The organism is Streptomyces longhuiensis (assembly GCF_020616555.1).
Classification (GTDB): Bacteria; Actinomycetota; Actinomycetes; order Streptomycetales; family Streptomycetaceae; genus Streptomyces; species Streptomyces longhuiensis.
In genome coordinates this window covers 8,341,995-8,572,680 of record NZ_CP085173.1, presented here as the reverse complement: position 1 = coordinate 8,572,680, position 230,686 = coordinate 8,341,995, and the positions used below count along the sequence as shown (strand labels likewise).

Genomic DNA, 230,686 nt, shown 5'->3' with positions numbered 1-230,686 from the left:
CCGCAGATCGGCGAGCGCGGTCTCGGCCTCGGCGACCTGGCGGCTGATGGCGTCCGCGTACCGCGTGAGCAGCCGCCCCGCCTCCGTGGCCTGCACTCCTCTGCCGACGCGTTCCAGCAGCGCCGTGCCTGCCTGCTTCTCCAGGGCGGCGACCTGCTGACTGATGGCGGACGGCGTGTAGCCGAGGTTCGCCGCCGCGGCGGTGACCGAGCCGCTGGTGACCACGGCGCGCAGGACCTGCATACGTCGCACATCGAGCATGTAGGAGAGGTTAACAGTGGGTCCAGGACTTTTCACTTGTCCTGTTGAGTTGGGTGAGGGAGCGTACGAAGCCAGAACGACGAGCGGGAGGTGCGGGGTGTTCACTGGACGCGGCGCGGCGGTGCGGATGGGGGTGCTTGCGCTCCTGTGGGGCTCCGGCTTCCTCTGGATCAAGTTGGCGCTCCAGCACGGGTTTTCGCCGGTGCACATCGTCGTGGTGCGGTGCGCGCTCGGAGCTGGCGTCCTGTTCGCGCTGAGCCGGGCGACCGGGCAGCGGCTGCCCCGCGACCGCCGCACGTGGGGGCACCTCGTGGTCGCCGCGTTCTTCTGCAACGCGGTCCCGTTCGCCCTCTTCGGCTTCGGCGAGCGGAGCGTCGACTCGGGCGTCGCCGGCGTACTCAACGCCACAACTCCCTTGTGGTCACTGCTGATCGGTGTCGCCCTCGGCTCGGAGCGCGGCCTGCGACCGCTGCGGCTGACGGGCCTGCTGCTCGGCTTCGCCGGGACGCTGCTGATCTTCGCGCCGTGGCAGCGCACGGGCCTCGCCGACTGGGGCGCGCTCGCCCTGCTCGCGGCCGCGGCGAGCTACGCGGTGGCGTTCGCGTACATGGGGCGCAAACTCACCGGGCCCGGTGTCCAGCCGATCGCCCTGTCCTCCGCGCAGTTGACGACCGCGACGGCACTCAGCGTGCTGGCGCTGCCCTTCGGCGACTCGTCCTCCTCCGAGGTCGACCTGACGGGCGTCGTCGCTGTGGTGATCCTCGGGATCTTCGGCACGGGCGTGACGTTCTACCTCAACTACCGTCTGATCGCGGACGAGGGCCCGACGAGTGCGGCGACGGTGGGCTATCTCCTGCCGGTCGTCTCGGTTGCGCTGGGCGCCGTCGTGCTCGGCGAGGACCTGTCGGCGCGGGTCGTGGCGGGGATGGCGGTCGTGCTGGCCGGCGTGGGGATGACGCGAAAGGCCTCCGCCTCAAAGGGAACGTGTGAGGCCTCCGGCACGGCGACCGTTCCTGTTCCCGCCGCCGCACCCCAGCCATACTGCCGACCATGACTTCTGCTGCCACCACCCTTCGCGTCGGGCTCGTCGGCACCGGCACCTGGGCCTCGAAGACGCATGCCGCCGCTCTGCGCGCCCACCCGGGGACGGATCTCGTGGGCGTCTGGGGGCGCAGGCCCGAGGCCGCGGCCGAGGTCGCCGCCGCCCATGGGACGCGGGTCTTCGAGGACGTCGACGCGCTGTTCGCGGCCTGTGACGCGGTGGCGTTCGCGGTGCCGCCGGACGTGCAGGCACCGCTCGCGACGCGGGCCGCCGCCGCGGGCTGCCATCTCCTCCTCGACAAGCCGCTGGCCACGTCGGTGCCCGCGGCCAGGGGGGTCGTGGACGCCGTACGGGCCGCGGGCGTCGCGTCCGTCGTGTTCTTCACCCTGCGCTTCGCCACCGTCACCTCGGACTGGCTGGCCCAACAGGCCGCCGAGGGAGGCTGGTTCACGGGCCGGGCCGACTGGTACGGGTCCCTGTACACCCCCGGCGACACGTCGGAGCTGACCGTGTCCCCGTGGCGGGTCGGGCGCGGCGCCCTGTGGGACGTCGGCCCGCACGCCCTGTCCGTACTGCTCCCGGTGCTCGGGGACGTCACGTCCGTGACGGCCGCGCGGGGCCCGGCCGACACCGTGCATCTGGTCCTCGCGCATGCGTCGGGCGCCTCCGCCACGGCCGCGTTGAGTCTGACCACTCCGGCGAAGGCGGCGGGCGTCGACGTGGAGCTGCGGGGGGAGTCCGGCATCATGTCGATGCCGACGGGCGGTGCCTCGGTCGACGCGTTCGGCGTGGCGGTCGACGCGCTCCTGGAGTCCGTGCGCACGGGCCGGCCGCACGCCTGCGACGCCGCCTTCGCGTTGCGCGTCACGGAGATCCTCGCGGCGGCGGAGGCCCGCCTCGCGTCATCCGGCGGCGAACCAGGCCCCGGCGAGTGAGTCGAACGTCGCCTCCGGCGGCGCGGGCAGTTCCCGCAGGTACCAGGGCAGATGGCTGTACACGTGCAGGAGGGCGTACGCCATCACGGTGCGGGGCGCGAACGCGCGACCGTATGCCTGGGTGAAGCGGGTCATCAGGCGCGGGTCGGCCCGGGTGACGAACAGGCCGACGGCCACGAAGTCGTAGGCCGGGTCTCCGATCATGGCGGGCTCGAAGTCGAGGAGTCCGGTCAGGGTGCGTTCCCGGGGGTCTACGACGAGGTGCTGGCGCATGAACTCCGTGTGCAGCAGGGCGTGTTCGGGCCCGGTCGGCAGCGTGACGGAGTCGAGAAACGCGGGGATCTGCTCCAACCAGCCCTCCGCGAGGCCGTGTTCACGCTGCTGCTGCACGGCGCCCGCGCGCTGCTCGCCCACGAACGTGTCCCAGTCCCCCGGGCCCACCGCTCCGGCGAGGGGCGTGGGGTCGAGGGCGTGCAGCGCGGCGAGGCACGCTCCGGCCTCGGTGACGAGGCGATCCTGGTCGGCGCGCGGGATGCCGGGCCAGGCCACGGCCAGGTCCTCGCCGGGCAGCCGGGACATGAGGATGTAGCGCCACCCGTTCTCGTATGCGCCCGCGGAGCGGACCTCGGGGGTGGGCACGGGGAGCCGGCCCTCGAGGTGGGCGAGGACCCGGGCCTCGGTGACGCCGTCCTCCGCCCAGGCCGCCGGGAACAGCTTCAGGACGTGCTCGTCACCGACGGCGTAGACGGGCTGCGAGCCCGCTTCGTAGCGCGTGAGCGGGAGGCCGGTGAGGCCGAGCCGGGCACAGAGGTCGTCCACTCCCCGCCGCATGACCGCTTCGTCGGGGAGCACGGCGCCCCCTTGCTCGTCGGATTCCACGAGGGGCAGCATGGTCCGCACCCTAGGGCGCGCGCCGAAGGGCCTCAACGGGATTTCGGCGCCCGCCGACTGGTCGCCCCGCGTCGGCGGCGGCAGGGCGGACGGTGCCTGTCCCCGGCCAGGGCCTGCCGCCCTTGAGCAACGCATCGGGGGCCGGCGCGCCCCCGGTCTTGACCCGCGCCGCCCCTTCGGGGTCCGATCACCCAGGACCCGCCGCGCGACCCAGGACTGTGACCGCATGACTCTGCAGATCAGCGCCACCAACCCCGAACACCCTGCCCTCCTCCTCGAACTCCCCTGGCACGTCCCCCTGGAGGAGTGGCCGGACAAGTACCTGGTGCCGCTCCCCCGTGGCATCTCGCGCCACGTCGTCCGCTATGCCCGTGCGGGCAGCGAGGTCGTGGCCGTGAAGGAACTCGCCGAGCGGCCCGCGCTGCGCGAGTACGAACTCCTGCGCACCCTCGACCGTCTCGCGATTCCCGCGGTCGACCCCCTCGCCGTGGTCACCGGCCGCACGGACGCCGACGGTGCGCCTCTCGAACCCGTCCTCATCACCCGCCACTTGGGCGGCTCGCTCCCCTACCGCTCCATGTTCGAGACGACGATGCGCCCCGGCACCGTGCACCGCCTCATGGACGCCCTCGCCGTCCTCCTCGTGCGGCTGCATCTGGCGGGGTTCGCGTGGGGCGACTGCTCGCTGTCCAACACCCTGTTCCGGCGGGACGCGGGCGCGTACGCCGCCTACCTCGTGGACGCCGAGACCGGGGAGCTGCACCCAAGGCTCAGCGACGGGCAGCGCGCGTACGACATCGAGCTCGCGAGGGTCAACATCAGCGGCGAGATGCTCGACCTGGAGGCGTCCGGCGCGCTGCATCCGTCCATCGACCCGATCGCGTTCGGCACGGAGATCGGGGAGCGCTACGAAGCGCTCTGGACGGAGCTGACGCGTACCTCCGTCTACCCGGCGGGCAAGCACCACTACATGGAGCGCCGCATCCGCCGCCTCAACGATCTGGGCTTCGACGTCGCGGAGATGCAGATCTCGCACGCGGACCAGGGGGACACCGTCACGTTCGTGCCGAAGGTCGTGGACGCGGGCCACCACCAGCGCCAACTCCTGCGCCTCACCGGCATGGACGCCGAGGAGAACCAGGCACGACGGCTCCTGAACGACCTGGAGAGCTGGATGGCCACGCAGGACGACTACGCGCCGGGCGATCCCCTGGGGGCACGCGCCGAGGTCCTCGCCCACCGCTGGGTGCGCGACGTGTTCCGGCCGACCGTGCGCGCGGTGCGCGACCACGTGCCGGAGCGGACGGACGCGGCCGAGCTCTACCACGAACTGCTCGAACACCGCTGGTACCTGTCCGAGCGGGCGCAGCACGACATCGGGCTCGACGCGGCGGTCGAGGACTACGTCAAGAACATCGCCGGCCGGCCGCGGTCCTGACCCTGCCCGCCACGAAGATCGCCAGGGACGGAACCGGTGGCGCGGACCCGTCGTGGTAGCACCGAGGAAGACGCGCGACGAGGGGAGACGATCATGACCGGGAGTGTGCGGGTCGACGGGAACAGCCTGGTGCTGCCGGGCGGTGCGCGGGTGCGGTTCGTGCGCACGTTGCGCCTGCCGGAGACCGGAACGCATCCGCTGCCACCGGGGCTCGGGGAGTTCCCGGTGCGCCGGGTCGAGGACTACGCGGACTCGGTGCCGCCGGACTGGCGGGCGCGCGGCGGCGTGATGCTGCCGATGTACCTGCGCGAGGCGATGTGGCTGAGCTTCGCGGGGACGGCCGAACCGGCCGCGCTCCAGGTGGGCGTGGGCAAGGTGTGCGCCATCTCGGGGCTGCCGTGGAGCAGCCGGCTGTCCCGGGATCCGCAGAACTACGTGGTGCTGCCGCGGCAGCCGTGGCTCGACGGCATCAAGTCCGGGAAGGGCACGGTACGTCAGTTCGTGGCGCTGCCCCTGGGGCTCGGCGCCACGGTCGAGGGACAGGTCACCGGCGAGGAGACCTGGGGCGGGATCCAGCTCCAGGCCTTCACGCTGAGCGAGCCGGCGCTGGGGGCCTGGCGCGCGGAGGAGGCCCGCAAGCGGGAGGCCGCCGCTCGGGCGGTGCCGCCTGCTCCCGGCGGTATGCAGTGGATGGGAGGACCGTCCGGCGGATACGGGGGCGCGCCCATGCCGGCCGCGCCCGGTGCGGCTCCGCAGGCTCAGGCGGCGCGTTCGATGGGGATCGGCGCGGGCGGCACGATGCGCCAGCAGGTGTTCCAGGACGACCGGCCCGGGTCCGACTGGGCCGAAACGGCCGCGGGCCGCGTGTTCGTGCACCTGGTGACGCCGCCGGACTGGCGCCGCATCACGGGCGAGGAGCCGCCGCCGTCGCCGGTGGACCGGGCCGCGTACACGCGGGCGGGGCTGCCCTGGTTCGACTACTACGACGAGAGCGCCGAGGATCTCGCGCCGACGGACACGCTCGGGGCGGTGAAGCCGGCGGGTGACTGGCTCGGCGACGACCACGAGCCGTGGCAGGCGCCCGGCGCGCACCAGGTCAAGCCGCTCGGGGACGCGGGCAAGCCCGTGGCGGACGGCGATTGGTGAACGCGCGGTGCGGCGGGGTCGGTTCGCCGGCCCCGCCCTGCCGCCCGTGTGTGCGGCGGCGCATGCGCGGGCGGCCGGTACCGTGGCCGCTACGTAATGGCGAGTGACGGCACCGGCCGCAGCCAGTGAGCCCTTGATCTGCCCGGGAGAAGTGTCCGAACTGGGCCAAGCGATGCACTTTCCGGTCACATGGATCGGAATATGACAACTGGCCTTGCACTGTTCCCGAAACGGATCCGAGGGTTCGACGAGTACCCAACACCGGGAAATTCAGCCATTTTCGAGCGTCCCGGTCCAGGTGTCCCATCGGCGTGGCCGCGCGGCCCCTGGCGTTCAAACCAGCAGGTCGCCGACCCCACGGGCTCCATCATGACGCACCGGCTGATCGTTTTCTTCGGGCAATGTTTATTACCAAAGGCGATGGGAGTAATTAGACTGCACTCGCTCAACTCGGCGTGGACCTCAAGGGATTACCCACCATGAACAAGACGGCGCTCCGCGCCCTGCTCCGTGAACGGCGCGCCCTGATAGCCCCCGAATCCCACGGCTTCATCCGCCCGACAGGCCAGGGCCGGCGCGCCCCCGGCCTCTCCCAGCACCAGGTGGACCAACTGCTCCACCGGACCCTGGGGACGTACCACCGGCTGGAGTCGGGCAACTACCCGAACCCACCGACGGTCCTGCTGCGGGACGTCGCCCTGCTGTTCGACCTCGACGAACAGGAGTGGGTGTCGCTGTGCCGCTACGCTCTGCTCCAGGACCCGCCCGGACCACTGCACCAGTCGTCGGGGAAGGAGATCCCGGGCTTCTGGCAGGACGCCGTCGACGGCATCGGGCACATGGCGTACGTCACGGACGCCTCCTGGGACATGATCGCCCACAACACAGCGTTCGCCTCCCTCTTCCCGGATGAGCAGGTCCCGACGAACACGATGCGCTGGATGCTTCTCGAACCCCAGGGCCGCCGGATCCTGACGGACTGGGAGAACGCCTGGGCGCCCTGGGTACTCCCGCAGTTGCGCGCGGCGCTGGTCGCGCGGCCGGAGGACGAGACGCTGCGGCAGATCGAGAAGGAGGTCATGGAAGATCCCGACACGTCGGACATCTACGAGACCGGGGCTTCGCTCATCCACGCCGATGGCCACGAACGTCCCATACTCCACAGCAGGAAGGGCCAGGGCTGGCTGTCGATCTGCGCCGCACAGCCCATGACCGCGCCCGGCTCGCGGCTGTTCATCCTCGTCTTCCGCCGTGGCACCGAACGCCCCCGCCCACGGCCGCCGATGCTCAGGGCCCACTGAGCGGATAGTCGGAGTCGACGGGCGTCAAGTACGTTGTGCGGCACCCCCCACGCCCGACTCAGCACTGTGGGAGACACCCCATGCCCGCCTTCGTCTCGCCCCCTAGGACCGTCCTCGGCGCTCACAAGGTCACCACCGACGAGATAGCCGACGACATACGCACGAACCATCCCGACCACCCGCGCCTGGGCGCCTTCCTGCGCGTCGTCAACAACTGTGGTGTGCGCACCCGTTACTTCACCAGGCCGCTGAACTCCCCCACAGTCGGCGGCACGGCGGACGTACACGCGCGAACCCAGGCCGCCTTCGACGACGCCGTGGACATGTCCGAGCGCGCCGCCACTGCCGCGCTCGACGCGGCGGGGATCGACGCGGGTGCCATCGACGCCATCGTGACGACGCATGCCACCGGCTACGCGGTCCCCAACCTGGACGTCCATCTGATCGGCCGCCTCGGCCTGCGCCCCACCACGCGCCGAGTCGCCCTCACGACAGTGGCGTGCGCCGGAGGGGTCCACTCCCTCATCAGGGCAGCGGACCTGGTCGCCGTGCGTCCGGCGGCGAAGGTGCTCGTCGTGGCCGCGGAGGTGCTCTCCACCTCCTACAACCACTCCGCTTCCACTATTGAGGCGATGATCTACAAGGCCCTGTTCGCGGACGCGGCCGGCGCCACCGTCGTGACCAGTGAGCCACTGACCACCGGGCTGGCGATAGAGGACACGTTCGAGTACACGCTTCCGGACACCTTCGACCGCTACCGCGGTCGTCTGGACGCCCACGGCATGCACTTCGACTCCACCAAGAAGGCGCCGCGCGCCGCGACGGAGACGCACCCCGCTCTCATCGACTGGCTCGGCGGACGGGAAGTCGGGTTCACCGCCATCCATCCCGGCAGCCCGAGCATGATCGCCGACACGGCCACCACCCTCGGCCTCACCCCCGAGGCCGCCCGGCACTCCACCGACACCCTCTCCGAAGAGGGCAACCTCGGTGGCGTCAGCGTTCTCCGGGTCCTGGAGCGCACCCACGCCGCGCCCCCCGCCGCCGGAACCAAAGGCGTCGCCGTCGCCTACGGGCCGGGCTTCACCACCGCCGCCCTTCACGGCCACTGGCACGCCTGACACACCGCTCCCCTCGTGTCCCATCGAGACATGTGTCCCATTGGGACATCATGGGTGTACGCTCGCAGACATGAAGGCGAAGGACCCCGCTCCCCTCACAGAACCCGTCGAGGACCGTCGGCAGCGCAAGGCCCGGCAGACCCGGGAAGCGCTCGCCGCCGCGGCCGTCGGGCTCGTGCTGGAGCGGGGTCTGGGCGCCGTCACCGTGGAGGCCATCGCCGACCACGCCGACGTCACGCGCCGCACCTTCAGCCGCCACTTCGGCGGCAAGGAGGACGCCGCCCTCGACTTCACCCGCAGCGACGCCGACCGGATCAACGCGGCCCTGCGCGCCCGCCCCGCGAGCGAGCCCCCGATGCTCGCCTACCGCAGGGCCGTCGAGCAGTGGCTGGGGGAGCCGGCCGCCCCGCACCGCAGGCCGCACATGCGCGCCCTGCTCGCGGCTCTCGACACGGAACCGGCGCTCTTCGCCGCGTACGAACGCCTCCGGGTGGACGCCCAGGACGAGTCCGTGCGCATCATCGCCGACCGGCTCGGCACCGACCGTGACCGGGATCTGCGCCCGGCCGTCGTCGTCGGCGCCGCGGCCGGCGTGCTCACCGCCGCCCTGCGCCAGTGGGCCCGCGGCGGCGGGCACGACACAGATCTCGCAGACCTGGTGGGGCAGGCCTACGACGCCCTGACCGGGGAGGCCGTCCTCGCGTCGGCCCCCCACATCGCAACCAGAGAGTGAACAGCACCATGAGCAACACGAACACCCCGGCACCCGTCGACGACTACGCGACCGAGTTCGCCGGCAGGACCGTCCTCGTCACCGGCTCCGCCTCCGGCATCGGCCTCGCCACCGCACGCCGCCTGGGCCGTGGCGGCGCGAACGTCGTGATCGCCGACTACAACGCCGACGGCGCCGAGAAGGCCGCCGCCGCGCTGAAGGCCGAGGGCATCACCGCCGCGGCCGTCGCCGTGGACGTCACGAAGCCGGAGTCGGTCGAGGCCGCGGTGAAGTTCTCCGTCGACACCTTCGGCGGCCTCGAACTGGCCGTCAACAACGCCGGCATCGGCGGCGAGAGCGCCCCCACCGGCGCGTACGACATCGATGTCTGGAACCGCGTCGTCCGCACGAACCTCGACGGCGTCTTCTACTCGATGCGCCACGAGCTGCCCGCCATCGAGGCGTCCGGCAGGGGCGGCGCCATCGTGAACGTCGCGTCGATCCTCGGCTCGGTCGGCTTCGCCGGCTCTCCCGCCTACGTCGCCGCCAAGCACGGCGTCGTCGGCCTGACGAAGACCGCGGCCACCGAGTACGCGGCGAAGGGCATCCGCGTGAACGCGGTCGGCCCCGGCTTCATCGACACCCCGCTGCTGCGACAGATGGACCAGGACGCGTACGACGCGCTGACGGCGCTGCACCCGGCCGGCCGCCTCGGTCACGCCGAGGAGGTCGCCGAACTGATCGCGTTCCTGCTCTCCGACCGCGCCTCCTTCGTGCACGGCAGCTACCACCTCGTGGACGGCGCCTACACCGCGCGCTGAGGCGGGATCAACTCTCCCCTGCTCATGACGAACCGCAGGTCCGTGAGCGCCTCGAGGCCGGTGCTCGGGTCACCGGACACGGCGATCAGGTCGGCCTGGCGCCCCGGGGCGAGGAGTCCCGCGCGGCCGCCGACGCCCAGCGCGTCGGCGGCCTCCGTGGTGGCGAGGTCGAGGACGCGCGACGCCGGTATGCCGATGTGCTCGAAGAAGGTCAGGCTCTGGCGCAGGCCGTCGAACCCGGCGCGCTGAACTCCCGCGTCCGTACCGGCGATGAGCCGCACACCGCGTTCGGCCATCGTGCGCACCTGACCGAACAGCCTCGCGGCGCGCTCGGCCCCGAAGACCGTGGGCAGCATCCGCCAGTGCGGACTGACGGTCGGGCACACGCGGATCCCGCGCTCCACGATGGCGTCGAGCACGTCGTCCCGCAGGTCGTTGCCGTCCTCGGTCATCCAGGTGCAGTGTTCGAGCGTGTCGACGCCCGCCGTCACCGCTGCCTCGATCCCGGCCGTGCCGTGCGCGTGCGCGGCGACCGGCAGCCCGGCCCCGCGCGCCTCCTCGACGACGACGGCCAGCTCACCGGCGCCGAACTGGGCCTGCCAGGTGGCCGGCCCGCCGCGCGTCAGGGCGCCGCCGGTCGCCATGACCTTGATCACGTCGGCGCCCAGTTCAGCGTTGCGCCGTACGAGGTCGCGCAGTTCCCGCTCGCTGCCGACCTCTCCGCCCAGGAACCAGCAGTGACCGCCCTTGGGGGTGACGGGGGTCGTCGCGGCGACGATCCTGGGTCCCGGCACCGCGCCCGACTCGATCTCCTCGCGCAACCGCAGGGTGAGCCGTCCGCGGTCCCCCAGGTCGCGCACCGTGGTCACGCCGCTCGCCACGAGCCGCGCCGCTCGGTCCCTCATGACGGCGAGCAGCGCCTCGTCGTCCTGCCCTTCGAGCGTCCCGACCGGGTCCGTTCCCGCGTCGAAGACGAGGTGGACGTGCGCGTCGACGAGGCCCGGCAGCACGGTGGCGCCCGGCAGTTCGACGCGCTCGTCCCGCTCGTCCGCCACGGCCTCGACCTCGCCGCGTCTCCCCACCGCCACTACGGTGTCCCCCTCCGTGAGGACGGCACCGTCCTCGACGCAGCGGCCGCCGGGACCGGTCACCACACGCGCCGCCGTGATCAGCTTCCTGCTGCTCATCCTGACCTTCCGAAGCGTCGGAAAAAGGGCACCCGGGAGTGTGTCATGAAACGGGCCCTATCGGGCAGGGCACCAAGGGTCATGCACCGCGAGGGGCTCGAGGGGAACGATGGACAGGCGGCACGGACCGGACACCAAGGGAGCACGTGACCCGTACTTCGACAACGCGAAATACCTGACGATCGCGCTCGTGGCCTGCGGGCACGCGTGGGAGCCGCTGACGTACGGGAGCCGCACGGTGACGGCCCTGTATCTCGGTGTGTACGCCTTCCACATGCCGGCGTTCGCCCTCATCTCCGGCTATTTCTCGCGGAGTTTCGACATGGCGCCGGGCCGGCTGCGCCGTCTCGTCGGCGGGGTCGTGGTGCCGTACGTGCTGTTCGAGATCGCGTACACGCTGTTCTACCGGTGGGCGCAGGACGATCCGGGGTATCCGATCAGCCTGCTCGACCCCTGGTATCTGATGTGGTTCCTGGTCGCGTTGTTCATCTGGCGGCTCACCACTCCGCTCTGGCTGCAACTGCGACACCCGGTGCCCGTCGCCCTGACCGTGGCCGCGCTCGTGTCGATGACGCCGGACGCGGGTGGTGACCTGGCACTCCAACGGGTGGTGGGTTTCCTGCCGTTCTTCGTCCTCGGGCTGACGCTGCGGCCCGAGCACTTCGCGCGGCTGCGCACGCGGCGGGCCCGGCTGTGGGCGCTGCCCGTGGCGGCCGGGGCGCTCGTCGCCGCGTACGCGGTGGCTCCCTGGTTCGACGCGGGCTGGTTCTACCACCGGGGCAGCGTCACCGGACTCGGCGCCCCCGCCTGGGCGGGACTGCTCACGACTCCGGCCCTGTTCGTCCTCGCCGTCGTGCTCAGCGCCTGCTTCCTGGCCTGGGTGCCGGGGAGGACGACGCTGTTCACGACGCTGGGCACGGGGACGCTGTACGCGTACCTGCTGCACGGCTTCCTCATCAAGTCGTCGCGCTTCTGGGGCTGGTACGACCACCCGTGGCTGCACACCCCGGCGGGTGAACTGACGGTGACGGCCGCGGCGGTCGGCGTCATCACCCTTCTGTGTACGTCTCCTGTGCGGCGGGTCTTCCGGTTCGCCGTGGAGCCGCGCGTGCCGTGGGCGTTCCGGCGCGCGGAACCGGGTCGGGAGGCCGAACCGCCGGTGTCCGGCGTCCCCGGTGAGCGGGTCCTGCGCCCCTAGCCTGTGCCCGTCCGTCGGCCCCGAAGCCGGACCCGTCCCGGGCCTTGCCCGGACCTTTCAGAAGGGCACCTCAGTGATCCGCACCCGCCTGCTCCGCTCCCGGCTCCTGCTGCCTGCCGCGCTGCTCCTCGCCTCCGTGGCCGCGCTCGGCGGGACGGCGCACGCGGGCGGCACGTGTTTCGCCACGCACGCGGACGCCCCGATCTACGCGGGCAACAACCCCTGGACGGACATCGTCGGCCATCTGGACCCGGGCGTCCCGGTCGGCGGCACGCGGCAGGGTGCGGACGAGTTGTGGCGGGTCTCGCGTCCGGACAACGGCGCGCCGCTCGGTTTCATGCGCGCCGCGGACCTCACCTGCGACGGCGGCTGATCGCCTGCGCCGAGGAAAGCAGGGCGTGCATGCGCTCGTTGAGCTGTCCCAGGTCATCGGCGGGCGCGTGGAACGGGAGGCGTACGTCGGCCTGGCCGCGGACGCGTTCGAGCCGGAGGGTGAGCCCGTGCCGGTCGACGGCCAGGGGCTGGACGCGCACGACGCCGTGGAGGCTGTCCACGTCGACGAGCCGGGTGAGCTGTTCGACGGCTTCGGGGTGGCAGTCGGCGAGATGGGTGAGCAGGCGGGGTTCGGCCGCTGTGAGGGGATCGGGCGCGGTCTCGGCGAGTTCGTCGAGTTCGATGCCGATGCGGCCGGCACGCGTCTGGAGTACGGCGCGGGTCGGCCTCAGCACGAACTGTTCGCCGTCGGGTTCGAGTGACCCGGACAGCCACAGGCGCGCCCTGATCCGGTCCCTGACGGGCACCGGCGCGGCGTCCGCGAACTCGATGAGCGCGGTCGGTTCGCCGCGGGGCGCGCAGAGCACGGCGGCGGACAGCAGACTGTCGGCCGGGGGCTGGATCCGCACCTCGCCGTCGTCGGTGACGCGATGGGATCCGACGAGGTCCTCCCGCCCGATGTCCGTCGTCACTTCGCACGACCAGGCGGTGGTCAGAATTGATCGCGCGCGTGCCGCCGCGGTGGGAGCGGCGGTACTGATCTGTCGGACACCCATCCGAACCTCCTTAGGTAAGCCTTGCCTAACTTATAGGAGATTCGCGGAGGGGGCCAGTACGCGTGAGGGCGGCGAACGCCACGCGATCGGGCGGTGAATATGCCGTACGCCCGCGCGCATCGGCCGGGAACGGCATCATGCCGCCATGGACGGTACTGCCCTTCTGCGTGACCTCTTCACGCCGGACGAGTACGACGCGGTCCGCTCGCACGCGGACCACCTGGGCGTGACGGTGGTCGAATACGTACGTCAGACAGCCGCCGAACGCGCCCTGGAACGACTGCACTTGGCGCAGGCCCTGGAGGTGCAGGACCTGCGCCTGGGGAAGCTGTCGATACCGCAGGTCGAGCGCGGCCGCTGCGGCGAAGGACCTCCCGCGCTGCAACGGTTCCTCGACTCCCTGACGCATCCGCCGGAGACGAAGACCTGACGCGAAGAAGCCCGAGCCGGAATGGCCGGGGCGCGCCGGGGCAACCGGCCCTCATGACCCCACAGACTGCGACAGGTCGGCGAAAGGGCCAGGAACGTAAGGGCCAGAAGCGTAAGGGCGAGACAGAGAAGCGGGTGACAGGGAAGCCCGCGCCGCGGAAGCCCACGTCACGCAAGCCCTCGTCACGCAAGCCCTCGTCACGTAAGCCCACGTCACGTAAGCCGCTGCCGTGGGGGCGGATCGCCGCCCGGGCGCTCATCGCCGGCTTCGCGTTCGTGGCCCTCGTGGCGTTCTCCGCGGTCCTCGCCCGGCTGACCCTGACGCCGTCCCCGGCGTCGGCGGACCTCGCAGGGTCCAACATGCGGCCGGGACACTCCCTGCGTCAGTACGCCGAGTCGTACACCTTCCTCGGCGCGTGCAAGCAGATCGGCGGGAATCTGCTGCTCGGCGCGCCGTTCGGGCTGCTGCTGCCGGTGCTTGTGGCGCGCAAGAACCGCATGATGCGGGTGCTCGCGGTGACGGTCCTCGTGATGGCGCTCGTGGAACTGGCGCAGGGCGCGATCGTCGAGGGGCGTGCCTTCGACGTGGACGACGTGATCCTGAACACGACGGGCGCCCTGATCGCCTACTTCCTGCTCGGGCGTCGCATCGGCCACGGCTATCACGCCCTCGCACGGCCGTCGGGCCGGAACCGCTTGGCGATCAGGCTGCCGGGGAATGGGGCTCGTGACCGGGGAACCCCCCGGGCCACAGGCGACGGAAGGAAGTGATCGTCATGCGTGCGCTCAAGCGCGCCGTACGGCGGCCCGCACGCGTGGAGTACCTCTTGCCGCAGGGCTCGGGCTCCGCCCGCTGGGCCCGGCGTCTCACCCATGACTTTCTCGCGGGACGGAGCGCGGACGGCGCGCACGACGCGGTGCTCGTCGTGTCGGAGCTGGTCGCCAACGCCGCCCGGATCGAGGACAGTCACTGCCGTATGAGTCTGTGCCTGGACGCGGACGAGCTGACCGTCTCGGTCCACGACGACAGCCCGCACCACCCGCGCCTCAAGCCGACTTCGATGTCCGCCGAGTCGGGCCGCGGCATCTCCCTCGTCGACGCGCTGTCGCGCCGTATGAGTGTGGTGAGCGACCCCTACGGCGGAAAGACGGTACGCGCGGTGCTGGCCCACCCCTGACGGCCCGGCAGTTCCGGGCGGCAGCACGTCCGTCTGCCGCCCGGCCCGATCGTCCGGCTCAGTGCCCCCTGGCGATCCACTCCTCCAGGTGAGGTGCCTCGGCCCCGATGGTGGTGCTGTCGCCGTGTCCGGTCCGTACTTCGGTCTCCGGCGGCAGCGTGAGGAGCCGCTCCCTGATCGACTCGACGATGGTCGGGAAGTCGCTGAACGACCGGCCCGTCGCTCCGGGGCCGCCCGCGAACAGGGTGTCGCCGGTGAAGACGGCCCCGAGGTCCGGCGCGTACAGGCTGACCGCGCCGTGGCAGTGCCCCGGCGTGTGCAGCACCGTCAACTCCACGCCTGCCACGGTCAGTTGCTGCCCGTCGGTGAGATCTCCGTCGGGCGTGCGGTCCGGGTGCTTCTGCTTCCACAGCTCCGTGTCCGCGGGGTGCAGGAGGATCGGCGCGCCGGTGCGCGCGGCGAGCGCGGGCGCCGCATCGATGTGGTCGTCGTGGGCGTGGGTGCACACGATGGCGACGAGCCGCCGGTCTCCCACGGCCTCGGCGATCGCGTCGGCGTCGTGCGCCGCGTCGATCACGACGACCTCGCTGTCGTCGCCGACGATCCACACGTTGTTGTCGACGTCCCAGGTGCCCCCGTCGAGGGAGAACGTTCCGGATGTGACGAGGTGTTCGATGCGCGCGCCGGCCATCAGAAGATCACCACCGAGCGCAGCACGTCGCCGTGGTGCATCCGCTCGAACGCCTTCTCCACGTCTTCCAGGGCGATCGTCTCGGTCACGAACGTGTCGAGGTCGAGCCGTCCCTGTCGGTAGAGGTCGATCAGCATCGGGAAGTCGCGCGCGGGCAGACAGTCGCCGTACCAGGACGACTTGAGCGCGCCGCCGCGCCCGAACACGTCCAGCAGGGGCAGTTCGAGCTGCATCTCGGGCGTGGGGACGCCGACGAGGACGACGGTCCCGGCGAGGTCGCGGGCGTAGAAGGCCTGCTTGTAGGTCTCCGGGCGGCCGACCGCCTCGATGACCACGTCGGCGCCGAAGCCACCGGTCAGCTCGCGCACGGCCTCGACCGGGTCGGTGGAGCGGGAGTTGACGGTGTGCGTGGCGCCGAGCTTCTTCGCCGTCGCCAGCTTCTTGTCGTCGATGTCGATGGCGATGATCTTCCCGGCGCCGGCCAGGTGGGCGCCGGTCACGGCCGCCGCGCCGACACCTCCGCAGCCGATGACGGCGACGGAGTCACCACGGCCCACGTTGCCGGTGTTGATGGCGGCGCCGAGGCCGGCCATGACACCGCAGCCGAGCAGACCCGCGGCGGCGGGCGACGCCTCCGGGTCGACCTTGGTGCACTGGCCGGCGGCGACGAGCGTCTTCTCGGCGAACGCGCCGATACCGAGCGCGGGCGAGAGCTCCGTGCCGTCGAGGAGGGTCATCTTCTGCTTCGCGTTGTGCGTGTCGAAGCAGTACTGGGGGCGTCCGCGCAGGCAGGCGCGGCACTGGCCGCACACGGCACGCCAGTTGAGGATCACGAAGTCGCCCGGCGCGACCTCGGTGACACCGTCGCCGACCGCCTCGACGACACCGGCCGCCTCATGACCGAGCAGGAACGGGAACTCGTCGTTGATGCCGCCCTCCCGGTAGTGCAGGTCGGTATGACAGACCCCGCACGCCTGGACCTTGACCACGGCCTCACCGGGCCCGGGGTCCGGCACGACGATCGTCTCGATCCGCACCGGCTCCCCCTTGGCCCGCGCGATCACGCCTCGCACCTGCTGCGCCATGACGATCAGCCCTCCACTCGCTCGTCGCATCGTTCTTCGCCATCTTCACAGATGGGGACCCGGTTCCGGGCCGGGGTGGCGAGGAGCGCGGCCTCACGGGTCGCTAGCATCCGAAGTATGTCTGTCTACGAGAACGTCGAGATCGCCGCCCTCCAGGGTGGCCCCGCCGACCTCCCCCAGTACGAGGGCAAGGCCGTCCTCATCGTCAACGTGGCCTCGAAGTGCGGCCTCACTCCGCAGTACGCGGCCCTGGAGCAGCTCCACGCCGAGTACGCGAGCCGTGGCTTCAGCGTGCTCGGGGTCCCCTGCAACCAGTTCATGGGCCAGGAGCCCGGCAGCGCCGAGGAGATCGCCGAGTTCTGCTCGGCGACGTACGGCGTGACGTTCCCGATGACCGAGAAGGTCGAGGTGAACGGGGAAGGACGCCACCCGCTGTACGAGCGTCTGGTCACCACCGCCGACGCGGAGGGCCACGACGGGGACATCCGCTGGAACTTCGAGAAGTTCGTGCTCTCCCCCAAGGGTGAGGTCGTCGCCCGCTTCTCGCCGCAGGTGGTGCCGGACGCCCCCGAGGTGGTCGCCGCGATCGAGGCCAACCTCCCGAAGTAGGTATCCGGCCCCGGGGCCGCGGGGCCCCCCGCCTCGTGTGAGCCCCGCTCCGAGGAGTCGGCGCGGGGCATGTCGCGGGCGCCGTGACCGAGCAGGTCGGGCCCGATGGCGCCCGCGGAAACCCCTGTGCCGCGCGGCGGTCTCGCAACGCTCCCCCCGCGTCCCCGACAATGGCTGCGATGACGACCGAACCCGTCGAGTCAGCTCCCGAAATCCGGCTCTCCTCCGCCAGGGGCCGCTGGATCCTCGCCTGTGTCGTCCTGGCTTCCGGCATGGCGATGCTCGACGGCACGGTGGTGAACGTCGCCCTGCCGACGATCGGGCGAGATCTCGACGCCTCCCTGTCGAGCCTCCAATGGGTCGTGAACGCGTACATGCTGACGCTGTCCGCCCTGCTGTTGTGGGGCGGCGCGCTCGGCGACCGGATCGGGCGGCGGCGCGCACTCGTGCTCGGCGTGGCCTGGTTCGCGGTCGCGTCGGCGCTGTGCGGGCTCGCCCCCGACCAAGGGGTCCTCATCGCGGCCCGCGCGCTGCAGGGTGTCGGCGGTGCGCTCCTGACACCGGGGTCGCTGGCCCTCGTACGGTCTTCGTTCTGCCCCGAGGACCAGTCGCGGGCCGTGGGCGCCTGGTCGGGGCTCACGGGTGTGGCGGGTGCGCTCGGACCGTTCCTCGGCGGGTATCTGATCGACGGCCCCGGATGGCGGTGGATCTTCCTGATCAATGTGCCGCTGGCCGTGGTCGTGCTGCTGATCGCGGTGCGGCACGTGCCGGAGAGCCGTGAGGCCGGGGTCGCCGGGACCCGCTTCGACATGGCGGGGGCCACGCTCGCCGCCCTGTGCCTGGTGGGCATCAGTTACGCGCTCATCGGGTCGTCCGGCGGCGCGTCAGCAGTGTCGACGGCGCTGCCCGCCGTGCTCGGTGTCGCCGCCGGCGTCGCGTTCGTCGCCGTGGAGCACCGGCGCGCGAACCCGATGCTGCCGCCCTCGCTGTTCCGCTCCCGGCTGTTCAGCGCGGCCAACGCGATGACGCTGTGCCTGTACGCGGCGATCGGCGGCATCCTGTTCCTGCTGCCCGTACAGCTCCAGATCGCGCTCGGCTACAGCGCGCTGGAGGCGGGTGTGGCGACACTCCCGATCACCGTCCTGATGCTGCTCCTCTCCCCCCGTGCGGGCGATCTCGCGCGCCGTGTGGGGCCGACGCCGCCCCTGGTCGCCGGGCCGCTGATCGCGGCGGTGGGCCTGCTCCTGATGCTGCGGATCGAGCCCGGCTCGTCGTACGTGGCCGATGTGCTGCCCGCGGTGGCGGTCCTCGGCCTGGGCATGAGCGTGTTCGTCGCTCCCCTGACGGCCACGGTCCTGGCGTCGGTCGAGCCGGGCCGCGCCGGGCTCGCCAGCGGCGTCAACAACACGGCGGCCCGTATCGCGCAGCTCCTCGTGGTGGCGGGGCTGCCGCTGGTGGTCGGGCTGTCCGGGGACGCGTACACGCAGCCGGATTCCGTGAACACGTCGTTCCACCGGGCCGCCCTGGGCTGCGCCCTGCTGTTCGCCCTGGGTTCGGCGACGGCCCTCGTGTTCATCCGTCCGGCGGCGGTCCGCCCGCGGCTGGAGGAGGCGCCGAAGCCACAGTGCCGCGCACATCTCGGCGTGGCGGCACCGGCGTTGGAGCCGGGGACCCACGAGCGGGGCCGGCGGAAGGGGATGTAGCGGCGGGGCGTGCGGCCCGGCTCAGCTCCCGAACGGGACCTGGGGCGCCGTCAGCGCTGCCGCATCCCGGTGCGGGTGTGCCCACAGCCCGCGCGCGTGCAGCCGCGGCAGGACGCCCTCCCCGAACCAGTACGCCTCCTCCAGATGTGGATATCCGGAGAGCACGAACTCGTCGATGCCGATGCGGTGGTACTCCTCGACGCGGTCGGCGACCTCGTCGTGGCTGCCGACGAGCGCGGTGCCCGCTCCGCCGCGTACGAGGCCGATGCCGGCCCACAGGTTGGGGTGGATCTCCAGGCTGCCGGAGCTTCCGCCGTGCAGGGCGAGCATGCGCTGCTGGCCCTCGGACTCGCTGCGCGCCAGCCCCTCCTGGACGGACCTGACGGTGGCCGGGTCGAAGCCCTGAAGGAGCCGGTCGGCCTCCGCCCAGGCCTGCTCCGAGGTGTCGCGTGTGATGACGTGCAGCCGGATCCCGAACCGGACGGTGCGGCCCTCCTTGTCGGCGAGGTCGCGGATCCGGGCGATCTTCTCGGCGACCTGGGCGGGCGGCTCGCCCCAAGTGAGGTAGACGTCGCTGTGCCGCGCGGCGATCTCGCCCGCGACGGGCGAGGAGCCGCCGAAGTAGACCTCGGGGACCGGATCGGGCAGCCGGGCGAGCCGGGCGTCCTGCACCTGGAGGTGTTCGCCCGCCAGGTCGACGGTGTCGCCCGCCCACAACCCCCGGACGGTCTCCAGGAATTCACCGGTGCGCGCGTACCGGGCGTCCTTGTCGAGGAAGTCGCCGTAGGCGCGCTGCTCACGGCTCTCGCCGCCCGTCACGACGTTCAGGAGGAGCCTGCCGCCGGTCTGGCGCTGGTACGTGGACGCCATCTGCGCGGCGAGCGTGGGCGAGACGAAGCCGGGCCGGAACGCGACGAGGAACTTCAGGCGCTCGGTCTGCTGGCTGAGCATGGCGGTGGTCAGCCACGCGTCCTCGCACCAGGCGCCGGTGGGGGTCAGCGCGCCGACGAAGCCGAGGTCCTCGGCGGCACGGGCGATCTGCGTGAGATAGCCGATGGACGGGGGCCGGTCACCGCCCGCCGCGGTCACGGGTGTGCCGTGGCCGCCGCCGACGACGTGGCGGCTGTCGCCGTTGGTCGGCAGGAACCAGTGGAAGGTGAGGGACACGGGCGGACTCCGATCGCGGGGGTTGGTGGTGCCGACAGGTGCTGACGGGGCGGGTGTCGGCCGCTCAGCTCGCCGCGGCGAGGAGCGGCCGCGCGGTGCGTGTGAGTGCTCCCGAGAACTGGTCGACGACGCGGCCGAGCGCCTCGGCGGACCCCGGCGCGACACTGACCGTGCCGTCCGGTGCGACGGTGATGTCCTTGTCGAGGGTGAACCACCCCTGGACGATGTGGTCGGCGCCCATCGAGTTGAGGACGGGCCGCAGCGCGTAGTCGAGGGCCAGGACATGGGCGGTGGTGCCGCCGGTGGCGAGCGGCAGCACGGTCTTGCCGTCGAGTCCGTACTGCGGCAGCAGGTCGAGGAGCGCCTTGAGGAGACCCGAGTACGCGGCCTTGTAGACGGGAGTCGCGACGACGACGCCGTCGGCGCGGGCGAGGAGTTCGGTCGCCTCGACGATGGCCGGGTGGGCGAAGTCCGCCCCGAGGAGCGCCTCGGCGGGCAGGGTGCGGACGTCGAGGGCTATGACGTCGTGGCCCTGTGCTTCGAGCCGCGCGTCGAGATGGCGCAGGAGCCGCGCCGTGCGGGAGGTGGCGGAGGGACTTCCGGAAATGGAGAGGACAGTGGCCATGACGGGACCCTTCGGGCTGGAATTCGGCACGCGGAATGCGGAAACCGTGAAAGGCGGGAACGCGGGAAACGCAGGGGTACGGAAATCAGGAATTCACGCATGCCGAAGGCGTACCGAATACACGGTGCGGTTCAGTGCGGTGGGGAGCCGTGCGGAGATCGATCGGCACGGCGGAGGTGCGACGGCGCCGGTCGCCGGAGAGGCGGCCTGGTGGCCGGGGCGCTGGAGACCCGTCAGTGGGCGCGACAACAGAAGGAGCTGGAAACGCGCGCGAGATCGACATGGCGTCGCCGCGTGAGGTCCAGTCTCGTGTTCATGCCACCGATCCAACCAGGGGCGAGTCGGGCCAGTCAAGAAATCTCCGCGCCGGTCTCGCATCGCGGAACAGCCTTCCCCATGGGCCGGGATAAACCTCGAAGGGCGAGTTCCCTTCGAGAATCCCATGGGAAGTGCGGTTTATCGGCGGGTGCCCGCACCCTCGTGCGCCGCGCCGCGGCCCGGTGCACGATGGCTGCATGCTGTTCTCCCGGCTCGCACAGGTGTCCCAGGAGGTCGCGGCCACCAGGGCGCGGTCGCGGAAGATCGCGCTGCTCGCCGAGCTCTTCCGGGCGGCGGAACCCGACGACGTACCGATCGTGATCCCCTACCTGGCGGGACGCCTCCCGCAGGGGCGTCTCGGCGTCGGGTGGCGGGTGCTGCGCGATCCGGTGGAGCCCGCCACGCAGCCCCGGCTGACGGTCCAGGACGTCGACGCCGCGCTGACCGCGCTCGGCGATGTCGCCGGCGCGGGGTCGCAGGCCGAACGGAGTCGTCTCGTCGGGGAGTTGATGGGCGCCGCGACCGAGGACGAGCAGCGGTTCCTGTTCGGTCTGCTCACCGGTGAGCTGCGGCAGGGCGCGCTCGACGCGGTGGCCCTGGAGGGGCTGGCGCAGGCGACCGGCGCGCCGCCGGAGGAGGTGCGGCGCGCGGTGATGCTGACCGGGTCGCTCCAGGTGGTGGCGCAGTCCGTGCTGGCCGAGGGCCCGGACGCGCTGAGCCGATTCCGACTGACCGTCGGGCGACCGGTGTTCCCCATGCTGGCGCACAGCGCGTCCTCGGTCGGGGAGGCCGTCGACAAGCTCGGGGCATGCGCGGTGGAGGAGAAGCTCGACGGCATCCGCGTGCAGGTGCACCGCGACGGCGACGTCGTACGTGTCTACACGCGCACGCTCGACGACATCACCGACCGGCTGCCCGAGGTCACCGCCGCGGCGGCCGGGCTCGACGGGGACCGCTTCATCCTCGACGGGGAGGTCATCGCGCTGGACGGGGACAGGCGGCCGCGCCCCTTCCAGGAGATCGCGGGCCGCGTGGGTTCACGAGTGGACGTGGCGACGGCCGCGGGGTCCGTTCCCGTGGTGCCGGTGTTCTTCGACGCCTTGTCCGCGGGCGGGGACGAGCTGCTCGATCTGCCGTTCGCCGAGCGCCACGCACGCCTCGCCCGGCTGGTGCCGGAGGCGATGCGGGTGCGCCACGCCGTCGTACCGGACGGAGAGGACGCGGCGGCCCGCGCGGCCGCCGACGCGTTCTTCGCCGACACCCTGCGGCGCGGCCATGAAGGCGTCGTCGTGAAGGCGCTCGACGCCCCGTACAGCGCGGGGCGGCGCGGCGCGTCCTGGCTGAAGGTGAAGCCCGTGCACACGCTGGACCTGGTGGTGCTCGCGGCGGAGTGGGGCCACGGCCGGCGCACGGGCAGGCTGTCGAACCTGCACCTCGGCGCCCGCAGGCCGGACGGCTCCTTCGCCATGCTGGGCAAGACGTTCAAGGGGCTCACGGACGCGCTGCTCGCCTGGCAGACCGAACGGCTGCGGGAGCTGGCCCTGAGCGACGACGGCCACGTCGTCACGGTGCGGCCCGAGCTGGTCGTGGAGATCGCCTACGACGGTCTGCAGAAGTCCACCCGCTACCTGGCAGGCGTCACGCTCCGCTTCGCGCGCGTCGTGCGCTACCGCGAGGACAAGGCGGCCGAGGACGCGGACACCGTCGAGACGGTGCTCGCCGCGCACGCGACCTCGTAACAAGACCGTTTCTTTGCCAAATATTGGGGCCGATAGGGTGACACAGGCACCCTGTACTTGCAGGCGCCATGCATCATCCAGGACAAGCACGGACAAGGGGAGAGCTGTGCCCGCTTCACGTCTGAGCCGCACGCCACTGCCGGGGATCGGCTTCCGGTACGACCTGACCACCCGCGACCGACGCCAGGTGTCGGTGGTCGCGCACCGGGACGGCGGGCGCACCCTGAGCGCCTACCGGACCGACGACCCGGACGCCTGCGACCTGTCGCTGAAGCTGACGTCCGGTGAGGCGGCCGCGCTGATCGACGCGCTGATGCCGTCCCACCACAGTCCGAACCTGCTGCACACCACCGATCTGGGCCTGGTCGCCGAGCGCATCGAGATCGGCGCGACCTCGCACTGGAACGGGCGCGTGCTCGGCGAGACGCAGCTGCGGACCGAGACCGGCGCCTCGATCGTGGCCGTGCTGCGGCGCGCCGAGGCGATCCCGTCACCCACCCCGGACTTCCGGCTCGCCGGCGGGGACACCGTGATCGTCATCGGCACCCGCGAGGGCGTGGAAGCGGCGGCGACGATACTGGGAAGGGAGTGATCGGATGCACTCCGCGGTGTTCCTCATCGAGTTCGGGGCGATCATCCTCGCGCTCGGCCTGCTGGGCAGATTCGCCGGGCGGTTCCGGTTCTCACCCATCCCCCTCTATCTGCTTGCGGGGCTCGCGTTCGGCGAGGGCGGGCTGCTGCCGCTCGGGGCGAGCGAGGAGTTCGTGGCCATCGGCGCCGAGATCGGCGTCATCCTGCTGCTGCTGATGCTGGGCCTGGAGTACACGGCCAGCGATCTCGTCAGCAACCTCAAGACGCAGTACCCGGCGGGCCTCGTCGACTGCGCGTTCAACGCGCTGCCCGGCGCCGTGGCAGCGCTGCTCATGGGCTGGGGCCCGGTGGCCGCCGTCGTCCTCGCCGGTGTCACCTGGATCTCGTCGTCGGGTGTGATCGCCAAGGTGCTCGGCGACCTCGGCCGGGTCGGCAACCGGGAGACCCCGGTGATCCTCAGCATCCTCGTCCTCGAAGACCTGGCGATGGCCGTCTATCTGCCGATCATCACGGCTCTGCTCGCCGGGGTCGGCTGGGCGGCGGGCGGTGTCACGCTGGCCATCGCGCTCGGAGCGGCGGGCCTCGTCCTGTTCCTCGCCGTGCGCTACGGGCGGCTCATCTCCCGGTTCGTCTCCAGCGACGACCCGGAGAAGCTGCTCCTGGTGGTGCTCGGTCTGACGATCCTGGTCGCCGGGATCGCGCAGCAGCTCCAGGTGTCGGCTGCCGTCGGCGCGTTCCTCGTCGGCATCGCCCTGTCCGGTGAGGTCGCCGAGGGCGCCCACTCGCTGCTGCTGCCGCTGCGCGACCTGTTCGCCGCCGTGTTCTTCGTCTTCTTCGGGCTGCACACCGACCCGGCGAGCATTCCGCCGGTCCTGCTTCCGGCGCTCGCTCTCGCGGTCGTCACGGCCTGCACGAAGATCGCGACGGGCTACTGGGCGGCGCGGCGGGCGAAGATCTCCGTCAAGGGCCGCTGGCGCGCGGGCGGCGCCCTCGTGGCGCGCGGCGAGTTCTCCATCGTCATCGCGGGCCTCGCGGTCACGGCCGGCATCGAGCCCAGGCTCGGCCCACTGGCGACCGCGTACGTCCTGATCCTCGTCATCGTCGGACCGCTGACGGCGCGCTTCACCGAGCCCGTCGCGATGCGCGTCTCGCGGTGGCGGCACCGCGGCGACGCACCGGCCGTGGCGGTCACCGCCGGTACGGGGATCGTGCCCGCGCCGCGGGACGCGCAGGAGCCGGTCGGCCCCGAGGCGGAGGCGCAGGGCACGTCCGGGCGGGCCTCGAACTCCTCGTCCTGATCCGGTCACCCACCCGGGCGTCGACCATCCAGGTCGCCGCCCGGTACGGGTGCCATCGGCGTGGGGCGGGGCGTCAGAGACCTGGGGGTCTTCTGGAGGCACCATGGATCGCCCGCCCCGTTCCACCACCTGCGTCCACCACCGCTTCCGCGCCACCCATGGTCAACACCAGCCGGCAGGTGGGCGGTCCGATCGGGACGGCCCTGCTCAACACGCCGGCCACGAGCGCGGCGGCGAGCTCTCTGGTCGGCCGGCAGCCCGGTCCGCAGGCCCAGGCACAGGCGGCCACGGAGAGCTACTCGATCGCGTACTGGTGGCCGGCACTGTTCTTCGAGGTCGGCCTCGTCGTGACGTTCGCGCTCTACCGGCGCGGCGTCCCCTCGCAGCACTCGGAGGGCCGCGCGGAGGGCGCCGTTCACATGTGGCGCGCGGACACTGGTCCCATGGCGTACAAGAAGCAGAGCGCGGGCCTGCTCCTGTTCCGGCGCACGGCCGCCGGTACCGAGGTGCTGCTCGGACACATGGGCGGCCCGTTCTGGGAACGGCGCGACGCCGGGGCGTGGACCGTGCCGAAGGGCGAGTACGGGGACGACGAGGAGCCGTGGGCGGCGGCGCGCAGGGAGTTCCAGGAGGAGCTGGGTCTTGCCCCGCCGGACGGCACGCCGGTGCCGCTCGGCGACACCGTGCAGTCCGGCGGCAAGCACGTCACCGTGTGGGCCGTGGAGGGTGACCTCGACCTGGACGGCTTCGTGCCCGGCACGTTCACGATGGAGTGGCCGAAGGGCTCGGGGCGCATGGCCGATTTCCCCGAGCTGGACCGCGCGGCCTGGCTCGGGCTCGACGCGGGGCGGTCCCTCGTCGTGCAGGCGCAGGCCGTCTTCCTCGACCGGCTGGCCGAGCACGTCTGACGCCCGCGCCACCGGGTACACGGCCCGTCCGCGTTGCGCGGCGCGACGTGACGCGGGAAGGTCGAAGCACCGCGCAGAGGAGGTCACCCCCATGCCCATCGCGACGGTCAATCCCGCGAACGGCGAAACGCTCAAGACGTACGACGCCCTGACCGACGAGGAGATCGAGCACCGGCTCCTCCTCGCCGCCGGCACGTTCCGCACGTACCGCACCACCACGTTCTTCGAACGGGCCCGGCTGCTCCAGACCGCCGCCGACCTGCTCGACGCGGACCGTGACGACATCGCGCGCGTCATGACCACCGAGATGGGCAAGCCCGTCGTGGCGGCCCGCGCGGAGGCCGCGAAGTGCGCGAAGGCGATGCGCTGGTACGCGGAGCACGCCCAGGAGCTCCTCGCCGACGAGCACCCCTCGGCCCGGGACGTGGAGGATTCCGGCGCGGTCAGCGCCCATGTGCGCTACCGGCCGCTGGGCATCGTCCTCGCCGTGATGCCGTGGAACTTCCCGCTGTGGCAGGTCGTACGGTTCGCCGCGCCGGCCCTGATGGCAGGCAACGTAGGACTGCTCAAGCACGCGTCGAACGTGCCGCAGACCGCGCTGTACCTCCAGGACCTGTTTCGCAGGGCCGGGTTCCCGGACGGGTGCTTCCAGACGCTGCTCATCGGTTCCCGCGCGGTCGAGGGGGTGCTGCGGGACGAGCGGGTCGTGGCGGCGACGCTGACCGGTAGCGAGCCGGCGGGGCGTTCCGTCGCCTCGATCGCGGGCGACGAGGTCAAGAAGACGGTCCTGGAGCTGGGCGGCAGCGACCCGTTCGTCGTGATGCCGTCGGCCGACGTGGCGAAGGCGGCGAAGGTCGCGGTGACGGCCCGGGCGCAGAACAACGGGCAGTCCTGCATCGCGGCGAAGCGGTTCATCGTGCACACGGACGTCTACGACGAGTTCGCCGAGCTGTTCGTCTCCGGGATGCGGGCCCTGCGGGTCGGCGACCCGATGGACGAGAACACGGACGTCGGGCCGCTCGCCAGCGAGCAGGGCCGCGCCGACCTCGAGGAACTCGTGGACGACGCCGTGGAGTGCGGCGCGACGGTGCTGTGCGGCGGGCAGCGTCCGGAGGCGTACGCCAAGAGCGGCTGGTACTACGAGCCGACGGTCATCGCCGACATCACGCAGGACATGCGCATCCACCGCGAGGAGACCTTCGGCCCGGTCGCCACGCTGTACCGCGTCGGTGACCTGGACGAGGCCGTGACCCTCGCCAACGACTCACCGTTCGGGCTGAGTTCCAACGTCTGGACACACGACGCGGCGGAGATCGACCGCTTCGCCCGCGACATCGAGGCGGGCGGCGTCTACGTGAACGGAATGACCGCCTCCCACCCGGCCTTCCCCTTCGGCGGCATCAAGCGCTCCGGCTACGGCCGAGAACTCTCCGCCCACGGAATCCGCGAGTTCTGCAACATGACCACGGTGTGGGTGGGGGCGTAGCGGCCGACGCCGAGCTGATGGCGCCGAACTTCGGGCGCCCGGGACGAGCAGCTCCCTTGCGCCGCTTGCCGGATCAGCACGCGGATCCGGCCGGGATGCGCTGAACCGGTGGCTGGGTAGACCGCCCGCTAAGGTACGGGCGTTCGGAGGCCGTCGGTACGCGGTATCGGCACAGGGGGCATCGGGCCATGGGCAAGAGACCGAGTCTGTTCGAGGAGTTCTGCACCCAGGCAGCGCAGGCCTTCTCGTTCCTGGTCGAGAACGCCGGGTTCACGGGGCCCGAGGCGACGGACAACGGGCTGCGCTTCCGGAGGCCCGGACTCGTGGTCGACTCCTGGTTCCTCAACGGCCACGAACCCGGAGTGGTGACAGGTGTGAGCGCCCTTGGACCGGACGGCGCGGAGGGCCGGACGGCCTGGCTGGACGATTTGTACGTCGCTGCAGGCTGCGGGCCGGCCCAGGACGTACCCGGGCAGGCCCCCAATCGCCGGTCGACCCTGAAGCGGGTAGGCCGGCACACGGGGGCTCTGCAGCGTCTCTTGCCGTACCTTCTCGGTCCCGGGAGTGACGACTTGATCGCCCGGTCCTGTTGACCCGCGCCTACGGCCGGGCCGTGCCGTCTCCGTTTCCGTCGCGCGGCGTGCGCACCATGAACACGTCGATCGGGTCCTCCGATTCGACGGTGAACCCGTGACGCTCGTAGAGGCGGCGGGCCGCGCTGCCCTGGATGACGTCCAGGCGTACGGTCTCACCCGCTGCGTCGGCGCGGTCGAGCAGTGCGCGCAGGACGGCCGTGCCGAGGCCTCGGCCCTGGTGTTCCGGGGCGAGGTAGAAGTGCTCGATCCACTGGCCCCCGGACGGCGCCGGGCGCATCGTGACGCTGCCGGCGAACGCACCTTCGGCCAGGACGACGGAGGTGTGCAGCTCGGAGAAGGTGTCGCGCAACCGCTGGCGGACTCGGTGCTCGTCGTAGCGGCCGAGGCGCACGAGGTCCGGTCGCATGACCACGGCGCGCAGCTCGGCGATCGGCTCCACGTCGGCGGGCCCGGCAGCCCTCAGCTCCCACCGGAGACGGGGCGGCCGGAATCCCACGAGACCCTCCTGACCAGGCCGTTCCGCGTACTCCGTCGTGCACATGTCCATCGCCGAAGTATCACAGAGGCCACGCGCGGCCCGGTGCGCCGTCCGGGCGTCAGCGGCTGAGGCCCGTTCTGGCACGGTTCGGCCCCCGCGCGGGAGCGGGCGGGGGCCGAACCGGGCGCTACGCGCGCGTGACGGTCAGCCGCGGGCCGCCAGCAGGTGGTCCATCGCCAGCTGGTCGAGGCGCTCGAAGGCCATGCCGCGGGCGGCGGCCGCCTCCACGTCGAAGCCCTCGAAGGCGGACTCGTCGGCGAGCAGCCCCGACAGGCCGTCGGCGGCGGTGGGCTGCACCAGCTCGTCGAGCCGCGAGGCGCGCAGCGCCTCCTGGACCTCCGGGTCGGCGCGGAACGCGGCCGCACGCTCGCGCAGGATCAGGTAGTTGCGCATGCAGCCCTCGGCCGACGCCCACACTCCGTCGTAGTCCTCCGTGCGCGGCGGCTTGAAGTCGAAGTGCCGCGGCCCCTCGTACCCGGCGCTCTCCAGCAGGTCGACCAGCCAGAACGCCGAGCGCAGGTCGCCCGCGCCGAAGCGGAGGTCCTGGTCGTACTTGATGCCCGTCTGGCCGTTGAGGTCGATGTGGAAGAGCTTGCCCGCCCACAGGGCCTGGGCGATGCCGTGCGGGAAGTTGAGCCCGGCCATCTGCTCGTGGCCCACCTCAGGGTTCACGCCGTACATCTCGGGCCGCTCCAGGCGCTCGATGAACGCGAGGGCATGGCCGACGGTGGGCAGGAGGATGTCGCCGCGCGGCTCGTTCGGCTTCGGCTCGATCGCGAACTTCAGGTCGTAGCCCTGCTGAACGACGTACTCGCCGAGCAGGTCGAAGGCCTCCTTCATCCGGTCGAGGGCGGCCCGTACGTCCTTGGCCGCGCCCGACTCGGCGCCCTCGCGGCCGCCCCAGGCGACATACGTCTTCGCGCCGAGCTCGACGGCGAGATCGATGTTGCGGATGGTCTTGCGCAGGGCGTACCGGCGCACGTCACGGTCGTTCGCGGTGAACGCGCCGTCCTTGAAGACGGGGTGCGTGAAGAGGTTCGTGGTGGCCATCGGGACGATCAGTCCGGTGGCGTCGAGGGCCTGGCGGAAGCGCTTGACGTGTGACTCGCGCTCGGTGTCCGAGGCCCCGAAGGGGATCAGGTCGTCGTCGTGGAACGTCACCCCGTACGCGCCGAGGTCGGCCAGGCGCCGCACGGACTCGGCCGGGTCGAGCGCGGCACGGGTCGCGTCACCGAACGGGTCGCGTCCCTGCCAGCCGACCGTCCACAGGCCGAAGCTGAACTTGTCGTCGGGGGTGGGTCGGTACGTCATGTCGCGGCTCCTCGCCAGTCACGCCTATTTCGTCATGGCACTTTACAAATTAGTATGCGGACACGTCGCTGGGAAGAGGCATCTCGGGAGAGCATGGGGTGAACGCTCTGTCGCACAGGTACCTCGGACAGCCACGGAATCGTCTTGTCGGGAACGGGAGAGCCGGATGTCATCAGCCGATGGACCACTCGTCGTCGGGGTGGACAGCTCCACGCAGTCCACGAAGGCCTTGGTCGTCGACGCCGCCACGGGCGCGGTCGTGGCGAGCGGCCAGGCACCGCACACGGTGAGCGCGGGGCAGGGCCGCGAGAGCGACCCCGAGCAGTGGTGGGCCGCCCTGTGCAAGGCGCTGCGCCAGTGCGGTGAGGCGGCGCACCGGGCCTCCGCGGTGTCGGTCGGCGGTCAGCAGCACGGCCTGGTCACCCTGGACGCCGCGGGACGGCCCGTGCGGCCCGCGCTGCTCTGGAACGACGTGCGCTCGGCGCCCCAGGCGCGCCGCCTCATCGACGAGATGGGCGGCCCCAAGGCGTGGGCCGAGCGGGTGGGCAGCGTGCCGGGGGCCTCCTTCACCGTCACGAAGTGGGCGTGGCTGGCCGAGCACGAGCCGGACGCGGTACGCGCCACGGCCGCGGTACGGCTGCCGCACGACTACCTGACGCAGCGCCTGACCGGCGACGGCACGACGGACCGGGGCGACGCCTCGGGCACGGGCTGGTGGGCATCGGCCACGGAGTCGTACGACGACGACATCCTCGCGCGCGTGGGCCTCGATCCGGCGCTGCTCCCCCGGGTCGTACGCCCCGGAGAGGTTGCCGGTACGGTCCACGGCTCGGGTGAACTGCCCTTCTCCAAGGGAACGCTGGTGGCCGCAGGCACGGGCGACAACGCGGCGGCCGCTCTCGGCCTCGGCCTCCGGCCCGGCACTCCCGTCCTCAGCCTCGGCACGTCCGGCACGGTGTACGCGGTGTCACGGCATCGTCCCGCGGACCCGACCGGCACCGTCGCCGGCTTCGCCGACGCGCGCGGCGACTGGCTGCCGCTCGCGTGCACCCTGAACTGCACCCTGGCCGTCGACCGGGTCGCCGCGCTGCTCGGCCTGGACCGCGAGGCCGTGGAACCCGGCGGCGACATCACGCTGCTGCCCTACCTGGACGGCGAGCGCACCCCCGATCTGCCGCACGCCTCAGGGCTGTTGCACGGACTGCGGCACGACACCACGGGAGGGCAGCTTCTGCAGGCCGCCTACGACGGCGCCGTCCACGCACTTCTGGGCGCCCTCGACCTCGTCCTGGACGCGGACGCCGACCTGTCGGTGCCGCTGCTGCTCATCGGGGGCGGCGCCCGGGGAACGGCCTGGCAGCAGACCGTACGACGGCTCTCGGGCCGTGCCGTGCAGGTGCCCGAGGCCCGTGAGCTGGTCGCGCTCGGCGCCGCGGCACAGGCCGCCGGGCTGCTGACCGGGGAGGATCCGGCGGCGGTGGCGCGGCGCTGGGGCACGGCGCAGGGGCCCGTTCTCGACCCCGTGGAGCAGGACGCGGCGGCGCTGGCGCGGATCTCCGGGGTACTCTCCGACGCGGCCCCGCTCCTGGACAGGGGCCCGCGCTGACCACCCGGCCGGCCGAGGATCCAGGAAGGCCGACGGCCCCGTACGCCGGCCCGACCCCATGGGAGCGTCCGGAGGCATGACCGCACCACTGCACGAGCCCCGGCCCGGCACACCCGACACCCAGCAGGGCATGCGGCGGCGCAACCTCTCGCGGGTCATGCACGCCGTCGCCGCCGACGGCCCGCTGTCACGGGCCACGGTCGCCCAGCGCATCGGGCTGACCAGGGCCGCGGTCTCGACTCTCGTCGACGAACTGATCCGGTCGGGTCTGATCGAGGAGCTCGGCCCGCAGCGGCCAGGCCGGGTCGGGCGTCCCGGCTCGGCACTCGCGGTCAGCCGCCGCGGCCCCGCCGGGATCGGGGCCGAGGTGGGCGTCGACCATCTCGCGGCGTGCGCGGTCGATCTGAGCGGCGAGGTACGCGCGCGTGCCGTGCGCCGCGTCGCCAACCGCGGGCGCGCGCCCGGGCCCGTCCTGAAGGAACTGTCCGTGCTGGTCCGGGAGGTGACGGCCCGTGCCGAACGGGAGGGGCTACGCCCGGCGGGCCTCGCGGTCGCGGTGCCGGGCCTGGTCGCGCGCGGCACCCGCACAGTGGTCCGGGCGCCCAACCTGGACTGGCACGACACGGACGTCTCCGCGCTGCTGCCGGCGCCGGCCGAGGCACGGTCCGTGCTGCCGCTGAGCGTCGACAACGAGGCGAATTTCGGAGCCCTCGCCGAGCTCTGGCTCGGCGAGGACACCCCCGCCGACTTCCTGCACGTCTCGGCCGAGATCGGCATCGGCGCCGCGCTCGTCGTCGACGGCAAGCTGCTGCGCGGAACCCGTGGATTCGCCGGCGAGTTGGGGCACGTTCCGGTTCGCCCGGAGGGCCCGGCATGCCCCTGCGGAGGGCGCGGCTGTCTGGAGCAGTACGCGGGTGAGGAGGCCGTGCTGCGAGCGGCCGGCCTGGGGCCCGGCGAGGACCGGGTGGGCCTGCTCGCCGAGCGCGCCGCGGCAGGGGACACGGATGCGCGGCGGGCGCTGCGCGGGGCCGGGACCGCCCTGGGTATCGCGCTGACCGGGGCGGTGAACCTCCTCGATCCGCGGGCGGTCGTGCTCGGCGGGGCACTCTCGCGGCTCGCGCCGTGGCTGCTGCCGTCGCTGGAGCGGGAGTTGACGCGCCGGACGGCGACGCCGGCCGCCGGGGTGGCGGTGTCGCGCCTGGGGTCCGACGGCCCTCTGCTGGGGGCGGCGCACTCGGTGGTGCGGGCGGTGCTCGACGATCCGGTGGCGGTGGCCGCGTAGGACACCGGTGGTGGGTGGCGAACCCCTGCCGTGGCGTGGGAAGCGCCAGAGGTTCGGACCTCTGACGTGCGGTTGTTCACAACCGGCGAGTTATCCACAGGCGCGCCGCGCCCTCTTCCGCCCCAACCGCCAAGGCCCTTAACGTAATTCACGCGGGACGCCACCGCCTCGGCGCGGTGGCGCGTCCACGTGGATCGGGGGATTCAGTGTCGGGGGCAAGCGTTCAGAGCGGAACGGAGCTGCGGCGCGGGGCGATCGGGCTGCGCGAGGTCCTGTTCCAGAGCATTACGGCGATGGCGCCGGCTGCCGCGGTCGCCGCGTCGATCCCGGCGGGTACGGCGTTCGCGGGCGGCAGTCTGCCGCTGTCCGTGCTGATCGCGCTGGTGGCCTGCCTGTTCACGGCGTCGTGCGTGGCGGAGCTGGCCCGCGAACTGCCCGCGGCCGGATCCGTGTCGACGTACGCGGCGCGCGGCCTCCATCCGAGCGTGGGGTTCCTCGTCGGCTGGGGCTATGTGTTCGTGGAGGCCCTCGTGCCGCCACTGCTTCTGCTCCAACTGGGCTTCACCACGGCCGGGACGCTGCACAACGAGTGGTCGTCGTACCCCGCGGATCTGTGGTGGCCGTGGTCGCTCGCCGGAGCGGTGATCATCGCCGTGGCGGGTTACTTCGGGGTGCGGGCGTCGGCCCGCTTCGGGACGGTGCTCGGCGCCTTCGAGGTGATCGTCTTCCTGGCGTTCGCGATCCTGCTGATCTCGAAGGCCGGCAGCGACAACACCCTTTCGGTGTTCGGCACTTCGCACACGGCACCGGGGTACGAGGGCCTGAGCGGCGTCTTCGCCGGTTCGGTGTACACGGTGCTGGCGTTCGCCGGGTTCGAGGCGGCGGCGCCCCTCGCCGAGGAGACCCGCGACCCACGGCGCACCATGCACCGGGCGGTCCTCGGGGCAGCTCTGGCGATCGGGCTCTTCTACGTACTGACGACGTACGCGATGTCGGTGTACTTCGGGCCCGGCAAGTTCGCGACGTTCGGCGCGGAGGGCGCCGCGTCGTGGGAGGGCGTGGCCCGCGCGTCGTTCGGCCTCTTCTGGGTCCTGGTGTTCCTCGCCGTGGTGAACTCGACGATCGCGAACGCCAACGCGTGCGCCAACGTCTCGACGCGCACGGCGTTCGCTCTCGGCCGCATCGGCGTCTTCCCGCGCGGCTTCGCGCGCCTGCACCCGCAGCGCCGCTCCCCCGTCACCGGTGTCGCCGTCCAGTTCGTCGTCGCGGTCGCGGCCATGCTGGGGCTCGGTTTCGCCTACGACCCGGTGACCGCGTTCCTGCTCCTGGCGACGGTGATCGTCACGGTCATCATCGGCGTTTACATCGTGGCGAACCTCTCCTGTGCCGGGTACTTCCTGCGCCGCGGTCGCTCCGCGCTGCGCCCGGTGCGCCATCTCGTCTTCCCGCTCCTCGGCATCGTCGCCTTCGTACCCGCGCTGCTGACGGCCGCGGGCCTGCCGGTCTTCGACTTCGTGTCGGAGCTGACGGCGCCGGTGTCCTACGCGGGCCCGGTCGTCGCCGTGTGGATGCTCGCGGGGATCGTGGTGCTCGCCGTGCTCCTGCGACGCCGTCCGGAACGTATCGCGGAGACCGGACGTGTCCATCTCGACGACGACGCATCCGACGGAGAACCGGACCGGGGCGCGGACCCTGACGCGCCCACCTCACAGAGCGGAGCAGTACAGCGATGAGCGACCCCCGGATCCTGACCGTGCGGCCCGAACCGGGCGAGTTCGCCTACACGTTCGGCGGGGCGCCACCCGTCGCCAGGATCGCACCGGGCACGATCCTGGACCTGTACACGGAGGACTGTTTCGGCGGGCGGGTGCGGTCCGAGAAGGACCTGGTGTCGCAGGTGTGCGAGTTCCCGTACCTCAATCCGCAGACGGGCCCGTTCCACATCGAGGGTGCCGAACCCGGTGACACGGTCGCGGTGCACTTCGTGTCCGTCGAACCGGCCCGCGACTGGGCGGCGTCCACGACGGTCCCGCTCTTCGGCGCGCTCACGTCCACGCACACCACGGCCACACTCCAGCCGCCGCTGCCCGAAGTCGTATGGATGTGGCACCTCGACCGGGAGCGCCGCACCGCCCGGTTCACCGCGCACGACAGCGACCTCCAGGTCGAGCTGCCGATGGATCCGATGCACGGAACGGTCGGCGTGGCACCCGCGAACCTCGAGGTCCGCTCAGCCCTCGTCCCGGACGCGCACGGCGGCAACATGGACTCGCCGGAGATGCGCGCGGGCGTCACCTGCTATCTCGGGGTGAATGTCGAGGGTGCGCTGCTCAGCCTCGGCGACGGGCACGCGCGGCAGGGCGAGGGTGAGACGTGCGGCGTCGCCGTCGAGTGCGCCATGCGGACCGTCGTGATCGTCGAGCTTCTCAAGGGCGTCGCCACACCGTGGCCGCGCATCGAGTCCGACACGCACATCATCTCGACGGGGTCGGCGCGGCCCCTGGAGGACGCGTTCCGGATATCCCAACTCGACCTGGTGCGCTGGCTGGAGCGCGACTACGGCTTCAGTGAGCTCGACGCGTACCAGTTCGCCTCGCAGACAGTCGAGTCTCCGCTCGCCAACGTATGCGACACGAACTACACGTGCGTGGCGAAGCTCCGCAAGGAGTGGCTGCCGGCACGGGACACCCACCGTGGGCTGCACGCACACCTGAGGGGCGTCGCCGCGACGCTCCCCCGCCCGGACCACCGCACCTTCTGACGACCCACCACTCGCCGACGAAGCCCTGCCCCACCGCCCCCACCAGAGAGGCAGACCAGTCATGGACAGAAAGCCACTTCCGAGCCGGCGCCGGTTACTCCAGGCCGGCGCCCTCGCCGCCGTACCCGCAGCCCTGCTCCCCGCCGCCCGCGCCTCCGCCCGAGCGCAGGCCGTCGACTATCCGGGCGCCGAGTCCGTCCCGGCCAGCACTTCCAACTACACGGCGTCCAGCCGCCCCACCAGCTATCCCCTGAACTACGTGATCATCCATGTCACCCAGGAGACGTACGCCGACGCCCTGGCCATCTTCCAGAACCCGGCCAAGAAGGTCTCCGCCCACTACGTGGTCCGCTCGGCCGACGGCCACATCGCCCAGTGCGTCCGCGAGCGCAACATCGCATGGCACGCGGGGAACTGGGACTACAACACCCGCAGCATCGGCATCGAGCACGAGGGTTGGGTCGACCAGCCGGAGTACTTCACCGACGCCCTCTACCAGTCGTCCGCCAACCTCACGGCCGCGATCTGCGCCAGGTACGGGATTCCGATGGACCGCGAGCACATCCTCGGGCACGCCGAGGTCCCCGGCACGGACCACACCGACCCGGGCCCGTACTGGGACTGGTCCCGCTACATCCGCATGGTCAACTTCGCCTGAGGAGCGGGCAGGACCGCGGCGGGGTCGGCCTGCCCGGCGCGCACGCACTGTGACGCATCCGTGCGGATCAGTGTCGGGACGCTTGTCCGTATGCGTCCCCGGCGCGACGATGTCCCCACAGCGATGCACCGCCGCATCGCCCGCCGGGGAGGCCGACTTGACCGATCCATGGGTGGCCCTGGAGCCGGGCACCGATCCGTCCGAGCGGGTACGGGTCCTGCGCCGCGCGCACGAGACGTTCACCGCCGCGGGGACCGTGTCCCGGCCGGTGCGCTCCGTGGTGGCCGATTCCTGGCGGCGCTCCGCCGGGGCGCACGTCAGCCCGGACGCGTCCGCGTCGGTGGAGCTGAGCGACGGCGACCTCGGGGCGTATCGCGCCGAGCATCCGCTGGCCCGGGTCATGCCGCTGTTCCGTGAACTGATGGGGACGTTCGCCCGGGACGGCGAGCATCTGCTCGCCGTGTGCGACGCGCACGGCAGGCTGCTGTGGGTCGAGGGCGACCGGACGACCCGGCAGCGGGCGGGGACGATGAACTTCGTGCCTGGCGCGCGCTGGTCGGAGACGGCGATGGGGACGAACGCGCCGGGTACGGCCGTGGCGGTCGACCGGCCCGTCCAGGTGTTCGCCGCCGAGCACTTCATCCGGCGCGTCCAGCCGTGGACCTGCGCGGCGGCCCCCGTGCACGATCCGCGTTCGGGGCGGCTGCTCGGTGCCGTCGACATCACGGGCGGGGACGGGCTGGCCCATCCGCACAGCCTGGCGTTCGTGCAGGCGGTGGCCCGTGCGGCGGAGTCCCAGCTCGCGCTGCTCGCACCGCCGCCCTCGGACGCGGACAGCCTCCGGCTCACCGCGCTCGGCCGGGACGAGGCCCTGATCGTCACCAGCGCCGGACGCAAGATCCGGCTCAGCCGCCGGCACAGCGAGATCCTCGTCCTGCTGGCCCGCCACCCGGAGGGCCTGACCGGCGACGAGCTGCTGTGCGCGCTGTACGAGGACGAGTCGGTGACGCCCGTGACGCTGCGGGCCGAACTGGCGCGCCTGCGCCGGGTTCTCGGCCCCGACATCCTCGGCTCGCGCCCCTACCGCCTGGCGGCACCGGTCGAGTCCGACTTCGGGACGGTCGAGCGGCGCCTGGGGACGGGCGCGGTGACGGCCGCCGCCGCCGCGTTCGGCGGACCGCTGCTGCCCGGCTCGCAGGCCCCGGCCGTCGTTCGAGTACGGCGCAGGCTCACCGACGAGATGCGGGCCGCGCTCATCGCGCGGGGCGACCCCGACCTGCTGGCGGACTGGGCGCACGCGCCGTGGGGTGAGGAGGACCTCGACGTGTGGCGGGCGCTGGCCTCGGTGCGTCCCGCGCCGCCCGTGCTGGCCCGTCTCAGGGAGCTCGACGCGGAGCAGGCCGCGCCCGGCTCCCCGACGTCGCACGCAACGTATCTGCAACGTCCGCGCGCCTAGCCTCCCGTGCGAAAGCTGCCCAACGGCGGGCGGCTCGCACGGGAGGCCAGCCAAGATGACCCTTTACGCAGCGCCCGGTACCAACGGCTCAGTCGTCTCCTACCAGTCCCGCTACGACCACTTCATCGGCGGCGAGTACGTGCCGCCGGCCCTCGGCCAGTACTTCGAGAACCCGAGCCCGGTCAACGGGAAGCCGTTCACGGAGATCGCCCGGGGCACCGAGGCGGACGTCGAGCGCGCCCTCGACGCGGCGCACGCCGCCGCCCCCGCCTGGGGCCGTACGTCGCCCACCGCGCGCGCCGACATCCTCCTCAAGATCGCCGACCGGATGGAGGCGAATCTGGAGAAGCTGGCGGTCGCCGAGACCTGGGAGAACGGCAAGCCGGTCCGTGAGACGCTCGCCGCCGACATCCCGCTCGCCATCGACCACTTCCGCTACTTCGCGGGCGCCCTGCGCGCCCAGGAGGGCTCGCTCAGCGAGATCGACGACGACACGATCGCGTACCACTTCCACGAGCCGCTCGGTGTCGTGGCGCAGATCATTCCGTGGAACTTCCCGATCCTGATGGCCACTTGGAAGCTGGCGCCGGCGCTCGCCGCGGGCAACGCGGTCGTCCTCAAGCCCGCCGAGCAGACCCCCGCGTCCATCCACTACTGGCTGAGCCTGGTCGCCGACCTGCTGCCGCCGGGTGTCGTGAACGTCGTCAACGGCTTCGGAGTGGAGGCGGGCAAGCCGCTCGCGTCCAGCGCGCGCGTGGCGAAGGTCGCGTTCACCGGCGAGACGACGACGGGCCGGCTGATCATGCAGTACGCGTCCGAGAACATCAAGCCCGTCACCCTCGAACTCGGCGGCAAGTCGCCGAACATCTTCTTCGACGACGTGTGGGCGAAGGACGACGACTTCCGTGACAAGGCTCTCGAGGGCTTCACGATGTTCGCCCTCAACCAGGGCGAGGTCTGCACGTGCCCCTCGCGTGCGCTGATCCAGCAGGGCCACTACAACGAGTTCCTCGACGCGGCGGTCGCGCGCACGGAGGCCATCAAGCCGGGCAACCCGCTCGACACCGACACGATGATCGGCGCCCAGGCGTCCAACGACCAGCTCCAGAAGATCCTCTCCTACCTGGACATCGGCCAGCAGGAGGGCGCGAAGGTCCTGACGGGTGGTCAGCGCATCGAGTACGACGGCGAGCTGGCGGGCGGGTACTACGTCCAGCCCACGATCTTCGAGGGCAACAACCGCATGCGGATCTTCCAGGAGGAGATCTTCGGCCCGGTCGTCTCGGTCGCCTCGTTCGCCGACTACGACGACGCCATCAAGATCGCCAACGACACGCTGTACGGCCTCGGCGCGGGCGTGTGGACCCGGGACATCAACACTGCCTACCGGGCGGGCCGTTCGATCCAGGCGGGTCGTGTCTGGACGAACTGCTACCACGCGTACCCGGCCCACGCCGCCTTCGGCGGCTACAAGCAGTCGGGCATCGGCCGCGAGAACCACAAGATGATGCTGGAGCACTACCAGCAGACGAAGAACCTTCTGGTGTCGTACTCGGCGCAGAAGCTCGGCTTCTTCTAGAAGCAGACGGGATGGCGCCCGACCTGGCCCTTTGGCCGTCGGGCGCCATCCGCTACGGCACGGCTCGGCACCTGAGCGAAGCACCACGCCGGCGAACGCCTCCGCGCCGGTGACTGAGCCGCCGACTGCCCGCCGGGCGCTGTCGCTCTGGCGGTCCTGATGAGGCCACGGCCGGTCCGGGAGCTCCGACCTGGTACGTCCCGCTCGGGTCGCGAGCCGTGACCGGTCTGCCGTCTGCCGGACCGTCGGAACGTCGCGCAGGCGTATGCGGGCGGCGCTGTTACGGTCGGTCGGTCCTCTCTCTTTCGGTCCTGCCCGAGTCCGCATGCTTCTGCGTCCGGCGGCGCGGCAGACCCCGCGGCGGTTTCAGGAGGCGGCGTATGCGGGTGGGACTGCATGCTCTGGGTATTGCGAGCGGTGCTCGCCCGGAGATCATCCGGGCGGTGGCGCAGGCCGCCGAGGCCCAGGGGTTCAGCAGGTTGTGGGCGGGCGAGCACGTCGTGCTGGTCGATGCCCCGATCTCGCAGTACCCGTACTCCGATGACGGCCGGATCGCCGTACCGGCTGATGCCGACTGGCTCGACCCGCTGCTCGCCCTGAGTTTCGCAGCGGGCGTGACGAATGAGATCGGGCTCGCCACGGGAGTACTGCTGCTACCTGAGCACAATCCCGTGGTGACGGCCAAACAGGTGGCGACCCTGGACGTCCTTTCGGCGGGGCGGCTCACCCTCGGGGTCGGGATCGGCTGGTCCGCCGACGAGTTCGACGCGCTCGGTGTTCCGTTCGCGCGACGTGGCAGCCGGACCGAGGAGTACCTTGCCGCGATGCGGACGTTGTGGCGGGAGGACGTGGCCACGTTCGAGGGGGAATTCACACGCTTCCGGGACGTACGCGTCAACCCGAAGCCTGTGCGCGACCGCTGGATCCCCGTCGTGATGGGCGGCAACAGTGACAGGGCGCTGCTTCGGGCGGCAACGATCGCGGACGGCTGGTACGGCTTCAATCTCTCGACCGCAAAGGCTCTGGAGTGTGTCTCCGTGCTGGCCGGGCACTGTGCGGAGCACAACCGCCCGATGGAGGAACTCACCGTGGCGGTCGCGCTGACCGACGCGTCCCCGGAGCTGCTGCCCGAGCTGGCCGATGCGGGAGTGAGCGAACTGGTCGTCGTCGATGCACCGCCTGCGACGCCGGAGCAGGCCGGTGACTGGGTCGCCACCCTCGCCGGTCAATGGCTGGCGTCCACTGGTTCCTGAGCGGCAGGCCTGGGCACGTGCCCGTCGGCAGCCTCTCGTCGTGGAATCCGCTCAGCCCTTCTTCACGGCGTGCAGCAACGTGGTGCCGAGCCACGGGCCGCCGTACCAGTAGCCGGGACCGAGTCCGCGCAGTGTGCCCTGCCCGATGTGCGCCGCGTACTTGCCGGCCATGGGCCAGAAGTCGGCGATGAGCAACTGCCCACCGGGGCGCAGCACCCGCATGGCCTCGTCCACCGCGCGGTATCGGTCTTCGGGCGACGGGATGTTGTGGATCGCCATCGCGCTCGTCACGACGTCGAACGAGCCGTCCGCGAACGGCAACGCGGTCATGTCGACCGTATGTACGTCCACCCGGTCGGCGACCCCGGCCGCAGCGGCGTTGGCCAGCGTGACCTCGGGGCGATTCCCGCTCTGGTCCTTTCCGGACCACAGGTCCACGCCCACCGCGTGTCCCGTCGGCAGCCGCCTGGCCGCCTCGATCAGCACCGCGCCGCGGCCGCAGCCCAGGTCAAGGAGCTGCTCGTCACCCTTCAAGCCGGCCCGGTCCAGCTCCCGCCTCCAGATGCGCAGCTTGCCGTGCAGCGTGGTGTGCATGTAGATACCGGTCTGGGCGATCAGCACCGTCCCCGCGGCCGCCATCGCGTTCCGTCGCGGCCGCCACCGGACGGCGGCCAGGCAGCAGGCCACGCCCGCGGCGCCGAGTGTCGCCGGGAACGCCGGAGCGTCAACGCCGTACCTCGGCCCCTGAAGGCGCGGCAGTGGGGAGTCATTACGGTGCTTGGTCATGCTCGCAGTGTCACCAGCTCGGCGGCCGGGCGTCTTGTAGAAATGTTCCGCCGTGACCCGCGTGATCCGCGCGGGTCACGGCGGGTCACGCGGGGCACACGACCGACCTCGTGTCTGCCGGTGGCTTCGCTCCTGCCGGGCGGTCTCGCTTCTGCCGAGTGGTCTCGCTTCTGCCAGGTGCAGATCGTGCGTCAAGTCCTGGCCAGGTAGGGGGTCCTGGCCAGGTATGCGGGGGCGGCCCACGCGACGTCGTCGACCGCGAGCCAGGGCGCCATCGCAACGGCCGTGGGCGTCACACCGGCGAAGGCCACGACGTCACGATGAAGGTGGGACTGGTCGACGTAGCCGATCTCCGCCGCCACCCGCGCGGCACTGTGGCCCGCGGCCAGGCGGTGGGCCGCGTGGTCGAAACGGACGAGCTGAGCGGCGCGCTTGGGGTTGAGACCGATCTGGGCCCGGAACCGGGACCACAGACGTTTACGGCTCCAGCCGACCTCGGCTGCCAGCCGCTCGACCCGAACCCCTCCCAGATGCGTCACCATCTGCCCCCACACGAAGGCGACCTCGGGATCCACCGCTCGGCCTGCCTCGTGTCGTCGGACGAGCGCGGCCTCGGCCATCGCGAACCGGTCGGCCCATGTCCCGGCAGCTCGCAGTTGCTCCTGGGTGCGCGCGGCGTCGCGGCCCCAGAGGTCGTCGAGGGAGAGCACCGTGGCGCCCGACTCCGCACAGGCGCCCAGCACCGCCTGCGCGACCGGTGGCGACAGCCGCATCTGCAGGCACTCGATGTCCCGGCCGCGCCCTCGAACGCCGCCGGACGCGAGCCCCACGACGACGCTGCCGCTCTCCTGCCGGCCGCTGTGGTCGTCGACGACGAGCGGCTCGTCGCCGAGGTCGACGGCCACCGTGACAGCGGGGTACGGGACCAGGCCCAGGTCGACGAAGTCGCTTGTACGGGCCCGGAATCCGGCCATGCTGACTCCCGGCAGCCTTCCGCGTCCCGACGGTGTGGCGATGTCCCACACCGACGCGGCGTCATGGGCCGGCTCGCCGGATCGCATGGCGCCAAAACTACGGGACATTCGTCCAAGACGCGACGTCCGGTGCGTGACGACACTGACGGCTCCCGCACGCCCCGTACCGGAAAGGTCCACCCGTGACGCACTCGCCGATCGACCCGTTCACACCCGCCGTCGAACTCGCCGCGGCAATCCGCCGGAAGGAGGTGAGCCCGGTCGAGTTGGCCGACTGCTTTCTCGAGCGGATGGACCGGCTCGACCCCCGGCTGAACGCCTTCTGCCACCGGGCGGACGACGACGTCCGCAAAGCCGCGTCCACGGCTGCCGACGCGGTGGCGCGGGCCGCGTCCGTCGACGACCTCCCGCCGTTCCACGGCGTCCCACTGCCCGTCAAGGACCTTGCCGACGTTGCCGGATGGCCCACCACCCATGGCTCCGCCGGCTCCGGGCAGACGCCGGCGGAGGCATCGGACCCGGTCGTGCGACGGTTCGTGGACGCGGGCTTCGTCCTGCTGGGCAAGACCACCACCTCCGAGTTCGGCAGCCTGCCCTTCACCGAGAGCGACGCCCTCGGTATCTCGCGCAACCCGTGGGACCCGGACCGCACGCCCGGCGGCTCGTCGAGCGGAGCGGGCGCCGCCGTCGCCGCCGGGATGGCGCCCATCGCCCATGCCGAGGACGGCGGCGGGTCGATCCGGATCCCCGCGTCGTGCAACGGCCTCGTCGGTCTCAAACCCACCCGCGGCCTGGTCACGAACGCCGTCGTGGAGGTGGAGGGGCTCGGCACCGGCGGCGTGCTCACCCGCTCGGTGGCGGACACGGCGGCGGTCCTCGACGTGCTCGCGCGTCATGATCCGGCCGCGTGGTGGTCGCCGCCGACGCCGCGCGCGTCGTTCGCCGCCGCGATGCAGACGGACCTGCCGACCGGGCTGCGGATCGGTGTGCTCACCGACTCCCCGATCGACGGGATACGCGTGCACCCGGCGTGTGTCGAAGCCGTCGACGTCACTCTTCGGACGCTCGAATCGGCAGGCCAGCACATCGTCGACACCCCTCTTCCGCTGCCGCCGACCGACGAGTTGGTCGCCGCGTTCACGACCTTGTGGAACGTCGGCGGTGCCGGGATCACGCTCGCGGACCCGGACCGCGTCGAGCCGCACAACCGCGCCCTGCGCGAGGCGGCACGAGCGATCGACTCGTGGGCGTACGCGGAAGGGCTGCGCAAGACCCAGCAGTTGTCGCGGCGCATCGTCGAAGGCTTCCTCGCCGGCTTCGACCTCCTCGTGACGCCGGCGATGGCCTGCCTTCCACCGCTCGTCGGTGCCTGGCGGACGGGCATCGAGGACGATCCTCTGAGGGCACTGCTGAACAGCTACCCGATGGGGGTGTTCACGTCGGTGTTCAACGTGACCGGCCAGCCGGCGATCTCCCTCCCCGTCCACCACGACGAGGCCACCGGCCTGCCCGTCGGCATCCAGATCGTCGCCGCACCATGGCGGGAGGACCTCCTGCTCCAGGTGTCCCGCACCCTCGAACGCGCACTCCCCTGGGCCGGTCGCCGGCCGACCGTCAGCTGACCGCGCGTGCTCACTCGCCGGCGGCGACGCGGAGTTGTGCGCGCTATCGCCGCCGGCTTCGCTCTCGGCGTGAGTGCCGGACGCGGTCGGTGCGGGACTCGCTCCCGCGTGCGCTCATGCCCTTGGCGGCGGCTTGGGTGATGTTGCGGGCCATGCCGCCGAAGACGACGGCGTGGAAGGGGGAGACGGACCACCAGTAGGCATGGCCCAGCAGGCCGCGGGGGTGGAACAGCGCGCGCTGCCGGTAGCGGGTACCGCCCTCGGCGCCCGTCTCGACGTACATCTCCAGCCACGCCAGACCCGGCAGCCTCATCTCCGCGCGCAGCCGCAGCAGTTGTACGGGTTCGATCTCCTCGACGCGCCAGAAGTCCAGCGAGTCGCCGACCCGCAGACGCTCCGCGTCACGTCGTCCGCGACGCAGGCCGACCCCGCCCACGAACCGGTCCAGCCAGCCGCGGACCGCCCAGGCCAGCGGGAAGGAGTACCAGCCGTTGTCGCCGCCGATCCCCTCGATCACCTTCCACAGGGCCTCCCGGGACGCCTCGACAGGCAGTTGCCGCTCGTCCTGGTAGAGACTGCCGCCGGCCCAGTCGGGATCGGTGGGGAGCGGGTCGCTGGGCGCCCCGGGGAGGGCGGCGGACGACCACCGGGTGGCGACCTGCGCCTCCCGTACCCTCCGCAGTGCCAGGGCCAAGGCCTCGTCGAACGGCAGAGGCCGGCCCGGAGGGTCGGGAACGTAGCGGGCGATGTCGTGCTCGTGGCAGACGACTTCGTGGCGAAGCGACTCCGTGAGGGGCCGGGCGATCGATGCCGGTACCGGGGTCACGAGGCCGACCCAGTGACTGGACAGCCGCGGGGTGAGCATGGGCACCGGCACGATGATCCGCCGCCGCAGTCCGGCGACCTCGGAGTAGCGGCACATCATCTGCCGATAGGTCAGGACATCCGGCCCGCCGATGTCGAAGGCCCGGTTGACGTCGGCCGGCATGGTGGCCGAGCCGACGAGGTAGCGCAGCACGTCGCGGACCCCGATGGGCTGCGTGCGGGTGTGCACCCAGCTCGGGGTGACCATCACCGGCAGCCGCTCGGTCAGATAGCGCAGCATCTCGAAGGACGCCGATCCCGAGCCGATGACGACAGCGGCCCTGAGCACCGTGGCGGGCACCGCGGCGTCGAGGAAGATGCGACCGACCTCGGCCCTGGAGCGCAGGTGCGGCGAGAGAGCCTTCTCGGGTACGTCCTGCGGAGTGAGCCCTCCGAGGTAGACGATGCGCCGTACGCCGGCCGCGTGCGCCCGCTCGGCGAAGATCCGGGCCGCGCGGCGATCGGTGTCCTCGAAACCGGACCCGGATCCGAGGGAGTGCACCAGGTAGTACGCGACATCGATACCGCGCATGGCCGCTTCGACCGACTCGGCGTCCGTGACGTCTCCGCGTACCGTCTCGGCGGCCGCCGCCCAGGGGTGGTCACGCAGCTTGTCCGGCGAGCGGGCCAGGCAGCGAACGCGGTGACCGGCCTCCAGCAGTTCCGGTACCAGGCGCCCCCCGATGTATCCGGACGCTCCGGTGACCAGACAGTGCAGCTGCTCCGTGCTGTGCTTTCCGTCCGTGTCCACGACCAACTCTCCACGCACTCGATCCGACGCTGCTCCTGTGTTCCTCCGTTCGATCATGACTGCCGCCCCGGGGATGTGCCCGCAGCGCGCTGGGGACGGTCGACACGACTCAGCCCGCTACACGGTGATCCCCGGGACACTCGTCGGCCTCACCCGGCCGGAACGGTGCTGGAAGGCGGCGCCGCGCCCGGCTCTGGAGCCGGGCGAGCGTTCGCCCCGTGCTGTCGGCCGGGCGGCATCGGTGACACTTGGGTCATGCAGCTTTCCGCGCCCGGCCCTCCCTCCTCGCCCGATGCCGCCGCCGCGCACGGCGGTGGTTCGCCCACGCTCGGGCAGGCCGTCGGTGTGGTCGGGCCGGACGTGGTCGAGGTGCTGCGGGCGCCGTGCGGCACGGACGTGCCGGTGAGCGGGGCCGGAGTGTTCGACGAGGGCGAGACCTTGCAGGCACGGGGGCGGATTCTCATCGCGCCCGGCGTCGACACGTCCGCGCCGGGTGCGGCGGGCGTGCTGCGCGCGGCGGACCGCGCCGGGGCGGCGGCCGTCGTGCTGCGGCGTGGCGCCCAGGGGATCGCGCCGTCGCTCGCCGAGGCGGCCGACGAGGTCTCGACCGCCCTGCTCGCCCGGGCGCCGTGGATCGAGTGGGGCGAGCTGATCGGACTGCTGCGGGCGGCCATCGCCCGTACCGGTACGGCGGCGCCCACCGAGGCGTCGGCCGATGTGGCACTCGGCGATCTGCCGGGGCTCGCCCTGGCGCTGGCCGCGCTGGTGGGCGGCGCGATCACCGTCGAGGACCCCGAGTCGAACGTCCTGGCGTACTCCCCCACCGCCGACACCGCCGACCCGCTGCGCAGGCTGACGATCCTGGGCCGCCGGGTGCCGAGCTGGCGGGTGACCGAACTCGCCGAGAGCGGCTTCCTCACCACACTGTGGGCGAGCGGCGACGTGGTGCACCGGCCGGCCGACGCGCGGTTCCCCGAACGCCTCGCCGTCGCCGTGCGGGCCGGCGACGAGATCCTCGGGTCGCTGTGGGCGGCCGCCGACGGCGAACCGCTGCCGCCCGGGGCCCGGGACGCGCTGCGGCAGGCGGCCGTCATCGCCGTACCGCATCTGCTGCACCACCGGCTGCGGTCCCGGTCCGCCGCCAGCCGCCGCCGGTACGCGGTGCGGGCCCTGTTCGAGGAGCGCCCGCCGGACGTGTCAGCGGCTGCGTCCGTGCTCGGGGTCGAGGCCGGACAGGCGTGCACCGTACTCACGGCCGCCGCCGCGGCGCCGATCGCTCCGGACGTACTGGACCGGGCCTTCCATCTGGCCTCCCTGCGCGTCGCCGCGCATCACACCCCGGCCTTCGCGCACCGCGACGGCGACCGGCTCGACGTCCTGGTGGCCGGGACCGGGGCGGGGGACGGCGTGGACCGGCTGGCACGCGACCTGGCCGCCGTACTGCGCGGCGCCGGGGTGCGGCCGCTGGTCGCGGTGGGGCCCGCCGTCGGAGGGCTCGGCGACGCCGCCGCCTCCCGTGCGGGGGCCGCCCAGGTGCTGCGGGTGCTGCGCGAGCGCGGCGGTCCCGAGACGGCCGGCGCCGAGGACGTCCGGTTCGCCATGGACGCGCTCCGGGTGACCGATGCGGTCGCCGAGCACGTGCCGTCGGCCGCCGACGCGGTGGCCGCGCTGCTCGAGCACGACGAGCGGCACGGCACGGACCTGCCACGCACCGTCGCGGCGCACCTGGTGTTCTTCGGTGACGCGGCGGCCACCGCCCGCTATGTGGGGGTCCACACCAATACGCTGCGGTACCGGCTGCGCCGGGCAGGTGAGCTTTGCGGCATCGACCTCACCGACCCCGACGTACGGCTGCTGGTGGAGCTGGGGCTGCGGCGGGCCGGGCTGATCCCGCTGCCCTGAACGGGTGTGGTGCGGACGCACCACGACCTCGCCGTCCGCATCGTGCGAGCGCACCATGGAGACGTGGGCAGGGCCCGACGCTTGTGCGCGGCCACGACGGGAGCGGCCCGGACTTCGTGCCGGAGCACGCAGACAGCGCGGGGCTCGGGGCTGCACAGTGAACCGGGGCGGAGCGCACGGGCGACGAGCCGGTGGCGTGGACACCGCCCGCGGCCGCCGCAGTCGGCGGCCCGCCCGGCGAACGATCCGCCGGGCACGTAGCCGGCAGTGCGCAGTGAGAAGGCAGGAACACCCCATGACCATGGCCCCGGAATCCGTCGTCCGCAGGGAGGCGGCCGTGCGCGCCGCCGCCGCGCAGGGCCTGGTCGGTGCGCAGGCACCGGTCCTCGGCCTGCTCGACGTGGAAGGGATCCGTGGCGCCGCCCGCGAGCTGCGCGAGGCGTTCGCCTTCGACGGGGTCTCCGTACAGCACACGTTCGCGGTGAAGGCCGCCTCGCTCGTGCCGGTCCTCGCGCTGCTGAACGACGAGGGCGTGGGCGCGGAGGTGGCCAGCGTCGGCGAGCTGGAGCTGGCCCGCGCCGCGGGCGTCCCGGCCGAGCGGATCGTCTTCGACTCCCCGGCCAAGACGGTGGACGAGCTGCGCGACGCTCTCGCCCACGGCATCGCCGTCAACGCCGACAATCCGCAGGAGCTGGACCGTGTCGACGCCGTCGTCGCCGATCTCGGCGTCGGCTGCGCGCCCGTGGGGCTGCGGGTCAACCCGCAGGTCGGCAGTGGTTCGATCGGGGCGATGAGCACGGCGACGGCCACGTCCAAGTTCGGCGTGGCGCTGCGTGACGAGGGCGCGGAAGCGTGGGTGCTCGACGCCTACCGGCTGCGCCCGTGGATGACCCGCCTGCACACCCACACCGGCTCCCAGGGTGTCGCCCTGGAGCTGATGGCCGAAGGGGTGCGGGCCGCGTACGAGCTGGCGGAGAAGATCAACGCGCACGTCGGCCGGCAGCAGATCGACACCCTCGACATCGGCGGCGGCCTGCCCGTGAACTTCGCCTCGGACGAGGTGACCCCGGCCTTCGCCCAGTACGCGCGGCTGCTGCGGGAGACCGTGCCCGGCCTGTTCGACGGGCGCTACACGCTCGTCACCGAGTTCGGCCGTTCGCTGCTGGCCAAGCAGGGGCTGATCATGGCGTACGTCGAGTACACCAAGACCTCCGGCGGCCGGCGGATCGCCGTCACGCACGCCGGGGCGCAGGTGGCCACGCGCACCGTGTTCGTGCCCGAGTCGTGGCCGCTGCGCGTGGGCGCGTTCGACGCCGACGGGCGGCCCAGGACGACCGAGCCGCTGGTGCAGGACGTCGCCGGGCCGTGCTGCTTCGCCGGGGATCTGGTGGCGCGGGAGCGGGAGCTGCCCGAGCTGGCGCCCGGTGACCTGGTCGCGCTGTACGACACCGGGGCCTACTACTTCTCGACCCATTTCCACTACAACAGCCTTCCGCGTCCCGCTGTCCACGGATATGTCGTTTCGGATGCGGGCGTGGTGACGTTCGCTCCGGTCAGGCCCGCCCAGACGGTGGCCGAGGTGGTCGCGGAGTCCGGTGCGGCGCAGGCCGCTTCGCTGCTCGGGCTGACCGGCCGGCCCTCTGCCTAGGGGCGCTCGCCACCTGGGAAAGTTGCCCCAGGAAACGGTTTAAGGTGGATTGTCGCCGCGTGGTCATCCCGCGGCGCCCCACGGGGACACTGCGTTCCTGGCGTGATCCGCACAGCATCACGCCAGGTCCGCCGCTGTCCCGCTCTGCCGGCCCGCCGTACGGGGGGACGGGCCCTGTCCAACAGGTATGCCGCGCCGCTTGCCGGCGTTCGCTTTCGCGTGCGTGCGTGCATGCGCGCGGGCGCGGTCGGTGTACCGCTATGCACGTCGGAGAAACATGGAGCACACAGCACAAGCCGAGCCGCAGGCCCGGCCGGCGCAGGCCCCTGCCGCTGCGACCGGGGGCGGCGCGACCGGCGCCATCCGCGAGGGGGGTTACACGGCCGGTCTGCGCAACCGCCAGGTCCAGATGATCGCGATCGGTGGCGCCATCGGTACCGGCCTCTTCCTCGGCGCCGGCGAGCGGCTGCACGCGGCCGGCCCGTCGCTGGTCGTCATCTTCGCGCTCACCGGCCTGTTCGCCTTCTTCATCTCGCGCGCCATGGGCGAGCTGGTGATGCACCGGCCGACGTCCGGTTCGTTCGTCTCGTACTCGCGCGAGTTCCTCGGCGAGAAGGCCGCCTACACGGCGGGCTGGGTCTACTTCCTGCACTGGGTGTGCAGCGGCATCGCGGAGATCACCGCGGTGGCGATGTATCTGCACTACTGGGCGGCGTTCCGGGACATTCCCCAGTGGACGCTGGCCCTGTTCGCGCTGCTCGTGGTGCTTGTCGCGAACCTCATCTCGGTGCGCTGGTTCGGCGAGTTCGAGTTCTGGTTCTCGATCATCAAGGTCGCCGCGATCCTGGCGTTCCTCGCCATCGGCTGCTGGCTGCTGGCCAGCCGGCACCCCGTCGACGGCCACAGCACGGGCCCGCAGCTGATCGCCGACAACGGTGGCATGCTGCCCAACGGCCTGCTCGCCGCCGTCGTGCTGATCCAGGGCGTGGTCTTCGCGTACGCCGCGATCGAGATGGTCGGCATCGCCGCCGGCGAGACCGCGAACCCGCGCAAGGTGATCCCGCGCGCCATCAACTCCGTGTCGTGGCGCATCGTGCTCTTCTACGTCGGCAGCGTGCTGCTGCTCGTCCTCCTGCTGCCGTGGACCGCGTACAAGGCCGGCGAGTCGCCCTTCGTGACGCTGATGGGCAAGCTGGGCGTTCCCGGCATCAGCGGCATCATGAACTTCGTGATCCTCACGGCGGCCCTCTCCAGCTGCAACTCCGGCCTCTACTCGACCGGCCGCGTGCTGCGCTCGATGGGCCTGGCCGGTTCGGCGCCCGCCTTCACCACGAAGATGAACAAGCGGGGCGTGCCGTTCGGCGGCGTCCTGCTGACCGCGTGCTGCTACATCCTCGGCATCGTCCTCAACTACGTCGTGCCGGAGCGGGCGTTCTCCATCGTGCTGAACTTCTCCGCGATCACCATGATCGGCACCTGGGTGATGATCATGGTCTGCCAGATGGTGCTGCGCCGCAAGGCGCTGCGCGGCGAGCTGGAGCGCCCCGCGTTCCGGCTGCCCGGCGCGCCCTTCACCTCCTGGCTCACGCTCGTCTTCCTCGGCGTCGTCGTGGTGCTCATGTGCGTCGACGGCGGCGACGCCGCCTGGTCGGTGGCCTGCGTCCCGCTGATCGCCGTCGGCCTGGTCATCGGCTGGTTCGCGGTCCGCGGCCGGGTCGCCGAGCGGCAGGCGACCGGACATCTAGCGGTCGAACAGAACCCGGCCGAGCAGCAGGGCTGAACGACACTGACGCGAGGCACCGTTGCCGGTCCGCCGCACCCCGGCGGGCCGGCAACGGTGCCTCGCGTCAGTGTGAAGGGCGAAGAACGTCCGTCGGTGACGACTGAGGGGCGAGACAACCCACGTGTGAACAGCACCGTTTGACCGCGACGGCCGAGAGCGTGCCGGCCTGCCGATGCCATGCGCGTCACGCACGGACAGCAGCCGGTTCCCGGCCAATAGACGACCCACGCCCCTTGGGCAAGGAGAACAAGGTCACACCCCTACGGTGTGCTGCTCTTCTGTCGGTCTGACCTAGCATCCGAGCATGACGGTCCTGCCTGACGACGGGCTCTCCCTGGCGGCCGAGTTTCCTGACGCGACATATGAGCAGTGGCAGCACCTGGTCTCGGGTGTCCTGCGCAAGTCGGGAAAGGAAGTCTCGAGTTCCGCAGCGGAAGACGCCCTGTCCACCGCGCTGGAGGACGGGCTCCGCGCCCGCCCTCTGTACACCGCGCGCGATGACGCCCCTGCCAGCGGCCTGCCCGGCTTCGCGCCGTTCGTGCGCGGCGGACGCGCCGAGGGGAACAGTGTCGGCGGCTGGGACGTGCGCCAACGGCACACTTCCGCCGACCCGGCAGCGGTACTGACCGACCTGGAGAACGGCGTCACCTCTCTGTGGCTGACCGTGGGCCGCTCCGGCCTTCCCGTCTCCGCGCTGCCCGCCGCCCTCGACGGCGTCTATCTGGATCTGGCTCCGATCGTCCTCGACGCCGGCTCCGAAGTCGACGCTGCCGCACGTCAATTGCTGCGCCTCTACGAGGAGTCGGGCATCGCCCCGGACGCGGCGCGCGGCAACCTCGGCGCGGACCCGCTGGGCCACGAGGCCCGCACCGGGCAGCGCTACGACGGCGCGCCGGTCACCGAACTGGCCGCGCTGTGCGATGGGCGGTACTCGGGGCTGCGCGCGCTGACCGTGGACGCCCTGCCCTACCACGAGGCAGGCGGCTCGGCCGCGCAGGAACTCGGCTGCGCGCTGGCGACCGGCGTCGCGTACCTGCGTGAGCTCACCGAAGCGGGGCTCACTGCTCAGCAGGCCCTGGCCCAGCTGGAGTTCCGGTTCGCCGCGACCGCCGATCAGTTCCTGACCGTCGCCAAGCTGCGCGCCGCGCGCCGGCTGTGGGCCCGGGTCGCCGAGGTGTGCGGGGCGTCGCGGGCGGGCGCCCAGGTGCAGCACGCCGTGACGTCGCCGGTGATGATGACGCGGCGTGACCCGTGGGTGAACATGCTGCGGACCACGGTCGCGACGCTCGCCGCCGGCGTGGGCGGCGCGGACGCGGTGACGGTACTGCCCTTCGACAGCGCGATCGGTGTGCCGGACGGGTTCGCCCGCCGTATCGCGCGCAACACCTCCACGATCCTCATCGAGGAATCGCACCTGTCCCGGGTGATCGACCCGGCGGGCGGCTCCTGGTACGTGGAGCGGCTGACCGATGAACTCGCCCACGCAGCTTGGGAGTTCTTCCGGACCATCGAGCGCGAGGGCGGTCAGGCCGCTGCCCTGCGCTCCGGTCTGGTCCGCGAGCGGCTCGCCGAGACCTGGGCGGCACGCAGCGTACGGCTCGCCGAACGGCGTGAACCCGTCACCGGCGTCAGCGAGTTCCCGCACCTCGGCGAGAAGCCGGTCGAGCGCGTGCCCACCGAGGCTCCGCCCTCCGGCGGCCTGCCCCGCGTGCGGCGGGACGAGGCGTTCGAGGCTCTGCGGGCCCGCTCGGACCGCCACCTCGCGGCGACCGGCGGCCGCCCCCGCGTGTATCTGGCCGCGCTGGGCCCGGCCACCGCGCACACCGCGCGCCTCACCTTCGCGGCCAACCTGTTCCAGGCGGGCGGCATCGAGGCCGTCACCGAGGGCACGTTCGAGGAGAGCGGGGCCCAGGAGGTGTGCCTGTGCTCCAGCGACACGGTGTACGAGGAGCAGGCCGAGGCCACCGCGGGGACGCTGCGGGCCGCGGGCGCGCGGCACGTGTTCCTGGCGGGCCGGCCCGGACCGTACGCCGGGGTCGACACATACGTCTTCGCCGGCTGTGACGCCGTGGCCGTGCTCTCCGCCACGCTCGACCGCATGGGAGTGTCCTGATGTCCATCCCCTCCGTCCCCGACTTCTCGGCGGTTGAGCTCGGGACGCCGGCCGTCGACGCCGGCACAGACGACTGGCGCACCGCGGTCAAGCGGGCCACCGACGGCGACGACCTGCTGTGGGAGACCCCCGAGGGCATCACGGTCAAGCCGCTCTACACCGGGCAGGACCTGGAGGGCCTCGACTTCCTCGACACCTTCCCGGGCGTCGCCCCGTACCTGCGTGGCCCCTACCCGACGATGTACGTGAACCAGCCCTGGACGATCCGCCAGTACGCGGGCTTCTCCACGGCCGAGGAGTCGAACGCCTTCTACCGGCGCAACCTCGCGGCCGGCCAGAAGGGACTGTCGGTCGCCTTCGACCTGCCCACGCACCGCGGCTACGACAGCGACCACCCACGGGTCACCGGTGACGTCGGCATGGCGGGTGTCGCGATCGACTCGATCCTCGACATGCGCCAGCTCTTCGACGGCATCCCGCTGGACAGGATGAGCGTGTCGATGACGATGAACGGCGCCGTGCTCCCCGTACTCGCGCTGTACATCGTGGCCGCCGAGGAGCAGGGCGTACCGCCCGAGAAGCTGGCCGGGACCATTCAGAACGACATCCTCAAGGAGTTCATGGTCCGCAACACCTACATCTATCCGCCGAAGCCGTCGATGCGGATCATCTCCGACATCTTCGCGTACACCTCGCAGCGGATGCCACGCTACAACTCCATCTCGATCTCCGGCTACCACATCCAAGAGGCGGGCGCGACGGCCGACTTGGAGCTGGCGTACACCCTCGCCGACGGCGTGGAGTACCTCCGCGCCGGACGGGAGGCGGGCCTGGACGTGGACGCGTTCGCGCCGCGGCTCTCGTTCTTCTGGGCGATCGGCATGAACTTCTTCATGGAGATCGCCAAGCTGCGGGCCGCACGGCTGCTGTGGGCGAAGCTGGTCAAGGAGTTCGACCCGAAGAACGCCAAGTCCCTTTCCCTGCGCACCCATTCGCAGACGTCGGGCTGGTCGCTGACCGCGCAGGACGTGTTCAACAACGTCACGCGTACCTGTGTCGAGGCGATGGCCGCGACCCAGGGCCACACCCAGTCGCTGCACACCAACGCCCTCGACGAGGCGCTGGCGCTGCCTACCGACTTCTCCGCGCGCATCGCCCGCAACACGCAGCTCCTGATCCAGCAGGAGTCCGGCACGACCCGGGCCATCGACCCGTGGGGCGGCAGCGCGTACGTCGAGAAGCTGACCTACGACCTGGCCCGCCGCGCCTGGCAGCACATCCAGGAGGTCGAGGCCGCCGGCGGCATGGCCAAGGCCATCGACGCGGGCATCCCCAAGCTGCGCATCGAGGAGGCCGCGGCGCGTACGCAGGCGCGGATCGACTCCGGGCGGCAGCCGGTGATCGGGGTCAACAAGTACCGGGTGGACTCCGACGAACAGATCGAGGTCCTCAAGGTGGACAACTCCTCGGTGCGCTCGCAGCAGCTCGCCAAGCTGCGCCGTCTGCGCGCCGAACGCGACGCCATCGCCTGCCAGGACGCGCTCGACGCCCTCACCCGGGCGGCGGCCGGCGAGGGCAACCTGCTGGAACTCGCCGTGAACGCGGCCCGCGCCAAGGCGACCGTCGGGGAGATCTCCGACGCCCTTGAAAAGGTGTACGGGCGCCACGCCGGGCAGATCCGTACGATCTCGGGTGTGTACCGGAACGAAGCAGGCGAGTCGCCGTCGGTCGATCGCACCCGGGCTCGTGTCGACGGATTCGCCGACTCGGAGGGGCGCCGGCCGCGCATCCTCGTCGCCAAGATGGGCCAGGACGGCCACGACCGCGGCCAGAAGGTGATCGCGACCGCCTTCGCCGACCTCGGCTTCGACGTGGACGTCGGCCCGCTGTTCCAGACCCCGGGCGAGGTGGCGCGGCAGGCCGTCGAGGCGGACGTGCACATCGTCGGGGTGTCGTCGCTGGCCGCCGGTCACCTCACCCTCGTACCGGCGCTGCGCGAGGCGCTCGCCGAGGAGGGGCGCGGCGACATCATGATCGTGGTGGGTGGTGTCATCCCGCCGCAGGACGTGCCGACGCTCCTGGAGATGGGCGCGGCCGCGGTGTTCCCGCCCGGCACCGTGATCCCGGATGCCGCCCACGACCTGGTGACGCGGCTGGCGGCCGGGCTCGGGCACGACGACCTGTGAGCCGGTGACTCCATGGCCATCGACCTCGACACCTACGTCAAGGGCGTTCTCGACGGGAAGCGGGCGCTCGTCGCTCGCGCCATCACGCTCGTCGAGTCCACCCGGCCCCAACACCGGGCGCTGGCCCAGGAGTTGCTGACCGAGCTGCTGCCGCACAGCGGACGGTCCCGCAGGATCGGGATCACCGGTGTGCCGGGCGTCGGCAAGTCGACGTTCATCGACGCCTTCGGCACGATGCTCACCGGTCTCGGGCACCGGGTCGCCGTGCTCGCCGTCGACCCGTCGTCCAGCCGGACCGGCGGTTCCATCCTCGGCGACAAGACCCGCATGGAGCGCCTGGCCGTCGACCCGGCGGCCTTCGTGCGCCCCTCCCCCACGGCCGGCACGCTCGGCGGTGTCGCCAAGGCGACACGTGAGTCGATCATCGTGATGGAAGCCGCCGGCTACGACGTGGTACTCGTGGAGACCGTCGGCGTGGGCCAGTCCGAGACCACGGTCGCGAACATGGTCGACTCCTTCCTGCTGCTCAGCCTCGCCCGTACCGGCGATCAGCTGCAGGGCATCAAGAAGGGCGTCCTCGAGCTGGCCGACGTGATCAGCGTCAACAAGGCCGACGGCCCGCATGAGCGCGACGCGCAGTCAGCGGCAAGGGAGTTGGCGGGCGCGCTGCGCCTGATGCACGGGAAGGACGCCTTCTGGACACCGCCTGTGCTCAGTTGCAGCGCACGTGAGTCGACCGGCCTCGACACCGTCTGGGAACGGCTCGAACAGCACCGCGCCCTGCTCGACTCCACCGGGCGCCTCGCCGCCCGCCGGCGCGATCAGCAGCTCGACTGGACATGGGCCATGGTCCATGACGAGCTCCTCGGCCGACTCCACACCGACCCGGCCGTCCGCTCCCTGACACCGGAGCTCGAACAGCAGGTCCGCGACGGACAGCTCACCGCCACGCTGGCCGCCGAGCGCATCCTCGATGCCTTCAGGAGCCGCTGAGCAAGCCCTCGGCCCGGCCCGGAACGACACCGTTGCGGGGGGGGTGGATCTGTGGATCAGGATGAATCCCTCCCCCGCACAGATGACGATCTTCTGGCCCCCTCCATGCTGCGGATCGGATTCCCGGGCGACATGGTCATAAGAGGGCACTCATCGCCCGGAGCGCGGCGACAATCGACCGGGGAGCCGCCGGCGCTCCCGCCCCGCACTCGGCCGACTGACGTGGAGCCGCTCATGACCACCGCACGGGACCTCGCGATCGTTGCCCTGGCTGAGACACCCGACCACCCCGTGGAGCAGGGCGAGCTGTCGCTGGCGCTCTCGGGGGCCGAGGTGCTCGACCTCATCGAGGCCAAGGCCCTGATCGTGGACGGCGACCGCATCCTGCCCAGCGCCCAGGCGCCCACCGGGGACCGCCTGCTGGATGAGGCCGCCACGGCTCTCGTGCGGCGGGAGCCGTACGAGTCGGTCGAGGACTGGCTGTGGCGCCGGGGCCGCGGGCTGTCCTCGGCTTACGTCGACGAGCTGGAGCGAGAGGGGCTGACGGCCCGGCCCCGAGGCCTTCGGAATCCACTGCGGGGCGGGCGGACGGAGCCGGTCGACTCGGCGGCCCGGCGCCGGGCCGAGGAACGCTGGGCCGCGGGCGAACCCGTGCTCGTCGCCCTGGCGGCCGCCGCCGGAATCCGGGACGAGCCGGCCGACGACGCCCCCGAGCTCGCCGGGGACCCGGTCGCGGCGGTGCTGGCCGCCGTCGGGAACGCCGTTCAGGAACTGCAGGCCGTACGCCAGCGCAGGGCGATCGAGGACGCGGCGTTCGACAACGTCTGGCGCGGCTACTGAGATCTGTCCTTGTCCCTGCACGAAGAAGGGCGCCTGACCAGGGTAAATGCCTGTCAGGCGCCCTTTTCGGCGCGTGCCGCCGCCACCCGTACGGCTCACACGAGCTGTACGGGTGGCGGCGGGAGACCACGTGGTCAGCGAACGTCGTAGGCGCGGGTGATGGTCTGGGTGACCGCGTTGCCGTTGGCGTCGGTGAACTCGGCCTTCGTCATGACCTGCTTGCCGGTGGCACCGGTGTGGTCGAGGACGGCCGTCCACTTGCCGTCCTTCTTCTGGGCCGGCGCCTTGATCCAGGTGGTGCCGCCGTCGTAGGAGTAGGACAGCGAGGCCTCGGTGATCGCGCCCGGGGTGTACCCGGCGTGTCCCTCGACCGACAGGCCGACCTTGATGCCGCTCTTCGCGGGCAGGGTGTTCAGGCCGTCCACCGGCAGGTCGTACGCCGGGGAGAGGATCGGCAGGCCGCGCGAGTAGACGTCCGGCTCCCGGTGGGAGCGGAAGCTCCACGTGGTGGTGACGGCGGTGGAGCGCAGCCAGTTCCGGTCGCCGGAAAAGATCTTCTCCAACTTCTGGGTGAGCTCGTACGCGGAGTCCTCGTCCGGCACCTCGAACACACCGTACGGATCGTAACTGCCGCCGATCCGCTCACCGTTGCGCTTCAGCTCCAGGTTGCCGAGGTCGCCGAACGACCCGCCGTAGGACCAGTGGTCGCCCGATCCGTCGACCCAGAGCGCGTTCTGGAAGCCCATCAGGTCGCCCTGCCGCTCGGCGGCCAGCATCAGCTTGCCGTCGGCGTCGCGTGCCGCGCCGGGCCGCAGGGGACCGCCGTACCACTTCTCGGCACGCCGCTCCCCGGGCCGGTAGCTGCGCTCCTGGTCGCCCATGAACGCGGCGAACGGGAAGCTCGTCATCGCGCCGTGGTACCAAGCGTCGTCGCCGGTCGTGTAGTAGGCGGTGCGGGCGACGGGCACGTGGACCGTGGCGAACGCGCTCACGGGGAGGTAGGAGCCGCTGCTGCCGGCGGGGCGCAGGAACAAGGCGTCGAGGTAGTCGGCCTCCTTGCCCATGGCGTTCCACGTTTCGGCGACCTGGGCCAGCTTGGCGTCCTTGGGCCTGTAGACCTGGTCGGAGTGGAGCGGACCCCGCGTCGGGAACGACAGGTTGTAGACGTACGGCGACCCGCCCTCGGAGCCGGAGGCACGCCAGGTGGGCCGGAACTCGAAGGTGCCGTTCCCGGCACGTCCGTCGATGTCCGCGTAGAACTTCTGGACCGTCTGGTCGGCCACGAGCGACCCGGATATCTCCCACGTGTCGTCCCACGTACGGGCGTAGCTGAGCGTCGTGTTGGTCACCGTCGAGGGACGGTCCGTGCGCACGCTCACCTGGTGGGCCTTGCGGGCGTCGAGGACGACGGTGGTGTCACGGGTGATCCGCAACTGCGGGTTCGCAAGGTAGCTGACCGACTCAAGGGCGTTGTCCGCACCGTATGTCGTCACGAAGCTGCTGAGGGAGTAGTCGCCGGGGCGCACGCTGTACGTCTGCTCGGTCGCGCCCGCGTTGGTACGGCGCTCGCCCTTGTCCGTGTCGAGGCTGACGAGGTCCAGGGAGGAGGAGCCGGTGGCCGGCTTGCCGTCACGGCCGACGGCCTTCACCCGGAGCGTGACCGTCTGCGGCTGGACGTAGAGCGTGACGGGCACGGAGACGTGCACACCGTCGCCGGTGGCGAGGATCCTGCCGGTGACCGCACCGTACTGGGCGTCCGTCAGACGGGCGGTGGGGTCGATCCGCAGCGGCACCTGAGCGGTGGCACCCGCGTCGACCCTCACCTTGCCCTCCGCCGGCTTGACGACGCCGGAGCGGACCTCGCTGCCGTCGTTGCCGTGCACACCGCTGACCTTCAGGCTCAGAGTGAGGTCCTTCTTGCCGGTGTTGGTGAAGGGCACCTGCACGGTGGTGCGGTCCGACGCGTCCTGCGGCCAGTCGTAGCTGCCGGCCTGGACGGCGGGTGCGGAGAGCACCTTCTGGTTCACGGCGCCGAACACGTCGAGGACGCCACCGCCGGTCTGGTCGGCGCCCGCGACCTTGCCCCCGGTGCGGGCGGAGGAGACCAGGGCGGCCTTGATCTGCTGCGCGGTCCAGTCCGGGTGGGCCTGGCGGACGACGGCCGCTGCGCCCGCTACATGCGGGGTGGCCATGGAGGTACCGGACATCGTGCGGTAGGCGTAGACACCACGGCCGCCGGCGCTCGCCGCCGAGATGTCGACGCCGGGAGCGGCGATCTCGGGCTTGAGGGTGTGGGTGACGGCCACGGGACCACGGCTGGAGAACGGCGCGGTGGTGTCGTCACGGTCGACGGCGCCGACGGTCAGCACGCCGGGCACACAGCCGGGCGAGGAGACCGTCTCGGTGGCCGGACCGGCGTTGCCGGCGGCGACGACGAACAGGGTGTGGGTGTTCTGCGAGAGCTGCTGCGTGGCCTGGGCCATCGGGTCGGCGCAGTCGCGGATCGTGGGGTTGCCCAGGCTCATGGAGACGACGTCGGCCTGCTGGTCGACGGCCCACTGCATACCGGCGATGATCCACGAGTCCTGGCCGTAGCCCTGGTCGTTGAGGACCTTGCCGACGAGCAGGGAGGTACCGGGGGCGACCCCCTTCTTGCGGCCGTCGCTGGCCGCTCCGGACCCGCCGACCGTGGAGGCGGTGTGGGTGCCGTGGCCCACCTTGTCGTCGGTGGTCTTGGAGTCCGTGAAGTTCTTGGACGCGGCGACCCGGCTCGCCAGGTCCGGGTGCTCGGCGTCCACGCCGGTGTCCAGCACGGCGACCTTGGTGCCCTTGCCGTCGTAGCCGGCTGCCCAGGCCTCCGGCGCGTGCACCTGCGCGGTGGAACGGTCCAGTGTGGCCTCGGCCTTGCCGTCCAGCCACAGCTTCTTCAGTGGGGAGGCAGCACGCGAGCGGGTGTCGGTGACGTCCCGCCAGAACGTGGCAGCCGTGTCCTTGCCCGCCTTGAGCGCGACGCCGTCCACCGCCGGGAGGCTCAGGCCCCGCTCGGAACCACGAGGGGCCGCCGGCGCGCTCTTCGCGACGTCCACACTGTTGCGGTAGGTGGCGATGAGCGGCAGCGTGTCGGTGTGCGCGTCGTCGTATCCCTGGCGGATGAGGCCGGTGACGTTGAACAGCTGCTCGTCGACCTTGCCCTCGGCGATCGCCTCGGAGGCGTCCTCGGGGTAGACGTAGAGGTCCTTGCCCATCTGGTACGTCTGCACCATCGGCTGCGTGCCGTCCTCGCGGGGCAGTACGGCCGCGGAGCTGTGACCCGACCTGTCGGTGGTCACCACCACCTTGTCGCCGGTGACGAGCGTGACGGACGTCTGCTTGCCGCCCGTCGCCCTGGCCGCCTCGCTGCCGATGACGGGTCTCTTCCCCGAGGCACCGTCAGGCGGCGTATCCGCCGCCCCGGAAGGCGCGACCGCCGTGACGGCCAGGGCGGCGGCGGTAGCCGCGCCCATGGCTATACGCGTTATGGAGCGCATGGATCTCCCCACTCGAAACCGTGAACATGCCGTGCTGCCGATGCAGCCTGGCAGACATCCGGATCGTGGAGTGATGCCGCGCGTGACGGGTTTCCCGCATGTCGGTTTTCCGACACGGGGTCACGTCTACGAGTTCCCGAGCGCGGTGGAACCTTGGGCCGCATGCTGCAGCTTCGGCCGGATCGAGGTCGTCGAGGAAGGGGCTCTCAGCACCGGTCAGGACGTCAGAGCCAGCCCGCACGTGCCGCGTGCCACCCCAGTTGCAGGCGAGAGTCCACTCCTGCGAGGTCCATCAGACGGCGTGTCCGTCGCTCCACGGTGCGTATGGAGAGGCCGAGTTGGGAGGCCGCTCGCCGGTCGGAGATCCCCGCCAGCAGGAGGGCGAGGACCTCCAGTTCCCCCTCGGTCGGCTGCTGATCGGTGGTCGGCTGCGCGCGCACTCCCGTGCTGGTGGCGTACAGAGGCCGGGCCGCGGCCCATTCCCTCTCGAAGAGCTGGACCAGGGCCGTCAGCAGACCGCTGCGGTGCACCACGATGGCGCTCGGCTCACCGCCGGAGTCCGTCATGTCGAGTGGCACCATGGCACGCTCCCGGTCCGACACGACCATCTTCAGCGGCAACGAGTCCGCGAGGCGCACCTCCAGGCCCGCGGCGATACCTGCCTTCACGTCCCGCGCCACGTCGGGACCGTCGAGATAGTCCTTGGCAGCCACGACACGGAAGTCGACTCCGCGGTCCAGGGCGGAGCTCTCCGACACGTCGGCGTCGTCGCGCGCCACCGCGGTGGGAGCGCCGACGAGGAAGACGAGCAACTCACGCTGAGCACCGCGCTGCAGTTGGTGGAACCGGTGTGCCACCTGGTCCACGCCGACGACCACCTCCACGACGCTGCCCGCGGGGTGCGCGGCGGTACTGCGGTACTGCTCGGTCAGCATCGAGAACGCCGTCTCGGCCCGGTGCAGTGCGTTGCGCTGCTCGACGAGAATCGGGGCCAGGGCCACCGAGGGTGGTGTGAGCCGGTAGCGGGCGGGCCGGCTGCCGGCGTCGCAGTCGGCCGGGTCGGACACCCCGCTCCCGGCCTCGGTGGCGACCGCGACCAGACCACGTGTCGCCAGGTCGAGCAGGATGCGGGTGGTCTCGGCCTCCTCGAGTCCGGTCTGCCGGACGAGGTCCTGCGCGGAGGCGGTCGGGCGGGCCAGCAGTGCGGTGTAGACGGCCTCTTCGGCCGGGCCCAGTCCCAATGCCTGCAGCATCCAGATCCCCCTCGGACGGCCCCCGTGTCTGACCGTGGCGCGGCTCGGGTGGACCGAGCGGATTCTTCGCGGCCGAACATTATCCCACCGTCAGGAAGTCGCCCCTGTTCGGTGCCTGTCGTGGACGCGTCTGAGTCACCCGGACCGGGGGTGTGCCTCGCACGGCCCGCACACCCGGATCCCGATCCGTGGTCACGCCGGTCACCGCACGGGGGCATCGTCCGGCGGGGCGCGGCTCACCCACGTCCGGGCCTGCCTAACGTACGGGGAGTACACCACCTGCCCGGGAGGTTCCGTGCCGCAAAAGCATCCGAAGCGTTTCGCGCGCCCCATCGAGAGCATCGAACCACCGCGCAACGTCGAGGTAGTGCTCGGCGTTGCGTTGGTGACCCTCGTGATGCTCCTCCTCGGTGCCCTGTCCGAGTCCCCGGTGTGGCTTCTCGGGCTCCTCGTGTTCCTGCCGGCGGCCGCGTCCGCGCTGTGCACCGTGCGCCAGACGAAGTTCGTGGCTGCGTGGATCGTGCTCGTGGTCGTCGTCATCGTGCTGGCCCAGCACGGTGACGGGCGGTCGTGGCTCGACAGGAGCCTGATGATGCTGCTCACCCTCGCCCTGGGCGCGGGTTCCGTCTACGCCTGCCACCGTCGTATCCGCCGCGAGGACGAGATGCTGCGGCTGCGCTCCACCGCCGCGGCGATGCAGCGCCACATCCTGCGCCCGCTGCCTCTGCTCACCGACGACGTCCTGGTCGACGGCGCGTACGAGCCCGTACAGGAGGACCGGCTCGTCGGCGGCGACATCTACGACGTCGTCGAGTCTCCCTGGGGAACCCGGGTTCTGATCGGCGATGTCCAGGGCAAGGGCCTGCCCGCGGTCGGTGCCGCGTTCGCGGTCATCGGCGCATTCCGGGAGGCGGCCCACCGGGAGCCGACCCTGACCGCCCTCGCCGACGCACTCGATGCCTCTGTCGTACGGCACAACTCCTATGCCGCGCAGACCGGCGACGACGAACGGTTCGTCACCGCGCTCGTCCTCAACGTCGACGCGCACGACGAGGTACAAGTCATCAACTGCGGACACATCGCGCCCCAGCTGCTGCACGACGCCACCATCAGCACGCCGGCCCTCGACTCCGGTGTTCCCCTCGGTCTCGCCGAACTCGCCACCGAACCGGCGACCGTCGACTGGTTCACTTTCCCGGCCGGGGCAACACTGCTGCTGACCACCGACGGGCTCACCGAGACGCGCGGCGCCGACGGCACGTTCTACCCCGTCACCGAACGCCTCACCGAGAGGGTGTCCCTCTCTTCCACCGAGCTGCCACGGGCCCTCTACGAAGACGCGAGCGCATTCGCCGGAGAGCGAGGTCAGCACGACGACGTCGCGATCCTGTCCGTCCGGCGGTCGCCTTTCCGCTGAGTACGTCGCTCCATGCGGCACGCGATCGTCCGCCACGCCCGCCACCCGCGTCGGCGGGACCCGAGCCGCGTCCGCACGAGCTCGTCGGCCGGTGACGAGACGTCGAGGGTTCCCGTGAGCCGGGGCACGGCTAGGGTGGCGAAGGTCAAGCCGGCGTGCGGGGTGGGGAACGGTCAGGGGCATGGACAGGGGCCAGGGCAAGGATGCGGGCGGGTCCGAGCGGCGGCCCACGTCGAAGGATGTCGCCCGGCTCGCGGGGGTGTCGCACACCGCGGTGTCGTTCGTGTTCAACGGGCGCGCCGAGGGGAACCTGTCGGCGGCCACCCAGGAGCGGATCCGGGAGGCGGCACGGCAGCTCGGCTACCGGCCGAACCCGATGGCGCGCGGTCTGCGCCGCCGGCGCAGCGCCGTCATCGGTCTCGTCACCGACCACATCGCCTCCTCCCCCTTCGCCGGAGCGCTGCTGCGCGGCGCCATGGAGACCGCCTGGGACCGTGAGCACCTGGTGGTGACCGTCGACTCGACCGGCGACCCGGACAAGGAGAGCGCCGCGGTCACCGAACTGCTCGACCGGCGCGTCGACGGCATCATCTACGCCGCGATGACACTGCGCCGGGCCGCGCTGCCCAAGGGCCTCGACCACACCGTCGCCGTACTCGCCAACTGCCTTCCGAACGAGGGGGATTGGGCGGCCGTCATCCCCGCCGAGCGAGCCGGCGGACGGGCCGCGGCGCGGCTGCTCCTGGAGGCCGGGCACCGCCGGATCGCCCTGGTCGGCGGGCTCGACGACATCGCGTCCGCGGAACGACTGCGCGGCTTCCGCGACGCTCTGCGCGGTGCGGGGATGCGGGCCCGGCAGGACTGGATCGTGCGGAGCGGGGGCGAGATCTCCGCCGGACATGAGGGTGCGCTGCGTGTCCTCGACGGTGTGCCCGCGGCAGAACGGCCGACCGGGATCGTCTGCTACAACGACCGGGTCGCGGCTGGTGTGCTGCACGCCGCGGCCCGGCTCGGCATCGAGGTGCCCGGCGGCCTCTCGGTGGTGGGGTACGACGACCAGGAGCACATGGCTCAGTTCCTCAGCCCGCGGCTCACGACCGTCGCGCTGCCGCACCGGGCCATGGGCGAGCGGGCGGCGCAGCTGCTGCTCGACGCCCTGGCGGGCGGCGTGGCGCCGCCCGCCGAAGTGATCCGGCTCAACTGCCCTGTGGTCGGGCGTGATTCCGTGGGGCCACCTCCCAGCCCCTGATCCGGGCAGGCGTTCCGGAGACCGTCAAGGCCGTGGTGTCGTCCGGGCGCAGGTAGACACGCTCGGTGGCCACGGCCCGGTCGGCAGCGAAGAGTTCGAGCAGCGAACCGTCCACGAGGATCCGTGCGGCCAGCTCCTCCGTCGGCGGCACCCTCAGCACCAGGGGCGTCGAGTCGGTCTCCCGCCCGGCGGCGTCGCGACGCGGCCAGCCCGACCGGTCGAGGGTCGCCGTGCCGGCCACCGGATCGAGCGTGACGGTCAGCTCCCGGCCCGACGCGGCCCGGCACAGGGTCACGGTCACCGGCGTGCGCGCGGTCACCTCCACGTCGTACGAGACCGGCAGCGCTGTCCCCGAGTTCGACACGTCGCCCACCAACTGTTCTTCGCTGCGCAGGAGTTCGAGCTCCGGAGCGGGACGGACCCGCAGTGATCCGTCCGCATGTGTGCCCATCTCGCGGGGTGCGGTCAGGACACCGGACCAGCCTGCTCGATCCACCTCGCCCTGCGGGCGGGCCTCCCAGGACCAGCCCCACAGGAGGGTGCGCCCGTCGTCCGGGTCGTACAGAACGGCCGGGGCGTAGAAGTCGCGGCCGTGGTCCGGGCGGCCACCGGACACGGCCCGGAACTTCCATCCACCTTCCTTCATCTCTTCCAGACGGCCCGTCAGTGCCGCCGTCGCGTGCGGGTCGCCGCCCCACAGCGAAAGGACCAGGACCCAGTCTCCGGCGTCCGTCCGGAACAGCTGGGGGCACTCCCAGCCGGTCGCGTCCGTGCCGAGCAGGCGGGCCGCCGACGGGTCCCGCCCGTCGAGCAGGACGCCCGCGAAGCGCCACGCCTTGAGGTCGTCGCAGTCGTAGAGGAGTACCGATGGTGTCCCGTCCGCGTGCCCGGCGCCGACGAGCGCCCAGCGCCGTCCTCCGTGCCGGAACACGAACGGGTCGCGGAACATCACCACGTCCAGGCCCGGCGGCGGACCCGCGACCACCGGCGCCGCCAGGGGGCGCCAGCGCACAAGAAGCGGATCGTCCGGATCGGCCTGGGCGAGGCAGATGGCGCCAAGTCCGGTGTGGTGACGGTCGATTCCGGTGTAGACGGCGGTGGGTGTGCCCGCGTCGTCGACCACGCAGCCGGACCAGCAGCCCGCCTCGTCCGGGCCGCCGGGGGTCGGCGTGAGCGCGATCGGGTGGTGTTCCCAGTGCGCCAGATCGGCGCTGGAGGCGTGGCCCCAGTGCATGTTCGTGTGCACGGGTGCGGCGGGGTTGTGCTGGTAGAAGAGGTGGTGGCGGCCGCGCCGGCGGAACGGCCCGTTGGGATCGTTGGCCCAGTTGGCGGGCGGGCGGACCCGGGCGCGCGGGGCGTGGACGTCATGCACTTCATGTGCGTCGCACACTTCATGTGCCCCGGGCACGTCATGTGCGCCGTCCGGATGGTCGTCATTCATCGGTTCACTCCCGCGGACGTGATGCCCTCGCGCAGAGGGCGTTGGCCGATGACGAAGACCGCCATGGCGGGGATCATGGAGAGCACGACTCCGGCGAGGACGACGGAGATCGAGCCGGTGCCGAGGTTGCCCTGGAGGGAGACCAGGCCGAGCGGCAGCGTGAAGTTCTGGGGCGAGGTCTCGAGGATCAGCGGCCGGAAGAACTCGTTCCAGTGGTAGTTGAAGGCGAGGACGCCGATGATCGCGAGGCCGGGCGTGGCCAGCGGCGCGTACACCGAGCGGAAGATCCGCCACGGCCCGGCGCCGTCGATCAGGGCCGCCTCGCCGAGGTCCTTGGGCATGCCGAGGAAGTACTGCCGCATCAGGAACGTGCCGAAGGCGGTCGGCCAGGCGGGGACGATCAGGCCGAGCAGGGTGTCGGTCAGGCCCATCGGCTTCAGGAGCAGGAACACCGGCACGATCGTGACCTGCACCGGGACCATCATGGTCGCCAGGACAAGGCCGAACAGGGGCTTCTTGAAACGGAATTCGAGACGCGCGAAGGAGTATCCGGCGAGCCCCGCGGTGATCATCTGGCCGACCGCGATGAGCGCGGTCACCAGGGTCGAGTTGAGGGCGAGCAGCCACACGTCGATCTGCGCGAAGACCTGGTGGTAGGCCTCGGTGGTGGCGTGGCCCGGAATGATCCGCGGCGGCAGGTCGAACGACTCCGCCGGTGCCCTGAACGAGGTGGACACCGTCCAGATCACCGGGCCGAGGGTCAGCAGGGCCACCGCCGTCAGCCCCGCGACGCGCGTCCAGGACACGAGGACGTACTTCATACGGTTCATGGGGTCACCCGGCTACTGGTAGTGGACGAAGCGCCGGCTGAGCCGGAACTGGAGTGCCGTCACAGCCATGATCAGGACGAAGAGCAGGACGCCGATCGCGGAGGCCTCGCCGAACCGCAGCTGCTCGAACGCGCTCTGGTAGATGACCATCACGACCGTGCGGGTGGCGTCACCCGGCCCTCCGTCGGTGAGGACGTAGGGCTGCTCGAAGACCTGCAGAGCGTTGATGATCCCGACGACGGAGGCGACCAGGAGGGTCGGCGAGAGCAGGGGCAGCGTGATCGACAGGTGCTTGCGCAGGCCGGACGCCCCGTCGAGGGACGATGCCTCGTGGATCTCCTTGGGGATGGTGTTCAGGCCGCCGACGAACAGCAGGAACGAGAAGCCGAACTGCTGCCAGACATAGACCAGGATCACCGCGGCCATCGCCGAGTGCTCGGACGTCAGCCAGGGGACCGGAGCGATCCCGACGTGCCCGAGCAGCCAGTTCACCACTCCGAAGTCCTGGTTGAACAGGTACTTCATGACCACCGAGATGGACGCGGCGGAAAGGATCAGCGGGAAGAAGAACGCCGAGCGGAACGTGGAGCGCAGCCACGACGGCATCCTGTTGGTCAGGGTGAGCGCGAGAGCCAGGGCGAGCAGGAGCTGGAGCGCCACCGCGAACACCATGAAGATCAGGGTGTTGGTGAACGACACGAGGACCGTGTCGTCCGTGAAGACCTGGGTGTAGTTGTCGGTGCCCGCGAAGCGGGGCGTGCCGATGACGTCCCAGTGGAAGAAGCTGAGAACGACCGACCCGACGATCGGTACGACGGTGAAGACCAGGACCCCGACGAGCGTGGGCGCCAGGAACAGAGCGGCCAGCAGGCGGGTACCGCGGTCCTTGAGGGAGCGGCGCGGGGCGGTCGCGGAGGCGGCCGGCGCAGGCCGCCGACTGAGCACGGGGGCGGTCATGCGGCACGCTCCATGGCCTTCTCCAGGTCGCTCTGCAGGCGGCGCAGGGCGGGCCGGACACCGCGGGCGTCCGCGAGGGCGGTTCCGGTGTGCTTGAGGAGCAGTTGCTCGACTTCAGCCACCTGGGGCGGGGCCGGGATCGGGCCGGTGGCGGGGAATCGGTCGAGGGTGTCGTAGAAGACGGGCCAGTTCTGCGGGCCGGTCTCCTCGTACCGGGCGGCGTGCACCATCGAACGCCGCGCCGGCGTCGTCTGGTTCGCGCGGAACAGCTGCGTCAGGACGTCCCTGCGGACCGAGTACTTGATGAACTCCCAGGCTTCGTCCTGCTTCTTGGACGTCTTCAGCAGGGCGTATCCGGCGGCACCGAACTGGTGGCGCTGGGTGCGCCAGCGCGGGAAGTACTGCACGTCGTACGCGTCCCGCCGCATTCCGGCGGTGTGGAGGCCGCCCGCCCAGAAGCCGCCGGCCGGGGTGACGCCGACGCGGCCGGTGGAGAACACGCCGACCAGGTTGGTGCCGCTGCCGCCCTCGGGGCGCGAGCAGAGCCGGTCCTGGATCAGCGACGAGAGGTACTCGTAGACCTCCTCGACCCGGTCGGCGGTGGCCTGCGGGCCGGTCCACCGGTAGCCGCCGCCCCGGCCGCGGCGGTCCCGGGGCGGGTAGAAGGTGTCCCACAGCCAGTCGCCGCCTGGGGCCTTCGACTCGCTGAGGACGTTGGTGCCGTTGGCGAAGAGCCAGGGCACCACACCGCCCCACAGGCGGTTCGTCCAGAAGTACGGTGTGAAGCCGCTGCCGCCGCCGCGCTTCATGGTGCGCAGCAGCGACGTGAAGTCGTCGCGGTCCCAGTCGGGTGGCGGCAACTCGACGCGTGAGCGTTTCAGTACGGCGCGGTTGAGATAGATGTCGGCCGCGTTGAACTCGACGGGCAGCTGGTACAGGCTCCCCTCGAACATCATCGACTCGACGAGTGAGGGATGGACGTCCGCGAAGTACTCGCGCAGTTCCTCCTTGTCGCGCCGGACCCGGTCGTCGAGCGCCACGCCCAGGCGCTGCGCGAACAGCTGGACGCCCTCGGTCGCGACATAGACGACGTCGGGGGCGGTGCCCGCGGCGATCTGCGTGAGGATCTTGGCGAAGAAGTCCGACCAGTCGGTGGCCTGGACGGGCACCAGCCGGACGTCGAGGCCGGGGTGGAGTGCGCGGAAGCCGTCGCTGAGAGCGCGTTGGGCGGCAGGGTCCACGGAGGAACCGAGGGTGGCGACGACCAGGGCATGGTCGTCCCGGCCGTGCACGTCGGCGGCGGTGAGCCGATCCCAGGACGCGGCGACGCCGGCCAGGGCGGCGGCACCCGCGCCGTAGGAGGCGCCGCGCAGCAGGGCGCGGCGAGGGAAATTCGAGTCGGTCATCCGATGCCTAACTCGTGATAGCTCAAGGGTTGCAGCAGATGATGGAAATCCGGCGGGGCCCTGTCAAGGCTTCTCGCAAGGTCGCCTGTAACGAGTTAGGTTCCTCCTGCCCGATCCCCTTCCCCCCTTGACCTTTAACGAGTTAGGTCTACAGTCCTCAAGGCATTGAGCCGCCGTCACGAGAGGGATGCGTCAGCGATGCCAGACATGCGCGGGACGACCAGGAGAGCACTCATCCGGGCCGGGGTACTGGGAGCGGCACTGCCCCTCCTGTCCGCGGCCCCCATACCGGCCGCCGCCGCGAAGCCCCGGCCCCGCAAGAAGGCCGCCGCGAGCTATCGCGCGGAGTACCACTTCACCGTCCCCGACCAGTGGAAGAACGACCCGCAGCGGCCCGTCTGGATCGACGGCGAGTATCACTACTACTACCTCTACAACGCCGACTACCTCGCCGGCGGCACCACCACCGGGACCGCCTGGCGCCTGGCGACCAGCACCGACCTCGTCTCCTTCCGCGACCGCGGCATCGCCGTGCCGAAGGACACCACGCCCAACGGCGACGTCTGGTCCGGCAGCGCGGTGGTCGACTCGGGCGACACGGCGGGCTTCGGCGCCGGAGCGGTCGTCGTCCTCGTCACGCAGGAGCCGGTCGAGGGCGCCGACACGCAGGCCCAGTACCTCTGGTACTCCACGGACGGCGGCCGCACCTTCCGGCCGCACGGCACGGACCCGGTCGTCCCCAATCCGGGGGTGCGGGACTTCCGCGACCCGAAGGTGATCCGCGACGAGGAACGCGGCCGTTGGGTGATGGCACTCGCCGAGAACACCAGGTCGGCATCTATCACTCGGACGACCTCAAGACGTGGACGTACGCCGGCGGCTTCGTCAAGGAGGGCATCGGCGTCCTCGAGTGCCCGGACCTGTTCCGTATCGAGGCCGAGGACGGGACGGTCAAGTGGGTCCTCGGGGTGAGCGCCAACGGCAAGGCCTCGGGCCTGCCCAACACGTATGCGTACTGGGCCGGTTCCTTCGACGGCACGACGTTCACCCCCGACGCCGAGGCGCCGCAGTGGCTCGACCACGGCTTCGACTGGTACGGCGCGGTCACCTTCGAGAAGCGCGCCACCGGCGGGACCGTCGACGAGTCGGCGCGGTACGCGATCGGCTGGCTGAACAACTGGGACTACCCCAACACCACGCCCACGATCGACAGCGACGGCTTCAACGGCACGGATTCACTGGTCCGTGAGGTGACCCTGCGCCGGGAGGGGTCAGGCCCGTACTATCTCGCGTCCCGCCCGGTGGACTCCCTCGCCGCCCATGTCGCACGCACCGTCGATCTCGGCGACCTGACGGTCGACGGGCAGCTCGTCCTCGACTACCAGGGCACGGCATACGAGCTGTCGGCCGAGGTGGAATGGGATCAACTGGAGGGCGTCGGAGTGCAGTTGAGGCGCTCGACCGACGGGGCGCGGCACATCGACGCCGGTGTCTGGGGCGACTACGCCTTCGTGAACCGGCGGGGCGCGGCGAACCCCGACACCTCCGGCAAGTACCAGGAGAGCAGGACGCCGTTCGACCCGGCGCGGAAGTCCGTCCGGATACGGGTCTTCGTGGACCGGACGACGGTCGAGGTGTTCTTCGACGACGGGCGGTACACGCACTCGATGGAGGCGTTCCCGTATCTCGTGGACACAGGACTCGCGCTGTTCAGCAGCGGCGGTGCGGCGGTGTTCCGCGACACGGTGGTGCGGGAGTTCTCCGTATGAGGGAAGGCGCCTGACCAGGTTCTGCCCGTCTGGTCAGGCGCCTCACAGCCGTACGTTCTCAGGGCCGTCCCAGCCCGGCCGCGAATTGCGCGAACCAGGCCAGCATGTCGGGCCGGGTCACGGCACCTTCCGCGCTGACCTCGGTGACGCGGGCGCCCTGGAGGATGCGTTTGACGGGGACCTCCAGCTTCTTGCCCGTGAGGGTCCGCGGTACGGCCTCGATGGGGACGACGGCGTCGGGGACGTGCCGGGGCGACAGGCTGTGCCTGATCGCGCCGACGATCTCGTCGCGCAGGGCGTCGTCGAACCGCTCGCCTTCCGCGGGCACGACGAACAGCGGCATGTAGTAGCGGCCGTCCGCCAGTTCGGCGCCGATGACGAGGCTGTCCGCGATCCGCGGGAGCCGTTCGACGACGGCGTAGAGGTCGGCGGACCCCATGCGCACGCCCATGCGGTTGAGCGTGGAGTCGGAGCGTCCGGCGACGACGACGGACAGGTCGGGGTCCATGGTGACCCAGTCGCCGTGCCGCCACACGCCGGGATAGACGTCGAAGTAGCTGCTCCTGTAGCGCTCGTTGCCGGGGTCGCCGACGAAGCGGAGCGGCATCGACGGCAGAGGTGCCGTGACCACGAGTTCGCCCTGCTCCCCCACGAGCGGCTGACCCGTGGCGTCCCAGGAGGCGAGGGCGACGCCCAGGGAGGGGCCGGAGATCCGGCCCGTGCGCACCGGCAGCAGCGGGGAGTCGCCGGCGAGCACCGAGCAGATGTCGGTGCCGCCGCAGATCGACTGGAGCCGGGCCTTCGGGGCGAGCCGGTCGTGGACCCACTGCCAGGTGCTGTCGGGCATGGCCGAGCCGGTCTGCAGGATGGTCCGCAGCGCGCCGAGGTCCGTGGCGGCGGCCGGGTGGGCGCCCGCCTTCTCCGCGGCGATCAGGTAGGCGGCGCCGACGCCGACCGTCGTGGCGCGGGTGCGTTCGGCGGTCCGCCAGAGGCCGTTGACGTCGGGGTGGGTGGGGCTGCCGTCGTAGAGGACGAGCGTGCTGCCGTGCAGGAGGCCGGCGACCATGAAGTTCCACACCATCCAGCTGGTGGAGGTGTGGAAGAGGTAGCGGTCGTCGGCGCGCAGGTCCACGCCGAGCCCCAGCGCCTTGAGCAGCTCGACGACGATGCCGCCGTGGCCGTGAACGATTCCCTTCGGGACGCCGGTGGTGCCCGATGACCAGAGGATCCACAGCGGATGCTCGAACGGAACGTCGGCGTAGTCGAGTCGGGCTTCGCGGCCGGCCAGATCGGACCAGTCGTGCTGCGTCACGTCCGTCCGCTGCGACCATGCCGGTCCGGCGGCGGACGTGTGCAGGCGGTCGACGGCGACGAGGTGGCGGACCGTGGGCAGGCCGTCCAGGATCTCCGCGATGTGCGGGCGCCTGTCGTACTCCTTGCCGCCGTGGCGGTAGCCGTCCGCGGCCACCAGGACCGTCGGCCGGGCCTGGCCCAGCCTGGCGAGGACGCTGGGCGTGCCGAACTCGGGTGCGCAGACCGTCCAGGTCGCGCCGACGGCGGCGGTGGCCAGGAGGGCGACCACGGCCTGCGGGATGTTCGGCAGGTACCCGGCGACGCAGTCGCCGGGGCCCACTCCCATCTCCCGCAGGGCCGCGGCCGTGCCCGCCACTTCCCTGGTGAGCCGGTCCCAGGAGATCTCCACGGGGTCGCCGGTCTCGGACACGGCGATGAGCGCGGGGCGTTCGTCGGTGGCCTGGGCGAGGCACTGCCGCGCGAAGTTGAGGCGGGCCCCGGTGAACCAGGTCGCTCCGGGCATCCTCGCGTCGCCGAGCACTTCGTCGTAGTCGCTGGCCGTGTCCAGGCCGTAGAACTCCCACACGGCCGACCAGAAGCCGGGCAGGTCGTCGGTGCTCCACCGCCACAGCCCGGCGTAGTCGGTGAACGCCAGGCCGCGTTCCTGTGCCAACCAGACGAGGAACTCGGTGACGTTGGAGTTCCGCGCGCTCATGCCGACACCTTCGGGTCCGGTGTCGTACGGCAGCCGAAGGTCTCGAGGATTTCCAGCGCGCGGGGCCACTCGCCGTAGCCGGAAGCGGGGTTGAGGTGGCCGACGGGGCCGAGGTCGATCAGGCGGCTGCCCCACGCGTCGGCCAGTGCGGTGACCCGGTCGAAGCGGGCCAGGGGGTCGTTCGTGCTCGCCGCGACCACACTGGGGAACGGCAGCGTGGCGCTCGGCGTCGGCAGCCAGCCGTTGTCGCGCAGGGTCCGCGGTGCGGGGTGGCCGTCCGGCAGCGGGGTCTCGAAGTCGGGCGGCGTCGCGAGGAGGGCGCCGTGCACCGGACGGGTGTGCCGGGCCGCCCAGTGGACGGTGGTGTGCACGCCGGCGCTGTGCGCGACGAGCACGACCGGTCCCTCGATGGCGGACACCACGTCGTTCAGGGCGGTGACCTGCGCGTCACGGCTCAGCCTGAGGTCCGTCAGGGGCGGCACGGTCACGGAACCGGGGAGACGGGCGGCGAGGGCCGTCTGCCAGTGGTCGGGGACGTGGTCGCGCAGGCCGGGCACGAGTACGACCGTGGGCGCGGGAACGGGGTTCATGCGGGGATCTCCGTCTGTTCGAGGGCCGGGGCCGGGGCCGATGCCGAGATGAGGCCCTTGTCGTAGTGGCGCCTGCCGAGGGCGAACGCCAGGCCCGCCACGATGGCGACGAGCGGGACCAGGCGGAGTGCGCCGTCCAGGCCCAAGCGGTCGGCCAGCATGCCGGTCACCGCGGGGCCGGGCGCCAGGCCCAGCAGGCTGTTGGCGAGGGTGAGCGTCGCCATGGCCGTCGCCGCGACGGCGGCCGGTGTCAGGCTCGCCACCATGGCGGCGGCGGGTCCCGCCGTGGCATTGGACAGCAACGTCCCGGCACCCACGAGGAGCAGTTGCGGTATGCCGGGCGGGAGTTGGAAGCCGCCGGTGAGCAGGACCAGCGAGCCGACGCTGCACACGATGGCGACGGTCCACTTGAGGTGGGGGTTGGTGCGGCCGAGCCGGTCGCTGACGATGCCGCCGCCGATCATGCCGATCCCGGTGATCAGCGCGAAGCCTCCGGCGGCGAGTCCGGCCTTGCCGGGCGGCAGGCCGTAGGAGCGGTCGAGGAAGCTGGGCATCCAGGCCAGCAGAGCCATCGCGATGAACATCTGCAGGCCGCTGCCGACGTAGGCGCACAGCACGGACACCGACGAGAACAGCCGGGGCAGCAACGCCCGTACCGGGCCTCCCGTACCCGGTGCGCGGCCGGTGCCGTAGCCGGCCGGCGCCAGTCTCCGCTCCGTCACGACGACGCCGTAGACCGCTGCCAGGACCAGCCCGAACAAGCCCATGATGCCGAACGTCCAGCGCCAGCCCAGATGTTGGGCCACCACACCGCCGATCGACACGCCGAGTACGGAGCCGAAGGCGCCGCCCGCGATGAAGGCGCCCGACAGCGTGGCCCGCAGGCCCACCGGGAACACGCTCAGCACCACCGCGATGCCCACGCTCCCGTAGGCCGCCTCGCCGACACCCACCATGAAACGGCCCAGGAACATCTGGCCGTAGCTCGCGGAGACGGCACAGCCCAGGGTGGCCAGGCTCCACACCACCGCAGCGAGGACCAGGCTCCTGACCCGGCCCCAGCGGTCCGCGAGCAACGACAGCGGAAAGGTCAGCACGCCGACCATCAGGGCGACAATGCCGCTCAGCGCTCCCAACTGGGTGTCGGAGAGCAGCCATTCGGCCTTCAGCAGCGGGAACACCGCGTTCAGGACCTGCCGCGACATGTAGTCCGACAGCAGGAGCCCGAAGCTGAGGGCGAACACCAACCACGCGTAGCGACGCGTCATCGGCTCAGCAGGGCCTGTCACCGGCGATCCCGGCACGCTCCATCTTGCGGACGGCGGGCCAGTAGTCCTGGACCGCGTAGTGCTGGGTGGAGCGGTTGTCCCAGAGGGCGACGCTGTTCGGGGTCCAGCGCCAGCGGACCTGGTACTCGGGGACGGCCGCCTGGCTCGTGAGGTAGTTGAGCAGGTGGCTCGCGCCGGGCGCGTGGTCCTGGCCGAACCGCACGTTCTCGGGGGTGTGGTAGTTGACGAAGTGGGTGGTGAACGAGTTGACGAAGAGGATCTTCTCGCCGGTCTCGGGGTGGGTGCGCACGACCGGGTGCTCTGCGTCCGGGTAGCGGGCCTTGAGCTGGTGGCGCTGTTCCGTCGGCATGACCGCGCCGAAGCTCGCCTCGATGCTGTGCCGGGCGCGCAGCCCGTCGATCTGGGTGCGGATGTGCTCGGGGAGCCTGCGGTACGCCTCGGCCATGTTGACCCAGATCGTGTCGCCGCCGACGTCGGGCGTCGCGACACAGCGGAGCAGGGCGCCCATGGGCGGGCGGTCGCGCCAGGTCGCGTCGCAGTGCAGGGCGTTCTCGTAGTGCTCGGGCCTGCTGTCCAGGTCCTTGTAGATACGGACGAGGCCGGGGTGGTCGGGGTCGCTGCCGAGGACCGGGTGGTCCTCCAGCGGGCCGAGGCGGGAGGCGAACCCGACGTGCTCGGCACGGCTCATGTCCTGGTCGCGCAGGAACAGCACCTTGTGGCGGAGCAGGAGTTCCTTGATCTTGGCGAAGAGCGCGTCGTCATGGACGGCGTCACTGAGCTGGACGCCGTGCAGTTCGGCGCCGATGGTGCAGGTCAGCGGTTCGACCTGGATCCGGGTGCGGGCAGCGGTCCGGGGCATGGGTGCTCTCCTGGGGTACGGGGGACGGGTGGCTCAGGGGATGAGGACGGACGAGCCCGTCGTGCGGCCCGCTTCGAGCGTGCGGTGCGCGGTCACGGCGTCCTCGAGGGCGAAGCGTTGGTCGACGCGGATCCCGATGCGGCCGGCGGCAACGTGGCCGAACAGTTCCCCGGCGAGGTCGTCCCGCTCGGCGGGGTCGGCGATGTAGTCGGCGAGCGCCGGACGGGTCACGAAGAGCGATCCGTGCTGGACGAGTTTCATCGCGTCCAGCGGCGGCACTCCGGACGAGGTGCCGAAGCAGACCAGCAGGCCGCGGCGGCGCAGCGAGGCCATGGACCCGGCGACGGTGTCCTTGCCGACGCTGTCGAGGACGAGCGGGACACCGACCCCGTCGGTCAGCTGCCGCACGCGCTCCGCGACGTTCTCCTGCCGGTACAGGATGGTGTGGTCGCAGCCGTGGGCACGGGCGAGTGCGGCCTTCTCCTCGGTGGAGACGGTGCCGATGACGGTGAGGCCGAGCAGCTTGGCCCACTGGGAGACGATCAGTCCCACGCCACCGGCGGCGGCGTGCAGCAGGATCGTGTCGCCGGGCTTCAACGGGTGGATGCGGCGCAGCAGGTACGAGGCGGTGAGGCCGCGCATGGTCATGGCGGCCGCGGTCTCGAAGTCGATGCCGTCGGGGAGCCGGATCAGGGAGTCGGCGGGCATGACCCGCTCGGAGCTGTACGCGCCGAGCGGGCTGCCGGTGTACGTGACACGGTCACCCTCGGCGACGTGGGTGACGCCTTGGCCGACGGCCTCGACGACACCGGCGGCCTCGACGCCGATTCCCGCGGGCAGCGGCGCCGGGTACAGGCCGGTGCGGAAGTAGGTGTCGGCGAAGTTGAGGCCGACGGCCTCGTGCCGGACCCGGACCTCGCCGGGGCCGGGGGCGCCGACGGTCACCTGTTCGCGGCGCAGGACCTCGGGGCCGCCTGTCTCGTGGAAGCGGATGGCGTATGCCACGGCAATGCTCTCTTCGTTCGGGTTGTTCGGCGTGCTGTGCTCGGGGGGCTGGCTGTGCTTGTTCAGCTGGATGTGCCGGTTGGGCGTGCTGAGCCTGTTCGGCCGGCTGTGCTGGTTCGGCGGCGATCGGCCGACGTCAGCCGGCGGTGCCGCCGAGCATGAAGCCGCGCCGGCCCGGACGCCGGTTGGGCACCATGCCGAGTGCGGCCAGGGTCTGGTCGGTGCCGGAGTAGTACTCACCGATGTGGTAGATCTCCTTGGCCTCCGCGCCGTTCGCGATGTCGCGGCCGAGGGTGTCGGCGATGCTGACCATCTGCTCGACCTGCTTCACGGAGCTCATGCGCTCGCCCTTGCGGGCCCACAGGTTGTCCTCGTTGCCCACGCGGACGTGGACGCCGAGGGCGATGCCGATGGCGTTCATGGGGGCGACGGCGCGCATCGAGGACTCGATGGTGAGGACGGCGCCGTCGGGGACACGGCGGACGAACTCGATCAGGTCGGCCGGGTGGCGCCCGGAGAACCCGCCACCGATGGCCACGTAGTTGAGGACCAGGGGGCCGGTGTACACACCGCTGCGGATGAGACGCTCGACGGTCTCCAGCTGGGCCAGGGTGGCGAGCTGGAAGTGCGGCTGGATGCCGTTCGCGTGCAGGCGCTTGAGGTGTTCGAGGTAGAAGTCGGGGCCCGCCTCGACGACCATGTCCCGGTACGCCGCGTAGTAGTCGGGCTTCGCGATGGAGGTGCCGGCGAGGTCGTCGTCGGACATGATCTCGACGATGTTCATCTGGCTGGTGTTGATGGCGATCGTCACCTGGTCGGGCCGCGGGTCGAGTTCGGCCAGCAGGTGGCGGGTGTCGTAGCTGAGCCACTTCGCCTCGGAGCCCTCGTCCTCGGGGGCGAACGAGATGGATCCGCCGATCTGCAGGACCATGTCCGGGACGGCCTCGCGAAGCCGGCCGATGAGTTCGTTGAACTTGGACATGCGCTTGGAGCCGTGCCCGTCGAGTTCACGCACGTGGATGTGCAGGACGGTGGCACCGGCGTTGTAGCAGTCCACGGCGGCCTGGACGTGCTCGTCCATGGTGAGGGGAAGGTCGTCGGCGTCGCCGGGGAGCCACTCGGGGCCGTAGGGAGCGGCCTGGATCACCAGCTTCTGCTGGTTCTCGGGCAGCAGGGAGTCATCGAGGAAGTGCATCGTCATCTCCTGGTACGCGGACGCGCCGGGGCAGGCCTTCGTGGGCACACCGACCCGACTCGTGGCTGGGGCAAGGGCCTTGATCGACAGAGCCGGGGTGGCCCTTGCGGTACGGCCACGTTAAGAGCGGGTTACGCCCGGCGCTTTACCGCAGGTGACAGGAGACTTGTCAGTTGGGGACGGGGCCGGTGGCCGACCGCTGGGCGCGCCACTCGCGGGCGCTGCTGCCGAACTGATCCCGGAACCAGCGGGAGAAGGCGCTGGGCGCGGAGAAGCCGAGGAGTCCGGCGATCTCCGTGAGGGAACGGCTCGGGTTCGCCACGAGCTGCTCGGCAAGCTGCTTGCGCGTTCCGTTGACGAGGGAGGAGAAGGTCTCGCCCGATGTGGCGAGGTGCCGGTGGACGGTCCTGCGGTCCACGCCGAGGCTGCCGGCGACCTGTTCGATCGAGCAGCGCCCCGTCGGCAGCAGGACCTCGATCAGCTCGCGCACCCGGTCGAGTTCGGTGGTGTCCTCGGAGACCGCGATGGAGTCGAAGTACTGCCGGGCGTAGCCACGCAGCAGGGGATCCGACATCGTATTGGGGGTGTCGAGTTCGGTCGCGTAGAAAACGATTCCGTTGAATTCCTGGTTGAATTCCACGACGGGCCCGAAGAATCGCCGGTGCGCGGCGATGTCGTGGGGTGCGCCGTGGGAGAAGCACACGGACAGTGGCTGCCAGCGGGCACCGAGGAACACCCGGAGAAATCCGTGCAGCACGCCCACGGCCAACTCGACGGACTGCCGTGCCTCACGCACCTCGCCGAGTGCGAGGCTCACCTTCAGCGTGGCGAGCCCGTTCGCCTCCGTGAGCCGGCTGCGCAGCATCTCGTTGTACATGCGCTCCTGGCGCACCAGGAGCCGGACGGCGCTGCGCGCGTCCGGCTCCTCGCGCAGGACGAGGCTGATCGGGCCGAGGTTGGAGAAGCGGCGCCGCTCCGCGAGGAGCAGGCCGAAGTCCTCGCGCCGCGCTGCCGCCGCCGACAGTTCGAGCAGCTCGGCGACGGCCGCACCGGGAATCCAGCGGTCCTGGACGGCGAGTCCGACGGGGTCGAGGCCCACCTGCTTCATGAGGGCACGGGGGTCGATACCCAGGGACTGGCTGAGCTCGATGTAGCTGCTCAGGGCTGCGTTGCGGACCAGCGGTTTCATCGGCGCGCTCCAGGGCTGTGTCCCAGATTGATAAGTCATCCGTCCCGTGAGGTCAAGCGTTGCGCGGGGCCGTGACTTAGCGTGGCACCACCGCGAAGGCCGCACGGAATTCCGATGGAAGACACCTTGGCAAAGTATAGGCCCCATGAAAAGGGGTCGGTATCGCGACGAAAAGACCGCGAAAGAGTCGGTGAATCCGGTCCCGGTACTCATCTCTCATGGAATTCTCCCGCGGAGAAAGGATGAATGTGGTGCGTGGGCAATCCCCAGATCTCCCCCGCCGCCCCTGCACCGGTCCGGCCGTGTGGCGGGGCCGGGATCTCTCGGCCGCACCGGACTGGGCGCTGCACCTGTCACCGGCGAGGCTCGACGAGCTGGACGCGGCCCTGCGGACGGCGCGTGCCCCGGGCACCCCGCTGCTGAAGGTGACCGCCGACCACTTCCCGCTGCCGACCCTGGCGGGCGAGCTGCGGAGTGCGGCCGACGAGCTGGAGAACGGCCGGGGCTTCGCACTGGTACGAGGCATCCCGGTGGAGCGGTACAGCGAGGAGGCGGCCGCCGTCCTTCTGTGGGGTGTCGGACAGCACCTCGGGATCCCGGTGTCGCAGGACGCGACCGGCCACATGCTCGGGCATTTGCGCGACGGGCCCGGCGTCGGGGCCGCGCTGTCGCCGCGCACCGAAGCCGCCGACGCGCTGGCGCTGCTGTGCCTGCGGGCGGCCGGCTCCCGTGGGCGTACGACACTCGCCAGCTCGGCGGCGGTACACAATGCCGTACTGGCGCGCAGGCCCGAGCTTCTCGACGGTCTGAGCCGTACGCACTTCCTCGACCGCCACGGAGAACAGCTCCCGGGCGGGCTCCCCTGGCAGGCGGTGCCGCTCGCCCACCGGGACGGGGAGAGGCTCAGCCTGCGTTACGACCGCGGCCGCCTGGAGTCCGCGCAGCGGTATCCCGAGGTACCGCGTCTGAGCTCGGCCGAGCGGGAGCTCTTCGACCTCATGGACGAGACGGCGTCCTCCCCGGAGCTGCGCCTCGACATCGACCTCGCCCCCGGCGACCTGCTGCTGCTCAACAACCACGCGGTCCTGCACGCCCGCACGCCTCACGAGGACGGACCGGGGCCCGAACGTCCCTTTCATCTCCTGCAGCTGTGGCTGACGCCACATCAATCACGCTCGCTGCCACCGGAGTTCTGGGGCGATGAGCACTCCCGCACCGGCGGCCGCGGCGGGGTCGCGCCGCGCGATGTGATCACCCCGCACCCCCCGACGAAAGGGAAGCCACATGTCCGACCTCTGCGCACTCCTGGCGCGATCCGCCCGGTCCCACGCTGACCGGACCGCTGTCCGTCAGGGCGACCGCGTCCTCACGTACGGGGAACTCGACGACCTCACCGCCCGGTTCGCGGCGCTGCTGCGGGCCAGGGGCGTGCGGGCGGGCGACCGTGTGGCGATGGTCCTGCCCAACGTCCTGCACTTTCCCGTCGTGTACTACGGCATCCTGCGCGCGGGCGGCGTCGTCGTCCCGATGAATCCCCTGCTGAAGGCGGACGAGATCGCGTTCGTGCTGCGCGACTGCGCCACCCGATTCCTGGTGGCCTCGCCGTCCTCCGCCGACGAGGCCGTTCCGGCGGCGTCGATGGCCGGCGTGGAGCACCTGGTCGCGGACCCGGCGACCCTCGACGCGCAGCTGCGCATGGCCACGCCGATGACCGGAGCGGCCGCGAACGCCGATGACGACACCGCGGTGATCCTTTACACGTCCGGCACGACGGGGACGCCCAAGGGAGCCGAGCTGACGCACCACAACCTGGTGAGCAACGCGCTGACGGCGGCCCGGACGCTGCTGTGCGTGGGACCGGACGACGTCCTGTTCGGCGGGCTGCCGCTGTTCCACGCCTTCGGGCAGACCTGCGCCCTGAACACCGCGATCACGGCGGGCGCCTGTCTGACCCTGCTGCCTCGCTTCGACGCGGCCACGGCGCTGGAGATTCTGCGCCGCGACGAGGTGACCGTCTTCCTCGGCGTGCCCACGATGTACACCGCGCTGCTCCAGAGCGGCGTCGGGCCGGCCCTGCCGCGGCTGCGGCTGGGTGTCTCGGGCGGCTCCGCGCTCCCCGTGGAACTGCTGCGTGCCGCCGAGCGCGAGCTGGAGGTCACGGTGCTCGAGGGCTACGGCCTGTCGGAGACGTCGCCGGTGGCCTGCTTCAACCCGCCGGACCGGCCCCGCAAGCCGGGTTCCATCGGGCTTCCCGTCCGGGGCGTCGAGTTGCGGCTGGTCGCGGAGGACGGCCGGGTGGTCGGCCCCGGCGAGGTCGGCGAGCTGGCGATCCGGGGCGAGAACGTCATGAAGGGGTACTGGAACCGGCCGGACGCCACCGCGCGGGCGTTCCAGGAGGGCTGGTTCCACAGCGGTGATCTCGCCCGTGTCGACGAAGACGGCTACTACTTCATCGTCGACCGCAAGAAGGACCTCGTCATTCGAGGCGGCTACAACGTCTATCCGCGCGAGATCGAGGAGGTCCTGTACCGGCACCCGGACGTCGCGGAGGCCGCGGTGATCGGTGTGCCCGACCCGGCGCGCGGAGAGGAGGTGGCCGCCGTGGTGGTTCTCCGGCCCGGCGCCCGCGTCACGACGGACGAAGTGCGCGACTACGTACGACAGCGGGTGGCGGCCTACAAGTACCCGCGGATCGTGAGATTCGCCGACGCGCTGCCCAAGGGGGCGACCGGCAAGATCCTCAAGCGGGACATCGCGCTCGCCCCGCCGGAGCCTTCGGGAAACTGAACCGACGACGCGCGCGGATCCGGCCAGAACTGCCGTCCGCGCGACACGCCATCCCTCGAACGGGTAACCAACCCCGCACGGGTGATTCGAAAAGGAGATGACGGCCGCACCGCCGGAAGCCACCTGCCGCGCTCCCCACGTTCGAACTTTCGAGCGACAGATCGCACCCTCAACACCGTTACGAGTCACAGATCGACCCCGTTCTCCGAGCATCTGTCCGATCGCCGGCGTAGGAGGTCATATGGAGCAGCATCAGGTGTCGAGCGGGACGGGGGCGAGCGCATGAGGCTGTTGCGCCGTCCGGAGCCGGGTGCTCCCGTTGTCTCGGCCAGTGAGAAGGAGTTGTTCGGCGGGCCCTTGCGCTACGACGCGGGCTGGAGCAAGCACGAGTACGCCCGCCTCGACCTCACTCTGTGGAGTGCGCTGAGGTCCCTGCCGCACCTGGTGCTGCAGACCGTCCGACTGGCCTGGCACACGGATCGACGGTCACTGGTCACCGTGGGAGTGACGGAGGTGGGCCAAGGCATCGCGGCCGCGCTGAAGTTGCTCGCCGTCAACGCGGCCCTGCACGCGGTCGTCGCCGCCGGCACCGACGTGCGCGGCCTGCGTGACGCACTGCCCGCCGTGGTGATGACCGCGGTGGTCCTGGCCGCCAACGCGCTGCTCGCCTCCCGGTCCACCGCGGCGGCGGGGAGCCTGGAGCCGAAGGTCGAACGCGCCGCGTCCGAGCAGTACTTGGCGGCGTGCCAGCGGGTCGAGATGTCGGCGATCGAGGACGGCACGTTCCGGGAGCTGATCGACCGCGCCCAGTACGGCGCCAACGAGGCCCGCCACATGATCGGCTCCAGTGTCGCGGCGATCAACAGCGTGCTGGCCCTGGTCGCCGCGGGCGGTGTGCTGTCCGTGCTCAATCCGGCGCTGCTGCCCATGCTGTTCCTGATCGTCGCGCCGCGCGGCTGGGGCGTGATGCGCGTGGCCCAGCAGCGCTACCTCTCGACGATGACCTGGATCGAACACCTGCGGGCCAGCCGGGTGTTGTCCAATCTGCTCACCTCGGTCACCGCAGCCCTGGAGGTGCGCGTGCACCATGTGGGCGCGTTCCTGCTGCGCCACTACCGGATCATGGCGCACACGGCCGAGAGCGAACAGGAACGCCTGGCCAAGGACAAGGCCCGCACCGAACTGGCCGCGTCCGCCCTCTCCGGCCTCGGATACGCACTCACCTTCACGGTGATGATCGGCCTGTGCCTGACCGGCCGTATGAGCGTCGCCGTCCTCGGCACGGCCATCATGGCCATCAACGCGGGCTCCGCCAGCATCGGTTCGCTCGTGAACACCATGAGCCAGCTGCACGAACAGTCCCTTTACGTGCACGACCTCACCGACTTCCTCAAGAAGGCCGAGGACCTGGCCATCCCCGAGGGCGGCCGCGCCCTGCCGTCGCGCCCGCGGTCCATCCGTCTCGACAACGTCTCCTTCCGGTACCCCGGCCGGGACGAGCCCGCTGTCGACGACATCTCCTTCAGCATCGAACTCGGCAGCGTCATCGCCCTCGTGGGCCCCAACGGCTCCGGCAAGTCGACCCTCGTGCGCCTGCTGTCCGGCCTGCACTTACCCGGAGAGGGCCGCATCCACTGGGACGACGTGGACGTCGCCGAGGCCGACCGGCAGCAACTCTTCGGCCACGTCAGCCTGCTCACCCAGACCTTCGAGCGCTGGCCCTTCACCGCGGCGGCCAACATCCGCATCGGGCAGCCGGACCGCGACGTCACCGACGAAGACCTGCGCACCTCTGCCGCGTACGCCGGAGCCGACCGCGACATCGCCGGACTCCCCCACGGCATGAACACCTTGCTGGGCAAGAACTTCCGCGGCGCCAGCGACCTGAGCGGCGGACAGTGGCAGAAGATCGGGCTGGCCCGCGCCCACTTCCGCGACGCCTGCGTGATCATCGTGGACGAGCCGACGTCCGCCCTGGACCCGGACGCGGAACAGCGTGCCTTCGACCAGATCCTCGGCCTCGCGGGACCGGACCGCATCATCGTCCTGGTCACCCACCGCATGGCCGCGGTGCGCCGCGTCGACCGCATCTTCGTCCTGGACGAGGGCCGGCTGATCGAGGAGGGCAGCCACACCGAGCTGTTCGCCGCCGAACCCGCCAGCCGCTACGCGCAGATGTACCGCCTCCAGGCCGACCAGTACGAACACGACCGCCCCGCCCGACTCCCCGGCCCCACCAGGCCACCCGCCTCCGAGCCGGCGTGACCTGCGGGCAACTGGTCCGACGCCGCGCCAGGGCACGAAGCCCCTGACGACGCCGAAAGGCGCCCCGGCCTCAGCCGGCCAGGCGGTTCAACTGCCGGTCGTGCCACTTGCTGAGCAGCAGCAACGAGACCGTGGCGCCGATCAGCGCGCAGAACATGTCCCATTGGGTGTCCCACACATCGCCCTGGGTGGCGAGGAAGGCGTCCGCCGCGTGCCCGCCGATGACCGCCGCCGCCCACTCGAACATCTCGAAGACCGCGCTGAACGCCAGGCACGCGCAGACCGTGAGGGGCGCCAGCCATCGGCTGCCGCGCAGCGGAGACGTCCGGACCAGCAACTCCCGCACCAGGACGGCCGGTACGAAGCCCTGCATCAGGTGCCCGAACCGGTCGTACGGATTCCGGGACAGCCCCAGTCCGTCCTTCACCCACTCGCCCAACGGCACCTCGGCGTACGTGTAGTGCCCGCCCAGCGCGAGCACCAGCGCGTGCGCCGCGAGGAGACAGCACAGCAGCCCCGAGAGCGGGAAGCGCCGCCGGGCGAGGACGGCCAACGGCAGTCCGATCAGCACCCACACCACTTCCAGCAACCAGGTCGTCCGGTCGTGCGGTGCCCAGGCGGAGACGGCGAGCCCCACGACCACGACGGCGGCGCAGACACCGGGCAGCACCGGGAACGGGGCCGCGTTGTTCGCCCTCCGGCGACGGGCAGCTGCGATCAGGGACATCGGGGCGCTCCTTCTTCTCGGTCGCCTCATCGTGGCGGCCCGGAAGCCGGGTGGCCTGAGTACGGCTACTCAAACGGGACCGGGCGAGGAGCGCTGGTGATCACGCCGGCGGGAACAGCTCCGCGAGGTATGCGGGCAAGGCCGCCGCCGTGTCGGCGAGGGGGAAGCGGGCGCCGAGGTGTCCGTCGGGGCGTACGACGAAGCCGGTCGGCCCGTCGGGGCGGTAGAGCCGGGCGAACTCCCCGGCGGCGTCGCGGTATCCGGCGACGGCCAGGGGGTCGAGGCCGGTCGGCTCGGCATCACGGTCGAGGACGGCGACGGTCTCCAGCGCGAACCCGGACAGCGTGCCGTCGTCCGGTACGCCCGCGACCCGGACCGTCGCGGCGGCCTCGGCCAGGACCGCGGCGTCGGCCCCGTACAGGAGCACGACGTGCGCCGTGCGGCCGCGCAGGATGTCGAGCAGGCGCAACGGGTACGCGGCCACGGGCTCGGCCAGCCCGGTGCAGTCCGGGGCGCGGTCACCGGGCTGGGGCGCTTCGGCGGGCCCGTGCGGGCTCCCGGCGAGCGGTCCGTCCCGGTAGCCGATGAGCAGTTGGGCCTCGCGGAGCATGATGGTCCGCGGCGCGTCAGGGTCGGCTTCGATGCCTTCCGTGGCATGCCGCACGGTCCGGCCCACGACTTCCTCGCCGACCGGGCGGCGCTCGGCGTCGTAGCTGGTGAGCAGGGCGGGCCCGGCCTCTCCCCGGAGGACGAGGGCGAGCTTCCAGGCCAGGTTGCAGGCGTCCTGGATGCCGGTGTTCATGCCCTGGGCACCCGTGGGCGGGTGGATGTGGGCGGCGTCGCCCGCGACGAAGACGCGTCCATCGGCGTAGCGGTCGACGATGCGGTGGCTGATGCGGAAGACGGACGACCAGCGCAGGTGCGAGAGGGTGGCCGGCACGGGGGCCAGGCGGTCGACGACGGCCTGGAGGTGGGACAGCTCGGGGACGCCACCGCTCTGCAGGCCGTGCGTCACACCGTCCCCCCGCGTGGGCCCGCGGTCGGCGCCCCGCTCGGAGAGCTCGGGCGGGACCAGCGCGGACATGCGGTAGCGGCCGTTCCCGGGCAGCGGGATGCAGACCAGCACGTCGTCGGTGGAACCGTCGTCGGCGCGGTGCGTGGACCGTACGCCGTAGCCGTGGGGCAGGTCCCAGTCGGCCTCGACGTCGGCCAGCATGTAGCCCTCGTCGAAAGCCCCGCCTTCGAAGCTCAGGCCCAGCCCTTTGCGGACGGTGCTGTGCGCTCCGTCGCAGCCGACGAGATAGCGGACGCGCAGCTCCTCCTCGGCGCCGGAGTCGGTGCGCAGAAGGGCCGTGACCCCGTCCTCGTCCTGGGTGAAGGACAGCAGTTCGGTGTTGCGCTCGATGAACGTGCCGAGGCCGCCGACGTACTCCTCGATGAGGCGCTCGGTCTCGTACTGCGGAAGTGCGGCGAATCCGTAGGGCACCTCGGGCGGCAGGACGAGGTCGATCCGGGCCTGCTCCCGGCCGTTGACGTAGATCAGCTGGCCGCGCATCGGGACGGCGGCCTCCAGGGCGGCGCGGGCCAGGCCCATCCGGTCCCAGATCTCGAGTGTGCGTGGTTGGATGCCGACCGCTTTGGCGTGGGGGAGGCGGGCCGGCAGGCGGTCGACGAGGCGGCAGCGCACCCCGTGCCGCCGGAGCTCCGCGGCCGCGCTCAGCCCGACCGGGCCGGCGCCCACGATCAGTACGTCGGTGGTTCGGGCGTGCTCCACGGGTACCTCCCAGCACCTGGCCCCCGGAACCGGCCCCGTCCTCCATCGTGGCCCGCCGCCGCGCAGGGGGCGAGCCGGGCGCCCGCCCTCCTGCCTCCGCTCCCGCGACCGGGCGGCGATCGACCGCTGTCCACTTGGTGGGCGGTCAAGTGGCGGATCTTGGACGCCGGCCGTCGATGCAGCAGGTCAGAGCGGTGCGGCTGGAGCCGTCAGGTGGCGCAATGCTGCCGCAACACCATCGGAGCCGCCGCGCCGGTACGTTCCCTGCCATGCCAGCCGAACGTATCCCCGCCTCGCTTCCGGTCGCCGCCGCGCGCCGTCGGCGGCTGCGTGCGGACCAGGCCCGGCAGCTCGCGGACCTGCTGCGCCACCAGATCCTGTCGGGCGGATTCCCGCGCGGCGTCCTCCCTCTGGAGGACGTCATCGCCGCCGACTACCGGGCCAGCCGCAACACCGTCCGGCAGGCACTCGACCTGCTGCGCGGCGAGCAGCTCGTCGAGCGGAAGGCCGGCGTCGGCACCGTCGTGGTCTGCGAGAAGTACCCGCACGGCCTCGACCGGCTGCAGGGCCTGGCCGAGACCCTGCACGAGCACGGCCGGGTCACCAACGAGGTCAGGACCGTCGGGCCGGTCGGCGCTCCCGGCCCAGTGGCGCACCGGCTCGGTCTGCCCGACCACACCGACGTGCTCTGTATCGAGCGGCTGCGGCGCCTCGACGGACTGCCACTGTCCCTGGACCTGTCGTATCTGCCCATGGATGTGGGCGGTGACCTGCTCGGCTGCGACTTGGAGAACACGGACGTGTTCCGGCTCCTGGAGACGCTGACCGGCGGCCCGCTGGGGCATGCCGACATCACTCTCGAAGCCGTGAACGCCGACGCGCACTCCGCCGCGGTCCTCGAGGCGCCGCGCGGGAGCGCCGTTCTGATGCTGGAGCGGCTCACTCATCTGCCCGACGGGCGGCCCGTGGACCTGGAGTTCATCCGCTTCCGCGGCGACCGCATCACCATGAGCGGCGTCCTTCGCCGCCACACCGTCTGACCCACCGCACGTTCCTTCCACCACCCTCCCTGGAGACAGCCATGCCCGTTGTCCCGCAGCGCGCCGACGTACCCGTGACCATCGACGAGTCGCGGTGTATCGACGGCTGCACGCTCTGCGTAGACATGTGTCCGCTCGACTCGCTCGCGATCCGCGAGGACAACGGCAAGGCGTACATGCACGTCGACGAGTGCTGGTACTGCGGCCCGTGCGCGGCCCGGTGCCCCACCGGCGCGGTCACCGTCAACATGCCCTACCTGCTCCGGTGAAAGGTCCGACTGCCGTGCCTCACAAACCCGTTGTCCAGCTCACCCGGCTTCTGCCGCTGACTCTCCTGCTGCCCCTGGCCACCGCGTGCGGTGGCGCCGCCGGCGCCGAGGACTCCAAGACCGTCACGGTGACCGTCGGATACCAGTCGAAGACCATCAACACCGTCACCGCCGGAACACTGCTGCGCTCCCTCGGCTACTTCGAGGACGAGCTCGCGGCCCGCGGCAGGAAGGACGGCAAGACCTACAAGGTGAAGTGGCAGGACTACGCGACCGGCGCCCCCATCACCGCCCAGATGACCGCCGGGAAGATCGACATCGGGTCGATGGGCGACTTCCCACTGCTGATCAACGCGGCCCGCGGCAAGCAGCTGGGGCAGCCGACGCGGCTCGTCTCGGTCACCGGCTACAACCTGCGCGGCGGCCTCAACACCGTGGTCACCGCGCCCGGTTCGCATGTGAGATCACTGGCCGACCTGCGCGGCAGAAAAGTGTCCACCAGCGTCGGATCGGCCGCCGACGGCACCCTGGTACGGGCCCTGAGGAAGGCCGGGATCGACCCGGACAAGGGCATCAGCAAACTCAACCAGCAGCCCAGTGTGGGCGCGTCCGCCCTGACCGGGGGCAGCGTCGACGCACTGTCCCAGTTCGTCGCCTGGCCCGGCCAGTTGGCGTACGAGGGCAAGGCGAAGGCCCTGTACGACGGCGCCGACCTGAACCTGCCGACGTTCCACGGAGTCACCGTCCGCGAGAAGTTCGCCGAGGAGCGCGGCGGGGTCCTCGACGACTTCCTCCAGGCTCAGCGGCGGGCCACCGACTACCTCCGCAAGCGGCCGGTGGCCGCTGCCGAGTCGGTGGCCGAGGAGACCGGTCTGCCCGCCGAGGCGGTCTACCTCTACAACGGCGCCCACGGCATCGCCACCTTCGACCCGGCGCTGCGGCCGGAGCTGATCGCCGCGCTGAAGAAGGACGTACCGATCCTCAAGGCGGCCAAGCTGGTGGGCGACGTCGACGTGGACTCCTTCGTCGACCCCGAGCCGCTGGAGCGGGCCACGCACACACCCGCGTATCCGAAGGCGGGCGTCGCCAAGTCCGAGCTGTGGCTGAAGGGTCAGGACTCCACCCGCACCTTCGACAGTCCGAAGCGGCTCCTCAAGGCGTTGAAGGGAGCGGAGGTCCGGGCCGCGTACGTACCCGACGCGCTGACCGGCACCCTGTGGTTCGCCGACCGCGCCGTGTGGGTCGCGGACGGCTCCGACCTGCGCGCCTTCGTCACCCCGAGCCATGCGAAGACGTACGTCGAACGGCACTCCGGCGCCCGCGTCGTCAGCTACGCGGACGCCGTGAGGCTCGCGTCATGAGCGCGGGCCGCCGGCTGGTCCGGGCGGCGTCGCTCGCCGCGGCCCTCGGGCTCTGGCAGCTGCTGACCTCTCTGGACGTCGAACTCTGGCTGCGGTTCGGGCAGTTCCCCACGGTCGGCGAGGTGGCATCCGCCTTCGGCGACCGGCTGGGCACCGCCCCGTACTGGCAGGACCTCGGATACAGCCTGCGCCGCATCGTGATCGGGTTCCTGCTGGCCGCGGTGTTCGGGGTGGCGGCGGGCACGGCGATCGCGCGGTCGCGGTGGGCCGCCGATCTGCTCGGCCCGCTGATGGAGGTGGCGCGGCCGATCCCGGCGATCGCCCTGGTCCCGGTCGCGATCCTGCTGCTGCCCAGCAACGAGCAGGGCATCGTGTTCATCACGTTCACCGCGGCGTTCTTCCCGGTGCTGGTGTCGACGCGGCACGCGGTGCGCGCGCTGACGCCGGTGTGGGAGGAGGCCGTGCTCACCATGGGCGGCGGCCGGCTGCGGGTGCTGGGCTCGGTGGTGCTGCCCGGCGCGCTGCCGGGCATCTTCGGCGGGCTCTCGGTGGGCATCGGCGTCGCGTGGATCTGCGTGATCTCGGCGGAGATGATCTCCGGTGAGTACGGGGTCGGCTACCGCACCTGGCAGGACTACACAGTGGTCGACTACCCCGGCGTCTTCGTCGGCATGGTCACCATCGGCGCCCTCGGCTGGCTCACCTCCACGGCGGTGGAGTTCCTCGGCCGCCGCGCCACCGCCTGGCTGCCACGGCCGGCCGAACGGGTGCCGTCCCGTGCCGTACACCGCCCCGCCGCTCCCCCGGCGGCTTCGTCCCCCGTCCCGGCCCTGGAGAAGGAGCCAGTCTCATGAGTCCGACGAGGACCACTTCTCTCCGCCAGGGTGCCGAACTCGCCCTGGAGGACGTGCGGCTCGGCCACCACGAGGGACAGCCCTTGCCCGGCACCGTGCGCCTGCGGATCGCGCCGGGCGAGCTCGTGGCCGTGCTCGGCCCGTCCGGCTGCGGCAAGTCCACGCTCCTTCGCACCCTCGCCGGTCTGCTGCCCCCGTTGGACGGGCGGGTCACGCAGGACGGAACGCCCATCGACCGGCCCGCCGCCGACCGGGCGCTGGTCTTCCAGGAGAACGCTCTGCTGCCGTGGCGCAGCGTCCGCGCCAACGTCGAACTCCCGCTGGCCATACGGCGGTCGGGACGGGACGAGCGACGGAGCGTCGCCGACGGATGGCTGGAGCGCGTCGGACTGGCCGAGCACGCCCGCAAGCTGCCACGCCAGCTCTCCGGAGGGCAGCGACAGCGCGTCCAGCTGGCCCGTGCCCTGGCCGGGCGGCCTCGCGCGGTCCTCATGGACGAGCCGTTCGGCGCGCTCGACCCGCACACCCGCGCCGGCATGCAGGACCTGCTCGTGGACATCCTGCGCGGCACGGGCGCGACCGTCGTCTTCGTCACCCATGACGTGGACGAGGCGCTCTACCTCGGTGACCGGATCGCCCTGCTCTCCTCCGGCGAGGTCCTGGACGTCCCGCACCCCCGGCAGCGGGACGCGCGCAACGCGCCCGCCACCACGGGCCTCCGCCGCCGCATCCTCACATCCCTCTGACCACCGCACCCCCGTGAAAGGCCCGCCCGTGGACACCCCCCTGGCCATCCCCGCCCTCTCCGACGCGACCGAACTCTCCTGCGACGTCCTCGTCATCGGCGGCGGCACCGCGGGCACCATGGCCGCCCTCACCGCCGCCGAACGCGGCGCGGACGTGCTGCTCCTGGAGAAGGCGCACGTACGCCACTCCGGCGCGCTCGCCATGGGGATGGACGGCGTGAACAACGCGGTCATCCCGGGCCGGGCCGAACCGGACGACTACGTCGCGGAGATCACCCGCGCCAACGACGGCATCGTCGACCAGTCCACCGTCCGCCAGACGGCGACCCGCGGCTTCTCGATGGTCAAGCGCCTGGAGTCGTACGGCGTGAAGTTCGAGAAGGACGAGCACGGCGAGTACGCGGTCCGTCAGGTGCACCGCTCCGGTTCGTACGTGCTGCCGATGCCGGAGGGCAAGGACGTCAAGAAGGTCCTCTACCGGCAGTTGCGGCGCCGCGAGATGCGTGAGCGGATCCGCATCGAGAACCGGGTGATGCCGGTCCGGGTCCTCACCGTGGACGGCCGTGCCGTGGGCGCGGCCGGATTCAACACCCGCACAGGCGAGTTCGTCACCGTACGCGCGGGCGCCGTGATCCTGGCCACCGGGGCGTGCGGCCGCCTCGGCCTGCCCGCGTCCGGCTACCTCTACGGGACGTACGAGAACCCGACGAACGCGGGCGACGGCTACGCCATGGCCTACCACGCGGGCGCCGCGCTCACCGGGATCGAGTGCTTCCAGATCAACCCGCTGATCAAGGACTACAACGGCCCCGCGTGCGCGTACGTCGCGAACCCCTTCGGCGGCTACCAGGTGAACCGGCACGGCGAGCGGTTCGTGGAGTCGGACTACTGGTCGGGGCAGATGATGGCCGAGTTCGCGGCCGAACTCGCCTCCGACCGCGCCCCGGTGTACCTCAAGCTGAGCCATCTGCCGGAGGAGACCATCAGCGCCGTCGAGTCGATCCTGCACACGACGGAACGGCCCACGCGCGCCACCTTCCACGAGGGCCGCGGCCACGACTACCGCACGCATGACATCGAGATGCACATCTCGGAGATCGGCCTGTGCGGCGGCCACTCGGCGTCCGGCGTGCGGGTCGACGCGCACGCCCGCACCACGGTGCCCCGCCTGTACGCGGCCGGCGACCTGGCCTGCGTACCGCACAACTACATGATCGGCGCGTTCGTCTTCGGGGACCTGGCCGGCGAGGACGCGTCCCAGTTCCGCTCCTACGAGGGCGAGTTGCCCGGCGAGCAGCTCGCCACCGCGCATGAGCTGATCTACCGGCCGCTGCGTCACCCCGACGGGCCGCCGCAGCCTCAGGTCGAGTACAAACTGCGGCGGTTCGTGAACGACTACGTGGCGCCGCCGAAGGCCGGGGCGAAGCTGTCCCTGGCCGTGGAGGCGTTCGAGCGGATGAGGGGTGAGATCGAGGGGTTGGGCGCGCGTACGCCGCACGAGCTGATGCGGTGCGCGGAGGTGTCGTTCATCCGGGACTGCGCGGAGATGGCGGCGCGCGCCTCGCTGGCGAGGACCGAGTCCCGCTGGGGTCTGTACCACGAGCGGCTCGACCACCCCGAGCGGGACGACGCGGGGTGGCTGCACCATCTCGACCTGTACAAGTCCCCTTCGGGAACTATGGAGTTCAGTGCCCGAGCGGTCGAACCGTATGTCGTTCCGGTGCCGGAGTTCGAGCCGGTGGCGGCCGGGGCGGAGCGGGTGCTGGGTGAGGTCGCGTTGGTTCCGGTGGCGACGGCGGGGCAGCGGGACGTCGCTCCGGCCGCCCGCCCGGCCACGTCCGCCGCGCCGGCTCCCTCGCCCTCGGCCGCCCGGACCCCCGCGTCGAGCCCCACCCTCCTCGCTCTCCTCTCCCTGGCCGAAGAGTCCCCCGACCTGGACACACTCGCGCCCTACCTTGAGGACTCCGACCCGGCGGTGCGGGCGGCCGCCGTCGCCGTCCTCGCCGAGACAGTGCCCGCCGGGGCCGGTCCCGCGCTCGCCGCACGGCTGCGGGATACCGCGCCCCAGGTCCGGGAGGCCGCCGCGGGCGCCCTGCGCGAACTGGTCGAAGTGTTGCCCCCAGAGCCCGAGTTGGGGTCCCGTCTGCGAACAGCCCTCGGTGTGGCGGACCCGGCGGTGCGGGGCGCCGCGCTCGACGTCCTGCGCGAGCTGCGGCTCGGCGACGCGTCGGTGTACGCCGCCGCGCTCGCCGACACCGAGATCGATGTACGTATCCAAGCCGTTCGGGCCCTGGTCTCGGTGGACGCGGCCGCTCAGCTCTCGGCGGCCACGGCAGACCCGGCCCGCGAGGTCAGAGTCGCGGTCGCCCGCGGTCTCGCGGCGGTGCGCGAACCGTCCCCTGCCCCGCTCGCCCCGCTCCTCGACGACTCCGACCCGCTGGTCAGGGCAGCCGCTCTCACCGCACTCGCCGATACGGGCTGCCCGCCCCCGTATGCCGAACGGGCCGTGGCCGCGCTCGGCGACCCCGCCTGGCAGGTTCGGGCCGGCGCCGCGACCGCGCTCCGAACGGCCCAGCCCAGCGAGGCAGTTCCCGCCCTCGCCAAGGCATCCACCGACCCGAACGCGGACGTGCGCAAGGCCGTCGTCCTCTCACTCCTCGCCCACCGCGCCGACCCCGACGCCCGCGCGGCCCTCACCACCGCGACCGCCGATCCCGACGCGGACGTCCGGGCCTACGCGTCCCGCGCCGCGGCGTGACCGCCGTGCGGGACTGACCGGGGACGACGTCACGCGATGACCGCGTGGGCGGCGGATCGTTACAGGGGAGAGGAAAGGAGATCCACCATGCCGACACACGAACCTGCGAAGCAGCCCACGACCGAGCTCGACGCCCGCTACAGCTCGGCGCTCAACCCCAGCCCGGGTGCCGCCGAAGTCACCGCGACCGAATGGACCGAAGCCCAGCGGCAGTTGGAGGCCGCCGAGATCTTCTGGGTGTCCACGGTGCGCCCCGACGGACGCCTGCACGTCACTCCGGTCATCGCCGCCTGGCACGACGGGGTGCTGTACTTCTCCACCGGGCCGGGCGAGCAGAAGGCGAGGAACCTCGCACATGACGGGCACTGCGCGCTGACCACCGGACGGAACTCGCTCACCGAAGGGCTCGACGTCGTGGTCGAGGGCAAGGCGACGCCGGTTGCCGATCCGGCGGTGCTCGAGGAGGTGATCACGGCGTACGAGGCGAAGTACGGGGCGCACATCACCTCCCGCGAGGGCACCTTCCACGGGATCGGGGACGCGTTCCGGAAGGGCGACGCGATGGTGTTCGCGGTGTCCCCGGCCACGGCATACGGCTTCGGCCGGGACGGCGGGGTCTACTCCCACACGCGCTGGGCGTTCTGAGCAGCACACCCACACGTCCACACCCACACCCACACCCACAAACCAATCGCCTCCGCGTCGCCGATCCCGTAGGTTGCGCGGGTTGTTGTGGCGGCGGCGGAGAGAGGCGGTCGGGGACGTGGCACCCGGAGCAGTGACGAGGGAGCAGCTGGCGGGTGCGGCGAAGGCCGCGCTGGGTGGCGGGCGCCGGCTGGCGGCGGTCGAGCGGGTCGCGGGTGGGAGCAAGAAGGGCGTGTACCGCTTGCTGATGGACGACGCGACCACGGCGATCGCCTACCTGTGGGACGACGCCGAGAACTACTGGCCGGCGGCCGAGGGCGACGACGACCTCACCGACCCGTTCTCCCCCGGTCTCGGCATCGGCCTGTTCGAGGCCGCACACGCGCGGTTGGACACGCTCGGCGTCCGCGTCCCGGCGATCCGGCTCGTCGACCGCGAAGGCACTCACGGCCCGGCCGACCTCGTGATCGTCGAGGACCTCCAGGGCGAGAACCTGGAGCAACTGCTCGCACGCGATCCGCGCGCGGCCGAGCCGGTCATGACCCGGCTCGGGGAGGCACTGGATGCGATGCGGCGCCATCGAGCCCCCACATACGGCAAGGTGGCCGTCGTCGACGGGTCAGGTACCTCGCGCGGAACGTCGTGCGAAGGAGTCGTCCTGGACCGTGCGCTGCGGGACCTCACCGATGCGGCCTCGCGTGATCCGCGACTCGCGGAGGCGCGCGGGCGGCTGGAGCAGCGGCTGCTGGATCTCGCGGCGGCGGTGCGACCGCGCGCGGAGTACGCGGTCGTCCACGGCGAACTGGGACCCGACCACGTGCTGGTGGACGCGGGCGGGAACCCCGTGGCGATCGACATCGAGGGGTTGATGTACTTCGACGTCGAGTGGGAGCACGTGTTTCTGCGGATCCGCCTGCACGACGCGTACCGGCCGCTGAAGGTGGACGGCCTGGACGCTGACCGGCTCGCGCTCTACATGCTGGCCCAGCGGCTGTCGCTGACGGCGGGACCGCTCAGGCTGCTCGACGGGAACTTCCCCGACCGGGCGTTCATGGCCGCCATCGCCGAGCACAACTTGAACGAAGCGCTGGATCTGGTCCGCGCCTGAACGCCCCTGTCCACAGCCCCAGGGCGAAGGCTGTCCGCTCGGAGGACGGCCCGAGGGTCACTCCGCCCGTCGAGTTCCGCGGATCACGGAAGGCTGAGAGCGCAGGGCTGCCAACCGGTCCTTGTCACCGGCCTCGGCCAGGCAGTCGTCCAGCGCGAGGAGCGACAAGAGCCGCACGGGGCGCCCTGCGGAAGCCGCTGCCTCCAGCTTGTGGTGGCCGTCGAGCAGGAAGTGCGTCAGCCCCCAGTGCGTGTAGTGGTCGGTCGACCGGTCCAGCGCGGGCAGGCACACGTCCAGGGTCGACACCGCCACGGCCGTCGCCACCAGCCCCCGCTCCATCTGCGCGGCGTACTCCTCGACCCGCTCCCGGTCGTTCCACGTCGGAGGCACCATGGGCACGACGAACTCGTAGAGATGGGCTTCGTCATCGACCGCGGTCTCGAACGTGCGGTAGTACGGCGTGTGCGGGTACTCCGGGAGCCCCCAGAACGCGTCGAGGCCCCACGTGGCCACCTGCTCGTGGCTGAAGTAGTCGCCCTCCTGTCCCGGGACGACCAGGTGTGGCTCGACGCTGAGCAGCATGGGGAGGTAGTCGCCTTCCGGCAGCAGCTTGCCGAACGCATCGAGCACACCGCCGTCCAGGTCCGGGAGCTGCCCGGCCAGGCGCTCCCGCATGCTCTCCAACGACAACTTCTCATGGGCGCCCTCAAGGCGGCGGAACAGGAACTGGCACGACCCGCACCAGAAGCTGAGCTCGAAGGCGGGCTCTCCGTCGACCGCGAGAACCCTGCGCCCCGGCCCCGTCCCCAGCTTCGGAGGCTCGGCGTCGAAGCGCAGTCTCGCCTCGGACGCGGGTACGCCGAGCCTGCGCGGGTCACCCACCAGGACGTTCATGCTCGTGACCGTACGAGACCTCACCAGCCCGCACAAAACCGTTTCCGGCGTCGAGCCGGTGTCTCCGTCACACCGATCCCCGCAGGGCCTACCTGTGACGCGTGAACGTGAGCCTCGCCTCCGTCCCACCTGGTGCCGGCGGCCTGAGCCAAGGGTGCGTGGGGAGCGTCGGCAATCTGCCGTGGTCGAGGGCGAATTGGGGCAGGGAGACGCCGAACGTCGCCGCTATCGCGTCCAGGGCCCGGCTCTCGTCCGAGAGGTCGATGGCCGGACCGGCCGGGTCCGGGAACAGGTGGTCGGGCGAGAGCTCGTCGGGGATGGTGCCCGTCCGGTGGCGCTCCGCCTCATGGACCGTGAACGTGTACCGCTGTTGCCCGTCCTCGGCGCAGGCGAAGTGGAACAGTCCCGGCTCCCACCAGACCGTGACCGCCCGGGTGCCGAGCGACAGCTCGGTGCCGGGGTGGGTCAGACGGCTACGGTCGAAGCCTGGCCGGTGGGCCGATTCGAAGGCGAAGCTCCAGCCGTCGAGGGCGCCGATCCGGGCGACGGGGCCGCGCCGCCCCTGCTCCCGCGCGAAGGGGAGATCCCAGAGGTCCCGCTCGCTCGCCACCAGCTCCAGCGGTCCCGTCCCGAACCGCTCCGCCAGCACTTCGGGCCGTATGCCCTCCACCAGAACGAACCGGTACGCGTCCCTGCGCAGCTCGATCCGGTGTTGCCGATGGGTCAGCCACGCGAGCCCGTCGCGCACCGTCTCCCCCTCGACGGCCGGCGCGGGCCCCGCCCCCGCCTGGCCCGCCCGGGGTGTCATCAGCAGCTGCCGCCCCCGCTCCGGAGTGATCAGCGGCCCGAGGAGCGGATCCCCGAGCAGGCCGAACGGCGCCACGTGGTCCTCCCGGTACGGCTCCCACTCCGGGACCGCCGCTACAAGCACCCGCCAGGCTCCGTCCGTGTCACCCCAGCGCGCCAGCTCCCTGGCCTCCTCGACCGCGCGCCCGAACGGGCCGGGCGATGTGTACTCGTACGTGCGCTGCCTGATCTGTTCCAGGACGGCACCGGCCCGCTCCCGGTCCGTCGCGTAGTCGTCGGTCATCGGGCCGAGCACGAAGGCGTCGTCCCTCCGGTACTCGCGCAGGTGATCGTGCACCTTCAGGGGCAGCACCTCACCCGCATACAGCGGATCGTCCATGCGCGGGTCGACCGGCACCGCGCCCCGCCCGTCGAGCAGCGCCCGCAGCTGTGACGCCAGCAGGCCGGCCCGCGGTCTGCCGAGCTCCCCCGCCTCGCCGAGGACGGCGAGCGCCTCGTCCAACTCGCCTCTCAGGCAGGCGAGTCGGGCCTGCTCCACCTTGGCGTCGAGCTCACGCGTCACCGCGTTCTCGAAGCCGGAGTGGCCGCCGCTCAGGCGGTAGAACTCCTTGTACATGCCCTCCATGAACGCGCGGAACGATTCGTACCGGTCCGGCAGTTCGCCACCCCACCCGTGGTACACGTACACCGCCCACTCCCCGTCGGCGCCCACATCGCCCGGGTCGAGCAGCACATCCGTCATGTCCGAGTCGAGCGAGAGCTGCAGCGCCCGGCCCCACATACCGGCCCTGAGCACCTCCTCCTCGGTCGGGTCCTCGTCCAGATACTCCTCGTACATCGCCTGCAGGCCGTACGGATCCCCGTACGGCGCGATGCGGTCCGCCCCCGCCAGCAGATGGACGAAGCCGCCGGCATGGCGCCAACCGTCCGTCGTCTGGAGGAAGGAGAGGAGTGACGGCGGCAGCGGCACGCCTCTCCCCAGCACCCGGACCCGCTCCTCCAGAGCCGCCATCGCCGCCGGATCAGCCGGGCGGAATCCCAGCCAGCGGTCCCGCACGACGGCCTCGTCCAGCTCCTCGAACTCCTCCGGCTCCTCCGCGGCCAGCCCTTCCAGCCATTCCTCGCTCCACCGCTTGAGCAGCGGCCCCCACTCGAAGATCTCCATACGCGCATCGTGGCACCCGCCACTGACAGTCGATCAGGACCGCCCCAGGGCGCGGGCCACGCCGCCGCTCGCGTCCGGCACACAGCGGCGGCGCCGATCCTCGCGACGGAACAGCGGCCGGTGTGTTCACGGTTCTCTCCCCCGACCGGCGATGAAGACTGCATCTCGACATGCGCGACGCGCGTGACATGTCGACATACACGAGGAGACGCTATGCCCCTTCCGCTCGAAGAGCGCGAGGCCTTCTTGGCCGAACCCCGCATCGGCGCCCTGGCCGTCGCACGCGCTCAGCCCGGCCGTGCGCCGCTGACGGTCCCCATCTGGTACTGGTACGAGCCGGGCGGCTCCTTCTGGTTCATGACCGGCCGGGATTCCGCCAAGGCGAAGGCCGTCAGGGCCGCGGGCCGTATCTCGCTCATGGCCGAACGCGTCGAACCCACGGTCCGCTATGTGACCGTGGAGGGCTCCGTGACGTCCGAAGCAGCCTCCACGGTGCAGGAGTTGACCGATCTCGCGGCCCGCTATCTGCCCGCGGACAAGGTCGAGGGATACGTGAAGGCGGCCACCGCCGAGCACGGCGCGCAGGTCACCTTCCACATCCGCCCGGCCCACTGGCTGTCGGCCGACCTCGGCTCCGTCTGACACGACGGGCGGCGACGCAGGTACCGCAGGCGCCGCAGAAATGCGGCCCGCGCGGTAGCGGCCAGGCTGTCGGGAGCAGCCAGTCCTACCGCGCGGGCCGTGACCGTTCATTCCGGCGGCGCGCCGAGCTGGTCCGTCAGCCGAAGACGTCGTACGACCGCCGGTAGATCCCGTCCGTGTGTTCACGGATGTCGCGGTACACCTCTCCGAGGCGCCGGTACAGGTCGTGGTTGGCCTGGTCGGGGGTGAACTCCGCGCCGGGGCGGACCATCGCGTCGATCGCCTCGTCGAACGTCCGGTACGCGCCGAGTCCGACCGCCGCGCAGATCGCGGAGCCGAGCCCTGCCGCGTTGTTGACCTCGGCGCGGTGGGCCGGGACGCCGAAGACGTCGGCGTGGATCTGCATCATCAGGTCGGAGCCGGAGCCGCCGCCGGAGACGACCGTGTGCCGGTAGGTGGTGCCGAGTGCGGCGGCCATATGGGTGCCGGTGGCGTGGACGGACAGGGCGAGTGCTTCGAGGATCGAGCGGTACATGTGGAAGCGGCCCTGCCGGCCGTCGAATCCGAGGATGGTGCCCTTGCGGAACGGGGCGTCGGTGGGCGCCAGCCAGTCGAGCACCGTCATCAGGCCGTCGCAGCCGGGCGGGACCTTCGCGGCCTCGGCGTTCAGGTGGTCCTCGACAGACAGGCCCGCGGCGCGCGCTCCCGCGACCCCCTCCTCGCCGAGCAGGTCGCGCAGCCAGCTGACCGTCCACATGCCGCGGCGCACGCCGAAGCTCTCGTAGAGGTAGGAGTGCGGCATGCAGGCGTAGTTGGTCCAGAAGTCGGAGGCGTCGGGCACGTTCCTGTCGCCGACGGTCATACCGGCCACGTACGTGCCGAGGGAGACCAGGAGCGTGTCGCTGGAACGCAGTCCGCAGCCCAGTGCCTCAACCGCCTTGTCGTTGGCGGTCGCCACGACGGGGAGGCCCTCGGGGATGCCGGTATGGCGGGCCGCGGCAGCGGTCACGGTGCCGAGGACGTCGCCCGGCATCACCAGGCCGAAGAGCATCTCGCGCGGGATGCCGGACTTGGCGAGAACGGTGTCGTCGGTCGTCCACTGCCAGGTGCCGGAGTCCAACGGCCATGCGTCGCCCGCGTAGTTGGCGGCGGTGTCCTGGAAGACGCCGGTCATGCGGTGGCTGATGTAGCCGGACGAGGTGGTGACGTAGCGCGCCTCGGGGAGGGTGTGTTCGTAGGGGCGCGAGACCCGTGCGTCCATCCAGCTCATGACCGGCTGCGCGAGTGTGCCGTCGGCCTTGAGGACGGCGCGGCAGAAGCGGATCGTGCACAGGCCGACGCCGACGATGTCGGCCACGTCGCCGGGGAAGCCGGCCATGGCGCGGCGGCTGGCCTCTCCGATCGACGTCCACAGGTCGTCGTCCGGATGCTCCACGACGCCGGGGCGGGGGGTGGCGTACGGACGCAGGCTCTGCCGTCCCTCGCAGACGGCCCGGCCGTGTTCGTCGAAAACGGTCACCTTCGAGCTCTGGGAGCCGTTGTCGATGCCGATGAAGTAGCGAGTCATGGCCCACTCCGGGGTGCGAGAGAGGAGGGGGCCGCCGACCGACGGCGGCCCCCTGTACGACAGTTGGGGATCAGGCGTCGAGCGGGAAGATCGTTCCCTTGTTCATGATCCCGTTCGGGTCGAACGCCTCCTTGAGCTTGGCCAGCATGTGGTACGCGCTGCCGTGCTCCTGCTTCGTCCACGCGGTGCGGTACTTGCCGACGCCGTGGTGGTGGACCATCGAGCCGCCGACGCGCAGCGCCTCCTCGACGATGATCGCGTTGAGCGGCACGTGGTACTTGTCGATCTCCTCCTCCGGCTCACAGTTGATCTTGTAGTCGTAGACGAAGTAGAGGTTCGTGCCCGTCTGGTAGCTGTGCGAGGAGTGGGCGCCGAGCAGGGTGAGGTCGTCGGCGTGCGGGTACTCGGTGCGGATGCGGTTCATGACGGCGCGGTACAGCTCGGTGACCTTCGACCAGTCGCAGGAGACCTCGGTGGTGTAGCCGAGCTCGGCCTTGGCGCGCATGACCTCCTTCTCCGCCTCGATCTTGTCCGGTCCCCAGTTGAGGTTGTCGAACCACGCCTCGATGAGCTTCGGGTCGACCTTCTCGTGCGCGTGCTGCCCGGCGACGCGCTCGATCTCCTCGCTGGTGGCGCGCACGATGCCCTTGGGGCCCTCGGCGACGAAGACGACGACGCACTTGCCCTTCGAGAAGTGCGAGAAGTGCTGGCCGGCGTCCTCGGGCGAGTAGACGCGCACGACGGACGGCTTGAAGCCGCCGACGACGACCTCCCGGATGATGGCGGTGCCGGTCGCCATGTCGTCGACGAGGAAGCCGTGGAACTCGTTGTTCTCCGGCTGGTACTTGAAGATCTTCACCGTGACTTCGGTGATGTAGCACAGGGCGCCCTCGTTGCCGATGACGATGTGCCGGATGTCCGGGCCGGTCGCGCGGCGCGGGACGTTCTTGATCCGGCTGACGGTGCCGTCGGGGAAGACCGCCTCCAGGCCGACGACCATGTCCTCGATCGCGCCGTACAGGGTGGAGAACTGGCCGATCGAGCGCGTCGAGACGAGCCCGCCCATCTGCGCCAGCGGCTTGGACTGCGGGGAGTGCCCGGTCGTGTAGCCCTTGGCGCGCAGGGTGTCCTCGAGGACCTGGAGCTGGACGCCGCACCCGGCGGTGACCTGCATGTTCTCTTCGTCGATCTTGATGATCTCGTCGAGACCCGAGCCGTCGAGCACGATCGTGTCGGCGACAGCCGTCTCCAGGCCGCCCTCGGTGCCGGTGCGGCCGGTGCGGGCCACGATGTTGATGCGGTTCTCGTCGGCGAACGCGAGCACCTTGGACACGTCGTCCACGCTGGTGGCGTTGACGATCGCGGCCGGCGGCGGGGCGTCGTAGATCCCGTGCACCGCCTGGTACTTCTTGAAGCGGTCGACGCTCGCCTCGCGCAGCTGCTGCTCGTCGGTGACGACCGCGCCCGCGCCGACCAGGGAGGTGAGGCGGTCGACGATCTCTTCTCGGTTCAGCTTCGATGCGGACTGCACCATGTGGATCAACCTTCTTTGTACGTGGGTGTGTACGTGTGGGGGCGAGGGAGAAGTGGGTGTCGGGTCGGGGTCAGCGGACGAGATAGCCGCCGTCGACGGTCAGGACATGGCCGTTGACGTAGTCGGCGGCGCGGCTGGCGAGGAAGACGGTGGCGCCCATGAGGTCGGCGACATCGCCCCAGCGGCCGGCCGGGATGTGGTCGAGGACGCGCTGGTTGGTCTGCGGGTCGGCGCGCGTGGCCTCGGTGATCCTGGTGGCGAAGTAGCCCGGGGCGATCGCGTTGACCTGGATGTTGTGCTGGGCGAGTTCGTCGCAGTACGCCTTGGTGAAGCCGGCGATGCCATGCTTGGTGGCGGCGTACGCGGGAGACATCTGGCCGCCCAGGAAGGAGAACAGGGAGGCGATGTTGATGATCTTCCCGGAGCGCTGCGGGATCATGAACTTCGTTGCCTCGTGGGCGAGTTCGAAGGGCGCGGTGAGGTTCACGGCCAGCATCGGGTCCCACGCGCGGCGGTCGAACTCCTCGACGGAGGCGAGATTGCAGATGCCCGCGGAGTTCACCAGGATGTCGACCGACCCGAGAGTGTCCGCACAGTGCTCGACGACCTGCCGGGGCACGCCCGCCCCGGTGATGTCGGCCTCGAGGAACTCCATGCGCCGGCCCTCGGCCTCGATCAGCTTGCGCGTCTCGCCGCCGTCGTCGGCGAGCGCCGGGACGAGGACGTCGGCGCCCGCCTTGGCGAGGGCGAGGGAGAACGCCTGACCGAGGCCGGTGTTGCCGCCGGTGACGATCGCGTTCTTCCCGTCGAGGGAGAAGAAGTCCCGGGAGAAGTCCGTGATGTCCATGTGATGCCTGCCGATCTTCTTGCTCTTCGTGACTCTTTTTGATCTTTGTAAGTCTTTGTAAATCTCTGTATGGATACGTTCTACGCGCTCGGGGCGGCGAGCCGAAGGACCCGGCGATCACACCCCTGCCAGGACGCGTTCGACGACAGGGGCCGTGTGGCGGGCGGCCAGTTCACGCCGGCGCGTGCGGGCGGTGAGTGTCGTCATCACCAGGCCGAGCAGTGCGGCCACGAGCAGGAAGACGAACAGCGCGCTGTAGCCGCCGCCCTGTTCGGGCACCTTCGGGCTCGCCGAGGAGTCACCGATCCACCAGGCGCACAGGGACGGCAGGAACGCGTCCGGCAGATACGCGAGGCCGGACGCGAGCCCGATGACGCCCCCGCGCTCCTGCTCAGGTATCTCCACCTCGCCGACCGTGGACCAGTAGACGCCGCGCGAGGCGAAGACCAGTGCGCACAGGACGAACATCATGACCAGCGCGAGCCAGGCCAGCGAGGCGGTGCGCGGCAGTACGAGGAAGAGCGCGGCGAGCACGGCGCCGCCGGCGAACATCCAGCGCAGGAACACCGCGGAGGAGCGCGTCACCTTGTCCACGACGACGCCGCCCGCGGGTCCGGCGACGAACTGGAAGACGTAGGACCGCACGACGCCGATGACGGCGATCATGGAGGCGGAGACGCCGTAGTTGTCCTGGAGCAGCGGCGAGAAGTAGCCGAGGGTCGTGTAGAAGCAGTACATCAGCATGGCGGTGCCGCCGATGAGCCAGGTGTACCGGTTGCGGGCCGCCGCAAGGAGCTGCTTGAGGGTGACGGCCGCCGAGCCGAGCCCGGCGAGCCTCGTCCTGTCCTCGCGTACGACGAGCAACACGACGGCGGCGAACACGAAGCTCAGCACGCCGTAGATCCGGATCAGCGTGAGGACGCCGTGCGCGGGCACGACGGAGGCGGAGACGATCGCGGTGCCGATGAAGCCGATGGCCGTCGAGACGATGCCGCGGGTGCCTTCGAGGAAGCCGAAGAGCCGGCCCTGCTCGTCGGAGTCGCCGAGCATGCTGATCGACTTCACCAGCGCCGACCAGTACAGCCCCATGCCGACGACGGCCATCAGGATGTGCGCCGCCACGATTCCCCAGAATCCGGGAACGGTGGCGAGATAGAGGTCGGCGATTCCCATTCCGGCGAGCGAAATCACGATGAGGAGTTTCGGCGAGAACTTGTCGGAGAACCAGCCGCCGAAGAAATACATGACGATGGCCACGGCACCGAATGCCGAGATGATGTTTCCGTACTGCTGCGAGCTGAGATTCAGCGCCGTATAGGTAGGTTCGAGGTACACGAACCTGATGTAGGCGACCTGGAAAATGATTCCGCCGGTCATGGAGAGCGCGAAGAAGCTCAGCCACTTCTGGGCCTTGTTCATCCGGATCACCGCAGCCACCTCGTCGTGGACAGGAAATGGGCACAAAAAAAGAACAGCAAACTCCGGTGTTCGGAGGTTACTGTTCTCTGGTCTCTAGTAACTGTCCCGGCGCGAGGCCGGAACCTTTATTTGATTGTCGCGCCCGCGTCCATGAATGAGCTCCGGGTGCGTTCGCCATGCTAGGCAGGGCCGATCTGCAGTGTCAATAGAGTCCTGCGCCACATTCCTTTGGACGGCCCGGACGTCTGCATGACCCGGGTCTCTACATGGCCCAGACGTCGCGATTCGACGAGGCGATGGCCGCGGCCCCCGCCTTCAGCGCCGCGAACACATCCTCTCGGTCGCACACGAGCCCGCCCGCGATCAGAGGCACTTCGATGTCCTGGACGGCCCACGAGATGACCCGCGGCATACAGCCCGGCAGGATCTCGACGCAGTCGGCCTTGGACTGGCGGACCTGCGGCGCGAGATTGCGGTACGACTTCGAGTCGATGAGGAAGAACCGGTGGACGGCGAACAGACCGACCTCGCGGGCGGCGCGCACCATGTGGGCCTTGGAGCTGAGCACCCCGTCGGCGGAGGTGTGCTCCTTCACGTACTGCACCACGATGTCCTTGCCGCTGAACCCTTCGAGCAGGTCCACATTGACCAGGACGACCTTGCCGCTGTCCTTGAGCCGCTGCACGATCTCGGGGAGGTTCAGCAGGGACCCGTACAGCAGGAAGACGACCTTGCACTCGGAGTCCAGGACGGCGCGCAGACCGTCGTCGTCGATGACGCTGGCGACGACGGGGTGGTCCTCAAGGAGGACCGGAAGTGACACGTCCACGAATGACCTCCCATGGGATCGGCGGCCAATCTCCGCCGATCAGCGCCGCAGCGCAGGGTAACTTCCCTCAGCCGCGAGCCGCCACCTGCCCGTGATCCCACCGGTGGGCAGCGGCGCCCGGACGCCGCTGCCGTCAGGTCGGGTCAGGTCACGCCGGTGACGTGGCCGCTCCGGCTAGATGCCGGACGAAGAAGTGGACCGCGCTGTCGGCCTCGAACCTCGGGAGTTCCTTGTGCCGGCCCGCGTTGGCGTGCAGCGTCTTGTCCTTCGAGGCGAAGGCGTCGAACAGCGCCAGACCGGATTCACGTGGAATGTGCTCGTCGTCCCACTGGAGCGCGAACTCGATCGGAACGGTGATCTGCCCCGCCGCCCGGGCCAGCGACTCGGGCCAGAAGAGACCGAAGACCGCGGCGGTGATCCTGGGTTCGATCGCCGTCAGCGGCACGCCGATCGCGGTGCCCATGTTCAGGCCGAAGTAGCCGACCGGCCCGTCGGTACCGATCTCCGGGAGCCCCTGGAGCGCGTCGAGGGTCGCCCGCCACTCCGGCACGGCGCGCTCCGCGAGGTGGGCGTTGTACCGCTCGACGATCGGGCCGACCGGTTCGCCCGCCGCCATCGCCTGCTGCATCACGGCGATCTCGCGCTCATCGTGCTCGGTGCGCGGCCGGCCGCCGTGACCGGGTGCGTCGATGGTGGCGACGTGGAAGCCGCCGCCCGCCACGAGCCGCTGGGCCCGGCCGGCCATGGCCGGTGACTTCCTGTGGTTGCCGCCGCCGTGGCCCATCAGGACGAGAGGCGCGCGGTCGGAGCCTGGGGCCGGCGACCAGAGGGCGCCGGTGACCTCACCCACGGTGAAGTCGCGCTCCACGACACCGTTCGACGATGTCTGCGCGGTGAACTGAAAAGAGGTCATAGGTGTTGCCCTTCGGGAGTGCCTTGTGGTTGAGGCGCTCCCGGCGACACCTACGTCGATCGCCCAGCCGTTGCGAAGAGGGGAGCACCCACAGATACAGCGTTCATGGGTCTCACCTCCTCGCACGACGTCACGGCCTGGGCGGGACGCTACCAACCAACGGGCGTCCCGCCCAACCTCTTTTCGGGCTGCCCGCTCAGGCGTTGGGGTCGAACGGTATGCCCGTCGGCTCGGCCTTCTCCAGGTGGTAGTTGAAGTTGCCGTCCTTGAGGCCGAAGACGGCGCTGCCGAAGTCGGCCTGGCTCAGCTTCTCCCGCAGACCCGAGGGGTAGCCGTTCCAGCCGACGAGGCTCGGGAACTGCCAGGTGTGGCGGTGGTTCTCCGGCGGCTCGTCGTTGGCGGTCGCGGGGCGGAAGCAGTGCGTGCCCAGCCCGTCCTTGTGGTAGACGGCCTTGGGGTGGGTGCCGTCCCAGCGGATCTGGTCACTGCTGTACACATTGAAGTTGCCGTGGGCCGACGTGGACACGTACTTGGCCTCGTTGTTCTGGACCCACACCACGACGTGCTCCCAGTCGTTGCGGTGCCCGCCGAGGCCGCTGCCCGCGACCGCCTGGTCCTTCTCGAAGTACAGGCCGTACATGATGGCGCACCAGCCGTTGTTGCACTTGGAGCGGGCGTATCCGTTGGTGTTGTCGAGGTCCCAGGAGTCGTGGCACTGGCCGTTGACGGCCCCGGACGGTTTGAGGCCCGGGTTGACGGTGCCGTCCGGGCCGATGGCGGGCGTCGGGTAGCAGCCGTCACCGTCGTAGTCGTAGGCAGGCTGGAACGTCTGCTCCAGACCGTCCGCGTTCGCGGGCAGCGCCGGGGGCGGGTCCGCGAGCGCGATGCCCGGGAAAACGATGACCAGCGCGACGGCGCTGCCGAGGGTGAGCGCCGCTCTGCGGATCCGCGAGCTCTTCTTCACTGCGTCCTCCTGATGAACCGTGGGGGGTGGGACACGCGCGAACGAATCTGGCATGCCCGCGTCATTGTCTGCGCTTCAGTTGCCCAGCGTCACCCGGCTGCGTGGCGCAGTGATGAAAAGTCGGTGCCGCCGTCAACAAGCGCTCAGGGAAGCGATGTTGGACGAGTCGGCCATCGCCTTCATGCCCTTGTCATTGGGGTGCAGGTGATCGCCGCCGTCGAAGAACGGGAGGATCCGCTCGTGGTCGTAGGGACTGCGCAGGATGCGGTCGAAGTCGGTGATCGCGTCGAACTCGCCGCCTCCCCCGATGAATTCGTCGCCTCACGACCTACGGACTCGGCCGCGGGGTCCCGATCGGACCCGCTCTTGAACGGCGCGATGGTGGCGCCGACGACGTACTTCCCTGCCGCATGCGCCCGTTCGGCGCGCCGGACGCCACGGAGACCTGCTGCTCGCATGGCGGCGCACCTCCCACTACGGAGGTCCGCAACTGCCTGCGCATCTCGGGGGGTTGACTCTCAGAACCCGTTGTCGCGACGCACGCGCCGGCGCCGGTGCACCAGGCCGCCGTACTCACCGGATACGGGATGCACCTCGACCCGCCGCCCGGCGACCGGTCCAGCGCGGCCGTGCCCTTGATCCGCGAGACGGAGGCCTGAGGCACCCGGACCGGGCCGGGGACCGTGCGCGTCACACCCCAGGCACCTCCCGGAGGCATTGGCATGGACCTGTCCATGATCCTTCGATAGGCTCCCCAGCGGGCATTTCCTGGGAGCGCTCCCAGGCTTTGCTGTTCCACCCCCACGATGCTGGAACAACGAAGGGCCAACCCATGAGACGCACGAAACCCCTGCGCATCGCCCTGTCCGCCTTACTCGTCGCCGGAGTGTCGGCCGGGTTCGCACCGGCCTCGGCCGGTGCCACCACCCCCGCGGAAGAGAAGGCACCGGCCTCCGGGTCCATGCTCGCCGCCATGCAGCGCGACTTCGGCCTCACCAAGAGCCAGGCCGAGGCTCGGCTGAGCGCGGAGAAGAAGGCCACGGCGGTCGAGCAAAAGGCGCGGCGAGCCGCTGGATCCTCCTACGGCGGTGCCTGGTTCACGCCGGAGAGCGGCCGCCTGACCGTGGCCGTCACCGACCGGAACAAGGCCGCGGCCGTCCGGTCGACGGGCGCCGATGCCAAGCTGGTGAAGTACAGCGCCAAGCAGCTCGACGCGGCCAAGGAACACATCGACGCCCTCAAGGCACCCAAGGGCGTGGCAAGTTGGCACGTCGATCCGGCGTCCAACCGGATCGTGATCGAGACCCTGGCCGGACGGCAGGGCGACAACGATGTCAAGCACTTCCTCGCGCAGGCCCGCGAGGCCGGCCCCGTCACCGTGGAGAAGACGGCCCACGCGCCCCGCACCCTCGCCGCCGGCACGGTCGGAGGGGACCCCTACTACACGGGCAACGTCCGCTGCTCGATCGGCTTCTCGGTGAACGGCGGATTCGTCACGGCCGGTCACTGCAGCGGCGCCGGCGCCGCCGTGAACGGCTGGGACGGCTCGTACATCGGCAACTTCCAGGGGTCGTCGTTCCCGGACAACGACTACGCCTGGGTCAACGTCGGCAGCGGCTGGTGGACCGTCCCCGTGGTCCTCGGCTGGGGCACCGTCCCGGACCAGCTGGTGCGCGGCTCGGCGGAGGCGCCGATCGGCGCGTCCATCTGCCGTTCGGGTTCCACCTCTCACTGGCACTGCGGCAATGTGCTGGCCAAGAACGAGACCGTGAACTACAGCCAGGGCGCGGTGCACGAGATGACCAAGACGAACGTGTGCGCCGAACCGGGCGACTCGGGCGGCTCGTTCATCAGCGGCGACCAGGCCCAGGGTGTCACCTCGGGCGGCTGGGGCGACTGCTCCGGCGGCGGTGAGACCTGGTACCAGCCGATCAACGAGATCCTCAACCGGTACGGCCTGACGCTGACCACGGCCTGACCGACGCACCGATGAGCCGGGCTCGGTACGGCGTCGCAGGCGCCGCCCGCCGTACCGAGTCCCCGGCATGTCTGCCCCAACGCACGCCCGCAGTAAGGGAGATGATCCCGCGCCCCTCACCGACAGCTCTGCGTGAAGGCGTGGCCGGTGACATAATCTCAAGGTCCTTCACGGCCCGGCCCAGGGTGCGCGCAGCGGTCCCGGTGAGTCGGTCAGCGATCTAGTACACGCTGGAGTCACGCATGACGGCACAGTCCTCCGGAAGCCGTATCGACACGAGCAGGGCCCACCCGGCGCGTGTCTACGACTGGCTGCTGGGCGGCAAGGACAACTATCCGGTCGATCAGGAAGTCGGGGAGAAGCTGCCGCCCGAGTCGCGCCTCAGTGCCCGGCGCAACCGCGCGTTCATGCACCGCGCCGCGGCCTGGCTGGCCGGCAGCGGCATCGACCAGTTCCTCGACATCGGCACGGGCATACCGACGAAGCCGAACCTGCACCAGATCGTGCAGGGCATCGTGCCGTCGGCGCGGGTCGCGTACACCGACAACGACCCCATCGTGCTGCGGCACGCGGAGGCTCTGCTGGTCAGCACTCCCGAGGGGGCGACCGACTACATCGAGGCGGACGTCCGCCAGCCCAAGGTCATCCTCGACCACGCCCGTACGTTCCTGGACTTCACCCGGCCCCTCGCGCTGTCGATGCTCGCCCTGATGCACTTCATCACCGACGAGGAGGATCCGTACGGTCTCGCGCGGACCCTCGTCGACGCCCTGCCCTCGGGCAGCTACTTCGTGTTCTCCCACGGCACCACCGATGAGCACCCGCACCTCGCGAAGACGGTGAAGAACACCTACCGGCAGGGCGAGATCCCGCTGCGGATGCGTACGCGGGCCGAGGTCGAACCGTTCTTCGAGGGCCTGGAGCTGGTGGAGCCGGGGCTGGTCACTTCGACGAAGTGGTACAAGGACACGCCCGCACCCGAGGAGGAGCTGAGCGGCTTCTACGTCGGGGTCGCCCGCGTGCCCTGAAGACCCCCTAATGACCTCTAGAGGCCCATCCGCCGCGCGTACTCCGCGAGGCCGTCGGCCGTGTCGCCCGCCCATCCCACGTAGCCGTCGGGCCGGACCAGGTACGTGCCCGTGCCGTACGCCTCGCAGGCCGGGATACGGGCGGTGGGGACGCCGAGCGCGGGGAGTTCGGCGTCCGTGGCCACTGTGAGCAGCGTCCAGTGCGGGCCGCGCAAGGTGTCGAAGAGCCGGCCACCGTCCACCGCCACGTCCGGCGCCCGGTCGCCCGCGCGCACCGGGCCCGCGGCGGCGCGGGTTTCCACGGCGAGCGACGATTCGCGGTAGCCCAGGCCGAGTTGGCGGGTCGCCTCACCGCGGCGGATCTCTCCACGGTGCACGCCCGTCGAGATGCCGAGCATGTGCGCGGCGATGGGACGGCGCTCCTCCTCGTACGTCTCGACGAGGGTGTCCGGGGCGCCGTCGCGCAGCACCGCGCCCAGCTTCCACCCCAGGTTGTAGGCGTCCTGGACGCTGGTGTTCAGCCCTTGGCCACCGGCCGGCGAGTGGACGTGCGCGGCGTCCCCGGCCAGGAGGACGCGCCCCGCGCGGAAGCGGTCGGCCAGCGCGGCCCGGGGCCGGAAGTCCGAGGCCCAGCGCACTTCGGTCACGTCCTCGGGGGCCAGATGGGAGCGCGCGGCGACCACCTTGCGGATGCCGTCGAGGGAGAGGTCGGGCACCGTTCCCTCGGGGAACTGCGCGGTCACCTGGAAGTCCTCGATGCCGGCGAGCGGGCAGATCGCGAGAAAGCCGTCGCTCCCTTCCCTGGGCGGGAACACATGCCAGTTGTCGCGGTCGAGGCCGGTGATGCGCACGTCCGCCACGAGCATCGGATGCGGGTCGACGGTCTCGCCGGTCATGCCGATGCCCAGCGCGCGGCGCACGGCCGAACGCCCGCCGTCGGCCGCGACGGCGTACCGCGCGCGGACCTGCTCTCCGGCGGCGAAGTGCGCGGTCACGGTGTCCGCGTCCTGTTCCACCGCCACCAGCTCACGCCCGAACTCCACCCGGCCACCGAGTTCCATGAGCCGCTCGAACAGGATCTGCTGCGTGCGCCACTGCGGCACCATCCACGGCTCGATGTACGGGGAGTCGTCGCTCGCCTCCGCCGGGTCGAACATGCGGTGCTCGCCGACCCGCGCGCCGTCCTGCCAGATCATGCCGACGGGGTAGGGACCACCGACGGCGTGGATCGCGTCCAGCACGCCGAGGTCATGGAAGACCTCCCTCGTACGCGGTTGGATCCCCTTGCCGCGCGACCCGGGGAAGAGCGCGTCGGCGCGCTCGACGACGAGGGCGTCGACCCCGCGCCGGGCGAGGTCGACGGCGAGGGCGAGACCGGTCGGCCCGGCGCCGACGACGAGGACCTCGGTGTGCGTGATCGCGCCTGCACGGGTGTCCATGACCAGCTCCTTAACGCCGTTAAATTCCATGCTTCGCAGCATGCGCTTAACGGCGTTAAACTGTCAAGTGTGGCTACCCAGAGATCCCCCAAGCTGGACAAGGCGCAGGTCGTCGACACCGCGCTGCGTCTGCTCGACGACGTCGGCCTCGACGGCCTCACACTCCGCGCCATCGCCAAGGAGCTGAACGTCCAGGCGCCCGCGCTCTACTGGCACTTCAAGAACAAGCAGGAACTGCTGGACGAGATGGCGACGGAGATGTACCGCCGCATGACGGCAGCCGACCCGCTCGCTCCCGACGCCACCTGGCGGGAGCGCCTGCTGACGTCGAACCGCGGACTGCGCACCGCGCTCCTGAGCCACCGCGACGGCGCCAAGGTCTTCAGCGGCTCACGCTTCACCGGCACGCTGCACGCGGTCGAGATGGAGCGGACGCTGCGCCTGTTCACCGACTCCGGATTCACGCTCACCCAGGCGGTGCGGGCCACCACGACCGCGTACATGTACACCCTCGGATTCGTCACCGAGGAGCAGGGCGTCCAGCCCCTGCCGGGCGAGCGCCGCGACGGGTACGACATCGACGAACGCGCCCGCCGGATGGCCGACTTCCCTCTGTCGGCCGCGGCGGGCGCGGAGATCTTCGAGAACTACGAGCAGCACTTCGAGGACGGTCTCGCCCTGGTGATCGCGGGGATCGAGACGCGCTACGGGATGGGCTGAACCATTCCCGCGGTTGTGGCGACGGCTTCGCGGCCGAGGGGGGCAGGGGCAGCCGGAGTGGCCGGGGCGCCTGGGGCCTCCGGTCGAGGGCCGGGCCGTCACTCGACCGGAGGCTGTACAGGAGGGCCGGCGCCTACAGCCCCACGTCGCGGCTGCGGATGTCGTCCAGGGACTCGCGGCGGACCAGGAGACGGGCGCGGCCACCATCCACGGCGACCACCGGCGGGCGGCCGACCAGGTTGTAGCCGGACGCCATGGACAGGTGGTAGGCGCCGGCGACGGGGACCGCGAGCAGGTCTCCGGGGTGCACGTCGGCGGGGAGTTCGACGTCGGTGGCCAGGACGTCTCCGGCCTCGCAGTGGCGGCCCACCACGGTCATCGCGGTCCGGTCCGCGGTGCTGTGGCGGCCGATCAGGCGCGGTGCGTAGCGCACGCCGTACAGCGCCGGCCGAGGGTTGTCGCTCATGCCACCGTCCACGGCCACGAAGGTGTGTGCGCCGGTGCGCTTGACGGCGAGTACGCGATAGAGGGCGATACCGGCCGGTCCGGCGATGGCGCGCCCGGGCTCGATGATCAGGCGGGGCACGGTGAGTCCGGCCGCCGCGCACGCCCCGATGAGCTCCGCTCGGACCTTGCGGGCCAAGGTGGTGAGGTCCAGGGCCTGTTCACCAGGACGGTAGGCGATTCCGTGTCCGCCGCCCAGGTCGAGTTCGGGCAGGGCGATGCCGTGCTGCTCGTGCAGCCGGGCCATCAGTCCCACCATGCGCCGCACGGCCGCCAGATACGGCTTGACGCTGGTGATCTGCGAGCCCAAGTGGCAGTGCAGGCCGGTGAGTTCGAGCTGCGGCTGGTCCAGTATGCGGGCGATGGCGTGCTGGGCGTAGCCGTCGGATATCGACAGACCGAACTTCTGGTCGTCGGTGCCGGTGCGGATCTTCTCGTGGCCACCGGCGCTGATCGCGGGTACGACGCGGACCATGACCTTCTGGTGTCCGTCAGGACCGACCGCGGCGGCCAGCCGGGCGATCTCGGAGGGGCTGTCGATCACGATGCGCCCGACGCCCAGGCGCAGCGCGGACTCCAGGTCGTGCGGGGACTTGGCGTTGCCGTGCAGCACAATCCTCTCGGGCGGGAACCCGGTGGTGACCGCGAGTTCCAGCTCACCGGCCGAGCAGACGTCGAGTCCGAGGCCCTCGTCGTCCACCCAGTGGGCCATGGCCCGGCACAGGAACGCCTTGGCCGCGTAGAGGACTTCGGCGTCGGGGAAGGCGTTCCGGTAGGTGCGGCAGCGCTCGCGTATCTCGCCCTCGTCCAGTACGTAGGCGGGGGTGCCGAAGCGGTCGGCGACCCCGGCGAGCGGTACGCCGGCCACGGCCAGGTCGCCCGGGTGGGGCTCGGTGGTGGAGGCGGGCCACACCGACAACTCGTCGGCGGTGGTGGTGACGGCGGGTTCGTGAACAGTGGTCATCGTGCGTTTCCCTCTCAACCGATCCACAGAGCGAGCGCCGAGACGAGCGCGGCGGCGCCGGTCACCCGCAGTGCCCCGACGGCCTGCGGATCCCATGTGCTCACGCGTGAACGGGAGGCCCCGTCCGGCACGGGGGCGACGGGCCCGGCGGGCGCGGGAGCCGGCGCCGAGAACTGGGGGTCCACGGTGACGGTGGCGACATCCAGCGGCGCCGTCAGCGCACGCAGCGCGGGCTCGGCGAGCCTGATCCACGCCTGCTCGGACCCGAGCGTCGCGGTCAGCTTCCGCTCCGAGGTGAAGCCGACGGCCGTGCGGTTGCCGAGGGGGGTACGGAAGAGCCGGGCCGCGCATCCTGCCGGTCCCGGCCGGACCGGAACGAACAACGGTCCGGCCGGGAACCGTTCAAGAGGCTCCGGGTCTTCGGGGTACGAGGGTTGTGCCATGGGATGCCTCCTGGAGGATCCGGGGTGATTCACGTGCGGGGTTCGAGAGCCCGGGACGCCGGCGGCTGCCGGGGTTCACCGCTGAAGCTATGCCCGCCCACTCCCGCTCGCCGATACCTCATAACGGGACGCTGACGGAGATCGGGCGTTCGCATACGGGACGCTGACGCGAGGAGCGATCGGCGGTGGGGACACCCGTCAGAGGAGCGCCAAGAAGTGGTGCTCGGGCTGTCCGAAGGCCTCGGACCAGGAGTGAGATGGAACGGGCCCTCAGGGCTGCCCGCGGGAAACCACCCGTGGGCGCGTGCGAAGAAGAACGGTGGAGTCATGTCTGGTTCCGGCGCCCCCACAGCCGCTCGCGTCGTGGTGGGAGTGAGTGGCTCCCTCGGCAGCCTCACGGCTCTGTGCCGGGCCGCCGTCGAGGCCCGGCACCGCGGTGCCGCGCTGTGGCCCGTCCTGGCGTGGGAACCGCCGGGCGGGGATCTCGCCGCCCGCCGCTCCTCGTCGTACGTGCTGCTCGACGACTGGCGGCGCATCGCGTGCCGGAATCTGCTCACCGCGCTCGACGACGCGTTCGGCGGCACGGGCCCAGGTGCGCCGATGAGCGCCCTTGTCGCCCGAGGCACCCCTGGCCCGGCGCTGGTGGAGATCGCGGACGGCGAGGACGACATCCTGGTCGTCGGCGCCGGCCGCCGAAGTTACTGCCACCGCGCCTTCTCCCGCTCGGTGAGCCGCTACTGTCTCGCCCACGCCGGCTGCCCGGTTCTCGCGGTGCCGCCGTCCCCGCTGGAGGCCGAGCTGACCAGCGCGCATCGCCGCAACACCTGGCGACTGCGCCTGGACGCACGGCACTTGACCGACGAGTCCGTGCGGCCCGAGGCCTGAACCCCGGCCCACGGAGCCCCGGCTCCCAAGAGTGCCGCCTGTCTAGGCCGTGACCGAGAGGTCGGACTGCTCCGGCTGCTGCGCCGGCGCCACCCGCACTCCGAGCACCATGGTGAGTCCGCCGCCGGGGGTGTCCTCGGCATCGAGGGTGCCGCCCATGGCCTCGGCGAAGCCGCGCGCGACCGCGAGGCCCAGGCCGACACCGGCGCCGCGCGGGGCGTCGCCGTACCGCTGGAACGGCTCGAAGATGCTCTCCTTCGCCTCGTCGGGGACACCCGGCCCGCGGTCGATCACCCGGACTTCGACACGGTCGGCGATGGCGCTCGCGGAGACCAGTACCGGCGTACCCACCGGGCTGTACTTGACCGCGTTCTCCACCAGGTTGGCCACCGACCGCTCCAGCAGCCCCTTGTCCACGTACACCATCGGAAGCGTCTCGGGAATGTCCAGTTCCACGCTGTCCTCGGGCACGCCGCCCAGGGCCATCGGGACCACCTCGTCGACGTCGATCTCACGGATCAGCGGGCTGACGGTGCCGGTCTGCAGCCGGGACATGTCCAGCAGGTTGCCCACCAGGAGGTCGAGTCGGTCGGCGCCGTCCTCGATCGCCTCCAGGAGCTCCGCCCGGTCCTCGTCGGACCACTCGACATCCTCCGACCGCAGGGACGAGACGGACGCCTTGATGCCCGCGAGCGGCGTGCGCAGATCGTGACTGACCGCGGCGAGCAGCGCGGTGCGGATGCGGTTGCCCTCGGCCAACTCCTTGGCCTGGGCGGCCTCGTGCTGGAGGCGCCTGCGGTCCAGGACAACGACGGCCTGGGCGGCGAACGCGGCCAGCACCCGCCGGTCGGAGGCGGGCAGCACGCGACCGGACAGCGCGAGGGACATGTGGTCACCGACGGGCATGTCGACGTCCGCGTCCTCCGGCCGCGCCACCGGCCCTCCCCCGCCCACATGTCCCGCGCAGGTCCACGGAACCACCTCGCTCTCCCGCTCCAGCAGGGCCACCGACTCCATGCCGAAGGTCTCGCGGACCCGCTCCAACAGCGCCTCCACGCTGGTCTCGCCGCGCAGCACACTGCCCGCGAGGAAGGAGAGGATCTCCGACTCGGCGCGCAGCCGGGCCGCCTGGTGCGTACGGCGGGCGGCGAGGTCCACCACGGAGGCCACGGAGACCGCGACACCGACGAAGATCGCGATGGCGACGATGTTCTTCGGGTCGGCGATGGTGAGGGCATGGACGGGAGGGGTGAAGAACCAGTTCAGCAGGAGCGAGCCGACCGCCGCGGAGGCCAGTGCCGGCAGCAGGCCACCGAGCAGGGCCGCGGCCACCGTCAGGGCCAGGAACAGCAACATGTCGTTGGCGAGCCCGACTTCCGGGGCGACGCCGGTGAGCAGGGCGGTGAGGAGCGCGGGGCCGAGCACACCGACGAGCCAGCCCCATACGGTCCTCGGACCGCCGAGGCGCGCTCCCCGGGCGGCGGGCAGGCCACGGCCCTTGCCCGCCTCGTCGTGGGTGATCAGATGGACGTCGAGGTCGGGCCCCGACTCACGGGCCACCGTCGCGCCGACGCCGGGCCCGAAGACGTACTGCCAGTCCCTGCGGCGGGACACTCCGAGGACGATCTGCGTGGCGTTCACCCCGCGCGCGAACTCCAGGAGCCCCGAGGAGACGTCGTCCCCGACGACATGGTGGAAGGTGCCGCCGAGATCCTCGACGAGGGTGCGCTGCTGGGCGAGTTCCCCGGGCGAGGCGGAGGCCAGCCCGTCGCTTCGGGCGATGTGGACGGCCATGACCTCGCCGCCCGCACCCTTCTCCGCGAGCCGGGCGGCACGGCGGATCAACGTGCGGCCCTCGGGACCCCCGGTCAGGCCGACGACGATCCGCTCGCGCGAGCCCCAGATCTTCGACACCTGATGGTCTCTGCGGTACTCGGTCAGATACTCGTCGACGCGGTCGGCCACCCACAGCAGCGCCAGTTCGCGCAGCGCGGTCAGGTTGCCCGGCCGGAAGTAGTTGGACAACGCCGCGTCGACCTTGTCGGACTGGTAGATGTTGCCGTGCGCCATGCGGCGGCGCAGCGCGGGCGGTGACATGTCGACCAGCTCGATCTGGTCCGCCCGCCGCACCACCTCGTCCGGGACCGTCTCCTGTTGTCGTATGCCGGTGATGGACTCCACCACGTCGCCGAGCGACTCCAGGTGCTGGATGTTGACCGTGGAGATCACGTCGATGCCCGCGGCCAGCAGTTCCTCCACGTCCTGCCATCGCTTGGTGTTGCGCGAGCCGGGGATGTTCGTGTGGGGCAACTCGTCGACGAGGGCCACCTGCGGATGTCGTGCCAGTACCGCGTCCACGTCCATCTCGGTGAAGACGCTGCCGCGGTACTCCAGCTCCCGCCGCGGGATCTGCTCCAGGCCGTGCAGCATCACCTCGGTGCGCGGCCGGTTGTGGTGTTCCACGAAGCCGACCACGCAGTCGGTGCCCCGCTCGACACGGCGGTGCGCCTCGGAGAGCATCGCGTACGTCTTGCCGACCCCGGGCGCCGCGCCGAGGTAGATCCGAAGCTTGCCGCGTGCCATCTTCTCGTCTTCTCGTCTCTTCGTCTTTGCGGTCGGAAGGGGCCGCTGGGGTGGACCGTCAGTTCTCGAAGCGGTAGCCCATGCCCGCTTCGGTGATGAGGTGGCGCGGGTGGGAGGGGTCGGCCTCCAGCTTGCGCCGCAGCTGGGCCACGTAGACCCGGAGGTAATTGGTCTTGTTGCTCCGGGAGACGCCCCACACCTCTTCGAGCAGTTGCCGGTGGGTGATGAGGCGGCCGGGATGGGAGACCAGGATCTCCAGCAGGTGCCATTCGGTCGGGGTGAGGTGGATGTCGCGTCCGGCGCGGGTGGCCTTCTTGACGACGAGGTCGACGGTGAACTCCTCGGTGACGACCAGGACTGTCTCCGGGGCCGGCGGCACGCCCTCCGTGCGACGGGCGGCCGCACGCAGCCGCGCCAGCAGCTCGTCCATGCTGAACGGCTTGGTGATGTAGTCATCGGCGCCGGCGTCGAGGGCTGCGACCTTCTCGTCGGACGCCTGGCGGGCGGACAGGACGAGGATCGGTACGCGGGTCCAGCCGCGCAGGGCCCTGATGACGTCGACGCCGTCCATGTCGGGCAGCCCGAGGTCGAGCAGCACCACGTCGGGCCGGCGAGCGGCCGCCAGCCGGAGGGCCGTGGCACCGTCGGGCGCCGCGTCCACTCCGTACCGTCGTACCTCCATGTTGATCACGAGTGCCCGTACGAGCTGCGGGTCGTCCTCCACCACCAGCACGCGGTTCATGGGTGTGCGCCTTTCGAGTCGTACGTGAGTCCACGAGCGCCGGGAGCAGCACAACAATCTTCGTGGCAGGGGGAGTTGACGGTTCCCGGATGCCTCCCGGCCCGCCAACTCCCGCTGGGGTCGCGTAACGCCATCAGCTCTTCGCCACGAGTTCCTCGAGGGCGATGTTGAGTCGAGGACGTTGACGCAGGGCTCGCCCATGAAGCCGAGGATGCGGCTGCTGGTGTGGTCCTTGACGAGCTTGTCCACCTGGCCGACGGACAGGCCGTTCCGCTCGGCGACACGGTGGACCTGGAGGTCCGCGTAGGCCGGGGAGATGTCCGGGCACCGCGTCGGCGGGGACGTCTGCCTTGTCGACCTTGTAGGTGGCCGTCGTGTTGTCCTTGATGACGGCTGCCTTGGCGGCCATCACCTGGCAGTCACAGCTTCGTCACCCCCTTGGCGACAAGCGCCACCAACGCGAAAACCGCGATCGTGGTGACGACGAAGGCCACGTCGGCCATCGTGAGCTCCTGGATAAGGTCTGGGTGAGTGGTGCGGACGGTTAGAGGAAACCGCCTCTCTGGCCGGATCTGAGCGTCGTTGACGGCTCCCTTACGTCGCCGTGCAGTCCCTTGACGCGACTCTTACGGCCACCGGGCCGACCGGAGAGAAGGCACCACCGACCGGAGCAGGAATTCGCCAGAACGGTCCCCGCGGTCAGCTCCGCCGCCCCCCGGCCGGATCCCACCTCAGACCTGCCTGACCGGCCCCGCTGTGTCCAGCGCCGCGCCCGTCTGGTCGGCGAGGGTCACCGCGACCAGGCGGGCCTGGAGCGGCGGTAGAGCGCCCGGGCCCGGCGTGAGCATGAAGCGGCCTAGGTAGTGGCCGTTGCCGTACGCGCGCAGTTCGATCTCGCCCGCCGGCCAGCCCGCGCCGTCCACGTCCCACTTCCTGCGGCCGACCAGCAGCTGCCCGTCCTGCTTCAGACGGGGCGGCCGGCCCATGAGGGTGCCGTACTCGAAGCGGCAGGCGCGCAGGCCCAGGAGCTCGGTCAGTTCGCCCCGGACGTGATCCACCACGGTGTCCGAGGACTTGGCGGACCGGGCGAGGCGGGCGGTCTCGTGGATCCGCGCGAGATGGCCGGCGTCGGTCACTGTGGTCACCTCGAGGCGACGCGCCCGGGCCGCGAGCTGGGACACGATCAGGCCGACGATCAGGAGCAGTACCGCCGTCTCGACGTCCGCGGAGGAAGTGACGTCGAACGTCTCGTACGGGCGAGTCAGGAAGAAGTCGAACCAGGCCGCCGCCGACAGCGCCGAGAGCGCGCCCGCCGCGCGGCTGCCCAGCGCCGCCACCGCGACGACCACCACGACCAGGACCAGCGCCGCGTTGGTGCGCGACAGATCCGTGCGGAACGGGACGAGCACGAGTGCCACCAGGAAGGGAACTGCCAGGCCCGCAGCCAGGGCGCACCGGTCCCGCGGGAGCCAGTGGCCCGGCGCTGCGTCACCTCTGGCGCGACGGGGCGTCCATATGCCGGTTTCGGTACTCACGAGGCACCTCCTGCGCGTTGCGCATCACGCGGATTGCGGATGCGTCCGTCTGCTCGTGCCGCTTGAGCGGCTCGCTCTGTTCGGCGGTGGGCAGCGACACGACCATGGTCAGGCCGCCACCAGGGGTGTCCTCGGGGGTGAGGGTCCCGTTCATCGCCTCGGTCAGCCCCCGCGAGAGGGCCAGGCCCAGGCCCAGGCCGGTGGTGTTGTCGGTGTCGCCGAGACGTTGGAAGGGCTCGAAGAGGCGGTCCCTGCCGGACGGCGGAAGGCCCGGCCCGCGGTCCACGACACGTACTTCCACCCGGCCCGCCAGAGCGCTGGCGGTCACCAGCACCTTGCCCCCGGGCGGGGTGTGACCCGCGGCGTTGGCGACGAGGTTGGCGATCACGCGTTCCAGCAGCGGCGGATCGACCAGTACGGCCGGGATCTGTTCGAGGCTCCCGGACTCGACCTCGGGGCCGCCCGCGGGCAGCGAGTCCAGTGCGGTCGGCAGGACCTCCTCCAGGCCGGTGCCGCGCAGATTCAGCGTGAGGACACCCGCCTGGAGGCGGCTGAGGTCGAGCAGGTTCTCCACCAGCTGGTTGAGCCTGGCCATGGATCCGTCGGCGGTGGCGAGGAGCTCGTCCCGGTCCGCGGGCGAGAACTCCACGTCGCTGCTGCGCAGCGAGGCGACGGCGGCCCAGCCCGCCGCGAGCGGGGTGCGCAGGTCGTGGCCGACGGCACGCAGCAGTGCGGTGCGCATGCGGTCGGCGGCCTTGACCGGTTCGATCTCGGCGGCGGCCTCGGCGAGCCGGGCCCGTTCGACGGCGCCCCCCACGTGCGCGGCGAACGCGGCCAGGACCCGCCGCTCGGATGACGACAGGGTGCGGCCGCGGAGCACCAGGAAAGCACCGGGCCCCGCCGGTACGGCCGTCACGGGCTCTGCCCCGTTCCCTGTGTCAGGGGGCTCGTCGACCAGTTCCGCGGACGTCATGCCGAAGGTCTCCCGCGTACGTTCCAGCAGGGCCGGAATCGTCTGGCCGCCGCGCACGATGCTGCCCGCGAGCGAGGACATCGTCTCCGCCTCGGCGGTGGCGCGGGCCGAGCGCCGGGACAGGCGTAGGGAGCGGTCGACGACCGCCGCCACGACGGCGGCCACCGCGGTGAAGACCACCAGAGCGAGCAACGCGTTGGGATCGTCCAGCGTGAACTGGCCCATGGGCGGGATGAACCAGTAGTTGAGGAGAAGAGATGCCGTGGCGGACGCGATCACCGCCGACACGACGCCGCCTATGCAGGCGACGCCCACCACCGTGAGCAGGAACAGCAGAGCCTCGCTGGTGAGGTTCACGGTGCCACGGACCTGGGCGAGGACGACGGTGAGCAGCACGGGCAGCACCAGCCCTGCCACCGGTCCCGCGATCAGTCGGGGCGTCGAGAGGGTACGGCGCCTGGAGGGGAGCAGGGTGCCGCGCCCGGCGCGTTCGTGGGTGACCCGGTGGACGTCGATGTCACCCGAGAGCGCGACGACGGTCTCGCCGGTGCCGGGTCCCGTCAGGAACCTCTCCAGGCGGCCGCGACGGCTGGAGCCGAGGACGAGCTGGGTGGCGTTCTCGGCGCGGGCGAACTCCACCAGGGTGACGGCCACGTCGTCGCCGACCACCGAGTGGTAGCTGCCGCCGAGATCCTCGACGAGCCGCCGTTGCCGGGTGAGTGAGGCGTGCGAGACTCCGGCGGCCAGTCCGTCGCTGCGCGCCACGTGCACGGCGAGCAGGTCGCCGCCGGACGAGCGGTCGGCGATTCGGGCGGCCCGCCGGATGAGGGTGTCGCCCTCCGGCCCGCCGGTCAGGGCCACGACGACACGTTCGCGGGTTTCCCAAACCCTGCCGATCGCGTGCTCGGCCCGGTACGACTTGAGCGCCTCGTCGACACGGTCGGCGACCCACAGCAGGGCGAGCTGGCGCAGTGCGGTCAGGTTGCCGGGCCGGAAGTAATTGGCGAGCGCTGCGTCGACCTTCTCGGGCGGGTGGACGTTGCCGTGCGCCATGCGGCGGCGCAGCCCCTCGGGCTCCATGTCCACCAGCTCGATGTTCCGGGCCCTGCGGACGACCTCGTCCGGCACCGTCTCGTGCTGCGGCACCCCGGTGATCTTCTCGACGACGTCCTTGAGGGACTCCAGGTTCTGGATGTCGACCGCGGTGATCACGTCGATCCCGGCCGCCACGAGGCGCTCCACGTCCTGCCAGCGCCTGGGGTTGCGCCCGCCGCCGGGGACGTTCGTGTGCGCCAGCTCGTCGACGAGCGTGACCTCGGGGCGCCGGTCGAGCACCGCTTCGACGTCCATCTCCGCGAACGCCTCGCCCCGGTGCTCGCACCACGCATGTGGCACGACCTCGAGCCCCTCCAGCATCCTCTCCGTGTGCGGCCGGCCGTGGCACTCGACGAACCCCACCACCACGTCCGCGCCACGCGCGGCCCGGCGGCGCCCCTCGTCGAGCATCCGGTAGGTCTTGCCGACGCCCGGGGCAGCCCCGAGGTAGACCTTCAGTCGTCCGGGCCGTACGTCACTCATCGCAGCCGAAGCTCTCTGCTCGCTGGTTCAACGCTCTTGAGGGGATGGGGCGCTTCTCCTACCGAAGCCCTTCCGGTGCCGGTCGGGGCGGTCGTTAGCGCATCCTTGGCGCTCCTCAGGTGGACCTTGACACCCTCTTGACGCCCTCCGGCCGGCGCCCCTCAGCGGAACTCGGCGAACCGCGGCCGCAGCCCCAAACACGTGAGCGCCATCGCCGCGAGCAACAGAGCGCAACCCCCTGGGAGTTGCTCGGTCACAGCGGACCTGCCGTCCCGTACGGATGTGGTGAAGTGCTGCCGGTTGATGTCGGTCACCTTGTCGAGGGCGGTCATCCACGCACCGAAGTGCGCGTTGGAGGTGCCCGCCTCCCATCCCATGCAGAACTCGACCGCCTCGCGCTCCTTGCCGGCCGCCAGCAGGGCCCGGATCCTGCGGTCGTCCCGCTCGTAGACGGCGTACGCCTCCACCGTCTCCTCGGCCGCCGACTGCTCCCCGGCGAAGGTGATGTTGTCGAGCTCGCGCCGGAACTCACCCGTGAAGCGGAGATCTCGCCGGTCGGCGCGGTACGCCTGCCAGGTGGTGGCGAGTTCGGCGTCGTACGACGTGAGGGTCGCGCCCCGGAGACCGTAGAGCTGCTGCGACTTTTCGAGGAACGCCCGCTCGTACCTGCCGCGGCGCTCGGGGTCGAGGAGATAGCGGCTCTCGTCGGCGTTCGCGTCGTACGCGATCGCTCGGGCCCGGGACAGTGCGACGACGGAGTCGAACGCGTCGTGGCGAGCGACGCGCAGGTGCCCGGCGGAGGCGGAGATCACCTGCGCGCCGAGGAGGACGGCGAGCAGGGTGCAGACCGTGGCGCCGAGGACGCCGGGGTTGAGGATGCGGTGGAAGCGGCGTGCCAGATACCACTGAAGGACGACGAGGACGACGAGGAGAAGCACGCCCAGCACCAGAACAGCGACGAGCTCACCCCGCAGGGCCGAACGGGCTTGGCTGTAGCGGGCGTCGAACGCCCGATCGTTGGAGGCCACCAACTCGCCTGCACCCGGCAGGAGTCGGGTGCGCAGAAGATCGGTGGCCTTGCGGTGGTCGGCGAGAGCGGCCGTCTTCCCACCGCGATGGCCGTCGTTCTCCAGGGCGCGCCCGATCAGCTCCTGGTATGCGGCGAGTCGTCGGTGAGGGCCTCCACCGTGTGCTCGTCGGTGCGGTCGCCCTGCGCGGCGACGGCGAGCGTCCGCAGGTCGTGTCCGATGTCGCGGCGGGAATCACCGTAGAAGCCGACCGCCTTCTCGTACGGCGTGTCCAATCTCCCTTTGCCCGCATTGCCGCTGGACAACAGGATGTTGGCGGCCTGCGCGTCCATGTCGTTGAGCGCGAGGTCGAGGGCGGCGGCGCTGGTGGTGCGGGGCGCGTCACGGCCCTCGACGGCGTCCCAGGTGCCGGTGAGACCGACCCCGGCGAGGGCGAGCAGCAGGGCCAGGACGGCGGCGAGCGAGACCGTGGCCGCGCGCAGTAGGCGCAGCCGCGCGGGCACGGTGGCCCAGAAACGGCGGCGCAGAGCGGCCCGCGCGGCCACGGTCTCACGACGGAGGCGCCGCCAGGGGCCATCGGTCCGCGGCCCCCCTCGAGGCCGCGGACCGGATGCACCCCGTGGCGGGGCGCCCGGTCCCCGGGGTGGAGGGGCGACGGCCCTCTCCTCCGCTTCAGGACCGCTTGCGGTTCCCACCGTGATGGTCATGAGCCCTCCCCCGGTCACACCACGGACGATCACCCGCCCCCGTGTCGCCCAGTCTGCGACCGGATTCGGCCACGAGCGGCCCGCGTTGACGCCCTCCTGACGCCGCTTCAGGCCTGTTTGACGAGACCTTGACGTCCTCGGCGCGCGGCCTGTCGGGGAGACGCGGATCAAGGCCACGTATGCGCATGTCAGGGGTGCGTCAGGGAACGGTGGTCGAGCTTGCCCGGGGCCCGCTGGAAGCTCTTCCATGGATCCCGAGAACAGCGAGTGGCTCCACGTCGACCGGCCGCCCCATCGGGCGTTCCGTCGCCCGCCCCGCTGTACGGAATCGCCCGCGTCAGCCGTCCGCTGACGCGCATTCCGTAACCAGAGGGGCGCCGTGACCCACGTCCGGCGCCCCTCTCCCGTACCCCACCAATCACCCACCCTCACGAACTGGTTCCCCTCACACGCCCCGGGCCCGGCCGCCGTCGGCGAGCACGCCCTCGCCACCGGCAACGGCCGATGGTGGGCGGACCGAGTGATCCGCCCACGCGCGATCGCCGTTTCCTGCGCCGGGCACGCCCTGCTCCGGGGTACTCCGGACGCGCTCACGCCCGAAGCCCTGGCTCCGCTGGCGAACCACTGCATCGACGCCCCGGCCGACTTCCTGCCCACCCTCGGTGCCGCCTTCGACCGGTTCGCCCCCTGGGAACGGATGGTGTGGACGCTGCGGGCGGAACCCCAGCCCGTCACCACCCCCCGCGGCGTGACCCTGCGCCGCCTCGAACCCGCCGACACCGACGCCGTGCAGGCGCTCGGCCCCGACGCGGCCTGGATTCATACGAGTTGGGGAGGTCCGCCGGGTCTCGCCACCTCCGGCCACGGCTGGGCGACCACGGACAGGAAGGGCCACGTGCTGGCCATCGCCTGTACGTACTTCCGCGGCACCCGTCACGAGGAGGTGGCGGTGTTCACAGCCCCGGATCACCGCCGCCACCGACTGGCTCTGGCCTGTGTCACGGCCCTGTGCGCGGACATCGCCGCACGCGGACACGCTCCTACTTGGAACTGCTCGGTCCTCAACCGCGCCAGCCGACTGCTCGCCTGGACCGCCGGCTTCCGCCTGGTCCACGAATACGTTCACTACGCGGCCGGGTGCCCGGCGACGCACGGCCGGCTCACGGCGTGAGCCGGCCGCAGCGGCCATGACTGTCCGTCAATTCCCGCACCTGGACGGCGTGAGAAGAGGGGAAGGGGAACAGCGGGGAACTGCCGGCAGCCCGGCGGGCTCAGGTGCCCGGCTTGCGGCCGTAGACGTAGACGTCGTCGCCCGTCTTCAGCAGGGACCAGTACTTCTTCGCGGTGGTGCTGGTCATGTTGACGCAGCCGTGCGAGCCGGGCGGGTTCCACATGCTCACGCCGACCGAGTGGAAGGCCTGGCCGCCGTCGAAGAACTGGCTGTAGGGCATGGGCACGTTGTAGATGCTCGACACGTGGTCGATGTGCCGCCAGTAGATCTTCTTCAGGCCGGTGCGGGTCTCGTAGCCGTCACGGCCGGTGCGGACCGGTACCGGCCCGTAGACGAGGTTCTTGCCGTCCTGGATCCAGCTGAGCTGAAGCGTCAGGTTCACGCAGGCGATGCGCCCCTTGTTGACGGGGCATTTGCCGTCTTTGTTGGGATTGCCGCCGACGGCCTTCTGCTTGTTCATCAGGTCCATCACGCCCCACGTGACAGGCCCCGCGTAGCCGATGTTCGGGCTGATCCCGTGCTTGTTCTGGAAGGCCTGGACGGCCTTGCAGTCCGCGGCGGACTGCTTCCCGTCGACCGGCCGGCCGAGGAACCCCTCCACCTGCTTCTGGTAGGGACCGGTCGACGTCGTACAGCTCGCGGCCTGCGCGGGCGCGGCGCCCAGCGCGAGTGTCAGCGGTGCGACGAGTCCGGTGATCCCCAGTGCGACGGCTCCCCGTCTGCGTATGTCCCCCATGGCAGGGCTCCTCCTGGCAGGGCGCTCGATGCGCCTGACGTGTTTCTCTGCCAGAGAGACCGGTTGCGGGTCGCGCAGGTTGCAGCCGTGCCCGGACCGGTACCCAATGGTGACATTTCCGGAGCCTGCCCGGTGAGGGCTGCGGGGAAGGGTGCCGGTGCGGGGCGATCGCCGCCTCGGCGTCGCGATCTTCGTCCCGGCGTCCTGCACGGTGCTCCGGAAGACGGTGCCGACGCCGGTCGCCCCGACCACACGCTCAAGGTGACCGGCGGAGGAGCGTCAGCAGGCGCCGACCCACTCCTCTTCGCCGTCCGGGAAGAACTGGTGCTTCCAGATCGGTACCTCGTGCTTGAGGTCCTCGACGAGGCGGGCGCAGGCGGCGAAGGCCTCCGCGCGGTGCGGGCAGGAGACCGCCGCGATCACGGCGACGTCGCCGATGTCCAGCCGGCCCGTCCGGTGGACGGCGGCGAGGGCGCTGACCGGGAAGTCTGCGGCGACCTTCTCGGCGACCCGGCGCAATTCGCTCTCCGCCGCGGGGTGGGCGCTGTATTCGAGGGCCTCCACCGACCTGCCGACGTCGTGGTTGCGGACGGTGCCGACGAAGACGGCGGTGCCTCCGGCGGTGGCATCGCCCACGGCCTCGTACACCTCGTCGAGTGAGAGCGGGGTGTCGCGGATTGCGAGCAGTCGTACGGGATGGCCGGAGGGGTCCGGGGCGTGCGGCATGGTTCGTTCCTAGGGTGGACGGTGCGGGATGTTGCGCCGCACGTGAGGCCGTTGGCGTGAACTTCGTTCTGTATGTGCGGTGTTGGGCCGGATCAGCCGCCCGCGAACGGGGGCAGCACCTCGATCGTTCCCCCCGGGGCGAGGTGGACCGAAGCGTGGTCGCGGCCGCCGACCGGGCGGCCGTCCACGAGGAACGAGCAGTAGCCGAGCACCCGCGCCAGCCGAGGACGGTCTTCGTGCCGGGAACGGACCTGTTCCAGCGCTTCCGCGAGTGTCGTCGCGCGGTGGGGCTCCTCCGCCGTACCGGCCGCCGCCTTGGCCGCTGCCCAGTAGCGGATGGTGCCGGCGGGCGTCATCGGCGTCGCCACAGCTGTGCCTCCTGTTGTCGAACTGCTCTGATCCGTCGTTCCGTTCGCCGTTGTCGTTGGGTGTTCCCACACGGTCACGGTCCGGGTACCTCCAAGACCTCCATGCCGGCCCCGGCGGGCACGCCTCCGGGCGGGACGACCGCGAGGCCGTCGGCGAACGCCAGCCCACGCAGCATCGCCGGGCCGTCGAACGGGAGCGGCGCCACTTCGTGGTGCGTGCGTCGCACCGGCAGCAGCCGGGTGTCCCGTGGGTGTCCGGGCAGCGGGGCGGCGGCACGCATCCGGCAGGGATCCGCGTCCGCGTGGCCGCCGAGGCGGCGCAGCAGCGGCGCGGCCAGTGTCACCGTGCCGGCGACGGCGGCAAGCGGGTTGCCTGGCAGGCCGACCAGCCGGCGGATCCGGCCGTCGGGGGTCGGCGGCAGCTCGGCGAGCAGCATGGGGTGGCCGGGTCGTACGGCGACGGAGTCGACGAGCAGGCGGGCGCCCGCCTCTTCGAGGGTGGCGTGCAGGAAGTCCACCGGGCCGGCGGCGGTGCTGCCGGTGGTGACGACGACATCGGCCGGCGAGTCCTGTACGGCCTCCCGCAGCAGTCCCAAGTCGTCCGCCACTCGGCGGCTGCCGATCACGTCGGCGCCGCAACTTCGCAGCCATGGAGGCAGCATGGGGCCGAGCGCGTCGCGTACCCGCCCCCGCCGGGGCAGGCCGGACTCCAGCAACTCGTCGCCCAGTACCAGCAGTTCGACGGTCGGGCGGCTGTGCACGGCGAGCCGGTCGTACCCGGCCGCCGCTGCGAGTCCCAGCACTGCGGGGGTCACCGTGACACCGGCCGGGATCAACGCCTCGCCCCCGTGGCACTCCTGGCCACGCGGCCGGATGTCGCGGCCCGGAGCCACCGAGCCGGGCCCGTCGGAGCGATCGTGCAGCGTGCCGCTCTCCGAGTCGAACTCCCCGTGTTCCCTTCGCAGTACGGCCGTTGCGCCCGTCGGCAGTCGGGCGCCGGTGGCGATGGGGACGGCGGTGCCGTAGTCGCCGAGCGGCTCAGACCGGTCGCCGGCGAGGACGGCGGCGCCGCCCACCAGCCATGGTCCCGGTCCGGCCACGGCCCAGCCGTCCATCGCGGACGTGTCGAACGGCGGCAGATCGGTGAGGGCCGTCAGCGGTTGGGCCAGAGCGTGGCCGAGCGCGTCCGCCAGGGACCGCGTGACGACCGGCAGGGGCTGTCCGACACAGTCCCGTGCTGTCTGCCGGGCCTGTTCCCAGGCCAGGTGAGTGTCTGCTGCCGCTCCCGCCGTCCGGGTGCCGGCCAGGGTGTGTGTGCCTGCCGGGGTCATGCGGTGCCCGCGCCGTTCTCGGGCTCGGCGGCCCAGCGCTCGGCCAGCGCCGTCACCCTGCGGTTCGCCTCGGCGACGGCCTCGGGCCCGCCTCCCGCCTGCGCGGCGGCATAGCCGACCAGGAACGAGGTCAGTGGCGCCGCCGGGCGGGCCACACCATGGGCGACGACCTTGGTCATGTCGAGCAGTTCGGCGACATCGACGTCAAGGTCGACGCCGAGTTCGGACTTGACGTCCTCGATCCATCTACGCATCCAGCTCACCTTTGTTCGTGTCTTCGGCCCGTCGTCGTCTTGGGTGGCCCCGGGCCCGTCAGCCTCCGATGGCCGACATCGGGCGTTCCGGGCGGCGGAACTCCGGGCTGTCGATCGCGTGGCCGGGGCCCTTGCCGCCGACCGAGGTCCGCCAGGCCGCCTCCACCGTCGCGTCGTCGGCGCCCCGACGCAGCAGGGCCCGCAGGTCGGACTCCTCGGTGGCGAAGAGGCAGTTGCGCAACTGCCCGTCCGCCGTCAGCCGCACGCGGTCGCAGGTGCCGCAGAACGGTCGGGTGACACTGGCGATGACACCCACCAGGGCGTCCGTGCCGGCGATCCGCCACTCCTCCGCGGGCGCGTTGTCCTGCCGTACGACCGGCACCAGTTCGAAGCGCTCACCGAGCCGGTCGAGGACCTCCGCGGCGGTCACCATCCGGTCCCGGTCCCAGGCGCCTTGGGCATCGAGCGGCATCGATTCGATGAACCGCATCCGGTAGCCGTTCTCCGCCGCGAACGCGGTCAGGTCGACGATCTCGTCGTCGTTGACCCCCCGCACCGGCACCGCGTTGATCTTCACGGGGTTCAGGCCTGCGTCACGCGCGGCCGAGAGCCCGGCCAGTACGTCCTTGATCCGGTCGCGCCGGGTGATCTCGGCGAACCGCTCCGGGCGCAGTGTGTCGAGGCTGACGTTGACCCGGCCGAGCCCGGCCTCGCGCAGGGCGACGGCACTGCGCGCCAGGCCGATGCCGTTGGTGGTGATCGACAGTTCCGGGGCCGGATCCAGGGCGGACAGTCGGGCCACCAGACCGGGCAGGCCCCGACGCAGCAGCGGCTCACCACCGGTCAGCCGGACCTCGGTGATCCCGAGGCGCTCGGTGCCGATACGGACCAGACGTACGACCTCGTCGTCGGTGAGGACTTCGGCACGGGGCAGCCAGTTCAGCCCCTCGGCCGGCATGCAGTACGTGCATCGCAGGTTGCAGCGGTCGGTCAGGGAGACCCGCAGGTCCGTGTGGACCCGCCCGAAGCGGTCCACGAGGGGCGACGGAACGCCGAGCCGGTCCTCACGGCCGGGAAGCCACTTCGGGGTGTGGTGCCGGGACAGACCGGGATCGGTCGGATCGTCGCTGTGATCAAGCACGGTTGCGCCCTCCCAGGAAATACCGGAAGCCAGGGTTGGTGAAACATTAGAGACCAGGCTTCGCGAATTATCCAGGGGTCGGAATCCGACACCTTTCCTCACTCCACCCATTCCTCACTCGTCGATCATCATCGGAAGACTTCCCGGAGAAGTCAAAGAGGGGTTCTCAATGGCATCATCGGTCAGGGCTATCAGGCCTCAGATCCCAGGTAGGACAAGGGATGCGCGCTGATAAGCGAGACCTATCAGGCGATCGGAAATGCCTCTTTGACGGCGCCCCTGGATTGCAGGAAGCTTCTCTCGCGGCGATGAGGCGTAAAACGTGACCGGCGCGCGTGGGTAAACCGCGTAAAAGCGAACACGGAAAACAGGCCGCCGGTTCCCGGGGACCCGTCCACCCAGGTGCATGGAAGAAAGAGGCAGACCAGATCATGAGCAGCAGCATCGAGGACCCGGCCGACGACCTGACGGTCACGCCCCCCAAGACCTGGGCGACGGGTCTCCCCGCCGTGACGCACGCGCTGGAGTACTCCCTCAGCCAGACGTCCCCGCGCCGCACCATGCTGACGCTGCTGAACATCAACCAGGCCAAGGGCATCGACTGCCCCGGCTGTGCCTGGCCCGAGCCCGCGCCGGGCAAGCGGCACATGAACGAGTATTGCGAGAACGGCGCCAAGCACATCAACGACGAGGCCACCTCGCGCCGCGTCACCCGTGACTTCTTCCGCGAGCACTCGATCGCCGACCTGGACTCCAAGTCGGACTACTGGCTCAACCAGCAGGGCCGGCTGACCGAGCCGATGGTCAAGCGCCCCGGCGCGACCCACTACGAACCGATCGGCTGGGACGAGGCGTTCGGCATCCTCGCCGAGGAGCTCAAGCAGCTCACCTCCCCCGACGAGGCCCTCTTCTACGTCTCCGGCCGCCTCAACAACGAGGCCGCGTTCCTCCTCCAGCTCTTCGCCCGCGCATACGGCACCAACAACCTGCCGGACTGCTCCAACATGTGCCACGAGTCCAGTGGCTCCGCGATGTCGGAGACCCTGGGTATCGGCAAGGGCACGGTCTCGCTCGACGACCTGGAGAACTCCGACCTGGTCTTCGTCGTGGGCCAGAACCCGGGCACCAACCACCCGCGCATGCTGTCCTCCCTGGAAGAGACCAAGCGCAACGGCGGCAAGATCGTCGCCGTCAACACGCTCCCCGAGGCCGGCCTGCTCCGCTTCAAACACCCGCAGCGCCCGCGCGGCATCATCGGCAAGGGCACGCAGATCGCCGACCAGTTCCTGCACATCAGGGCCGGCGGCGACCTCGCCCTGTTCCAGGCGCTGAACCTGCTGCTCCTGGAGGCCGAGGACGCCAACCCGGGCACGGTCGTCGACCACGCCTTCATCGAGAAGAACACCATCGGCTTCGAGGCCTTCGAGAAGCACGCGCGCCAGGTGACCTGGGAGCACATCTACGACGCCACAGGCCTGTCCCGTGAGGAGATCGACGAGGTCTTCGAGCGCGTGCTGAAGGCCGAGTCGGTCATCGTGTGCTGGGCGATGGGGCTCACCCAGCACAAGCACGGCGTCCCCTCCATCCGTGAAGTCATCAACTTCCTGATGCTGCGCGGCAACATCGGCAAGCCGGGCGCGGGCGCGTGCCCGGTGCGCGGCCACAGCAACGTGCAGGGCGACCGCACGATGGGCGTGTGGGAGCGGATGCCGCAGAAGTTCCTGGACTCCCTGGGCAAGGAGTTCGGTTTCACGCCGCCCAGCCACCACGGCCTGGACGCCGTCGACGGCATCCGCGCCATGTACGAGAAGCGCGCCAGGTTCTTCCTCGGCGTCGCCGGCAACTTCGTTCGGGCCACCCCCGACAGCGAGGTCACCGAGCAGGCGATGCGCAACTGCAGCCTGACGGCCCACGTCTCGACGAAGCTGAACCGCTCTCACACGGTGTGCGGCGAGACCGCGCTGATCCTGCCCACCCTGGGCCGCAGCGACAAGGACTTCCAGGCCACCGGCGAGCAGTTCATCACCGTCGAGGACTCGATGAGCGACGTGCACGCCTCCCGCGGCAAGCTGCCACCGGCCTCCCCGCACCTGCTCAGCGAGGTCGCCATCATCAGCCGCATGGCCCTCGCGACCATCGGTGACAAGTACGGCATCCCGTGGCAGGGCTTCGAGGACGACTACGGCACCGTCCGCGACCGGATCTCCCGCGTCGTCCCGGGCTTCGAGGACTTCAACGAGCGTGTCTCCGCACCGGGTGGCTTCAACCTGCCGAACCCGGCCAACCGCGGCGTCTTCAACACCCCCAGCGGCAAGGCCGTGTTCACGCAGAACGAGTTCACGATGCCGCATGTGCCCGAGGGCCATCTGCTGCTGCAGACGCTGCGCTCGCACGACCAGTGGAACACCATCTGGTACGCGCCCAACGACCGTTACCGCGGCATCCACAACGCCCGCCGTGTCGTCATGGTGAACCCCGCCGACCTGAAGCTGCTCGGCATCGAGGACGGCGACATGGTCGACCTGGTCAGCGTCTGGCACGACGACAGGGAGCGCCGCGCCGAGAACTTCAAGGTCGTCGCCTACCCGGCGAGCCCTGGGTCCGCCGCGGCCTACTACCCCGAGACGAACGTCCTGGTCCCGCTGGACAGCGTCGCCGACATCAGCAACTGCCCCACCTCCAAGGGAGTTGTGGTGCGACTGGAGCCCGTCGCCGCCCCGAGCTGACCCGGCACCCGGCACTCCCGGAGAGGTTCGGGGAGTGCCGGAGTCCTCGGAGCGCCCGCCGTGACGGCGGGCCGAAGCACTGTGTTCAGAAAGGTACTTGGCCGCATGCCCGCATCTCGCGCCGCCCTCGGCTGGCTTCCGGCGGCGGCCGCGGTGTTCGCCGCCGCGTGGGGCGCGAACCAGTTCACCCCGCTCGCTGTGGTGTACCGGACGCAGGAGCACTGGCCTGCCGTCCCGGTCGCCGCGATGTTCACCACCTACCTGCTGGGGCTCCTGCCCGGTCTGCTGCTCGGCGGCCCGGCCGCGGACCGGCTGGGCCGATGCCTCACGGTCCGCCCCGCCCTGGCCCTGTCCGCTGTCGCGAGCGCCTTGCTGGCTGCGGCGCCGTTGAGCCCGTACGTCGTCTACGTGAGCCGGGCGGCCACCGGATTCGCGGCGGGTGTCGTCCTGACCGCGGGCACCACATGGCTTCGGGAGCTGTCGGCCGCGGCCGGGTGCGCGGATGCCGGCGACCGGCGCGCGACGTACGCCACCGGTGGCGGCTTCGCGGCCGGTGCGGTGACGGCGGGCGCGCTCGCCGAGTGGCTGCCGCACCCGATGGTGCTGCCCGGTCTCGCCCACTGCCTGCTGGTCCTGCTCGTGCTCGGCGTGACCAGGCGCGTACCGGAGACGGCGCCGATGCCCGGGTCCGCCCCGGTGACGTCCCGCGCCGTGGAACGGCACCGGGCGGTCGTCAGGAACAGACGCTTCCTGTGGGTGGTGCTTCCCGCGAGCCCGGCGGTGTTCGGCGCCGCGACCGTGGCGTACGTCGTGCTGCCGCCGCTGGTGGCCAACCGGGTTCCCGGCTACGCGCCGCTCTTCAGCGGTCTCGTGACGGCGCTGACGCTCACGATGGGCATCGTCGCCCAGCCCCTGGCCGTATGGCTGGACCATGCGCACAGCGCGCGGGCCACCTTGGCCGCCATGGTCACCGTGATCGGCGGACTGACGGTGGGCGCGTTCGCCGCGCACCAGAACTCCGCGGGTCTGGTGATGGCCGCCGCGGCCCTGCTCGGCGCCGGATACGGGCTGACCCTGGCGGCGGGTCTGAGGGAGATCGAACGGCTCATGCCGCCGAAGGCCCACCCCTCGACGGCGGTCCTCTACCAGGGCGCCACCTACAGCGGCTTCCTCACACCGCTCCTGCTGGCCCTCACGGCGGGCGCCGGCACCGCCCCCTACCCGGAGCTCCTGGCGGGCATGGCGGCCGTGGGCCTGCTGTGCCTGGCCGTGACAGCGCGGCACAGCCGTCTGAGTCTTCCCTGATGGCACGGCCGCAGGACGAGGTCCGCACATGAGTCATATCGTCGACACCATCGGAGTACTGCTCCGAGGAGAGGAGCAACATCATGGGACGCGTGACCGCGCGGCGGCGTGTGCTGCGAGTTCGGGACGGGGTGTCCTCGTACCGGCCTGACACGATGGCCGTCGAGGAGCCGATGGAGATCAGGGTGGGCGGCCGTCCGCTCACGGTGACCATGCGGACACCGGGCGACGACTTCGATCTCGCGGCCGGGTTCCTGGTGAGCGAGGGCGTGGTGCACTCCGCCGGCGATGTGGCCGGGATCCGCTACTGCGCGGGCGCCACGTCCGACGGCGGCAACACGTACAACGTCGTGGATGTGGCCCTGGGCCCCGGCGTGGCCGCCCCTGACGCCTCTCTCGAGCGGAACTTCTACACGACGTCCTCGTGCGGGCTGTGCGGCAAGGCGAGCCTGGACGCGGTACGCACCTCGGCGGCGTGGACCGTCTCCGGAGACCCCCTGCGCGTCGGCCCCGAGCTGGTGACCGCGCTGCCGGACCGGCTGCGGGCGGCCCAGAAGGTGTTCGACAGCACGGGCGGTCTGCACGCCGCCGCGCTGTTCGGCGCCGACGGGGAGATGCTGTGCCTGCGCGAGGACGTCGGCCGCCACAACGCCGTCGACAAGGTCGTCGGCCACGCGCTGCGCGAGGGGCTGCTGCCACTGCGCGAGACCGTACTGATGGTGAGCGGCCGGGCCTCCTTCGAGCTGGTGCAGAAGGCGCTGATGGCCGGAATCCCGATGCTGGCGGCCGTCTCCGCCCCGTCGTCGCTCGCCGTGGACCTCGCCGCCGAGAGCGGGCTGACCCTGATCGGCTTCCTGCGCGGCACCTCGATGAACGTCTACACCGGTGCCGAGCGGCTGGCGCAGGTGCCCGTGGGCTGATGTCCCGAGCGGTGACTCGTCCGGCGGCCAGCGAGCCCGATTGGCTTTCCCCTGAGCCGTCGGGTAGACCCGTGGCGTGCTGTTTCGCCAACTCGAGTACCTGGTGGCCCTCTCGCGGGAGCGCCACTTCGCCCGCGCCGCCCAGGCCTGTTACGTCTCCCAGCCCGCCCTCTCCGAGGCGATCCGCAAACTGGAGGAGGAGCTGGACGTGCCCCTGGTCCGGCGCGGCCGCAAGTACGAGGGCCTCACGCCCGAGGGTGAGCGCATCGTGGTGTGGGCGCAGCGGATCCTGGCCGATCGCGACGCGCTCAAGGACGAGGTCGGCGCGCTGCGCACCGGGCTGAACGGCAGGATGCGGATCGGCTCGGTACCGACCGCGTCCGGCGCGGTCTCCCTGCTGACCGGCCCGTTCTGCGCGGAGCACCCGCTGGTGACCGTCGAAGTGATAGCGGATCTGCAGTCGCGGGACATCCTGAGGCAGTTGCAGAACTTCGAGATCGACGCCGGGATCACCTATCTGCACGCGGACCTTGCGGAGCACTTCCACACCGTCCCGCTGTACGACGAGCGGTACGTGCTCCTGATCACGGCCGCCGATGCCCTGGCGCATCGGACGACGGCGACGTGGGCGGAGGCGTCGCGGCTGGCGCTGTGCCTGCTGACCGACTCGATGCAGGGGCGCCGGGTGCTGGACGAGGTGTTCGCCGAGGCCGGGACCCGGCCGTCGCCCCGGATCGAGACCGACTCGGTGGGCGCCCTGTTCGCCCATGTCAGGACGGGCCGGTGGGCGAGCATCGTGCCGCACGCGTGGCTGCATGTCTTCGGCGTCCCGCACGGCATGCGGGCCGTGCCGCTCGTCGAGCCCGCCCGGACGGTGCCGGTCGGTCTGGTGGTCACGGCCCGCGAGCCGGGTTCGGTCATGGCCCGCGCACTGGTGGAAGTCGCCCGGCACACCGATGTGGCGACCGCGCTGGAACGCCTCCCGGGAGATCGCGGCGGCCCGTAGACGTGTCCGGCTACTCGCCGATGGACACGACCGTGACCGTCGCCCGCCCGTCCGGCGCGTCATAGCTGACGCTGTCGCCGGCCCGGTGTCCCAGCAGCGCGCTGCCGAGCGGACTGTCGGCGGTGACCAGTGTCTGGTCGAGGACCGCCGCGCCCTCGCCGATCTGGACGGTCGCCACCGAGCCGTCCGCGTACCGCACCTCGACCGTGCTGCCCACGCCGACCACGTCCGTGCTGGGCGCGCCCGCGTCGGCGGCGCCGCGCAGGCGCACCTTGATCTCGTCGATGCGCGCGTCGAGGCGGTCCACCTCGTCGGAGCGGATCAACTCGTCGGCCTGGTCTGCGTGGTCGCCCACCTCGGTGGTGTCCTGCAACGTGGCGGCGTCCGCGTTGCGTTCGGCCGTCACGTCGGCGAGTTCCTGCTCGAGTGCGCGGCGCTCGGTGGCGCTCATCGGTTCGGGCTCTCCGCTCATTCCTGCTCTCTTCGCTCGTCGTGGCCGGTGTGCGGGAAGCTCACCTGTCGTAGCGGGTCGGCGGGAAGGCGTCCCGCTGCGCCCGGGACATCTTCCCGCTCGGCATCTCGCCGCTGTCGACCTCGCGGTCGACCTGGTTCTGGATCGCCTCGTACTGCTTCGCGGGCCGCTCGGGCTTCTTCACGCGCAGCCCGACGTCTCGCAGGTCCTCCTGGGTGCGCCTTTCCAGTTCGTCCATGTTGGGGCGCAGGGGCATGCCCCGTCGGGCGTCGGGGTCGCCCTCGACAGCTCGGTTGGACTTGTGGTGATGGACCATGTGTCCTCCTTGGTTCAGGCGCCGTCAGGCGCGCCCGACCGGATCAGGCGTCGGGAGTCTGCCGCGCCTCGCCCGCGGGGGGTTCCTCCGCGGCGCCTTCGGCCTTCGCGCCCTCCGCGGCGTCGTCCTTGCGCACGGTGCAGTGGATGGTGTCGTTCTCCACGTCCGCGACGATGGTGTCCCCGGGCTCCGCGTCGCCGCTCAGCAGGATCGACGCGATCCGGTTGTCGAGTTCGGCCTGGATCGTCCGCCGCAGCGGACGCGCGCCGAACTCCGGCTGGTGGCCATGGGCGACGAGCAGCTTCTTGGCCGCCTCGGTGACGTCCAGGGTCATGCCCTGGCCCAGCACCCGGCGCTTGCTCTGGTTCAGGAGGTGGTCCACGATCTGCGACAGGTCGTCCTCGGTGAGGCCGTGGAAGATGATGATGTCGTCGATGCGGTTGAGGAACTCGGGCAGGAACCTGCCCTGCAGATCCTCCATCAGATCGCCCTTGATCTCGGACACGTCGCCGTGGTGCGCGAGGATCCGGTGGGCGCCGATGTTCGACGTCATGATGATGACGCAGTGGCGGAAGTCGACCGTGCGGCCCTGGCCGTCGGTGAGACGTCCGTCGTCGAGGATCTGGAGCAGGGTGTTGAAGACGTCGGGGTGTGCCTTCTCGACCTCGTCGAACAGCACGACGCTGTACGGCTGCCGGCGGACCTTCTCGGTGAGCTGGCCGGCCTCCTCGTAACCGACGTATCCGGGAGGGGCGCCGACGAGGCGGGCGACGGTGTGCTTCTCCTGGAACTCGCTCATGTCGAAGCGGATCATGTGATCCTCGTCGCCGAACAGCAGGTCGGCGAGAGTCTTCGCGAGTTCGGTCTTGCCGACGCCGGTGGGGCCCAGGAAGAGGAAGGAACCCACGGGGCGGTTGGGGTCGCCCATGCCCGCGCGGTTGCGCCGCACGGCCTCGGAGACCGCGGTGACCGCCTCGTTCTGGCCGACGATCCTCGAGTGCATCTCCGCCTCGAGGTTGAGGAGCTTCTCCTTCTCGCTCGCGGTGAGCTGGGAGACGGGGATGCCGGTGCGGCGGGAGACGACGTCGGCGATGTCCGCCTCGGTGACCGAGACGACGCCCTCGCGCCGCTCCTCGATGCCGGCGAGTTCGCCCTCCAGCTCGGTGATCTGCCGCTTGAACTCCGACGCCTTCTCGAAGTCCTCACCGGCCACGGCCTCTTGCTGCTCGCGCCGCAGTTTGGCGATGCGGTCCTCGCGGCTGACGACCTCGGTGGAGCGCCCGGCGCTGCGCAGCCGCACGCGCGCGCCTGCCTGGTCCATCAGGTCGATGGCCTTGTCGGGGAGGAACCGGTCGCTGATGTAGCGGTCGGAGAGCTCGGCGGCCGCCGCGAGGGCACCGTCGGCGAAGCGGACCTGGTGGTGGGCCTCGTACGCGTCGCGCAGCCCCTCCAGGATCTGCACGGTCTGCTCGACGGTCGGCTCCGGAATCAGTACGGGCTGGAAGCGGCGCTCCAGCGCCGCGTCCTTCTCGATGTGCCTGCGGTACTCGTCGATGGTCGTCGCGCCCACGAGCTGCAGCTCACCACGCGCGAGGGCGGGCTTCAGCATGTTGCCCGCGTCCATGGCGCCCTCGCCGGTCGCTCCCGCGCCCACGACGGTGTGCAGCTCGTCGATGAACAGGATGATGCTGCCGCCGGCCTGCTGGACGTCCTCGATGACCTTCTTCAGGCGCTCCTCGAACTGGCCGCGGTACTGCGCGCCGGCCACCATGCCGGAGAGGTCGAGGGAGACAACTCGCTTGTCCTTGAGGGTTTCCGGGACTTCGCCCGCCACGATGCGCTGGGCCAGGCCCTCCACGATGGCGGTCTTCCCGACGCCGGGTTCGCCGATGAGTACGGGGTTGTTCTTGGAGCGCCGCGAGAGGATCTCGACGGTCTGCTCGATCTCGTCGGCCCGCCCCACCACCGGGTCGAGCATTCCGGCCTTCGCGTCCTCCGTCAGGTCCCTGCCGTACTCGTCGAGGGTCGTCGCCGGCTTCTTCGCCTCCGCGGCCCCCTCCGTGCGGGACGCTTGGTCCGCGAGGCCCTCCAGGCGGTCCGGGCTGAAGCCCTGCGCGCGCAGCAGTCGGGCGGCGCCGCTGTCGGAGTCGCTCAGGAGCGCCGCGAGGATGTGCTCGGGGCCTATGTACGAGGCCCCGGCCGCCTGCGAGTGCGAGTAGGCGGCCTGGAGCGTGCGCTTGGCCGCCGGGGTGAGTCCGGGCTCCGCCGACGGCTGGCCGGACTCCTGCGGCAGGACCGCGGCGACTTCCGTCGACAGCGTCTCGGGGTCCACTCCGATCTGGGAGAGCAGCTTCCGTGTCGGATCGATCTTCGTGGTCGCCCAGAGCAGGTGCTCGGTGTCCAGATCGGAAGTACCGTCCTCGATCGCTTTCCGAGCGGCGAGATTGAGGAGCTCCTGCGAAGAATCCGTCAACAACCTTCCGATCGGCACGCGTTGGACGGCCGGCGGTGAGGAAGCCGGCGACATTCCGAAGAACCGGTTGAACAAGTCGCTGAAGGGGTCGGACGAGCCGAACCCCGAACCGAAGGACATCGACATGCCAGCTCCTGGTGCCGAGAGAGATTGGTTCAACTCAAGCGCGATGTCAGCTGGGCCGCAACAGCAGCGAAATCGGCCCGCCTGAGCGCCGGAATCACGTCAGTGGCCGGTCGGGGAATACGGCCCGATGGCGTGAACCTATTTGCGGGCGGCAGGCCCGGGACGCAGGCTGTCGTCAGGGAATCCGGCGGGTGAGCGCCGGATGAGTCGATGGAGGGTCGGAGAGCACATCATGGATGAACGCGCAGACGTCACGCGGTCACATCCGGCACGAACTGCCTGGTGGGCCGGGGCCGACCCGGCATCGGAGCTCCAGCACCTGTGGGGCGAGGTGAGTCGTCTGCTGGAGCGCTCTTCGCAGCCGGCCGGCCCTTCGCAGCACTGGATGCCCGTGGTGGAGGAAGCGGATTCGGGAGTCGCTTACGTGGTGCGCGCGGAACTGCCCGGCGTCCGCCGTGAGCGCGTGAACGTGGAGGTGGACGGCAGGGAACTGCACATCTCCGGCTCCGTCGAGGAAACCACGGACGGAAATGCCCTGCGTCGCCGGTCAGGGACCTTTTCCTATGGAGTTCGCGTTCCCGGTGATGTGGATATCGATCGTATCCAGGCGGATATGGCGGACGGCGTTCTGACGCTGCGCCTGCCGAAGACCGCGGCGGTGACGCGGCGAACGATCGAAATCCGCGCCGAAGACACCGACAAGTAGCCGAAGGCAACGAAAAGAAAGGGCCGAACACCCTGCCCTTCTCAGTGTCCCCCTGCCCGGCACGGACGTCCTGTCGGCGAGGAAGACCCGTCGGCGGGGGTCAGCGCTCGGGCCCGCCGGGCGGCGCCGTCGGCACGGGCATGCAGCGCACGAGGAGCAGCGTCGCGTCGTCGGTCTGGTGCGCACCGGCCATGTCCTGCGCGACGGCCTGCCCGTAGCGCTCCAGGCCGTCGCGGCCGGGCGCGATGCCTCCTCGGGCCAGGCGTTCCACCACACGCAGCAGGCGCGCCGTGTCGGTGTCGAGGTCGCTGCCGCGCCGCTCGACGAGCCCGTCGGTGTACATCAGCACCACATCGCCCACCGACAGTGTCGTCTCCGTCGCGGTGTACGGCTCCCCCGGTACGACTCCGAGCTCCAACCCCGGCCCGCTGGGCGGGTGTTGGAGCAGGCAGGCGCTTCCTTCGCGCACCAGTACGGGCTGAGGGTGGCCGGCGCACACCCAGCGCAGGAGCGACTGAGCGGGGTGGAAGCGGGCCACGACGGCGGTGGCGGTGGACTCCCGCCCGTCGTCGCAGGCGACATGGTTGAGCCAGGCGGTCAGCTTCTCGACCGGCTCGTCGGTGTAGGCCAGGCCGGCCAGGGCGTAGCGGAGCTTGGCCATGAGGGTGACCGCCTCCAGACCGTGCCCGCGCGCGTCGCCGATCGCGAGGAGCGCCCGGCCGCTGGGCAGCGCGCGGGCCTTGAACCAGTCTCCGCCCACTCCGGCGGCATCGGGGTCCGGGCAGTACACCGCCGCGGTCTCGAGGCCCAAGGGGGCGAGCTCGTTCGCGAAACGGGGCACCACCGCTTCGCGCAGTGTGACGGCCACGTCGGCGAGGCCCCGGGCGCGCTTCCGCGCCGAGTCAGCCTCCTGTTCGGCGTGCTGGGCGCGGTCCCGGCTGCACCGGCCGCGGGTGATGTCCATGATGACGCCGCGCACTCCCCAGACGGGGCCGCCCTGGAGCCGCACGGGTTCGGCCGAGAACCGCACGATCCGGGCCGGCACCCGCGTCAGGGTCAGTTCGCACTCCGCGCTGCGACCCCGAAGGATCACGTCGTACAGCACCTCGTAGAGGGTGCCCCGGTCCCCCGGATCGGTCATCGCCGCCAGGTCCGGGAGGCCGGGCACGGGTGCCTCGGAAGAGAGGCCGAGGACCTGCTGCAGCCCGTACGACCCGAGGACCGCACTGTCGCTGAGGTTCCACTCCGCCCAGCAGGCCCGGGCCATCCGCTGGGCGGCCCAGGCCAGTGCCGCGCGGTGCCCCCCGTTCCCAGGTCAGCAGCAGGTGGCCGCCGCAACGGGCGGCCCGTACCTCGTTGCTGATGCGCACGACGTCTCCGTCAGGCGCGTGCACGAACCACTCCCCGGACGCCGGCCCCTGCGGCCGGCCCGTCCGGTACGCGTCGGCGAGCAGGCGCGGCACCGCGCTGGTCTCCATGCTGGGGAACAGGTCGAACAGGCGCACAAGTCCCGGCCATGGCTGGTACCACGACTCCCACGCGGGCGCGACAGCGTCGGCGTACCGGCGGCACGCCTCGTTCTGCCCCGCGTAGAGGAAGTCCAGCGTTCCGTCGGCGGCGAGGACCGGTTCGATCAGCAGCCCCGGTACCGGCATCGCGTCGAAGAGGTCCTTCGCCTCGCACGGCGGCACCCCGGTCGCGGCCTGTTCCGGTACCTCCCCCGTGCCCGGCCCGCCCGTCTGCCGCTCCCGCAGTGCGACGTACTCACGGATCCTGCGGCGCTGCTCGGCGATCAGCTCCTCGACGGCATGCGGTTCGCGCCGGTTCCGGCTGCTGACTGTGTCGTCCATGCCACCGCGATTCCCGGTCGGGCCACTGTGCGCCGATGTCAGCCGGTCACGATTCCTGTGACGAGGTTGATGGTCGTGGCGAGGATGCTGGTGCCGAACACGTACGACAGCAGCGAGTGCCGCAGCACCACCGCGCGGATCGTCGAGGTCGAGACGTTGGTGTCGGACACCTGGTAGGTCATGCCGAGGTTGTAGCTGAAGTAGAGGAAGTCGCTGTACGCGGGCGGGTCGTCGTTGTTGAAGTCGATCCCTCCGGCGGCTGTGTAGTACAGGTACGCGTAGCGCGTGGCGTACATGAGGTGGAGCGCCGCCCAGGCCATGAACACGCCGCCGAGCGCGACGGCCGCCGCGGCGTGGCCGCTGTCGGATTTGCCGAGCAGGAGCAGCAGTACGGTGGCGACCAGGCCGCACAGGGCGACGCCGACGATCACGAGCTCGTCGGTGACGGGCTGGAAGTCCTCACGTCGGACATTGGCGCGGGTGGCTTTGGCGTCCATCGGCCACAGCACCGCCCAGCCCGCCAGCACGAAGACCAGTTCGGTCGCGGCGATACCGGAGAGGACACCCAGCGCGGCGTTGTTCGTCACCCCGACGATCGCCCCGACCACGGCGCCGGCAACCACGGAGGCCCCGAGCCGGGGAACCGCGGACAAGGGCAACCATGGGCTCATGGATCACCACACTAGTCTTTCCGCCGTCGGCCAGCCTGGCGAAGCCCGCTGAGGGGACACAGACTGGATTCAGGTCGATTCGGCCCGACGGCCCGACTCGGCCCGACGCGGTTGCGTTCAGATCGGAAACCCCGCTCGGAGCCGGTGGTATATACCGGACATGCCTTCTTCCCGCCGCCCACTCGCCGCCGTGACCAGGCACGGTTGGCGGCCTGCCGTGGTCAGCGTGGTGCGCCTGCTCTCACCGCGCGGTTCACTCGCGCTCCAGCGGGCGGACGGGGCACTTCTCTTCGCCGTACGCGGCGCCTTGGCGATGGCGCTGGTGGCGCTGCCGGTGGCGATCGCGGGTCGGCCCGAACTCTCCGTGTACGCCATGCTGGGTGCCTTCACGACGACGTTCGGGCGCAACCTGCCCTACCCGCGCCGTGCTCGCGTACTCGCGCTGGTGGCGGTGGCCATGACGGCGTGCGTGGGATGCGGGTCCGCTCTCGCGGCATGGGCCCGTCCAGGAGCCGGGGGCTGGGGTGCCGCCGTCGTGGTCACGGCGACGGCGGTGGTCGCCGGGCTGGCGAAGCTGGCGTGTGACGCGACCCGGTTGAGCGGGCTCGGCGCGATGCTGCTGTTGTTCTCCTTCGCGGTGGCGGCCAACGGCTCGCCCACCTCCTCCGACGTTCTCCCGCAGACCGGGCTGGCCGCGGCCGGAGCCGCGGTCGCCTGGGTACTCGGGGTGTCCGGCTGGCTCGTGCACCCGGACCGGCCGCAGAGATTCGCCGTCGCCAGGGCCCTGCGGGAACTCGCGGGACTGCTGACCTGGCCCGCAGGACCGGGCGGAGACGGGCGGCAGGCCCGGCACCGCACGACCGTTGCGGTGCTCCAGGCGTACCACTCCCTCGGGCTCGCGCCCCCGACTCAGGCGCACCAGACAGGCCGGGACGGAGTCTTCGTACGTCTCACCGACCTGTCCTGGTCACTGCTGATCAACTCGGCGCGCCGGCCGCCGGCCGACCCTGCCGCCCTGTCGGAGCGACTGCTCCGACAGGCTCGTGTCCTCACCGAGCGGAGCCGCCGACCACCGGCACTCCTTCCCGAGCTTTCCCTCGCGTCTCCGGCGGCGCAGGACAGCGAGGGCACGCCGATGACTCCCGTGGCCCCCGCCACCGGACCGGGCCGGCCTGTCGCCTGGCGCGCCACCGAACTCCTGATGGGGCGACGCGCCGGTGGCCCCGAACACCGCGCCGTCCTCGCCGTTCCCGCGGTGCGGATGGTCCTGGGCACCGGTATCGCGGGCGGGCTGGCCGTGGCCGGGGGGCTTGAGCACAGCTACTGGGCATCGATCTCCGCCGCCGCCGTGCTGCACTCCGTCAACCTGCGCACCACGGCCCAGCGCGCCGTCCAGCGCACCCTCGGCACTGTCGTCGGCCTGCTCCTCGCCCTGGGCGTGCTGGCCACAGACCCGGAGCCGGTGGCGCTGGCCTGCGTGATCGTGCTCCTCGAATTCCTCCTCGAGTACTTCGTCCCGCGCAACTACGGCCTCGGCGTCGTCTTCCTCACCCCGCTGGCCCTCCTGATGAGCGACCTGGCCTCGCCCGCCCCTGCCGGGGAACTCGTCGCCGACCGTGTACTGGGCAGCGTGCTCGGCATCGTCGTCGGGCTCGTCTGCGCGCTTCTGGTCGTCCACGACCACGCCGCGCTGCGCGTCGAGCGTGCGCTGGCCGCCTGCACTCAGGCATCCGATCACGCGGAACGGTCGCTGGCCGCAGGATCGGGGCCCCAGCTCCCGGACGTCCAGGTCCAACTGGTGCTCGCGGTGGTCGAGTTGCGTGATGCCGACGACGCAGCCGCGGGAGAACTGTGGCCGGCGGGGATCGATCCCGCCGAACTCGCCGCCGCCGAGCAACGTGCCTACCTCCTGCTGGAGCGCCTGCACCACCAGCGCTGACCGCGGACGTCCGACGCGCGCGGGGCTCCGGCCTCGGGCTAGCGTGGTGTGATGCGCCATGAGGTGTCCGACGCCCATACCGCGATGGCGGTGGGAAGCGGTGACCTGCCCGTTCTCGCCACCCCGTGGCTGATCGCGTGGATGGAGGCGGCCACCGTGCGGGCCGCGGCGCCCTTCACGACGCCGGGCCGGACGACGGTCGGAACCGGTGTGCGCATCAAACACCTTCGAGCCACACGAGTGGGTGCCTGGGTCGACGTCCTCGCGGAACCGCCCGCAGAGGCGGCAGGCCGACAGCTCACCTTCCTCGTACGGGCCGTGGACAGTACGGGCGAGCTGGTCGCGACGGGGGAGATCGACCGGGCGATCGTCGACCGGCAACGCTTCCTCGCGCGGGCGCCCGCCCATGGCTCCGGGGTCAATCAGGGTGACCGTGGGGGCCTTCCCTGATGGAAGTGCTCGCCGCCGACAGCAAGATCGACGTCATGACATTCCTCTCGCGACGTTCCCTGTTGGCAGGCAGTGCGGCGGCGGGCGCGATACTGGCCGGCCCAGGACGTGCTGCCGCGCACACACCGCCGGGCCCGGCCTTGTCGGACCCATGCGCCTTACAAGAAGCGATCTCCGACCTCACCCACCCACCGTCCACGTCCGCCCAGTTGCTCGTCGACCGCCCGGAACAGCGCTGGTACGGCACAGCAGGCGTGGCGGACATCGGAACCGCCCGTCAGTTACGCCCCGATGACGCGTTCCGCGCGGGCAGCGTCACGAAGGCGTTCGTGGCGACCGTGGTGCTGCAACTGTGGGCGCGGGAAGTCGTGGAGCTCGACGAGCCCATCGGACGGCATCTCCCCGGACTGCTTCCGGCCGGGTCCGCGCGGATCACCGTGGCGCAGCTGCTGAACCACACGAGCGGGCTGCCCGACCATCGCGGCCTGCCCGACGTCAGCACCCCCGAAGCCGTCCTGCGGCACCGGTTCGACGCGTGGACGCCGCAACAGCTGGTGCGCACCGTGACGCTCGATCCGCTCAAGTTCCGCCCGGGCAGCAAGCAGGAGTACCGGGGCATCAATTACGTCCTGCTCGCGCTGCTGGTCGAGGCCCTCACCGGACGCCCGTACGGCGAGGTGATCAGGGAGCGTCTCGTCCGTCCGCTGGGCCTGCGGGGGACGCTGATACCGGACCGCGACCCACGGCTGCACGGCTCTCACGTGCACGGCTACCTGAAGATGACCGACGGGGCACTGCGGGACGTCACCGTGTACGACCAGTCCGACGCCTGGGGCGAGGGCGAACTGGTGTCGACGGTCGCCGATCTCTTCCGCTTCCATCAGGCGCTGTTCTCCGGCGAGTTGCTGCCACCTCGCGCCATGAGCCACCTGTTCACGCTGCCACCCGACAGCGTGCGCATGCTGGACGGCACTCCCGCGCGCTACAGCCTGGGACTGCAGACGGCCACGGTGAACGGCGTGACGTTCTGGGGGAAGACAGGCGACACCTATGGGTACCGGACGCGGATGTTCTCCACGCGCGATCAGCGGCTCCGTTGGGTTCTCGCGTACACCCAGACCCCGCTGGCGCCGCCGGAGGACATGACCAACCGGGTCGTTTCCGTTCTCACGTCGTGAACTATCGGCGGACCTTGTAGCGGAGGTGCAGTACGCGGTCGCCCTGGATCACCACGTGGGGATCCTCGAGGAGATGCTGGGCGTCGACGGGGCCGAAGTACCGCTTGCCGGAGCCGAAGACGACGGGCACGACGTCCATGGCCACCTCGTCCACCACACCCAGCGCGAGCGCCTGCCCGCCCACCTCGCCGGCGGCCACGGCGACGATGCGGTCCCCCGCGAGTTCCCTGGCCCTGGCCACCGCCTGCGCCACGTCGTCCACGAAGTGGTACGACGCCTCGGGATGCCAGCCCTCAGGCCTCGGCCGGTGGGACACCACGACCACGTGCTCCCCCGCCGGCGGCGCCCCCTCCCAGCCGTTGGTGATGTCGAACAGGTGCCGCCCGATCACCATCGCCCCGATGCCCGCCCACATCGGCCGGACGTACGCGGCCGAGACCTCGGACACCGACACCTTGTCGTTCACGCCGATCGCGGTGTCGCCGTTCGAGTACCAGTCGAAGAGGGGACCGACCTGATCCTCCGAGTCGGCGATGAAGCCGTCCACGGAAACGACGTTGTGCATGACTACGGTGCCCATCGCTACTCCCAGGTGTTGTTCCGACATGTCCGCGGGGCTTCCGGCCTTCGTGCATACATAGACCGAGCGCTCTCCCGGAACTCATCGCCCGACGGACGAGGTACGCGGGCGGCCGCGCCGTCCACGTACCTCACCGCCGGGAGCCAGGGGCTCAGTCCCTTTCGACGTCGATGTTGGTCAGCCGGGCGTAGCGCTGCGGGTCCCGGCTCCGGATGCGCAGGGCGATGCAGATGCCTGCCGCGAGGACCACGGGCAGGGGTGCCAGGAGGACGGCGTTCACCGTCCCCGAGGCGCCCGTCAGAAGGTCGAAGTGGAGGACCGCAAGGACGGTGAGGAGTGCGAGACCGGCGAACGCGATCAGCGGGGACCACACCACCCGGGCGGCCGACATGCCCCGCCGGTCCCGGCGGAAGAAGGCCCACACGGCGAGGGCCGCCAGGGCCTGCATGACCATGATGCCGAGGACGGCGATGCTGTTGGTCCAGATCAGGACCTGGGAGAACGGGTCGGCGGCCAGCACTGCCCCGACGGCGATCACGAGGAGGTTGAAGACGGTCTGTGCGCTCACCGCGATGCCCGGCGAACCGTGCCGGGCGGAGACGACGCCCAGTCGTCGCGGCAGGAGTCCTTCGCGTCCGAGGGCGTAGAGGTAGCGCGCGGCGGCGTTGTGGAAGGCGAGGGTGGCCGCGAAGGCGCTGACGACGACCAGGGCGTGCATGGTGTCCGCCAGCCAGGCACCCACGTACAGCTCGCCTGCCTTGAAGGTGAGTTCGGGGCCGGCGGCGGCGCGGGCCATGGCCACCGCCTTGTCCGTGCCGAACGCGCCCATGATGAGCCACGCGCCGACGGAGTAGAACAGGGCGAGGAACCCGATGGCGATGAAGGTGGCACGCGGGACGGTGCGGCTCGGCTCGCGCGCCTCCTCCGCGTAGATGGCGGTGGCCTCGAAGCCCGTGAAGGCGCCGATCACGATGACGAACATGCCCGCGATCCCGCCGGTGGCGAGCGTGCTCGGGTCGAAGGAGTGCGCGTCGAGGGCCGCCGTGCCCCGGTGGCCGAGAATGCCGCCGTCCATGATGAGCAGGGTCAGCACTTCGAGGACCAGTGCGACACCGAGGACCTTCGCGCTGAGGGTCACTCGGAGCCAGCCGAGCACGCCGACGGCGAGGACGCAGATGCCGGAGAGCACCCACCAGGGGATGTCGGCTCCGGTCGCGTCGTGCACCGACCCGGCCGCGAAGTAGCCGAAGGCCGCCGCGACTCCGGGGGTGATGAGGTTGTACGACACGACGGCGACGTAGGCGATACCGACGCCGAGGGTGCGGCCGAGGCCGCGGGCCACGTAGGCGTAGAAGGCGCCGGCGTTGCGGACGTACAGGCTCATGGCCGTGAAGCCCGCGGCGAAGAGGACGAGCAGCGCTCCGGAGATCAGGTAGCCGAGCGGGGCGCCGGGGCCGCCGATGGCGATGGCTATGGGCGCCACGCCGGCGAGCACGGTGAGCGGCGCGGCAGCTGCCACGACGAAGAAGACGAGATCGAAGGTGCCGATCTGTCCGGAGGAGAGACCTCCGTCGTCACCCTGCCCGGCCTCGCCGGGTTCGGGTCTGCCGGCGGCTCCGACGGCGGCTTCGGCTGTGGACTGCTGGATGCTCATCGCTCCCCCTGCGGGGCAGTGGCGTCGCCGCCCGTCACGGAAATGGCCGGGAAGTTCGGGAAGTCGGTCTCGGGTGCGGGTCCCACGACCCGTCCGCCGTGCAGGACCAGGAGGCGCCGCGGGTGGGCCGCGACCGCTTCCGGTACGCCGCCCGCCGCGATCACCACGAGGTCCGCGCGGCAGCCGGGGGCGAGGCCGTAGCCGGTGAGGCCGAGTGCCGCGGCAGCCTCATCGGTGATCATCGAGGCCGCGTGGCGCAGTTCCGCGTCGCTCATCAGGTCACCCTGGAGGCCGATGATGGTGGCGCGTTCGAGCATGTCGGCGGTGCCGTAGGGCCACCAGGTGTCGCGGATGTTGTCCGAGCCGGCGAAGACACGGACGCCGTGGTCGCGCAGGCGCAGGACGGGCGGCATGGAGTGGCGGGGACCGTTGGTCATGATCGCCACTCCGGCCCCGGCCAGGGCGGTGGCGGTGCGGTCGAGTTCGGTGGCGTCGACGTCTCCGAGGGCGTAGGCGTGGCTGACGGTGACGGTGCCGTTGAGGCCGAGCGCCGCCGTGCGCTCCGCGATGTCCCGTAGCTGCCCGGTGCCGGTCACGCCTCCGTCGTGCAGATGGATGTCGATGCCCGCGCCGTGGCGCTCGGCGAGCCCGAAGACGATGTCGAGCTGGCCGTCCACATCTCCGTCGAAGCCCGCCGGATCGAGGCCGCCGATCAGGTCGGCGCCCTCCGAGAGTGCCGCGTCGAGGAGGTCGGCTACGCCGGGCGCGGTGACCACGCCGCTCTGCGGGAACGCGACGATCTGGACACCCAGCCGGTCGCGGAACTTCTCCCGCACCTCGACCAGCGCGTGCAGGCCGTCCAGGCGCACGTCCGGGTCGATGTCGACGTGCGACCGCACATGGCCGGTGCCGAGGGACACCATGCGGTGCGCCAGGGCCGTGGCCCGGTCGGCCACCGGTACGCCGGCGGAGGCGCGCAGGGCCCGTTCGTTCGCGATGTGTTCGCGCAGCGTGGCCGAGGTGGGGTGCGGCTGCCAGGGCGCGCCGAGCAGTGTCTTGTCCAGGTGAGCGTGCCCGTCGACGAGCGCGGGCAGGACGAGAGCGCCCCCGAGGTCGATGCTGCCGGGACCGGCTGCGGGCCCCCGGCCGGTGTCGGCACCATCGGCCCTGCCGGCCTTGTCGGGCTGGTCGACCAAAGTAGCGACCCGGCCGTCCGCGAGGTGGATGTCGGCACGCCGGCCGTCGGGCAGCGTGGCGTTCCTGAGGACCTCGGGGGCGAGCGGGATCGACGGGGTGTCGGCGGGATGCGACACGACTTCCTCCAACTGTTCGTTCGGTGCCCGGCACGACTGACCAGCCGGTCGCGAATCCGGCGGAACGCTGCTGGTGAGCGGCGGACAACGACAAGCTAACTGGTATACCAAATACCAGGCAATGGTCTGTGGGATCTTGTTTCCGCGGTCTGCGATGATCAGGAGCACCCCCGGGAGCGGCCACGGCCGCGCCCGCTCGCCACTGGAGAGAACTCGATGACCACCCGCACTGACCGCCGCCCCACGATCGGTGAGACCCACCAGTCCCTGAGAGAACGGGTCTACGTGGAGCTCCGCGAGCGGATCATCGAGGGGACCTTCCCGGCGGGCATGCGACTGGTGGAACGCGAACTCGCCGACCAGCTGGGCGTCTCCCGCATCCCCTTGAGGGAAGCCATGCAGCGGCTCGAACAGGAGGGGTTCCTGACCGTGCAGGCCAGGCGCGGCTCCGTCGTCACGGACTTCGGCGCGCAGGACGCCACGTACCTCTTCGACGTCCGCGAGAACCTCGAAGGCCTGGCGGCGGGACTCGCCGCGCGCCACGCCACGAGCGCTCAACTGCGCACGATGGAACGCCTGTTGGCGCGCAGCCGCAAGTCCTCCGACGCGGGGCGGCTGCGCCAGGCCGTGGCCCACAACGCGGACTTCCACCAGCAGATCGTCGAGGCGTCCGGCAACCCGCTCCTCCAAGAGCTGATGGCACCCCTCGACGCGCGGCTGCGCCGGCTCTTCCGGCTGACCTCCGACCTCAACGACGGCGACCCGATGTGCGGGGAGCACGAGCGCCTGTACGAGGCGATCCGCGACCGTGATGCGGCCCGCGCGGAGGAACTGGCCCGACACCACGTGGCGGGCACCCGCGACTCGGCGCTGCGCTACTTCTCCGACGCGGCGACACAGCTCCCCGACGGGGGCTGAGCGACGGAGGGCGCGGGGGCACCCGACTTCGGCGCACCCTCCGCCCGGACCCTCCCGCTACTCAGACCGCTCCCGCCATTCCCGCCCGAGGAGCAACCTCGTACCCACAGTGAAGTGATTCCCCTTGACCTGACCCAGCAAGGGCTCCCCCAAGCTCCTGGATGACGATCAGGGGAGCGCGCCATCCAGGTACCACGGATCAACTTTTCGCGGCTTGACGCTCCTCGGACTCCGGCGCCGCCCCCGATTCCGGCCCCACCTGCGCCTCAGGCTCCGCCTGCGCCTGATCCTGAGGCGCCTGCCGGAACGCGGCGAGGCAGGCCGCGCTGACCAGCGCCATCGCGGCGAAGGCGATGGCGACGGGGGTCCACGAGTCCCCGGCGGCGCTGAACAGCCAGGTGGCCGCCGCCGGGGCCAGCGTGCCGATGAGCCCCGCCGTCTGGTAGCTCATGGACAGACCCGTATAGCGCGCCCGAGGAGCGAACCAGCCCGATATGAGGGTGCCGATCGAGGCGTAGGCGACGGTGCTGGCGAGCATGGGCAGGCACATCGCGAGCCAGAGCCCGGGCACGGAACGGGTGTCGGCGAGCCAGAACATCGGGAAGGCCACGACGAGGTGCAGCAGGATGCCGGCCAGCGTCACGCGGCGCAGTCCCAGGCGGTCGGCGACCAGCGCGGCCAGCGGGGTGCACACGATGACGACGACGGAGGCGGCCGTGCCGGCACCCGCCACCTGCGAGTCGGTGAAGCCGAGTTCGGTGACGGCGTACGTCGACATGAAGGTGACGACCACGTAGTAGCCGCCGACCGTGATGAGGAAGGCGCCGGAGGCGAGCAGCCAGGTCTTCCAGGCGTCACGGACGACCGCGACGAGCGGCGCCGCCTGCTTCTCCTCGGCGGCCTCGGCCCGGCGCGCCGCCTCGAACTCGGGCGACTCCTCGATGGAACTGCGGATCACGAGGCCGACCAGGACCAGAACCGCGGACAGCAGGAAGGGCAGGCGCCAGGCCCAGCCGACGAGCGCGTCATGGCCCGCCAGCGCCGCCAGGGCGAAGACGCCGGTCGACATGAAGTAGCCGACCCCGTCGCCGACTTGGGGAAAGGAACCGAAGAATGCCCGGCGCCGGGGCGGGGCGTGTTCGACGGCGAACAGCACGGCGCCGCCCCACTCGCCGCCGACCGCGAGCGACTGGACCATGCGGATGAGGACGAGCAGGAGCGGCGCGGCCACGCCGATGGAGGCGTAGCCCGGGAGCAGGCCGATGCAGAAGGTGGCGCCGCCCATGAGGGTCATGGACCAGATCAGGGCACGCTTACGGCCGTAGCGGTCGCCGATGTGCCCGAACACGACGGCGCCGAGCGGGCGTCCGAGGGATCCCACGAAGAGCGTCGCGAACGACATGAGCGTGCCGAGCGCCCGGTTCATCTCGGGGAAGAACAGCTCGGGGAAGACGAGCGCGGCGGCGGTGGCGTAGATGCCGAAGTCGTACCACTCGACGCTGGTGCCGATCATCGATGCTCCGGCGACCTTCCACGGCCCGGATCGGCGCCGTGCTCCCGGGTCCGTGGCGCCACCTGCGACTCTGCTCATGTGCGTACTCCTTCACGGCCAACGATTGGGTTCGCCATGGACCCAAAAACGTGGGGGCGACGCTAAGGCGCTCACCAGGGGCTGTCAATAGGGTTCGCGCCAAGTCCAATATCATGGCCGTCCGGGGCATGACGGGACGCGCGTGACCCGCGAGCTGGGAGAGGGCCGTGAGCAACAGCGAGAGTCGTGACGAATGGACGACCGGAACGCGCCAGGCGGCGTCGCACGCCGTGGTGGCCGAGGCGCTCCGGCAGCGCATCGCGCTCGGCGGCTTCGGACCGGGCGACCGCCTGCCCACCGAGCGGGAGCTGTCCGCCGCCTTCGGGGTGGGGCGCAACACCGTCCGGCAGGCGGTGCGTGAGCTGGCCGACGAAGGCCTGGTCACGACCACGTTGGGGCGCAACGGCGGCACCCGCGTGGCGCCCACCCGGCCCGGCAGGGATGGTTCACGGGCCGCGATCACCGCGACGATCCGGGCCTCGCTGCGCGACTACATGGAGTACCGGCTCGCGATCGAGCCGTACGCGGCGCGCCTCGCCGCCGAGCGCGGGGCGGGCGCGGCCCGCCGCGAACTGCTGGCCATGCTCGACACCGATGTCGCCGACCTCGGCGAGTACCACCGCTGCGACACCGCGTTCCATCTCGGCATCGCGACCGCCGGCGGCAACGAGGTGCTCGCGGAGGCGGTGACGCGGGCCCGCGCCGAGATGTTCGTGGGCGGCAACGCGCTGTGGCTCGGCTCCGACTGGAGCCGTGTGTATCCGGCGGAGCGGGACTTCGGTTCCGCGTTCCGGGAGGAGCACGAGGCCATCGCGCTCGCCGTACTGTCCGGCGACGGGAACGCGGCCGAGGCGCGGATGCGGGATCACCTGCACGACTCGCACCGCCAGTTCCTGGCGCTGCTCGACCAGTTCGCCGCGCAGGACTGATCCCGGGCGCGCTTCCGCGCCCCCCACGGCCGGACCCGGGACGCGTACTCCGTGCACCCGTCGATTGACGCGCGCCCCTGGCGACGCCTACGCTCCGAAATGGGTCCAGCTGAGACCCAAAAGCAATTCCGCAGCGCGCGACAGGAGAGACGCCCCGTGCACTCTTACGACGAGGACCTCACTCAGCAGGTCATGGACCACCTGCTGCACCGACTCCGGCTCGACCAGCCGCCGCTCGGCCGCCTCGGCGACCACCAGGAGCTGACCCTGGCGCTCAAGGACGCGATCGGACCCGCCCCACAGCCCCCCGCCGACGTGCTGCGCACCTACACCGACTCCCTTGAGCCCACGGTCGTCTCGTGCGACCACCCGGCCTTCCTGGCGTTCATACCCGGCGCCCCCACGAAGGCCGCGGCGCTCTTCGACATGGTGCTCTCCGCGTCCTCGCTGCACGGCGTCTCCTGGCTGGAGGCGTCCGGCGCGGTCGCGGCGGAGAACCAGGTGCTGCGGCTGTTCGCCGACCTGGCCGGACTGCCCGCAGGCGCCGGCGGCTGCTTCGTGAGCGGCGGCTCCGCCGGCAACCTCTCCGCCCTCGTCGTCGCCCGGGACACCGGCCGCCACCGCCGCGGCCTGGACGAGCGCGCTCCGGTCCGGATCGCGGTCAGCGACCAGGTCCACTCCTCGGTCGGCAACACCCTGCGCATCCTCGGCGTCGAGCCCCTCGTCGTGCCCACCTCCGACCACCGCCTCACGGGCGAAGCGCTGCGCGCCGCGCTGGACGCCGCCGAGCGGGACGGCGGCGCGCCCGTCGTCGCCGCCGTGGCGACCGCGGGGACCACCAACGCCGGCATCATCGACGACCTCGAGGGTGTCGCCGAGCAGACCCGCGCCCGTGACCTGTGGCTGCACATCGACGCCGCGTACGGCGGCGCGGCGCTGTTCGTACCGGAGCTGCGCGAGCGGCTGCGCGGCATCGAGCACGCCGACTCGCTCGTCGTCGACCCGCACAAGTGGATGTTCGCGCCCTTCGACTGCGGCGCGCTGCTCTACCGCGACCCGAAGCTGGCCCGCGCGGTCCACACCCAGGACGCCTCCTACCTCGACGCCATCCACGGGGCGGACGGCGCCGACGACGAGACCGAGTGGAACCCGAGCGACTACGCGTACCACCTCACGCGCCGCCCCCGCGGTCTGCCGCTGTGGTTCTCGCTGGCCGTGCACGGCACCGACGCCTACCGCGACGCCGTCGCCCGGGGCGCCGACATCGCCCGTCGCACCGCCCGCCTCGTCGAGCGGACCGAGGGTCTGGAGCTGCTGCGCGAGCCCGAGTTGACGGTGGTCCTCGTGCGTCGCACCGGCTGGCAGCCGGAGGACTACTACGCCTGGTCCAAGAGGCTGCTCGCCTCGGGGACCGCCTTCGTCACCCCGAGCGTGTGGGAGGGCGAGACGGTCGCCCGCCTCGCCTTCCTCCACCCGGACATCACCGAGGAGACCGTCCGCGCCATCCTCGGCTCGCTCGTCGACGAGGGGTAGTCCGAGCGCGAGGCCGCTCGGCGGCGGGGCGCGTCACCGTGCCGTACAGGGGTCGGCACGTGAACCGCGGTTCGTCACCGTCCCGTACAGGAGGCGGCGTGTGGACAGCGACGCGTCACCCTGCCGGCGTCGCCGCCTCGACCTGCTCCTTGCCCATGCGGCCGCGGGCCGCGCGGACCGTGGACGCCGGGGTGGGGGCCAGCGTCCGGTGCAGGTTGGTGCGCATGGTCGACGCGGCGTCGAGCACGTAGTTCTGCCGGACCTTCCACGGGCTGCGGTCGCCCTGCCGGGGGAACGCGTCGATGGAGCGCTTCACGTAGCCGGAGGCGAGGTCGAGCAGCGGGCGCTCGTTCAGGGCGCCCGTCGGCCTCGGCTCCACCGCCGCGTAGTCGTGGCGGCGCATGTGATTGAGCACCTTGCACACCAGCCGGGACGTGAGGTCGGCGCGCAGCGTCCAGGAGGCGTTGGTGTAGCCGATGCACACCGCGAAGTTGGGGACGCCGGTCATCATCGCGCCGCGCCACACGAACTGCCGGTTCAGGGGGACGGGTTCACCGTCGACACGCGGCGCGATGCCGCCGAAGGCGAGGAGCTTGAGTCCGGTCGCGGACACGATGATGTCGGCCTCGACGACGCGCCCCGACTTCAGGCGGATGCCTTCGGGGACGAAGCGGTCGATGTGGTCGGTGACGATCTCGGCGTCACCCGACTTGAGGGCCTTGAACAGGTCCGCGTCGGGCACCGCGCACAGCCGCTGGTCCCACGGGTCGTACGACGGCGTCAGGTGCTCGTCGACCAGCCGGTCGTCCTGGACGATGCGCTTGTTGAGCCCGGTGAGCACGCGCCGTGCCACCTTCGGGCTGCGCCGGCAGAACTGGTAGACGCCGATGGCGAACAGGATGTTCTTGCTGCGCACCACCCGGTGGGCCGCTCCCGCGGGCAGGGCGGCGCGGATGCCGTCGGCGAGTCTGTCGCGCGAGGGCAGCGAGCTGATCCAGGTCGGGGAGCGCTGGAGCATGGTGACGTGGGCGGCGCTCCGCGCCATCGCGGGGACCAGCGTGACGGCGGTGGCGCCGCTGCCGATGACGACGACGCGCTTGCCCGCGTGGTCCAGGTCCTCGGGCCAGAACTGCGGGTGGACGACCGTGCCGGAGAAGGAGTCGGCGCCCTCGAACTCGGGGGTGTGCCCCTGGTCGTAGTCGTAGTAGCCCGCGCAGGAGTAGAGGAAGTCGCAGGTGAGGGTGGACAGCGTGCGGTGGCCGTCCTCGTCGGTGCGCTCCAGCGTCACGGTCCAGCGCGCCGTCTCCGTCGACCAGTCGGCGGCGATCACCTTGGTCCCGTAGCGGATCCGGCGGTCGATGCCGAACTCGGCCGCCGTCTCCTTGATGTAGCTCAGGATCGACCCGCCGTCGGCGAGCACCTTGCGGTCGCGCCAGGGCTTGAACGGGTAGCCCAGCGTGAACATGTCGGAGTCCGAGCGCACGCCCGGGTAGCGGAACAGGTCCCAGGTCCCGCCCATGGACTGCCGCGCCTCGACGATCGCGTACGAGCGTTCCGGGCACTCGGTCCGGAGCCGGTACGCGGCGCCGACACCGGACAGGCCGGCGCCCACGATCACCACGTCGATGTGCTCGGCCGGGGCGCCGGCGCCGGCGGTGCTGGAGTCTGCGGTGTGCGTCATGTCTCCCAGTGTCGGGAAGCACACCCCTCAGGAATTGACCTGGGACGACAGATCTTTGACCCTGGACGACATGTCCGTGATCAGATCGGCGGGGCTGCGCGGCTTCCGCGCCACGGTGGCGGAGCTCGGCGGTGACGCCGACTCGTACGCCCGGCAGGCGGGTTGCCCACCGGCCGCGCTCGACGTGGACGACCTCCTGGTGCCGGAGGAGGCGATGGCAGCGGTGCTCGAACTCGCCGCCGCGGACCTCGGCTGCGCCGACCTCGGGCTGCGCATCGCCGCCCGGCAGGACCTGGGCATGCTCGGCGCCCTGGCCCTCGCCATCCAGAACTCCGACACCCTCGGCGACGCCCTGGAATGCACGACCCGCTACCTCTTCGTCCACGCCCGCTCGGTGCATCTCAGCCTCGAACCCGATCCGTACGGCACTCCGGGAATGGCCGCGCTGCGCTACGGCGTGCGCGAGGGGGTCATGGCACCGCCGCAGGGCATCGACCTCTCCCTCGGCTTCATACACCGCGCCATCGGATATCTGGTCGGCCCGTACGGACTGGGCTCCGTGGAACTCCCCCACCCTCTGCTCGCCCCGTTGTCCGTGTACGAGGACTTCTTCGGCGTACCCGTCAAGGCCGACCGTCCGGCGGCGCTGCTGCGCGTCCCCCTGAGCCTGGCCAACCGGTCGCTCGGCGGCGGCAACTCACAGCTGCGTCACCTCGCGCTCGCCTACCTCGACGAGCAGCTGCCGAAGGAGCCGGCGGACGTCGTGGGCAGCGTCCGGGCCGTCGTCGAGCAGTCGCTCGGCACGTCGTCGCCCGAGATCGGGGCCGTCGCCGGCCTGCTCAACGTCCATCCGCGGACCCTCCAGCGGCGGCTGCGCGCGGCGGGCACGACGTTCGCCGAAGTCATCGACGAGGAGCGCCGCTCCGCCGCCCACCGCTACCTCACCGCCACCGACCTCCCCCTCGGCCAGGTCGCCCTGCTCATCGGCCTCTCCGAGCAGTCGGCCCTCAACCGCTGCTGCCGCCGCTGGTGGGGCGCCACACCCCGCGCCGTACGCCTGGGCCTGCAGACACAACCGACGGACCGGTGAGCGGGCCCTGGACCTGACCCACCGACACGAGCCTTGGGCCGACTGCCCCACTGCGCCACCCGCCCCCACCCCGTCCCACTTATGGTGCTTTACGTGGATGATCCGGCCGTGAGGACGTAGGGAGTGCGCATGCGGCGTCTCACGTGGGCGCGGGCCGTGCTGGCGGTCGTCCTGGGGAGCGTCCTCGTCACCGGGCCGCAGTCACCCGTCGCCCACGCCGAGAGCCGCCGCGCGGAGTGCGGCACCGACGCCTACCCGTGCCCCGGGGTGAACTGGCTGTACGAGTACAACTTCAGCCTCGGACTGCATCCGTTCACCACCCCGCACGACGTCCGGTCCCAGCTCACGCGCCACTTCTGGCTGTTCCCCGTGGCCGGCAGCGGCTGCCGGGGACCCGTCCGGCAGGGCGATCGGTGTTCGCTGGTGGGCGACAATCCCGTGGCCGTCGAGCGCGTGGGGCGCACCTACTTCCAGATCACCACGCTGCCGGGACACAGCCTCGGGGAGGGTCTCCACATCCGGTTCTCCTTCTCGCGGACCCTCGGCATGCACTTCCTGACCGTGCGCGCCTGGTACGACGAGGCGACGACCTGCACCAACGGCTGCAGCGTGGTGAGCGGGCTGTTCGCCCTGGCGGTGTGGCAGATCCTTTCGGACACACTGAAGATCTCGGCGTTCGCCGCGTGAGATCGTGGGCCACGCCCGCTCGTTGCTCACTGGAGTCCAAGGAGAAGCGTCGTGACCGGATCGGCACCGACCTCTGATCTCACCGGCTGGCAGAAGGCACCGTTCACGGGCGCCGGGCTGACCTACGACGTGTACGAGAAGGGCAGTGGTCCCGGTGTCGTGCTGATCCCGGAGATCCCCGGTATCACACCCGCCGTGCTCGGCCTCGCCGACCATCTGGTGGCGCAGGGGTTCACGGTCGCGATCCCCTCCCCGTTCGGCGAGCCGGGCCGTGCGGAGTCCGTCGGCTACGCGCTGAAGACCGTGGCCCGGCTCTGCGTCGCCTCCGAGTTCCGCGCCTTCGCCACGAACGCGCGCCGGCCGATCTCGGACTATCTGCGCGCGCTGGCCCGCGATCTCGCGGCGCGCACACCGGGTCCCGGCGTCGGCGTCATCGGCATGTGCTTCACCGGAGGCTTCGCGCTCGCGGCCGCGGTGGACGACGTCGTGCTCGCGCCCGTGCTCAGCCAGCCGTCGGTCCCCTTCCCGGTCAGCGGGGCGCGGCGTGTCGACCCGGGCCTGTCCCGCGCCGAGTTCGACACGGTCGTCAGCCGCTCCAAGGAGTCCGGCCTGTGCGTGCTCGGACTGCGCTTCAGCGAGGACAGAGCGGTGCCCGACCAGCGGTTCCGCACGCTGCGCGCGCACCTCGGCGACGCGTTCGAGGTCATCGAACTGGACTCGTCCCCGGGCAACGCGGGCGGCTTCGCCAGGACCGCGCACGCTGTGCTCACCGCGGAGGTGCGCGAGGAGCCGGGCAACCCGGCGCTCGCCGCCCGCGAACGCGTCGTGTCCTTCCTGCGCGAACGGCTGGTCCCCGAGGCTTCATAGATCCCGGGGCCTGGCGCGGGGCGCAACCTTCCTGCAACGTAGCGGGGAGTTGACTGTGGCCCCGCGACACCGTCCTACGGAAGGAGCCTGCCGTGAGTGACGAGGCCCCGCGTGTGGAGCTGACCCCGGCGGCCGCCGATCTGCTGCGGCGGCTGCGTGCGGCCCATGGGCCCCTGATGTTCCATCAGTCCGGCGGGTGCTGCGACGGCAGCGCTCCCATGTGCTATCCGGAGGGCGAGTTCCGCACGGGCGGCAGTGATGTGCGGCTCGCGTCCCTGACCGTGGAGGGCGTCGCGGAGCCGGTCGCGTTCTGGATGTCGAAGAGCCAGTTCGAGGTGTGGAGCCACACGCGGCTGATCGTCGACGTGGTCGAGGGCCGCGGCAGTGGCTTCTCCCTGGAGGCACCCGAAGGTGTACGTTTCCTGATCCGTTCCCGGCTGGTCGGCGCCTAGCCATCGACGTGCCCTCCTGCGTCTGGTGAACTCGCCTGTGACAGGGGTGAGTTACACGGACAGCAGGGGGTCACGTGAGACATCGCGACGGACGCTACCGATCGGCCCTGGCGGCCTGCGCCGCATTCGGCGCGCTGGCCTGCACCGTTCTCGCCGGGGCGGCGCCGGCCAGCGGCGCGGAGGGCGGCGGCACGGCGATCGCCCCGGGCGTCACGTACGAGGAGTTCGACATCCCCGCGGCGAAGGGCCTCACGCACGCCCATGTGCTGAGCGTCGACCTGCGCGACGCGCGGGTGCGGGTCGATCTGCTGCACCCGGACGCGGTCGGCGCCCGGGCCACCGTCTCCTCGCTGGCCGACGCGAGCGGCGCGGTCGGCGGCGTCAACGGCGACTTCTTCAACATCACCGAGTCCCAGCACCCCAGCGTGGAGGCCACCGGCGCCTCCGTCGGTCCGGCCGTCGCGCACGGCCGGACGCTCAAGTCCGCCGTGCCGAACGGCCAGCGCTTCGGCCCGGCGCTCCCGCCCGGCACCACCACCGAGGACGTGCTCGGCGTGGGCGTGGACCACCGGGTCCGGCTCGACCGCATGACCCTCGAAGGATCGGTCGACGCGGACGGCCGGCGACTCCCGCTCGGCGGTCTCAACCAGTACGCCCTGCCGGTCGGCTCGGTCGGCGCGTTCACCCCTGACTGGGGCGCCGTGTCGCGGGTGCGCGCCACCTGCGGCACCGACACGAACCGGGCCGCGCCGTGCAGCACGGACACCTACGAGGTGACGGTGCGCCACGGGCGCGTCGTCTCGTCGGCCGACACTCCCGGCAGCGGGCCCATCGCGTCCGGCACCACCGTCCTCGTGGGGCGCGAGGCGGGCGCGCAGGAGCTGCGGAAGCTGTCCGAGGGCGACCGCGTCCGGATCACGCACCGCCTGGTGGCGGCGACGTCACACGTTCCCTACCGGTTCGCGGTCGGCTGCTACCCCGTACTGCGGGACGGCGCACCGCTGCCCGGCCTCGACGACAGGACGGCCGCGGTCCGCACCGCCGCGGGCGCCACGGCCGACGGCCGCCGCCTGTACCTCCTGGCCCTCGACGGCGCGCCGCAGTACCGCACGGGCCTGACCATCGCGGAAGTCGCCGACGCCATGCGCGCATTGGGCGCGGACGATGCCTTCAGTCTGGACGGCGGTGGCTCGTCGACCCTGGTCACGAGGGATCCGGGCGCCGCGACGACCACCGTGAGGAACCACCCGACGGACCCCCCGGAGCGGGCTGTCGCGAACGGGATCGGGGTCTTCTCGCAGGGCTGACCGCGGCGCTCTACCCGGCCAGGATCTCGCCCCGGAGCGCCGCCCACCGGAGGGAGTCGCGGATGCCGTCGGCGACCGAGTACCGGGGCTGCCACCCGAGCAGCTCCTTCGCCCGGTCGCTGCGCGTCCAGGCCCCCACGACGTCACCGGGCCGGCGCGCGGTGTCGACGGACGCGATCGGCGCGTCCGTCACGCTGTTGAAGGCGTCGAGGAGTTCACGCACGGTGGTGCCCGTGCCGGTGCCGAGGTTGACGACGGTGGACGTGGTCGTCCCGGTGAGGAGGGTGTCGAAGGTCCGCAGGGCTGCCAGATGGGCGGCGGCCAGGTCCCAGACATGCACGTAGTCCCGGATCCCCGAGCCGTCGCGGGTCGGGTAGTCGGTGCCGGTGACCCGGAACGGCACGCCGTCCTCCTGGGCCAGGATCATCTGGCCCAGGGCGTGGCTGGGGCGCGGCAGTTGCAGGCCCGTGCGCATCTTGGGGTCGGCGCCGATCGGGTTGAAGTAGCGCAGGGACAGTACGCGGAGGGGCCGGGTGGCGGCGATGTCGGCGAACATCGCCTCGCACACGGCCTTGGTGCGGGCGTAGGGGCTCAGCGGCTCGACGGCGGACTCCTCGTCCACGGTCAGGTCGTCGTTCGCGCGGTAGATCGAGGCGGAGGAGCTGAAGATCAGGCGGGGGCAGCCGTTGCGCAGGAGATGACCGACGAAGTCGAGGCTCTTCGCCACGTTCGCCTCGTAGTAGCCCACCGGATCCGCGACCGAGTCCGGCACCACGATCAGGGCCGCGCACTGGATGACCGCGTCGATGTCGGGATGCTCGGCGAAGACGCGGTCCACGAGCGTGCCGTCCGCGATGTCACCCTCGTAGAACACGCGCCCTTCGGTGAACTCCCGCCTCCCCGTCACCAGGCTGTCGAGGACGACCGGGGTGATCCCGGCGTCCAGACAGGCAGAGGCGATCGTGCTTCCGATGAATCCGGCGCCTCCGGCGATCAATACCTTCACAGCGAGCTCCTCCGTCGACCGATGCGTTCGGTTCTGTTGGATTCTGTTGAGAGGAGCCTACTCGGAGCGCGCCACGCGTCTCACTTGCCGTCCCGCACCGCCACCAGCCCGTTGAAGACCCCCACGTACGCCGTGCCGTCCGGGCCGAGTGTGACCGGGGCCCAGTTGTTGTCGTAGGCGATTCCCGTGCCCGCCAGTTGCTTCCAGCGGGGTTCGCCCGTGCGGAAGTCGACTGCCGTGAGGTACCAGGCGTCTACGCCCAGGGAATTGGGGTCCTTCGTGTAGAAGTACAGGAGGCCGTTCGCGGTGGAGAGTTTGGGGACCGTGGAGGGGGAACGGACCTCGCTCTCCCACACCGTGTCGCAGCCCGAGCCGTCCTTGCGCACGTCGACCCGGGTCACGCCACCGACCACGGAGCGGCCGAAGGTGAGCGAGGTGATGTTCTCGTAGCCGTAGTTGTTCTCGACGACGAGGCTGTTGCCGTAGCTGATCAGGGAGTTGTCGGTCGTGGAGGCGCCGGATCCGAAGACGGGGACCTTGCAGACGAGGCGCCGGTCGTCGGGGACGTCGCGGCCGCGGCGGTAGACCAGGATGTTCATGCGGTCGTCCGCGTTGTCGGTGATCGCGACGTAGTCCCCGCCCGCGCCGAACAGGTCGGGCGTGGTGCCCGAACCCTGGTTCACCGAGCCGGGCTTGGTGCCCGTGCCGCGGTCGTACGTCTGGCGCCACACGGCCTTGGGAGTGCCGTCCGCCGCCGCTTCGAAGCTGTAGAGCGCGTGGTCGGAGACGATCGAGACACCGTCCTTTGCCACCGAGAAGGAATTCTGGATCTCCTCCCCCGGCAGCTGGATCGACTTGACGGTGCCGACGGCCGGATCGACCGTACCGACGCGCCCCTGCCGTGTCACCCACCAGATGCGGCCCTGCCAGTCGGGCATCACCGAGGTCACCGGGTCGCAGGTGCCGCTCGGGTAGAGGTTCGTCCAGCTCACGCAGTCGTGCGGCACCTGTCCCGTCAGGTCCCAGTCGTCGGTCACGCGGAAGCGCCAACTGCCGTCCGCCACCTGCTCGTGCGCGAGCCTGATGATGTGCTGCCGCGAGTCGGCGAGGACGAGCCGGTCCTCGTTGTCGAGGTACGAGTAGGCGCCGCCCGAGGTGTCCTTGAAGATCTTCGAGAAGTCGAGCCGGGTGATGGCCTCGACGGTGGACGGACGCTGCGGAAGCTTGTACTCGGCGAGGGTCTTGAGGGTGTGCGGGTCGAGCAGTTTCACGAGGAAGCCGGTGAACGTGCCGCAGACGGTGACGATGCGGCCGTCCTTGTCGAAGGTCACCGTCGCGCATTCACCGCCGAGCGCGGCCATCTTCTCGCTGCTCGCCGTGGGCGCGTTCCCCAGCGGCCCGCTCCAGGGGTACGTGCCGCTGCCGGCCGCGTCCGCGTGCATGCCGCTGCGGCCGTTCGCCGCGAGATAGGGGTGCTGCGGCGGCGCCTGCCCCGGCACGGGACGCGCCTCGGCGGGTGTGCCCGCGTACTGCTCGACCAGCCGGTGACCGGGCGCCTTGGGGATGTCGTCGGCCTGGGCGGGGTACGCGACACCGGCCGCGGCGATCGTCATGGTCAGGGCGAGGGCACGGCTCAGGGCTCTGCTCGTCATGGCGCGAAGCTAGGGCCACGCCCTTGAAGTGTCCATGCACACAGGGGTGTTGTTCACGAACCCGAAACGATCACTCACGCCGTCTACGACGGTGAAACGATCACGGATGCAGGCTGCTCACGATCCCCGCCGTCGCCGTCAGGCCGTTCTGCAACGTGGGCGCCATACTCGTGCCGGCCAGCAGGAATCCCAGCAACAGGCAGACCAACGCGTGCGAGATCTTCATCGCGCCGTTGCGCAGGAAGACCACCGCCAGGATCAGAAGCAGCAGCACGACCGAAATCGACAGGGACATCGCCGAACCTCCTCCGCCACGCCAACACCGCGGCTGTCGGCCGCAAGTGTGGCGTAGCGGAGGCTGCGCCCGGGCGAGTGACGTGTCCGCCGAACGAGTGATGTGGCGGTGGACGCCTACTTCTCGTGGGCGTCCAAGAACGCTTCCAGGCCCGCGAGGTCGTCCGTGTTGAGGTGATCCACGCCGGCGGCGAGCAGTTCGCCCCACACGGCGTCGCGTTCCGGTCCCGCCACGTCGGGCGTCGCCCAGAAACGGACGCGGCGGTCCTCCTGGTGGGCGGCCGACACGAGGGAGCGCAGCTTCTCGCGCTCGGCGGCCGGGATCGGTCCCGCGCCCTGCCAGGTGAAGTTGTTCGCCCAGTTGTCACTGATGAGCGGGGTGAAGGAGGCGGGCGCGGGCCCGCCGAGGTCGGTGAGGCGGCCGTCGTAGAACGCGCTGCGCACCCGCTGCTGCTCCATGGGCTCTCGGGCGGCGCGGTCCCCGGAGATCACGGCGGTCACCGCGCCGGTGCGGACCCTGCCGTGGGCGTACGTGGTGAACAAGTTCCGGCAGCCGCGCAGTTGGCGGTCGAGTTCGAGATAGGTGGCCGCGCCCTCGGTCTTGATGTCGACGAGGAGCTGGAGCGGCCCGCGATAGCCCCGGTACACGGAGCCGTGGTTGGCCTTGACGCGGGCCGCGAGCGGTTCCAGGTAGAGCGCCGCGAGGGTGCGCTTCGGGTCGAGGTCGACCGGGTCGTGGGCGACGAGGAGCTGGCCGTCGACCAGGTAGATGTCCGCCTCGACGCTGGCGAAGCGATGGTCGAGGGCGTCGAGGAGAGGACGCGGGTGCTCGTAGTCGTTGTGCGCGTGGGCACGCAACAGGGGGCGGGGGCCGCGTCCCCGCTCGGCCGCCTGCGCGTACCCGGGCACGGCGACGGTCGCGGTGACCGCCGCGGCGAGGGTGGTGAGGGCTCTGCGACGGGTGAGGTGGACCATGTGTTCCTCCCGGGGAGTGCCGTACGGGACCTCAGCGAGTATGAGGTCCCACGGGTGTCAATGGGCAGGCCCGGGGCGGGAGTTGGCCGGAGCTGCATGCCGCGTTCACCTGGCTGCTCAGGGTGAACGGCGGGGTGCCGGACGGGGGCCGGACCGCCTCTCGCTCACCTGCCGTCTCCGGCGGAGCCCAGAGCGTCCCACTCAGCCGTCCGGTCGCACCAACGCTCCAGCAGACGCCGGTCGTGGCCCACGGCCAGCAGTCCCGCACCGGTCTCCGCGCGATAGGCCTCGACGACGCCCACCAGGGCCGCCGTCGTGGACGCGTCGAGCATCGCCGTCATCTCGTCGCAGATCAGCCAGCGGGGCCGCAGGGCCAGGGCCCGGGCGAGGCAGGCGCGTTGAAGCTGGCCGTCGCTGACCTCGTGGGGGCGCCGCGACAGGAGATCGGTGCCCAGGCCGACGGTCGCGGCCAGCTCGCCCACACGGTCGTCCGGTTTCAGGCCGGTGGCCCGCAGCGGTTCGGCGATGAGGTCGGCGAGGCGCAGCCGTGGGTCGGCCGACATGCGCGGCTGCTGGAAGACCACGCCGAACGCGGTGCGCTGCTCGCGGGGCGCGCGATGGCGCCAGCCGCTGGCCGGCTCCCCGTCGATGACGACGCGGCCGGAGTCGGGGCGGTGGAGCAGGGCGGCGACGCGGGCGAGAGTGGACTTCCCGCAACCGCTGGGCCCGAGGAGCCCGACGGCCTCTCCGGTGGCGATGGTCAGGCCGGCGTCGCGCACGACGGGGTCACCGCGCTCGTACCCGGCGGTGACGGAGATCAGTTCAAGCACGCGGCGCCTCCAGCTGGACGGTCGCGGGGTGGTGGCAGGCCACGCCGTCCGCGAGTGCGGGGCGGGTCCCGCAGGTGTCGGTGGCGCGGTCGCAGCGCGCGGCGAACGCGCAGCCCGCCGGGAGCGCGCCCAGCTCGGGCGGCATCCCGGGGATGGGCGTGAACTCCCGCTCCGGCAGGGCGTCCAGGAGGCCGCGGGCGTACGGGTGCCGGGGTCCGGGACTGCCGAAGAAGTCGGCGGCGTCGGCGAGTTCGACGATGCGGCCGCCGTACATCACGGCCACGCGGTCGGCGATCCGCTCGGCCGCCGCGAGGTCGTGCGTGATGAGGAGGAGCGCGCGCTCCGCCCCGATGTGACGGCGCAGTTCGTCGACGGTGCGCTCCACGAGGTCACGGTCGAGTCCGGTCGTGGGTTCGTCGGCGAGGAGCAGGGGGGCGTCGCCGACCAGGGCCAGCGCGGTCGCGGCCCGCTGGGCGAGCCCGCCGGACAGTTCGTGCGGGTGCCGGTCGAGATGCCCGGCGGGGAACGCGGCGCGCTCCGCCGCCTCCTCGGCGGCGGCCCGCAGCCCTGAGCCGCGCCGCACGCCGGTCAACTCACGTACGGTCTCCTCCAATTGGGAGCGGACGGTCCGTACGGGTGTGAGGTGCGCTGCGGGGCTCTGCGGTACGAGGCCGACGCGGCGGCCGCGGACGGTGCGGGCCAGGGTGCGCTCGTCGGCGGCGAGCAGGTCGAGGTCGCCGATGTACGCGGACCCGGCCGTCTCCGCGTTGCCCGGCAGGAGCCCGAGGAGGGCCGACGCGAGCACCGACTTGCCGCAGCCGCTCTCGCCGACGAGGGCCAGGCACTCGCCGGCCGCGAGGTCGAAGTGTGCGCCGCCGACGGCCTGCACGTACGCGCCGTCACGCATCCGGAAGCGCACGGACAAGTCCCTTACGGACAGCACGGGTTGGGGCCCGTTCATAGCATGAGCTCCGATCGGCGGCGCGGGTTGAGGTGTTCCCGCCAGGCTCCCGCGAGGCCCGCGATCGCCAGGGTCGGCACGATGATGAACAGGCCGGGGAAGAGTGTCGGCCACCAGCTCCCGGCGAGCAGCGAACCCCGCGCGGACTGGACGAGCGTGCCCAGGCTCGCCTGGTGTGCGGGCAGGCCGAGACCGAGGAAGGAGAGGGCGGACTCGTGCCAGATGGCGTGCGGCACCATCAGGACGGCGGCGAGCGCGGCCTGCGGCAGGACGCCCGGCAGCAGGTGGCGCACGGCGATCCGCCACCGCGACGAGCCTCCGGACACGGCCGCGTCGATGTACGGCCGTGAGCGCAGGGAGAGCACTTCGGCGCGGACGATTCGAGCCGTGGACAGCCAGTGCGTGAGCGCCACGGAGACGACGACCGGCCAGACGCCCGGCCGGAACATGGCGACGATGAAGATGCCGAGGAGCAGGTGCGGCACCGACGAGAAGACGTCCACGAGCCGCATGACGACCCGGTCCGTCCAGCCGCCGACGGTGCCCGCGAGCGCCCCCACGGCCGTGCCGATGACGGTCGCCACGACGGCGGCGACCACCCCGACGAGGAGGGAGACGCGCAGCCCGTACACGCAGCGCAGCAGCAGGTCGCGGCCCACGTCGTCGGTGCCGAACGGGTGTTCCCGCGAAGGGGGTTGGAGCTTGGCGGCGAGGTCGACGGCCTGTTCGTCGAGGTGCGCGAGGGGCGGCACGACGAGGACGGCGAGGCCGACCGCCACCACGAGGACGGCGGACGTGCGCACCCGCCACGCGCGCGTGGAGCGGCGCGCGCCGCCGCGGGCGCGCCAGGTGAGCTCAGCCATCGAATCCCACTCTCGGGTCGGCGAGGCCGTACAGGAGGTCGGCGGCCAGGTTGCCGAGGAGCACGGCGAGCGTGGCCAGGACGGTCAGCGCGGCGAGCAGCGGGAAGTCCACGGACGTCGCGGCCTGCACGGTCGCCGCGGCGATCCCCGGCCAGCTGAACACGGTCTCCACCAGCAGCGCGCCGGTGATCAGTTCGGGGACGCGGGAGCCGATGAGGGTCAGGACGGGCAGCATTCCGGAGCGCAGGGCGTGGCCGATCAGGACGGTGCGCGGGGCGAGTCCGCGTGCGCGCGCCCCGCGGACGGGGTCCTCCTCAAGGGCGTGGCCCACCCCCTGGCGTACGTACAGGACGAACCAGGGCAGTTGCGAGACGGCGAGGACGGCGGCGGGGAGCACCAGGTGCGAGGCGACCTGCCCGGCCGTGATCGTGGTGGTGCCGGTGTCGGTGAGTCCGCCGGCCGGAAGTGCGCCGAGTTTGAGGGAGAACAGCCATACGGCGAGCAGGCCGAGCCAGAACGGGGGCGCGGCTTCGAGGGTGTAGGCGACCGCGCTGACGGTCCGGTCGAGCCATCCGCCCTGGCGGCGCGCGGCGAGGACGCCGAGTGCCGTGCCGAGCAGGACGGCGGCGAGGAAGGCGGTGGCGGCGAGCAGGACGGACCAGCCGATGCGTTCGCCGACGACGTCGGCGACGGGCTGCCGGAGTACGGAGGAGTCGCCCAGGTCGCCCTGGAGAGCGGAGGTCAGCCAGTCCCACCAGCGGGTGACGAGGGGCCGGTCGACGCCGAGGTTGGCGCGGAGCTGGTCGAGGTCGTCCTGCGAGGCGGTGAGGCCCGCCGTGCCCGCGTAGGCCTTGACGGGGTCGAAGGGGGACGCGGCGGCGATCGCGAAGACGCCGAAGGTCACCGTGGCCAGGACCGGGACGGCGAACAGGATCCGCCGTCCCGTCAGGCGCGCCATCGGCCCCCAGGGGAGCCGCCGCCTCACGAGGCCGGCTGCCACTTCTCGACGTTCCACCAGGGGCCGGAGGCGAGCCCGTGGTCGTGCGGCTCGACCTGGGTGGTGAGGTCGCCGAACCGGTCGCCGACGACGTAGAGGTGGTCGATGTGGGTGAGGAAGGTGTAGCCGGGGTTCTTCACGAGTTCGCGCTGGACGGTGTCGTAGGCGGCCTTGCGCCGGTCGTGGTCGTCGGTTCTGCGGGCCGCGTCGAGCGCCTCGTCGACGCGCGCGTTGTCGTACCAGGCCATGTTGTTGAAGCCGTCGCCCGCGAGGGAGGACTTGAGGAGCGTGTACTGGTCGAAGTCGGGGTCGGCCGGGGAGCCGCCGCCCGCGAGGACCGCGTCCTTGGGCATGCGCGGCTCGATGACCTCCCAGGTGCCGGACTCGACCTTGATCTGGATGCCGAGCTTCTTGGCGTCGGAGGCGTAGGCGAGGGCGTGGTCCTGGCGGAGCTTGTCGCCGGTCAGGTACCAGAGCGGGAACGAGGCGCGGACGCCGTTCCTGGCCCGGATACCGTCCTTGCCGGCCTTCCAGCCCGCGTCGTCGAGGATCTTCCTGGCCTTCGCGAGGTCGTGGGTGCGCTCGGTGCCCTCGGTGAACCAGGGGCTGTCGGTCGGGACCGGGCCGTACGCCTCCTTGCCCGCGCCGTAGAGGATCGAGTCGACCATGGCCTTGCGGTCGACGCCGATGTCGAGCGCGCGCCGCACGGCGGTGTCCCCGGCGACCTTGTTGCCGGTGGGCAGGGTCACGACGCGGTAGTCGAAGGTGCGGGCGGCGTACGTCTTCTTGTCGCCGTCGCTCTTGAACGTCGCGGCGAGATCGGGCGGCAGGATCGCGCCGTCGAGGTCGCCGGAGCGCAGCCGGGTGGCGCGCACGTCGTCGTCCTTGACGACGGCCATGGTGAAGTTCCTGACCTTCGGCGCGCCGCCCCAGTAGCGGGAGTTGGCCTTGAAGGTGAGCTTCTCGCCCTTGGACCACTTCACGAGCGTGTAGGGCCCGGTGCCGACCGGCTTCGTGGTGAAGTCACCGGTGTTGACGTCCTGCCTGCCCGCTATGTGCTCGGGCGCGATGGGCAGGACGGTGCGCTCGGCGAACGGGGCGTACGGGTACTTGAGGCGGAAGACGACGGTGTCGTCCCCCTTGGCCTCGACGGTGTCGACGGCGTCGAGTTCCGTCTTGGAGGCGTTGTTGGTCTTCTTGTCGAGGATCGTCTCGTAGGTGAAGACGACGTCCTTCGCCGAGAAGGGCTTCCCGTCGCTGAACCGCACGCCGTCGCGCAGCTTGTACGTGTACGTGCGGCCGTCGGCGCTCACCTTCGGCAGGGCGGTGGCGAGCGCGGGCTTCAGCTCCATGTCCGCGTCGTGGGTGAGCAGTCCGTCGAAGATCTTGGAGTTGCCGTCCTTGCCGTAGCCCAGGAGTGGGCTGAGTGTGTCCGGTTCGTAGGCGATGCCCACGACCGCGCTCGACGGCGCCCGCCCCTTGCCGACCCCGCCCGACCCGCCGGGCGCCGAACAGGCCGCGGCGGTCACCGACAATGCGGCGACCGCCGCGACCGCTGTCGCACCTCGTGCCGGCCTGACCACCATGCCCACCCCTATTGAAGATCAACTCTTATTGCGAACGAGTCGCAATAATGCCATCTCGTCAAGGGAAGGTAAAACCCGGCGCCTGGCCCGGCGTCAGGCCCGCGTCAGGGCGCCCGGAGGTCGACCAGCTCGGCCAGCTCCTCCCGGTGCCTGCCCGCGGAACCCAGGGCGATCGAGTCGGCCTTGGCCCGCTTGAGGTACAGGTGAACCGGGTGCTCCCAGGTCATACCGATACCGCCGTGCAGCTGGAGCGCCTCCTCCGCGGCATGGACGGCCGCGGGTCCCGCGTACGCCTGGGCGACCGCCACCGCGACATCGGCGTCGTCGCTCCCGGCGGCGAGGGTGTCCGCCGCGCTGCGGGCCGCGGCACGGACGCCGACGACCTCCAGCCACACCTGGGCGAGCCGGTGCTTGAGCGCCTGGAACGAGCCGACGGGCCGGTTGAACTGGTGGCGCTCGCGCGTGTAGCGGACCGTTTCGGTCAAGCACCATTCCGCTAGGCCGAGTTGCTCGGACGCGAGAAGTCCCGCTCCGGCCCGCAGCGCGCGGCGGACGGCCGGAACAGCGTTGTCGGTCAGCACCCGAGCGCGTGCGCCGGCGAAGGTCACCGTGGCGACGGGCCGGGTGGGGTCGAGGGACGTCCGCGCCTCGACGGTGACGGCGTCGTCGGTGACATCGACCGCGTACAGACCGCTGCTCGTCGGCACGAGGAGCACATCGGCCGCCGCCGCGTCGGCGACGCCGGTGACCTGTCCCTCCAGCCGGCCCCCCTCCTCGCGCACGCCACCGAAGACCTGACCGGGGGCAGCCGACAGGGGTACGGCGAGCACGCCCACCGTGCGGCCCGACGCGAGCGCGCCGAGCAGCGCGGAGGCCTCGTCGCCCGCGCAGTCGAGGAGCGCCTCGGTCGCGACGACGGCGCTGGTGAGATAGGGGACGGGGGCGACGGAACGCCCCAACTCCTCCAGGACCACGGCCACTTCACGGTGCGTCGCGCCCTGGCCGCCGAGCTCCTCGGGGATCAGCAGACCCGCCAGCCCCATGCCCTCGGCGAGGGACTTCCACAGCGCGCGGTCGTGCGGCTCGTCCGTCTCGACGCGGGCGAGCACCGACGCCGCGTCGCAGTGGGCGGCGAGGAGACCGCGCACGGCGGACCGCAGCGCCTCTTCCTCCTCCGTGTACAGCAGATCGCTCATCGCGCGAGGTCCTTCCAGGCGACGTCCTTGTCGGTGCGCGGCTCGGACGGCAGCCCGAGAACGCGTTCGGCGACGATGTTGAGCAGGACCTCGCTCGTCCCGCCCTCGATGCTGTTGCCCTTGGCACGCAGATAGCGGTATCCGGCGTCACGGGCCAGGAAGTCCACGACGGCCGGCCGGCGCATGGTCCAGTCGTCGTACAACAGGCCCTCTTCGCCGAGGAGTTCGATCTCCAGGCCGCTGATCTCCTGGTTGAGCCGGGCGAAGCCGAGCTTCATGCCCGAACCCTCGGGGCCCGGCTGGCCCGCGACCAGCTGCTGGCGCAGGCGCTCGCCGGTGAGACGGGCGACCTCGGCCTCGACCCACAGCTTCATGAGCCGCTGGTGCAGATCCTGGGTGCGCAGCTCGGGGCGCTCACGCCATGTCTTCGCGACCGCGGAGATCATGCCGCCCTCACGCGGGATGCGGGAACCGCCGATCGACACACGCTCGTTCATCAGCGTGGTCTGCGCGACCTTCCAGCCGTCGCCGATCTCGCCGAGGCGGTGTGCGTCCGGGATGCGGACGTCGGTGAGGAACACCTCGTTGAACTCGGCCTCGCCGGTGATCTGGCGCAGCGGCCGCACCTCGACACCCGGGTCGGTCATGTCACAGATGAAGTACGTGATGCCTCGATGCTTGGGCACGTCCGGGTCGGTGCGGGCGATCAGGATGGCCCAGCGCGCGGTGTGGGCACCGGACGTCCACACCTTCTGGCCGTTGATCACCCAGTCGCCGGTGGCCTCGTCGCGCACGGCGCGGGTGCCGAGCGCCGCGAGGTCGGAGCCCGCGCCGGGCTCGCTGAACAGCTGGCACCACACCTCCTCGCCGATCCACAGCGGGCGCAGGAAGCGCTGCTTCTGCTCGTCGGTGCCGAAGCCGAGCACCGTCGGGGCCGCCATGCCGAGACCGATGCCGATGCGGCGCGGATCGTTGTCCGGGGCGTCCGCCGCGGCGAGTTCGGCGTCCACGACCGCCTGGAGCGAGCGCGGCAGACCGAGCCCGCCGAGGCCCTGCGGGTAGTGCACCCACGCGAGCCCGGCATCGAAGCGGGCCTTCAGGAAGTCGGTACGCTCCGTGGTCGCGGGCGGATACGCGGCCAGCAACTCCTGCGTACGGCGACGCAGTTCGGCGGCGTCTGTCATGCGCCCGCCCCCTCGCTGCCGGGCACCACGGCGACGCGGCCGGTGGTGACGCCGTCGGCGACGCGCTGCACGGCAGCCGCCGCGCCGGCCAGCGGCACGCGCTCACTGATCAGCGGCTTGATCGCGCCGCGCGCCGCGAGCTCGGTGAGCTGCTCGTGGCAGTGGGCGACCAGCTTCGGGTCCTTGGTGTTGTACAGGCCCCAGTGCAGGCCGAGGATCGCGTAGTTCTTCACCAGCGCGTGGTTGAGGGCGGGGCTGGGGATCGTGCCGCTCGCGAATCCGACGACGACGATCCTGCCCTCGAACGCGACGACCTTCGTGGACTGCGTGTACGCCTCGCCGCCGACCGGGTCGTAGACGACGTCGGCGCCCCGGCCGCCGGTGGCCTCCTTCACGGCGGCGATGACGTCCTGGGCGCGGCGGTCGATGACGACGTCGCAGCCGAGGTCGCGGGCCACCTTCGCCTTCGCCTCGCCCCCGACGACGCCGATGACGGTGGCGCCGGCGGCCTTGCCGAGCTGGACGGCTGCGCTGCCGACGCCACCGGCCGCCGCGTGCACGAGGAGCGTCTCGCCCGCCTGGAGGTGCGCCCTGCGGTGCAGGCCGAACCAGCCGGTCTGGTAGCCGATGTGCAGGGCGGCGGCCTCGGCGTCGTCGAGCGCGTCGGGCGCGGGCAGCAGGGCGGCGGCGTCCGCCACGGCGTACTCGGCGAAGCCGCCGTGCGGCAGCGCGGGGTTGGCCAGGACGCGCCGGCCGTCCTCGGTCTCTCCGCAGATCTCCACACCGGGCGTGAACGGCATCGGGGGCCGCACCTGGTACTGGCCCCGGCACATCAGCGCGTCCGGGAAGTTGATGTTCGCCGCGCGCACCCTGAGCAGGACCTGTCCGTCCCCGGGGACGGGCCGCTCGACGTCGGCGAGCTCCATCACCTCGCTCGGCTCGCCGTTCCGGTGCACTTGCCATGCCTGCATGCGGGGCCTCCACGGGACTTCTTCGTCTTGCCGGGCTCGCTCGCATACTAAGCGGTCGCTTGGGCATCTGGGAACAGGCCGGGGACCCTTTTTCGCCCGCGCCGTCGCGGGCTGCCCCGGGCAACGCCCCAGGCAGCACCCCAGGCGATGTCGCAGGCATGGAGCTTTCGCCGTCCACGAGGTATCGATACGGCATGACGGACTCGACCGGCCCCGCCCGCGCGACGACACCGCGAGGCCTGCCCGCCCCGCCCCCGGCCGGCACGACGGCGCTCCCCCCGGGAACGTACCGGGGAAGCCTGGTCCTGGTCACCGGTGGCGGGACCGGGCTCGGGAAGGCCGTCGCCGCCGAGTTCGCGCGGCTCGGCGCGAACGTGATGATCGTGAGCCGCCGGGCCGCCCACCTGGAGCCCGCGCTGGAGGAACTGGCGCGCGTGAGCCGCGACGGCGGAACGGTGACGGCCGCGGTCTGCGACATCAGGGATCCGGACCGCATCGCCGAGGTCTTCGACGCGGCGGAGGCGGCCCACGGGCGGGCCCCCGACGTCCTCGTCAACAACGCGGCCGCCAACTTCCCCGTACCCGCGGAGGACATGAGCCCGAACGCCTGGCGCACCGTCGTCGACATCACCCTCAACGGCACCTTCTACATGACCCGAGAGTTCGGCCGCAGACACCTCGCGGCGGGCACGCCGGGCTCGGTGATCGCCGTCGGCGCCTCCTACGCATGGACGGGCGGCCCAGGCTTCGCCCACAGCGCGGCGGCCAAGGCGGGCGTGAAGAACCTGGTGGAGACGCTGGCCGTGGAGTGGGGCCCGTACGGGATCCAGGTCAACGACCTCGTGCCGGGCCTCATGCCGCACGAGGACATGACGGGGGACATCCGCGCCAACCTCGCGAGGGGCGGCCCGGAAGGGAGCCCTGGAGAGGGCCCCGATCACGGCGCCCGGCAGCCCGCCCTGCGCGTCGGCGCGCCCCGCGAACTGGGCTGGGCCGCCACCTTCCTCGCCTCCCCCTACGCCCGCTTCATCAGCGGCCACACACTCGTCGTGGACGGGGCGAACTGGCAGCGACGCGGACTGGTGAGCCCGGCCGTGGTGACCGTGCGGGAGCAGATGGGAAGGGGGCCGTTCCGGGAGGGACCGTGAAGGGCGACCCTCAAGCCCTACGTCTCGTACGAGCCGTGCTTCCCGTGCACGTTCTGCTCGCCACGCAAGTCCTACTTCCCGCCGAACCGCGGCTCGCGCCGCTCCGCCTTCGCCGTGTAGCCCTCCCTGATGTCCTCCGACGTGAGCGTGAGCGCCGCGCTCATCGCCACTCGGTCGAGCGCGGCCCCCATGCCCGCGTCCGCGAAGGCGTCGATGTCCCGCTTGACGGACTGCACGGCGAGCGGTGCGTTGGCCGCGATCTCCGCGGCGACCGAGCGAGCCGCCCCCTCCAACTCCCCCGCACCGGTGACCTGTTGGACCAGGTTCAGCCGGTGCGCCGTCCCTGCGTCGATGCGGCGGCCCGTCAGCGCGAGGAACTTGGCCCAGCCCGCGCCCGCCTCGCGCGCGACCCGCAGATCGCCACCCGCGTCGACGGCGACCCCGAGCCGCGCCTCCGGCAGCGCGAACACCGCGTCGTCGGCCGCGATCCGCACATCGGCCATCAGCGCCAGCTCGAAGCCGACGCCGAGGCAGTAGCCCTGTACGGCCGCGACGACGGGCTGCGGCAGGCCGGCGAACGCGCGGAACCGCTCGTGGACCCAGCGGATGCCCTCGAAGTAGTTGCGCGTGTGCTCGGCCCCGGAGCGCCCGGTGATCCCGCCGCCGGGCGCCTTGATGTCGATGCCCGCGCAGAAGGCGCGCCCCTCGGCCCGCAGCAGCACCACCCGGATCGTGTCGTCGAAGCGGATCCGGTCGGCGAGCAGGCCGAGTTGGCGGCTCGACTCCCAGCTCCAGGCGTTCAGCTTCTCCGGCCGGCACAGGGTGAGGACGCCGATGCCGCCCTCCTCGACGTGCAGCCGGAGCCGCCGCGCGCCGCCACCCCCACCCCCGCCTTCGCCCTCGCCATCGCCTTCGCCTTCGCCTTCGTCGGGAAGTTCGTTGCTCGTCGTGTCGATCATCCCGCCACCCTCCCTCCTTCCTGACACACCATCAGGAGACGCAGAGTAGGTGACGGGCCCTACCGACTGAAGACTTCGAACGGAACGGCCGGTGTGCCGCCGAAGCGCTCCGCGGCGGCCTGGACGTTGCCGGTGAGGAACGAGCGGCAGTAGGTCTCGGGGTCCTCGTCCGTCAACACCTCGATGTATGTGCGGTGTTCGAGCAGGGAGTGCACGGCCCGTTCGATACCGGGCGTCGCGTCGACCGCGTGCGTGGGCGACGACGAGCCCGCGACGGCGACCCAGCGCACGCCGTTCCACGGCTCGAGGCCCTGCTCGATGAGCTCGGGGAAGATCCAGCGGTTGCCCGCGTCCGCCGCCGCGTCGAGGGTGGCCCGGCCGACGGCGACATGGTCGGGGGTGTTCCAGGCGACGCCGCCCCAGGTGTCGCGGTGGTTGAGGGTGATGAGGAGTTCGGGCCGGTGCCTGCGGATCGCGGCGGCGATGTCGCGGCGCAGCGCGGTCCCGTACTCGACAACGCCGTCCTTGTGGTCGAGGAACTCGACGGTGTCCACGCCGACGACGGCGGCGCTCGCGCGCTGCTCCTGCTCGCGCAGCGGCGCGCACTTGGCGGGTTCGAGGGTGTCGATGCCCGCCTCTCCGCGGGTGGCGAGGACGTACGTGACGTCGCGTCCGCCGTCGGTCCAGCCGGCGATCGCCGCGGAGCAGCCGTATTCGAGGTCGTCCGGGTGCGCCACGACAGCGAGGGCGCGCTGCCAGTCCTCGGGCATGGGCAGCAGTTGGTCGGGGGCGGCGGTCTGGGTCTTCGGCTCGGTCATGGCCGCACCCTAATGCGGTGCCGTCCGCGATGCGGGGGTGTTCGCCGGGCGGGGAAGGCTGGCTCGCCTCCCCCGCCCCCTGGCCTCTCAGGCGTCTCCGCGCACCATCGCGAGCAGCCGGTCGAGGACGCGCGGCGCTCCGGCCCGCAGTCCGTCGTGCTCGAACTCGTCGGTGACCCAGGTGCGCAGGCCCTTGACGGTGCGGGCCGTGCGCAGGGCGTGGGCCGTGTCGACGTACATGTCGTCGTGGTAGACGGCGGCGACGGTCGGCACCTCGTTGGCGGCCAGGCGCGCGGGGTCGTAGAGCGGGGCCCAGTCGGTGCGGGCGGCGAGGAGTTCGGCGGTCTCGCGCAGGGGGCGCAGGGCCGGGTCGCAGTCGAACATCCACGGATGCACGGACTCGCCCGTGAAGAGCAGGGGCCCGTCACCGGCGAGGGTCTTCGCGGCGTCGAACTGGGGGAACTCGGCACGTACGCGCTCGGCCGACCAGTTCGTGGGCCGGGCGTCCTGTCCGTAGATGGCCTCGTGCACGAGCGCGTAGAGCGGGTGTCCGGCGTACGAGAGGGTCGCCTGCACGTCCTCCTGGAAGGCGTCGGACAGTTCGACGCCGGCGGGCGTGCGGACGAAGGCGTCCTCGAGGAGGTAGTGCAGGCGGTCGCTGCCGCCGGTCCCGCCGAGCAGGATGCCCAGGGACTGGAAGGCCTCGACGGTCAGCCGGTAGCCGCCGTTCAGTACGGGCTCGTGCTCGGCGAGGTACTCGGCGATGCGGCGGGCGCGCTCGACGTCCTGCGGGTAGCGCGCGTAGTGGGCGGCGACCTTGCGTTCGATGCGCGGGTACGCGGCACGGTAGACGTCGTCCGCGTGGCCGTCGAGCGTGGGCAGGCCACCGGTGATGACGGCGGCGGTGAGGCCCTCGGGGGCCGTCGACAGGTAGTGGGTGGCGCAGAATCCGCCGAAGCTCTGGCCGAGGACGGTCCAGGGGGCGCCGCCGGTCACCTCGCCGCGGATCGCCTCGCAGTCGCGGACGATCGAGTCGGCGCGGAAGTGCGTGAGGTAGTCGGCCTGTTCGCGCGGGCCGCCGCGCAGCGGGAGCGTCTGCCGGTTGGCCGGGGTGGAGCTGCCGGTGCCGCGCTGGTCGAGGAGGAGCACCCGGTGGTCCTGGAGGGCCCGGTCGAGCCAGGCCTGCTTGCCGGAGAACCGGTTGGCGCCGAATCCGGGGCCGCCCTGGAGGTACAGGAGCCACGGGAGGTTCTCGTGTTCCTTGCCGATGGCCACCGCCTCGCGGGCGAACAGCTCGATGCTCTCGCCCTCGGGGTGGTCGTGGTCGAGCGGCACGGAGAAGCGGCGGTCGGTGAGGACGACACCGGGCTGGCGGTATGTGGCGGTCGTCAAGGAGGCTCCTGAGCGGCGTTCGGAATACGGTGTGCGGTGTCCGCTCAGTTCAGCACATGTCAGCGCGAGCCCAGACTCGACCCCCGTACGACCAGCTCGGGCTGGAGAACGACCCTGCGGTGGCGGTGGGGCTCGCCGCTCGCGGGCTCGGTCTCCTCCAGGAGCAGTTCGGCGGCCATCGCTCCCATGGTGACGGCGGGCTGGCGCACCGAGGTCAGGGGCACGGTGGCGGCGGACGCGAACTCGATGTCGTCGTAGCCGACGATCGCGATGTCCTCGGGGACCCGTACCCCGGCCGCGTACATCGCCTGGAGGACGCCGAGGGCGAGCAGGTCGTTGGCGCAGAACGCGGCGGTGGGGCGATCGGCGAGGCCGAGCAGGCGGGCGCCGGCGTCACGTCCCGCCGCGACGTCGAGCCGCTCGGTGGGCAGTTCGCGCAGCACCCCGGCCGGGAGGCCCGCCTCGGTCAGGGCCTGGAGGGCGCCGGTGCGGCGGTCCTTGACCTGGTTGAGCGCGGGCGGTCCGCTGACGTAGGCGATGCTGCGGTGTCCGGCGTCGACGAGGTGGCGCACGGCGAGCGCGCCGCCGGTGACGTCGTCCACGGACACGGAGCACTCCGAGGTGCCCTCGGCGACACGGTCGACGAGCACGAACGGGATGCCGTGCCGGCGGAAGCTCTCGATGTTGCGCCCGCTCGCCTCGGCCGGGGTGAGGAGCACGCCCCGCACGCGCTGCTCGGCGAACAGGGAGAGGTACTCGGCCTCCTCGGAGGGGTTCTGCGCGCTGTTGCACACCATGACGCCGAGCCCGGCCTCGCGCGCGGCACGCTCGGCGCCGCGCGCGACGTCCACGAAGAACGGGTTGCCCATGTCGAGGACGAGCAGCCCCATGATGCGGCTGCGGCCGGCGCGCAGCTGGCGCGCCGACTCGCTGCGTACGTAGCCGAGCCGGTCGATGGCGGACAGCACCCGGGCCCTGGTGTCGGAGGCGACGGAGTCCGGGCGGTTGATGACGTTCGAGACCGTGCCGACGGAGACTCCGGCGGCGCGGGCGACGTCCTTGATACCCACCGACTGGGCCATCGGGCGGGGACCTCCATGGGGCGATGAGCGACGGGAATGGTTCAGATTACCCGTGAATGCGCTGGTGGCTGTGGGGACGGAAGACTCGGGGGAAGGCGGTCTCAGAAGTGGTAGTCGTCGATGTTCTTCCGGTCGAAGACGGTGGGCTTGCCGAGGTCGACCACACCGTCCTTGCCGATGGTGAAGGTGCCCATGGCGCCGGCCTTGAAGGTCTCGCCCTCCTTGCCGGTGATCTGCCCGGAGGACAGCGCGACGGCGGTGCGTGCGGCGAGCTCGCCGAGCTTGGCCGGGTCCCACAGCTCGAAGCCCTCGACGGTGCCGTTCTTGACGTACTTGCGCATGTCGTTGGGGGTGCCGAGGCCGGTCAGGGCGACCTTGCCCTTGTACTTGGAGCCGGACAGGTACTGGGCGGCGGCCTTGATGCCGACGGTGGTCGGGGAGATGATCCCGGCGAGCTTGGGGTGTTCCTGGAGGAGGCCCTGGGTCTGCTGGAAGGACTGCTGGGCGTCGTCGTTGCCGTACGCGACCTTCACCAGCTTCATGGCCTTGTACTTGGGCTTCTTCAGCTCGTCCTTCATGAAGTCGATCCAGGTGTTCTGGTTCGTCGCGGTCTGCGCGGCGGACAGGATCGCGATCTCGCCCTTGTAGCCGGTCTGTTCGCCCAGGAGCTGGACCTGGGTGCGGCCGAGCGCCTCGGCACTGGCCTGCGAGACGAAGGCGTTGCGGCACTCGGGCTTGGTGTCCGAGTCGTACGTGACGACCTTGATGCCGTTCTTCATGGCCTGCTTGAGGGCGGTGCACAGGGCGCCGGGGTCCTGAGCGGACACGGCCATCGCGTCGACCTGCTGCTGGGTGAGCGTGTTGACGTAACTGACCTGCCCGCTGGTGTCGGTGGCGCTGTTGGGGCCGGTCTCCTTGTACGTCGAGCCGAGCTCGGTGACGGCCTTCTCGCCGCCCTTGTCGGCGGTGGTGAAGTACGGGTTGTTGACCTGCTTGGGCAGGAAGGCGACCTTCAGGCCCTTCTTGGTCGCGGCTCCCGGGTCGGCCTTGGCGTGGGAGGACGTGCCGGCGTCGTCGTCCTTCGCCGAGTCCTTGGTGGTGCCGCCGCACGCGGTGGCGGCGAGCGCGAGGGAGGTGACGGCGGCGAGCGCCAGGCAGGCTCGGCGGAGTGCGGGTGCGGACATCGTGGGCCCCTTTCGGGCGGTACGTGAGGTCAGTGCGAGGGGATGGTGGCCTGGCGGCCCGCTCGGGCGGTCGCGATCTGCCGGGCGACGCGGGGTCCGAGCACGGAGACGACCAGCAGGACGCCGGTGACGACGATCTGCGACTGGGCGGAGACGTTGAGCAGGCTCATCGCGTTCTGGAGGGCGCCGAGCAGGAACACTCCGGCGATCGCGCCGCCGAGTGTGCCCCTGCCGCCGTCGAAGTCGATGCCGCCGAGCAGCACGGCGGCGACGACGGAGAGTTCGAGCCCGGTGGCGTTGTCGTAGCGGGCGCTCGCGTAGTGCAGGGCCCAGAACACGCCGGTCAAGGAGGCCATGAGGCCGGTGGCGACGAACAGCCACAGTTTGTGCCGCCGGACGCGGATCCCGGCGAAGCGTGCCGCCTCCTCGTTGGCGCCGATCGCGAAGAGCGAGCGGCCGAACGGCGTCGCGTGCAGGATGACGACGGCGATCGCGAGCAGCGCGAGGAAGGGCAGGAACGCGTACGGCAGGAAGGTGTCGCCGATGCGTCCCGCCGCGAAGTCCAGGTACTGCGAGGGGAAGTCGGTGACCGCGTCCGAGCCGAGGATGATCTGGGCGATGCCGCGGTAGGCGGCCATGGTGCCGATCGTGACGGCGAGGGAGGGCAGGCCGAGGCGGGTCACCAGGAGGCCGTTGACGAGCCCGCAGAGGACTCCGAGGACGAGGCACAGCGGGATGATCGTCTCGATGGCCATGCCCGCGTTCCACAGGGAGCCCATCACGGCCCCGGACAGGCCGGCCGTCGAGGCGACGGAGAGGTCGATCTCGCCGGCGACCACCAGGAGGGTCATCGGGAGCGCGATCAGCGCGATGGGCAGGGTGTTGCCGAGCAGGAACGACAGGTTGAGCGCGTTGCCGAAGCCGTCGACGAACGAGAACGACGCCAGGAGGAGCACCACCAGGAGGGCGCCCACCACGGTGTCCCACCGGACTGCGCGGGTGAGGGGGAGATCAGCCATGGCGGGCGTTCCTCTTCTTCAGTGCCTTGGCGACGCGCAGGGCGACGACCCGGTCGACGGCGATGGCGAGGACCAGCAGGACGCCGTTGATGGCGAGCACCCACACCGAGCTGACACCCAGGGCGGGCAGCACGCTGTTGATGGAGGTCAGCAGGAGTGCGCCGAGCGCGGCGCCGTAGACGCTTCCGGAGCCGCCGGTGAACGCGACGCCGCCGACCACGACGGCGCTGACGACGGTGAGTTCGTAGCCGTTGCCGGTGGCGGAGTCGACGTTGCCGAAGCGGGCCAGGTACAGGGCGCCCGCGAGCCCGGCGAGTGCTCCGCACGCGGTGTACGCGGCGAGGATCCGCCGGCGCACGGGGATGCCGGCGAGGCGCGCGGCCTCCGGGTTGGAGCCGAGCGCGTAGAGCTCGCGCCCGCCGCCGAAGTGACGCAGGTAGTACGCCACCGCGATCAGGACGGCGAGGGCGATCAGCGCGAGATACGGCACCGCGGAGATGCCGCCGGAGCCGAAGTCGACGTATCCGCCCGGCAGATCGGACGCGGTGATCTGCCGCGAGCCGACCCAGATCGAGTCGATGCCGCGGATGACGTAGAGCGTGCCGAGGGTGACGACGAGGGCCGGTACCTGGCCGAGGCTGACGAGGGCGCCGTTGAGGAGCCCGCAGCCGACGCCGAGGGCGACGGCGAGCACGATCGCGACGACGGAGTTGCCGCCTCCGTGGAGGAAGTCACCGGCGGCGAAGGCGGTGATGCCGAGCGTCGAGCCGACGGACAGGTCGACGTTCCGCGTGATGACGACCAGCGCCTGCCCGGTGGCGACGAGGACGAGGATGGTGGCGTTGAGGAGCAGGTCCTTGATGCCCTGCTCCGAGAGGAACTCGGTGTTGCCGGCCTGGGTGACGCCGATCATCACCAGGAAGACCAGCAGGATGGCGAGTTCACGCATCTTGAACACCCGGTCGACGAGCCGGGTACCACCGGCCTTGTCGGGGTCGACGGCGGGCGCGGGCGGCTGCGCGGTGACGGTCATGGGGTCCTCCTTCCGGGGCTTCCGGGGCTTCCGGGGCTTCCGGGGTTCGCTTCGCTCGGGCCACGCATCACGCCGCCCTCCCCGTCGCCGCCGCCATCACGGACTCCTCCGTCGCCTCGGTGCGCGGGATCTCCGCCGTGAGACGGCCCTCGTGCATGACGAGTACGCGGTCGGCCATGCCGAGGATCTCCGGCAGGTCGGACGAGATCATCAGCACCGCGACGCCGTCCGCGGCGAGTCCGGACAGCAGCCGGTGCACCTCGGCCTTGGTGCCGACGTCGATGCCGCGCGTCGGCTCGTCGACGATCAGCACGCGGGGGCCGGTGGCGAGCCACTTGGCGAGGACGACCTTCTGCTGGTTGCCGCCGGACAGGGTGCCGACCGCGTCGGCGATCCGCGCGTACTTGACCTGGAGTTTCACGGCCCAGTCCAGTGAGCGGCTGCGCTCGGCCCCGCGGTCCATGAGCCCGGCCCGCGCGGTCGTGCGCAGCCCGGTGAGCCCGATGTTGCGTTCGATCGACATGCCCATCACGAGGCCTTGGGCGCGCCGGTCCTCGGGCACGAGGGCGAGTCCGGCGGCCATGGCGGTGCTGGGGGCGCCGTTGACGAGCGCGCGGCCGTCGACCTCGACGGTGCCCGCGTCCCGGCGGTCGATGCCGAAGACAGCCCGGGCGACCTCGCTGCGACCTGCCCCGACGAGCCCCGCGAGGCCGACGATCTCGCCGCGCCGCACGTCGAACGACACGTCGGTGAAGACGCCTTCGCGGGTCAGCCGGCGCACGCTCAGGGCGACCGCGCCGATGTCGGTGGCCTGCTTGGGGTAGAGCTCGTCGAGGTCGCGGCCGACCATGCGGCGTACGAGGTCGTCCTCGGTGAGGCCCTCGACGGGTTCGCTCGCGATCAGGGCGCCGTCGCGCAGCGTCGTGACGCGCTGGCAGAGCTCGAAGATCTCTTCCAGGCGGTGGGAGATGAAGAGGATGGCGGAGCCCTGTTCGCGCAGGGTGCGCACCACGGCGAAGAGGCGGGCCACTTCGCTGCCGGTGAGCGCGGCGGTCGGCTCGTCCATGATCAGGACCCGGGCGTCGAAGGAGAGCGCCTTGGCGATCTCCACGATCTGCTGGTCGGCGATGGACAGGCCGCGCGCGGGCTGCTCGGGGTCGAGGTCGACGCCGAGGCGCGCGAAGAGCGCGGCGGCCGCGGCGTTGACCGCCCTGTGGTCGATCCGGCCGAGGGAGCGGCGGGGCTGGCGCCCCATGAAGATGTTCTCGGCGACGGAGAGGTCCGGAAAGAGCGTGGGCTCCTGGTAGATGACCGCGATCCCGGCGTCGCGGGCGTCGGCGGGTCCGTGCAGGGTGACGGGCTCGCCGTCGATGAGCACGGTGCCGGCGTCGGGCCGGTGGACCCCGGCGAGCGTCTTGATGAGGGTGGACTTCCCCGCGCCGTTCTCTCCGGCGAGGGCGTGCGCCTCTCCGGCGTGGAGCTGCAGGGACACGCCGTGGAGGGCGCGCACGGCACCGAAGGACTTGTCGAGTCCCTCTACGGCCAGGACGGGGGGCTCTCTCATGGGAATGGCACCGATCGGGTCTGAAGAGCTGACTATGAAAGGTTTCAAACGGATTGCACGGAAGCTAGCCCCGCACCAACTCCGGCGTCAATGGTGGGGACTTGGAAATCTCCGGGAGCCTGCATCTCGACCCTGACCGGATCAAAGTACGTGCCAGGCAGCGGGCGCCCGGCCGGGGTTCAGAAGCGGGGTACCCACCCGCTGTGGCGCCGCCGCACACCCTTGACAGCTCACTTTCGTCACTCTAGCTTCCCTCCCTGAAACGATTCATAGCCGAGTCGTATGGAGCCGAGTGTGATCAGCAGAAGACGACTGCTCAGCACGACCGCGACAGCCGCCCTGGGGACGGCCATCGCCTCCGCCGCACCGGGAGCCGCACAGGCGGCGCCCGCCTCGGGAGCCGCCGGAGGCGCTCGGGCCGCGAAGGCCGTGCGCGTGAGCGCGCCCACCGTCGAGTACGTGAGCCACCCGCTCGGGCTCGACGTACCGCACCCCAGGCTGAGTTGGCCCCTGGAGTCGGACGAACCGGGCCGGGCCCAGAGCGCCTATCAGATACGGGTCGCCACCACCGCGAGCCGCCTCACCGACCCTGACGTGTGGGACAGCGGCAAGGTCGCGTCCCCCGAGTCCACCCTCGTCCCCTACGCGGGCCCCGCCCTGACCTCGCGTACCCGTTACTACTGGTCGGTCCGGGTCTGGGACACCGCGGGCCGCGCCTCCCAGTGGAGCGAGCCGTCCTGGTGGGAGACCGGCCTGACCGCCGCGTCCGACTGGTCCGCCCGGTGGATCGGGGCTCCCGCGGCGCTGATCGGGGCGCCGGCGCTCGACGACGCCTCCTGGATCTGGTTCCCCGAGGGCGACCCCGCCAGTGGCGCCCCGGCGGGAACCCGCTACTTCCGCGGCCGTGCCGACGTCCCGGAAGGCGTGACCCGGGCCCGCCTGGTGATGACCGCCGACGACGGCTACACCGCGTACGTGAACGGCACCGAGGTGGCGCACGCCGACGCGGACGGCCCGGCGGAGAACTGGCGCCGCCCGGCCGTCGTCGACGTGACCGCCCAACTGCGCGCCGGTGCGGCCGTGTTGGCCGTCTCCGCCGTCAACGCCACGGACAGCCCTGCCGGCCTGCTCGGCCTCCTGGAGCTGACGACGGCCGACGGGGTGAAGACCTTCGTCACCGGCACCGACTGGAAGGCCGCCGACCAGGAGCCCGCCGGTGACTGGAAGTCGGCCGGGTTCGACGACACTTCGTGGAAGGCGGCGAAGGCCCTCGCGCAGTGGGGCTCGGGCCCCTGGGGCAAGGTCGCGCCGTCGCACTCCCCCGCCGCCCAGCTGCGCCACGAGTTCCGGCTCAAGGGCCGGTCGGTCGCGCGCGCACGTCTCTACGCGTCGGCGCTCGGTCTGTACGAGGCCCACATCAACGGCGAGCGGGTCGGCGAGGACCGGCTCGCGCCGGGCTGGACGGACTACCGCAAGCGCGTCCAGTACCAGACGTACGACGTGACCAAGCTGGTGAAGTCCGGGGCCAACGCGCTCGGTGCGACGGTCGCCGCGGGCTGGTACGCCGGTAACATCGCCTGGTTCGGTCCGCACCAGTACGGCGAACGTCCCGCGTTCCTGGCCCAGTTGGAGGTCACGTACACCGACGGATCGACCGAGCGGGTGCTGTCCGGCACCGACTGGCGCGCCTCGACCGGCCCCGTCACCGACGCCGACCTGATGGCGGGCGAGGAGTACGACGCACGCCTGGAGACCGACGGCTGGACGCGCGCCGGGTTCGACGACTCCGGCTGGGTCGCGGCCGCCGCCGTCGACAAGGTGAGCGCCGCCCTGGTGGCCGAGGCCGGCGGCCCCACCCGTCTCGAACGCGAGCTGTCCGCACGGAAGATGACCGAGCCGAAGCCCGGCGTGTTCGTCTACGACCTGGGCCAGAACATGGTCGGCGCGGTCCGCCTCACCGTCGCCGGGAAGGCCGGCACCACCGTACGGCTGCGGCACGCCGAGGTCCTCAACCCGGACGGCACGATCTACACCGCCAACCTCCGGACGGCGAAGGCCACCGACACGTACACCCTCAAGGGCGGTGGCAAGGAGACGTACGAGCCGCGCTTCACCTTCCACGGCTTCCGCTACGTCGAGGTGACCGGCTACCCCGGCAAGCCGCCGCTCGACGCTGTCGTGGGGCGGGTCATCCATACGTCGGCGCCCTTCACCATGGACTTCTCGACGAACGTGCCGATGCTCAATCAGCTGCACCAGAACATCACTTGGGGGCAGCGCGGCAACTTCGTCTCCATCCCCACCGACACCCCGGCGCGCGACGAGCGGCTCGGCTGGACCGGCGACATCAACGTCTTCGCGCCGACGGCCGCCTACAACATGGAGTCGGCCCGCTTCCTCACCAAGTGGCTGGGCGACCTGCGCGACGGCCAGAGCGACGAGGGCGCGTTCACGAACGTGGCCCCCGACATGCCCGGCGTCGGCGACGGCGTCGCGGGCTGGGGCGACGCGGGCGTGACCGTCCCGTGGGCGCTGTACCAGGCGTACGGCGACACGCGCGTCCTCGAGGAGTCGTGGCCGTCGATGGTGAAGTGGCTCGACTACCTGGAGAAGCACAGCAGCGGTTTCCTGCGCCCGGCCGAGGGCTTCGGGGACTGGCTCAACCTCCAGGACGAGACGCCCAAGGACGTCATCGGTACGGCCTACTTCGCCCACGCCGCCGACCTCGTGGCCCGGGCGGCGAAGGCGCTCGGCAAGGACCCGGCGCCGTACACGTCGCTGTTCGGCAGTGTGCGCGACGCGTTCCGCGCGGCGTACGTCTCGGACGGCGGCAAGGTGAAGGGCGACACGCAGACCGCGTACGTGCTCGCGCTGTCGATGGACCTGCTGGCGGAGAGCGACCGTGGCCCTGCCGCCGACCGTCTCGTCGCCCTCATCAAGGCCAAGGACTGGCACCTGTCGACGGGGTTCCTCGGCACACCGCGCCTGCTGCCGGTCCTCACCGCGGCCGGTCACACCGACGTCGCCTACCGGCTGCTCGTCCAGCGGTCCTTCCCCAGCTGGGGCTACCAGATCGACAAGGGCGCGACGACGATGTGGGAGCGCTGGGACTCCATCAAGCCGGACGGCAGCTTCCAGGACGCCGGGATGAACTCGTTCAACCACTACGCGTACGGCTCGGTCGGCGAGTGGATGTACGCGAACATCGCCGGTATCGCACCGGCCGAGCCGGGCTTCCGCAAGATCCTCGTGCGGCCACGGCCCGGGGGCGGGATCACGCGGGCACAAGGGCGCTACGACTCCGTCCAGGGGCCGATCAGCACCAAGTGGTCGGTGGACTCGGGCGGCTTCCGGCTCACGCTCACCGTGCCGGCCAACACGACCGCCGAGGTCTGGATCCCCGCGTCCGACGCGGCCCGAGTGGCGCACGGGGACGCGAAGTTCCTCCGCATGGACGACGGCTGCGCCGTCTTCGCCGCGGCGTCCGGCACCCACCGCTTCTCCAACTGACGGACCGCGAGGCCGAGATGAGCCCATGCCTAAATCGATTCACTCCTGCCCCGTTCCGGCGCGGGCAGACGGAGGCACACAGACGTGACGGATGACGTGAAGACAGCACAGGGGCCCGACCGGCGCGCCGTGCTCGGAGCGGGTGTGGGCGGGGCGGTGCTGGCCGCGGCCGGACTGCCCCTCCTGGGCGCGGGAACGGCCGCGGCAGCGACACCGGTTCAGGGCTCGGCTGCCGGACAGGCCCCGGACGCGGCCTGGCACCGCTACGTCCAGGCGCCTTCCGGCCGCACGGTGCGGCCGGTGCGGATCGTCCGGTCGGCCGGTGACGTGACGCGTCCCGACGCCCTCCTCAAGCCTGGCGGCCGGGTGACCGTCCTGCGCCGCCCCGAACCTCCCGCGCCACCGCGCTGGCCCGACGGCACCACGGCGGAGGGCTCCACCACCCACGCCGGCAACAACGGAGGCGACGGCCGACCGCGCACGTACGACGCACAGCACGCCGTCGACGGCGACCTCGACACCTTCTGGAACGACGACACCGAGCGCGCCTTCCCCGACACCCTGACGGTGACAGCGCCTGCGGCGCTCACGCTCTCGGGCCTGACCGTGGTGTCCGACACGGACGGCGTTCCCACGGACTTCACGGTGGACGCCTGGGTGGACTCGGACTGGCGGAAGGTCGCCGCCGTCACCGGCAACAGCGCGGTGCAGCGCGCCGTCCGCTTCGACGCGGCGGTGTCCACGGCGCGGGTGCGGATCACGGTCACCTCGGCCCAGGACCTCGGGCAGGGCGTGTTCACGCGGATCAACGAGGTCTGGCCCGAGGCCGTGGACCCGGTCGTCGCGCCGAGCGTGACGCTCGACTTCGGCAAGGTCGTCGTCGGTCACCCGAAGGTCGACTTCGCCTGGGCGTCCGGCAACAACCCCGGGGTGCGCCTCGCCTTCTCCGAGACGCTCCAGTTCCTCACCGACCGCTCCGACTTCACCCGCAACGACCAGGCGGGCGGCGCCTCGAAGGGAACGGACCAGTACGCCGTACCCGCGGGCGGCGCCGAGTGGACGGACAAGAAGGGCTACGCCTCGGGCAGCGACAAGGTGTACGCGGACGGCCTGCACGGCTTCCGCTATCTCAAGATCACGCTGGACGCGCTGCCGTCCGACGCGCCCGCCGCGCAGCCGTGGGGCACCGTCGCCGTGGACGCCGTGTCGCTCGCCTTCACGGCGTATCTCGGCACACCGGAGTCGTACCGCGGCTGGTTCCTGTGCTCCGACGAGGAGCTGAACCGCTACTGGTACGGCGCCTCGTACACGAACGAGCTGGTCGTCGACACCTTCCGCGCGGACGACGTGGACCCGCGGGGCGCCTTCAGCGCGTCGCTCGACGGCAAGCTCGTCCTGCACGACGGCGCGAAGCGTGACCGGGATCCGTACGTCGGTGACGTGGCGGTGGCGGGGCGCACCCTCTATCTCACCCACGACGACGCGGCCGAGGCCGCGCGCAACGTCCTGGCGGACCTCGCCGAGCACCAGCGGGCCGACGGCTGGATCCCGCCGGCCTCCATCAACCAGTACACGCTCCCGCTGTTCGACTACCCGCTGTGGTGGGTGACGTGCAGCTGGGACTACGTCCTGTACACCGGCGACACGGACTACGCCGAGCGCTACTACCCGCAGCTCGTCAAGGTCCTCGACACGTGGTACCCGAGCGTGACGGACGACGCGGGCCTGCTGAGCAAGGGCCTCAACGGCACGTCGGGGTACGGGGATTACGCGTTCCTCGGGCGCACGGGCCGGATCACCTACTACAACGCCAACTATGTGCAGGCCCTGAGGGACGCGGCCCGTATCGCGGACCACGTGGGTCATGACGCGGACGCGGGGCGGTGGCGGGAGCGGGCGGACAAGGTCGCCCAGGCGGTCAACACGCATCTGTGGGACGAGGCGGCGGGCGCCTATCTGGACTCCGCCACCGGCGCCGTCCGGCACGCGCAGGACGGCAACGCGATCGCCATCACGTCGGGCGTCGCGGACGCGGAGCGGGCGGCGTCGGCGCTCGCCCACCTGGACGCGACGACGAAACGCCGTTACGGCAACGCCTTCATGGACAACGACACCCTCTTCGGTGGCGCCTCCCAGCGGGTGTACGCCTTCACCTCGTACCCGGAGTTCGTGGCGCGCTTCGAGAGCGGCCTCGCCGACTCGGCGATCGACCAGATCAAGCGCACCTACGGATGGATGGAGAGCCACGACCCCGGCATCACGCACTGGGAGGGCATCGGTCCGAACGGCTCGCTGTACGAGGGCGCGTACACGAGCATGGCGCACGGGTGGTCCACGGGAGTGCTGCCCGCGCTCACCCACCAGCTGCTCGGCGCGAAGCCGACGTCACCGGGGTACGCCGCCTGGGAGGTGCGTCCGTTCACCGGATCGGTCCGCTGGGCGCGGGGTGAACTGCCCACACCTCATGGGCCGTTGGGCGTGGAGTGGGAGCGTCAGGGCGGCACGTTCACGTTGACCGTGCATGCGCCGCGGGGCACTCGGGGGGTCGTCGCGCTGCCCACGGACGGCCGGGGCGCGACGGTGCGCTCGGGCGGGCGGACGCTCTGGCGGGACGGCAGATCCGCGGCGTCCGGGGTGCGCCTCGACTCCGGCCGCGTGACGGTGTCCGCTCTCACCCCCGGCACCCACCGCTTCACGCTGACGCGCGAGGGCTGAACTGCGCCTGCGGCCTGGGAGATCGGGCCGCGGGCACAGTCACCGACCAGGCCGTGCGGGGCCGTTGACACGCCCCGCACGGCCCTTTAGCGTCAGGCTTTGAATCGTTTCACAACGATCGTTCGTTCACAGGAGAGACATGACCGGGTCCACAGCACACGAGGCGCGGACAGCGGCCGCCAAGGCCGTCCTGAAGCGCCAGTCGATCGAGACACCGTCCTGGGCTTACGGAAACTCGGGCACCCGCTTCAAGGTGTTCGCCCAGGCCGGCGTGCCCCGCACCCCGCGGGAGAAGCTCGACGACGCCGCGCAGGTCCACGCGTTCACGGGGGCCGCGCCGACCGTGGCGCTGCACATACCGTGGGACCGCGTCGAGGGCGGACCCGAGGGATACGCGAAGCTCGCCGCGTACGCCGAGGAACGCGGTGTGAAGCTGGGCGCGGTCAACTCCAACGTCTTCCAGGACGACGACTACAAGCTGGGCAGCGTCACCAACCCGGACCCCGCGGTGCGCCGCAAGGCCGTCGGCCACCTCCTGGAGTGCGTCGACATCATGGACGCCACCGGCTCGCGCGATCTGAAGCTGTGGTTCTCCGACGGCACCAACTACCCCGGCCAGGACGACCTCCGGGACCGCCAGGACCGGCTCGCCGAGGCGCTGCGGACCGTGTACGACCGGCTGGGCGACGACCAGCGCATGGTGCTCGAGTACAAGCTCTTCGAGCCCGCCTTCTACGCCACCGACGTGCCGGACTGGGGCACGTCGTACGCGCACTGCCTCAAGCTCGGCCAGAAGGCGCAGGTGTGTGTGGACACCGGGCATCACGCGCCGGGCACCAACATCGAGTTCATCGTCGCGTTCCTGCTGCGGGAGGGACGCCTCGGCGCGTTCGACTTCAACTCACGCTTCTACGCGGACGACGACCTGATGGTCGGCGCGGCGGACCCCTTCCAGCTGTTCCGGATCCTGTACGAGGTGCGGCGGGGCGGCGGTCTGGAGGCCGACTCCGGGATCGCGTTCATGCTCGACCAGTGCCACAACATCGAGGCCAAGATCCCCGCGATCATCCGCTCGGTGATGAACGTCCAGGAGGCCACGGCCAAGGCGCTGCTCGTCGACGCCGAGGCACTCGCCGCGGCCCAGCGGGAGGGCGACGTGCTGGCGGCCAACGGGGTGCTGATGGACGCGTACAACACGGACGTGCGTCCCCTACTGGAGGAGGTCAGGGAAGAGCTGGGGCTCGACCCGGATCCCATGGGGGCCTACCGGCGGTCAGGATGGCAGGAGCGGATCGTGAAGGACCGCGTCGGAGGCGTACAGGCCGGGTGGGGGGCATGAGCGACATGACGGAGCAGCACGCGTGCGTGAGCGAACTCCTGGCCCGTTCACACCGGTTGGGCGCGGATCCGCGCAACACGAACTACGCGGGGGGCAACACCTCGGCGAAGGGCACCTCTACCGACCCGGTGACGGGTGGTGACGTCGAGCTGATGTGGGTCAAGGGCTCGGGCGGCGACCTGGGGACGCTCACGGCCGACGGGCTCGCGGCCCTGCGCCTGGACCGGCTGCGCGCCCTGGAGGGCGTGTATCCGGGGGTGGAGCGCGAGGACGAGATGGTCGCCGCGTTCGACTACTGCCTGCACGGCAGGGGCGGCGCCGCGCCATCCATCGACACCGCGATGCACGGCCTGGTCGACGCGGCGCACGTGGACCACCTGCACCCCGACTCCGGGATCGCGCTCGCCTGCGCCGCGGACGGCGAGAAGCTGACCGCCGAGTGCTTCGGCGACGCGGTGGTGTGGGTGCCGTGGCGCAGGCCCGGATTCCAGCTCGGCCTGGACATCGCGGCGGTCAAGGAGGCCAACCCGCGGGCGATCGGCTGCGTCCTCGGCGGTCACGGCATCACGGCGTGGGGCGACACGGCGCAGGAGTGCGAGCGGCGCTCCCTGCACATCATCCTTACCGCGGAGGCGTTCCTCGCCGAGCGGGGCAGGGCCGAGCCGTTCGGCCCGCTGCTCGCGGGGTACACCGGCGCCGGACCGGCCGGCCGGCGGGAGCGGGCCGCCGCCCTCGCCCCGTTCATCAGGGCGCTCGCCTCCCAGGACCGGCCCCAGGTGGGCCACTTCGACGACTCGGACGTCGTGCTCGACTTCCTGTCGCGCACCGAGCACCCGCGCCTCGCGGCACTCGGCACGTCCTGCCCCGACCACTTCCTCCGCACGAAGGTCAGGCCCCTGGTCCTCGACCTGCCGCCGACGGCTCCCCTGGACGAGGCGGTCGCGCGCCTGCGGCAGCTGCACGCCGAGTACCGCGAGGAGTACGCGGCCTACTACGCGCGGCACGCGGGCCCTGACTCGCCGGCGATGCGGGGCGCCGATCCGGCGATCGTGCTCGTCCCCGGGGTCGGCATGTTCAGCTTCGGCAAGGACAAGCAGACGGCGCGCGTCGCGGGCGAGTTCTATGTCAACGCGATCAATGTGATGCGGGGCGCCGAGGCCGTGTCGGCCTACGCGCCGATCGAGGAGTCGGAGAAGTTCCGCATCGAGTACTGGTCCCTGGAGGAGGCCAAGCTCCGGCGGATGCCTGAGCCCAAGCCGCTCGCCACCCGGATCGCGCTCGTGACGGGCGCGGGCAGCGGCATCGGGAAGGCGATCGCCCGCAGGCTCGTGGCCGAGGGCGCGTGCGTGGTGGTCGCGGATCTGAACGGGGACAACGCGGCTGCCGTGGCGGAGGAGTTGGGCGGGCCCGACAAGGCGGTGGCCGTCACGGTCGACGTGACGTCGGAGGAGCAGATCGTCGAGGCGTTCGGGACGGCGGCCCTGGCGTTCGGCGGAGTCGACCTCGTGGTGAACAACGCGGGCATCTCCATCTCGAAGCCGCTCCTGGAGACGACGGCCCGGGACTGGGACCTCCAGCACGACATCATGGCGCGCGGCTCCTTCCTCGTGTCGCGCGAGGCCGCCCGCGTCATGCGGGCGCAGGGGCTCGGCGGCGACCTCGTGTACATCGCCTCGAAGAACGCGGTGTTCGCGGGCCCGAACAACATCGCGTACTCCGCGACCAAGGCCGACCAGGCACATCAGGTCCGGCTGCTGGCAGCCGAGCTGGGCGAGCACGGCATCCGGGTCAACGGCGTGAATCCGGACGGTGTGGTGCGCGGCTCCGGCATCTTCGCGGGCGGCTGGGGCGCGCAGCGCGCGGCGACGTACGGGATCGAGGAGGACAAGCTCGGCGAGTTCTACGCGCAGCGGACCATCCTCAAGCGCGAGGTACTGCCCGAGCATGTCGCCAACGCGGTGTTCGCCCTGACGGGCGGGGACCTCACGCACACGACGGGGCTGCACATTCCGGTGGACGCCGGCGTCGCCGCGGCCTTCCTGCGATGAGCGGGGCCATGGCGACTCCGGTTGCCGCCCGGACGGGCGTGTTCGCCGCGGTCGACCTGGGTGCCTCCAGCGGGCGCGTCATGGTCGGCCGGGTCGGCCCCGGCACCCTCGCCCTGGCGGAGGCCCACCGTTTCCCCAACCGTCCGGTGCACCTCCCTGAGGGGCTGCGCTGGGACGTGCTCGGCCTGTACGCGGGCGTGCTGGACGGGCTGCGCGCCGCCGGCGCCACGGCGGGCGGGCGGATCGCGTCCGTCGGCATCGACAGCTGGGCCGTGGACTACGGCCTCCTCGACGCGGACGGCGCGCTGCTCGGCCACCCCGTGCACTACCGCGACGGTCGTACCGAGGGCGTGGCGGAGAAGGTGTGGGCGAGCGTGCCGGCGGCGGAGCTGTACGCGGCGACGGGCCTGCAGTACGCGCCGTTCAACACCCTCTACCAGCTGGTGGCGGCACAGGGATCGGCTCAACTGGCCGCTGCGCGCCGCCTGCTGCTGATTCCCGATCTGATCTCGTACTGGCTGACCGGGGAGCAGGGCACGGAGGTGACCAATGCCTCGACCACCCAGCTCATCGACCCACGCACCGGTGACTGGGCGTCCTCGGTCGCCGAGCGCCTGGGGGTCGATCTCGGGCTCTTCCCGCCGCTGCGGAGGCCCGGGGACCCGGCGGGGCAGTTGCTGCCGGAGGTACTGGAGGAGACGGGGCTGACGGGTCCGGTCCCGGTGACGGCCGTCGGCTCGCACGACACGGCGTCCGCGGTGGCCGCCGTCCCGGCCGCACCGGGCGAGCGGTTCGCCTATATCTGCACCGGCACCTGGTCGCTGGCCGGTCTCGAACTCGACGCCCCCGTCCTGAGCGAGGCGAGCCGCGCCGCGAACTTCACGAACGAGCTGGGTCTGGACGGCACGGTCCGCTTTCTGCGCAACATCATGGGCCTGTGGCTGCTCCAGGAGTGCCTGCGCGCCTGGGGGGACCCCGAACTGGAGGCGCTGCTGAGGGAGGCGGGGGACGTCGCGCCGCTGAGGTCGGTGGTGGACGCGGGTGACGCCGCGTTCCTCTCCCCGGGCCGGATGCCCGAGCGCATCGCGGAGGCCTGCCGGGGCACGGGCCAGCCCGTGCCCCGCACCCGGGCCGAGACGACCCGGTGCATCCTCGACTCCCTGGCGCTCGCGCACCGGCGGGCGATCGCCGAAGCGGCGCGTCTGGCCGACCACCCGGTCGACGTCGTGCACATCGTGGGCGGCGGCGCCCGTAACGCGCTGCTGTGCCAGTTGACCGCCGACGCCTGCGGTCTCCCGGTCGTGGCGGGCCCCGCCGAGGCGGCGGCCCTGGGCAACGTACTCGTGCAGGCGCGCGCCCACGGCCTCGTCGGCGACCGGGCGGCGATACGCGAACTCCTCGCCCGCACCCAGCCCCTGACCCGGTACGAGCCGCGGGGGAACCACACCGCGTGGCGGGCCGCCGAGCGGCGCCTCGCCGAACGGTGACGCCAGGTGTCTCCCCTCCGGGCCGCCTGCCGCGTACCCTGCACCCATCCGATGATCGATACGAAGGGGCCGCGATGCGTGTCGCACTGTTCCTGACGTGTGTCAACGACACGCTCTATCCGGACACCGGCCGTGCGGTGGTGAAACTGCTGACCAGACTGGGTGTCGACATCGACTTCCCGATGGGGCAGACCTGTTGCGGGCAGGCGCACTACAACACCGGCTATCGCCATGAGGCGGAGCCGCTCGCCCGGAAGTTCTCCGATGTATTCGGTGAGTACGACGCGATCGTGACGCCGTCGGGGTCGTGTGGGGCGATGGTGCGCGAGCTGTACCCGCGCATGGGTGAGCGCGCCCGCGCGGAGGGCCGCGGCGACGGGCTCGCGGCCACTCTCGCGCCGGTCGTGCCGAAGACGTACGAGCTCACCGAGTTCCTCGTGGACGTGCTCGGTGTGACGGACGTGGGCGCGTACTACCCGCACACCGTCACGTACCACCCGACGTGCCACGGCCTGCGCTCCCTCGGGCTCGGCGACAGGCCCTACCAACTGCTCAAGGCGGTCAAGGGACTTGACCTCAAGGAGCTGCCGGGCGCTGCGGAGTGCTGCGGGTTCGGCGGCACCTTCGCCGTCAAGAACTCCGATGTCTCGGCGGCCATGGCCGAGGACAAGGTCCGCAACGCCGGCTCGACCGGCGCCGACGTCCTGTGCGCGGCGGACAACTCCTGCCTGATGCACCTCGGCGGCACGATGTCCCGCCTGCACACGGCGATGCGCCCCGTCCACATCGCGGAGATCCTGGCGAGCACGCAAGAGGAGCCCCTGTCATGAGCGGCACGTTCGTCGGCATGCCCGCCTTCCCTAAGGCCGCCCACGAGGCCGTCGGCAACACCACCCTGCGCGCCAACCTGAAACATGCCACGCACACCATCCGCGACAAGCGGGCCAAGGCCGTCGCGGAGCTGGACGACTGGGCGCTCCTGCGCGAGGCCGGCAAGCAGATCAAGGACCACACCCTGCGCCATCTCGACACCTATCTCGTGCAGTTGGAGGAGGCCGTCACCGCGGCGGGCGGCACCGTCCACTGGGCCGCAGACGCGGACGAGGCCAACCGGATCGTGACGCGCCTGGTCAAGGAGACCGGCGAGTCCGAAGTGGTCAAGGTCAAGTCGATGGCCACCCAGGAGATCGGGCTCAACGAGGCGCTGGAGGCCGAGGGCATCCACGCCTACGAGACCGACCTCGCCGAACTCATCGTCCAGCTCGGTCACGACCGCCCCTCCCACATCCTCGTCCCGGCCATCCACCGCAACCGCGGCGAGATCCGCGACATCTTCACCAAGGAGATGGGCGCGTGGGGCCGCCCGGCCCCCGAGGGCCTGACGGACACCCCCGCGGAGCTGGCCGAGGCCGCACGCCTGCACCTGCGCGAGAAGTTCCTGCGTGCCAAGGTCGGCATCTCCGGGGCGAACTTCATGGTCGCCGAGACCGGCACCCTGGTCGTCGTCGAGTCCGAGGGCAACGGCCGCATGTGCCTCACCCTGCCCGAGACCCTGATCTCGGTCGTCGGCATCGAGAAGATCGTCCCCACCTGGCGCGACCTCGAGGTCTTCCTCCAGACGCTCCCCCGCTCCTCGACGGCCGAACGCATGAACCCGTACACGTCGATGTGGACCGGCACCAGTGACAGTGACGGGCCCCAAGCCTTCCACCTGGTCCTGATCGACAACGGCCGCACCGACACCCTCGCCGACGAGGTCGGCCGCCAGGCCCTGCGCTGCATCCGCTGCTCCGCCTGCCTCAACGTCTGCCCGGTCTACGAGCGGGCCGGCGGCCACGCCTACGGCTCCGTCTATCCCGGCCCCATCGGCGCCATCCTCAGCCCCCAACTCCGCGGCACAGCCAGCGAGATCGACGCCTCACTGCCCTACGCCTCCAGCCTCTGCGGCGCCTGCTACGAAGTCTGCCCCGTCGCCATCGACATCCCCGAAGTCCTCGTGCACCTGCGGGAGCGGGTCGTGCAGGGCGGACCGGCCACCCGGCAGGGCAACAAGGTGGTCCTGAAGCCGGCGAAGGGCCATGCGGCGGAGCGGGCGGCCATGCGCACGGCCGGCTGGGCGTTCGTCCACCCCGGAGCGCTGCGCGCGGGCCAGCGCCTGGCCTCGCGCACGCGCCGCTTCCATCCCCGTACGCTCCCCGGTCCCGGCCGGGCCTGGAGCGCGACGCGGGATCTGCCGCAGGTCCCGGCGGAATCCTTCCGCGACTGGTGGCAACGCACGCACGGCACGAAGGAGAGCGGCAAGTGAGCAGCAGGGACATCATCCTGGGCCGGGTCCGGCGCGCGCTCGGCGATGCGCCCCGGGGCGACGCACAGGCGTCGTACGAGACGGCCGTGGACCGGGGGTACCGGCGTGAGCACGGCTCCCGGACCACCGAGGAGACCGTCGACCTGCTCGCCGAGAACCTGGCGGACTACCGGGCGATCGTGCACCGCTGCCAGGACGAGGAGGAGCTCCCGTACCTGATCATGAGGCTGCTCGCCGCGCGGGGACCGCGGTACGTGCTCGTGCCCCCGGGACTGCCGCCCGAGTGGATGTCCGCCGCCGATCCCACCCGGGTGCACGACCGTGCCGTGAGCACCACGCACGACCTGGACGCGGTGGGGAGCGTGGTCACCGGCTGCGCGGTGGCCGTCGCCGAGACCGGCACCATCGTCCTGGACGGCTCGCCCGACCAGGGCCGCCGCCGCATCACGCTGATCCCCGATCACCACATCTGCGTCGTCCGCGTCCCGGACCAGGTCGTCTCCTCGGTCCCGCAGGCCCTGGAGCGGCTCGACCCGAGGCGGCCCCTGACATGGATCTCCGGTCCGTCCGCCACCAGTGACATCGAACTCGACCGGGTCGAGGGCGTGCACGGCCCGCGCACCCTGGAGGTCGTGCTGGTGAGCGGGGAGTGACCGTCGCGGTTAGCGTGAGGGAATGATCCGGTTCGACCAAGTCACCAAGCGGTACGCGGACGGCACGACGGCCGTGGACGAACTGTCCTTCGAGGTCGGCGAGGGCGAACTGGTCACCCTGGTCGGCCCGTCGGGCTGCGGGAAGACCACCACGATGATGATGGTCAACCGCCTCATCGAGCCCACGTCCGGCCGGATCTTCGTCGACGGCGAGGACATCTCGAAGGTCGACCCGGTCCAGCTGCGCCGCCGCATCGGATACGTCATCCAGCAGGTCGGCCTCTTCCCGCACCGCACGATCCTCGACAACACGGCGACCGTGCCCGCGCTGATCGGCTGGAAGAAGTCCAAGGCGCGTGCCCGGGCCGCCGAACTGCTCGACCTGGTCGGGCTCGACCCGAAGCAGTACGGCTCCCGCTACCCGGAGCAGCTGTCGGGCGGCCAGCGCCAGCGCGTCGGTGTGGCCCGCGCGCTCGCCGCCGACCCGCCGGTGCTCCTGATGGACGAGCCGTTCGGCGCCGTCGACCCGGTGGTCCGCGAGCAGTTGCAGGACGAGTTCCTGCGGATGCAGGCCGCCGTGCGCAAGACGGTTCTCCTGGTCACGCACGACATCGAGGAGGCCGTCCGGCTGGGCGACCGGATCGCGGTGTACGGGCAGGGCCGCATCGAGCAGTTCGACACTCCGGGTGCGGTGCTCGGCACGCCCGCGACCCCGTACGTCGCCGAGTTCGTCGGCGCCGACCGTGGTCTGAAGCGGCTCTCCGTGACGGAGATCGAGCCGGACGACCTGGACCAGCCCGCCGTGGCCCGCACCGGCGAGCCCGCCCGGCAGGCCGCCGCGCGGCTGCGTGACGAGGACGCGCGCTGGGCCGTCGTCCTCGACGCGGACGGCGATCTGCACGGCTGGGTCGGTATCGACGAGTTGTCGCTCGCGGGCGAGGAGGGGCTGGTCGGCGACCTGGCCCACCGCATGAACGCCTGGGTGCCCGTCGGCGCCCCGCTCAAGCAGGCGTTCGGCGTGATGCTCCAGCACGACGCGGGCTGGGTCGCGGTCCTCGAAGGCGCCCGCTTCCTCGGCGTGCTGACCCCGGCGAAGCTGCACGAGGCGCTGCGCCGCTCGGTGGACGCGGACGCCCAGGGCGTGGCGCGGGACGAGGTGAGTTTCGACTCGGTCGCCGACGCGTGACCGACCCGTCCCCCTCGGAGAAGTTCACCTCTTGAGCAGTCCCTTCGACTCCAGGTACGAGCGCGCCACGTCCTCCGGGAGCCTGCGCCAGCTGTCCACCTGCTGGTTCATGGACGCCAGGTCCTGGGTGGTCAGTACGGAGTTCAGCGCGCCGAGGACGTCGGCGACGCGCTCGCTGCCCGCCCGCGCCCGGTTGACCACCGGCACGATGTAGTCGGCGTTCTGCAGACGCTTGTCGTCGGCGAGCAGCACGAGGCCGAAGTCGGACAGGGTCGCGTCGGTCGTCGTGGTGAGCATCATCTGGCTCTTGCCGTCCTGCACCGCCTTCTTCGACTGGGTGGTGCCGACGCCCTTGGGGTCGACGCCGGTGACGTCGATCCCGTACGTCTTCCTCAGGCCCGGCTCGCAGTACGGCCGTTGGACGCATTCGTCGCCCGCGGCAAGGCGTACCTCCAGGCCGGACGCGCCGAGGTCGCTGAGAGTCTTGAGGCGGTGCTGCCTCGCGTAGGCGGTGGTCACGGCGAAGGCGTTCTGGTCGACGGCCTTGCCGGGGGCGAGGACGGCGAGTCCGCGCGGTGCGGCGAGGCCGTGCAGGGCCTTCATGGTGGCGTCGAGGTCGGGCGATCCGACGGGCGGGGCCTTGGCGCCGTTCGTCTTGGCGTTGAGCCAGTCGGCGAAGGTCGCCGCGTACTCGGGCACGACGTCGATCTGGCCGGATTCCAGGGCGGGTTCGTACAGTTCGCGGTTGGCGACAGAAAGGATCTTGGTGCTGTAGCCGGCCTGCTTCAGGAGCAGGGCGTACATCTGGGCGAGCAGGTCGCTCTCGGTGAAGCCGGCCGTGCCGATGATCAGGTGCTTGCTGTCGCCGGGCGGGGCGGTGACCGCGCCCTGGTTCTCCAGCGAGGGTCCGCCGCCGCAGGCGCCGACCAGGAGGAGCGGCAGGAGCACGGCTGCCACTGCGGCCCGCCGCCGTAAGGCCGCCATCAGGCCCTCCCCCGGGCCAGGGCGGGCGCGAACCGTTCGGCGAGCTCGAAGGCGCCCTCGACGAGCAGCGCGAAGACAGCGACGAGGACGGCGCCCGCGACGACCTGCGGGGTGCTCGCCAGGTTGAATCCGGCGGTGATGATCCGGCCGAGGCCGCCGCCGCCCGCGAGGGCCGCGATCGTCGCGGTGGCGACGAGCTGCACCGCGGCGATCCGCACCCCGTTCATGATCATCGGCAGGGCGAGGGGCACCTCGACCTGGAACAGCATCTGCCGTCCCGTCATCCCCATGCCGCGAGCGGCCTGGACGATGTCGCGGTCGACTCCGCGCATCCCGACGTAGGCGTTCGTGAGCAGCGGCGGGACCGCGAAGAGGACCAGGGCGACGACCGTGGGTCCCTCGCCGAGCTTTCCGAGCGGGGTGAGCAGGAGCAGCACGAGGACCGCGAAGGTGGGGACGGCGCGGCCGACGTTGGAGATGTTCACGGCGAGCGCGCCGCCCTTGCCGAGGTGGCCGAGGACGAGCGCGACGGGCAGGGCGATCAGGCAGCTGATGACCAGACAGACGACGGTGAGGACGAGGTGCTGGGCGAGCCGGTGCCAGATGCCGTCGTCGCCGGACCAGTGTGAGGCGTCGGCGAGCCAGTCCCAGGCGTCGGTGAGGGTCTTCACGCGTGGCTCGCTCTCGTCCAGGGAGTGAGGATGCGCTGCACGCCGAGCAGCAGCAGGTCGGCGGCGACCGCGATGACGACGCACAGCACGGACGCGGTGAGGACCTGGGCCTTGAAGAACGTGTTCATGCCCGCGTAGATGAGGTTGCCGAGGCCGCCGTAGCCGACGATGGCGCCCACCGTGACGAGGGAGACGGCGGAGACCATGGCGATGCGCAGGCCCGCCATCGCGGCCGGCAGGGCGAGGGGCAGCTCCACCGTGAGCAGCAGCCTGACCGGCCCGTATCCCATTCCGCGCGCGGCCTGCCGGGTGTCTTCGGGGACGGCTCGCAGGCCCGCGAGGATGTTCCGCACGAGCAGCGTGAGCGAGTACAGGACGAGCCCCGCGACGACGAGGGACGCGGACAGGCCGTACGCGGGCAGCAGCAGCGAGAACATGGCGAGCGACGGGATCGTGTAGAGGATCGTGGTCAGGGCGAGGACCGGACCCGACGCGAGGGACCAGCGACGGGCGACGACGGCCAGCGGCACGGCGAGCACCAGTGCGATCAGGACGGCGAGCGCGGTGAGCTGGAGGTGCTGGACGACCGCGTCGAGGAGGATGTGACGGCGGGTGGTCAGGTACTCGCCGCAGATCCAGTCGTTGCGCGCCAGACAGTCGTCGGGCGGCGCGCTGCCGGGGCTCTGGGTGAGGGGTCCGCTCCATGGGGGCACTCGTCCATTCCAGTGGCAGGCGCGGACGACGGCGCGCTGGATGACCCGTACGGCGTACGGCCTCGGGTACCGGAGCGCGGTGAGGTCAGGTGTCCTTGAAGCCGATCGACGCGTGGGTGCCGTCGCAGAACGGCTTGTTGCGCGAGGCGCCGCAGCGGCACAGGGTCACGCGGTTGCGGACCTCGTACGGCGTGCCGTCGGCGGCGGTCACCGGGATGCCGCCGCGCACCCAGATCCCTCCGCTGACGCCTTCCTGCGGGTCCTCGACGATGCCGATGGACGGCGGGAGTTCCGGCTCGACGGGGCGCCGCTCTGCGAGGTTCCAGGCGACGAGGCGCCCTGAGGGACAGTCGCCCGTCTCCCGTTCCACGACGTCGGCGGTGCCCTGCTCCTCGACGAGGTTCCACACCTGCCCGTCCGCGTCGCAGAACCGCGCGAAGGCGCACAGGGGCTGGGCGTCGGTGAGGGTGAGCTCGGGTCCGTCCTGCTCGTCGGCCTGCTCCAGATAGGGCAGCCGGCTCGCGGTCTCGGTGCCGTCGAACCCGGCCCGCTCATGACTGCCGTCGCAGAACGGCTTGTTCGCGGACTGCCCGCAGCGGCACAGCTCGTACGTCTCCTCGGTGTCGTACGTGCGCTGCTGCCACCACTCGACGGACTGGCCCCGCGCGTCGGTGACGATGACCAGCTGGATGAGGGGGACTCCGCCGGTGACGAGGTACGGCCCGTCCTCCGAGACGCGTACGCCCCGCGCCGAGGCGGAGTGCGGGGCGGCGTCCTGCGCGTCCGGCATGAGGGGTCCTTCCTGATCCGTGCGGCGGCCCCCTGTTCCAGCCTTGCGGAGGGGGTCGCCGGGCGCCACAGGAATGGGCCCGCGCTCGTGCGACCGCGGCCTCGGTCCCGGAGGGTCCGCCTCCCTGGGTATGAGGCGGACCTGTCACGGCGCCCCCGTAGGATTCACGCTTTGCGACAGACGCGAACCCAGGGGGCGGACCGTGAGCAGCGGATCGCGGAGCACGCGGGCGCGGACGGAATCCGGGCATGGCTTCGGCGGCCGGAACCGGCCCGCGAAGGTGAGCGTTTCCTTCGCGGGCTTCGGCGTCGCGTCGCTCGCCAACTTCTCCACCGGCATCGCCTGGCTGCACCCCGGCGTCTTCGTCGGCATGGCCGTGCTGAGCGCCCTGATCGCCGTCCCGGCCGGCCACGTCGGCCGCTTTCGCGGGCGCCGCCTCGACGGCGAGGGGCGCGGGACGGCGCTCCTCGGCATCGTGGTCAGCTGGCTGCTGCTGTTCGTGTGCGCCCTGGCCGTGCTCGCCTACATCGGCCTGATCGCGGGCCTGGCGTTCCTCGCGGACGCGTTCTGACCCTGCGCGTTGTGGCCCTGCGTGTTCTGGCCCTGCGCGTTCTGACCCTGCGTGTTCCGGCCCCGCGCCCGGCGCCGGGCGCGGGTCACCGGCGTCCGGCCTGGAGCAGGTAGTGGTCCGACAGGTTGGTGTACGTGTAGCTCGTGCCCCAACTGCTCACGGTCCAGGGCGCGGTGGTCTCCTTGACCACGTCGTTGACCCATCCGGCCGGCCGCGCGTGGCCCTGGACGTGCAAGACGTAGTCCAGGTCCTCCTTGGGCTCGCCCGGGTAGCGGTAGCTCGCGATCGAGTTCGCCTCGGTGTCGAACGAGTACGGGTGCCCGGTCCGCGAGTCGGCCCCGACGAATCCACCGTCGGCGAGCATGGAGGCGTACTCCCCGCCGTGCGAGTCGACGTTGAGATCGCCCGCCACCATGACCTGCTCGCCGGCCGGGATGTGCTTGGCGTCCAGGAAGGACTTGATGGCCTTGAACTGGAGGCTGCGGTCCTTGACCGCCTCACCGGCCCCGCACCCGGAGTCGGTGGACTGGGTGTGCGTCCCGACCACGTGCACCTTCGCGCCGTTCACGTCGAGGACCGCGTAGACGAAGCCCTTGTTGGACCACCAGTCGGAGCCGCAGGCGTCCTTGTAGACGTACTGCTCCTTGTGCACGATCGGCCACTTGCTGAGCAGCGTCACTCCGCCGTCCTCGGGCGTCGTCGACGAGTAGGAGCCGCCGGTGGCGTCCCAGCCGTCCTTGGACCGCCCCACGACGGGGGTCTGGTACGGGTACTGCGCCGCCGCGTTGCTCTTCAGCGCGTCGGACGTGGTGTTGTCGAACGCCTCCTGGAGCACGACGACGTCGTTGCCCTGGAAGAACGGCGCGGCCGGGATGGCCGCCGCCCGGTGCGCCTGACCCCAGTTGGGGTAGAGATTCGTGCTCATCAGGAACGTGTTGTACGTCAGGACCTTTAGCCCGGGCGTGTCGGCGGACGTCGCCGCCGACGCCTGCGGGGCGGTCAGGACCGCGGAGGCGGCGGCGAGGGTGAGGGCGAGGGCGGAACCGGTCGTGCGGCGGGCAACGCGGGACACGTGGCCTCCCGTTTCTTGTGGGGATGCTGTGAGGGACGTGAGCACGCCACATCAAAGCAGCCACAGTTACTTCCGGGTAACCACCGGGTGGCCACTTTCTGCCAGTCCCTTCACCTGAATGCCCTTGCCCCAAGTCCCTTGCCGGTGGTGGCCGTTGACCCGAGAGACCGCGAGCTAGGCCTCGCGCCGCAGCCGCGCCGACAGGTGGTGCTGGAGCGGCATGCCGACGGCCTCGAGGTCGTGGGTGAACGTGAGCGTGCCGTCGTCGGTCAGCGCGTAGCGGCGGCGCGTGGCCTTGACCTCCTTGGCGGTGGGCGTGAGCGCCACCTGATCGGTGGCGAGGTCGACCGTGTTGCCGTCCGCCGTGCCGACGGCGATCTCCGCGATGCCGGTCGGCTGCGTGATCAGCGCCTCCACCCGGCCCTCGGGCTGGAGCCGCCACCAGCCGCTCTCCCGGGCCGACGGCCGCAGCGGCGCACCGTCGGCGTCGAGCAGCCAGGCACGGGCCTCGAAGCGGAGGAACGGCCGGCCGTCGTGGCTGAGAACGACCTCCTGCGCGTACGCGAAGTCCCCTTCGAGCGTGGGGTATCCACCCTGTCCGCGGCCACGCCAGGTGCCGAGCAGGCCCAGCACGGGCGTCAGCAGCGGATGCGGCGCGGGTGCCTGGTCCGGGCCGGTGCTGTCGGGGTACGGGTGGGCCGGTGCGGGGTCGTACACAGTGCGCGCTCCTGAGGTCGTGGCCGGTGCCTCGTGAAGCCTAGGGCGTCCCCCCAGGTGGCGCCCGCACGTGCCCATCGAACGTTTGTCGTCGACGTGTTTGATCTTCTGGATCTTCTGGGAGCCGGGCCGCCTCGGCGGACACGGCGCCGCGCCGCTGAGCGGGCCATAGCTCTTTGTCGCCAAGTCGACCGTGCCCGCCCGTCCTGATCGTCCGCTCGACGTAATCGCCCGCGCACCCTGTTCGGGTCGGCCCGCTCCAGGCATGATCGTCACCGTCGCCCACCCGTCGGCGGTGACCGGGGCCGACGGGATTCCCGGACCCGGAGCCCCTCTTGCGCCAGCCCAATGTCGTACTGATCTGTGTGGACCAGTGGAGGGGCGACTGCCTCTCCGCCGCGGGCCACCCCGACGTCCACACCCCTCACCTGGACGAACTCGCGGGCGAAGGCGTGCGTTTCGACCGCGCCTACTCCGCGACGCCGACCTGTGTTCCCGCCCGCGTGGCCCTCTTCACCGGCCAGTCGCAGGAGCGGCACGGCCGGGTCGGCTACCGCGAGGGGGTGCCCTTCGAGCAGGTCCACCCGGTGACGCTGCCGGGCGAGTTCCGGCGCGGCGGGTACCAGACGCAGGCCGTCGGCAAGATGCACGTCTTCCCGGAGCGCGCCCGCCTCGGCTTCGACGACGTGCGGCTGCACGACGGCTATCTGCACTACGCGCGCAGGCGTCACAGCCGTAACTTCGAGTTCTTCGACGACTACGTGCCCTGGCTGCGCCGCCAGCCGGGGATGACGCCGGCCGCCGACTACGCGGACCACGGCGTCAGCTGCAACTCCATCGTCGCGCGCCCCTGGGACAAGGCCGAGGCGCTCCATCCGACGACGTGGGCGGTGACCGAGGCGATCGAGTGGCTGCCGCGCCGGGACCCCACCAAGCCGTTCTTCCTCTATCTGTCGTTCCACCGGCCGCACCATCCGTACGACCCGCCCGAGTGGGCCTTCGACCAGTACATGGCGCTCGACCCGTACGAACCCGTGGTCGGCGACTGGGTCGACGCCTACGCGCCGTACCGCAAGGACGGCTGTCACGAGGCGGCCGTCGGCGTGATCGATCCGGGGCTGGTCCACCGGGCACGGGCGGGCTACTACGGGCACATGGCGCATATCGACCTGCAGATAAAGCGCTTCCGCGAGGCGCTGGTCGAGGCGGGTCTCGGCGACGACACGATGTTCTGTTTCGTGTCGGACCACGGCGAGATGATGGGCGACCACCACATGTTCCGCAAGGCACTCGGCTTCGAGGGCTCGGCGCGGGTGCCGATCCTGATGAACCTCCCACCGTCGATGCGCGGCGGCGCGGGCGGTTCGGTGGCCGACGAGGTCGTGGAGCTGCGCGACGTGATGCCGACGCTGCTCGAGGCGGCGGGACTTCCGGTGCCGGACAGTGTCGACGGGCGCAGCCTGCTGCCGTTCCTGCGCGGTGAACGCCCGGACGACTGGCGGGAGTACCTGCACGGCGAGCACACCTATCTGGGGCAGTCCCTTCAGTGGGTGACCGACGGGCGGCACAAGTATCTGTGGATGTCGGGCGACGGGCACGAGCAGCTCTTCGACCTCGCCGAGGATCCGAAGGAGTTGGTGAACCTGGCGCGGCGGCCCGAGCATGCCGCGCTGCTGGAGCGCTGGCGCGGACGGCTGATCGATTCGCTGCGCGAGCGCGAGGAGGGCTTCGTGGACGGCGGCGAACTGGTGACGGGCCGGCCGGTGGTCACCGAGCTGCGGCACACCCGGGAGCGCATCGCCGCCGCGACCGGGGTCGGCTGACCCCCGGCCCACCGATCGCGGCGGCTCCCCCGTAGCGGAGATCAGGCGAACCGCACGCCGAGCCCGCCGTCCACGGCCCACTCCGCCCCGGTGACGAAGGACGCCGCGTCGGACGCGAGGAAGCAGACCACTTCGGCGACCTCCTCGGGGGTGCCGATGCGGCCCAGCGGATGGACGTCGAGCGCCTTGCGCTCGGCGTCCCGGTCCGGGTTCCGGTCGAAGTACTCGTCGACCAGGGCCGTCCTGATGTAACCGGGGCTGACCGCGTTGACCCGTACGCCGTGAGGCGCGACCTCCAGGGCCATCGAGCGGGTCAGTCCGACGAGCCCGGACTTGGCCGCCGCGTACGGGTACATGCCGGCGCAGGTCAGCTTCGCGTGCAGGGACGCGATGTTCACGATCGCCCCGCCACCCCGATCGATCATCGACGGCAGGGTGTGCTTCGCGCACAGGAAGGCCGCCTTCAGGTCGACGTCGAAGACCTGGTCCCACTCGGCCTCGGTCATCGCGACCGGGTCGGCGTAGACGTTGCGCCCGGCGTTGTTGACCAGGATGTCGACCGGTCCGAGCGCGGCGGCCACGTCGTTCACGGCGTCGGCGACCGACCGCCCGTCCGTGACGTCGACCCGGCGGAAGGCCACGCGGGCCCCCTTGCCGGCGAGTTCGTCGCGCAGCGCCGCTCCGGCCGCCTCGTCCAGGTCGAGGAACGCCACAGCAGCGTCCTCGCGCACAGCCGTCTCGACGACCGCCCGGCCGATGCCGCGCGCCCCGCCCGTCACCAGGACCACCCGGTCCGCCAACCGTCCCATCGCCACTCCTCGTTCGCTCCGCCTGCCAGGACGCTCGCCCGGCTCTTGCCAGCCCTTGACAGCTTAGCTGCTAAGTAGCGAGTCTAGGTGTCGCCCGCGCCCCCGGCCGGGCCCCGAGACCGAAGGTGCGAACGAGTGACCTCACGCTATGTGCTCCGCCTCCAGGTGGATCCGGCCGACGATCCGAAGCAGGCCGGCGACAGGCTGCTGGCCCTGGCGCGGGCGGCGCGGGCCGAGGAGATCTGCGTATTCCTCTTCGGCCTGGAGTTCAACGACGGCCACGAGAGCCTCGACCGCGTCGCGCACTGGCTCGCGGCCACGCGGCCGTGGCGCACCCGGCTCCGCGCCGAAGGCGTCGCCGTGAGCCTCAACCCCGGCCACACCGTGGGCCACAGCGACTGGGCCCGCTCGCTCGATCCCGACCAGACGTGGCAGACGATGACCGACCAGCACGGGACGGCCGCGGCCGTGCAGGTGTGCCCGCTGGATCCGGCCTGGCGCGCGTACTTCGCGCAGACCCTGCGCCTCTACGCCGCCGAGGACGTCGACACGGTGTGGATCGAGGACGACATCCGGCTGCACAACCACCGCCCGCTCGACTGGGGCGGCTGCTTCTGCCCGCTCCACCTGACCGAGTTCGCCCGCCGCACCGGGATCACCACGACGCGGGAGGAACTGGTCGCGGCCTGCACCGCGCCCGGCGACCCACATCCGTGGCGGGAGCGGTGGCTCGACTTCTGGGACACCACCCAGCGCGAACTCCTCGCGTCCTGGCGGGAGATCCTCGGGGACCGGCTCGGCCTGATGTCCTCGCGCACGGACTCCCACGCCGCCGAGGGGCGCGACTGGCATGCCTGGCTCGACCTCCCCACCGTGCACCGGCCGCACTTCTGGGGCTACTCCGACGGCGCCGGACCCGAACTGCCGCGTGCGATCCAGCAGTTGGACATGCAGCGCGCGGCACAGCCCGCCGGCCTGCGCAGCTTCCCCGAGATCGAGTGCTGGCCCTACGGACAGTGGAACAAGTCCTTCCGCCAGACGGGCGCGCAGATGTCCCTGGCCCACATCCTCGGCAGCGACGGCCTCGCGATCAGCCTCTACGACTTCCTCGGCAACCACCCCGACGACGAACCCCGCCGCGCCGCCTTCCTCGCGCAGTGGCGGGACACCTTCGACTGGCTGTCGGAGACGTTCCCCAAGTCCTTCCGTACGGTCGGCGTCGGGCTGCCCTGGTCGCAGCGGACCGGCAGGCGCACCCACACGGAGCGTGCGGGCTGGCAGTCGCTCGTCGTCCCGCACGGCTCATGGGCCGGACTGCTCGGCGCCGCGGGCCACTCGGTCACCGCCCGGGGCGGAGCGAGCGTCAACGCCCTTTCGGGGGAAGCGGCTCGGGCCTTCGAGGACGCCGAACTGCGCGAGTGGCTCAGCCAGGGGCTCCTGCTCGACTCGGTGGCGGCCCGGATCCTCTTCGAGCGCGGCCACGGCCCGCTGATCGGCGTGACCGGGGCGCGGCCGTCCCCCGAGGGCCACTCCCGCGAGATCTGCACCGACCCCGAGTTCTCCCTGCGCCCCGGCTGCGCGATCTCCCTGGACGCCGAGAGCTACGACCGCTCCGCCGTGGTCGCGTTCGACCCGGCGCCGGACGCGCGCGTCGCCAGCATCGTCCGCGACCAGCTCGACCGTGAGAGGGGCAGCGGGCTCGTCCTGTACGAGAACGCGCTGGGCGGCCGGGTCGCCGTCACACCCTGGCCCGCGCACACCCCCGGCACGACCTTCATGAACGCGCAGCGCGAGGCCCAGTTGGGCGCCGTGCTCGACTGGCTGTCGCGGGGTGCGCACGCGCGGGCCACCGGGCATCCGTGGCTCGTCACTCAGGCGTTGACCGACGGCACGGACTGGCGCGTCGTGGTGTGGAACGCGTCGCCGGACGAGGCCGACGACTTCCGGCTCCGGCTGCCAAAGGGCATGCCGGAACCGCGCTCGGTGGTCCAGGTGACGGCCCGGGGCGAACGCCTCACCGCGGCCTGGCACGACGGCCGCCCCCTGCTGTCGCGACCGCTCGGGCAGTGGGAGTACGTGGTGCTGAGCAGCGCACACGCCTGATTCCCGCCGTGAGGCCGAAGGTACGCTGGGGCCCGCCCGGCACGTCCCCCGAAGGAGTTCCCACGTGGCAGTGCGCCGCACCACCCTGTTCGATCAGGTCGCCGGCGAGATCGTCGATCTGATCGAGGAGTCGGGGCTCGAACCCGGCGACGACGTGCCGTCGGAGGGCGAACTCGCGGCCAGGTTCGGGGTCAACCGGCTCGCCGTGCGCGAGGCGATCCGGGTGCTGTCCGCCCGCGAGATCCTCGTGTCGAGCCAGGGCCGGCCGGCGAGGGTCAACGTCCCCTCGGCGCGGGTGTTCGGGCAGATCCTCCAATTCCGGCTGCGCCAGCAGTCGTTGGAGGTCGCCGACGTCCTGGACGCGCGCGGCGCGATCGAGGGAGCGCTGGCGTCCCGCGCGGCGGCCCGGGTGGCGTCCGGCGAGGCCTCGACGGACGCGGCCGGCGCCCTGCTCGACGAGATGGAGGACGCCGTCGAGGACCGCGACCGCTTCGTGGCACTCGACCTCGCCTTCCACCACGAGATCGCCCGCATGGCCGGGAACGGCATGCTGGAACTCGTCCTGGAATCCCTCTCGGACATCCTCACCGCGCACCGGCTCGCCAGCTACGAGGGGCGGTCCCGCCGGGGCGACAGCCAGCGGGCCACGATCACGGCCCACCGGCGGATCCTGGCCGCCATCGCATCGGGCACGCCGGAGGAAGCGGTCGCGGCCATGGCGGCCCACCTCGACGAGACCGGCGAGGATCTCGCCGTGTCCTAGGGGCCCTGGGTACGGCCCGACACCTTGTGTCTCACGCGCCCCCGGGAGGCTCCGGCCCCGCCTCCGTGAACTCGCACCACACCGCCTTCCCCTCACCCCGCGGCTCGACGCCCCAGCAGTCGGCGACCGCGTCGACGAGCAGCAGCCCGCGACCCGATGTCGCGGCCTCGCCCGGTGTGCGGCGGCGCGGGAACTCGCTCGACCGGTCCTTGACCCAGAGCCGGACGCGCCGCGCCGGGTCCGGCAGCACTTCGAGGGTGATGACGGCGCCGGCCTCCGTGTGCAGGAGCGCGTTCACCATCAGCTCACCGGCGGCGACCTCCACGTCGTCCGCCACCGCGGCGAATCCCCAGTCCTCCAGGGCCCCTCGCAGCGCTGTGCGGGTCTCGGCGAGCCCCTGGGGGTCGGCGGGGTGGAGGTACTGGTGGATGCGCGGCGCGAACGGGGTGCCCGGGTCGAGGTCCCGGCGCAGGACGAGCAGCGCCACGTCGTCGGCGCTCGGCCTGATCCGCGACACGCGCTCCGACAGGTGGTCGGCGATGGCGCCCGCCTGGACCGGCCCGTCGCGCACCGCTTCGGTCAGGGCCGTCACGCCCGCCGCGATGTCGCCCCCCGGATGCTCGACGAGGCCGTCCGTGAACAGGACGAACGCCTCGCCGGGCAGCAGGTCGAGCCGCGTCTCGGGGTACTCCTCCTGCTCGAACTCCGTGGCCAGGCCCAGCGGGAGCCCGCCGCGCACCCGCGGGGTGCTGACGCGGCCGTCCGCGTGCCGCAGCATCGGTTCCATGTGTCCGGCCCTGATGGCCCGTACGTCTCCGGTGGCGGGGTCGACCTGGGCGTACGTGCAGGTGGCGAAGCGGTCCGTGTCGAGCTCGGCGAGGAAGCGCGAGGCACGCGCGATGACCGTGGACGGCGGGTGGCCCTCGCCCGCGAAGGCGCGCAGCGCGATGCGCAACTGGCCCATGACGGCGGCGGCCTGGGTGTCGTGCCCCTCGACGTCACCGACGACTATCCCGATCCTGCGTCGGGGCAGCGGGATCACGTCGTACCAGTCGCCGCCCACCTGCCGGCCGCTGCCCGCGGCGTGGTAGCGGGCGGCGATCTCGACACCCGGGAACTTGGGGATGTGCTGGGGCAACATGGTCGACTGGAGGCCCGTCGCGAATTCGCGTTCGCCGTCGAAGAGGATGGCCCGCTGCAGGGACCGGGCGACGATGCCCGCGAGGCCGAGGCACAGGTCACGGTCCTCGGCCGTGAACTCGTCCCGCCCCCGGAACAGCAGCGCGAGGCCCCCGACGGAGCGGGCCCGGGCGACGAGCGGCAGGAACGCGGCGGCGTCCAGCTCGAGGCGTTTCACGTACGGACCGAGACGCGGGAAGGTGTCGGCGAGTTCGCGCAGGGAGGTCACGAAGCGCGGGCGCTGGGTGAACACCGCCTCGGCGAGGGGCAGCGACTCGTCGATGCGGTGCAGCTTCAGTTCTTCGAGTTCGGACGTCGATTCGCCTGCCACGGCGACGAGTTGGAGCGCGTCGCCCTTGACGAGGCCGAGTACGAGTCCGTCCGCGCCGAAGAGTTCGAGCCCGCCCTCGCCGGTGAGGACGGCGGTCACGTCCGCCACCGTCATGGCCCGGGACAGGGCGTCGGCGGTGCCTTGGAGGACGGTGGTCATCCGCTGCCACCCCGCGAGCTGTACGGGGGTGGTCATGGCGAGCTGGACGCGGTCCGCGTCGGCGTCGCGCACGATGCCGACCACGCTCCGCGGTGTGCCGTGCTCGTCCCTGAGGACCCGGCCGCGCATATGGGTCCACTGCTCCCGGCCGTCGCGGCGCCGGACGCGGAAGTAGGCGCCGAAGGAGGAACGTCCCGCGTGGATCTCCGACATCACGGCGGCGCCCAGCCGGGCGCCCTCCTCGGGGGCGACGCGCGACAGCAGGGACTCGGGCCGGCCGTCGTACTCGTCGGGTTCGATGTCGTACACGGCGAGGCCCGCCGCGTCGAGCTCGAAGGTCCCCTCCGGCAGGTCCCACTCGAAGGTGCCCACGCGGTTCAGGGCAAGGCGCTCCCCCAGGCCTATCTCCGCCCTGCGCCTTCCTGCCATGCGTTCGCTCCGGGAGAAGTGAGCCGGGACCCCGGTCAGCCGGCCGGGCCGGTAGCCCTCCCGTGTTCCGTCCAGCCCCGCGCCGTCCACGACGGGAACCCTCCGAGCATAGCTTTGGGGCCTTTGTCCCGCATATCCGGGCCGGATCCCGCGGGCACACCCCCTCCCATTGCTTAACGGTCGTTCAATCGGCGCGATCGGCGAGCTCCTTGCGCAGGACACGCTTGAGGATCTTGCCGCTGGGGTTGCGGGGCAGCTCCGCCACGAAGTGGACGACCCGCGGCTTCTTGTACGAGGCGATGCGCTCACGCGTGAAGTCGATGAGGTCCTGCGCGGTGACCGCGTCCGTCCCGGGCCGCAGCACGACGGCGGCGGTGACGGCCTCGCCCCACTTCTCGTCGGGGGTTCCGAAGACGGCGACGTCCAGCACGGCGGCGTGCTCGGCGAGGGCCGACTCGACCTCGACCGGGTACACGTTCTCACCGCCCGTGATCACCATGTCCTTCATCCGGTCGGTGATGAACAGATAGCCGTCCTCGTCGAGATAGCCCGCGTCGCCGGTCCTGAGCCAGCCGTCCGCGGTGAACAGCGCCTCGTTCTCCTCGGGCCGCTTCCAGTAGCCCGGAGTGACCTGGTGGGAGCGGGTGAGGATCTCACCCACCACTCCCGGCGCCACATGATCGCCCGTGACCGGGTCGGCGATGGCCACCTCGACCTCGGGCCACACGTTGCCCGCCGAACGCAGGAGCGCGGAGCGCGGACCGTCCACGACGTGGTCCTCGGGCAGCAGCCGCACGGCGGAGCCGGTCGTCTCGGTCAGGCCGTACTTCTGGTAGAAGCCGCAGCCGAAGACCTCCATGGAGCGGCGCAGCAGGGCGGGCGTGATGGGCGAAGCCCCGTAGACGATCAACTGGAGCGCGGAGAAGTCGCGTTCGTGGATGTCGGGCAGCGCCGTGAGGAGATGGAGTATGGCCGGCACGAAGAACGTGTGCGTGACGTGGTGGCGCTCCATGAGCTCGACCACGACGGACGGCACGAGGTCGGGTACCAGTACCGTGTGGGCGCCCGCGGCGAGCGCGTTCACGAGCCAGCCGGTACCGGCGATGTGGAAGACGGGCATGACGTTCAGGGAGACGGAGGCGGTCGTCCAGCCCATCTCGCGCAGCTGGGCTTCGCCCGCGCTGCAGTTGTTCAGCGTGAGCTGGACGCCCTTGGGCAGCCCGGTGGTGCCCGAGGTGTACAGCTGGAGGAAGACCGCGTCCTCGCTCCCGGCACCCGGATCGGCGTCACCCGCCGCGGCCAGCCACCTCTCGTACGTGTACTCACCCGCGTCCGCGCCACTCTCGGTGACGAGGGTGATGCCGGGCAGAGCGGCCCGCACCGCGCGGGCGCCGGGCAGGAATTCGGTCTGGGTCAGGACGATCCCGAGTTCGGCGTCCTGGGCGACCGCGACGAGTTCGGACTCGGTGAGGCGCCAGTTCAGCGGGGTGGCGACGAGCCCCGCCTTGGCGCAGCCCATCAGGAGTTCGGCGGAGAGGATGCCGGGGCGGACGAGGTAGCCGACGTGCGTGCCCTGGGGCAGGCCCACGGCAAGAAGGGCCCGCGCGACACGGTTGCCACGCCGGTCGAGCTCGGCGTAGGTCAGCGTCCGGGAACCTTCGGTGACGGCGGGGGCGCCGGGGGTGAGCGCGGCGTGCTGTCGTACGGCGTCGGGCAGGAACGGGCCCATGCGGGAGTCCTCCATCGGCGTCGGCTTCGGCGAGTGGTCGCAGGACGGGCGCGGATCGTGAGCATCGCGGCCCCGGGGCACGGCGTCAATGCGTCGAACGCACGCAAGCGGGCACCGTCCGGGTGACGGCTAGCTCGGGCCCTGCCGATCGAGCCGTCGCGGCGGCAGTCGGAGGCACTCGCCGGTGACGCGGGCCAGGGCTATTCCCTAGTCCGCAGCAGCGCCTCCTGGACCACCGACGCGACGAGCCGCCCCTCCCGGTCCCAGAACTCGCCGTACGCCAGGGTGCGCCCGTCGCCCGCGAGGCGGCTGCGGCAGGCGTACAGGAGCCAGGTGTCGGCACGGAAGGGCCGGTGGAACCACATGGCGTGGTCCAGCGAGGCGAGCACGACACCGACCGGCCGCGGTTCGCCGTACGGCACGAGGGCCGTGGGGGCGAGGGGCGCGTCGGAGATGTACGCGAGGGCGCAGGCATGCAGCGCGGGGTCGTCGGGGAGCGCGCCGACCGTGCGGAACCAGGCGAAGCGCTCGATCTCCCCCAGCTCGATCTCCCCCTCGTCCGGCCCGACAGCGTCCGGCACCTGCCGGCACTCCACCGCCGTACGCAGCGGATGCGTCGCCGGACGGAACGCGAAGCCGTCGTCGAGGCCTTCGGGGCCGGGGACGTCCGGCATGCCGGGCTGGCGTCGGCTCCCCTCCGGCTGCGGCAGTTTGAAGGACACGCTCATCGTGAGCGCCTCCTTGCCGCCCTGCGTGGCGCTCACCTGGCGCACGGAGTAGCTGCGCCCGTCCCGGACCACGTCGGACGCGTACCTCGTGGGACGTTCGGGCGAGACGGCGCGCAGGAAGTAGGCGTGCAGGGAGTGCACGGAGCGGTCGTCCTCGACGGTGCGGTACGCCGCGGCAAGGGCCTGGCCCACGACCGCTCCTCCATAGGCGCGCTCCTGCGCGCGGCCGCCGTGGCAGTACCCCTCGAAGACGCCCGACCCGACGTCGTCCAGGGCGAGGCGCTCACCCTTGCCGAGGGGGCCGAAGGGCTGCGCCTGGTCCAGAACTCCGTTGATCATTCGTTAAGTGTGTAGGCCATGCACCCGCCTGTCCACCCTCCATGATCAACGCGGCTGCCACGTCCCGACCGGGACGTGGCAGGGCGGACGAATTGGAGCGGACGGCTTCGCTGATGCGACCGCTGTGCCGGAACCGAAGCGGGGTCAGGGCCGCCGGCCCGGTGCCGTCCTCAGCTTGTAGGTGATCTTGGCGTCGGCCACGGTCCCGCCGTTGCGGGCGGTGACGGTGAACTTGCTGGTTCCCGCGGCGGTGGGGATGCCGGTGATTCCTCCGGTGTCCTTGTTGAGAGTCAGTCCACGCGGAAGGCTGCCGGAGGTGACCTCGTAGCGGAGGGTCCGCGGAGTACTCGACGTCACCTTGAACTGGTAGAGGACACCGGCCTGCGCTGCCGGCGGTTCCGGCGTGCTGAAGCCCGGAGCCGGAGCCGTGACCTGCTGCGGCTCGCCGACCGGCTGACCGGACGGGCCCATCTCCTGCAGAGTCCACTCCTGATGCGGCGTGACCTCCGTCAGATGCCAGAACCTGCCCTCGGCACCCAGTTCCTTCTTCTGCGCGGGCGTGAAGGCACCCGCGGCGCGTGCGGACTCCCACGTCTTGACGGCGCGCAGGAGCGCGTCGGTGTTCGATCCGGTCGCGAGGGTCTGCACGGTGGTCTCGAAGTTGATGCCGGCGTCGAGGGAGGCCGCGCGCGCCATGGTGACCTCGATCGACTGCACCGTGGTGGAGCCGGACAGTCCCTGCTGGCCGAGCATCCCGGGCAGATGGTTGGCACGGTAGAAGGTGTTGCTGCGCTTGAGCTGCGCGTAGTCCGTCCTGCCGATCTCGCCCCAGCTGGCCCGGGACTGAGCGTCCCATGTGTTGGAGGCGAGGTTGCTGCACTCGGTGATGAACTCCTTGGAGTCCAGCTGCCGGTGGACGCCGTTGACCAGGTGCGCGAAGCCGTAGCCGCCCCAGCCGTTGTAGCCCGCCGACTCCAGGCCGTCGTAGGACGTGGCCCGGACACCGGTGTCGTTGTACGCGCCGGCCAGTCGGGACGCGATCTCGTCGATGATCGGCAGACCGCCGATCGCTCCGCCGTAGCCGTTCTGGATGAGCCGGGCGGCACTGGTGCCCGCCGGGTAGGACTGCGCGGTCGAGCTCCACTGCGCCCGGGCCAGGCCGTCGACCTGCCACTCGCCGTCGCCGATCCGGGTGACGGTGCCGTACGTCAGGAACTCGTCGCCGATGCGCAGCCGTTGTCCGTCGACGCCGGGGCCCAGCGGTTTGCCCGCGTCGACGTACAGCGTGGTGTCCGAGGTGCCGAGCGCGCGGGTCAGCCTGGCCTTGCCTCCGGTGGCGAGACGCGGGTCGGCCGGCGCCTTCACGTACGGGTCGTGGGCGTCTATGAAGTCGGAGAGGGTGTGGACACCGACTTCGATGCCTTCCTTCGACGCTGTCGCGACCAACTGCGCGGCCGCCGCGTCCGATCCGCCGAAGGAGCTGTTGAACTGGTAGTGCCCGTGCGACGCCCACGGTCCGTCGCCGGTGATCGCGTAGATGTTCCTGACCCCGGCCTGCGTGGCGTACCGGCTGGCAGCCGTGACGTTGGTGGTGTTGAGGTCGTGGACCCAGAAGTGGGACTGCGAGGTGCGATGGGCGGCCTTCTGCCACTGGCCGTCGAGCGTCGGATAGGCCTGGCCGTGCTGCTGGGCGATCTGGCTGAGCACCGTCAGCGCGAGGTCCGAGTCGCTGCCGAACAGCGCGATCTTCGACCCGACGATCCGGCCCTCCGGCGCGGGGAGCGGGCCGAGCGGGATCTCGTATCCGTTGGTGCGCTGCCGGGTCCGCACCCGGCTGTAGTCATAGGTGGTGGCGCGCAGGACGCTGCCCCAGCTCGTCTTCGCGGCGACGTTGCTCGCCAGCCACTCGTCCTTCTCGCCGGTCTGCAGACCGTACGGATTCCAGATGAGGTCGGGGCCGAACCCGTACGCCAGGTGCTCGTTCGGCCAGCCGCCCACGGTCTTGTCGTTGAGCGGACGGACACCGAGGGCGAAGCGTCCGTCGTCGACCACGCCGACCGTCTCGCCGATAGTCCGCGTGATCACCGTCGGCAGCGGGCCCCACAGCAGGGTCTGTACGTCCACGCCCGGCGCGGCCGTCACACCGACGACCTCGAGCGTGCAGTACGTGGGACAGGTGATCACCTTCACCGCGATCGTGACCCGCGCGCCGGTGAACTCCAGGACCCGGCGGTCGCGCGGTGAGACCTTCACCTGGGAGGGAACCTCGTGCTTGCCGTCGGCCACCACGCTGACCAGCGGCACCGAAGTGTCCGCCGCCAGATGGTCGGTGCCGGTGCGCAGATCCACCAGGCCGCTCACCCGGCCCGAACCACTCACCGCCATCGACAGGGATCCGGCGACGATCCGCCGCGGGTCGGACGCCTCGCTGTCGGCGGTCCGCGCCGCTTGGGCGGGAGTTGCGGTCAGCCCCACCGCAGTGATCGAACTCAGGCCGCCTGCGACCAGGAAACTACGTCTGTCCATGGTTCCTCCTCGGTGGAGCGCATCTTGACGACGAGTGCACGCGCGACGGCATCCCTATAGTTCGTACTCTTCCGGCACGGGAACGGACCAGGAGCCCTGAGAGGTCGGCACTCCAGCAGGCTCATCGACGCGGAAATATCCGTTGTTACCGGGCAGTTGATCAGCGCGAGCGCGTCCTAGCGTGCCGGGGAGCCATAGAGGGAGTCAAGATTTAATTCAGATCTATCTGCGACAGAGAGTCAGCGATAGATCAGCTTCATCCCTTGACATGTTTGTGAAGACGCTTCGATACTCGGAGCGCGCCCGACGGGTGAACGCACGTGTGAGCAGGGGCCGTTGAGAGCCGTGGAGCTCCGACAAGGGTCCGAACCACGTAACAGATTCGGTAGTCGGCAGACGGTCCGGGACGGGAAGAGACGCATGACACGCAATCCGATGCTTCTGAGAACTGCCGCACTGGCAGGCGCTTTCGTCCTGGCCGGGTGCACGGCCGGCGGCGGTGGGGAGAGTGCGTCGTCCGGCGACAAGGTCACGCTGACCTTCCTCACGTTCGAGACACCCAACCTCGACGCGAAGTACTGGGACGCGGCGATCGCCCGCGCCTCGAAGAAGGTCCCCGGAGTGACCATCAAGAAGCTCGTGTCCCCCAGCGCGGACCGCACCGGATACGCGAAACAGCTGGACGGCACGGGACAGTTCCCGGATGTCATGATCGGGCTGAACCCCGCCGGGTTCGCCGAGTCGGGCAAGTTGGCCGCGTGGTCGGACAAGGAGCTGGCGCCGTACGCCGAGCCGCACGCCAACACGTACGGCGGCAAGGTGTTCCAGCTTCCGTACGCGGCCCAGGGCACTTTCGTCTACTACAACAAGAAGGACTTCGCCGAGGCCGGTGTCGACGCCCCGCCCCGGACCTACCGTGAACTGCTGGACGCCGGCGCCAAATTGAAGGCGAAGGGAATCAACCCGTTCGTGGTCGGCGGTGGGGGCAAGGATTCCTGGGCGGACATGTTCCCGTTGATCTGCACGGTGGCCACCGATGTGTACAAGGGGCAGCCCGACTGGCTGTCACAACGCAGCGCGGGCAAGGTCAAGTTCACCGACCGGGCCTTCGTCGCCGCCGCACGGAAGGTGGCCCACCTGGCCGACAAGGGCTATATGGACCGGGCGGGGCTCTCGCGCTCCTACGCGGACACCGAGCAGGCTTTCCGCGACGGCAAGGGCGCCATGTATCCGATGGGCAGCTGGTTCGCCGCGTCGGCCGATGCGAAGAAGCCCGGATTCGACACGGGTGTGTTCGCCTGGCCCACCGACAACGGCGCGCCGGCTCTCCCCGGAGTCACCGGCGGTGGGATGACGGTGAGTTCGAAGGCACCGGATGTGGCGTTGGCCAAGAAATGGGCGAAAGCCTTCATGGAAGACGAGAAGAACCTCGACGCCGCCGTCAAGTCCGATGCGCTCATCATCGCCATCAAGGGTTACAAGGCACCGGCGAACATGGGGCCCGTCTACAAGGAGACGGCGGCAACGTACGCCAAGGCCCAGAAGGAGGACGGAATCGTCAACTCCTTCTCCCAGGAGACCGGTGACGGCTCGATGCCTCCGGGGCTCGCCGACAAGGCCGCGGCAGGTGTGCAGAAACTGCTCAGCGGGCGTATGACGGCGCGGGAATTCGGCGCCTACATGGATGAGCAGTGGGAAAAGGCCACCCGGTAATGCGAACCCGCACCCACGTCCGCCCGGAACGTTCTGCCGTCGAGCTCGCAAGACGGGAGGACGTGGCGGAAGGGCAGAACCCCGTCGCGCCGAAACAGTCTCCGGAACCGGGCCGGCGAGCACATACGCGAGACAGACTCGGCCGCTTCGGCCTGTTCGCGGCCCCGGGCCTGCTGGTCTACCTGGCCCTGGTCCTCGTCCCGATCGCCATCGCGACCGGCTACAGCCTCACCGACAAGAACCCTTTCCATCCTCCGACCCGATGGGTGGGCCTGGACAATTTCGCGGGCCTGGCCTCCGACGGCGAATTCTTCACCGCGCTGCGCAACACCGTGGTCGTCACCGTCATCGTGACCGTGGTGACCAATGCGGGCGGACTGGCCATCGCGCTGCTGCTCGACCGGCGCGGCTGGCTCTACAACGCTCTGCGCAGCGTGTTCTTCGTGCCGGTCGTCCTCAGCGCTGTCGTGGTCAGCGTCATCTGGCAGGCGATCCTCGTCGACGACGGGCTGCTCAACTCCCTGCTGAAACAGCTGGGGATGGACCATCCACCGGGCTGGCTCTCCGACCCGAGCCTCGCTCTCTACACGGTTTCCTGGGTCATCGCCTGGCAAGGGCTCGGCTTCTGCGTGGTGATCTACCTGGCCGGACTCCAGGGAATTCCGCAGGAGTTGCACGAAGCGGCGGAGATCGACGGCTGCGGACCCCTGATGCGGTTCCGCCATGTCACGTGGCCGATGCTCGCGCCCGCCGTCACGATCAACACGGTGATGTCGCTGATCGGCGGCTTCAAGGCGTACGACCAGGTCCAGGTCCTCACCAACGGCGGGCCCGGCCCCGGCACCACGTCCACCCTTGCCTTCCAGGTGATCCAGACCGCCTTCATGGGCAACCACATCGGCTACGCCTCGGCCATGGCCGTCGTGATGCTCGTCGTGGTGGCGGCCGTCTCGGTCGTCGCGCTCAGGCTGCTGCAACAACGCGAGGTGTCCTCCTGATGACGACTGCGCCCAAGGCCCGGCTGCGTCCGCTCGCCGCGTCACTCGCCGGCCTGCTCTTCTTCCTGCCGATCTACATCGTGCTGGTCAACGTGCTCAAGAACGGTTCGTCGATCGTGTCGAACCCCGTGGGGCTGCCCTTCCCGCCGACCTTGGACAACATCGACAATGTGCTGTCCCGACCGGACCATCTGTTCTGGTACGGGCTGGTCAACAGCACGGAGGTCACCGTGATCTCCATCCTCGTCGTCACGGTGATCTCGGCCATGCTCGGGCACTACCTCGCACGGTCGACCGGCACCCTCGCCAAGGTCGCCATGGTCGTGCTGCTGTGCGGCCTCATGGTGCCGCCGGCCGTCATTCTCACGCCCATCACCGAAGTGCTCCGCGCCGTCGGCCTGATGAGCACGGTGCCCGGTCTGATCCTGGCCTACGTCGGCTACTACATGCCGTTCGGAGTGTTCGTCTTCGCCGGGTTCGTCAAGACGATCCCCCGCGAACTCGAAGAGGCGGCGGCCCTCGACGGCGCGGGGGCGTTCCGGACCTTCTGGCAGGTCGTCTTCCCTCTGATGCGACCGGCATCGGCCAGCGTGCTGATCTTCCTCGGTGTCTGGATCTGGAACGACTTCCTCAACCCGCTGATCATCCTGGGACCGGCCGCCGGCACCACGGTGACGGTCGGGATCTACCGCGCCATCGGCGAGCACCAGGCGGACTTCGGCTCGGTCTTCGCCCTCATGTTCCTCGCGACGCTGCCCATCCTCATCTTCTACCTGGCCTTCCAGAAGCAGTTCGTGAAAGGCCTCACGGGCGGGGCGACCAAGGGCTGAGCGACCTCAACACCCCACATTCCAAAGGCACTTCGGCCGAGGAGTTCGAGATCCCGTTGACGGCCGTGGCCCTGCGTTTCCCGCTCGGCCATCCGGTCGTCCGCGGTGTCCTGCTCGGGGCACACAGCGCGGCAGAGGCCAGGGACGCCGCCGAGATGATGCGCCACAGGGTCCCGCCCGGGCTTGCGGAGCGCTCTCGCTCTCTGTTCGCACGGGTTGCTGCCTCATGACACGCCCGTGCCCGGCCCGCGCGCTGCGCCGTGAGCGTCTTCGTAGGCGCGGGCCGGGCTCCTCGTGCGCGGCACGGCCCTGGTGCACCGTCAGCTCTGCCGCGCACGCAGCTGGGTCGGCGCGGGTCACCAGCCCGGCTGGTCGAATCCGATGCCGGGGGCGGTCGGCGCGTGCACCTGTCCGTCGGCTGCCACCGACGGTTCACGCACGACGGGATTGGTGTACACGAGGGACTCGTAGTAGGTGGTGTTGGGTATCGCCATGCACAGATGGGCGTTGACGACTCCGCTCCCGTGCACCTCGGCCCGCAGCTGGTAGCTCTCGGCGAGGTGCGCGATGCGCAGCGCGCCCGTGATGCCGCCCTTGTACTGGGCACTCGTCCTGACCCGGTCCGCCGCGCCGGCCGCGATGAAGTCGCCGACGTTCATGTGCGCGCCGTCCGAGGTCTCCGCGACCAACAGCGGTACGTCGACCCGCTCCGCCAGCCAGCGGTAGGCGGTCACGCTGAACTCCCGCATCGGCTCCTCGTACCACAGGTACCCCGCCTCACCGAGAGCGCGGCCGACGTAGACGGAGTCGGCGAGGTCGAACCCCGCCGAGCCGTCGTACATCAGAGGGATGTCGTCGCCGACGTGCGCCCGCAGCTTCTGGCACAGAGCCGCGTCCGCCTTCGGGTCCCCCCAGCCGTGCAGTTTGATGGCGGCGTACCCCAGCTCCAGGCATTGATCGGACACATCGAGGTACTCCTCGACACTGCCGAAGGTGACGGTGCTCGCATAGGCGGGTATGGCCTCGCGGTATGCGCCCAGCAACCGGTGGACGGGCTGTCCCGCCGCCCTGCCCGCCAGGTCCCACAGCGCCACGTCGACCAGGCCCAGGGCGTAGATCGGCAGCTCCTCGATCCGGTCCAGCTCCCACAGGCGCTGCCACAGCAGTTCGCGCATCAGCGGATCGCGGCCGATCAGGTCGTCCCGGATGCGGCGGCCGACCAGGTCGGCGACGATCACCCCGCGTCGCGTGTGGGCCTCGCCCACCAGACCCTCGTCGGTGTGGACGCGCAGGATCGCGCCCACCGTCGCCGGCTCGGAGCCCGGCAGCCCGGCCCGCCATCGGAAGGCCGGCTGCGCGGGCAGGTCGACGAGCTCCACAGAAACATCGGTGATTCGCATACATGTCCTTCACGGCAAGGGCCATGGCAATGGCTGGAGTTGGTCGTGGGGGCGTGGGGACCGTGGTGGAGATGGCGGGCCCCAGGTTCCGACGCTCTGACCTCACTCCACCACATGTTTCCGATACATCAGAGTTTCGGCGGCCAGTGAAGCACAACAACCTTCTGGACGCCAGAGGCCCATGACCGCAGACCATTCAGCGTCAATTTCGGCTCGGAGCAGGGGACTTGGACGGTCACCCGGAGACCCCGCCCGGACGCGGCCGACCTCCGGAACCAGGGCACGGCTGTCGCAGAGCTGGTATGTATCGGATCCATCCGTCGCGCGTCGCACGCGAGGGACGGGACAACCGGTCCTGCAGTCACCAGGGGGCTGCGGCGACTCCCACGGAGGAGGCAACGCTATTGCTTGCGGCAGGCCCTGGCAGGGCGGGGCGGATTCTGGGGCTGTGCGGCCCTGGCGTCAAGAGGGTGGCTGTGATTCACTGACCGCCAAGCGTCTGATGTATCGGAAACATGCGACGGGGTGAGGTCAGGGCGTGAAGACCGGGGGCCTCAAGAGGGAAGCGAGGGACCGGCGTTGAGCCAGACAGAGAGCGCGGCCGGGAGCACGGCCGGGAAGACGGCCGCGTCGGGGGCCGCGGGCGGTGGCGCGTACCGGCCGGGCTACGAGGTCGCGGCCGAGCGCATCCTCGAGTACGTGGTGCGGGCCGGGCTGCAGCCCGGCGACCGGCTGCCCACCGAGAAGGACCTGGCCGACGAGGTCGGCATGTCCCGCACCGTGGTCCGCGAAGCGGTGAAGATCCTCTCCGCCCTCGGCCGACTGTCCGTGCAGAAGGGACGCGGCATCTACGTCGCCGAACCCGAACACTCCTCCTGGCAGCGGTCCCTGGCCAACTTCCTGCCCGCGGACCTGCACCAGGTCGACGAACTCTTCGAATTCCGACGCCACTTGGAGACCACCACCGCTCAGCTGGCGGCCCAGCGCGCCACCCCCGCCCAGGTGAAAGCCGTCCGCGAAGCGGCCCACCGGTCCACCCAGGCCGCGCACGACAACGACATCGACGCCTTCACCCTCGCCGACGAGGCCTTCCACACCGCCATCGCCACGGCCGCCGCCAACACCTTCTACACGGCCACCGTCGACGCCGTACGACGCCTGCAACGGCAGGTCACCACCATCGGCCTGGCCGGACTCGCCGGTGGCTCCCTTCAGGTGGCCGCCACCCAGCACGAGGCCATCGCCGCAGCCATCACCGCCGGCGAACCCACCGACGCGCAGACCCTCATGGCCGAGCACATCGACATGACCGCCCAGCAGTTCCAGCGCGAGATCTGGCGCCGCGTCATCCCCCATGACGACACTCACACCCCGCGCTCCGAGTCATAGCCGCCGGGAGAACCGGCTCAGCGCACCCTTCCCCGGGGCTTGAGCGGTACTGCGGGGAGCTCGGGTGCGGCCAGCGGACCGCCGTCGTATCCCTTCACCTCCCCGAACCTCGACCCGCTCATCCAGTCCTCCCGGGCCTGGGTGATGTCGTCCTGCGATCTGCCGATGAAGTTCCACCACATGATCAGCTCCTCGTCGAACGGCTCGCCGCCGAGGAGCATGAGGGACGCGTCCGACGCGGCGCGCAGGGGGAGTTCGGTGCGGCCACAGCCCAGGTAGAGCATGGAGCCGGGCAGGACCGGGACGCCGTCGACGTGGGCCTCGCCCGACATGGACAGGACCGCGTACTCGAAGTCCGGCTCGAGCGGGACGCTGACATCCGCGCCGCGCGTGAGGCTGAGGTCCGCTCCGACGATGGGCGTGTACGTCGTGCCGGGCGACACGGCGCCGTCGAGCTCGCCGAGGATCAGGGTCGCGCTCAGGCCGGGGGCCGTGACCTCGGGCAGATCGGCGTGGTGCTCGAAGCGCGGCTCCGTGTGGCGGTGACTGTCCGGCAGCGCGACCCACAGCTGCGCGCCGTGCAGAAGGCGGGCGTGCGGGCGCGGGCTCTCCTCGGAGTGGCTGATGGCACGCCCGGACGTCATGAGTCCCAGCTCGCGGGGCCTGATCGTCTGGAGGCTGCCCGTGGAGTCGCGGTGCAGGACCTCCCCCTCGTGCAGCCAGCTCACCGTCTGCAGGCCCATGTGGGGGTGGGGCGGCACCTGCATGCCGGGTTCGTCGGCGATGTCGTCGGGCCCGTAGTGATCGACGAAGGCCCAGGCGCCGACCATGCGGCGGCCGAGGTTCGGAAGCAGCCTGCGGACCTCGGTGGACTCGCCGAGCTTCACGCGCCGGGGGGAGAGGAGTTCACGTACGGGCTCCGCCACGACGAAGCCCCGGCCGCCGCACATGGTCGGCACCGCCTCGCGATCAAGATTGCTCATGGCTCACAACCTAGACCCGTCCGGGCCGTCCCGTCAGGCACGCGTACGGGTGGACCCGCGCGCTCACCAGGACGGAATATGCGCCGGGTCCGTGCCGTTGAGAGCGGTCGAGGAGGCACCAGTGGTGAACACGACCAACTACTACACGCAGGGCACCCCGGCGGAGCGCTGGGAGCGCGCGCGGAAGTTCTTCGACGCCAAGGAGTACACGCTCGCGGCGCAGATCCTCGACGACCTGGTCGCCGAGATCCCCGAGCAGGTGGCGGCGCGGCTGCTGCTGGCCCGCGCGTACTACCACTCGGCCCAGCTGGGCCGTGCCGAGGCCGAACTGCGCACGGTCGTCGAGCGTGATCCGGTCGAGCACTACGCCCGTCTGATGCTGGGGCGCACCCTGGAGCGCCAGGGCCGTCACGAGGAGGCAGGACCGCATCTGCGGATGGCTGCCGCGTTCGCGGGCGACTTCGGCGATGCCTGAGCCGCACGGCACGGGACGCGTGAGCCGCACGGCACGGGACGCGTGAGCCGTACGGCAGGGGACGCCTGAGCCGTACGGCACGGGGCACCTGAGCCCTACGGCACGGGACGCCTGAGCCGTACGGAGGGGACGCCTGAGCCGTACGGCAGGGGTCGGCCGCTGGGCCGGTCGGCCCCGACTCGGCCGCGCCACGGCCCCGCCCCCGGCCCCGCTGATCTGCGCCTCCGCTAGCCTGGCGGCACGATGAGCAACCGTTTCGAGACGTCATGGGGCGAGTTCGACCTCGCCCGCTTCCCCGAGGATCCCCGCGACACGCTGCGCGCATGGGATGCCGCGGACGAGTACCTGCTGCGGCATCTCGCCGACAGCGCCGCCGATCTGTCGGGGTCGGTGGTCGTGATCGGCGACCGGTGGGGCGCCCTCGCCACGTCCCTGGCCCGGCACTGCGACCGGCCGACCGCGATCTCCGACTCGTACCTCGGGCAGCGCGCGACCCGCGCCAACCTCGACCGGGCCGGCTTCGACGAGAACGCGGTACGGCTGCTGACCACCCAGGACACCCCGCCGGAGCGCGTGGACGTACTGCTCGTGCGCGTCCCCAAGAGCCTGGCGCTGCTCGAGGACCAGCTGCACCGCATCGCGCCCGCCGTCCACGACGGCACCGTGGTGATCGGGACCGGCATGGTCAAGGAGATCCACACCTCGACGCTGAAGCTGTTCGAGCGGATCATCGGCCCGACCCGCACGTCCCTCGCCGAGAAGAAGGCGCGGCTCATCTTCACGACGCCGTTCCCGGCGCTCGCGCGGCCGCGGAACCCGTGGCCGCACACATACGCCCTGCCCGACGGGGTCGGCCCCGTGTCGGGCCGGACCGTCACCAACCACGCCGGTGTGTTCTGCGCCGAGCGCCTCGACATCGGCACCCGGTTCCTGCTCCAACACCTACCCCGCAGCGAGGGCGCCGAGCGCGTCGTGGACCTGGGCTGCGGCAACGGCGTCGTCGGTACGGCCATGGCGCTGGAGAACCCGCGCGCGGAGATCGTGTTCACGGACGAGTCGTTCCAGGCGGTGGCGTCGGCCGAGGCGACCTACCGGGCGAACATCGACCCCACCGAACACCCCGAGGCGAGGGCGGAGTTCCTCGTGGGCGACGGTCTCGCGGAGCTGCCCGCGGGCAGTGCGGACCTCGTCCTGAACAATCCGCCGTTCCACTCGCACCAGGCGACGACCGCCGCCACGGCCATGCGCATGTTCTCCGACGCGCGGGACGCGCTGCGTCCGGGCGGTGAACTGTGGGTCATCGGCAATCGCCACCTCGGCTACCACGTGAAGCTGCGGCGCCTGTTCGGCAACAGTGAACTCATCGCCAGCGACCCGAAGTTCGTGGTCCTGCGCGCCGTCAAGAAGGAACGCGAGACGCGTCCGTAGTCGTGCCGTGCGCCGCCAGGGGGTGGACGAGCGGGCCTGGCGCGTCTCGGCACATTGCAAAGAGGGGGCTCAACCCGTGACCAGTCGCGTCACCTTGATCACTGCCGCCACGAGCCGGGCTCTGCGGGAGGCCCGGTTCGACGACGGGTGCCCGCTCGACGCGAGCGCCGCGGCACGTGCGCGGGCGGCGGCCGGTTCCCTTCCCGCGGCCGACCGGCTGTTGGTGTCCCCCACCGTGCGCTGCCGGGAGACGGCGGAGGCCCTCGGCCTCGATGCCGTCGAGGAGCCGGAGCTGGCCGGGCTGGACGTAGGCCGTTGGCGGGGCCTGACCCTCGACGAGGTGAGCGCCGAGGACCCGGCCGGCATCGCGCTCTGGCTCTCCGACCTCGGCGCCACGCCGCACGGCGGGGAGTCCGTACGTGCGCTGTGCGAACGGGTCGCGCGCCGGCTGGACGCGTCGGCGGAATTCGACGGACGGACACTCGCCGTGGTGGAGCCGGAGGTGGTGCGGGCCGTGGCCGTCAAGATCCTCGACGTGCCCGGGTCGGCGTTCTGGCGGCTCGACGTACCGCCCCTGACGGCGACCGACGTCAGCGGGCGCTCCGGGCGCTGGAACCTTCGGCTCGGACGACCGCTGGGCCCGTCGGAGGACGGCGCCGGGGGCTGACCCGTACTGGACGCCTCGCCCCCTACTGACTCGACGGCGAGCAGCATTCCTCGCCAACCGCCCCCGGCGGAGCGCCCGTTGACTCCCGATGACGCAGGAGCAGTGCCGCCAGCGCGCACCTCAGACAGTCGCTGTCCCTCGTTCCCGCGGGTTCGCCCGCCTCGCCGCCCCGCCCCTCGTTCCCTCTTCGGTCCGGCAGGCCGTGGCAGCCGTGCGACGGGCAGCCGACCAGTGACTCGATCTCCCTCAGCAGCTCCTCGCTCTCCTTCACCCGCTGCGCGAGGACGCGGACGCGGGCACTCTGGCCGCCGATCTGCCGTCTGCTGGCGATCAGTTGCTCGTACTCCTCCAGGGACAGCGCGACCGCCTCGCGGCCGCCGAGTGTGATGTGGCGCGGTTGGGGGTGTCTGGCCACGCGGGTCTCCGCCCTCGGAAAAAGCGAGAGGGCCGACCGGACGGTTCCGGCGGCCCTCTGCGCTCGATCGCCTGCCTGGGTCCTGTGGCGCGGTTCTCTCAGTGGGGTACGGGAGTTGCCTTGCCGGACGGGACCGCGCCCGTGCGCGGAGCCAGCTGCCGCTGCGCCAACTCGCCGAAGATCAGGCCGAATCCGGTCCACAGAGTGAGCTGGATGGCGAGGGCCGAGGTGCGGAACCGCCACAGCAGCGCTGCGGGGAAGTCCTTCGGTACCTCGTTGACGACCGGCAGGAACGCGTACGCGAGCCCGATCGCGAGGACGAAGCACGCTACCGCTGCCACGGTGGCGTACCAGGTGCCCAGGCGGGGCGCGAGCCGCTTCCCGATGATCACCGCGGCGACGGCGAGCAGCACGCTGAGCAGCATCATCAGGAAGTACAGCGTCGTGCGCTTGCTGATGGTCCCGGGATCGCCGACGGACGGCGGGTTGGCGGGGTACTTCAGGAACGGCACGACGTACACGGCGAGCAGGGCCGCGCCGGAGAGCAGGAGTGCCGTGGCGCGCGGGGTGAAGCGGCCGACGCGGCCGAGCGCGAAGCAGTACGCGAGGGCGGCTATGCCGCCGAAGGCGACGCCGTAGAGCAGGATGCCGGTGGCGAGGCCCGCGGTGGACTGCATGCTGCGGCTGACGAGTTCGACCTCGTGGTGGTGCGCGGGTGCGTGGGCCTCCTCGTAGCCGATGGCGCTGTCCACGCTGGGTTCGCCGAGGAGGTAGGCGACGACCAGGGCGAGCAGACCGGCACCCAGGCCGGCGAGCATGCCCCGTACGAGGAGGTTTCTCACTGTTGCGGAGTTCATGAGCTTTGCGGCGTCCCTCGTCAGTGGCAGGGGAAGCCGAGCAGGTGGCGGGCGTCGTGCACCCATTCATGAACGCTCTCGCCGGAGACGACGGCGGTCGCCCCCTGTTCGGCGCCGACGAAGTAGAGCAGGACCAGCATCAGGATGCCGAAGAAGGCTGCCCACGGGGCAATCGCCTTCAGGGGCAGCTTTGCGGGAAGAACGGGGGTGGTGGCTGTCGGCTGAGCGACGGTCTGCGCCATGGCAGGACCTCCTCTGGGAGTTCGCGTCCCATCTCGGTGGTGCACAAGTACGACAGCTGCGGGTCTGACTCGCGAGGTCCCCGCCCGTCCGGGCGAGTGGCTCGTCTCACAGTGGCGCGACCGTGCCGGATTCCCACCGGCTTCCGCGTTGCCGTCGTCAATATCGGTCAGACCGTACCGCGTAAGGAGCGCACGGCCAAGACCGGGCCGTTCGCCGTGATCTTGCTCATGGCCGCTGCCAGGAAGCCTGGTGTGCGGTACGGCAGTGCCGTCTCAGGGAGCGGACGTCCTCAGGAACCTGATGTACGGGCGCTCCCCCGGCTCGGCGGCCGGGAAAACCGTCGCGCGCACACCGTAGACCCGCGCTATGAGCTCTTCGGTGAGTACGTCACGGGGGGTACCGGCCGCGATCACACGCCCCTGCCGGAGCACGACCAGCTGGTCGCAGTACATCGCGGCCAGGTTGAGGTCGTGCAGGGCGATGACGCTGGTGAGCCGGAGTTCTGCCAGCAGGTCCATGAGGTCCAACTGGTGCTGGATGTCGAGGTGGTTGGTCGGCTCGTCCAGGAGGAGTTCGCGTGGCCGCTGCGCGAGGGCACGGGCGATCTGGACGCGCTGGCGCTCACCGCCGGAGAGCGTGTGCCAGTGCCGGTGCGCCCGGTCGGTGAGATCGGTGCGGGCGAGCGCGGAACGTACGGCCTCCTCGTCCTGCGCCGACGGTGGCATCCATGCCCTGCGGTGCGGGACACGGCCCAGACGTACGACGTCCTCGGCCGTCAGCTCGACCTGTGTGTCGGCCTGTTGCTCGACCACGGCGACACGGCGCGCGAAGTCCCTGCGGCCGACGGTGCTCAGCGGTGAGCCGTCCAGGGTCACCACTCCGGCCTGGGGAGTGAGGATGCCCGCGAGCAGACGCAGGAGCGTGGTCTTGCCCGAGCCGTTGGGTCCGACGAGGCCCGTGATGCCTCCGGGCGCCGGGTGCACGCTCACGCCGTCCAGGATGAGGTGTCCGCCGGTTTCGCGGCGGACGCGGTCGGCCCGCAGTCCCTCGGCGGTGGTTGTGCGCATCGGCGGAACGGTCATCGGCGCAGGCTCCGGGTGCGGTACAGGACGAGGACGAAGGCCGGTACGCCGATCAGCGAGGTCACCACGCCGACCGGCAGCTCCTGCGGGTCGAGGACGGTGCGGGCGAGCGTGTCCACCCACACGAGGAAGACCGCGCCCGCCAGCGCCGTCACCGGCAGCAGCCGGGCGTGCCCCGGACCCGCAAGGGCCCGCGCCGCGTGCGGCAGCACCAGGCCGACGAAGCCGATCGCGCCGGCCGAGCTGACCAGTGCCGCCGTGAGCAGGGCGGTCGTGCACAGCAGGACCAGGCGGGTGCGGGCCACGTTCACGCCGAGCGACGCGGCGGCGTCCTGCCCGAACGCGAAGGCGTCGAGCGTACGGGCGTGCGCGACGCAGATCACGAGCGCCGCCACGAGCAGCGCCAGGCACATCCGGACGTCGGTCCAGCCCGCCCCGCCGAGCGAGCCGAGCAGCCAGAACAGAACGCCGCGCGTCGTCTCGGCATCCGCCGCGGTCAGTACGACGACGGAGGTGAGCGCGGAGAACAGCTGCATGGCGGCCACCCCGGACAGCACCACACGGTCGGTGGAGCCGCCGAGAGCCTGGCTGAGCACCAGTACCAGCGCGAAGGAGACGACCGCGCCGAGGAAGGCGCCACCCGAGACCGACAGGGCGCCGCCGCCGACGCCGAGTACGACGACCAGGACCGCGCCGGTCGAGGCGCCGGAGGAGACGCCGAGGACGAAGGGGTCGGCGAGCGGGTTGCGCAGCAGCGACTGCATCACGGCGCCGCACACCGCGAGCCCCGCGCCGCACACGGCGGCCAGCAGGGTGCGCGGCAGCCGCAGGTTCCACACGATGCCGTCGCGGATGGGTGTCAACTCCGGTTTGCCCAGGCCGAGGTGGGCGGCAACGGCCGACCAGACATCGGTCATCCCGATGTCGGCCGGGCCGATGGTGATGGCCAGGGCCACGGACACGATGAGCACCGCGAAACCGGTCGGCCAGGCGAGCACGCCGCGCACCGCATGAAGCCGCTTCCCGGTGACGGGTGGCGGCGCAGCCTCAGGAGGGACCTCAGAGGGCGCCTCGGGCGGCGGGGGCGACGCTTCCACGCTCCTCATCCGGCGAGTCCGAACGCCCGTAGTTTCGCGGCGACTTGCTCCACGCCCTCCACCGTACGGATGGTCGGGTTCATGGCCTGCCCGCTGAGCAGCACGTACCGCTTCTTCTTCACGGCGGTCATGTTCTTGGTCACGGCGTCGGACTCGAGGAACTCGATCTTCTTGGCGGCGGATTCGGCGGTCTGCGAGCGCCGCGTGAGATCGCCGATGACGAGGACGTCCGGGTCCCGGTCGGCGACCGTCTCCCAGTTGATCTGGGGCCATTCGTCGCGGGTGTCGTCGAAGACGTTCTTCGCCCCCACCTCACGGGTGATGACGCCGGGCGCTCCGCAACAGCCTGCCATGTAGGGGGAGTCGGAGTTGGCGAACCAGTACAGGAGGGTCGTCCGGGAGGCGTCGATGCCGATGGTCGCCTTCTTCACGCGGGCCTTGAGCGCGGAGACGAGCCGCTCGCCCCGTTCGCGTACATCGAAGACGGCGGCGAGGTCGCGGACTTCGCCGTAGACGGTCTCCATGCCGAGGGTCTTGGTGCGGGCACCGTCGCCGCCGCCGCTGTTGTTCTTGCCGACACAGTCGGAGGGCGAGAGGTACGCCGGTACGCCCAGCTTCGCGAACTGGTCGCGTGGCGCCACTCCGCCCTTGCTCAGCGTGGCGCCGAACGAGGCGGCGACGAAGTCGGGTTCGGCGTCCAGGACCTTCTCGAAGGACGGATAGCGGTCGGCGAGCCGCTCGACCTTCGCGTT

195 protein-coding genes, 2 pseudogenes and 1 riboswitch (2 of these 198 only partly in view) are annotated in these 230,686 nt (G+C 71.2%); of the genes and pseudogenes, 94 read left to right on the top strand and 103 right to left on the bottom strand.

What is annotated here, in order from left to right; translation table 11 throughout:
* Positions 1-261 carry the start of a LysR substrate-binding domain-containing protein gene (locus tag LGI35_RS38990; RefSeq protein ID WP_227299142.1) on the bottom strand. The gene continues 633 nt to the left of window position 1, outside the view, so only the first 261 of its 894 coding nucleotides appear in the window; the start codon lies at positions 259-261; the stop codon falls past the left edge of the window.
* Positions 262-388: 127 nt separating this feature from the next.
* Here LGI35_RS38990 and LGI35_RS38985 point away from each other — a divergent pair, with 127 nt between their 5' ends.
* The gene (locus LGI35_RS38985; protein WP_227300704.1) at positions 389-1,315 is read left to right on the top strand and encodes a DMT family transporter; all 927 of its coding nucleotides are present in this window, start codon (positions 389-391) and stop codon (positions 1,313-1,315) included.
* Complete coding sequence (locus tag LGI35_RS38980; protein WP_227299141.1) at positions 1,312-2,238, top strand: Gfo/Idh/MocA family protein; 927 nt, start codon at positions 1,312-1,314, stop codon at positions 2,236-2,238. The genes LGI35_RS38985 and LGI35_RS38980 overlap by 4 nt, the downstream gene beginning before the upstream one ends.
* On the opposite strand, the gene LGI35_RS38975 is transcribed toward LGI35_RS38980, so the two are convergent.
* Positions 2,206-3,129: a phosphotransferase family protein gene (locus LGI35_RS38975; protein ID WP_227299140.1), complete on the bottom strand. Its 924-nt coding sequence runs from the start codon at positions 3,127-3,129 to the stop codon at positions 2,206-2,208. The two genes, LGI35_RS38980 and LGI35_RS38975, sit on opposite strands and share 33 nt — an antisense overlap.
* 226 nt (positions 3,130-3,355) lie before the next feature.
* Between LGI35_RS38975 and LGI35_RS38970 the strand changes: the two genes are divergently transcribed.
* The 6 genes from LGI35_RS38970 to LGI35_RS38945 all read left to right on the top strand — a co-directional run bounded on the left by LGI35_RS38970 (position 3,356) and on the right by LGI35_RS38945 (position 9,668).
* Positions 3,356-4,567 carry a DUF4032 domain-containing protein gene (locus tag LGI35_RS38970; protein ID WP_227299139.1) on the top strand — a complete coding sequence of 404 codons (1,212 nt, stop codon included), beginning with the start codon at positions 3,356-3,358 and terminating at the stop codon, positions 4,565-4,567.
* A 93-nt stretch (positions 4,568-4,660) separates the two neighbouring features.
* Complete coding sequence (locus LGI35_RS38965) at positions 4,661-5,713, top strand: hypothetical protein (protein WP_227299138.1); 1,053 nt, start codon at positions 4,661-4,663, stop codon at positions 5,711-5,713.
* A 479-nt stretch (positions 5,714-6,192) separates the two neighbouring features.
* Positions 6,193-7,014 (top strand): MmyB family transcriptional regulator, encoded by an 822-nt coding sequence (locus LGI35_RS38960; protein WP_227299137.1) that lies wholly within the window; start codon positions 6,193-6,195, stop codon positions 7,012-7,014.
* Between the two features lie 80 nt (positions 7,015-7,094).
* Entirely contained in the window at positions 7,095-8,135 is a 1,041-nt protein-coding gene (locus LGI35_RS38955) for a beta-ketoacyl-[acyl-carrier-protein] synthase family protein (RefSeq protein WP_227299136.1), read from the top strand.
* 70 nt (positions 8,136-8,205) lie between these two features.
* Positions 8,206-8,868, top strand: a complete 663-nt coding sequence (locus LGI35_RS38950) for a TetR/AcrR family transcriptional regulator (RefSeq protein WP_227299135.1) — start codon at positions 8,206-8,208, stop codon at positions 8,866-8,868.
* 8 nt (positions 8,869-8,876) lie between these two features.
* The gene (locus tag LGI35_RS38945; protein ID WP_227299134.1) at positions 8,877-9,668 is read left to right on the top strand and encodes an SDR family NAD(P)-dependent oxidoreductase; all 792 of its coding nucleotides are present in this window, start codon (positions 8,877-8,879) and stop codon (positions 9,666-9,668) included.
* Here the strand turns inward: LGI35_RS38945 and LGI35_RS38940 are convergent.
* Positions 9,653-10,855 (bottom strand): amidohydrolase family protein, encoded by a 1,203-nt coding sequence (locus LGI35_RS38940; protein WP_227299133.1) that lies wholly within the window; start codon positions 10,853-10,855, stop codon positions 9,653-9,655. The genes LGI35_RS38945 and LGI35_RS38940 overlap by 16 nt on opposite strands.
* A 109-nt stretch (positions 10,856-10,964) precedes the next feature.
* Between LGI35_RS38940 and LGI35_RS38935 the strand changes: the two genes are divergently transcribed.
* A complete protein-coding gene (locus LGI35_RS38935; RefSeq protein ID WP_227299132.1) occupies positions 10,965-12,053 on the top strand; it encodes an acyltransferase family protein in 1,089 nt (362 codons plus the stop codon).
* 73 nt (positions 12,054-12,126) lie between these two features.
* On the top strand, positions 12,127-12,426 hold the full coding sequence (locus tag LGI35_RS38930) for a hypothetical protein (RefSeq protein ID WP_227299131.1): 300 nt from the start codon (positions 12,127-12,129) through the stop codon (positions 12,424-12,426).
* Here the strand turns inward: LGI35_RS38930 and LGI35_RS38925 are convergent.
* On the bottom strand, positions 12,407-13,102 hold the full coding sequence (locus LGI35_RS38925) for a DUF2470 domain-containing protein (protein WP_227299130.1): 696 nt from the start codon (positions 13,100-13,102) through the stop codon (positions 12,407-12,409). The genes LGI35_RS38930 and LGI35_RS38925 overlap by 20 nt on opposite strands.
* Positions 13,103-13,247: 145 nt before the next feature.
* Here LGI35_RS38925 and LGI35_RS38920 point away from each other — a divergent pair, with 145 nt between their 5' ends.
* The 3 genes from LGI35_RS38920 (at position 13,248) to LGI35_RS38910 (ending at position 14,709) form a co-directional block, all read left to right on the top strand.
* Positions 13,248-13,532 carry a hypothetical protein gene (locus LGI35_RS38920; protein WP_227299129.1) on the top strand — a complete coding sequence of 95 codons (285 nt, stop codon included), beginning with the start codon at positions 13,248-13,250 and terminating at the stop codon, positions 13,530-13,532.
* 134 nt (positions 13,533-13,666) lie between these two features.
* Positions 13,667-14,302 (top strand): VanZ family protein, encoded by a 636-nt coding sequence (locus tag LGI35_RS38915; protein ID WP_376222410.1) that lies wholly within the window; start codon positions 13,667-13,669, stop codon positions 14,300-14,302.
* 5 nt (positions 14,303-14,307) lie between these two features.
* Entirely contained in the window at positions 14,308-14,709 is a 402-nt protein-coding gene (locus tag LGI35_RS38910) for an ATP-binding protein (RefSeq protein WP_227299128.1), read from the top strand.
* 58 nt (positions 14,710-14,767) lie between these two features.
* On the opposite strand, the gene LGI35_RS38905 is transcribed toward LGI35_RS38910, so the two are convergent.
* Together LGI35_RS38905 and LGI35_RS38900 are read right to left on the bottom strand one after the other, a co-directional pair.
* Positions 14,768-15,400 (bottom strand): MBL fold metallo-hydrolase, encoded by a 633-nt coding sequence (locus tag LGI35_RS38905; RefSeq protein WP_227299127.1) that lies wholly within the window; start codon positions 15,398-15,400, stop codon positions 14,768-14,770.
* Entirely contained in the window at positions 15,400-16,485 is a 1,086-nt protein-coding gene (locus LGI35_RS38900) for an S-(hydroxymethyl)mycothiol dehydrogenase (RefSeq protein ID WP_116505609.1), read from the bottom strand. The genes LGI35_RS38905 and LGI35_RS38900 overlap by 1 nt, the downstream gene beginning before the upstream one ends.
* Before the next feature lie 117 nt (positions 16,486-16,602).
* Here LGI35_RS38900 and LGI35_RS38895 point away from each other — a divergent pair, with 117 nt between their 5' ends.
* Together LGI35_RS38895 and LGI35_RS38890 are read left to right on the top strand one after the other, a co-directional pair.
* Positions 16,603-17,094, top strand: a complete 492-nt coding sequence (locus LGI35_RS38895) for a glutathione peroxidase (RefSeq protein ID WP_227299126.1) — start codon at positions 16,603-16,605, stop codon at positions 17,092-17,094.
* 170 nt (positions 17,095-17,264) lie between these two features.
* On the top strand, positions 17,265-18,797 hold the full coding sequence (locus tag LGI35_RS38890) for an MFS transporter (RefSeq protein ID WP_423835757.1): 1,533 nt from the start codon (positions 17,265-17,267) through the stop codon (positions 18,795-18,797).
* 21 nt (positions 18,798-18,818) lie between these two features.
* Here LGI35_RS38890 and LGI35_RS38885 read toward each other — a convergent pair whose 3' ends face one another.
* The 3 genes from LGI35_RS38885 to LGI35_RS46695 form a co-directional block, all read right to left on the bottom strand.
* Entirely contained in the window at positions 18,819-19,964 is a 1,146-nt protein-coding gene (locus LGI35_RS38885; RefSeq protein WP_227299124.1) for an LLM class flavin-dependent oxidoreductase, read from the bottom strand.
* A 64-nt stretch (positions 19,965-20,028) separates the two neighbouring features.
* A complete protein-coding gene (gene ssuE, locus LGI35_RS38880; protein ID WP_227299123.1) occupies positions 20,029-20,589 on the bottom strand; it encodes an NADPH-dependent FMN reductase in 561 nt (186 codons plus the stop codon).
* Positions 20,590-20,822: 233 nt separating this feature from the next.
* Complete coding sequence (locus LGI35_RS46695; protein WP_351435743.1) at positions 20,823-20,906, bottom strand: putative leader peptide; 84 nt, start codon at positions 20,904-20,906, stop codon at positions 20,823-20,825.
* A gap of 198 nt (positions 20,907-21,104) precedes the next feature.
* Here LGI35_RS46695 and LGI35_RS38875 point away from each other — a divergent pair, with 198 nt between their 5' ends.
* The 6 genes from LGI35_RS38875 to LGI35_RS38850 all read left to right on the top strand — a co-directional run bounded on the left by LGI35_RS38875 (position 21,105) and on the right by LGI35_RS38850 (position 27,522).
* Entirely contained in the window at positions 21,105-22,646 is a 1,542-nt protein-coding gene (locus LGI35_RS38875) for an ATP-dependent DNA ligase (RefSeq protein WP_227299122.1), read from the top strand.
* A 106-nt stretch (positions 22,647-22,752) separates the two neighbouring features.
* Positions 22,753-23,238 carry a cation:proton antiporter regulatory subunit gene (locus LGI35_RS38870; protein ID WP_227299121.1) on the top strand — a complete coding sequence of 162 codons (486 nt, stop codon included), beginning with the start codon at positions 22,753-22,755 and terminating at the stop codon, positions 23,236-23,238.
* A 4-nt stretch (positions 23,239-23,242) separates the two neighbouring features.
* Positions 23,243-24,535 (top strand): cation:proton antiporter, encoded by a 1,293-nt coding sequence (locus tag LGI35_RS38865; RefSeq protein WP_227299120.1) that lies wholly within the window; start codon positions 23,243-23,245, stop codon positions 24,533-24,535.
* A gap of 443 nt (positions 24,536-24,978) precedes the next feature.
* Complete coding sequence (locus LGI35_RS38860; RefSeq protein WP_227300702.1) at positions 24,979-25,443, top strand: NUDIX hydrolase; 465 nt, start codon at positions 24,979-24,981, stop codon at positions 25,441-25,443.
* A gap of 91 nt (positions 25,444-25,534) precedes the next feature.
* Positions 25,535-26,929, top strand: coding sequence for an NADP-dependent succinic semialdehyde dehydrogenase (locus LGI35_RS38855; protein WP_227299119.1), 1,395 nt, complete (start codon positions 25,535-25,537; stop codon positions 26,927-26,929).
* 188 nt (positions 26,930-27,117) lie between these two features.
* Complete coding sequence (locus tag LGI35_RS38850; RefSeq protein WP_227299118.1) at positions 27,118-27,522, top strand: hypothetical protein; 405 nt, start codon at positions 27,118-27,120, stop codon at positions 27,520-27,522.
* Positions 27,523-27,529: 7 nt separating this feature from the next.
* Here the strand turns inward: LGI35_RS38850 and LGI35_RS38845 are convergent, their stop codons facing one another.
* Together LGI35_RS38845 and xylA are read right to left on the bottom strand one after the other, a co-directional pair.
* Positions 27,530-28,072, bottom strand: a complete 543-nt coding sequence (locus tag LGI35_RS38845) for a GNAT family N-acetyltransferase (RefSeq protein WP_227299117.1) — start codon at positions 28,070-28,072, stop codon at positions 27,530-27,532.
* A 135-nt stretch (positions 28,073-28,207) separates the two neighbouring features.
* A complete protein-coding gene (gene xylA / locus LGI35_RS38840) occupies positions 28,208-29,374 on the bottom strand; it encodes a xylose isomerase (RefSeq protein ID WP_227299116.1) in 1,167 nt (388 codons plus the stop codon).
* Between the two features lie 166 nt (positions 29,375-29,540).
* Between xylA and xylB the strand changes: the two genes are divergently transcribed.
* The 8 genes from xylB (at position 29,541) to LGI35_RS38800 (ending at position 39,969) form a co-directional block, all read left to right on the top strand.
* On the top strand, positions 29,541-30,980 hold the full coding sequence (xylB, locus tag LGI35_RS38835) for a xylulokinase (protein ID WP_227299115.1): 1,440 nt from the start codon (positions 29,541-29,543) through the stop codon (positions 30,978-30,980).
* Between the two features lie 76 nt (positions 30,981-31,056).
* Entirely contained in the window at positions 31,057-32,262 is a 1,206-nt protein-coding gene (locus LGI35_RS38830; protein WP_227299114.1) for an ROK family transcriptional regulator, read from the top strand.
* Between the two features lie 206 nt (positions 32,263-32,468).
* Positions 32,469-33,995 (top strand): APC family permease, encoded by a 1,527-nt coding sequence (locus LGI35_RS38825; protein ID WP_227299113.1) that lies wholly within the window; start codon positions 32,469-32,471, stop codon positions 33,993-33,995.
* A complete protein-coding gene (locus LGI35_RS38820; protein ID WP_227299112.1) occupies positions 33,992-35,023 on the top strand; it encodes an acetamidase/formamidase family protein in 1,032 nt (343 codons plus the stop codon). The genes LGI35_RS38825 and LGI35_RS38820 overlap by 4 nt, the downstream gene beginning before the upstream one ends.
* A gap of 61 nt (positions 35,024-35,084) precedes the next feature.
* Positions 35,085-35,681 carry an N-acetylmuramoyl-L-alanine amidase gene (locus LGI35_RS38815; RefSeq protein WP_227299111.1) on the top strand — a complete coding sequence of 199 codons (597 nt, stop codon included), beginning with the start codon at positions 35,085-35,087 and terminating at the stop codon, positions 35,679-35,681.
* Between the two features lie 157 nt (positions 35,682-35,838).
* Positions 35,839-37,137 carry a GAF domain-containing protein gene (locus LGI35_RS38810; RefSeq protein WP_227299110.1) on the top strand — a complete coding sequence of 433 codons (1,299 nt, stop codon included), beginning with the start codon at positions 35,839-35,841 and terminating at the stop codon, positions 37,135-37,137.
* A 55-nt stretch (positions 37,138-37,192) separates the two neighbouring features.
* Positions 37,193-38,716 carry an acetaldehyde dehydrogenase ExaC gene (gene exaC / locus LGI35_RS38805; RefSeq protein ID WP_227299109.1) on the top strand — a complete coding sequence of 508 codons (1,524 nt, stop codon included), beginning with the start codon at positions 37,193-37,195 and terminating at the stop codon, positions 38,714-38,716.
* A 380-nt stretch (positions 38,717-39,096) separates the two neighbouring features.
* A complete protein-coding gene (locus tag LGI35_RS38800; protein ID WP_227299108.1) occupies positions 39,097-39,969 on the top strand; it encodes an LLM class F420-dependent oxidoreductase in 873 nt (290 codons plus the stop codon).
* A 51-nt stretch (positions 39,970-40,020) separates the two neighbouring features.
* Here LGI35_RS38800 and LGI35_RS38795 read toward each other — a convergent pair whose 3' ends face one another.
* Positions 40,021-40,755: a class I SAM-dependent methyltransferase gene (locus tag LGI35_RS38795; RefSeq protein ID WP_227299107.1), complete on the bottom strand. Its 735-nt coding sequence runs from the start codon at positions 40,753-40,755 to the stop codon at positions 40,021-40,023.
* Positions 40,756-40,946: 191 nt separating this feature from the next.
* A complete protein-coding gene (locus LGI35_RS38790; protein ID WP_227299106.1) occupies positions 40,947-41,816 on the bottom strand; it encodes a helix-turn-helix domain-containing protein in 870 nt (289 codons plus the stop codon).
* A gap of 95 nt (positions 41,817-41,911) precedes the next feature.
* On the opposite strand from LGI35_RS38790, the gene LGI35_RS38785 reads away from it, so the two are divergent.
* A complete protein-coding gene (locus tag LGI35_RS38785; RefSeq protein WP_227299105.1) occupies positions 41,912-43,351 on the top strand; it encodes an amidase in 1,440 nt (479 codons plus the stop codon).
* Between the two features lie 43 nt (positions 43,352-43,394).
* Here the strand turns inward: LGI35_RS38785 and LGI35_RS38780 are convergent, their stop codons facing one another.
* On the bottom strand, positions 43,395-44,972 hold the full coding sequence (locus LGI35_RS38780) for an SDR family oxidoreductase (protein ID WP_376224908.1): 1,578 nt from the start codon (positions 44,970-44,972) through the stop codon (positions 43,395-43,397).
* Between the two features lie 249 nt (positions 44,973-45,221).
* Between LGI35_RS38780 and LGI35_RS38775 the strand changes: the two genes are divergently transcribed.
* From LGI35_RS38775 to LGI35_RS38745, 7 genes are all read left to right on the top strand, one after another.
* Positions 45,222-46,868 (top strand): PucR family transcriptional regulator, encoded by a 1,647-nt coding sequence (locus tag LGI35_RS38775; RefSeq protein WP_227299103.1) that lies wholly within the window; start codon positions 45,222-45,224, stop codon positions 46,866-46,868.
* A 301-nt stretch (positions 46,869-47,169) separates the two neighbouring features.
* On the top strand, positions 47,170-48,516 hold the full coding sequence (locus tag LGI35_RS38770) for a type III PLP-dependent enzyme domain-containing protein (protein ID WP_227300701.1): 1,347 nt from the start codon (positions 47,170-47,172) through the stop codon (positions 48,514-48,516).
* Between the two features lie 277 nt (positions 48,517-48,793).
* Positions 48,794-50,296, top strand: a complete 1,503-nt coding sequence (locus tag LGI35_RS38765; protein WP_227299102.1) for an amino acid permease — start codon at positions 48,794-48,796, stop codon at positions 50,294-50,296.
* A gap of 307 nt (positions 50,297-50,603) precedes the next feature.
* Positions 50,604-52,412, top strand: a complete 1,809-nt coding sequence (locus tag LGI35_RS38760; RefSeq protein WP_227299101.1) for a methylmalonyl-CoA mutase subunit beta — start codon at positions 50,604-50,606, stop codon at positions 52,410-52,412.
* Positions 52,412-54,598: a methylmalonyl-CoA mutase gene (scpA, locus tag LGI35_RS38755; protein WP_227299100.1), complete on the top strand. Its 2,187-nt coding sequence runs from the start codon at positions 52,412-52,414 to the stop codon at positions 54,596-54,598. Before LGI35_RS38760 ends, scpA begins: the two co-directional genes overlap by 1 nt.
* A gap of 12 nt (positions 54,599-54,610) precedes the next feature.
* Positions 54,611-55,591, top strand: coding sequence for a methylmalonyl Co-A mutase-associated GTPase MeaB (gene meaB, locus LGI35_RS38750; protein WP_227299099.1), 981 nt, complete (start codon positions 54,611-54,613; stop codon positions 55,589-55,591).
* A gap of 234 nt (positions 55,592-55,825) precedes the next feature.
* Positions 55,826-56,431 (top strand): GPP34 family phosphoprotein, encoded by a 606-nt coding sequence (locus tag LGI35_RS38745; protein ID WP_227299098.1) that lies wholly within the window; start codon positions 55,826-55,828, stop codon positions 56,429-56,431.
* 134 nt (positions 56,432-56,565) lie between these two features.
* Here LGI35_RS38745 and LGI35_RS38740 read toward each other — a convergent pair whose 3' ends face one another.
* Both LGI35_RS38740 and LGI35_RS38735 read right to left on the bottom strand, forming a co-directional pair.
* Entirely contained in the window at positions 56,566-59,958 is a 3,393-nt protein-coding gene (locus LGI35_RS38740; RefSeq protein WP_227299097.1) for a S8 family peptidase, read from the bottom strand.
* Between the two features lie 224 nt (positions 59,959-60,182).
* The gene (locus LGI35_RS38735) at positions 60,183-61,211 is read right to left on the bottom strand and encodes a helix-turn-helix domain-containing protein (RefSeq protein WP_227299096.1); all 1,029 of its coding nucleotides are present in this window, start codon (positions 61,209-61,211) and stop codon (positions 60,183-60,185) included.
* Between the two features lie 295 nt (positions 61,212-61,506).
* Between LGI35_RS38735 and LGI35_RS38730 the strand changes: the two genes are divergently transcribed.
* Positions 61,507-62,628 carry a PP2C family protein-serine/threonine phosphatase gene (locus LGI35_RS38730; RefSeq protein WP_227299095.1) on the top strand — a complete coding sequence of 374 codons (1,122 nt, stop codon included), beginning with the start codon at positions 61,507-61,509 and terminating at the stop codon, positions 62,626-62,628.
* 181 nt (positions 62,629-62,809) lie between these two features.
* Positions 62,810-63,877: a LacI family DNA-binding transcriptional regulator gene (locus tag LGI35_RS38725; protein ID WP_227299094.1), complete on the top strand. Its 1,068-nt coding sequence runs from the start codon at positions 62,810-62,812 to the stop codon at positions 63,875-63,877.
* Here the strand turns inward: LGI35_RS38725 and LGI35_RS38720 are convergent.
* Genes LGI35_RS38720 through LGI35_RS38705 form a run of 4 tightly spaced genes read right to left on the bottom strand, consistent with a single transcriptional unit; the run spans position 63,825 to position 68,511 of the window.
* The gene (locus LGI35_RS38720; RefSeq protein WP_227299093.1) at positions 63,825-65,318 is read right to left on the bottom strand and encodes a glycoside hydrolase family 32 protein; all 1,494 of its coding nucleotides are present in this window, start codon (positions 65,316-65,318) and stop codon (positions 63,825-63,827) included. The two genes, LGI35_RS38725 and LGI35_RS38720, sit on opposite strands and share 53 nt — an antisense overlap.
* Positions 65,315-66,148: a carbohydrate ABC transporter permease gene (locus LGI35_RS38715; protein WP_227299092.1), complete on the bottom strand. Its 834-nt coding sequence runs from the start codon at positions 66,146-66,148 to the stop codon at positions 65,315-65,317. The genes LGI35_RS38720 and LGI35_RS38715 overlap by 4 nt, the downstream gene beginning before the upstream one ends.
* Before the next feature lie 12 nt (positions 66,149-66,160).
* On the bottom strand, positions 66,161-67,105 hold the full coding sequence (locus LGI35_RS38710; protein WP_227299091.1) for a carbohydrate ABC transporter permease: 945 nt from the start codon (positions 67,103-67,105) through the stop codon (positions 66,161-66,163).
* Complete coding sequence (locus LGI35_RS38705; protein ID WP_227299090.1) at positions 67,102-68,511, bottom strand: extracellular solute-binding protein; 1,410 nt, start codon at positions 68,509-68,511, stop codon at positions 67,102-67,104. The genes LGI35_RS38710 and LGI35_RS38705 overlap by 4 nt, the downstream gene beginning before the upstream one ends.
* 207 nt (positions 68,512-68,718) lie before the next feature.
* Here LGI35_RS38705 and LGI35_RS38700 point away from each other — a divergent pair.
* Positions 68,719-70,280, top strand: a pseudogene (locus tag LGI35_RS38700) (glycoside hydrolase family 32 protein).
* 58 nt (positions 70,281-70,338) lie between these two features.
* Here LGI35_RS38700 and LGI35_RS38695 read toward each other — a convergent pair.
* The 7 genes from LGI35_RS38695 to LGI35_RS38665 all read right to left on the bottom strand — a co-directional run bounded on the left by LGI35_RS38695 (position 70,339) and on the right by LGI35_RS38665 (position 78,415).
* A complete protein-coding gene (locus LGI35_RS38695; RefSeq protein ID WP_227299089.1) occupies positions 70,339-72,288 on the bottom strand; it encodes an acetoacetate--CoA ligase in 1,950 nt (649 codons plus the stop codon).
* Positions 72,285-72,878 carry an RBBP9/YdeN family alpha/beta hydrolase gene (locus tag LGI35_RS38690; RefSeq protein WP_227299088.1) on the bottom strand — a complete coding sequence of 198 codons (594 nt, stop codon included), beginning with the start codon at positions 72,876-72,878 and terminating at the stop codon, positions 72,285-72,287. The genes LGI35_RS38695 and LGI35_RS38690 overlap by 4 nt, the downstream gene beginning before the upstream one ends.
* Positions 72,875-74,146, bottom strand: coding sequence for an MFS transporter (locus LGI35_RS38685; protein WP_227299087.1), 1,272 nt, complete (start codon positions 74,144-74,146; stop codon positions 72,875-72,877). Before LGI35_RS38685 ends, LGI35_RS38690 begins: the two co-directional genes overlap by 4 nt.
* A gap of 4 nt (positions 74,147-74,150) precedes the next feature.
* Positions 74,151-75,026: a TauD/TfdA dioxygenase family protein gene (locus tag LGI35_RS38680; protein WP_227299086.1), complete on the bottom strand. Its 876-nt coding sequence runs from the start codon at positions 75,024-75,026 to the stop codon at positions 74,151-74,153.
* A gap of 33 nt (positions 75,027-75,059) precedes the next feature.
* The gene (locus LGI35_RS38675; protein ID WP_227299085.1) at positions 75,060-76,031 is read right to left on the bottom strand and encodes a quinone oxidoreductase family protein; all 972 of its coding nucleotides are present in this window, start codon (positions 76,029-76,031) and stop codon (positions 75,060-75,062) included.
* A 136-nt stretch (positions 76,032-76,167) separates the two neighbouring features.
* Positions 76,168-77,226: a beta-keto acid cleavage family enzyme gene (locus LGI35_RS38670; RefSeq protein ID WP_227299084.1), complete on the bottom strand. Its 1,059-nt coding sequence runs from the start codon at positions 77,224-77,226 to the stop codon at positions 76,168-76,170.
* Between the two features lie 169 nt (positions 77,227-77,395).
* Positions 77,396-78,415, bottom strand: coding sequence for an AraC family transcriptional regulator (locus tag LGI35_RS38665; protein WP_227299083.1), 1,020 nt, complete (start codon positions 78,413-78,415; stop codon positions 77,396-77,398).
* Between the two features lie 251 nt (positions 78,416-78,666).
* On the opposite strand from LGI35_RS38665, the gene LGI35_RS38660 reads away from it, so the two are divergent.
* The 3 genes from LGI35_RS38660 to LGI35_RS38650 all read left to right on the top strand — a co-directional run bounded on the left by LGI35_RS38660 (position 78,667) and on the right by LGI35_RS38650 (position 83,467).
* On the top strand, positions 78,667-79,749 hold the full coding sequence (locus LGI35_RS38660) for a TauD/TfdA family dioxygenase (RefSeq protein WP_227299082.1): 1,083 nt from the start codon (positions 78,667-78,669) through the stop codon (positions 79,747-79,749).
* Positions 79,700-81,202, top strand: coding sequence for a long-chain-fatty-acid--CoA ligase (locus LGI35_RS38655; RefSeq protein WP_227299081.1), 1,503 nt, complete (start codon positions 79,700-79,702; stop codon positions 81,200-81,202). Before LGI35_RS38660 ends, LGI35_RS38655 begins: the two co-directional genes overlap by 50 nt.
* 282 nt (positions 81,203-81,484) lie before the next feature.
* Positions 81,485-83,467 (top strand): ABC transporter ATP-binding protein, encoded by a 1,983-nt coding sequence (locus LGI35_RS38650; protein ID WP_227299080.1) that lies wholly within the window; start codon positions 81,485-81,487, stop codon positions 83,465-83,467.
* Positions 83,468-83,537: 70 nt separating this feature from the next.
* Here LGI35_RS38650 and LGI35_RS38645 read toward each other — a convergent pair whose 3' ends face one another.
* Both LGI35_RS38645 and LGI35_RS38640 read right to left on the bottom strand, forming a co-directional pair.
* Entirely contained in the window at positions 83,538-84,194 is a 657-nt protein-coding gene (locus LGI35_RS38645) for a DUF2238 domain-containing protein (protein WP_227299079.1), read from the bottom strand.
* 100 nt (positions 84,195-84,294) lie between these two features.
* Positions 84,295-85,968, bottom strand: a complete 1,674-nt coding sequence (locus tag LGI35_RS38640; protein WP_227299078.1) for an FAD-dependent monooxygenase — start codon at positions 85,966-85,968, stop codon at positions 84,295-84,297.
* Between the two features lie 269 nt (positions 85,969-86,237).
* On the opposite strand from LGI35_RS38640, the gene LGI35_RS38635 reads away from it, so the two are divergent.
* The 8 genes from LGI35_RS38635 to LGI35_RS38600 all read left to right on the top strand — a co-directional run bounded on the left by LGI35_RS38635 (position 86,238) and on the right by LGI35_RS38600 (position 94,749).
* Complete coding sequence (locus tag LGI35_RS38635) at positions 86,238-87,008, top strand: GntR family transcriptional regulator (RefSeq protein ID WP_227299077.1); 771 nt, start codon at positions 86,238-86,240, stop codon at positions 87,006-87,008.
* A 41-nt stretch (positions 87,009-87,049) separates the two neighbouring features.
* Positions 87,050-87,277 carry a 4Fe-4S dicluster domain-containing protein gene (locus LGI35_RS38630; RefSeq protein WP_055563275.1) on the top strand — a complete coding sequence of 76 codons (228 nt, stop codon included), beginning with the start codon at positions 87,050-87,052 and terminating at the stop codon, positions 87,275-87,277.
* Positions 87,278-87,291: 14 nt separating this feature from the next.
* The gene (locus LGI35_RS38625) at positions 87,292-88,638 is read left to right on the top strand and encodes an ABC transporter substrate-binding protein (RefSeq protein WP_227299076.1); all 1,347 of its coding nucleotides are present in this window, start codon (positions 87,292-87,294) and stop codon (positions 88,636-88,638) included.
* Positions 88,635-89,492, top strand: coding sequence for an ABC transporter permease (locus LGI35_RS38620; RefSeq protein ID WP_227299075.1), 858 nt, complete (start codon positions 88,635-88,637; stop codon positions 89,490-89,492). Before LGI35_RS38625 ends, LGI35_RS38620 begins: the two co-directional genes overlap by 4 nt.
* A complete protein-coding gene (locus LGI35_RS38615) occupies positions 89,489-90,238 on the top strand; it encodes an ABC transporter ATP-binding protein (RefSeq protein ID WP_227299074.1) in 750 nt (249 codons plus the stop codon). The genes LGI35_RS38620 and LGI35_RS38615 overlap by 4 nt, the downstream gene beginning before the upstream one ends.
* Before the next feature lie 28 nt (positions 90,239-90,266).
* On the top strand, positions 90,267-92,996 hold the full coding sequence (locus LGI35_RS38610; protein ID WP_227299073.1) for a fumarate reductase/succinate dehydrogenase flavoprotein subunit: 2,730 nt from the start codon (positions 90,267-90,269) through the stop codon (positions 92,994-92,996).
* 87 nt (positions 92,997-93,083) lie between these two features.
* Positions 93,084-93,641 carry a pyridoxamine 5'-phosphate oxidase family protein gene (locus tag LGI35_RS38605; protein ID WP_227299072.1) on the top strand — a complete coding sequence of 186 codons (558 nt, stop codon included), beginning with the start codon at positions 93,084-93,086 and terminating at the stop codon, positions 93,639-93,641.
* A gap of 133 nt (positions 93,642-93,774) precedes the next feature.
* Positions 93,775-94,749, top strand: a complete 975-nt coding sequence (locus LGI35_RS38600; protein ID WP_227300700.1) for a phosphotransferase family protein — start codon at positions 93,775-93,777, stop codon at positions 94,747-94,749.
* Positions 94,750-94,806: 57 nt separating this feature from the next.
* Here the strand turns inward: LGI35_RS38600 and LGI35_RS38595 are convergent, their stop codons facing one another.
* Both LGI35_RS38595 and LGI35_RS38590 read right to left on the bottom strand, forming a co-directional pair.
* The gene (locus LGI35_RS38595; RefSeq protein WP_227299071.1) at positions 94,807-95,643 is read right to left on the bottom strand and encodes a hypothetical protein; all 837 of its coding nucleotides are present in this window, start codon (positions 95,641-95,643) and stop codon (positions 94,807-94,809) included.
* A gap of 88 nt (positions 95,644-95,731) precedes the next feature.
* Positions 95,732-97,615 carry an SMI1/KNR4 family protein gene (locus LGI35_RS38590; protein ID WP_227299070.1) on the bottom strand — a complete coding sequence of 628 codons (1,884 nt, stop codon included), beginning with the start codon at positions 97,613-97,615 and terminating at the stop codon, positions 95,732-95,734.
* Positions 97,616-97,828: 213 nt separating this feature from the next.
* Here LGI35_RS38590 and LGI35_RS38585 point away from each other — a divergent pair, with 213 nt between their 5' ends.
* Complete coding sequence (locus LGI35_RS38585; RefSeq protein ID WP_227299069.1) at positions 97,829-98,257, top strand: pyridoxamine 5'-phosphate oxidase family protein; 429 nt, start codon at positions 97,829-97,831, stop codon at positions 98,255-98,257.
* A 136-nt stretch (positions 98,258-98,393) separates the two neighbouring features.
* Here the strand turns inward: LGI35_RS38585 and LGI35_RS38580 are convergent, their stop codons facing one another.
* The 7 genes from LGI35_RS38580 to LGI35_RS38550 all read right to left on the bottom strand — a co-directional run bounded on the left by LGI35_RS38580 (position 98,394) and on the right by LGI35_RS38550 (position 106,330).
* Entirely contained in the window at positions 98,394-99,824 is a 1,431-nt protein-coding gene (locus LGI35_RS38580; protein ID WP_227299068.1) for an FGGY-family carbohydrate kinase, read from the bottom strand.
* Positions 99,825-99,894: 70 nt separating this feature from the next.
* On the bottom strand, positions 99,895-101,358 hold the full coding sequence (locus LGI35_RS38575) for an FAD-binding oxidoreductase (RefSeq protein ID WP_227299067.1): 1,464 nt from the start codon (positions 101,356-101,358) through the stop codon (positions 99,895-99,897).
* 70 nt (positions 101,359-101,428) lie between these two features.
* Positions 101,429-102,205 (bottom strand): SDR family oxidoreductase, encoded by a 777-nt coding sequence (locus LGI35_RS38570; RefSeq protein WP_227299066.1) that lies wholly within the window; start codon positions 102,203-102,205, stop codon positions 101,429-101,431.
* Between the two features lie 117 nt (positions 102,206-102,322).
* Positions 102,323-103,624, bottom strand: a complete 1,302-nt coding sequence (locus LGI35_RS38565) for an MFS transporter (protein WP_227299065.1) — start codon at positions 103,622-103,624, stop codon at positions 102,323-102,325.
* Positions 103,625-103,886: 262 nt separating this feature from the next.
* Positions 103,887-104,453, bottom strand: coding sequence for a glycerol-3-phosphate responsive antiterminator (locus tag LGI35_RS38560; RefSeq protein ID WP_227299064.1), 567 nt, complete (start codon positions 104,451-104,453; stop codon positions 103,887-103,889).
* Positions 104,454-104,601: 148 nt separating this feature from the next.
* Positions 104,602-105,366 (bottom strand): alpha/beta fold hydrolase, encoded by a 765-nt coding sequence (locus LGI35_RS38555; protein ID WP_227299063.1) that lies wholly within the window; start codon positions 105,364-105,366, stop codon positions 104,602-104,604.
* A gap of 196 nt (positions 105,367-105,562) precedes the next feature.
* Complete coding sequence (locus LGI35_RS38550) at positions 105,563-106,330, bottom strand: NPP1 family protein (RefSeq protein ID WP_227299062.1); 768 nt, start codon at positions 106,328-106,330, stop codon at positions 105,563-105,565.
* Positions 106,331-107,162: 832 nt separating this feature from the next.
* On the opposite strand from LGI35_RS38550, the gene LGI35_RS38540 reads away from it, so the two are divergent.
* Positions 107,163-108,308, top strand: a complete 1,146-nt coding sequence (locus LGI35_RS38540; RefSeq protein ID WP_227299061.1) for a S1 family peptidase — start codon at positions 107,163-107,165, stop codon at positions 108,306-108,308.
* Between the two features lie 242 nt (positions 108,309-108,550).
* On the top strand, positions 108,551-109,336 hold the full coding sequence (locus LGI35_RS38535) for an SAM-dependent methyltransferase (protein ID WP_227299060.1): 786 nt from the start codon (positions 108,551-108,553) through the stop codon (positions 109,334-109,336).
* A gap of 17 nt (positions 109,337-109,353) precedes the next feature.
* On the opposite strand, the gene LGI35_RS38530 is transcribed toward LGI35_RS38535, so the two are convergent.
* The gene (locus LGI35_RS38530; RefSeq protein WP_227299059.1) at positions 109,354-110,775 is read right to left on the bottom strand and encodes an FAD-dependent oxidoreductase; all 1,422 of its coding nucleotides are present in this window, start codon (positions 110,773-110,775) and stop codon (positions 109,354-109,356) included.
* Between the two features lie 69 nt (positions 110,776-110,844).
* Here LGI35_RS38530 and LGI35_RS38525 point away from each other — a divergent pair, with 69 nt between their 5' ends.
* Entirely contained in the window at positions 110,845-111,495 is a 651-nt protein-coding gene (locus LGI35_RS38525; protein ID WP_227299058.1) for a TetR/AcrR family transcriptional regulator C-terminal domain-containing protein, read from the top strand.
* 133 nt (positions 111,496-111,628) lie between these two features.
* Here the strand turns inward: LGI35_RS38525 and lysA are convergent, their stop codons facing one another.
* A complete protein-coding gene (gene lysA / locus LGI35_RS38520; protein WP_227299057.1) occupies positions 111,629-112,963 on the bottom strand; it encodes a diaminopimelate decarboxylase in 1,335 nt (444 codons plus the stop codon).
* A gap of 14 nt (positions 112,964-112,977) precedes the next feature.
* Positions 112,978-113,406 carry an SAV_915 family protein gene (locus tag LGI35_RS38515; protein WP_227299056.1) on the bottom strand — a complete coding sequence of 143 codons (429 nt, stop codon included), beginning with the start codon at positions 113,404-113,406 and terminating at the stop codon, positions 112,978-112,980.
* A 327-nt stretch (positions 113,407-113,733) separates the two neighbouring features.
* Here LGI35_RS38515 and LGI35_RS38510 point away from each other — a divergent pair, with 327 nt between their 5' ends.
* Entirely contained in the window at positions 113,734-114,291 is a 558-nt protein-coding gene (locus LGI35_RS38510) for a universal stress protein (protein ID WP_227299055.1), read from the top strand.
* Between the two features lie 42 nt (positions 114,292-114,333).
* Here the strand turns inward: LGI35_RS38510 and LGI35_RS38505 are convergent, their stop codons facing one another.
* The 7 genes and pseudogenes from LGI35_RS38505 to LGI35_RS38475 all read right to left on the bottom strand — a co-directional run bounded on the left by LGI35_RS38505 (position 114,334) and on the right by LGI35_RS38475 (position 123,275).
* Entirely contained in the window at positions 114,334-116,874 is a 2,541-nt protein-coding gene (locus LGI35_RS38505) for a sensor histidine kinase (RefSeq protein ID WP_227299054.1), read from the bottom strand.
* Between the two features lie 58 nt (positions 116,875-116,932).
* Positions 116,933-117,616 (bottom strand): response regulator, encoded by a 684-nt coding sequence (locus LGI35_RS38500; protein WP_227299053.1) that lies wholly within the window; start codon positions 117,614-117,616, stop codon positions 116,933-116,935.
* Positions 117,617-117,749: 133 nt separating this feature from the next.
* A pseudogene (locus LGI35_RS38495) lies at positions 117,750-118,031 on the bottom strand (potassium-transporting ATPase subunit C); the annotation flags it as partial.
* Between the two features lie 316 nt (positions 118,032-118,347).
* Positions 118,348-119,151, bottom strand: a complete 804-nt coding sequence (locus tag LGI35_RS38490; RefSeq protein WP_341483472.1) for a DUF4118 domain-containing protein — start codon at positions 119,149-119,151, stop codon at positions 118,348-118,350.
* Positions 119,105-121,702, bottom strand: coding sequence for a sensor histidine kinase (locus tag LGI35_RS38485; protein WP_227299052.1), 2,598 nt, complete (start codon positions 121,700-121,702; stop codon positions 119,105-119,107). The genes LGI35_RS38490 and LGI35_RS38485 overlap by 47 nt, the downstream gene beginning before the upstream one ends.
* A 161-nt stretch (positions 121,703-121,863) precedes the next feature.
* Positions 121,864-122,730, bottom strand: a complete 867-nt coding sequence (locus LGI35_RS38480) for a hypothetical protein (protein ID WP_227299051.1) — start codon at positions 122,728-122,730, stop codon at positions 121,864-121,866.
* 116 nt (positions 122,731-122,846) lie between these two features.
* On the bottom strand, positions 122,847-123,275 hold the full coding sequence (locus LGI35_RS38475) for a hypothetical protein (protein WP_227299050.1): 429 nt from the start codon (positions 123,273-123,275) through the stop codon (positions 122,847-122,849).
* A gap of 541 nt (positions 123,276-123,816) precedes the next feature.
* On the opposite strand from LGI35_RS38475, the gene LGI35_RS38470 reads away from it, so the two are divergent.
* Entirely contained in the window at positions 123,817-124,608 is a 792-nt protein-coding gene (locus tag LGI35_RS38470) for a GNAT family N-acetyltransferase (RefSeq protein WP_227299049.1), read from the top strand.
* A gap of 100 nt (positions 124,609-124,708) precedes the next feature.
* Here LGI35_RS38470 and LGI35_RS38465 read toward each other — a convergent pair whose 3' ends face one another.
* The 6 genes from LGI35_RS38465 to moaA form a co-directional block, all read right to left on the bottom strand.
* On the bottom strand, positions 124,709-125,404 hold the full coding sequence (locus LGI35_RS38465; RefSeq protein WP_116505817.1) for a L,D-transpeptidase family protein: 696 nt from the start codon (positions 125,402-125,404) through the stop codon (positions 124,709-124,711).
* Between the two features lie 279 nt (positions 125,405-125,683).
* Positions 125,684-126,130 (bottom strand): molybdenum cofactor biosynthesis protein MoaE, encoded by a 447-nt coding sequence (locus tag LGI35_RS38460; RefSeq protein ID WP_227299048.1) that lies wholly within the window; start codon positions 126,128-126,130, stop codon positions 125,684-125,686.
* Positions 126,131-126,222: 92 nt separating this feature from the next.
* Entirely contained in the window at positions 126,223-126,486 is a 264-nt protein-coding gene (locus tag LGI35_RS38455; protein ID WP_227300698.1) for a MoaD/ThiS family protein, read from the bottom strand.
* Between the two features lie 86 nt (positions 126,487-126,572).
* Positions 126,573-127,829 (bottom strand): molybdopterin molybdotransferase MoeA, encoded by a 1,257-nt coding sequence (locus LGI35_RS38450; protein WP_227299047.1) that lies wholly within the window; start codon positions 127,827-127,829, stop codon positions 126,573-126,575.
* Positions 127,826-128,083, bottom strand: coding sequence for a DUF6457 domain-containing protein (locus LGI35_RS38445; protein WP_376596143.1), 258 nt, complete (start codon positions 128,081-128,083; stop codon positions 127,826-127,828). Before LGI35_RS38445 ends, LGI35_RS38450 begins: the two co-directional genes overlap by 4 nt.
* A gap of 58 nt (positions 128,084-128,141) precedes the next feature.
* The gene (moaA, locus tag LGI35_RS38440) at positions 128,142-129,119 is read right to left on the bottom strand and encodes a GTP 3',8-cyclase MoaA (protein ID WP_227300697.1); all 978 of its coding nucleotides are present in this window, start codon (positions 129,117-129,119) and stop codon (positions 128,142-128,144) included.
* A 536-nt stretch (positions 129,120-129,655) separates the two neighbouring features.
* Here moaA and LGI35_RS38435 point away from each other — a divergent pair.
* The 4 genes from LGI35_RS38435 (at position 129,656) to LGI35_RS38420 (ending at position 135,181) form a co-directional block, all read left to right on the top strand.
* The gene (locus LGI35_RS38435) at positions 129,656-131,950 is read left to right on the top strand and encodes an FdhF/YdeP family oxidoreductase (RefSeq protein ID WP_227299046.1); all 2,295 of its coding nucleotides are present in this window, start codon (positions 129,656-129,658) and stop codon (positions 131,948-131,950) included.
* A gap of 105 nt (positions 131,951-132,055) precedes the next feature.
* On the top strand, positions 132,056-133,255 hold the full coding sequence (locus LGI35_RS38430; protein WP_227299045.1) for an MFS transporter: 1,200 nt from the start codon (positions 132,056-132,058) through the stop codon (positions 133,253-133,255).
* Between the two features lie 83 nt (positions 133,256-133,338).
* Positions 133,339-134,175, top strand: coding sequence for a formate dehydrogenase accessory sulfurtransferase FdhD (gene fdhD, locus LGI35_RS38425; protein WP_227299044.1), 837 nt, complete (start codon positions 133,339-133,341; stop codon positions 134,173-134,175).
* Between the two features lie 76 nt (positions 134,176-134,251).
* Positions 134,252-135,181 (top strand): LysR family transcriptional regulator, encoded by a 930-nt coding sequence (locus tag LGI35_RS38420; RefSeq protein WP_227299043.1) that lies wholly within the window; start codon positions 134,252-134,254, stop codon positions 135,179-135,181.
* Between the two features lie 10 nt (positions 135,182-135,191).
* Here the strand turns inward: LGI35_RS38420 and LGI35_RS38415 are convergent, their stop codons facing one another.
* Genes LGI35_RS38415 through LGI35_RS38405 form a run of 3 tightly spaced genes read right to left on the bottom strand, consistent with a single transcriptional unit; the run spans position 135,192 to position 138,568 of the window.
* Complete coding sequence (locus LGI35_RS38415; protein WP_227299042.1) at positions 135,192-135,653, bottom strand: GreA/GreB family elongation factor; 462 nt, start codon at positions 135,651-135,653, stop codon at positions 135,192-135,194.
* Between the two features lie 40 nt (positions 135,654-135,693).
* A complete protein-coding gene (locus LGI35_RS38410; protein ID WP_227299041.1) occupies positions 135,694-135,969 on the bottom strand; it encodes a hypothetical protein in 276 nt (91 codons plus the stop codon).
* Positions 135,970-136,012: 43 nt separating this feature from the next.
* Complete coding sequence (locus tag LGI35_RS38405; protein ID WP_227299040.1) at positions 136,013-138,568, bottom strand: ATP-dependent Clp protease ATP-binding subunit; 2,556 nt, start codon at positions 138,566-138,568, stop codon at positions 136,013-136,015.
* A 232-nt stretch (positions 138,569-138,800) separates the two neighbouring features.
* On the opposite strand from LGI35_RS38405, the gene LGI35_RS38400 reads away from it, so the two are divergent.
* On the top strand, positions 138,801-139,274 hold the full coding sequence (locus LGI35_RS38400; protein ID WP_227299039.1) for an Hsp20/alpha crystallin family protein: 474 nt from the start codon (positions 138,801-138,803) through the stop codon (positions 139,272-139,274).
* Positions 139,275-139,374: 100 nt separating this feature from the next.
* Here LGI35_RS38400 and LGI35_RS38395 read toward each other — a convergent pair whose 3' ends face one another.
* Together LGI35_RS38395 and LGI35_RS38390 are read right to left on the bottom strand one after the other, a co-directional pair.
* Complete coding sequence (locus LGI35_RS38395; RefSeq protein ID WP_227299038.1) at positions 139,375-140,541, bottom strand: PP2C family protein-serine/threonine phosphatase; 1,167 nt, start codon at positions 140,539-140,541, stop codon at positions 139,375-139,377.
* 621 nt (positions 140,542-141,162) lie between these two features.
* Positions 141,163-141,795 (bottom strand): DUF1345 domain-containing protein, encoded by a 633-nt coding sequence (locus LGI35_RS38390; RefSeq protein ID WP_227299037.1) that lies wholly within the window; start codon positions 141,793-141,795, stop codon positions 141,163-141,165.
* Between the two features lie 160 nt (positions 141,796-141,955).
* Here LGI35_RS38390 and LGI35_RS38385 point away from each other — a divergent pair, with 160 nt between their 5' ends.
* From LGI35_RS38385 to LGI35_RS38375, 3 genes are read left to right on the top strand one after another with little or no spacing between them, the layout of a single operon-like run.
* Complete coding sequence (locus LGI35_RS38385; protein ID WP_227299036.1) at positions 141,956-143,734, top strand: FUSC family protein; 1,779 nt, start codon at positions 141,956-141,958, stop codon at positions 143,732-143,734.
* 51 nt (positions 143,735-143,785) lie between these two features.
* Positions 143,786-144,184 (top strand): thioesterase family protein, encoded by a 399-nt coding sequence (locus tag LGI35_RS38380; protein ID WP_227299035.1) that lies wholly within the window; start codon positions 143,786-143,788, stop codon positions 144,182-144,184.
* Complete coding sequence (locus LGI35_RS38375) at positions 144,184-145,362, top strand: serine hydrolase domain-containing protein (protein ID WP_227299034.1); 1,179 nt, start codon at positions 144,184-144,186, stop codon at positions 145,360-145,362. Before LGI35_RS38380 ends, LGI35_RS38375 begins: the two co-directional genes overlap by 1 nt.
* A 1-nt stretch (position 145,363) precedes the next feature.
* On the opposite strand, the gene LGI35_RS38370 is transcribed toward LGI35_RS38375, so the two are convergent.
* The 3 genes from LGI35_RS38370 to LGI35_RS38360 all read right to left on the bottom strand — a co-directional run bounded on the left by LGI35_RS38370 (position 145,364) and on the right by LGI35_RS38360 (position 148,909).
* Positions 145,364-145,942, bottom strand: coding sequence for a dihydrofolate reductase family protein (locus tag LGI35_RS38370; protein ID WP_227299033.1), 579 nt, complete (start codon positions 145,940-145,942; stop codon positions 145,364-145,366).
* A gap of 151 nt (positions 145,943-146,093) precedes the next feature.
* Positions 146,094-147,596, bottom strand: coding sequence for an APC family permease (locus LGI35_RS38365; RefSeq protein WP_227299032.1), 1,503 nt, complete (start codon positions 147,594-147,596; stop codon positions 146,094-146,096).
* Positions 147,593-148,909 (bottom strand): amidohydrolase family protein, encoded by a 1,317-nt coding sequence (locus LGI35_RS38360; protein ID WP_227299031.1) that lies wholly within the window; start codon positions 148,907-148,909, stop codon positions 147,593-147,595. The genes LGI35_RS38365 and LGI35_RS38360 overlap by 4 nt, the downstream gene beginning before the upstream one ends.
* 216 nt (positions 148,910-149,125) lie before the next feature.
* Between LGI35_RS38360 and LGI35_RS38355 the strand changes: the two genes are divergently transcribed.
* A complete protein-coding gene (locus tag LGI35_RS38355; RefSeq protein WP_227299030.1) occupies positions 149,126-149,827 on the top strand; it encodes a GntR family transcriptional regulator in 702 nt (233 codons plus the stop codon).
* Positions 149,828-150,026: 199 nt separating this feature from the next.
* Here LGI35_RS38355 and LGI35_RS38350 read toward each other — a convergent pair whose 3' ends face one another.
* Positions 150,027-151,418, bottom strand: a complete 1,392-nt coding sequence (locus tag LGI35_RS38350) for an MFS transporter (RefSeq protein ID WP_227299029.1) — start codon at positions 151,416-151,418, stop codon at positions 150,027-150,029.
* Positions 151,419-151,585: 167 nt separating this feature from the next.
* Here LGI35_RS38350 and LGI35_RS38345 point away from each other — a divergent pair, with 167 nt between their 5' ends.
* Together LGI35_RS38345 and LGI35_RS38340 are read left to right on the top strand one after the other, a co-directional pair.
* Positions 151,586-152,347: a FadR/GntR family transcriptional regulator gene (locus LGI35_RS38345; protein ID WP_227299028.1), complete on the top strand. Its 762-nt coding sequence runs from the start codon at positions 151,586-151,588 to the stop codon at positions 152,345-152,347.
* Positions 152,348-152,503: 156 nt separating this feature from the next.
* Positions 152,504-153,880, top strand: a complete 1,377-nt coding sequence (locus tag LGI35_RS38340) for a pyridoxal phosphate-dependent decarboxylase family protein (RefSeq protein WP_227299027.1) — start codon at positions 152,504-152,506, stop codon at positions 153,878-153,880.
* A gap of 115 nt (positions 153,881-153,995) precedes the next feature.
* Here LGI35_RS38340 and LGI35_RS38335 read toward each other — a convergent pair whose 3' ends face one another.
* Positions 153,996-155,561 carry a flavin-containing monooxygenase gene (locus LGI35_RS38335; RefSeq protein ID WP_227299026.1) on the bottom strand — a complete coding sequence of 522 codons (1,566 nt, stop codon included), beginning with the start codon at positions 155,559-155,561 and terminating at the stop codon, positions 153,996-153,998.
* 70 nt (positions 155,562-155,631) lie between these two features.
* Here LGI35_RS38335 and LGI35_RS38330 point away from each other — a divergent pair, with 70 nt between their 5' ends.
* The 5 genes from LGI35_RS38330 to LGI35_RS38310 all read left to right on the top strand — a co-directional run bounded on the left by LGI35_RS38330 (position 155,632) and on the right by LGI35_RS38310 (position 159,964).
* A complete protein-coding gene (locus tag LGI35_RS38330) occupies positions 155,632-156,651 on the top strand; it encodes an AraC family transcriptional regulator (protein WP_227299025.1) in 1,020 nt (339 codons plus the stop codon).
* Between the two features lie 129 nt (positions 156,652-156,780).
* Entirely contained in the window at positions 156,781-157,338 is a 558-nt protein-coding gene (locus LGI35_RS38325; RefSeq protein WP_227299024.1) for a hypothetical protein, read from the top strand.
* 51 nt (positions 157,339-157,389) lie between these two features.
* Positions 157,390-158,205 carry a dienelactone hydrolase family protein gene (locus LGI35_RS38320; RefSeq protein ID WP_227299023.1) on the top strand — a complete coding sequence of 272 codons (816 nt, stop codon included), beginning with the start codon at positions 157,390-157,392 and terminating at the stop codon, positions 158,203-158,205.
* A gap of 92 nt (positions 158,206-158,297) precedes the next feature.
* Complete coding sequence (locus LGI35_RS38315) at positions 158,298-158,657, top strand: DUF779 domain-containing protein (RefSeq protein WP_227299022.1); 360 nt, start codon at positions 158,298-158,300, stop codon at positions 158,655-158,657.
* Between the two features lie 74 nt (positions 158,658-158,731).
* A complete protein-coding gene (locus tag LGI35_RS38310; RefSeq protein ID WP_227299021.1) occupies positions 158,732-159,964 on the top strand; it encodes a phosphodiester glycosidase family protein in 1,233 nt (410 codons plus the stop codon).
* 10 nt (positions 159,965-159,974) lie between these two features.
* Here the strand turns inward: LGI35_RS38310 and galE are convergent, their stop codons facing one another.
* The 12 genes from galE to LGI35_RS38250 all read right to left on the bottom strand — a co-directional run bounded on the left by galE (position 159,975) and on the right by LGI35_RS38250 (position 172,479).
* Positions 159,975-160,970: a UDP-glucose 4-epimerase GalE gene (gene galE, locus LGI35_RS38305; RefSeq protein ID WP_227299020.1), complete on the bottom strand. Its 996-nt coding sequence runs from the start codon at positions 160,968-160,970 to the stop codon at positions 159,975-159,977.
* Positions 160,971-161,050: 80 nt separating this feature from the next.
* Complete coding sequence (locus LGI35_RS38300; RefSeq protein WP_227299019.1) at positions 161,051-162,622, bottom strand: hypothetical protein; 1,572 nt, start codon at positions 162,620-162,622, stop codon at positions 161,051-161,053.
* Between the two features lie 100 nt (positions 162,623-162,722).
* Positions 162,723-162,917: a hypothetical protein gene (locus LGI35_RS38295; RefSeq protein ID WP_227299018.1), complete on the bottom strand. Its 195-nt coding sequence runs from the start codon at positions 162,915-162,917 to the stop codon at positions 162,723-162,725.
* Positions 162,918-163,033: 116 nt separating this feature from the next.
* Positions 163,034-163,891 (bottom strand): phosphatidylinositol-specific phospholipase C/glycerophosphodiester phosphodiesterase family protein, encoded by an 858-nt coding sequence (locus LGI35_RS38290; protein ID WP_227299017.1) that lies wholly within the window; start codon positions 163,889-163,891, stop codon positions 163,034-163,036.
* A 164-nt stretch (positions 163,892-164,055) separates the two neighbouring features.
* Positions 164,056-164,721 carry an ABC transporter ATP-binding protein gene (locus LGI35_RS38285; RefSeq protein ID WP_227299016.1) on the bottom strand — a complete coding sequence of 222 codons (666 nt, stop codon included), beginning with the start codon at positions 164,719-164,721 and terminating at the stop codon, positions 164,056-164,058.
* A complete protein-coding gene (locus tag LGI35_RS38280; RefSeq protein ID WP_227299015.1) occupies positions 164,714-165,682 on the bottom strand; it encodes an ABC transporter ATP-binding protein in 969 nt (322 codons plus the stop codon). Before LGI35_RS38280 ends, LGI35_RS38285 begins: the two co-directional genes overlap by 8 nt.
* Positions 165,679-166,545 (bottom strand): ABC transporter permease, encoded by an 867-nt coding sequence (locus tag LGI35_RS38275; RefSeq protein ID WP_227299014.1) that lies wholly within the window; start codon positions 166,543-166,545, stop codon positions 165,679-165,681. Before LGI35_RS38275 ends, LGI35_RS38280 begins: the two co-directional genes overlap by 4 nt.
* Positions 166,538-167,503, bottom strand: coding sequence for an ABC transporter permease (locus LGI35_RS38270; protein WP_227299013.1), 966 nt, complete (start codon positions 167,501-167,503; stop codon positions 166,538-166,540). The genes LGI35_RS38275 and LGI35_RS38270 overlap by 8 nt, the downstream gene beginning before the upstream one ends.
* A 23-nt stretch (positions 167,504-167,526) precedes the next feature.
* A complete protein-coding gene (locus LGI35_RS38265; RefSeq protein WP_227299012.1) occupies positions 167,527-169,128 on the bottom strand; it encodes an ABC transporter substrate-binding protein in 1,602 nt (533 codons plus the stop codon).
* Between the two features lie 104 nt (positions 169,129-169,232).
* Positions 169,233-170,324, bottom strand: a complete 1,092-nt coding sequence (locus tag LGI35_RS38260) for an acyl-CoA dehydrogenase family protein (RefSeq protein WP_227299011.1) — start codon at positions 170,322-170,324, stop codon at positions 169,233-169,235.
* Positions 170,321-171,508 (bottom strand): acyl-CoA dehydrogenase family protein, encoded by a 1,188-nt coding sequence (locus tag LGI35_RS38255; protein WP_227299010.1) that lies wholly within the window; start codon positions 171,506-171,508, stop codon positions 170,321-170,323. Before LGI35_RS38255 ends, LGI35_RS38260 begins: the two co-directional genes overlap by 4 nt.
* Positions 171,505-172,479 carry an NADPH:quinone oxidoreductase family protein gene (locus LGI35_RS38250; protein ID WP_227299009.1) on the bottom strand — a complete coding sequence of 325 codons (975 nt, stop codon included), beginning with the start codon at positions 172,477-172,479 and terminating at the stop codon, positions 171,505-171,507. Before LGI35_RS38250 ends, LGI35_RS38255 begins: the two co-directional genes overlap by 4 nt.
* A 194-nt stretch (positions 172,480-172,673) precedes the next feature.
* Between LGI35_RS38250 and LGI35_RS38245 the strand changes: the two genes are divergently transcribed.
* Positions 172,674-173,627 carry an SDR family oxidoreductase gene (locus tag LGI35_RS38245; protein WP_227299008.1) on the top strand — a complete coding sequence of 318 codons (954 nt, stop codon included), beginning with the start codon at positions 172,674-172,676 and terminating at the stop codon, positions 173,625-173,627.
* 71 nt (positions 173,628-173,698) lie between these two features.
* Here LGI35_RS38245 and LGI35_RS38240 read toward each other — a convergent pair whose 3' ends face one another.
* From LGI35_RS38240 to LGI35_RS38205, 8 genes are all read right to left on the bottom strand, one after another.
* Positions 173,699-174,586, bottom strand: a complete 888-nt coding sequence (locus LGI35_RS38240) for an enoyl-CoA hydratase/isomerase family protein (RefSeq protein ID WP_227299007.1) — start codon at positions 174,584-174,586, stop codon at positions 173,699-173,701.
* Between the two features lie 59 nt (positions 174,587-174,645).
* A complete protein-coding gene (locus LGI35_RS38235; protein WP_227299006.1) occupies positions 174,646-175,404 on the bottom strand; it encodes a PIG-L deacetylase family protein in 759 nt (252 codons plus the stop codon).
* 87 nt (positions 175,405-175,491) lie between these two features.
* Positions 175,492-176,796, bottom strand: coding sequence for an alpha/beta fold hydrolase (locus LGI35_RS38230; protein WP_227299005.1), 1,305 nt, complete (start codon positions 176,794-176,796; stop codon positions 175,492-175,494).
* A gap of 59 nt (positions 176,797-176,855) precedes the next feature.
* Positions 176,856-177,878, bottom strand: a complete 1,023-nt coding sequence (locus tag LGI35_RS38225; RefSeq protein ID WP_227299004.1) for a LacI family DNA-binding transcriptional regulator — start codon at positions 177,876-177,878, stop codon at positions 176,856-176,858.
* 101 nt (positions 177,879-177,979) lie between these two features.
* The gene (gene rhaS / locus LGI35_RS38220; protein WP_227299003.1) at positions 177,980-179,062 is read right to left on the bottom strand and encodes a rhamnose ABC transporter substrate-binding protein; all 1,083 of its coding nucleotides are present in this window, start codon (positions 179,060-179,062) and stop codon (positions 177,980-177,982) included.
* A 29-nt stretch (positions 179,063-179,091) separates the two neighbouring features.
* Positions 179,092-180,081, bottom strand: a complete 990-nt coding sequence (locus LGI35_RS38215) for an ABC transporter permease (protein WP_227299002.1) — start codon at positions 180,079-180,081, stop codon at positions 179,092-179,094.
* On the bottom strand, positions 180,074-181,114 hold the full coding sequence (locus tag LGI35_RS38210; protein ID WP_227299001.1) for an ABC transporter permease: 1,041 nt from the start codon (positions 181,112-181,114) through the stop codon (positions 180,074-180,076). The genes LGI35_RS38215 and LGI35_RS38210 overlap by 8 nt, the downstream gene beginning before the upstream one ends.
* A 67-nt stretch (positions 181,115-181,181) precedes the next feature.
* The gene (locus LGI35_RS38205; protein ID WP_227299000.1) at positions 181,182-182,678 is read right to left on the bottom strand and encodes a sugar ABC transporter ATP-binding protein; all 1,497 of its coding nucleotides are present in this window, start codon (positions 182,676-182,678) and stop codon (positions 181,182-181,184) included.
* A 294-nt stretch (positions 182,679-182,972) separates the two neighbouring features.
* Between LGI35_RS38205 and LGI35_RS38200 the strand changes: the two genes are divergently transcribed.
* The 9 genes from LGI35_RS38200 (at position 182,973) to LGI35_RS38160 (ending at position 197,921) form a co-directional block, all read left to right on the top strand.
* A complete protein-coding gene (locus LGI35_RS38200) occupies positions 182,973-186,188 on the top strand; it encodes an alpha-L-rhamnosidase (RefSeq protein ID WP_227298999.1) in 3,216 nt (1,071 codons plus the stop codon).
* An 84-nt stretch (positions 186,189-186,272) separates the two neighbouring features.
* Complete coding sequence (locus LGI35_RS38195) at positions 186,273-188,903, top strand: alpha-L-rhamnosidase-related protein (protein ID WP_227298998.1); 2,631 nt, start codon at positions 186,273-186,275, stop codon at positions 188,901-188,903.
* A 139-nt stretch (positions 188,904-189,042) separates the two neighbouring features.
* The gene (gene rhaI / locus LGI35_RS38190; protein WP_227298997.1) at positions 189,043-190,242 is read left to right on the top strand and encodes an L-rhamnose isomerase; all 1,200 of its coding nucleotides are present in this window, start codon (positions 189,043-189,045) and stop codon (positions 190,240-190,242) included.
* Positions 190,243-190,247: 5 nt separating this feature from the next.
* Entirely contained in the window at positions 190,248-192,290 is a 2,043-nt protein-coding gene (locus LGI35_RS38185) for a bifunctional aldolase/short-chain dehydrogenase (protein WP_227300696.1), read from the top strand.
* Positions 192,291-192,298: 8 nt separating this feature from the next.
* Positions 192,299-193,777, top strand: a complete 1,479-nt coding sequence (locus LGI35_RS38180) for a rhamnulokinase (RefSeq protein WP_227298996.1) — start codon at positions 192,299-192,301, stop codon at positions 193,775-193,777.
* 74 nt (positions 193,778-193,851) lie between these two features.
* Positions 193,852-194,607, top strand: a complete 756-nt coding sequence (locus LGI35_RS38175; protein ID WP_227298995.1) for a (Fe-S)-binding protein — start codon at positions 193,852-193,854, stop codon at positions 194,605-194,607.
* On the top strand, positions 194,604-196,082 hold the full coding sequence (locus LGI35_RS38170) for a LutB/LldF family L-lactate oxidation iron-sulfur protein (protein ID WP_227298994.1): 1,479 nt from the start codon (positions 194,604-194,606) through the stop codon (positions 196,080-196,082). Before LGI35_RS38175 ends, LGI35_RS38170 begins: the two co-directional genes overlap by 4 nt.
* Positions 196,079-196,735 carry a LutC/YkgG family protein gene (locus LGI35_RS38165; RefSeq protein WP_227298993.1) on the top strand — a complete coding sequence of 219 codons (657 nt, stop codon included), beginning with the start codon at positions 196,079-196,081 and terminating at the stop codon, positions 196,733-196,735. Before LGI35_RS38170 ends, LGI35_RS38165 begins: the two co-directional genes overlap by 4 nt.
* A gap of 22 nt (positions 196,736-196,757) precedes the next feature.
* Entirely contained in the window at positions 196,758-197,921 is a 1,164-nt protein-coding gene (locus LGI35_RS38160; protein WP_227298992.1) for an ABC transporter ATP-binding protein, read from the top strand.
* Positions 197,922-197,945: 24 nt separating this feature from the next.
* Here the strand turns inward: LGI35_RS38160 and LGI35_RS38155 are convergent, their stop codons facing one another.
* From LGI35_RS38155 to LGI35_RS38140, 4 genes are all read right to left on the bottom strand, one after another.
* Positions 197,946-198,905, bottom strand: coding sequence for an ABC transporter substrate-binding protein (locus LGI35_RS38155; protein WP_227298991.1), 960 nt, complete (start codon positions 198,903-198,905; stop codon positions 197,946-197,948).
* Positions 198,905-199,576, bottom strand: a complete 672-nt coding sequence (locus tag LGI35_RS38150; RefSeq protein ID WP_227298990.1) for an ABC transporter permease — start codon at positions 199,574-199,576, stop codon at positions 198,905-198,907. Before LGI35_RS38150 ends, LGI35_RS38155 begins: the two co-directional genes overlap by 1 nt.
* The gene (locus LGI35_RS38145; RefSeq protein ID WP_227298989.1) at positions 199,573-200,289 is read right to left on the bottom strand and encodes an ABC transporter permease; all 717 of its coding nucleotides are present in this window, start codon (positions 200,287-200,289) and stop codon (positions 199,573-199,575) included. Before LGI35_RS38145 ends, LGI35_RS38150 begins: the two co-directional genes overlap by 4 nt.
* A gap of 85 nt (positions 200,290-200,374) precedes the next feature.
* Complete coding sequence (locus LGI35_RS38140; RefSeq protein ID WP_227298988.1) at positions 200,375-201,079, bottom strand: CDGSH iron-sulfur domain-containing protein; 705 nt, start codon at positions 201,077-201,079, stop codon at positions 200,375-200,377.
* A 202-nt stretch (positions 201,080-201,281) separates the two neighbouring features.
* Between LGI35_RS38140 and LGI35_RS38135 the strand changes: the two genes are divergently transcribed.
* Positions 201,282-201,650: a hypothetical protein gene (locus LGI35_RS38135; RefSeq protein ID WP_227298987.1), complete on the top strand. Its 369-nt coding sequence runs from the start codon at positions 201,282-201,284 to the stop codon at positions 201,648-201,650.
* Positions 201,651-201,735: 85 nt separating this feature from the next.
* Here LGI35_RS38135 and sph read toward each other — a convergent pair whose 3' ends face one another.
* Positions 201,736-202,722 (bottom strand): sphingomyelin phosphodiesterase, encoded by a 987-nt coding sequence (gene sph, locus LGI35_RS38130; protein WP_227298986.1) that lies wholly within the window; start codon positions 202,720-202,722, stop codon positions 201,736-201,738.
* 174 nt (positions 202,723-202,896) lie between these two features.
* Positions 202,897-203,439: a nitrobindin family protein gene (locus LGI35_RS38125; RefSeq protein WP_227298985.1), complete on the bottom strand. Its 543-nt coding sequence runs from the start codon at positions 203,437-203,439 to the stop codon at positions 202,897-202,899.
* Positions 203,440-203,774: 335 nt separating this feature from the next.
* Between LGI35_RS38125 and LGI35_RS38120 the strand changes: the two genes are divergently transcribed.
* On the top strand, positions 203,775-205,262 hold the full coding sequence (locus LGI35_RS38120) for an arylsulfatase (RefSeq protein WP_227298984.1): 1,488 nt from the start codon (positions 203,775-203,777) through the stop codon (positions 205,260-205,262).
* A 41-nt stretch (positions 205,263-205,303) separates the two neighbouring features.
* Here the strand turns inward: LGI35_RS38120 and LGI35_RS38115 are convergent, their stop codons facing one another.
* Entirely contained in the window at positions 205,304-206,071 is a 768-nt protein-coding gene (locus tag LGI35_RS38115; protein ID WP_227298983.1) for a glucose 1-dehydrogenase, read from the bottom strand.
* 135 nt (positions 206,072-206,206) lie between these two features.
* Between LGI35_RS38115 and LGI35_RS38110 the strand changes: the two genes are divergently transcribed.
* Together LGI35_RS38110 and LGI35_RS38105 are read left to right on the top strand one after the other, a co-directional pair.
* Positions 206,207-208,174 carry a hypothetical protein gene (locus tag LGI35_RS38110; protein WP_227298982.1) on the top strand — a complete coding sequence of 656 codons (1,968 nt, stop codon included), beginning with the start codon at positions 206,207-206,209 and terminating at the stop codon, positions 208,172-208,174.
* A gap of 64 nt (positions 208,175-208,238) precedes the next feature.
* Positions 208,239-208,937 carry a FadR/GntR family transcriptional regulator gene (locus LGI35_RS38105; protein ID WP_227298981.1) on the top strand — a complete coding sequence of 233 codons (699 nt, stop codon included), beginning with the start codon at positions 208,239-208,241 and terminating at the stop codon, positions 208,935-208,937.
* 31 nt (positions 208,938-208,968) lie between these two features.
* Here LGI35_RS38105 and LGI35_RS38100 read toward each other — a convergent pair whose 3' ends face one another.
* From LGI35_RS38100 to LGI35_RS38085, 4 genes are all read right to left on the bottom strand, one after another.
* Positions 208,969-211,035, bottom strand: a complete 2,067-nt coding sequence (locus LGI35_RS38100) for a SpoIIE family protein phosphatase (protein ID WP_227298980.1) — start codon at positions 211,033-211,035, stop codon at positions 208,969-208,971.
* 184 nt (positions 211,036-211,219) lie between these two features.
* Positions 211,220-212,764 carry a long-chain-fatty-acid--CoA ligase gene (locus tag LGI35_RS38095; protein ID WP_227298979.1) on the bottom strand — a complete coding sequence of 515 codons (1,545 nt, stop codon included), beginning with the start codon at positions 212,762-212,764 and terminating at the stop codon, positions 211,220-211,222.
* 200 nt (positions 212,765-212,964) lie between these two features.
* Positions 212,965-213,831 (bottom strand): acyl-CoA thioesterase, encoded by an 867-nt coding sequence (locus LGI35_RS38090; RefSeq protein ID WP_227298978.1) that lies wholly within the window; start codon positions 213,829-213,831, stop codon positions 212,965-212,967.
* Between the two features lie 144 nt (positions 213,832-213,975).
* A complete protein-coding gene (locus tag LGI35_RS38085; protein ID WP_227298977.1) occupies positions 213,976-216,357 on the bottom strand; it encodes an Ig domain-containing protein in 2,382 nt (793 codons plus the stop codon).
* A gap of 420 nt (positions 216,358-216,777) precedes the next feature.
* Here LGI35_RS38085 and LGI35_RS38080 point away from each other — a divergent pair, with 420 nt between their 5' ends.
* Genes LGI35_RS38080 through LGI35_RS38070 form a run of 3 tightly spaced genes read left to right on the top strand, consistent with a single transcriptional unit; the run spans position 216,778 to position 219,898 of the window.
* Positions 216,778-218,070: an ABC transporter substrate-binding protein gene (locus LGI35_RS38080; RefSeq protein ID WP_227298976.1), complete on the top strand. Its 1,293-nt coding sequence runs from the start codon at positions 216,778-216,780 to the stop codon at positions 218,068-218,070.
* Positions 218,070-219,068, top strand: a complete 999-nt coding sequence (locus LGI35_RS38075) for a carbohydrate ABC transporter permease (RefSeq protein ID WP_376694007.1) — start codon at positions 218,070-218,072, stop codon at positions 219,066-219,068. Before LGI35_RS38080 ends, LGI35_RS38075 begins: the two co-directional genes overlap by 1 nt.
* On the top strand, positions 219,068-219,898 hold the full coding sequence (locus LGI35_RS38070; protein WP_227298974.1) for a carbohydrate ABC transporter permease: 831 nt from the start codon (positions 219,068-219,070) through the stop codon (positions 219,896-219,898). The genes LGI35_RS38075 and LGI35_RS38070 overlap by 1 nt, the downstream gene beginning before the upstream one ends.
* Before the next feature lie 356 nt (positions 219,899-220,254).
* Here the strand turns inward: LGI35_RS38070 and LGI35_RS38065 are convergent, their stop codons facing one another.
* Positions 220,255-221,298, bottom strand: a complete 1,044-nt coding sequence (locus LGI35_RS38065; RefSeq protein ID WP_227298973.1) for an enolase C-terminal domain-like protein — start codon at positions 221,296-221,298, stop codon at positions 220,255-220,257.
* 579 nt (positions 221,299-221,877) lie between these two features.
* Between LGI35_RS38065 and LGI35_RS38060 the strand changes: the two genes are divergently transcribed.
* On the top strand, positions 221,878-222,687 hold the full coding sequence (locus tag LGI35_RS38060; protein ID WP_227298972.1) for a FadR/GntR family transcriptional regulator: 810 nt from the start codon (positions 221,878-221,880) through the stop codon (positions 222,685-222,687).
* A gap of 17 nt (positions 222,688-222,704) precedes the next feature.
* Here the strand turns inward: LGI35_RS38060 and LGI35_RS38055 are convergent, their stop codons facing one another.
* Positions 222,705-223,670, bottom strand: coding sequence for a pirin family protein (locus tag LGI35_RS38055; RefSeq protein WP_227298971.1), 966 nt, complete (start codon positions 223,668-223,670; stop codon positions 222,705-222,707).
* A gap of 121 nt (positions 223,671-223,791) precedes the next feature.
* On the opposite strand from LGI35_RS38055, the gene LGI35_RS38050 reads away from it, so the two are divergent.
* The 3 genes from LGI35_RS38050 (at position 223,792) to LGI35_RS38040 (ending at position 226,240) form a co-directional block, all read left to right on the top strand.
* A complete protein-coding gene (locus LGI35_RS38050; protein WP_227298970.1) occupies positions 223,792-224,145 on the top strand; it encodes a tetratricopeptide repeat protein in 354 nt (117 codons plus the stop codon).
* 243 nt (positions 224,146-224,388) lie between these two features.
* Positions 224,389-225,573, top strand: coding sequence for a methyltransferase (locus tag LGI35_RS38045; protein ID WP_227298969.1), 1,185 nt, complete (start codon positions 224,389-224,391; stop codon positions 225,571-225,573).
* A 76-nt stretch (positions 225,574-225,649) separates the two neighbouring features.
* Entirely contained in the window at positions 225,650-226,240 is a 591-nt protein-coding gene (locus tag LGI35_RS38040; protein WP_227298968.1) for a histidine phosphatase family protein, read from the top strand.
* A gap of 22 nt (positions 226,241-226,262) precedes the next feature.
* Here LGI35_RS38040 and LGI35_RS38035 read toward each other — a convergent pair whose 3' ends face one another.
* The 6 genes from LGI35_RS38035 to LGI35_RS38010 all read right to left on the bottom strand — a co-directional run.
* Positions 226,263-226,655, bottom strand: coding sequence for a hypothetical protein (locus LGI35_RS38035; protein ID WP_227298967.1), 393 nt, complete (start codon positions 226,653-226,655; stop codon positions 226,263-226,265).
* A gap of 98 nt (positions 226,656-226,753) precedes the next feature.
* The gene (locus tag LGI35_RS38030) at positions 226,754-227,512 is read right to left on the bottom strand and encodes a CbtA family protein (RefSeq protein WP_227298966.1); all 759 of its coding nucleotides are present in this window, start codon (positions 227,510-227,512) and stop codon (positions 226,754-226,756) included.
* Positions 227,513-227,532: 20 nt separating this feature from the next.
* The gene (locus LGI35_RS38025) at positions 227,533-227,754 is read right to left on the bottom strand and encodes a CbtB domain-containing protein (protein WP_227298965.1); all 222 of its coding nucleotides are present in this window, start codon (positions 227,752-227,754) and stop codon (positions 227,533-227,535) included.
* 37 nt (positions 227,755-227,791) lie between these two features.
* Positions 227,792-227,946: riboswitch (cobalamin riboswitch) on the bottom strand.
* Positions 227,947-228,027: 81 nt separating this feature from the next.
* Positions 228,028-228,822, bottom strand: coding sequence for an ABC transporter ATP-binding protein (locus LGI35_RS38020; protein ID WP_227298964.1), 795 nt, complete (start codon positions 228,820-228,822; stop codon positions 228,028-228,030).
* An 11-nt stretch (positions 228,823-228,833) separates the two neighbouring features.
* On the bottom strand, positions 228,834-229,943 hold the full coding sequence (locus LGI35_RS38015) for a FecCD family ABC transporter permease (protein WP_423835755.1): 1,110 nt from the start codon (positions 229,941-229,943) through the stop codon (positions 228,834-228,836).
* A protein-coding gene (locus tag LGI35_RS38010) for an ABC transporter substrate-binding protein (RefSeq protein ID WP_376566647.1) crosses the window boundary here: on the bottom strand, positions 229,940-230,686 show its 3' portion. 321 nt of this gene lie beyond the right edge of the window; only the last 747 of its 1,068 coding nucleotides appear in the window; the start codon falls outside the window, past its right edge; the stop codon is at positions 229,940-229,942. The genes LGI35_RS38015 and LGI35_RS38010 overlap by 4 nt, the downstream gene beginning before the upstream one ends.

Coding starts and splice junctions, on each gene's coding strand:
- LGI35_RS38945 (WP_227299134.1), top strand. CDS start 8,877: ATGAGCAACACGAACACCCCGGCACCCGTCGACGACTACGCGACCGAG.
- LGI35_RS38405 (WP_227299040.1), bottom strand. CDS start 138,568: ATGTCGATGTCCTTCGGTTCGGGGTTCGGCTCGTCCGACCCCTTCAGC.
- LGI35_RS38965 (WP_227299138.1), top strand. CDS start 4,661: ATGACCGGGAGTGTGCGGGTCGACGGGAACAGCCTGGTGCTGCCGGGC.
- LGI35_RS38940 (WP_227299133.1), bottom strand. CDS start 10,855: ATGAGCAGCAGGAAGCTGATCACGGCGGCGCGTGTGGTGACCGGTCCC.
- LGI35_RS38565 (WP_227299065.1), bottom strand. CDS start 103,624: ATGAACAAGGCCCAGAAGTGGCTGAGCTTCTTCGCGCTCTCCATGACC.
- LGI35_RS38795 (WP_227299107.1), bottom strand. CDS start 40,755: ATGACCAAGCACCGTAATGACTCCCCACTGCCGCGCCTTCAGGGGCCG.
- LGI35_RS38250 (WP_227299009.1), bottom strand. CDS start 172,479: ATGCAGGCATGGCAAGTGCACCGGAACGGCGAGCCGAGCGAGGTGATG.
- LGI35_RS38580 (WP_227299068.1), bottom strand. CDS start 99,824: ATGACTCGCTACTTCATCGGCATCGACAACGGCTCCCAGAGCTCGAAG.
- LGI35_RS38630 (WP_055563275.1), top strand. CDS start 87,050: ATGCCCGTTGTCCCGCAGCGCGCCGACGTACCCGTGACCATCGACGAG.
- LGI35_RS38605 (WP_227299072.1), top strand. CDS start 93,084: ATGCCGACACACGAACCTGCGAAGCAGCCCACGACCGAGCTCGACGCC.
- LGI35_RS38950 (WP_227299135.1), top strand. CDS start 8,206: ATGAAGGCGAAGGACCCCGCTCCCCTCACAGAACCCGTCGAGGACCGT.
- LGI35_RS38410 (WP_227299041.1), bottom strand. CDS start 135,969: ATGGTCCATCACCACAAGTCCAACCGAGCTGTCGAGGGCGACCCCGAC.
- LGI35_RS38935 (WP_227299132.1), top strand. CDS start 10,965: ATGGACAGGCGGCACGGACCGGACACCAAGGGAGCACGTGACCCGTAC.
- LGI35_RS38255 (WP_227299010.1), bottom strand. CDS start 171,508: ATGACAGACGCCGCCGAACTGCGTCGCCGTACGCAGGAGTTGCTGGCC.
- LGI35_RS38845 (WP_227299117.1), bottom strand. CDS start 28,072: ATGGACATGTGCACGACGGAGTACGCGGAACGGCCTGGTCAGGAGGGT.
- LGI35_RS38680 (WP_227299086.1), bottom strand. CDS start 75,026: ATGCCCCGGACCGCTGCCCGCACCCGGATCCAGGTCGAACCGCTGACC.
- LGI35_RS38590 (WP_227299070.1), bottom strand. CDS start 97,615: ATGGAGATCTTCGAGTGGGGGCCGCTGCTCAAGCGGTGGAGCGAGGAA.
- LGI35_RS38390 (WP_227299037.1), bottom strand. CDS start 141,795: ATGAGCCCATGGTTGCCCTTGTCCGCGGTTCCCCGGCTCGGGGCCTCC.
- LGI35_RS38435 (WP_227299046.1), top strand. CDS start 129,656: ATGAGCAGCAGCATCGAGGACCCGGCCGACGACCTGACGGTCACGCCC.
- LGI35_RS38140 (WP_227298988.1), bottom strand. CDS start 201,079: ATGCCGGACGCGCAGGACGCCGCCCCGCACTCCGCCTCGGCGCGGGGC.
- LGI35_RS38505 (WP_227299054.1), bottom strand. CDS start 116,874: ATGGCACGCGGCAAGCTTCGGATCTACCTCGGCGCGGCGCCCGGGGTC.
- LGI35_RS38215 (WP_227299002.1), bottom strand. CDS start 180,081: ATGGCTGATCTCCCCCTCACCCGCGCAGTCCGGTGGGACACCGTGGTG.
- exaC (WP_227299109.1), top strand. CDS start 37,193: ATGACCCTTTACGCAGCGCCCGGTACCAACGGCTCAGTCGTCTCCTAC.
- LGI35_RS38955 (WP_227299136.1), top strand. CDS start 7,095: ATGCCCGCCTTCGTCTCGCCCCCTAGGACCGTCCTCGGCGCTCACAAG.
- LGI35_RS38685 (WP_227299087.1), bottom strand. CDS start 74,146: ATGACGCGTCGCTACGCGTGGTTGGTGTTCGCCCTCAGCTTCGGGCTC.
- LGI35_RS38695 (WP_227299089.1), bottom strand. CDS start 72,288: ATGAGCGCGCGGAACTCCAACGTCACCGAGTTCCTCGTCTGGTTGGCA.
- LGI35_RS38820 (WP_227299112.1), top strand. CDS start 33,992: ATGAGCGACCCCCGGATCCTGACCGTGCGGCCCGAACCGGGCGAGTTC.
- LGI35_RS38365 (WP_227299032.1), bottom strand. CDS start 147,596: ATGAGCATCCAGCAGTCCACAGCCGAAGCCGCCGTCGGAGCCGCCGGC.
- LGI35_RS38235 (WP_227299006.1), bottom strand. CDS start 175,404: ATGACCGAGCCGAAGACCCAGACCGCCGCCCCCGACCAACTGCTGCCC.
- LGI35_RS38260 (WP_227299011.1), bottom strand. CDS start 170,324: ATGAGCGATCTGCTGTACACGGAGGAGGAAGAGGCGCTGCGGTCCGCC.
- LGI35_RS38765 (WP_227299102.1), top strand. CDS start 48,794: ATGGAGCACACAGCACAAGCCGAGCCGCAGGCCCGGCCGGCGCAGGCC.
- LGI35_RS38735 (WP_227299096.1), bottom strand. CDS start 61,211: ATGCTGCAGGCATTGGGACTGGGCCCGGCCGAAGAGGCCGTCTACACC.
- LGI35_RS38855 (WP_227299119.1), top strand. CDS start 25,535: ATGCCCATCGCGACGGTCAATCCCGCGAACGGCGAAACGCTCAAGACG.
- LGI35_RS38400 (WP_227299039.1), top strand. CDS start 138,801: ATGGATGAACGCGCAGACGTCACGCGGTCACATCCGGCACGAACTGCC.
- rhaI (WP_227298997.1), top strand. CDS start 189,043: ATGACCGGGTCCACAGCACACGAGGCGCGGACAGCGGCCGCCAAGGCC.
- LGI35_RS38575 (WP_227299067.1), bottom strand. CDS start 101,358: ATGGTGCAGTCCGCATCGAAGCTGAACCGAGAAGAGATCGTCGACCGC.
- LGI35_RS38865 (WP_227299120.1), top strand. CDS start 23,243: ATGCACTCCGCGGTGTTCCTCATCGAGTTCGGGGCGATCATCCTCGCG.
- LGI35_RS38925 (WP_227299130.1), bottom strand. CDS start 13,102: ATGGGTGTCCGACAGATCAGTACCGCCGCTCCCACCGCGGCGGCACGC.
- LGI35_RS38265 (WP_227299012.1), bottom strand. CDS start 169,128: ATGGTGGTCAGGCCGGCACGAGGTGCGACAGCGGTCGCGGCGGTCGCC.
- LGI35_RS38970 (WP_227299139.1), top strand. CDS start 3,356: ATGACTCTGCAGATCAGCGCCACCAACCCCGAACACCCTGCCCTCCTC.
- LGI35_RS38395 (WP_227299038.1), bottom strand. CDS start 140,541: ATGGCCCGGGCCTGCTGGGCGGAGTGGAACCTCAGCGACAGTGCGGTC.
- LGI35_RS38720 (WP_227299093.1), bottom strand. CDS start 65,318: ATGAATGACGACCATCCGGACGGCGCACATGACGTGCCCGGGGCACAT.
- LGI35_RS38175 (WP_227298995.1), top strand. CDS start 193,852: ATGCGTGTCGCACTGTTCCTGACGTGTGTCAACGACACGCTCTATCCG.
- LGI35_RS38170 (WP_227298994.1), top strand. CDS start 194,604: ATGAGCGGCACGTTCGTCGGCATGCCCGCCTTCCCTAAGGCCGCCCAC.
- LGI35_RS38430 (WP_227299045.1), top strand. CDS start 132,056: ATGCCCGCATCTCGCGCCGCCCTCGGCTGGCTTCCGGCGGCGGCCGCG.
- LGI35_RS38910 (WP_227299128.1), top strand. CDS start 14,308: ATGCGTGCGCTCAAGCGCGCCGTACGGCGGCCCGCACGCGTGGAGTAC.
- LGI35_RS38210 (WP_227299001.1), bottom strand. CDS start 181,114: ATGACCGTCACCGCGCAGCCGCCCGCGCCCGCCGTCGACCCCGACAAG.
- LGI35_RS38155 (WP_227298991.1), bottom strand. CDS start 198,905: ATGGCGGCCTTACGGCGGCGGGCCGCAGTGGCAGCCGTGCTCCTGCCG.
- LGI35_RS38790 (WP_227299106.1), bottom strand. CDS start 41,816: ATGCGATCCGGCGAGCCGGCCCATGACGCCGCGTCGGTGTGGGACATC.
- LGI35_RS38090 (WP_227298978.1), bottom strand. CDS start 213,831: ATGATCAACGGAGTTCTGGACCAGGCGCAGCCCTTCGGCCCCCTCGGC.
- LGI35_RS38745 (WP_227299098.1), top strand. CDS start 55,826: ATGACCACCGCACGGGACCTCGCGATCGTTGCCCTGGCTGAGACACCC.
- LGI35_RS38655 (WP_227299081.1), top strand. CDS start 79,700: ATGTCCGACCTCTGCGCACTCCTGGCGCGATCCGCCCGGTCCCACGCT.
- LGI35_RS38030 (WP_227298966.1), bottom strand. CDS start 227,512: ATGAACTCCGCAACAGTGAGAAACCTCCTCGTACGGGGCATGCTCGCC.
- LGI35_RS38100 (WP_227298980.1), bottom strand. CDS start 211,035: ATGGCAGGAAGGCGCAGGGCGGAGATAGGCCTGGGGGAGCGCCTTGCC.
- LGI35_RS38465 (WP_116505817.1), bottom strand. CDS start 125,404: ATGGGGGACATACGCAGACGGGGAGCCGTCGCACTGGGGATCACCGGA.
- LGI35_RS38890 (WP_423835757.1), top strand. CDS start 17,265: ATGGCTGCGATGACGACCGAACCCGTCGAGTCAGCTCCCGAAATCCGG.
- LGI35_RS38290 (WP_227299017.1), bottom strand. CDS start 163,891: ATGGTCCACCTCACCCGTCGCAGAGCCCTCACCACCCTCGCCGCGGCG.
- LGI35_RS38445 (WP_376596143.1), bottom strand. CDS start 128,083: ATGCGTAGATGGATCGAGGACGTCAAGTCCGAACTCGGCGTCGACCTT.
- LGI35_RS38205 (WP_227299000.1), bottom strand. CDS start 182,678: ATGAGAGAGCCCCCCGTCCTGGCCGTAGAGGGACTCGACAAGTCCTTC.
- LGI35_RS38715 (WP_227299092.1), bottom strand. CDS start 66,148: ATGAACCGTATGAAGTACGTCCTCGTGTCCTGGACGCGCGTCGCGGGG.
- LGI35_RS46695 (WP_351435743.1), bottom strand. CDS start 20,906: ATGAACACGAGACTGGACCTCACGCGGCGACGCCATGTCGATCTCGCG.
- LGI35_RS38775 (WP_227299103.1), top strand. CDS start 45,222: ATGCAGCTTTCCGCGCCCGGCCCTCCCTCCTCGCCCGATGCCGCCGCC.
- LGI35_RS38080 (WP_227298976.1), top strand. CDS start 216,778: ATGACACGCAATCCGATGCTTCTGAGAACTGCCGCACTGGCAGGCGCT.
- LGI35_RS38905 (WP_227299127.1), bottom strand. CDS start 15,400: ATGGCCGGCGCGCGCATCGAACACCTCGTCACATCCGGAACGTTCTCC.
- LGI35_RS38185 (WP_227300696.1), top strand. CDS start 190,248: ATGACGGAGCAGCACGCGTGCGTGAGCGAACTCCTGGCCCGTTCACAC.
- LGI35_RS38075 (WP_376694007.1), top strand. CDS start 218,070: ATGCGAACCCGCACCCACGTCCGCCCGGAACGTTCTGCCGTCGAGCTC.
- scpA (WP_227299100.1), top strand. CDS start 52,412: ATGTCCATCCCCTCCGTCCCCGACTTCTCGGCGGTTGAGCTCGGGACG.
- LGI35_RS38180 (WP_227298996.1), top strand. CDS start 192,299: ATGGCGACTCCGGTTGCCGCCCGGACGGGCGTGTTCGCCGCGGTCGAC.
- LGI35_RS38875 (WP_227299122.1), top strand. CDS start 21,105: ATGCTGTTCTCCCGGCTCGCACAGGTGTCCCAGGAGGTCGCGGCCACC.
- LGI35_RS38670 (WP_227299084.1), bottom strand. CDS start 77,226: ATGCACTTCCTCGATGACTCCCTGCTGCCCGAGAACCAGCAGAAGCTG.
- LGI35_RS38065 (WP_227298973.1), bottom strand. CDS start 221,298: ATGCGAATCACCGATGTTTCTGTGGAGCTCGTCGACCTGCCCGCGCAG.
- LGI35_RS38510 (WP_227299055.1), top strand. CDS start 113,734: ATGTCTGGTTCCGGCGCCCCCACAGCCGCTCGCGTCGTGGTGGGAGTG.
- LGI35_RS38225 (WP_227299004.1), bottom strand. CDS start 177,878: ATGGCCCAGTCGGTGGGTATCAAGGACGTCGCCCGCGCCGCCGGAGTC.
- LGI35_RS38160 (WP_227298992.1), top strand. CDS start 196,758: ATGATCCGGTTCGACCAAGTCACCAAGCGGTACGCGGACGGCACGACG.
- LGI35_RS38270 (WP_227299013.1), bottom strand. CDS start 167,503: ATGGCGCGCCTGACGGGACGGCGGATCCTGTTCGCCGTCCCGGTCCTG.
- LGI35_RS38055 (WP_227298971.1), bottom strand. CDS start 223,670: ATGAGCAATCTTGATCGCGAGGCGGTGCCGACCATGTGCGGCGGCCGG.
- LGI35_RS38740 (WP_227299097.1), bottom strand. CDS start 59,958: ATGCGCTCCATAACGCGTATAGCCATGGGCGCGGCTACCGCCGCCGCC.
- LGI35_RS38330 (WP_227299025.1), top strand. CDS start 155,632: ATGTCCGTGATCAGATCGGCGGGGCTGCGCGGCTTCCGCGCCACGGTG.
- LGI35_RS38920 (WP_227299129.1), top strand. CDS start 13,248: ATGGACGGTACTGCCCTTCTGCGTGACCTCTTCACGCCGGACGAGTAC.
- LGI35_RS38555 (WP_227299063.1), bottom strand. CDS start 105,366: ATGACCTCTTTTCAGTTCACCGCGCAGACATCGTCGAACGGTGTCGTG.
- LGI35_RS38635 (WP_227299077.1), top strand. CDS start 86,238: ATGCCAGCCGAACGTATCCCCGCCTCGCTTCCGGTCGCCGCCGCGCGC.
- LGI35_RS38665 (WP_227299083.1), bottom strand. CDS start 78,415: ATGAAACCGCTGGTCCGCAACGCAGCCCTGAGCAGCTACATCGAGCTC.
- LGI35_RS38460 (WP_227299048.1), bottom strand. CDS start 126,130: ATGCCGCACGCCCCGGACCCCTCCGGCCATCCCGTACGACTGCTCGCA.
- xylB (WP_227299115.1), top strand. CDS start 29,541: ATGTCATCAGCCGATGGACCACTCGTCGTCGGGGTGGACAGCTCCACG.
- LGI35_RS38015 (WP_423835755.1), bottom strand. CDS start 229,943: ATGAGGAGCGTGGAAGCGTCGCCCCCGCCGCCCGAGGCGCCCTCTGAG.
- LGI35_RS38350 (WP_227299029.1), bottom strand. CDS start 151,418: ATGAGCAGAGTCGCAGGTGGCGCCACGGACCCGGGAGCACGGCGCCGA.
- rhaS (WP_227299003.1), bottom strand. CDS start 179,062: ATGTCCGCACCCGCACTCCGCCGAGCCTGCCTGGCGCTCGCCGCCGTC.
- LGI35_RS38980 (WP_227299141.1), top strand. CDS start 1,312: ATGACTTCTGCTGCCACCACCCTTCGCGTCGGGCTCGTCGGCACCGGC.
- LGI35_RS38620 (WP_227299075.1), top strand. CDS start 88,635: ATGAGCGCGGGCCGCCGGCTGGTCCGGGCGGCGTCGCTCGCCGCGGCC.
- LGI35_RS38705 (WP_227299090.1), bottom strand. CDS start 68,511: ATGACCGACTCGAATTTCCCTCGCCGCGCCCTGCTGCGCGGCGCCTCC.
- LGI35_RS38450 (WP_227299047.1), bottom strand. CDS start 127,829: ATGACCCCGGCAGGCACACACACCCTGGCCGGCACCCGGACGGCGGGA.
- LGI35_RS38540 (WP_227299061.1), top strand. CDS start 107,163: ATGAGACGCACGAAACCCCTGCGCATCGCCCTGTCCGCCTTACTCGTC.
- LGI35_RS38760 (WP_227299101.1), top strand. CDS start 50,604: ATGACGGTCCTGCCTGACGACGGGCTCTCCCTGGCGGCCGAGTTTCCT.
- LGI35_RS38375 (WP_227299034.1), top strand. CDS start 144,184: ATGGAAGTGCTCGCCGCCGACAGCAAGATCGACGTCATGACATTCCTC.
- fdhD (WP_227299044.1), top strand. CDS start 133,339: ATGGGACGCGTGACCGCGCGGCGGCGTGTGCTGCGAGTTCGGGACGGG.
- LGI35_RS38240 (WP_227299007.1), bottom strand. CDS start 174,586: ATGATCGACACGACGAGCAACGAACTTCCCGACGAAGGCGAAGGCGAA.
- LGI35_RS38300 (WP_227299019.1), bottom strand. CDS start 162,622: ATGACGAGCAGAGCCCTGAGCCGTGCCCTCGCCCTGACCATGACGATC.
- LGI35_RS38725 (WP_227299094.1), top strand. CDS start 62,810: ATGGACAGGGGCCAGGGCAAGGATGCGGGCGGGTCCGAGCGGCGGCCC.
- LGI35_RS38860 (WP_227300702.1), top strand. CDS start 24,979: ATGGCGTACAAGAAGCAGAGCGCGGGCCTGCTCCTGTTCCGGCGCACG.
- LGI35_RS38485 (WP_227299052.1), bottom strand. CDS start 121,702: ATGAGTGACGTACGGCCCGGACGACTGAAGGTCTACCTCGGGGCTGCC.
- LGI35_RS38850 (WP_227299118.1), top strand. CDS start 27,118: ATGGGCAAGAGACCGAGTCTGTTCGAGGAGTTCTGCACCCAGGCAGCG.
- LGI35_RS38455 (WP_227300698.1), bottom strand. CDS start 126,486: ATGACGCCCGCCGGCACCATCCGCTACTGGGCAGCGGCCAAGGCGGCG.
- LGI35_RS38960 (WP_227299137.1), top strand. CDS start 6,193: ATGAACAAGACGGCGCTCCGCGCCCTGCTCCGTGAACGGCGCGCCCTG.
- LGI35_RS38095 (WP_227298979.1), bottom strand. CDS start 212,764: ATGGGCCCGTTCCTGCCCGACGCCGTACGACAGCACGCCGCGCTCACC.
- LGI35_RS38770 (WP_227300701.1), top strand. CDS start 47,170: ATGGCCCCGGAATCCGTCGTCCGCAGGGAGGCGGCCGTGCGCGCCGCC.
- LGI35_RS38900 (WP_116505609.1), bottom strand. CDS start 16,485: ATGGCGCAGCAGGTGCGAGGCGTGATCGCGCGGGCCAAGGGGGAGCCG.
- LGI35_RS38570 (WP_227299066.1), bottom strand. CDS start 102,205: ATGGACATCACGGACTTCTCCCGGGACTTCTTCTCCCTCGACGGGAAG.
- LGI35_RS38385 (WP_227299036.1), top strand. CDS start 141,956: ATGCCTTCTTCCCGCCGCCCACTCGCCGCCGTGACCAGGCACGGTTGG.
- LGI35_RS38530 (WP_227299059.1), bottom strand. CDS start 110,775: ATGGACACCCGTGCAGGCGCGATCACGCACACCGAGGTCCTCGTCGTC.
- LGI35_RS38500 (WP_227299053.1), bottom strand. CDS start 117,616: ATGAACCGCGTGCTGGTGGTGGAGGACGACCCGCAGCTCGTACGGGCA.
- LGI35_RS38650 (WP_227299080.1), top strand. CDS start 81,485: ATGAGGCTGTTGCGCCGTCCGGAGCCGGGTGCTCCCGTTGTCTCGGCC.
- LGI35_RS38275 (WP_227299014.1), bottom strand. CDS start 166,545: ATGGCTGAGCTCACCTGGCGCGCCCGCGGCGGCGCGCGCCGCTCCACG.
- LGI35_RS38585 (WP_227299069.1), top strand. CDS start 97,829: ATGCCCCTTCCGCTCGAAGAGCGCGAGGCCTTCTTGGCCGAACCCCGC.
- LGI35_RS38415 (WP_227299042.1), bottom strand. CDS start 135,653: ATGAGCGGAGAGCCCGAACCGATGAGCGCCACCGAGCGCCGCGCACTC.
- LGI35_RS38595 (WP_227299071.1), bottom strand. CDS start 95,643: ATGAACGTCCTGGTGGGTGACCCGCGCAGGCTCGGCGTACCCGCGTCC.
- LGI35_RS38800 (WP_227299108.1), top strand. CDS start 39,097: ATGCGGGTGGGACTGCATGCTCTGGGTATTGCGAGCGGTGCTCGCCCG.
- LGI35_RS38045 (WP_227298969.1), top strand. CDS start 224,389: ATGAGCAACCGTTTCGAGACGTCATGGGGCGAGTTCGACCTCGCCCGC.
- LGI35_RS38245 (WP_227299008.1), top strand. CDS start 172,674: ATGACGGACTCGACCGGCCCCGCCCGCGCGACGACACCGCGAGGCCTG.
- LGI35_RS38335 (WP_227299026.1), bottom strand. CDS start 155,561: ATGACGCACACCGCAGACTCCAGCACCGCCGGCGCCGGCGCCCCGGCC.
- LGI35_RS38325 (WP_227299024.1), top strand. CDS start 156,781: ATGCGGCGTCTCACGTGGGCGCGGGCCGTGCTGGCGGTCGTCCTGGGG.
- LGI35_RS38380 (WP_227299035.1), top strand. CDS start 143,786: ATGCGCCATGAGGTGTCCGACGCCCATACCGCGATGGCGGTGGGAAGC.
- LGI35_RS38710 (WP_227299091.1), bottom strand. CDS start 67,105: ATGACCGCCCCCGTGCTCAGTCGGCGGCCTGCGCCGGCCGCCTCCGCG.
- ssuE (WP_227299123.1), bottom strand. CDS start 20,589: ATGGCCACTGTCCTCTCCATTTCCGGAAGTCCCTCCGCCACCTCCCGC.
- lysA (WP_227299057.1), bottom strand. CDS start 112,963: ATGACCACTGTTCACGAACCCGCCGTCACCACCACCGCCGACGAGTTG.
- LGI35_RS38295 (WP_227299018.1), bottom strand. CDS start 162,917: ATGTCCCTGTCGATTTCGGTCGTGCTGCTGCTTCTGATCCTGGCGGTG.
- LGI35_RS38645 (WP_227299079.1), bottom strand. CDS start 84,194: ATGTCCCTGATCGCAGCTGCCCGTCGCCGGAGGGCGAACAACGCGGCC.
- LGI35_RS38115 (WP_227298983.1), bottom strand. CDS start 206,071: ATGGGACGGTTGGCGGACCGGGTGGTCCTGGTGACGGGCGGGGCGCGC.
- LGI35_RS38985 (WP_227300704.1), top strand. CDS start 389: ATGGGGGTGCTTGCGCTCCTGTGGGGCTCCGGCTTCCTCTGGATCAAG.
- LGI35_RS38615 (WP_227299074.1), top strand. CDS start 89,489: ATGAGTCCGACGAGGACCACTTCTCTCCGCCAGGGTGCCGAACTCGCC.
- LGI35_RS38280 (WP_227299015.1), bottom strand. CDS start 165,682: ATGAACGGGCCCCAACCCGTGCTGTCCGTAAGGGACTTGTCCGTGCGC.
- LGI35_RS38070 (WP_227298974.1), top strand. CDS start 219,068: ATGACGACTGCGCCCAAGGCCCGGCTGCGTCCGCTCGCCGCGTCACTC.
- LGI35_RS38355 (WP_227299030.1), top strand. CDS start 149,126: ATGACCACCCGCACTGACCGCCGCCCCACGATCGGTGAGACCCACCAG.
- meaB (WP_227299099.1), top strand. CDS start 54,611: ATGGCCATCGACCTCGACACCTACGTCAAGGGCGTTCTCGACGGGAAG.
- LGI35_RS38515 (WP_227299056.1), bottom strand. CDS start 113,406: ATGGCACAACCCTCGTACCCCGAAGACCCGGAGCCTCTTGAACGGTTC.
- LGI35_RS38020 (WP_227298964.1), bottom strand. CDS start 228,822: ATGCGCACAACCACCGCCGAGGGACTGCGGGCCGACCGCGTCCGCCGC.
- LGI35_RS38815 (WP_227299111.1), top strand. CDS start 35,085: ATGGACAGAAAGCCACTTCCGAGCCGGCGCCGGTTACTCCAGGCCGGC.
- LGI35_RS38895 (WP_227299126.1), top strand. CDS start 16,603: ATGTCTGTCTACGAGAACGTCGAGATCGCCGCCCTCCAGGGTGGCCCC.
- LGI35_RS38535 (WP_227299060.1), top strand. CDS start 108,551: ATGACGGCACAGTCCTCCGGAAGCCGTATCGACACGAGCAGGGCCCAC.
- xylA (WP_227299116.1), bottom strand. CDS start 29,374: ATGACGTACCGACCCACCCCCGACGACAAGTTCAGCTTCGGCCTGTGG.
- LGI35_RS38690 (WP_227299088.1), bottom strand. CDS start 72,878: ATGAACCCCGTTCCCGCGCCCACGGTCGTACTCGTGCCCGGCCTGCGC.
- LGI35_RS38370 (WP_227299033.1), bottom strand. CDS start 145,942: ATGGGCACCGTAGTCATGCACAACGTCGTTTCCGTGGACGGCTTCATC.
- LGI35_RS38830 (WP_227299114.1), top strand. CDS start 31,057: ATGACCGCACCACTGCACGAGCCCCGGCCCGGCACACCCGACACCCAG.
- LGI35_RS38975 (WP_227299140.1), bottom strand. CDS start 3,129: ATGCTGCCCCTCGTGGAATCCGACGAGCAAGGGGGCGCCGTGCTCCCC.
- LGI35_RS38025 (WP_227298965.1), bottom strand. CDS start 227,754: ATGGCGCAGACCGTCGCTCAGCCGACAGCCACCACCCCCGTTCTTCCC.
- LGI35_RS38085 (WP_227298977.1), bottom strand. CDS start 216,357: ATGGACAGACGTAGTTTCCTGGTCGCAGGCGGCCTGAGTTCGATCACT.